The organism is Comamonas sp. 7D-2 (assembly GCF_022749555.1).
In the GTDB taxonomy this organism is placed as follows: domain Bacteria; phylum Pseudomonadota; class Gammaproteobacteria; order Burkholderiales; family Burkholderiaceae_C; genus Comamonas; species Comamonas thiooxydans.
On sequence record NZ_CP094238.1, the window covers coordinates 1,609,785 to 1,830,796 of the forward strand.

At 60.0% G+C, this 221,012-nt stretch carries 213 protein-coding genes, 18 tRNA genes, 1 other RNA gene and 9 pseudogenes (2 of these 241 cut by a window edge); 127 read left to right on the plus strand and 114 right to left on the minus strand.

From position 1 onward, the window contains the following. Positions 1 to 194, minus strand: the start of a protein-coding gene (locus tag MPZ60_RS07255) for a tripartite tricarboxylate transporter substrate binding protein (protein ID WP_034360402.1). 772 nt of this gene lie to the left of the window's left edge; 194 of the gene's 966 nt are visible here — the first part of the coding sequence; its start codon is at positions 192 to 194; its stop codon lies off the left edge, out of view. Positions 195 to 338: 144 nt separating this feature from the next. Between MPZ60_RS07255 and MPZ60_RS07260 the strand changes: the two genes are divergently transcribed. Together MPZ60_RS07260 and MPZ60_RS07265 are read left to right on the plus strand one after the other, a co-directional pair. After that, on the plus strand, positions 339 to 1,247 hold the full coding sequence (locus MPZ60_RS07260) for a LysR family transcriptional regulator (protein WP_034360403.1): 909 nt from the start codon (positions 339 to 341) through the stop codon (positions 1,245 to 1,247). 343 nt (positions 1,248 to 1,590) lie between these two features. After that, positions 1,591 to 2,099: pseudogene (locus MPZ60_RS07265) on the plus strand (transposase); the annotation flags it as partial. Between the two features lie 3 nt (positions 2,100 to 2,102). On the opposite strand, the pseudogene MPZ60_RS07270 reads toward MPZ60_RS07265, so the two are convergent. Both MPZ60_RS07270 and MPZ60_RS07275 read right to left on the minus strand, forming a co-directional pair. Next, a pseudogene (locus MPZ60_RS07270) lies at positions 2,103 to 2,234 on the minus strand (DUF1016 domain-containing protein); the annotation flags it as partial. Beyond that, positions 2,231 to 3,436 (minus strand): site-specific integrase, encoded by a 1,206-nt coding sequence (locus MPZ60_RS07275; RefSeq protein ID WP_034360411.1) that lies wholly within the window; start codon positions 3,434 to 3,436, stop codon positions 2,231 to 2,233. The gene MPZ60_RS07275 and the pseudogene MPZ60_RS07270, both read right to left, overlap by 4 nt. 450 nt (positions 3,437 to 3,886) lie before the next feature. Between MPZ60_RS07275 and MPZ60_RS07280 the strand changes: the two genes are divergently transcribed. Both MPZ60_RS07280 and MPZ60_RS07285 read left to right on the plus strand, forming a co-directional pair. Then, the gene (locus tag MPZ60_RS07280) at positions 3,887 to 4,516 is read left to right on the plus strand and encodes a DUF6806 family protein (protein ID WP_003061017.1); all 630 of its coding nucleotides are present in this window, start codon (positions 3,887 to 3,889) and stop codon (positions 4,514 to 4,516) included. Positions 4,517 to 4,590: 74 nt separating this feature from the next. Continuing rightward, the gene (locus tag MPZ60_RS07285) at positions 4,591 to 5,208 is read left to right on the plus strand and encodes a M48 family metallopeptidase (protein ID WP_034360414.1); all 618 of its coding nucleotides are present in this window, start codon (positions 4,591 to 4,593) and stop codon (positions 5,206 to 5,208) included. 9 nt (positions 5,209 to 5,217) lie between these two features. Here the strand turns inward: MPZ60_RS07285 and murI are convergent, their stop codons facing one another. The 4 genes from murI to MPZ60_RS07305 all read right to left on the minus strand — a co-directional run bounded on the left by murI (position 5,218) and on the right by MPZ60_RS07305 (position 7,936). Then, complete coding sequence (murI, locus tag MPZ60_RS07290; protein WP_034360417.1) at positions 5,218 to 6,114, minus strand: glutamate racemase; 897 nt, start codon at positions 6,112 to 6,114, stop codon at positions 5,218 to 5,220. Between the two features lie 85 nt (positions 6,115 to 6,199). Continuing rightward, complete coding sequence (locus MPZ60_RS07295; protein ID WP_242607119.1) at positions 6,200 to 6,592, minus strand: hypothetical protein; 393 nt, start codon at positions 6,590 to 6,592, stop codon at positions 6,200 to 6,202. Between the two features lie 239 nt (positions 6,593 to 6,831). Next, entirely contained in the window at positions 6,832 to 7,422 is a 591-nt protein-coding gene (locus MPZ60_RS07300) for a hypothetical protein (protein WP_034360420.1), read from the minus strand. A gap of 49 nt (positions 7,423 to 7,471) precedes the next feature. Continuing rightward, positions 7,472 to 7,936: a GNAT family N-acetyltransferase gene (locus tag MPZ60_RS07305; RefSeq protein WP_034360423.1), complete on the minus strand. Its 465-nt coding sequence runs from the start codon at positions 7,934 to 7,936 to the stop codon at positions 7,472 to 7,474. Positions 7,937 to 8,160: 224 nt separating this feature from the next. Here MPZ60_RS07305 and MPZ60_RS07310 point away from each other — a divergent pair, with 224 nt between their 5' ends. From MPZ60_RS07310 to MPZ60_RS07345, 8 genes are all read left to right on the plus strand, one after another. After that, entirely contained in the window at positions 8,161 to 11,136 is a 2,976-nt protein-coding gene (locus MPZ60_RS07310; protein WP_242881904.1) for a monovalent cation/H+ antiporter subunit A, read from the plus strand. After that, the gene (locus tag MPZ60_RS07315) at positions 11,136 to 11,501 is read left to right on the plus strand and encodes a Na+/H+ antiporter subunit C (RefSeq protein WP_003061035.1); all 366 of its coding nucleotides are present in this window, start codon (positions 11,136 to 11,138) and stop codon (positions 11,499 to 11,501) included. The genes MPZ60_RS07310 and MPZ60_RS07315 overlap by 1 nt, the downstream gene beginning before the upstream one ends. Further along, positions 11,498 to 13,330: a monovalent cation/H+ antiporter subunit D gene (locus MPZ60_RS07320; RefSeq protein ID WP_034360429.1), complete on the plus strand. Its 1,833-nt coding sequence runs from the start codon at positions 11,498 to 11,500 to the stop codon at positions 13,328 to 13,330. The genes MPZ60_RS07315 and MPZ60_RS07320 overlap by 4 nt, the downstream gene beginning before the upstream one ends. Further along, positions 13,327 to 13,827 (plus strand): Na+/H+ antiporter subunit E, encoded by a 501-nt coding sequence (locus MPZ60_RS07325; protein WP_034360432.1) that lies wholly within the window; start codon positions 13,327 to 13,329, stop codon positions 13,825 to 13,827. Before MPZ60_RS07320 ends, MPZ60_RS07325 begins: the two co-directional genes overlap by 4 nt. Further along, a complete protein-coding gene (locus MPZ60_RS07330; RefSeq protein WP_003057255.1) occupies positions 13,824 to 14,102 on the plus strand; it encodes a K+/H+ antiporter subunit F in 279 nt (92 codons plus the stop codon). The genes MPZ60_RS07325 and MPZ60_RS07330 overlap by 4 nt, the downstream gene beginning before the upstream one ends. Beyond that, complete coding sequence (gene mnhG / locus MPZ60_RS07335) at positions 14,099 to 14,527, plus strand: monovalent cation/H(+) antiporter subunit G (RefSeq protein WP_034360435.1); 429 nt, start codon at positions 14,099 to 14,101, stop codon at positions 14,525 to 14,527. The genes MPZ60_RS07330 and mnhG overlap by 4 nt, the downstream gene beginning before the upstream one ends. Before the next feature lie 53 nt (positions 14,528 to 14,580). Beyond that, positions 14,581 to 14,958 carry a fluoride efflux transporter CrcB gene (gene crcB, locus MPZ60_RS07340; protein WP_034360438.1) on the plus strand — a complete coding sequence of 126 codons (378 nt, stop codon included), beginning with the start codon at positions 14,581 to 14,583 and terminating at the stop codon, positions 14,956 to 14,958. A 217-nt stretch (positions 14,959 to 15,175) separates the two neighbouring features. Next, positions 15,176 to 16,054, plus strand: coding sequence for a TIGR00730 family Rossman fold protein (locus tag MPZ60_RS07345; RefSeq protein ID WP_034360441.1), 879 nt, complete (start codon positions 15,176 to 15,178; stop codon positions 16,052 to 16,054). A 4-nt stretch (positions 16,055 to 16,058) separates the two neighbouring features. Here the strand turns inward: MPZ60_RS07345 and MPZ60_RS25140 are convergent, their stop codons facing one another. The 8 genes from MPZ60_RS25140 to MPZ60_RS07380 all read right to left on the minus strand — a co-directional run bounded on the left by MPZ60_RS25140 (position 16,059) and on the right by MPZ60_RS07380 (position 23,746). Next, a complete protein-coding gene (locus MPZ60_RS25140) occupies positions 16,059 to 16,187 on the minus strand; it encodes a hypothetical protein (RefSeq protein WP_255777528.1) in 129 nt (42 codons plus the stop codon). After that, positions 16,177 to 16,698, minus strand: coding sequence for a DUF2199 domain-containing protein (locus tag MPZ60_RS07350; RefSeq protein ID WP_012837554.1), 522 nt, complete (start codon positions 16,696 to 16,698; stop codon positions 16,177 to 16,179). Before MPZ60_RS07350 ends, MPZ60_RS25140 begins: the two co-directional genes overlap by 11 nt. A gap of 11 nt (positions 16,699 to 16,709) precedes the next feature. Further along, positions 16,710 to 17,342, minus strand: a complete 633-nt coding sequence (locus tag MPZ60_RS07355; protein WP_034360444.1) for a DUF938 domain-containing protein — start codon at positions 17,340 to 17,342, stop codon at positions 16,710 to 16,712. Between the two features lie 79 nt (positions 17,343 to 17,421). After that, positions 17,422 to 18,006: a hypothetical protein gene (locus tag MPZ60_RS07360; RefSeq protein WP_034360448.1), complete on the minus strand. Its 585-nt coding sequence runs from the start codon at positions 18,004 to 18,006 to the stop codon at positions 17,422 to 17,424. Between the two features lie 208 nt (positions 18,007 to 18,214). Next, positions 18,215 to 18,934: a hypothetical protein gene (locus tag MPZ60_RS07365; RefSeq protein ID WP_034360541.1), complete on the minus strand. Its 720-nt coding sequence runs from the start codon at positions 18,932 to 18,934 to the stop codon at positions 18,215 to 18,217. 300 nt (positions 18,935 to 19,234) lie between these two features. Further along, on the minus strand, positions 19,235 to 19,735 hold the full coding sequence (locus MPZ60_RS07370) for a GNAT family N-acetyltransferase (RefSeq protein ID WP_034360451.1): 501 nt from the start codon (positions 19,733 to 19,735) through the stop codon (positions 19,235 to 19,237). 135 nt (positions 19,736 to 19,870) lie between these two features. Then, the gene (locus MPZ60_RS07375; protein WP_003061052.1) at positions 19,871 to 21,424 is read right to left on the minus strand and encodes a fumarate hydratase; all 1,554 of its coding nucleotides are present in this window, start codon (positions 21,422 to 21,424) and stop codon (positions 19,871 to 19,873) included. A gap of 135 nt (positions 21,425 to 21,559) precedes the next feature. After that, a complete protein-coding gene (locus MPZ60_RS07380; RefSeq protein ID WP_242607120.1) occupies positions 21,560 to 23,746 on the minus strand; it encodes a bifunctional diguanylate cyclase/phosphodiesterase in 2,187 nt (728 codons plus the stop codon). A gap of 245 nt (positions 23,747 to 23,991) precedes the next feature. Here MPZ60_RS07380 and fumC point away from each other — a divergent pair, with 245 nt between their 5' ends. Both fumC and MPZ60_RS07390 read left to right on the plus strand, forming a co-directional pair. Then, on the plus strand, positions 23,992 to 25,383 hold the full coding sequence (gene fumC, locus MPZ60_RS07385; RefSeq protein WP_034360456.1) for a class II fumarate hydratase: 1,392 nt from the start codon (positions 23,992 to 23,994) through the stop codon (positions 25,381 to 25,383). A 90-nt stretch (positions 25,384 to 25,473) separates the two neighbouring features. Then, positions 25,474 to 25,710: pseudogene (locus MPZ60_RS07390) on the plus strand (SulP family inorganic anion transporter); the annotation flags it as partial. Positions 25,711 to 25,834: 124 nt separating this feature from the next. Here the strand turns inward: MPZ60_RS07390 and MPZ60_RS07395 are convergent. The 3 genes from MPZ60_RS07395 to MPZ60_RS07405 are packed head-to-tail and all read right to left on the minus strand — an operon-like array spanning position 25,835 to position 28,198. After that, positions 25,835 to 26,413 carry an SMI1/KNR4 family protein gene (locus MPZ60_RS07395; protein WP_034360462.1) on the minus strand — a complete coding sequence of 193 codons (579 nt, stop codon included), beginning with the start codon at positions 26,411 to 26,413 and terminating at the stop codon, positions 25,835 to 25,837. Between the two features lie 53 nt (positions 26,414 to 26,466). Continuing rightward, the gene (locus MPZ60_RS07400) at positions 26,467 to 27,663 is read right to left on the minus strand and encodes a multidrug effflux MFS transporter (protein ID WP_034360465.1); all 1,197 of its coding nucleotides are present in this window, start codon (positions 27,661 to 27,663) and stop codon (positions 26,467 to 26,469) included. A gap of 52 nt (positions 27,664 to 27,715) precedes the next feature. After that, positions 27,716 to 28,198, minus strand: a complete 483-nt coding sequence (locus MPZ60_RS07405; protein ID WP_034360468.1) for a MarR family winged helix-turn-helix transcriptional regulator — start codon at positions 28,196 to 28,198, stop codon at positions 27,716 to 27,718. Between the two features lie 249 nt (positions 28,199 to 28,447). Here MPZ60_RS07405 and MPZ60_RS07410 point away from each other — a divergent pair, with 249 nt between their 5' ends. Continuing rightward, on the plus strand, positions 28,448 to 30,568 hold the full coding sequence (locus tag MPZ60_RS07410; RefSeq protein ID WP_370688518.1) for a PQQ-dependent dehydrogenase, methanol/ethanol family: 2,121 nt from the start codon (positions 28,448 to 28,450) through the stop codon (positions 30,566 to 30,568). 74 nt (positions 30,569 to 30,642) lie between these two features. Here MPZ60_RS07410 and MPZ60_RS07415 read toward each other — a convergent pair whose 3' ends face one another. After that, complete coding sequence (locus MPZ60_RS07415; protein ID WP_034360471.1) at positions 30,643 to 31,341, minus strand: DUF3334 family protein; 699 nt, start codon at positions 31,339 to 31,341, stop codon at positions 30,643 to 30,645. A gap of 124 nt (positions 31,342 to 31,465) precedes the next feature. On the opposite strand from MPZ60_RS07415, the gene MPZ60_RS07420 reads away from it, so the two are divergent. Next, positions 31,466 to 31,978, plus strand: coding sequence for a hypothetical protein (locus MPZ60_RS07420; protein WP_034360474.1), 513 nt, complete (start codon positions 31,466 to 31,468; stop codon positions 31,976 to 31,978). Between the two features lie 76 nt (positions 31,979 to 32,054). On the opposite strand, the gene proX (MPZ60_RS07425) is transcribed toward MPZ60_RS07420, so the two are convergent. The 7 genes from proX (MPZ60_RS07425) to MPZ60_RS07455 all read right to left on the minus strand — a co-directional run bounded on the left by proX (MPZ60_RS07425) (position 32,055) and on the right by MPZ60_RS07455 (position 39,443). Then, the gene (gene proX, locus MPZ60_RS07425; protein ID WP_034360478.1) at positions 32,055 to 33,101 is read right to left on the minus strand and encodes a glycine betaine/L-proline ABC transporter substrate-binding protein ProX; all 1,047 of its coding nucleotides are present in this window, start codon (positions 33,099 to 33,101) and stop codon (positions 32,055 to 32,057) included. Positions 33,102 to 33,208: 107 nt separating this feature from the next. Further along, positions 33,209 to 34,279 (minus strand): glycine betaine/L-proline ABC transporter substrate-binding protein ProX, encoded by a 1,071-nt coding sequence (gene proX / locus MPZ60_RS07430; RefSeq protein ID WP_034360481.1) that lies wholly within the window; start codon positions 34,277 to 34,279, stop codon positions 33,209 to 33,211. A 174-nt stretch (positions 34,280 to 34,453) separates the two neighbouring features. Next, entirely contained in the window at positions 34,454 to 35,509 is a 1,056-nt protein-coding gene (gene proX / locus MPZ60_RS07435; RefSeq protein ID WP_034360482.1) for a glycine betaine/L-proline ABC transporter substrate-binding protein ProX, read from the minus strand. 20 nt (positions 35,510 to 35,529) lie between these two features. Continuing rightward, complete coding sequence (gene proW, locus MPZ60_RS07440; RefSeq protein ID WP_080746223.1) at positions 35,530 to 36,774, minus strand: glycine betaine/L-proline ABC transporter permease ProW; 1,245 nt, start codon at positions 36,772 to 36,774, stop codon at positions 35,530 to 35,532. A gap of 15 nt (positions 36,775 to 36,789) precedes the next feature. Continuing rightward, on the minus strand, positions 36,790 to 38,085 hold the full coding sequence (gene proV / locus MPZ60_RS07445; protein ID WP_149353971.1) for a glycine betaine/L-proline ABC transporter ATP-binding protein ProV: 1,296 nt from the start codon (positions 38,083 to 38,085) through the stop codon (positions 36,790 to 36,792). Positions 38,086 to 38,573: 488 nt separating this feature from the next. Beyond that, positions 38,574 to 38,765, minus strand: a complete 192-nt coding sequence (locus tag MPZ60_RS07450) for a hypothetical protein (protein WP_131324765.1) — start codon at positions 38,763 to 38,765, stop codon at positions 38,574 to 38,576. A gap of 39 nt (positions 38,766 to 38,804) precedes the next feature. Beyond that, positions 38,805 to 39,443: a YqhA family protein gene (locus MPZ60_RS07455; RefSeq protein ID WP_012837574.1), complete on the minus strand. Its 639-nt coding sequence runs from the start codon at positions 39,441 to 39,443 to the stop codon at positions 38,805 to 38,807. 359 nt (positions 39,444 to 39,802) lie between these two features. Between MPZ60_RS07455 and acs the strand changes: the two genes are divergently transcribed. Both acs and MPZ60_RS07465 read left to right on the plus strand, forming a co-directional pair. Continuing rightward, entirely contained in the window at positions 39,803 to 41,797 is a 1,995-nt protein-coding gene (gene acs, locus MPZ60_RS07460) for an acetate--CoA ligase (RefSeq protein ID WP_034360484.1), read from the plus strand. 141 nt (positions 41,798 to 41,938) lie between these two features. Next, the gene (locus tag MPZ60_RS07465) at positions 41,939 to 42,394 is read left to right on the plus strand and encodes a hypothetical protein (RefSeq protein ID WP_034360486.1); all 456 of its coding nucleotides are present in this window, start codon (positions 41,939 to 41,941) and stop codon (positions 42,392 to 42,394) included. 108 nt (positions 42,395 to 42,502) lie between these two features. On the opposite strand, the gene argG is transcribed toward MPZ60_RS07465, so the two are convergent. The 4 genes from argG to MPZ60_RS07485 all read right to left on the minus strand — a co-directional run bounded on the left by argG (position 42,503) and on the right by MPZ60_RS07485 (position 45,654). Further along, a complete protein-coding gene (gene argG / locus MPZ60_RS07470; RefSeq protein ID WP_003057205.1) occupies positions 42,503 to 43,840 on the minus strand; it encodes an argininosuccinate synthase in 1,338 nt (445 codons plus the stop codon). Positions 43,841 to 43,946: 106 nt separating this feature from the next. Then, positions 43,947 to 44,264, minus strand: a complete 318-nt coding sequence (locus tag MPZ60_RS07475) for a pyrimidine/purine nucleoside phosphorylase (protein ID WP_003057202.1) — start codon at positions 44,262 to 44,264, stop codon at positions 43,947 to 43,949. A gap of 149 nt (positions 44,265 to 44,413) precedes the next feature. Beyond that, positions 44,414 to 45,166 carry a glycine zipper 2TM domain-containing protein gene (locus tag MPZ60_RS07480; protein ID WP_034360554.1) on the minus strand — a complete coding sequence of 251 codons (753 nt, stop codon included), beginning with the start codon at positions 45,164 to 45,166 and terminating at the stop codon, positions 44,414 to 44,416. Between the two features lie 125 nt (positions 45,167 to 45,291). Then, positions 45,292 to 45,654 carry an ArsC family reductase gene (locus tag MPZ60_RS07485; protein WP_034360488.1) on the minus strand — a complete coding sequence of 121 codons (363 nt, stop codon included), beginning with the start codon at positions 45,652 to 45,654 and terminating at the stop codon, positions 45,292 to 45,294. A 100-nt stretch (positions 45,655 to 45,754) separates the two neighbouring features. Between MPZ60_RS07485 and folC the strand changes: the two genes are divergently transcribed. The 26 genes from folC to MPZ60_RS07615 all read left to right on the plus strand — a co-directional run bounded on the left by folC (position 45,755) and on the right by MPZ60_RS07615 (position 62,188). Further along, positions 45,755 to 47,080, plus strand: coding sequence for a bifunctional tetrahydrofolate synthase/dihydrofolate synthase (gene folC / locus MPZ60_RS07490; RefSeq protein WP_034360491.1), 1,326 nt, complete (start codon positions 45,755 to 45,757; stop codon positions 47,078 to 47,080). Positions 47,081 to 47,138: 58 nt separating this feature from the next. After that, positions 47,139 to 48,077: an SPOR domain-containing protein gene (locus MPZ60_RS07495; protein WP_034360493.1), complete on the plus strand. Its 939-nt coding sequence runs from the start codon at positions 47,139 to 47,141 to the stop codon at positions 48,075 to 48,077. Between the two features lie 28 nt (positions 48,078 to 48,105). After that, positions 48,106 to 48,603: a CvpA family protein gene (locus MPZ60_RS07500; RefSeq protein WP_034360496.1), complete on the plus strand. Its 498-nt coding sequence runs from the start codon at positions 48,106 to 48,108 to the stop codon at positions 48,601 to 48,603. Between the two features lie 105 nt (positions 48,604 to 48,708). After that, positions 48,709 to 48,855: a hypothetical protein gene (locus MPZ60_RS07505; RefSeq protein ID WP_003057184.1), complete on the plus strand. Its 147-nt coding sequence runs from the start codon at positions 48,709 to 48,711 to the stop codon at positions 48,853 to 48,855. Beyond that, positions 48,800 to 50,308, plus strand: coding sequence for an amidophosphoribosyltransferase (gene purF, locus MPZ60_RS07510; RefSeq protein WP_003061095.1), 1,509 nt, complete (start codon positions 48,800 to 48,802; stop codon positions 50,306 to 50,308). The genes MPZ60_RS07505 and purF overlap by 56 nt, the downstream gene beginning before the upstream one ends. Positions 50,309 to 50,612: 304 nt before the next feature. Then, positions 50,613 to 51,824 carry an O-succinylhomoserine sulfhydrylase gene (locus MPZ60_RS07515; protein WP_003061097.1) on the plus strand — a complete coding sequence of 404 codons (1,212 nt, stop codon included), beginning with the start codon at positions 50,613 to 50,615 and terminating at the stop codon, positions 51,822 to 51,824. Between the two features lie 150 nt (positions 51,825 to 51,974). Next, on the plus strand, positions 51,975 to 53,384 hold the full coding sequence (gene gltX / locus MPZ60_RS07520) for a glutamate--tRNA ligase (protein WP_034360500.1): 1,410 nt from the start codon (positions 51,975 to 51,977) through the stop codon (positions 53,382 to 53,384). 68 nt (positions 53,385 to 53,452) lie between these two features. Further along, positions 53,453 to 53,528 (plus strand) — tRNA-Ala (locus tag MPZ60_RS07525). Positions 53,529 to 53,574: 46 nt separating this feature from the next. Continuing rightward, positions 53,575 to 53,650 (plus strand) — tRNA-Glu (locus MPZ60_RS07530). Between the two features lie 48 nt (positions 53,651 to 53,698). Then, positions 53,699 to 53,775: transfer RNA gene (locus MPZ60_RS07535), tRNA-Asp, on the plus strand. Between the two features lie 86 nt (positions 53,776 to 53,861). Next, a tRNA-Glu gene (locus MPZ60_RS07540) sits at positions 53,862 to 53,937 on the plus strand. 48 nt (positions 53,938 to 53,985) lie between these two features. Beyond that, positions 53,986 to 54,062 (plus strand) — tRNA-Asp (locus MPZ60_RS07545). Positions 54,063 to 54,070: 8 nt separating this feature from the next. Then, positions 54,071 to 54,146: transfer RNA gene (locus MPZ60_RS07550), tRNA-Ala, on the plus strand. A 45-nt stretch (positions 54,147 to 54,191) separates the two neighbouring features. Next, a tRNA-Glu gene (locus MPZ60_RS07555) sits at positions 54,192 to 54,267 on the plus strand. Between the two features lie 48 nt (positions 54,268 to 54,315). Beyond that, a tRNA-Asp gene (locus tag MPZ60_RS07560) sits at positions 54,316 to 54,392 on the plus strand. A gap of 8 nt (positions 54,393 to 54,400) precedes the next feature. Next, positions 54,401 to 54,476, plus strand: a tRNA-Ala gene (locus MPZ60_RS07565). Positions 54,477 to 54,521: 45 nt separating this feature from the next. After that, positions 54,522 to 54,597: transfer RNA gene (locus MPZ60_RS07570), tRNA-Glu, on the plus strand. A gap of 48 nt (positions 54,598 to 54,645) precedes the next feature. Further along, positions 54,646 to 54,722: transfer RNA gene (locus tag MPZ60_RS07575), tRNA-Asp, on the plus strand. Between the two features lie 277 nt (positions 54,723 to 54,999). Beyond that, positions 55,000 to 55,398, plus strand: a complete 399-nt coding sequence (locus MPZ60_RS07580) for a hypothetical protein (RefSeq protein ID WP_012837584.1) — start codon at positions 55,000 to 55,002, stop codon at positions 55,396 to 55,398. 330 nt (positions 55,399 to 55,728) lie between these two features. Beyond that, positions 55,729 to 57,018 (plus strand): TolC family protein, encoded by a 1,290-nt coding sequence (locus MPZ60_RS07585; protein ID WP_034359828.1) that lies wholly within the window; start codon positions 55,729 to 55,731, stop codon positions 57,016 to 57,018. Between the two features lie 46 nt (positions 57,019 to 57,064). After that, entirely contained in the window at positions 57,065 to 58,270 is a 1,206-nt protein-coding gene (locus MPZ60_RS07590; protein WP_034359830.1) for an efflux RND transporter periplasmic adaptor subunit, read from the plus strand. A 4-nt stretch (positions 58,271 to 58,274) separates the two neighbouring features. Then, positions 58,275 to 61,364 carry an efflux RND transporter permease subunit gene (locus MPZ60_RS07595; protein WP_034359832.1) on the plus strand — a complete coding sequence of 1,030 codons (3,090 nt, stop codon included), beginning with the start codon at positions 58,275 to 58,277 and terminating at the stop codon, positions 61,362 to 61,364. Positions 61,365 to 61,384: 20 nt separating this feature from the next. Then, positions 61,385 to 61,720 carry a P-II family nitrogen regulator gene (locus tag MPZ60_RS07600; RefSeq protein ID WP_012837587.1) on the plus strand — a complete coding sequence of 112 codons (336 nt, stop codon included), beginning with the start codon at positions 61,385 to 61,387 and terminating at the stop codon, positions 61,718 to 61,720. Positions 61,721 to 61,866: 146 nt separating this feature from the next. Next, positions 61,867 to 61,942, plus strand: a tRNA-Ala gene (locus MPZ60_RS07605). A 45-nt stretch (positions 61,943 to 61,987) separates the two neighbouring features. Beyond that, positions 61,988 to 62,063, plus strand: a tRNA-Glu gene (locus MPZ60_RS07610). Positions 62,064 to 62,111: 48 nt separating this feature from the next. Further along, a tRNA-Asp gene (locus tag MPZ60_RS07615) sits at positions 62,112 to 62,188 on the plus strand. 93 nt (positions 62,189 to 62,281) lie between these two features. Here the strand turns inward: MPZ60_RS07615 and MPZ60_RS07620 are convergent. Both MPZ60_RS07620 and MPZ60_RS07625 read right to left on the minus strand, forming a co-directional pair. Beyond that, positions 62,282 to 63,040, minus strand: a complete 759-nt coding sequence (locus tag MPZ60_RS07620) for a 3-hydroxyacyl-CoA dehydrogenase (protein WP_034358959.1) — start codon at positions 63,038 to 63,040, stop codon at positions 62,282 to 62,284. A gap of 272 nt (positions 63,041 to 63,312) precedes the next feature. Then, entirely contained in the window at positions 63,313 to 63,861 is a 549-nt protein-coding gene (locus MPZ60_RS07625) for a phasin family protein (protein ID WP_003067688.1), read from the minus strand. A 351-nt stretch (positions 63,862 to 64,212) separates the two neighbouring features. Between MPZ60_RS07625 and MPZ60_RS07630 the strand changes: the two genes are divergently transcribed. The 7 genes from MPZ60_RS07630 to MPZ60_RS07660 all read left to right on the plus strand — a co-directional run bounded on the left by MPZ60_RS07630 (position 64,213) and on the right by MPZ60_RS07660 (position 72,372). Then, entirely contained in the window at positions 64,213 to 64,692 is a 480-nt protein-coding gene (locus MPZ60_RS07630) for a thioesterase family protein (RefSeq protein WP_012837589.1), read from the plus strand. 230 nt (positions 64,693 to 64,922) lie between these two features. Then, positions 64,923 to 66,158: a nicotinate phosphoribosyltransferase gene (gene pncB / locus MPZ60_RS07635; protein ID WP_034358961.1), complete on the plus strand. Its 1,236-nt coding sequence runs from the start codon at positions 64,923 to 64,925 to the stop codon at positions 66,156 to 66,158. A gap of 82 nt (positions 66,159 to 66,240) precedes the next feature. Beyond that, a complete protein-coding gene (locus MPZ60_RS07640; protein WP_034358962.1) occupies positions 66,241 to 67,659 on the plus strand; it encodes a sodium:proton antiporter in 1,419 nt (472 codons plus the stop codon). Positions 67,660 to 67,773: 114 nt separating this feature from the next. After that, positions 67,774 to 68,751, plus strand: a complete 978-nt coding sequence (locus MPZ60_RS07645) for a D-glycerate dehydrogenase (RefSeq protein ID WP_034358963.1) — start codon at positions 67,774 to 67,776, stop codon at positions 68,749 to 68,751. 136 nt (positions 68,752 to 68,887) lie between these two features. Next, positions 68,888 to 69,295 (plus strand): tautomerase family protein, encoded by a 408-nt coding sequence (locus MPZ60_RS07650; RefSeq protein WP_012837593.1) that lies wholly within the window; start codon positions 68,888 to 68,890, stop codon positions 69,293 to 69,295. Between the two features lie 276 nt (positions 69,296 to 69,571). Further along, positions 69,572 to 71,182 carry a DNA recombination protein RmuC gene (gene rmuC / locus MPZ60_RS07655; protein WP_080746165.1) on the plus strand — a complete coding sequence of 537 codons (1,611 nt, stop codon included), beginning with the start codon at positions 69,572 to 69,574 and terminating at the stop codon, positions 71,180 to 71,182. Further along, a complete protein-coding gene (locus tag MPZ60_RS07660) occupies positions 71,179 to 72,372 on the plus strand; it encodes an MFS transporter (protein ID WP_034358972.1) in 1,194 nt (397 codons plus the stop codon). Before rmuC ends, MPZ60_RS07660 begins: the two co-directional genes overlap by 4 nt. 64 nt (positions 72,373 to 72,436) lie before the next feature. Here the strand turns inward: MPZ60_RS07660 and lapB are convergent, their stop codons facing one another. The 9 genes from lapB to gyrA form a co-directional block, all read right to left on the minus strand. Next, positions 72,437 to 73,594 (minus strand): lipopolysaccharide assembly protein LapB, encoded by a 1,158-nt coding sequence (lapB, locus tag MPZ60_RS07665; RefSeq protein WP_034358974.1) that lies wholly within the window; start codon positions 73,592 to 73,594, stop codon positions 72,437 to 72,439. Then, a complete protein-coding gene (locus MPZ60_RS07670; RefSeq protein WP_034358976.1) occupies positions 73,584 to 73,919 on the minus strand; it encodes a lipopolysaccharide assembly LapA domain-containing protein in 336 nt (111 codons plus the stop codon). Before MPZ60_RS07670 ends, lapB begins: the two co-directional genes overlap by 11 nt. A gap of 110 nt (positions 73,920 to 74,029) precedes the next feature. Beyond that, positions 74,030 to 74,350, minus strand: coding sequence for an integration host factor subunit beta (locus MPZ60_RS07675; RefSeq protein ID WP_003067668.1), 321 nt, complete (start codon positions 74,348 to 74,350; stop codon positions 74,030 to 74,032). 109 nt (positions 74,351 to 74,459) lie between these two features. Continuing rightward, the gene (gene rpsA, locus MPZ60_RS07680) at positions 74,460 to 76,142 is read right to left on the minus strand and encodes a 30S ribosomal protein S1 (protein WP_003057144.1); all 1,683 of its coding nucleotides are present in this window, start codon (positions 76,140 to 76,142) and stop codon (positions 74,460 to 74,462) included. 199 nt (positions 76,143 to 76,341) lie between these two features. After that, positions 76,342 to 78,414, minus strand: coding sequence for a bifunctional 3-phosphoshikimate 1-carboxyvinyltransferase/cytidylate kinase (locus tag MPZ60_RS07685; protein ID WP_034358978.1), 2,073 nt, complete (start codon positions 78,412 to 78,414; stop codon positions 76,342 to 76,344). 107 nt (positions 78,415 to 78,521) lie between these two features. Continuing rightward, the gene (locus MPZ60_RS07690) at positions 78,522 to 79,418 is read right to left on the minus strand and encodes a prephenate dehydrogenase/arogenate dehydrogenase family protein (protein WP_012837598.1); all 897 of its coding nucleotides are present in this window, start codon (positions 79,416 to 79,418) and stop codon (positions 78,522 to 78,524) included. Further along, complete coding sequence (gene pheA, locus MPZ60_RS07695) at positions 79,418 to 80,518, minus strand: prephenate dehydratase (RefSeq protein WP_003067663.1); 1,101 nt, start codon at positions 80,516 to 80,518, stop codon at positions 79,418 to 79,420. Before pheA ends, MPZ60_RS07690 begins: the two co-directional genes overlap by 1 nt. A gap of 122 nt (positions 80,519 to 80,640) precedes the next feature. Continuing rightward, positions 80,641 to 81,750, minus strand: a complete 1,110-nt coding sequence (serC, locus tag MPZ60_RS07700) for a 3-phosphoserine/phosphohydroxythreonine transaminase (RefSeq protein WP_034358981.1) — start codon at positions 81,748 to 81,750, stop codon at positions 80,641 to 80,643. 129 nt (positions 81,751 to 81,879) lie between these two features. Continuing rightward, on the minus strand, positions 81,880 to 84,576 hold the full coding sequence (gene gyrA / locus MPZ60_RS07705; RefSeq protein WP_034358983.1) for a DNA gyrase subunit A: 2,697 nt from the start codon (positions 84,574 to 84,576) through the stop codon (positions 81,880 to 81,882). A 229-nt stretch (positions 84,577 to 84,805) separates the two neighbouring features. Here gyrA and ompA point away from each other — a divergent pair, with 229 nt between their 5' ends. The 5 genes from ompA (at position 84,806) to MPZ60_RS07730 (ending at position 88,777) form a co-directional block, all read left to right on the plus strand. Then, the gene (gene ompA, locus MPZ60_RS07710) at positions 84,806 to 85,450 is read left to right on the plus strand and encodes an outer membrane protein OmpA (protein WP_003067660.1); all 645 of its coding nucleotides are present in this window, start codon (positions 84,806 to 84,808) and stop codon (positions 85,448 to 85,450) included. An 83-nt stretch (positions 85,451 to 85,533) separates the two neighbouring features. Beyond that, positions 85,534 to 86,247, plus strand: a complete 714-nt coding sequence (ubiG, locus tag MPZ60_RS07715; RefSeq protein WP_003067659.1) for a bifunctional 2-polyprenyl-6-hydroxyphenol methylase/3-demethylubiquinol 3-O-methyltransferase UbiG — start codon at positions 85,534 to 85,536, stop codon at positions 86,245 to 86,247. Between the two features lie 5 nt (positions 86,248 to 86,252). After that, positions 86,253 to 86,912 carry an HAD-IA family hydrolase gene (locus MPZ60_RS07720; RefSeq protein WP_034358986.1) on the plus strand — a complete coding sequence of 220 codons (660 nt, stop codon included), beginning with the start codon at positions 86,253 to 86,255 and terminating at the stop codon, positions 86,910 to 86,912. 19 nt (positions 86,913 to 86,931) lie between these two features. Beyond that, positions 86,932 to 87,308, plus strand: a transfer-messenger RNA (tmRNA) gene (gene ssrA / locus MPZ60_RS07725). Between the two features lie 218 nt (positions 87,309 to 87,526). Beyond that, a complete protein-coding gene (locus MPZ60_RS07730) occupies positions 87,527 to 88,777 on the plus strand; it encodes an integrase arm-type DNA-binding domain-containing protein (RefSeq protein ID WP_012837638.1) in 1,251 nt (416 codons plus the stop codon). 1,732 nt (positions 88,778 to 90,509) lie between these two features. On the opposite strand, the gene MPZ60_RS07735 is transcribed toward MPZ60_RS07730, so the two are convergent. After that, on the minus strand, positions 90,510 to 90,692 hold the full coding sequence (locus MPZ60_RS07735; RefSeq protein ID WP_123974922.1) for a hypothetical protein: 183 nt from the start codon (positions 90,690 to 90,692) through the stop codon (positions 90,510 to 90,512). Between the two features lie 177 nt (positions 90,693 to 90,869). Here MPZ60_RS07735 and MPZ60_RS07740 point away from each other — a divergent pair, with 177 nt between their 5' ends. Beyond that, complete coding sequence (locus MPZ60_RS07740; protein ID WP_019043395.1) at positions 90,870 to 91,007, plus strand: hypothetical protein; 138 nt, start codon at positions 90,870 to 90,872, stop codon at positions 91,005 to 91,007. A 252-nt stretch (positions 91,008 to 91,259) separates the two neighbouring features. Here MPZ60_RS07740 and MPZ60_RS07745 read toward each other — a convergent pair whose 3' ends face one another. From MPZ60_RS07745 to MPZ60_RS07785, 8 genes and pseudogenes are all read right to left on the minus strand, one after another. Further along, a complete protein-coding gene (locus MPZ60_RS07745) occupies positions 91,260 to 91,910 on the minus strand; it encodes a hypothetical protein (protein ID WP_012837641.1) in 651 nt (216 codons plus the stop codon). Positions 91,911 to 92,215: 305 nt separating this feature from the next. Then, on the minus strand, positions 92,216 to 93,340 hold the full coding sequence (locus MPZ60_RS07755; RefSeq protein ID WP_012837642.1) for a porin: 1,125 nt from the start codon (positions 93,338 to 93,340) through the stop codon (positions 92,216 to 92,218). Positions 93,341 to 93,463: 123 nt separating this feature from the next. Then, positions 93,464 to 93,778, minus strand: coding sequence for a tripartite tricarboxylate transporter substrate-binding protein (locus MPZ60_RS07760; RefSeq protein ID WP_122974738.1), 315 nt, complete (start codon positions 93,776 to 93,778; stop codon positions 93,464 to 93,466). A 12-nt stretch (positions 93,779 to 93,790) separates the two neighbouring features. Beyond that, entirely contained in the window at positions 93,791 to 94,765 is a 975-nt protein-coding gene (locus tag MPZ60_RS07765) for a tripartite tricarboxylate transporter substrate binding protein (protein WP_012837644.1), read from the minus strand. A 342-nt stretch (positions 94,766 to 95,107) separates the two neighbouring features. Then, positions 95,108 to 95,860, minus strand: coding sequence for an IS5 family transposase (locus tag MPZ60_RS07770; protein ID WP_034358988.1), 753 nt, complete (start codon positions 95,858 to 95,860; stop codon positions 95,108 to 95,110). A 44-nt stretch (positions 95,861 to 95,904) separates the two neighbouring features. After that, positions 95,905 to 96,831, minus strand: a pseudogene (locus MPZ60_RS07775) (IS481 family transposase). A gap of 138 nt (positions 96,832 to 96,969) precedes the next feature. Continuing rightward, positions 96,970 to 97,464, minus strand: coding sequence for a bacteriohemerythrin (locus MPZ60_RS07780; RefSeq protein WP_012837647.1), 495 nt, complete (start codon positions 97,462 to 97,464; stop codon positions 96,970 to 96,972). Positions 97,465 to 97,529: 65 nt separating this feature from the next. Beyond that, positions 97,530 to 98,492: a PDR/VanB family oxidoreductase gene (locus MPZ60_RS07785; protein WP_012837648.1), complete on the minus strand. Its 963-nt coding sequence runs from the start codon at positions 98,490 to 98,492 to the stop codon at positions 97,530 to 97,532. A 277-nt stretch (positions 98,493 to 98,769) separates the two neighbouring features. On the opposite strand from MPZ60_RS07785, the gene MPZ60_RS07790 reads away from it, so the two are divergent. From MPZ60_RS07790 to MPZ60_RS07800, 3 genes are all read left to right on the plus strand, one after another. Further along, entirely contained in the window at positions 98,770 to 100,113 is a 1,344-nt protein-coding gene (locus MPZ60_RS07790) for an MFS transporter (protein WP_012837649.1), read from the plus strand. A gap of 43 nt (positions 100,114 to 100,156) precedes the next feature. Continuing rightward, on the plus strand, positions 100,157 to 101,149 hold the full coding sequence (locus MPZ60_RS07795; RefSeq protein ID WP_012837650.1) for an ABC transporter substrate-binding protein: 993 nt from the start codon (positions 100,157 to 100,159) through the stop codon (positions 101,147 to 101,149). Positions 101,150 to 101,439: 290 nt separating this feature from the next. After that, positions 101,440 to 102,033, plus strand: coding sequence for a MarR family winged helix-turn-helix transcriptional regulator (locus MPZ60_RS07800; protein WP_242881902.1), 594 nt, complete (start codon positions 101,440 to 101,442; stop codon positions 102,031 to 102,033). Between the two features lie 61 nt (positions 102,034 to 102,094). On the opposite strand, the gene MPZ60_RS07805 is transcribed toward MPZ60_RS07800, so the two are convergent. Further along, positions 102,095 to 103,270, minus strand: a complete 1,176-nt coding sequence (locus MPZ60_RS07805; RefSeq protein ID WP_046462176.1) for a Gfo/Idh/MocA family protein — start codon at positions 103,268 to 103,270, stop codon at positions 102,095 to 102,097. Positions 103,271 to 103,289: 19 nt separating this feature from the next. Next, entirely contained in the window at positions 103,290 to 104,621 is a 1,332-nt protein-coding gene (locus MPZ60_RS07810) for a Rieske 2Fe-2S domain-containing protein (RefSeq protein ID WP_242881901.1), read from the minus strand. A gap of 427 nt (positions 104,622 to 105,048) precedes the next feature. On the opposite strand from MPZ60_RS07810, the gene MPZ60_RS25145 reads away from it, so the two are divergent. Next, a complete protein-coding gene (locus MPZ60_RS25145; protein ID WP_255443327.1) occupies positions 105,049 to 105,171 on the plus strand; it encodes a hypothetical protein in 123 nt (40 codons plus the stop codon). Between the two features lie 393 nt (positions 105,172 to 105,564). Here MPZ60_RS25145 and MPZ60_RS07815 read toward each other — a convergent pair whose 3' ends face one another. From MPZ60_RS07815 to MPZ60_RS07825, 3 genes are all read right to left on the minus strand, one after another. Further along, a complete protein-coding gene (locus tag MPZ60_RS07815) occupies positions 105,565 to 107,103 on the minus strand; it encodes an IS3 family transposase (protein ID WP_034358991.1) in 1,539 nt (512 codons plus the stop codon). A gap of 298 nt (positions 107,104 to 107,401) precedes the next feature. Further along, the gene (locus MPZ60_RS07820) at positions 107,402 to 108,478 is read right to left on the minus strand and encodes an IS110 family transposase (protein WP_012837655.1); all 1,077 of its coding nucleotides are present in this window, start codon (positions 108,476 to 108,478) and stop codon (positions 107,402 to 107,404) included. Positions 108,479 to 108,894: 416 nt separating this feature from the next. After that, positions 108,895 to 109,662, minus strand: a complete 768-nt coding sequence (locus tag MPZ60_RS07825) for an IclR family transcriptional regulator C-terminal domain-containing protein (RefSeq protein ID WP_242881900.1) — start codon at positions 109,660 to 109,662, stop codon at positions 108,895 to 108,897. A gap of 142 nt (positions 109,663 to 109,804) precedes the next feature. On the opposite strand from MPZ60_RS07825, the gene MPZ60_RS07830 reads away from it, so the two are divergent. Genes MPZ60_RS07830 through MPZ60_RS07850 form a run of 5 tightly spaced genes read left to right on the plus strand, consistent with a single transcriptional unit; the run spans position 109,805 to position 114,422 of the window. Beyond that, positions 109,805 to 110,740 carry a tripartite tricarboxylate transporter substrate binding protein gene (locus tag MPZ60_RS07830; RefSeq protein ID WP_242899878.1) on the plus strand — a complete coding sequence of 312 codons (936 nt, stop codon included), beginning with the start codon at positions 109,805 to 109,807 and terminating at the stop codon, positions 110,738 to 110,740. Positions 110,741 to 110,755: 15 nt separating this feature from the next. Then, positions 110,756 to 111,997, plus strand: a complete 1,242-nt coding sequence (locus tag MPZ60_RS07835; RefSeq protein ID WP_242882024.1) for an aromatic ring-hydroxylating dioxygenase subunit alpha — start codon at positions 110,756 to 110,758, stop codon at positions 111,995 to 111,997. Continuing rightward, positions 111,994 to 112,458 (plus strand): nuclear transport factor 2 family protein, encoded by a 465-nt coding sequence (locus tag MPZ60_RS07840; RefSeq protein WP_012837659.1) that lies wholly within the window; start codon positions 111,994 to 111,996, stop codon positions 112,456 to 112,458. The genes MPZ60_RS07835 and MPZ60_RS07840 overlap by 4 nt, the downstream gene beginning before the upstream one ends. Continuing rightward, a complete protein-coding gene (locus MPZ60_RS07845; RefSeq protein ID WP_019043841.1) occupies positions 112,455 to 113,402 on the plus strand; it encodes a PdxA family protein in 948 nt (315 codons plus the stop codon). Before MPZ60_RS07840 ends, MPZ60_RS07845 begins: the two co-directional genes overlap by 4 nt. 9 nt (positions 113,403 to 113,411) lie before the next feature. Further along, positions 113,412 to 114,422: an FAD-binding oxidoreductase gene (locus tag MPZ60_RS07850; protein WP_019043840.1), complete on the plus strand. Its 1,011-nt coding sequence runs from the start codon at positions 113,412 to 113,414 to the stop codon at positions 114,420 to 114,422. Positions 114,423 to 114,442: 20 nt separating this feature from the next. Here MPZ60_RS07850 and MPZ60_RS25150 read toward each other — a convergent pair whose 3' ends face one another. From MPZ60_RS25150 to istA, 9 genes and pseudogenes are all read right to left on the minus strand, one after another. Further along, positions 114,443 to 115,072: a DDE-type integrase/transposase/recombinase gene (locus MPZ60_RS25150; RefSeq protein WP_122974732.1), complete on the minus strand. Its 630-nt coding sequence runs from the start codon at positions 115,070 to 115,072 to the stop codon at positions 114,443 to 114,445. 229 nt (positions 115,073 to 115,301) lie between these two features. Next, positions 115,302 to 115,601: pseudogene (locus MPZ60_RS07865) on the minus strand (transposase); the annotation flags it as partial. Positions 115,602 to 116,206: 605 nt separating this feature from the next. Further along, positions 116,207 to 116,950 (minus strand): hypothetical protein, encoded by a 744-nt coding sequence (locus tag MPZ60_RS07870; protein WP_123974928.1) that lies wholly within the window; start codon positions 116,948 to 116,950, stop codon positions 116,207 to 116,209. An 80-nt stretch (positions 116,951 to 117,030) separates the two neighbouring features. Beyond that, complete coding sequence (locus tag MPZ60_RS25185) at positions 117,031 to 117,354, minus strand: helix-turn-helix domain-containing protein (protein ID WP_367158612.1); 324 nt, start codon at positions 117,352 to 117,354, stop codon at positions 117,031 to 117,033. A gap of 133 nt (positions 117,355 to 117,487) precedes the next feature. Further along, positions 117,488 to 118,546: a phage capsid protein gene (locus tag MPZ60_RS07880; protein WP_242881898.1), complete on the minus strand. Its 1,059-nt coding sequence runs from the start codon at positions 118,544 to 118,546 to the stop codon at positions 117,488 to 117,490. Between the two features lie 83 nt (positions 118,547 to 118,629). After that, a complete protein-coding gene (locus MPZ60_RS07885; protein ID WP_242881897.1) occupies positions 118,630 to 119,709 on the minus strand; it encodes a YqaJ viral recombinase family protein in 1,080 nt (359 codons plus the stop codon). 135 nt (positions 119,710 to 119,844) lie between these two features. Continuing rightward, a pseudogene (locus MPZ60_RS07890) lies at positions 119,845 to 120,633 on the minus strand (DUF932 domain-containing protein); the annotation flags it as partial. Positions 120,634 to 120,823: 190 nt separating this feature from the next. After that, entirely contained in the window at positions 120,824 to 121,642 is an 819-nt protein-coding gene (istB, locus tag MPZ60_RS07895) for an IS21-like element helper ATPase IstB (protein WP_015586025.1), read from the minus strand. Then, positions 121,632 to 123,152 carry an IS21 family transposase gene (gene istA / locus MPZ60_RS07900; protein ID WP_173079120.1) on the minus strand — a complete coding sequence of 507 codons (1,521 nt, stop codon included), beginning with the start codon at positions 123,150 to 123,152 and terminating at the stop codon, positions 121,632 to 121,634. Before istA ends, istB begins: the two co-directional genes overlap by 11 nt. A gap of 138 nt (positions 123,153 to 123,290) precedes the next feature. On the opposite strand from istA, the gene MPZ60_RS07905 reads away from it, so the two are divergent. The 3 genes from MPZ60_RS07905 to MPZ60_RS07915 all read left to right on the plus strand — a co-directional run bounded on the left by MPZ60_RS07905 (position 123,291) and on the right by MPZ60_RS07915 (position 124,701). Further along, positions 123,291 to 123,611: a hypothetical protein gene (locus MPZ60_RS07905; protein WP_034358066.1), complete on the plus strand. Its 321-nt coding sequence runs from the start codon at positions 123,291 to 123,293 to the stop codon at positions 123,609 to 123,611. 239 nt (positions 123,612 to 123,850) lie between these two features. Next, positions 123,851 to 124,306 carry a DUF5990 family protein gene (locus MPZ60_RS07910; protein WP_034358068.1) on the plus strand — a complete coding sequence of 152 codons (456 nt, stop codon included), beginning with the start codon at positions 123,851 to 123,853 and terminating at the stop codon, positions 124,304 to 124,306. Between the two features lie 152 nt (positions 124,307 to 124,458). Then, positions 124,459 to 124,701, plus strand: a complete 243-nt coding sequence (locus tag MPZ60_RS07915) for a hypothetical protein (protein WP_034358070.1) — start codon at positions 124,459 to 124,461, stop codon at positions 124,699 to 124,701. Positions 124,702 to 124,864: 163 nt separating this feature from the next. Here the strand turns inward: MPZ60_RS07915 and MPZ60_RS07920 are convergent. Then, positions 124,865 to 125,005: pseudogene (locus MPZ60_RS07920) on the minus strand (GGDEF domain-containing protein); the annotation flags it as partial. A gap of 80 nt (positions 125,006 to 125,085) precedes the next feature. Here MPZ60_RS07920 and MPZ60_RS07925 point away from each other — a divergent pair. From MPZ60_RS07925 to MPZ60_RS07935, 3 genes are all read left to right on the plus strand, one after another. Continuing rightward, entirely contained in the window at positions 125,086 to 125,625 is a 540-nt protein-coding gene (locus MPZ60_RS07925; protein ID WP_087743482.1) for a transposase, read from the plus strand. Continuing rightward, the gene (tnpB, locus tag MPZ60_RS07930) at positions 125,622 to 125,954 is read left to right on the plus strand and encodes an IS66 family insertion sequence element accessory protein TnpB (RefSeq protein ID WP_157667094.1); all 333 of its coding nucleotides are present in this window, start codon (positions 125,622 to 125,624) and stop codon (positions 125,952 to 125,954) included. The genes MPZ60_RS07925 and tnpB overlap by 4 nt, the downstream gene beginning before the upstream one ends. Positions 125,955 to 126,019: 65 nt before the next feature. Further along, positions 126,020 to 127,576, plus strand: coding sequence for an IS66 family transposase (locus tag MPZ60_RS07935; RefSeq protein WP_242881682.1), 1,557 nt, complete (start codon positions 126,020 to 126,022; stop codon positions 127,574 to 127,576). A 26-nt stretch (positions 127,577 to 127,602) separates the two neighbouring features. On the opposite strand, the gene MPZ60_RS07940 is transcribed toward MPZ60_RS07935, so the two are convergent. Then, positions 127,603 to 128,697: a diguanylate cyclase gene (locus MPZ60_RS07940; RefSeq protein WP_242881896.1), complete on the minus strand. Its 1,095-nt coding sequence runs from the start codon at positions 128,695 to 128,697 to the stop codon at positions 127,603 to 127,605. A 427-nt stretch (positions 128,698 to 129,124) separates the two neighbouring features. Between MPZ60_RS07940 and MPZ60_RS07945 the strand changes: the two genes are divergently transcribed. Beyond that, positions 129,125 to 129,805 carry a hypothetical protein gene (locus MPZ60_RS07945; protein WP_034385249.1) on the plus strand — a complete coding sequence of 227 codons (681 nt, stop codon included), beginning with the start codon at positions 129,125 to 129,127 and terminating at the stop codon, positions 129,803 to 129,805. A 42-nt stretch (positions 129,806 to 129,847) separates the two neighbouring features. On the opposite strand, the gene MPZ60_RS07950 is transcribed toward MPZ60_RS07945, so the two are convergent. The 3 genes from MPZ60_RS07950 to MPZ60_RS07960 form a co-directional block, all read right to left on the minus strand. Continuing rightward, positions 129,848 to 131,368, minus strand: coding sequence for an IS3 family transposase (locus tag MPZ60_RS07950; RefSeq protein ID WP_034402022.1), 1,521 nt, complete (start codon positions 131,366 to 131,368; stop codon positions 129,848 to 129,850). A 362-nt stretch (positions 131,369 to 131,730) separates the two neighbouring features. Next, positions 131,731 to 132,618 carry an SPFH domain-containing protein gene (locus MPZ60_RS07955; RefSeq protein ID WP_224650313.1) on the minus strand — a complete coding sequence of 296 codons (888 nt, stop codon included), beginning with the start codon at positions 132,616 to 132,618 and terminating at the stop codon, positions 131,731 to 131,733. Between the two features lie 232 nt (positions 132,619 to 132,850). Next, on the minus strand, positions 132,851 to 133,030 hold the full coding sequence (locus MPZ60_RS07960) for a hypothetical protein (RefSeq protein WP_034407284.1): 180 nt from the start codon (positions 133,028 to 133,030) through the stop codon (positions 132,851 to 132,853). A 195-nt stretch (positions 133,031 to 133,225) separates the two neighbouring features. Between MPZ60_RS07960 and MPZ60_RS25155 the strand changes: the two genes are divergently transcribed. From MPZ60_RS25155 to MPZ60_RS07970, 3 genes are all read left to right on the plus strand, one after another. After that, entirely contained in the window at positions 133,226 to 133,483 is a 258-nt protein-coding gene (locus tag MPZ60_RS25155) for a hypothetical protein (RefSeq protein WP_255783551.1), read from the plus strand. Continuing rightward, entirely contained in the window at positions 133,408 to 133,719 is a 312-nt protein-coding gene (locus tag MPZ60_RS25160; RefSeq protein ID WP_255783550.1) for an FMN-binding negative transcriptional regulator, read from the plus strand. Before MPZ60_RS25155 ends, MPZ60_RS25160 begins: the two co-directional genes overlap by 76 nt. A gap of 295 nt (positions 133,720 to 134,014) precedes the next feature. Continuing rightward, positions 134,015 to 134,344, plus strand: coding sequence for a hypothetical protein (locus MPZ60_RS07970; RefSeq protein ID WP_242881895.1), 330 nt, complete (start codon positions 134,015 to 134,017; stop codon positions 134,342 to 134,344). A gap of 285 nt (positions 134,345 to 134,629) precedes the next feature. Here MPZ60_RS07970 and MPZ60_RS07975 read toward each other — a convergent pair. Together MPZ60_RS07975 and MPZ60_RS07980 are read right to left on the minus strand one after the other, a co-directional pair. After that, positions 134,630 to 135,060: pseudogene (locus tag MPZ60_RS07975) on the minus strand (helix-turn-helix domain-containing protein); the annotation flags it as partial. 666 nt (positions 135,061 to 135,726) lie between these two features. Then, positions 135,727 to 135,803 (minus strand) — tRNA-Pro (locus tag MPZ60_RS07980). 967 nt (positions 135,804 to 136,770) lie between these two features. On the opposite strand from MPZ60_RS07980, the gene MPZ60_RS07985 reads away from it, so the two are divergent. Beyond that, a complete protein-coding gene (locus MPZ60_RS07985; protein ID WP_242900556.1) occupies positions 136,771 to 137,805 on the plus strand; it encodes a DUF4238 domain-containing protein in 1,035 nt (344 codons plus the stop codon). A gap of 365 nt (positions 137,806 to 138,170) precedes the next feature. On the opposite strand, the gene MPZ60_RS07990 is transcribed toward MPZ60_RS07985, so the two are convergent. The 4 genes from MPZ60_RS07990 to MPZ60_RS08005 form a co-directional block, all read right to left on the minus strand. Then, complete coding sequence (locus tag MPZ60_RS07990) at positions 138,171 to 139,193, minus strand: tyrosine-type recombinase/integrase (RefSeq protein ID WP_242881894.1); 1,023 nt, start codon at positions 139,191 to 139,193, stop codon at positions 138,171 to 138,173. A gap of 4 nt (positions 139,194 to 139,197) precedes the next feature. Next, entirely contained in the window at positions 139,198 to 139,425 is a 228-nt protein-coding gene (locus tag MPZ60_RS07995; RefSeq protein ID WP_242881893.1) for a DUF4224 domain-containing protein, read from the minus strand. A 68-nt stretch (positions 139,426 to 139,493) separates the two neighbouring features. After that, a complete protein-coding gene (locus MPZ60_RS08000) occupies positions 139,494 to 139,856 on the minus strand; it encodes a hypothetical protein (RefSeq protein ID WP_242881892.1) in 363 nt (120 codons plus the stop codon). 70 nt (positions 139,857 to 139,926) lie between these two features. After that, positions 139,927 to 140,109 (minus strand): hypothetical protein, encoded by a 183-nt coding sequence (locus MPZ60_RS08005; RefSeq protein ID WP_242881891.1) that lies wholly within the window; start codon positions 140,107 to 140,109, stop codon positions 139,927 to 139,929. A 404-nt stretch (positions 140,110 to 140,513) separates the two neighbouring features. Between MPZ60_RS08005 and MPZ60_RS08010 the strand changes: the two genes are divergently transcribed. Genes MPZ60_RS08010 through MPZ60_RS08020 form a run of 3 tightly spaced genes read left to right on the plus strand, consistent with a single transcriptional unit; the run spans position 140,514 to position 141,348 of the window. Next, on the plus strand, positions 140,514 to 140,732 hold the full coding sequence (locus MPZ60_RS08010; RefSeq protein WP_003077316.1) for a hypothetical protein: 219 nt from the start codon (positions 140,514 to 140,516) through the stop codon (positions 140,730 to 140,732). Positions 140,733 to 140,763: 31 nt separating this feature from the next. Further along, the gene (infA, locus tag MPZ60_RS08015) at positions 140,764 to 141,036 is read left to right on the plus strand and encodes a translation initiation factor IF-1 (RefSeq protein WP_003077320.1); all 273 of its coding nucleotides are present in this window, start codon (positions 140,764 to 140,766) and stop codon (positions 141,034 to 141,036) included. Between the two features lie 60 nt (positions 141,037 to 141,096). Further along, a complete protein-coding gene (locus MPZ60_RS08020) occupies positions 141,097 to 141,348 on the plus strand; it encodes an RNA-binding protein (RefSeq protein ID WP_149356797.1) in 252 nt (83 codons plus the stop codon). A gap of 203 nt (positions 141,349 to 141,551) precedes the next feature. Here MPZ60_RS08020 and MPZ60_RS08025 read toward each other — a convergent pair whose 3' ends face one another. Then, on the minus strand, positions 141,552 to 142,265 hold the full coding sequence (locus MPZ60_RS08025) for a Bro-N domain-containing protein (protein WP_242881890.1): 714 nt from the start codon (positions 142,263 to 142,265) through the stop codon (positions 141,552 to 141,554). Between the two features lie 370 nt (positions 142,266 to 142,635). Between MPZ60_RS08025 and MPZ60_RS08030 the strand changes: the two genes are divergently transcribed. Together MPZ60_RS08030 and MPZ60_RS08035 are read left to right on the plus strand one after the other, a co-directional pair. Then, positions 142,636 to 143,247, plus strand: a complete 612-nt coding sequence (locus tag MPZ60_RS08030; protein ID WP_242881889.1) for a DarT ssDNA thymidine ADP-ribosyltransferase family protein — start codon at positions 142,636 to 142,638, stop codon at positions 143,245 to 143,247. Between the two features lie 9 nt (positions 143,248 to 143,256). Next, positions 143,257 to 143,958 carry a hypothetical protein gene (locus MPZ60_RS08035; RefSeq protein ID WP_242881888.1) on the plus strand — a complete coding sequence of 234 codons (702 nt, stop codon included), beginning with the start codon at positions 143,257 to 143,259 and terminating at the stop codon, positions 143,956 to 143,958. Positions 143,959 to 143,997: 39 nt separating this feature from the next. Here the strand turns inward: MPZ60_RS08035 and MPZ60_RS08040 are convergent, their stop codons facing one another. From MPZ60_RS08040 to MPZ60_RS08055, 5 genes are all read right to left on the minus strand, one after another. Beyond that, complete coding sequence (locus tag MPZ60_RS08040) at positions 143,998 to 145,212, minus strand: XRE family transcriptional regulator (protein ID WP_242881887.1); 1,215 nt, start codon at positions 145,210 to 145,212, stop codon at positions 143,998 to 144,000. Continuing rightward, positions 145,196 to 145,867, minus strand: a complete 672-nt coding sequence (locus MPZ60_RS08045) for a hypothetical protein (protein WP_242881886.1) — start codon at positions 145,865 to 145,867, stop codon at positions 145,196 to 145,198. Before MPZ60_RS08045 ends, MPZ60_RS08040 begins: the two co-directional genes overlap by 17 nt. A 129-nt stretch (positions 145,868 to 145,996) precedes the next feature. Beyond that, a complete protein-coding gene (locus MPZ60_RS08050) occupies positions 145,997 to 146,257 on the minus strand; it encodes a hypothetical protein (protein WP_242881885.1) in 261 nt (86 codons plus the stop codon). Positions 146,258 to 146,485: 228 nt separating this feature from the next. Beyond that, positions 146,486 to 146,620 carry a hypothetical protein gene (locus MPZ60_RS25165; RefSeq protein ID WP_255777527.1) on the minus strand — a complete coding sequence of 45 codons (135 nt, stop codon included), beginning with the start codon at positions 146,618 to 146,620 and terminating at the stop codon, positions 146,486 to 146,488. Next, on the minus strand, positions 146,602 to 146,871 hold the full coding sequence (locus MPZ60_RS08055) for a hypothetical protein (protein WP_242881884.1): 270 nt from the start codon (positions 146,869 to 146,871) through the stop codon (positions 146,602 to 146,604). The genes MPZ60_RS25165 and MPZ60_RS08055 overlap by 19 nt, the downstream gene beginning before the upstream one ends. Positions 146,872 to 147,478: 607 nt before the next feature. Here MPZ60_RS08055 and MPZ60_RS08060 point away from each other — a divergent pair. Next, positions 147,479 to 147,937 carry a hypothetical protein gene (locus tag MPZ60_RS08060; RefSeq protein WP_242881883.1) on the plus strand — a complete coding sequence of 153 codons (459 nt, stop codon included), beginning with the start codon at positions 147,479 to 147,481 and terminating at the stop codon, positions 147,935 to 147,937. A 366-nt stretch (positions 147,938 to 148,303) separates the two neighbouring features. Here the strand turns inward: MPZ60_RS08060 and MPZ60_RS08065 are convergent, their stop codons facing one another. The 5 genes from MPZ60_RS08065 to MPZ60_RS08085 form a co-directional block, all read right to left on the minus strand. Further along, positions 148,304 to 148,969, minus strand: a complete 666-nt coding sequence (locus tag MPZ60_RS08065; RefSeq protein WP_242881882.1) for a hypothetical protein — start codon at positions 148,967 to 148,969, stop codon at positions 148,304 to 148,306. A gap of 233 nt (positions 148,970 to 149,202) precedes the next feature. Then, the gene (locus tag MPZ60_RS08070; protein ID WP_242881881.1) at positions 149,203 to 149,850 is read right to left on the minus strand and encodes a S24 family peptidase; all 648 of its coding nucleotides are present in this window, start codon (positions 149,848 to 149,850) and stop codon (positions 149,203 to 149,205) included. 339 nt (positions 149,851 to 150,189) lie between these two features. Beyond that, positions 150,190 to 150,498, minus strand: a complete 309-nt coding sequence (locus MPZ60_RS08075) for a hypothetical protein (RefSeq protein WP_155293317.1) — start codon at positions 150,496 to 150,498, stop codon at positions 150,190 to 150,192. 480 nt (positions 150,499 to 150,978) lie between these two features. After that, positions 150,979 to 151,419 (minus strand): DUF2513 domain-containing protein, encoded by a 441-nt coding sequence (locus MPZ60_RS08080; RefSeq protein WP_370688517.1) that lies wholly within the window; start codon positions 151,417 to 151,419, stop codon positions 150,979 to 150,981. Between the two features lie 15 nt (positions 151,420 to 151,434). Next, positions 151,435 to 151,710: a hypothetical protein gene (locus MPZ60_RS08085; protein WP_087082940.1), complete on the minus strand. Its 276-nt coding sequence runs from the start codon at positions 151,708 to 151,710 to the stop codon at positions 151,435 to 151,437. Between the two features lie 61 nt (positions 151,711 to 151,771). Between MPZ60_RS08085 and MPZ60_RS08090 the strand changes: the two genes are divergently transcribed. The 10 genes from MPZ60_RS08090 to MPZ60_RS08135 all read left to right on the plus strand — a co-directional run bounded on the left by MPZ60_RS08090 (position 151,772) and on the right by MPZ60_RS08135 (position 160,518). Then, a complete protein-coding gene (locus tag MPZ60_RS08090) occupies positions 151,772 to 152,242 on the plus strand; it encodes a phage regulatory CII family protein (protein WP_242899884.1) in 471 nt (156 codons plus the stop codon). Between the two features lies 1 nt (position 152,243). After that, complete coding sequence (locus MPZ60_RS08095; protein WP_242881879.1) at positions 152,244 to 153,077, plus strand: hypothetical protein; 834 nt, start codon at positions 152,244 to 152,246, stop codon at positions 153,075 to 153,077. A gap of 71 nt (positions 153,078 to 153,148) precedes the next feature. Then, complete coding sequence (locus MPZ60_RS08100; protein ID WP_242881878.1) at positions 153,149 to 153,490, plus strand: hypothetical protein; 342 nt, start codon at positions 153,149 to 153,151, stop codon at positions 153,488 to 153,490. 13 nt (positions 153,491 to 153,503) lie between these two features. After that, positions 153,504 to 154,289 (plus strand): helix-turn-helix domain-containing protein, encoded by a 786-nt coding sequence (locus tag MPZ60_RS08105; RefSeq protein WP_242881877.1) that lies wholly within the window; start codon positions 153,504 to 153,506, stop codon positions 154,287 to 154,289. Next, complete coding sequence (locus tag MPZ60_RS08110) at positions 154,286 to 154,846, plus strand: hypothetical protein (RefSeq protein WP_242881876.1); 561 nt, start codon at positions 154,286 to 154,288, stop codon at positions 154,844 to 154,846. The genes MPZ60_RS08105 and MPZ60_RS08110 overlap by 4 nt, the downstream gene beginning before the upstream one ends. A 178-nt stretch (positions 154,847 to 155,024) precedes the next feature. After that, positions 155,025 to 155,531, plus strand: a complete 507-nt coding sequence (locus MPZ60_RS08115; protein WP_242881875.1) for a hypothetical protein — start codon at positions 155,025 to 155,027, stop codon at positions 155,529 to 155,531. Continuing rightward, on the plus strand, positions 155,528 to 157,570 hold the full coding sequence (locus MPZ60_RS08120; protein WP_242881874.1) for a phage terminase large subunit family protein: 2,043 nt from the start codon (positions 155,528 to 155,530) through the stop codon (positions 157,568 to 157,570). The genes MPZ60_RS08115 and MPZ60_RS08120 overlap by 4 nt, the downstream gene beginning before the upstream one ends. 51 nt (positions 157,571 to 157,621) lie before the next feature. Then, positions 157,622 to 157,942 carry a Mor transcription activator family protein gene (locus MPZ60_RS08125; RefSeq protein ID WP_242881873.1) on the plus strand — a complete coding sequence of 107 codons (321 nt, stop codon included), beginning with the start codon at positions 157,622 to 157,624 and terminating at the stop codon, positions 157,940 to 157,942. 45 nt (positions 157,943 to 157,987) lie between these two features. After that, complete coding sequence (locus MPZ60_RS08130) at positions 157,988 to 159,454, plus strand: P-loop NTPase fold protein (RefSeq protein WP_242881872.1); 1,467 nt, start codon at positions 157,988 to 157,990, stop codon at positions 159,452 to 159,454. 281 nt (positions 159,455 to 159,735) lie between these two features. After that, a complete protein-coding gene (locus tag MPZ60_RS08135; protein WP_242881871.1) occupies positions 159,736 to 160,518 on the plus strand; it encodes a Rha family transcriptional regulator in 783 nt (260 codons plus the stop codon). A gap of 122 nt (positions 160,519 to 160,640) precedes the next feature. On the opposite strand, the gene MPZ60_RS08140 is transcribed toward MPZ60_RS08135, so the two are convergent. The 4 genes from MPZ60_RS08140 to MPZ60_RS08155 form a co-directional block, all read right to left on the minus strand. Continuing rightward, positions 160,641 to 161,474 (minus strand): hypothetical protein, encoded by an 834-nt coding sequence (locus tag MPZ60_RS08140; protein ID WP_242881870.1) that lies wholly within the window; start codon positions 161,472 to 161,474, stop codon positions 160,641 to 160,643. An 83-nt stretch (positions 161,475 to 161,557) separates the two neighbouring features. Next, on the minus strand, positions 161,558 to 161,782 hold the full coding sequence (locus tag MPZ60_RS08145) for a DUF2188 domain-containing protein (RefSeq protein ID WP_211456507.1): 225 nt from the start codon (positions 161,780 to 161,782) through the stop codon (positions 161,558 to 161,560). 435 nt (positions 161,783 to 162,217) lie between these two features. Continuing rightward, entirely contained in the window at positions 162,218 to 162,763 is a 546-nt protein-coding gene (locus tag MPZ60_RS08150) for an ImmA/IrrE family metallo-endopeptidase (protein WP_242881869.1), read from the minus strand. Continuing rightward, positions 162,763 to 163,119: a helix-turn-helix transcriptional regulator gene (locus tag MPZ60_RS08155; RefSeq protein WP_242881868.1), complete on the minus strand. Its 357-nt coding sequence runs from the start codon at positions 163,117 to 163,119 to the stop codon at positions 162,763 to 162,765. Before MPZ60_RS08155 ends, MPZ60_RS08150 begins: the two co-directional genes overlap by 1 nt. A gap of 275 nt (positions 163,120 to 163,394) precedes the next feature. Between MPZ60_RS08155 and MPZ60_RS08160 the strand changes: the two genes are divergently transcribed. The 19 genes from MPZ60_RS08160 to MPZ60_RS08250 all read left to right on the plus strand — a co-directional run bounded on the left by MPZ60_RS08160 (position 163,395) and on the right by MPZ60_RS08250 (position 183,383). Further along, a complete protein-coding gene (locus tag MPZ60_RS08160) occupies positions 163,395 to 163,637 on the plus strand; it encodes a hypothetical protein (RefSeq protein ID WP_043005107.1) in 243 nt (80 codons plus the stop codon). Between the two features lie 2 nt (positions 163,638 to 163,639). Further along, complete coding sequence (locus tag MPZ60_RS08165; protein WP_242881867.1) at positions 163,640 to 165,256, plus strand: phage portal protein; 1,617 nt, start codon at positions 163,640 to 163,642, stop codon at positions 165,254 to 165,256. Then, on the plus strand, positions 165,253 to 166,668 hold the full coding sequence (locus tag MPZ60_RS08170; protein WP_242881866.1) for a S49 family peptidase: 1,416 nt from the start codon (positions 165,253 to 165,255) through the stop codon (positions 166,666 to 166,668). The genes MPZ60_RS08165 and MPZ60_RS08170 overlap by 4 nt, the downstream gene beginning before the upstream one ends. A gap of 29 nt (positions 166,669 to 166,697) precedes the next feature. After that, positions 166,698 to 167,084 carry a head decoration protein gene (locus MPZ60_RS08175; protein ID WP_242881865.1) on the plus strand — a complete coding sequence of 129 codons (387 nt, stop codon included), beginning with the start codon at positions 166,698 to 166,700 and terminating at the stop codon, positions 167,082 to 167,084. A 27-nt stretch (positions 167,085 to 167,111) separates the two neighbouring features. After that, the gene (locus tag MPZ60_RS08180; RefSeq protein WP_043005033.1) at positions 167,112 to 168,155 is read left to right on the plus strand and encodes a major capsid protein; all 1,044 of its coding nucleotides are present in this window, start codon (positions 167,112 to 167,114) and stop codon (positions 168,153 to 168,155) included. Between the two features lie 2 nt (positions 168,156 to 168,157). Continuing rightward, a complete protein-coding gene (locus tag MPZ60_RS08185; protein WP_242881864.1) occupies positions 168,158 to 168,478 on the plus strand; it encodes a hypothetical protein in 321 nt (106 codons plus the stop codon). Between the two features lie 5 nt (positions 168,479 to 168,483). Further along, the gene (locus MPZ60_RS08190) at positions 168,484 to 168,897 is read left to right on the plus strand and encodes a hypothetical protein (RefSeq protein ID WP_242881863.1); all 414 of its coding nucleotides are present in this window, start codon (positions 168,484 to 168,486) and stop codon (positions 168,895 to 168,897) included. A gap of 35 nt (positions 168,898 to 168,932) precedes the next feature. Further along, a complete protein-coding gene (locus MPZ60_RS08195) occupies positions 168,933 to 169,730 on the plus strand; it encodes a hypothetical protein (RefSeq protein WP_242881862.1) in 798 nt (265 codons plus the stop codon). Positions 169,731 to 169,837: 107 nt separating this feature from the next. Continuing rightward, a complete protein-coding gene (locus MPZ60_RS08200) occupies positions 169,838 to 172,675 on the plus strand; it encodes a phage tail tape measure protein (RefSeq protein ID WP_242881861.1) in 2,838 nt (945 codons plus the stop codon). After that, complete coding sequence (locus MPZ60_RS08205) at positions 172,675 to 173,058, plus strand: hypothetical protein (RefSeq protein WP_242881860.1); 384 nt, start codon at positions 172,675 to 172,677, stop codon at positions 173,056 to 173,058. The genes MPZ60_RS08200 and MPZ60_RS08205 overlap by 1 nt, the downstream gene beginning before the upstream one ends. Before the next feature lie 12 nt (positions 173,059 to 173,070). Continuing rightward, complete coding sequence (locus MPZ60_RS08210; RefSeq protein WP_242881859.1) at positions 173,071 to 176,664, plus strand: hypothetical protein; 3,594 nt, start codon at positions 173,071 to 173,073, stop codon at positions 176,662 to 176,664. Between the two features lie 25 nt (positions 176,665 to 176,689). Next, positions 176,690 to 177,874 (plus strand): hypothetical protein, encoded by a 1,185-nt coding sequence (locus MPZ60_RS08215; protein WP_242881858.1) that lies wholly within the window; start codon positions 176,690 to 176,692, stop codon positions 177,872 to 177,874. Further along, positions 177,871 to 179,556 (plus strand): sialidase family protein, encoded by a 1,686-nt coding sequence (locus tag MPZ60_RS08220; RefSeq protein ID WP_242881857.1) that lies wholly within the window; start codon positions 177,871 to 177,873, stop codon positions 179,554 to 179,556. Before MPZ60_RS08215 ends, MPZ60_RS08220 begins: the two co-directional genes overlap by 4 nt. Then, positions 179,553 to 179,948 (plus strand): hypothetical protein, encoded by a 396-nt coding sequence (locus tag MPZ60_RS08225; RefSeq protein WP_242881856.1) that lies wholly within the window; start codon positions 179,553 to 179,555, stop codon positions 179,946 to 179,948. The genes MPZ60_RS08220 and MPZ60_RS08225 overlap by 4 nt, the downstream gene beginning before the upstream one ends. Next, positions 179,948 to 181,843: a hypothetical protein gene (locus tag MPZ60_RS08230; RefSeq protein ID WP_242881855.1), complete on the plus strand. Its 1,896-nt coding sequence runs from the start codon at positions 179,948 to 179,950 to the stop codon at positions 181,841 to 181,843. Before MPZ60_RS08225 ends, MPZ60_RS08230 begins: the two co-directional genes overlap by 1 nt. Next, complete coding sequence (locus tag MPZ60_RS08235) at positions 181,840 to 182,076, plus strand: hypothetical protein (RefSeq protein ID WP_242881854.1); 237 nt, start codon at positions 181,840 to 181,842, stop codon at positions 182,074 to 182,076. Before MPZ60_RS08230 ends, MPZ60_RS08235 begins: the two co-directional genes overlap by 4 nt. A 31-nt stretch (positions 182,077 to 182,107) precedes the next feature. Continuing rightward, entirely contained in the window at positions 182,108 to 182,425 is a 318-nt protein-coding gene (locus MPZ60_RS08240) for a hypothetical protein (RefSeq protein WP_242881853.1), read from the plus strand. Beyond that, positions 182,422 to 182,892 (plus strand): lysozyme, encoded by a 471-nt coding sequence (locus tag MPZ60_RS08245; protein WP_242881852.1) that lies wholly within the window; start codon positions 182,422 to 182,424, stop codon positions 182,890 to 182,892. The genes MPZ60_RS08240 and MPZ60_RS08245 overlap by 4 nt, the downstream gene beginning before the upstream one ends. After that, positions 182,889 to 183,383, plus strand: a complete 495-nt coding sequence (locus tag MPZ60_RS08250; RefSeq protein WP_242881851.1) for a hypothetical protein — start codon at positions 182,889 to 182,891, stop codon at positions 183,381 to 183,383. Before MPZ60_RS08245 ends, MPZ60_RS08250 begins: the two co-directional genes overlap by 4 nt. Positions 183,384 to 183,395: 12 nt before the next feature. Here MPZ60_RS08250 and MPZ60_RS08255 read toward each other — a convergent pair whose 3' ends face one another. The 6 genes from MPZ60_RS08255 to MPZ60_RS08280 form a co-directional block, all read right to left on the minus strand. Further along, on the minus strand, positions 183,396 to 183,824 hold the full coding sequence (locus MPZ60_RS08255) for a type II toxin-antitoxin system HicB family antitoxin (RefSeq protein WP_242881850.1): 429 nt from the start codon (positions 183,822 to 183,824) through the stop codon (positions 183,396 to 183,398). Positions 183,825 to 183,889: 65 nt separating this feature from the next. Beyond that, positions 183,890 to 184,072 (minus strand): type II toxin-antitoxin system HicA family toxin, encoded by a 183-nt coding sequence (locus MPZ60_RS08260; RefSeq protein ID WP_370689378.1) that lies wholly within the window; start codon positions 184,070 to 184,072, stop codon positions 183,890 to 183,892. A gap of 72 nt (positions 184,073 to 184,144) precedes the next feature. Then, entirely contained in the window at positions 184,145 to 184,357 is a 213-nt protein-coding gene (locus tag MPZ60_RS08265; protein ID WP_242881848.1) for a hypothetical protein, read from the minus strand. Next, the gene (locus tag MPZ60_RS08270; RefSeq protein WP_242881847.1) at positions 184,357 to 185,655 is read right to left on the minus strand and encodes a Y-family DNA polymerase; all 1,299 of its coding nucleotides are present in this window, start codon (positions 185,653 to 185,655) and stop codon (positions 184,357 to 184,359) included. Before MPZ60_RS08270 ends, MPZ60_RS08265 begins: the two co-directional genes overlap by 1 nt. 9 nt (positions 185,656 to 185,664) lie before the next feature. Next, complete coding sequence (gene cho / locus MPZ60_RS08275; RefSeq protein ID WP_242881846.1) at positions 185,665 to 186,522, minus strand: excinuclease Cho; 858 nt, start codon at positions 186,520 to 186,522, stop codon at positions 185,665 to 185,667. A gap of 4 nt (positions 186,523 to 186,526) precedes the next feature. Continuing rightward, positions 186,527 to 186,943: a LexA family transcriptional regulator gene (locus MPZ60_RS08280; protein ID WP_242881844.1), complete on the minus strand. Its 417-nt coding sequence runs from the start codon at positions 186,941 to 186,943 to the stop codon at positions 186,527 to 186,529. Positions 186,944 to 187,172: 229 nt separating this feature from the next. Between MPZ60_RS08280 and MPZ60_RS08285 the strand changes: the two genes are divergently transcribed. Further along, positions 187,173 to 187,249, plus strand: a tRNA-Arg gene (locus MPZ60_RS08285). Between the two features lie 87 nt (positions 187,250 to 187,336). Here the strand turns inward: MPZ60_RS08285 and MPZ60_RS08290 are convergent. The 3 genes and pseudogenes from MPZ60_RS08290 to MPZ60_RS08300 form a co-directional block, all read right to left on the minus strand. Further along, a pseudogene (locus MPZ60_RS08290) lies at positions 187,337 to 188,150 on the minus strand (IS5 family transposase). A gap of 87 nt (positions 188,151 to 188,237) precedes the next feature. Beyond that, positions 188,238 to 189,974 carry a M14 family zinc carboxypeptidase gene (locus MPZ60_RS08295; protein WP_034359201.1) on the minus strand — a complete coding sequence of 579 codons (1,737 nt, stop codon included), beginning with the start codon at positions 189,972 to 189,974 and terminating at the stop codon, positions 188,238 to 188,240. Positions 189,975 to 190,194: 220 nt separating this feature from the next. Further along, on the minus strand, positions 190,195 to 192,021 hold the full coding sequence (locus tag MPZ60_RS08300; RefSeq protein ID WP_034359203.1) for a DEAD/DEAH box helicase: 1,827 nt from the start codon (positions 192,019 to 192,021) through the stop codon (positions 190,195 to 190,197). A gap of 264 nt (positions 192,022 to 192,285) precedes the next feature. On the opposite strand from MPZ60_RS08300, the gene ettA reads away from it, so the two are divergent. Continuing rightward, positions 192,286 to 193,947 carry an energy-dependent translational throttle protein EttA gene (gene ettA, locus MPZ60_RS08305; RefSeq protein ID WP_034359205.1) on the plus strand — a complete coding sequence of 554 codons (1,662 nt, stop codon included), beginning with the start codon at positions 192,286 to 192,288 and terminating at the stop codon, positions 193,945 to 193,947. Positions 193,948 to 193,995: 48 nt separating this feature from the next. Beyond that, entirely contained in the window at positions 193,996 to 196,299 is a 2,304-nt protein-coding gene (locus tag MPZ60_RS08310) for a DUF1631 family protein (RefSeq protein ID WP_034359207.1), read from the plus strand. Here the strand turns inward: MPZ60_RS08310 and MPZ60_RS08315 are convergent. Further along, positions 196,296 to 197,333, minus strand: coding sequence for a P1 family peptidase (locus tag MPZ60_RS08315; protein ID WP_052057687.1), 1,038 nt, complete (start codon positions 197,331 to 197,333; stop codon positions 196,296 to 196,298). The two genes, MPZ60_RS08310 and MPZ60_RS08315, sit on opposite strands and share 4 nt — an antisense overlap. 162 nt (positions 197,334 to 197,495) lie before the next feature. On the opposite strand from MPZ60_RS08315, the gene MPZ60_RS08320 reads away from it, so the two are divergent. After that, positions 197,496 to 198,332 (plus strand): MetQ/NlpA family ABC transporter substrate-binding protein, encoded by an 837-nt coding sequence (locus MPZ60_RS08320; protein ID WP_034359209.1) that lies wholly within the window; start codon positions 197,496 to 197,498, stop codon positions 198,330 to 198,332. A gap of 206 nt (positions 198,333 to 198,538) precedes the next feature. Beyond that, a complete protein-coding gene (locus MPZ60_RS08325; protein ID WP_034359211.1) occupies positions 198,539 to 199,381 on the plus strand; it encodes a MetQ/NlpA family ABC transporter substrate-binding protein in 843 nt (280 codons plus the stop codon). Between the two features lie 3 nt (positions 199,382 to 199,384). Here MPZ60_RS08325 and MPZ60_RS08330 read toward each other — a convergent pair whose 3' ends face one another. After that, complete coding sequence (locus MPZ60_RS08330; RefSeq protein WP_034359213.1) at positions 199,385 to 200,587, minus strand: leucine-rich repeat-containing protein kinase family protein; 1,203 nt, start codon at positions 200,585 to 200,587, stop codon at positions 199,385 to 199,387. A gap of 65 nt (positions 200,588 to 200,652) precedes the next feature. On the opposite strand from MPZ60_RS08330, the gene MPZ60_RS08335 reads away from it, so the two are divergent. Then, positions 200,653 to 201,630 (plus strand): SMI1/KNR4 family protein, encoded by a 978-nt coding sequence (locus MPZ60_RS08335; protein ID WP_034359217.1) that lies wholly within the window; start codon positions 200,653 to 200,655, stop codon positions 201,628 to 201,630. Between the two features lies 1 nt (position 201,631). After that, positions 201,632 to 202,141, plus strand: coding sequence for an ankyrin repeat domain-containing protein (locus MPZ60_RS08340; RefSeq protein WP_034359219.1), 510 nt, complete (start codon positions 201,632 to 201,634; stop codon positions 202,139 to 202,141). Positions 202,142 to 202,198: 57 nt separating this feature from the next. Here MPZ60_RS08340 and MPZ60_RS08345 read toward each other — a convergent pair whose 3' ends face one another. The 8 genes from MPZ60_RS08345 to MPZ60_RS08380 form a co-directional block, all read right to left on the minus strand. After that, on the minus strand, positions 202,199 to 202,567 hold the full coding sequence (locus tag MPZ60_RS08345; protein WP_003063394.1) for a copper-binding protein: 369 nt from the start codon (positions 202,565 to 202,567) through the stop codon (positions 202,199 to 202,201). Between the two features lie 24 nt (positions 202,568 to 202,591). Continuing rightward, positions 202,592 to 203,080 (minus strand): DUF411 domain-containing protein, encoded by a 489-nt coding sequence (locus MPZ60_RS08350; protein ID WP_034359222.1) that lies wholly within the window; start codon positions 203,078 to 203,080, stop codon positions 202,592 to 202,594. A 19-nt stretch (positions 203,081 to 203,099) separates the two neighbouring features. Next, positions 203,100 to 203,582 (minus strand): plastocyanin/azurin family copper-binding protein, encoded by a 483-nt coding sequence (locus MPZ60_RS08355; protein ID WP_034359224.1) that lies wholly within the window; start codon positions 203,580 to 203,582, stop codon positions 203,100 to 203,102. A 15-nt stretch (positions 203,583 to 203,597) separates the two neighbouring features. Beyond that, positions 203,598 to 205,004, minus strand: a complete 1,407-nt coding sequence (locus MPZ60_RS08360; RefSeq protein ID WP_034359227.1) for a multicopper oxidase family protein — start codon at positions 205,002 to 205,004, stop codon at positions 203,598 to 203,600. 1 nt (position 205,005) lies between these two features. After that, positions 205,006 to 206,451, minus strand: coding sequence for a TolC family protein (locus MPZ60_RS08365; protein ID WP_034359229.1), 1,446 nt, complete (start codon positions 206,449 to 206,451; stop codon positions 205,006 to 205,008). After that, a complete protein-coding gene (locus MPZ60_RS08370; protein ID WP_034359233.1) occupies positions 206,448 to 206,807 on the minus strand; it encodes a hypothetical protein in 360 nt (119 codons plus the stop codon). The genes MPZ60_RS08365 and MPZ60_RS08370 overlap by 4 nt, the downstream gene beginning before the upstream one ends. Positions 206,808 to 206,922: 115 nt before the next feature. Beyond that, positions 206,923 to 207,384: a hypothetical protein gene (locus tag MPZ60_RS08375; protein ID WP_034359235.1), complete on the minus strand. Its 462-nt coding sequence runs from the start codon at positions 207,382 to 207,384 to the stop codon at positions 206,923 to 206,925. Positions 207,385 to 207,488: 104 nt separating this feature from the next. Beyond that, positions 207,489 to 209,636, minus strand: coding sequence for a cation-translocating P-type ATPase (locus MPZ60_RS08380; protein WP_034359238.1), 2,148 nt, complete (start codon positions 209,634 to 209,636; stop codon positions 207,489 to 207,491). Between the two features lie 39 nt (positions 209,637 to 209,675). Here MPZ60_RS08380 and MPZ60_RS08385 point away from each other — a divergent pair, with 39 nt between their 5' ends. Genes MPZ60_RS08385 through MPZ60_RS08400 form a run of 4 tightly spaced genes read left to right on the plus strand, consistent with a single transcriptional unit; the run spans position 209,676 to position 212,714 of the window. After that, complete coding sequence (locus MPZ60_RS08385) at positions 209,676 to 210,149, plus strand: Cd(II)/Pb(II)-responsive transcriptional regulator (protein ID WP_034359240.1); 474 nt, start codon at positions 209,676 to 209,678, stop codon at positions 210,147 to 210,149. Between the two features lie 57 nt (positions 210,150 to 210,206). Next, positions 210,207 to 211,010 carry an ABC transporter permease gene (locus MPZ60_RS08390; RefSeq protein ID WP_003077169.1) on the plus strand — a complete coding sequence of 268 codons (804 nt, stop codon included), beginning with the start codon at positions 210,207 to 210,209 and terminating at the stop codon, positions 211,008 to 211,010. Positions 211,011 to 211,023: 13 nt separating this feature from the next. Then, positions 211,024 to 212,013 carry an MlaD family protein gene (locus tag MPZ60_RS08395; RefSeq protein ID WP_034359242.1) on the plus strand — a complete coding sequence of 330 codons (990 nt, stop codon included), beginning with the start codon at positions 211,024 to 211,026 and terminating at the stop codon, positions 212,011 to 212,013. Further along, complete coding sequence (locus MPZ60_RS08400) at positions 212,010 to 212,714, plus strand: hypothetical protein (protein WP_034359245.1); 705 nt, start codon at positions 212,010 to 212,012, stop codon at positions 212,712 to 212,714. Before MPZ60_RS08395 ends, MPZ60_RS08400 begins: the two co-directional genes overlap by 4 nt. 92 nt (positions 212,715 to 212,806) lie before the next feature. Here the strand turns inward: MPZ60_RS08400 and MPZ60_RS08405 are convergent, their stop codons facing one another. After that, positions 212,807 to 213,844, minus strand: coding sequence for a porin (locus tag MPZ60_RS08405; protein WP_003063368.1), 1,038 nt, complete (start codon positions 213,842 to 213,844; stop codon positions 212,807 to 212,809). A 577-nt stretch (positions 213,845 to 214,421) separates the two neighbouring features. Here MPZ60_RS08405 and MPZ60_RS08410 point away from each other — a divergent pair. Together MPZ60_RS08410 and MPZ60_RS08415 are read left to right on the plus strand one after the other, a co-directional pair. Further along, positions 214,422 to 214,498, plus strand: a tRNA-Pro gene (locus MPZ60_RS08410). A gap of 169 nt (positions 214,499 to 214,667) precedes the next feature. Next, positions 214,668 to 214,744 (plus strand) — tRNA-Pro (locus MPZ60_RS08415). A gap of 130 nt (positions 214,745 to 214,874) precedes the next feature. Here the strand turns inward: MPZ60_RS08415 and MPZ60_RS08420 are convergent. Genes MPZ60_RS08420 through fepB form a run of 3 tightly spaced genes read right to left on the minus strand, consistent with a single transcriptional unit; the run spans position 214,875 to position 217,906 of the window. Beyond that, a complete protein-coding gene (locus MPZ60_RS08420) occupies positions 214,875 to 215,915 on the minus strand; it encodes an iron chelate uptake ABC transporter family permease subunit (protein ID WP_034356606.1) in 1,041 nt (346 codons plus the stop codon). Next, positions 215,912 to 216,964, minus strand: coding sequence for an iron ABC transporter permease (locus MPZ60_RS08425; protein WP_034356610.1), 1,053 nt, complete (start codon positions 216,962 to 216,964; stop codon positions 215,912 to 215,914). The genes MPZ60_RS08420 and MPZ60_RS08425 overlap by 4 nt, the downstream gene beginning before the upstream one ends. Before the next feature lie 3 nt (positions 216,965 to 216,967). Beyond that, positions 216,968 to 217,906 carry a Fe2+-enterobactin ABC transporter substrate-binding protein gene (gene fepB, locus MPZ60_RS08430; protein ID WP_034356612.1) on the minus strand — a complete coding sequence of 313 codons (939 nt, stop codon included), beginning with the start codon at positions 217,904 to 217,906 and terminating at the stop codon, positions 216,968 to 216,970. A 118-nt stretch (positions 217,907 to 218,024) separates the two neighbouring features. Here fepB and MPZ60_RS08435 point away from each other — a divergent pair, with 118 nt between their 5' ends. Continuing rightward, positions 218,025 to 218,828, plus strand: a complete 804-nt coding sequence (locus MPZ60_RS08435; protein WP_034356615.1) for an ABC transporter ATP-binding protein — start codon at positions 218,025 to 218,027, stop codon at positions 218,826 to 218,828. Between the two features lie 30 nt (positions 218,829 to 218,858). On the opposite strand, the gene MPZ60_RS08440 is transcribed toward MPZ60_RS08435, so the two are convergent. After that, positions 218,859 to 219,758, minus strand: a complete 900-nt coding sequence (locus tag MPZ60_RS08440) for an IclR family transcriptional regulator (RefSeq protein WP_034356617.1) — start codon at positions 219,756 to 219,758, stop codon at positions 218,859 to 218,861. 118 nt (positions 219,759 to 219,876) lie between these two features. Between MPZ60_RS08440 and MPZ60_RS08445 the strand changes: the two genes are divergently transcribed. After that, on the plus strand, positions 219,877 to 221,012 hold the 5' portion of the coding sequence (locus MPZ60_RS08445; protein ID WP_034356621.1) for a TonB-dependent receptor. Its footprint extends 955 nt past the window's final position; the window shows 1,136 of its 2,091 coding nt (coding positions 1–1,136); the start codon lies at positions 219,877 to 219,879; the stop codon falls past the right edge of the window.

Below are 221,012 nucleotides of genomic sequence, written 5' to 3' on the forward strand. Positions count from 1 at the left end.
TTTTCAACAACCACAGGTTGCTTGAGTGACTGAGCCATGGCGTTGCCAATCACGCGGGCTGTCACATCTGTGGAGCCACCTGCTGCAAATGGCACGATGAGGCGCACAGGTTTTTCAGGAAACTCTGCTGCGACAGCGTTGGCGGCCAGAGCCGGCGCAATCAACAAGAAAGTGGCGTGTGTAAGTTGGCCCAAGACGGCCCGCAGTCTATGTTGGCGTGTCATCTCATTTGTCTCCGTTGCTTTTGATGTCGATCAAATTCTCGAAGTGATCGATTAATAAATCCAACGAAAGTTAATGATCGATACCCATCAAATTTTCTGATGTATAAACTTGGTATGAGTCGCCCCAACCTGATGCACGCTGACACGCTGTGCTGGATCGCCAAGCTAGGTACTTTCAGTGCAGCAGCCGAGCGCATGCACACCACACAGCCCGCCATCTCTGCACGCATGAAGGAGTTGGAAGTCTCGCTAGGCTTTGCGTTGTTTGAAAAGCGTGGCCGAAGACTGGAGTTGACCTTGCAAGCCCGGCGTTTTGTAGAGCGCGTGGAGCCCTTGCTGCGCAGTGTGGAAGATGCCTTCAACGACGCGGACTCGGTGGTTAACCCCAGCGGCACAGTGCGCCTGGGTTTGGGTGAAGTGTCGATGACGTGGCTGGGCAAACTCATGCCAGCGCTGCGCAAATCGCTGCCGCGTGTGACTTACGACGTGGAACTGGACCTGGGCGTCAAACTGCAAGAACAGCTTGTGGCTGGCACATTAGATGCTGCAATCGTTGCCAACAGTCGCAGCAATCCAGAGCTGGTCTACACCCCGCTTGGTAGCGTGCCCATGATTTGGGTGTGCGCCACACGCTTGCTATTTACCGCGGATGGGCGCAAGCGCAGCTTGGATGATTTGCTGCGCTACGAAACGCTGTGGTGCGTTTCAAAACCTTCAGATTTTTTTGCACCAGCTTACCAAGAGCTGCGAAGTTTTGGTGCTGACATGACCAATCTGTGCACTTGCAACAAGCTCATGGGGCTTATCCAGATTGTGGCTTCTGGTGGCGGAATTGCGCTGCTGCCGAAGATGATGATTTCCGAGCATCTTCAGTCAGGTCAGTTGGCCATGGTGCCTGGCTCGCTCACGCCTCAGTCGCTGGATTTTGCTGTAGCAGTGCACCGTCACCAAAGTCAAAGCGCTGTCCATCGATTGATTGCTGAGTTGCTACGGCTGTCGGAGACACTGTCTATTGGCAACTGAAATCTGATTCTCTAAACAACACAGAACTCCGTAGAGTGAATCGACCTACTTTTCAACGAGTGTTTGCGGCTTCAGTCCTGTCAAGCGGATGCTAAATAGAGAGAAGCCGTCAGTCGTTACACGCGTTCGACAGGCGGCAATCGCTGGAGGCTGTGTGAAAACCCGCTCGCAAAATCTCGACCGTGCCGGTAGAGTCCCCAGACATATTGAACACCGAGGTCAGCATGTCCAGATACATCGAAGGTCAGGAAAGGTAGCAAGTGACGTTGTTGCTAGAGATAGCCCCTTGAATCTCCGGACACGGTCCATCGCTTATCTTCGAGATAGGCATAGGACTGTGCGTATGACTAGGCATACAGAGACGATAGAGGTCATCACCCGAGACCAGCGCAGGCGGCGCTGGTCGGCTGCCGAGAAGGCTGCCTTGGTTCGCAAGACGTATGAACCGGGCATGAGCGTCTCGCTCGTAGCCCGCCAGGAGGGCGTGTCGGCGAGCTTGCTATTCACTTGGCGGCGACTGGATCGCGAAGGTGCGCTGGTGGCCGTGAGCGCCGGTGAAGCGGTTGTGCCGGCTTCGGAGCTGGCCGCAGCTCGCGCCGAGATCGCCAAGCTGCAACGTGTGCTGGGAAAAAAGACCTTGGAGAACGAGATCCTCAAGAAAGCCGTGGAGCTCGCCGCAGCAAAAAAGTGGATTGCGCGCTCGCCCTTGTTGCCTGGGGACGACCAATGAAGTCGGTCTGCTCGGCGCTGGGCGTGGCGCGCTCGAATCTGCATGTGCGGCATCACCGCTCTGGCCACTGGCAGGACAACCGCAGAGGCCGCACTCCGGCCCAGGATGGGCTCTTGCTGGCCGTCTATTAGCGTATTGACGCTGCGCGCCGCCGCTTGGCGGGCGACACCAAGCAACTCTACGATGCCGCCGTGGATGCCTGCGTAGCCGATAGGCCGGGTGGTGTGTTTGGTTGCTTTGGGTGTCCGGGTATTCATGTCGAGGTCTCCTGGGGCTGGTGCTGTTGTGTCCCTGTGATGGTCCGACGCCGGGTTGCCACCAGCTCAGCTGCTTGGCGCACTGGATCGTCTTCGGTGTGGACATCGCGCATAAACATGGCCACGGTCTTGTGGGCGGTCAGTGCCATGCCTACCTTGATGGGAACGCCGGAATTAGCAATATCCGTCGCTGAGCGGTGGCGGATGCCGTGTGTACCGACCTTCGGCACACCGGCGCGTCCAAGAGTGCGTCGCCATGCCTGGTAGTAGGAATTCTTTGACAGCGGCTTGTCGGGTTTCTGGATGGATGGGCAGACGTAGGGGGAATCGCCATAGTGGGAGGCGCCTTCCAATAAGCGACGAGACTCGGCGCTCAGAGGCTTGGACATATCGTCTGTCTTGCTATCTGGCCAGACCACCCGGCGGTTAGGCAAGTCGAGCCAATCCCACTGCAGGAGCCGCACCTCCGACATGCGTGCCGCGAACTCGAATTGCAGGCGGACGGGCAGAAGGAGAATAGGGTGCTCCAAGCCTTCAGCCTCTGCCTTTTCAAAATAGGTGAACAGCTTGGTCATCTGCTCGTTGGTGATGAGGCGGGTCGAGCCCTTTTCTGGGTACTTGGGTAAGTGGCGGCAGGGATTGGTGCCATCGGGCCGGTAGCCCCACAGTTCGGCCAGATTGAACATCTTTCGGACGAGCGACAGCACGCGGTTGGCCTGGGTGGGCGACTTCTCCATGCTCTTCATCAACGCGGTGATGTCGTGCCGTGTGACCTCAATAACTTTCTTGCTGCCAAAGACCGGGATGACGAATTTGTCGATCTGGTACTGGTAGCTGTCTTGGGTGCTCGGCTTGTTGTGCGGCTTGGAGTGATCCTCCATGAACCGGCCGCACAGTTCCTTGACTGTCGGAGCCTTGCGAGCTTCGGCTTTGTCGAGTCCGGGATCGCCGCCGCGCCGGACTTCGGCCAGCCAGTCTTGTGCCAGTGATCGGGCCTGTTCGACCGTCAGCTCGCCGAACTGGCCGAGTGCCGGCTTGCGCCGCACACCGGAATTCGTGCGGTACTGAACCATGAATACCTTGCGGCCGGTTGGTGTAACCTTGCACAAGAAGCCTGGAACCAGCGTATCCCGGAGTTCCACGTCGCAGGTTTGCGCCTGCGCCGTATCAACCACGGATTTGGTGAGTTTGACCTTTGCCATGAGGGTGCTCCTGAAAAGACCTGATTCCAGGAGCCAGCTAGGAGCCAAGCGAATAGGAATCTGGTCGGTTTACGTCGCGCACCAAGGTATGATTAGATACTTCGCCCTCTTGGAAAACCTGCCGGAGCTAGTTGAGTACAAGAGGAGCAACTTTGTGGTGCTGCTTCGATAGTCAGGCTTAAAATCTGCCGCTTTTAACGAAGCGTACCGGTTCGGGGCACCAGAATTGAAAAGCCTGCTATATCTTGTGTAGCGGGCTTTTTTTATTTGTGACTTGAGTAGCCGTTGCTGCCCGCAGTCTTGCTGAAGGTGGGAAAATTCAGTCACTGCGATGCCGTAGGGCTGTGGGCGTCAAGGCTTGGCCAAGGCGCTTGGAAAAGTCCTGGCTTCGATGCAATATGGCTTGCAGTTCTGTCATGCTGACGAGGCCTGCACTCCCAGAGAAAAAAGATGTCTAGTTACAACGCTGCTTTTGAAATTCATGTCCACGGACAGGTTCTGCTCCGTGCTGATGTTACGTATGAGCAGCTGCAAGATGCATTGCGTCCCTTGTGGGCCTATGCTGGCGCGCGCTCATTGACCGACGGCGAGGGAAGTCTCTATGAAGAAGAGCCCGGCATTCAGTTCGACGCCAAGGAGCACCTGCTGCAGATGTGCTGGACCGTGCGTGGTGACGATGATTTTCGTCAGTCCCTGGACGATATGTGCATGGGGCTCAACGAGCTGGCCGAGCAGGGCTCGCCGATCGAAGTGACCTTCTACGACACCGAGTTCGACGAGGAAGAGGCTCCTGCGGAGGCCCAGAGCCGCGATGACTTCCTGATGCTGTTTGTCGGCCCCAATCCCGCAGCCATCATGCAGGTGCAGCGCGATCTGCTGGTGCAGGATGTCATCAACATGATGGAGCGTCACTTTGACGGCGCAGAGCTCGGCGGAGTGGTGCAGGAGATCGACAAGCTGTTCTCGCAGCGCTTCGAAGCCCTGGTCAGCTCGCTGGAGCTGGGCAAGCCGCCGCGTGGTGGATCGGGGGGCTCGGCCTCCGGTCATGGCGGCAATCGCCGCCCGCGCCATCTGCATTGATTCCTTCGATCATCCGCTGTCAAAGCCCTCTGTGCTGCAGTCCCGAGACTGTGGCGGAGGGCTTGTCTTTTGTCATGAAGCCCATTCCTACCCCCAAGTATTCAGGAGCCGTTACCCAGCAGCTGCGCAAGGACAGGGCTGCGCGCGCCAGCATGGGCGAAGAAGGGGTGAATGCATCCATACCTCTGGCATTGCCCTATCTCTCGGGCTACGCGCCATCGCTGCAGAATCAGGTGCGCGACTGGCTGCTTGCGGGCAGGGCCGGTGACTGGCTGCTGCGCAAATATCCGCAGGCCCACGCGGTTCGCACGGACAGGACGCTCTATGACTATGTCGATGCGCTCAAGGCGCAATATCTGCGCAATGCAGGGCAGTTGCACAAGGTGGCCTACGACAGCAAGATTCATGTGGTGCGCAATGCCCTGGGTCTGCATACGCGGCGCGCGATTGCGCATGGAGGCCGGCTCAATGCCCGACACGAGATTCATGTGGCGGCCATGTTCAAGCAGGCGCCAGATGCCTTTTTGCGCATGATTTGCGTGCATGAGCTCGCGCATATCCGCATCATGGATCACGACAAGGCTTTCTATCAGTTATGCACGCATATGGAGCCTGATTACCATCAGTTGGAGTTCGATGTGCGCTTTTACCTCAGCTATCTGGACCAGGGTGGCGAGCTGCTCTGGAGCTGATGGCGCAGATCAGGCGGGTGTGGCCAAGGCGCTTGGCGAGCACACGTTGACGGCCAGGCTGCAGCCTGCGGGCAGATCCAGCCAGCGCTGGGCCGCGGCTTGCATGGCCGTCAGGCGGCCGGTTGTCATGAGCTGAATCTGCTCGGCCTGGGCCAGCTGCAATGATCCATCGGTCTCGGCTCCCAGCAGATTGCGCTGCTCCAGCATGCGCCGGGTCTGGCGTGCCACGGGGGCCCCCGTGTCCAGGAACTGGATATCGGGCCCCAGCAGGGCACGCAAATCGTCCTTGACGAACACATAGTGGGTACAGCCCAGCACCAGCGTATCCATCTGTCCTGTCTTAAGGCCGAAACTCCCTAAAGCGCTTGTGTACTTTGCGCACAGCGCTCTGATCTCCGTGGCGCTTGCATCCTCGGGCAATGCTTGCTCCGTGCTTTGCTCGATCGCCCTGGCCAGGCCGTCGCAGGCTTGGAGGTGAAACTCGGCGCGTTGGCCATGCTCCGACACCAGGCGTGCCACACGCTGGCTGGAGATGGTGCCCCGGGTGGCCATCACGCCCACATGATGGGTCTGGCTGGAAAAAGAGGCAGGTTTGATCGCCGGTTCCACGCCAATGACGGGCAGTTGCGGCAGGCGTTCGCGCAACAGTTCCACGGCCGCAGCGGTGGCGGTATTGCAGGCAATCACGAGAATCTTGATGTCGTGCTGCTCCAGCAGGTATTTCGCAATGGCCAGGCTGCGCTCCTGCACAAACGCATCGCCGCGTGCATCGCCATAGGGTGCATTGCCACTGTCGGCCAGATAGACAAACTGCTCGTGCGGCAGCTCATGGCGCAGTGCCTGCAGCACGCTGAGGCCGCCCACACCGCTATCAAAAATACCGATGGGGGAGTGAGGAGTGGGCATGGTGCAAGAGGTAGGTGGAGGCGATGGTGCGGCCGTCAGTATGCGCCGCTTTGGGTGCCGGCGGCGCCTCCAGGGCTATGGTTTATCAGGGATTCGGGCTGTCCTGGGCTGCAGGCAAGCCGCAGACCGGGCAGAAATTATCACCATGACCGACTTCATGCCCGGCCGGGCAGTGGCGGGTCTTGAGCATGGAAGGCAGGTTCCAGCTCGAGAAGAAGATGCAAAACGCCATGCCGTAGAAGATCATCCAGTGGCCCGAGAACACGCGCAAGCCGTGCTGCTGCTCCGCCATGCCGCCCGCAATGCCGAGAAAAAAGTTGGCAAAAGCGTAAATGAAGACCGCATAGGCAGTGTTGCGCATCCAGGAGGGGCAGCCTGCGAGCACCTTCTTCCAGGAAAACTGCAGGCGATTGCCGTTGTTGATGCGCTGAGCAATCAGTGCCGCAGGCATCCAGACGGCAAAAATCCCGATGGTCATGGCGCTTGTGAATGTCTCCAGGACATCTTGAGGTAAGTGTGTTTCAAGTGCATCGATCTGCCCTGTAAATGCTGCCAAATGTGTGATTGCACTGAGCACAAAGCCCATTCCGGAAATCAGCATCAGTGGCGGCAGAAGAATTTGCATGGCGGCTTGAAAAGATAAAAAAGGAGCTGAAAGCGCTTGTTTACTGGTAGTTTCAGTAGTCAGTCAGATGTTTTTTTATTGTGGCACACCGATCAGTGCTCATCTTTTTGCTGTGGGGCTGCCAGACGAATGCTGTCCACAAGCCTGCCGAAGTAGCTTTCGCGCATGGACAGCGAGGCGGGCAATGGGGCAGATGGCAGGCTGCCGTAGCCATCTTCATCAATGCAGAATTCGAAAAACAGGTAGTCGACTTCGGGCAGCTTGAGCTGATGGCGGCAGGCATGGCGGCCTGTGCCCCGTTTTTTCTCGGCAATGGTCTGCATGCTGGTATTGCTTCCCAGGACCGCCGTATAGGCCATGAGCAGGGTTGCTGCCAGGTTGAGCCAGAGCATGAAAGCCATGAAAGCGGTGCATAGCAAGGCCATCAGCCAGCGCTTGATGGGGCCGTAGCTGAGCCAGGGGCCTGCCGGTTGCCAAAGTCCCAGCCTATGGAGTCGCAGCAGCCAGATGCCGGCGGCTGCCGTAAGTGCCAGCGCCAGATACAGCGCGATCAGTTGCCAATGCGCATCGGGTATGAAGCTGCGCCAGAAAATGGGGGCGAGTGCGCCCACCATCACCGCCATGAAAGCGACGATCAGCCATTTCTGTGGATTGGATGTTTCAGGTTTCCAGAGCCAGTTCATGCTTGTTGCATCGGTTGGGGTGCTGCCGGTAGTTTGATCTGAGCCAGGTTCAAAGAGTTTTTCGCATACGCGCGTTGCTCAGGGCAATGCCACGTACGACGGGGATTTGCTGGCGCTGTAGCTCAAAGCCGAAATGAGCGAAGAAAGCCTGGGCATTGAGACTGACATCGGCGGTCAGCTCAGACAGGCCGTTTTGCCGTGCTGCTTGTTCGATATGTGCAAGCAGCAATCGGCCCACGCCCTGGCGCGCATATTGCGGAGCTACAAAAAAGTGGTCGATATAGCCATTGGCCTGCAGATCGGCATAACCCATGGGTGAGTCATTGGCGCAGATAGCGACAAAAGGCTTGAGTGCCTGGATGCGCTGGCGCCACTCCATCCAGTCGGGATGTTGTGGCGCCCAGGCGTCAAGCTGCACCTGGCTGTAGTGATTCACTGCCAGCTGATGAACAGCATCGTGAAACACCTGCCATAGCGCGACTTCATCTCCGGGGCGATAGCTGCGTACATGCATGGGTTGGCAGATTGATTGAGTTTGGCAAAAATGGTTTGCAGCAGATGTATGACACCGGTGCCGCGCGCAAGGGCGGCTGTGGAGGCGCTTCTCTATCTGCATGCAACCCGCTGTTTTGATGAATTTTCTGTCATCAACTGAAGGTGAACTGTGGTCTAAAGTCTGTGAAATGCTCAGGTTTTTATAGCGGAAAAAATAACGTCAACCTCTAGAATGATCCGCCCATGCCCCTGATATACCTCATCCTCCTACCTTTTGCAGGCAGCCTTTTGGCTGCTTTATTGCCTGCGAATGCGCGCAATACTGAATCAACACTCGCGGGTGTCATTGCGCTGATATGCGCAATTCAGGTAGGGATGCTGTTCCCGGAAATGGCCGATGGAGCGGTGCTCAGGCAGGAGATTTCCTGGCTGCCGGCGCTTGGGCTGAATCTGGTGATCCGCATGGACGGGTTCGCCTGGCTGTTCTCCATGCTGGTCTTCGGCATTGGTGCGCTGGTGGTGCTTTACGCGCGCTACTACATGTCGCCCACTGATCCTGTGCCGCGCTTTTTCTCGTTTTTTCTGGCCTTCATGGGGGCCATGGCGGGGGTGGTGCTCTCGGGAAACATCATTCAGCTGGTATTTTTCTGGGAACTGACCAGTCTTTTTTCGTTCCTGCTGATCGGCTACTGGTATCACCGCAAGGATGCGCGCCGGGGCGCACGCATGGCTTTGACGGTCACGGGAACGGGCGGGCTGGCCATGCTGGTAGGCATGCTGGTGCTGGGTCATATCGTGGGCAGCTATGACCTCGACAATGTTCTGGCTGCAGGGCAGCAGATTCGCGATAGTCACCTCTATCTGTTGGCATTGGTGCTGATTTTGCTTGGTGCACTAACGAAAAGTGCTCAATTTCCATTTCAGTTCTGGCTGCCAAACGCCATGGCGGCTCCCACGCCCGTGTCGGCCTATCTGCACTCGGCCACCATGGTCAAGGCCGGCGTGTTTCTGCTGGCACGGCTGTGGCCGGTGCTGGCGGACACCGATGCATGGTTCTGGTTGGTCGGTGGAGCCGGTGCCATGACGCTGCTGATTGGCGGCTATTGCGCGATGTTCCAGCATGATCTCAAGGGTTTGCTCGCGTATTCAACGATCTCGCATCTGGGGCTGATTACCTTGCTGCTGGGCCTGAACAGCAAGCTGGCCGCCGTGGCGGCGGTGTTTCACATCATGAACCATGCGACCTTCAAGGCTTCGCTGTTCATGGCTGCTGGCATCGTGGACCATGAAAGCGGCACGCGTGACATCAGGCGTCTCTCGGGCCTGCGCTTCATGATGCCGATCACGGCCACGCTGGCCTGTGTGGCCAGTGCCGCCATGGCCGGCGTGCCCTTGCTCAACGGCTTCATCTCCAAGGAAATGTTCTTTGCCGAGACCGTCTATCTGGATGCAGCACCCTGGGTCAAGACTGTGCTGCCCGTGGTTGCGACCGTGGCGGGCATGTTCAGCGTGGCCTATTCGCTGCGCTTTACGTTCGATGTCTTTTTTGGGCCCCAGGCAAACGATCTCCCTCACGAGCCGCACGAGCCGCCGCACTGGATGCGTGTACCGGTGGAGCTGCTCGTGCTGGCTTGCCTGATCGTCGGCATCTTCCCGGCCTGGGCGGTGGGCGGTTTCCTGGCTGTCGCTGCAACTCCAGTCGTAGGCGGCGACTTGCCGCAGTACAGCCTGGCCATCTGGCATGGCTGGAATATGCCGCTGATCATGAGCCTGGTGGCGCTGGCCGGTGGTATCTTGCTCTACACCATGCTGCGCTGGCAGCGCACGGTCGGACACTTTGATACGACGCCCGTGCTGGGCCGTGTCAGCGGTCGCAGGATTTTTGAGAATCTGCTGGCTCGCATCACCTGGCTGGGCCGGGTGGGGCGCCGTAATCTGTCCACGCGCCGCCTGCAGTGGCAGATGCTGTGGCTGGTCTGCGTTGCTCTGGTGGCAGCAGCATTGCCAATGTGGCTATGGGGCATGAAGCTGGGCAATCGCGGCACTTTGCCCGTGTCTTCGGCTTTTGTCCTGCTCTGGGCAATTGGCTGCCTGTGTGCGCTGGGCACGGCCTGGAAAGCCAAGTACCACCGGATGACTGCATTGATCATGCTCGGCGGCACGGGCCTGTGCACGGTGCTGACCTTCCTCTGGTTCTCGGCTCCCGATCTGGCTCTGACTCAACTGGTGGTGGAAGTCGCCACCACGGTGCTGATCCTGCTGGGGCTGCGCTGGCTGCCCAAGCGGGACAAGAATATGCGCACGGCCGATAACGCCGATGCCAGGGCCAAGGCACGCCGCCTGCGCGATCTGGTGCTGTCGCTGATTGCCGGTGGCGGTATGGCCTGGCTGGCGTTTGCCATGATGAGCCGGCCTTTCTATGAAAGCACCTCCACCTTTTTCCTCGAAAACGCGCTGGGCGGCGGTGGCGGCACCAATGTGGTCAATGTGATGCTGGTGGACTTCCGCGGCTTCGACACCTTTGGCGAAATCGTGGTGCTGGGCATTGTGGCCATCGTCATCTATGCGCTGCTGCGCCGCTTCCGTCCGGCACGCGAGGCCATGGACATCCCGGAGCAGCAGCGTTATGTGCCTGGCGATTTGCAGACCGACCTGCTCAACCCGCGCAATGCCAGCGATACAGCCGTGGGCTACCTGATGGTGCCAGCCGTGCTGGTGCGATTGCTGCTGCCGTTTGCGACGCTGGTGGCTGCCTATATCTTTGTGCGCGGCCATAACCAGCCTGGCGGCGGGTTTGTGGCGGGGCTGGTGTTTTCGGTCGCCTTGCTGATGCAATACATCATCTCGGGCACGCATTGGGTGGAGGCGCATCTGCCACTGTATCCACGTCGCTGGATTGCCGCGGGTCTGCTTTTTGCGCTGGGCACAGGCCTGGGCTCGGTGGCCGTTGGCTACCCCTTCTTGACCAGCCACAGCTTTGACTTTTCGCTGCCATTGGTGGGACATGTGCATCTCGCCAGCGCCACCTTCTTCGATATCGGGGTGTTTGCGCTGGTGGTGGGCTCCACCATGCTGATCCTGACGGCGATAGCCCACCAATCGGTGCGCGGACACCGCTTCCATGCACGCTTGCTGGAAGAGCAGGAACAAGAGGCCAAAAAGGCCGAGGCCGAGGTGCAGGCAGCCACAGCTGCAGCACTGGCAAGGGGAGGTATGTAATGGAAATCGTTTTGGCCATTGCCATCGGTGTGCTCACCGGCTCGGGCGTCTGGTTGTTGCTGCGCCCGCGTAGCTACCAGGTCATCATGGGGCTGGCGCTGCTGTCCTATGCCGTCAATCTGTTCATCTTCTCCATGGGGCGTCAGGGCCTGTCGATCAACAAGGTGCCGGTGTTGCAAAACGGTGTGCCGACCGATTTGTCGCACTATGCAGACCCCATGCCTCAGGCCCTGGTGTTGACCGCCATCGTCATCGGCTTTGCCATGACGGCGCTGTTCCTGGTCGTGCTGCTGGCATCGCGCGGCGCTTCTGGAAACGACCATGTGGATGGCGTGCACTCGCGTACCGAACAGGAAATGCTATGACCGGGTGGACCGAGCGTTTGATGCCGCACCTGATGCTGGCTCCCATCATGCTGCCCATGCTGACGGCAGCGCTGATGCTGTTTTTGCGTGAAGAGCGTCAGCGCCTGAAGCTGGGCATGAACATCCTGTCCACCACGATCAGTCTGGTGATCGTGGTCATGCTGCTGGGCTGGACCAACCAGGCGGGCTCTGCCGTCACCATGTCGGTCTATATGCCCGGCAACTGGCCGGCGCCCTTTGGCATCGCGCTGGCGCTGGACAGGCTGACTGCTCTGATGCTGCTGGTCACCTATGTGGTGGCACTGGCGGCGCTGGTGTTTTCCGCTGCGCGCTGGCACAAGGCCGGGGTGCATTTCCACCCCTTGTTCCAGCTGCAGCTGATGGGGCTCAGCGGTGCCTTCATCACGGCCGATCTGTTCAATCTGTTCGTGTTCTTCGAGATCATGCTGGCAGCCTCTTACGGTTTGCTGCTGCATGGTTCCGGCAGCACGCGCATTCAGGCCGGCCTTCACTATATCGCCATCAATCTGGCAGCGTCTTCGCTGTTCCTGATCGGCGTGTCCATGCTCTACGGCATTACCGGAACGCTCAATATGGCCGATCTGGCCCGCGCCATTCCGCAGGTGCAGGACGCTGACCGCGGCCTGCTGCATGCGGCAGCGGGTGTGCTGGGAACGGCATTTTTGATCAAGGCGGCTCTGTGGCCGCTGAATTTCTGGCTGGTGCCTGGCTACAGCGCGGCGACTGCGCCGGTGGGAGCCTTGTTTGCGCTCATGACCAAGGTGGGGGTCTATGTCATCTTGCGCCTGTGGACCTTGCTGTTCAGCTCGGAAGCCGGGGCATCGGCCCTGTTTGGCAGTACCTGGCTGATCGTGGGTGGCATGCTGACCATGGCCTTTGGTGCGATAGGCATGCTGGGCTCGCAACGGTTGACCCATCTGGCGGGCTTCGCTGCCATTCTTTCGTCCGGTACCCTGCTGGCCGCGACGGGCTTTGGCCAGAATCTGCTGACAGCCGGCCTGCTGTATTACCTGCCGGGCTCCACGCTGGCAGTTGCGGCCCTGTTCCTGATCGCCGATGTGGTGGACCGCTGGCGCGTGGATGATGACGCGGGCGAGCCCTATGAGGATGATGAAGCGCCATTCCTCAATGCAGAGCTGTTGCCCACCGAAGGCTTCAATCTCGACGATGATGAAGAGCTCATGATCGGCCGGGCCTTCCCGGCAGCGGCGGTTTTTCTGGGTCTGAGCTTCATGGCCTGCACCTTGCTGATCTCGGGCCTGCCGCCTCTGGCCGGCTTTCTCGGCAAATTCGCCATGCTGACCAGCCTGCTCAATCCGCTGGGCATGGGTACATCCAGTGGTGTGAAGGCCGGTCCGCTGGGCTGGAGCATGGTGGCCCTGCTCATCATCACCGGTCTGATGGCGTTGGTGGCACTCACGCGCGCCGGCATCCGACATTTCTGGGCCAATCCGGAGCAGAGCGCGCCATCACTCAAGGTGGCGGAAGGCCTGCCCATCGTTGCACTGCTGCTGTGCTGTGTGGTGTTGACGGTCAAGGCCGATGATGTGATGCGCTATACCCAGCGAGCGGCCAATGCCCTGCATTCGCCCGATGTCTATGTGCGTACCGTCCTGGGTCTTGCTCCGGTACCTGCGCCCAAGGAGAAGAAGGCTCAGGAGGCTGCGGGTCCCGAGGCGGCGGCACGTGCTGCCGCGCTGGAAATGCAGGCGGAGCCCGTCCCTGGTATCGGCGATGAAAGCGAAGCTGCACAGGATGCCGCTACCCAGACCGCAGCCTCGGCTCAGAAAGAGGAGAGCCGCCCATGAAGAACATCATGAAATCCATCTTCCCGGCACCGCTGCTGTCGGTAGCTCTGCTGGTGCTGTGGCTGTTGCTCAACCGCTCGGTCAGTGCCGGCCAGATCTTGCTGGGCCTGATCCTGGGCCTGCTGATCCCCGTGCTGCTGCGCGGCCTGCGCCCCTTGCCGGTGCGGGTCAGCCATCCGCTGAGCATTCTCAAGCTGGCATTCCGTGTGGTCTGCGACACCTCGGTCTCCAACTTCAATGTGGTGCGTTTTCTGCTGCTGCCGCGCATGCGCAAGCACCCGGCGGCCTTTGTCCATATTCCGCTCGAGCTGCGCGATCCCAACGGGCTGGCAGTACTGGCCATGATCGTCTGCCTGACGCCCGGCACTTCCTGGGCCGAAATCTCGCGCGACCGCTCCATGCTGCTGCTGCATGCGCTGGAAGTGGAGGATGCCAAGCAGATGGCCGACTTTGTAAAGTCCCGCTACGAGAGCCTGCTGATGGAGATTTTTGAATGAACCCCTGGTTTTATTGGGTGCTGATGGCATCTCTGGTCATGCTGCTGGCGGCCATGGGCTGCTCGGTGCTGCGCCTGCTCAAGGGGCCGCATGCGCAAGACCGCGTGCTGGCGCTGGACTGCATGTATCTCAACGGCATGCTGGCCATGCTGGTCATGGGCATTCTGTACGACAGCACCAATTATTTCGAGGCGGCCTTGCTGGTGGCTCTGTTCGGCTGCGTCGGCTCCACGGCCATGGCCAAGTTCCTGCTGCGCGGCGAGGTGATCGAATGAGTACCGAAGTCATTGGCGTGGATCTGCCGCTGTGGGCCCAGATTCTGGTGGCGGCCCTGGTCTTCGGTGGCTCGTTGATTGCTCTCATGGGCTCCGTGGGCTTGCTGCGGCTCAAAAGCTATTTCGAGCGCGTGCACGCGCCCTCCATCATCGCCACCATGGGCTGCTGGCTCATCATGCATGCCACCTGGATCTATTTTTCCGTCAGCGGCCAGGGCTTTGTCATGCACTCGGTGCTGATTGCCATCTTCATTGCCGTGACCGTGCCCATCACCACCATCTTCCTCATGCGCGCGGCGCTGTTCCGCTCGCGCCGGGCAGGAGAGAGCGTACCGCCCACGCTCAGCAACCTGGTGCGCAACGAACCCCTGGACGAGGAAGAGGCCGCCGAGGCCGATGAAAAGCCCGTGGCGCATAAAGCCTGAAATCCTGCCGCCCAAGCCTTTCAGGGCCGCCGTCTTGCGCTAGATTGGCGGCCATGCTCAATATTTTCGCCATCTGCATCGGTGCCTGTCTTGGCGCCCTGTCGCGCTGGGGGCTGGGACTGTGGCTGAGTGCCGGAGCCAGCATGCCCTGGGGCACTCTTGCCGCCAATCTGATCGGCGGCTATCTGATCGGCGTCTTCATCGCGCTGTTTCAGGCCATGCCCCAGCTGGACCCGGCCTGGAAACTGGCCATCATCACCGGCTTTCTCGGTGCTCTGACCACGTTTTCCAGCTACTCGGCCGAGGTCATCGGCCTGCTGCAGCAGCAGCGCCTGGCCGCAGCCCTGGGCTGGGCCTGTGTGCATCTGGTCGGCTCTCTGTTCATGACCTACATGGGTATGCTCAGCTGGAGCATCGGGTTCAGCCGTTAAGCTGGCAGACCATTTGCCACTATTGCGGCAAACTGCTTCAGCGTTTAGAGGCGAAATACTCTCCAGGGCTATAGCTTTGTGAGCGTATAGTGCAAGCATCATCTGCACTACAGGTGCATTTGAGCTTGAAGTACTTGACGGATGGGCGGTCAGCGCTACGAAATCTTTAGGGATGGCTGTAGTCCGTGCTGCTCAGCATTCTAAGAACCGAGGGTCCATGCAAATTTCTTCACCCCTGTCCGATACCGATCTGGCCAATGCCTGGGCCGAGCTGCACAACCAGGCCCATAACGGCAAAGAGCTGGAACCTCAATCCAACCGCCTTGCATTCGCCGATCCGGAGTTCATGTTCCGCCGCGAAACCCGTGGCATCCGCATGCAGCTGGAAATGCTCAAGCCAGATCTGACCCAGATCGAGCGCGGCATCGAGCACACGGTGGTTGTCTACGGCAGCGCACGCTTTGTGGATATGGAGCAGGCGCGCGAGCAGCTTGCGCAAGCCAAGGCCAGCGGCGATACCCAGCGCATGGCGCTGGCCGAACGCGGCATGCGCAATGCCGAGCGCTATGAGGCGGCACGCGCCTTTGCGCGCATCGTGGCGACCGAAGGCATGAAGCAGGCGCCCAGCGAGCGCTTTTACATCTGCACGGGCGGTGGCCCCGGCATCATGGAGGCGGCCAACCGCGGCGCGCATGATGCGGGTGCTCCCAATGTGGGGCTGAACATCTATCTGCCGCATGAACAGCATGGCAACCCCTACATCACGCCGGGGCTGAGTTTCAAGTTCCACTACTTTGCACTGCGCAAAATGCATTTCATGATGCGCGCCAAGGCGCTGGTGGCCTTTCCTGGCGGCTTCGGCACCATGGACGAGCTGTTTGAAGTGCTGACGCTGGTGCAGACCCACAAGAGCAAGCCCGTGCCCGTGATCCTGTTCGGCACGGAGTTCTGGAAGCGGGTGCTGAACTTCGACGTGCTGGTGGAAGAGGGCACCATTTCCGCCAAGGATCTGAACCTGTTCCGCTACACTGACGATCCGGCCGAGGCCTGGTCTTTCATCCAGCAGTTCTACCAGACTGGCTGGAGCAACGGATAAGCAGTCACGCCTGATCACCAAACGGCCAGAAACCGCCAGAAGATTTTCCTCTGGCGGTTTTTTGTTGCCCATCAATGCATGAAGATAGCTCTTGATGAGCCAGCGCTTGGGCCATGTTTGGCTTAAATGCCATGCAGCGATTGCTCGGCCAGTTGCTGGGCACGCGCGATCGAAATGCCTTCATGCTGATCGACGACCAGCGCATCGCTTTCCTCATCGCAGCGGTGCAGCACCACGCGCGGGCGTGTGCCGTCGGCCTGGATATGCACATCGGCCGGGCGTGATTTTTGCGTGGGGTAGACGGCAATCAGATTGGACAGCCAGCCAAAGAAAATCGGGTCTTCGGGAGGTTTGTCGAAGGAGTCCAGATAGCGCTGAAAACTGGCTTCGCTGGCCGACACCCAGATGCCCCAGAGAAAGGGCTCGTCCAGGCCATGGATCGGCACTTCCAGAATGGCGCGCACATAGTATTGCGTGCCTTCGGGGTGGGCGATGACGCAGAGCTCGTCGCTCAGCTCGGCCCATTCCTCGCGTTCTTGCTCGCTCAGGCGTCGGTAGGGTGCAGGGGCATCGAAAGCAAAGCTTGGCGATCCTTCGTGAATCTGATCGCATTTGCTGCATTGGTAGGCAAAGATGGCGGCCATGGTGTAAGAGTTCAGCGTTTGCGAAAGACCAGCGTGCGGTTATTGGCCGGCATGGCCTGATCGAGTTCAAGTTGCAGGCCGTGCTGACCGGCCAGGGCCACGATGGCTTCAAAATCGCGCAGGCCGCTGCGCGCATCACGCTGGCGCAGCCAGGCGTCGAAGGCGCGGTTGCTGTCGCTGGTGAAGTGGCCGCCGTAGTTGAACGGGCCATAGATGGCAAACACGCCTCCTTCGAGCAAGTGCGAGCCCACCAGATCAAACATGCGCTGCACCAGCGGCCAGGCCACGATATGGCAGGTGTTGCTGGTAAAGACGGCATCAAAGCCTGATGGATCCGTGGTTGCGGGCCAGGCATCGGCTGCCAGGTCGAACTCTAGCGGAGCACGCAGATTGGGTGCTCCATGGGCGGCGTGCCAGGCCTGGATGCCTGCATGACTGTCGGCCAGGTCGCTGGTCTGCCAGACCAGCTGCGGCAGGCGCGGTGCGAAGTACACGCTGTGCTGCCCGGTGCCGGAGCCTATTTCCAGCACATGCCGGCTGTGCTGAAAAGCGGACTTCAGCACTTCGAGAATAGCGGCCTGATTGTTTTCGCAGGCCTGGGAAAAAGGCAGTTGCAGGGCTGTCGATGGAAGGTTTGGGGTCATAAGGGTCTTGGCGGGCAGACACGGGAAATCGTGCAGGCATCTTCTCCCGAAATGCCAAGTCCGAGCACTGCGACAGCCTTCACGGTTTTAAGCGCAGCCTGATCTCGGGTCGTACGTTCAGGCTGCCGATTTTCCAGCTGTACGCGCCCAGGCCCAGCGTGGGCGTGGAGCTGGCGTTTTGCGAGAGTACCTCGGCATTGCCGGGCAGGCTGACCTTCAGGCTGCCGTTCATGGTGATGCCCAGTTGCGCGAAGTCTCTCTTTTCCTTGTCCTTGAGCGGTTTGGCGGCAATCGTCATCACGCCGTTTCTGTCGGTCTGCACGGTGAACATGTCCAGCAGTTGCAGGCCTTCACCGGGCTTTCGCTGGCCGGCAATTTCCAGCGCATAGCGAGCATTGCCTTTGTAGACGGCTTTCCTGACCTCGGGTTCGCGGCTCAGTTGCTGCGCTTGCGCCGCCAGCTCCTGGTGATCTTTCTCGCTCAGCACACCTTGTTTTCTAAGCTTCATCACGGCCAGGGCATTCACCACCGTGCCGTCAAAGCGGTAGCTGTAGCTGCCATCGGCCTGCACTTCCACGCTGGCGGAGAAGCGCTCAGGTACCAGGCAGGCGGTCAGCAAGGCGACGAGGGCGGTGGTCGTCAACAGCGCAAAAATCTTGTGCATGAGGACTCCTTTTGAGTGGCATTGCAGTGGCCCAGGGTGCAGAGGTCTGAGTCATCGTAGAGCAAACAGGGCATGCGCCAATAGGGGCTGCCATCAAGATTGCGTGGAGTTTTGCCGGAAGATTATTCAAAAAGAGTAGCCGCAAGCGATTTCTACATAAGGGATATAGAACCTTTGACTTTGATTTCGGCGGGCCGGAAGCGATCGTTCACTTGGATTTTGATTCGGCTTTGAGCTGGCTGATGGCTTCCTGATAGCCCTGTAGATACTTGGTGCGCGTCTGCTCGGCCAGGCTAGGCCACTGCGCGGCTGGCAGGCTCAGCGATTCCATCGTCAGCCTGGCGGCCAGTTGCGGGTCCCGGGAGGCCTGCACCGCCTGCATCCCGTGCAGATTGATCCAGTGCGGGTCGTAGGCGTGGGGTGTGCGGCGATCCCAGTCCACAACCTTGGCGATCAACTCCTGAGCCTTGTCCAGATCCTGAAACAGATGGCGGTTGATGGGGGCTCCATAGCTCTGATTCATCACATCGACCGCTTGTCTGGCAGTGACGTCGGCGCAGCGATTGGCGTCGAAGCGGGCACGCAGCTGGCCAGCGTAGAACCAGAAGGCAGCCTCGTCCCGCAGACCTGCCTTGAACAGTGTTTGCGACAGCACATAGAACACGGGCGGTTGAAAGCGCTCGGGCGCGGCGCGTATGCGCTCGAGCACGGCTTGCTGCTGCTGAGGCGTACCCTGCGACAGCAAGCGAAGCGCCTCCTGCCCCAGTCTGGTGTCGATCTGCGCATAGACTCCCTGGGGGACCAATACCTGAGTCGCAGGGGAGGGCAGCGGTTTGGGCGCAGCCGATGGCTGCTGAGTCTGTGCGGAAGCAAAGCCCGAGAGCGCCACCAGCGCACCGGTCACCATCTTTGCTGCGACATGGCTCATGCTGAACTCCTTGTGCTTGCGATGCAAATCATTCTGGACGGCGTCAGACAAATACCCACTCTGTCGCATATCTTAATTAGCATGCTTGGTATCTGTGTCTCGTATTTACCAAGAAGCCCTGATTTCGATGAAGACTAGGCATCGCGTTGCCGTGAACCCCGAAAGCTTTGCTTGCTGATGGCGGCGGTGTGCCCCATGTCGGCTTAGCCAGCACATCGGCTTTGTCATCGGTGCTGCGCCGATGGCCGAGTGTAGATGCCGCCTCGCCGCCGAGCCGACAGACCGTCAAAACCGGCAGGCTCAGTCCCGGGCGTTGAATGCCCTGTGATAACTCACTTCGCCTTGCGGTGGTAGGCCTTCGAAAGACAGGGCTTGAAAGTACTCGGCAGGCACTCCGGGCAGCACCAGGCCCGGCACCGTCCGGAAACCAAAGCGTCGGTAGTAGTCCGGATCGCCAAGCAGCACGCATCCCCGCGCAGACTGCGCTTGCAGAGCGCTGATGGCTGCCTGCATGAGTGCACTGCCAATACCCTGTCGCTGTCTTTGGGGAATGACGGAGATGGGGCCCAGGCCGAACCAGTGCTGGCTGCCGTCGCTGATGGTGACGGGAGAGATGGCGACATGCCCGACGATTTGCTCGTCAATCTCTGCGACCAGGGACAGGGCAAGCGCCCCGGCTGCGCGCAACTCACGCACGATGAATTGCTCGGTGTGATCGGTATGCGGTGCGTCCTTGAAGGCCTGGATCGTCACTTGCTCGATGGCCTTGGCATCGGTGGGGAGTTCTGCTCGGATATGCATGCGTTGGATTGGGGTTTCGAAAAATCTCGGGAAAAGGCCAATTCGGCCCATCAGCCTATTTCAACTGCTTTCTTTAAGCTTCGGGACGAAAAAACCGCCCGAAGGCGGTTCTTTATGGCGGGGCCTGCTGGGTGATTACACACCGGCCACTTCAATGCCCTTGAATTCCCCGGTCGCGATCTTTTCCTTCCAGATCGCGGGGCCGGTGATGTGGGCGCTGGTGCCGCCGGCATCCACGGCCACGGTGACAGGCATGTCTACCACGTCGAATTCATAGATGGCTTCCATGCCCAGGTCTTCGAAGCCAACGACCTTGGCTTGCTTGATGGCCTTGGAGACCAGGTAGGCGGCGCCGCCCACGGCCATCAGATAGGCACTCTTGTGCTTCTTGATGGCCTCGATGGCGACGGGGCCGCGCTCGGACTTGCCGATCATCGAGATCAGACCGGTCTGCGACAGCATCATGTCGGTGAACTTGTCCATGCGGGTGGCCGTGGTGGGGCCTGCAGGGCCGACCACTTCGTCGCGCACGGGGTCCACGGGGCCTACGTAGTAGATCACGCGGTTGGTGAAGTCCACAGGCAGTTTCTCGCCCTTGGCCAGCATGTCCTGGATGCGCTTGTGGGCAGCGTCGCGGCCGGTCAGCATCTTGCCGTTGAGCAGCAGTGTGTCGCCGGGTTTCCAGCTGGCCACTTCTTCCTTGGTCAGATTGTTCAAATCGACCTTCTTGGACTTGTTGTAGTCGGGGTGCCAGTCGATCTTGGGCCAGGTGTCCAGCGAGGGGGCATCCAGGTGCACGGGGCCTGATCCATCCATCACGAAGTGGGCGTGGCGCGTGGCGGCGCAGTTGGGAATCATGGCCACGGGCTTGGAGGCCGCGTGCGTGGGGTACATGTTGATCTTGACGTCCAGCACCGTGGTCAGGCCGCCCAGGCCTTGGGCGCCGATGCCCAGGGCGTTGATCTTTTCGAACAGTTCCAGGCGCAGCTTTTCCACGTCGTCGAGCTCTGCACCGCTGGCAGCTTTTTGCTGCAGCTCGTACATGTTGAGGTCTTCCATCAGGCTTTCCTTGGCCAGCAGGACGGCCTTTTCAGCCGTGCCGCCGATGCCAATGCCCAGCATGCCGGGCGGGCACCAGCCTGCGCCCATGGTGGGGACGGTCTTCAGAACCCAGTCCACGATGTTGTCGCTGGGGTTCATCATGATCATCTTGGACTTGTTCTCGGAGCCGCCACCCTTGGCGGCCACGGTCACGTCCACCTTGTCGCCGGGCACGATCTGCACATTGATCACGGCGGGGGTGTTGTCCTTGGTGTTCTTGCGCTTGAACTGGGGGTCGGCCACGACGGAGGCGCGCAGCGTGTTGTCGGGGTGGTTGTAGCCACGGCGTACGCCTTCATTGATGGCGTCTTCCAGCCCCATGGTGAAGCCTTCCCACTTGACGTCCATGCCCACTTTCAGGAACACGTTGACGATGCCGGTGTCCTGGCAGATGGGGCGCTGGCCGGTGGCCGCCATCTTGGAGTTGGTCAGGATCTGTGCCATCGCATCCTTGGCCGCAGGGCTTTGCTCGCGTTCATAGGCGCGGGCCAGATGCTGGATGAAATCCGGCGTGTGGTAGTAACTGATGTACTGGAGGGCACCTGCGATCGAATCGATCAGGTCCTGCTGGCGGATGGAGGTGGTCATCGTGAAGCTTCTCGGGGGTTGCAATCTGTACGCGTGGGGCGCGCACGGTAAACCCATCGATTATCGGTCCAGACGACAATTCTTGCAGCCATAACCCACCAGTCTTATATATGACTGGTGGGTGCTGTGTGGCGTTCAGCCGGTCAGTGCGCCGAGGATGGAGGCCGAGAAATCGGCCTGACCACCTCGGCGATCGCCTCTTGCCCAGGCCAGCAGGCTGTCCGCCGACATGGGGCGCGCGTAGAAGTAGCCCTGAAGCTCATCGCATTGCATGTCGATCAGGATGTCCCGCTGACCCGCAGTTTCCACCCCCTCGGCCACCACGCGCAGGCCCAGGGCATGGGCCAGGCGCACGACGGCATGGACCACGGCGCGGGCATCTTCCTCGGTTTCCAGGTCGCGGATGAAGCTGCGGTCGATCTTCAGCTGCTGCGCGGGCAACTGACGCAGGTAGTTGAGGCTGGAGTAGCCGGTGCCAAAGTCGTCGATAGAGAGAAAGATGCCGATGTCGCGCAATTCCTCGATTGCGCGCTGCGTGGCCTGGGTGTCTTCCATGGCCACGGATTCGGTGATCTCGCAGAGCAGCTGGCTGGCCTGTACGTCGTGGCGCAGCAGCGTCTGGGTGATGCGATCTGCCAGGCCGCTTTCGCGCAGCTGGTGCACGGAAAGATTGATCGCCACCCGCATCTGCAGTCCCATATCGCGCCACAGGGCCAGCTGGCGGCAGGCTTCTTCGATCACCCAGTTGCCCAGGCTGTTGATGATGCCGAAGCGCTCGGCCAGGGGAATGAAGATGTCTGGGGCAATCATGCCGCGTTCGGGGTGAGCCCAGCGCAGCAGCGCCTCGACCCCGATGATGTTGCCGCGCTCGCTGTCGATCTTGGGCTGGTAATGCAACTCCATCTGACCGCGCTGAATGGCATGGCGCAGGTCGTTTTGCAGCTCCAGCTGCTCGGAGGCATCGCTGCCCATATGCGGCTCGAACACTGCAAAACCGTTGCCGCCATTGCGTTTGGCTGCGTACATGGCGGCGTCGGCATTGGCGATCAGGTGGTCGCGGTCACCATGGTCGGGAAAGGCCACGATGCCGATGGAGCAGGTGATCTGCAGCTCCTTGTTGCCTAGGCGAAAGGGCTGACTAAGCGCCTTGAGAATGCGATTGGCCACCGCCATGCAGGCGGCCACGTCCTGGGTGTCCTCCAGCAGCACCAGGAACTCATCCCCGCCCACGCGGGCCACGGTATCGCTGCTGCGGGCTTCCGCCATGAGGCGCTCGGCCGCGCTGATGAGGATCTGGTCGCCTGCTGCATGACCGAAGGAGTCATTGATGGGCTTGAATCCGTCCAGATCTACAAACAAGATTCCCAGCCGCTCCTTGATTCGTGAGCGGTTGGCGCGCTCCAGGCGCAGCAGGGCATGGATGAGGCGGTCTTCGAACAGCAGCCGGTTGGGCAGATTGGTCAACGGATCGGCAAAGGCGCGCTGGCGCAGCTCGGTATTGGCCAGTTGCAGCTTGGCATTGGTTTCCTGCAGCGATTGATTGAGCTTGAAGGCTGTGCTTTGCAGGCGCGCATCGAGCAAGGTGCTGAACATCGCCGCAATCAGCAGCATGACCGTGGTGATGATGATGATGGTGGTGAGCTCGGGGCCGCTCAGGGCTTCCGCGCTCAGGCAGACCGAGCCGCTGGCAAAGCTGGCCGCCGACATCCCGGTGTAGTGCATGCCGCAGATGGCAAAGCCCATGACCAGTGCCGCCAATGTCTGGAACAGCCACAGCCGCTTGCCGGAGAGCGAAAAAAGTGCACGAAACAGAGTCAGCGCCGTGGCCGAGGCCAGTACAGCGATCAGAGCGGAGGCCGCCACCAGCGGCCAGTCCCAGGCAATCGGGATGGACATCTCGATGGCTAGCATGCCCAGATAGTGCATCGCGCAGATGCCGCCGCCCATGAGCAGCGAGGCGCCCAGAAAATGAGGCCAGCGGTATTCGGCCCTGGTTGCCACTCCAAAGGCCAATGCCGATGCCGCGACTGCCGCGACCCAGGATGCCAGCGTCAGAGCACCGCTGTAGCCCAGGGTGATGGGCAGCTCAAACGCCTGCATGCCGATGAAGTGCATGGCCCAGACCCCCGTGCCCATCACCATGGCGCCGATGGCCCACCAGATGCGTCCGATTCTGCCCGAGGCCATGCGCATGCGACGGGCCAGACCCAGCGTCACAAAAGAGGCAAATACCGCGATGACGATGGAGACACACACCATCATCGTGCTGTAGCTTGATGTCATGACGGTGGTGGCGATGGGGGTGGAAAGGTCAGTGAACATTGATGTGGCGGGCCAGCAAGGCCGGTCGGATTCTTTGTCCGACATTGATTTAATGTAACTATGTATTTCTGGCCTTGCCGGCGCAGGGGTGTTGCCTCGATTGTGCTTGCCGCCTGCCGGGCTGAGCTAGCATGGACCGGTTGTGGAAGTGGCCTGCCTGGCGGTGGGTCGACTTCCGTTTGCGGCCAACGGCAGCCAGATTTCTTCAGCCAGCTGCGCCGAGTTGTATTGCAAGGAGCGATTCCATGACAGTCACCCGCCAGGAAAAAGACACTTTTGGCCTGATCGATGTACCCGCCAACAAGCTCTGGGGCGCGCAGACGCAGCGCTCGCTGCAGAATTTTGACATCAGCGGCGAGCAGCAACCGCGTGAAATCATTGCTGCGCTGGCGCAGGTCAAAAAGGCCTCCGCCAGCGTCAACCAGGCGCTGGGTCTGCTGGACGAGAAAAAATCCAGAGCCATCAATGCGGCCGCCGATGAGGTGCTCGCGGGCAAGCACCCCGATGAGTTCCCCCTGGTGGTCTGGCAGACCGGCTCCGGCACCCAGACCAATATGAACGTCAACGAGGTGCTGGCCAATCGGGCCAGCGAGCTGATGGGCGGCGAGCGCGGTGAAGCCCGTCTGGTGCACCCGAATGACGATGTGAACAAAAGCCAGTCCAGCAACGATGTCTATCCCACGGCCATGCATGTGGCTGCGGTGACGGCCATCGAGCACAAGTTGCTGCCCGCCATCGCCAAGCTGCGTGTCACGCTGCTGGCCAAGAGCGAAGCCTTTGCCGATATCGTCAAGATCGGTCGCACGCATTTGCAGGATGCCACGCCGCTGACGCTGGGTCAGGAAATATCCGGCTGGGTTGCCCAGCTGGCCCATGGCGAAGCCCATGTGCGGGCCGCATTGCCGCATCTGTATGAGCTGGCACTGGGGGGGACGGCCGTGGGTACGGGGCTGAATGCCCCCAAAGGCTACGCCGAAGGCGTGGCGGCAGAACTGGCCAGACTGACGGGCTCCCCGTTTGTCACCTCGCCCAACAAGTTCGAGTCCCTGGCGAGCTGCGACGGCTTGGTTTATGCACATGGCGCTCTCAAGACGCTGGCTGCAAGCATGATGAAAATCGCCAACGACGTGCGCTGGCTGGCATCCGGGCCGCGCAGCGGCCTGGGCGAAATCTCGATCCCGGAGAACGAGCCAGGTTCGTCCATCATGCCGGGCAAGGTCAATCCCACGCAGTCCGAAGCCGTGACCATGCTTTGCGCCCAGGTGTTCGGCAACGATGTGGCCATCAATTTCGGCGGAGCCTCGGGCAACTTCGAGCTCAATGTGTTCCGCCCCATGGTGGCGCACAACTTCCTGCAAAGCGTGCGCCTGCTGGCCGACGGCATGGTCAGTTTCAACGATCACTGCGCCGTGGGCATAGAGCCAAACCGTGCGCGCATTGACGAACTGGTAGGCCGTTCGCTGATGCTGGTGACAGCGCTCAACACGCATATCGGTTACGACAAGGCAGCCTATATTGCCAAGAAGGCGCACAAGGAGGGTAGCAGCCTGCGTGACGCGGCCATTGCCAGCGGCCATGTGACGGCCGAGCAGTTCGATCGGTGGGTCGTGCCCGAGCAGATGGTCGGCAATCTGTAAGCCGGTTCCGTCCTGAAAAGAGCCCGCCTGCCGGGCTCTTTTCTTTTTGCCCGGCTGTTCAGGTGTGACCAGCAATCTGCACAAGCCTTTATGACTGCGCGCTGGATGCCTGTGGGCGCGGACTGGATTGCGGGCCTGTCTATCGCGGGGCTGCTGCTGCCCGAGGCCGTGGCCGTGGCCGTGGCCGTGGCCTATTCTGGCATTGCCGGTGCGCCGCCCCAGGCCGGGGTGATTGCGCTGTTTGCGGGCTTGCTGGTCTATGGGCTGCTCGGTACCAGCTGCTTTGCGATTGTGTCGTCGACCTCATTCTCAGCGGCTATGCTGCTGCGGCTGGCCCGCGTCAAGGACAGTCTGCGCGAGCTGCTGCAGCGCGTGCAGATGCCGGGCTCAACCCCGACTGCTATTCAGCCTGGAGGGTGGACGCTGCCGTGCAGGCCTTGACCGCCGATTTTCACCAGGTGCCCGGCGGTGCCACGCAGCCTGCGTCTTCGATATAGACATGCTTGCCTTGCTCCAGCTCGTCGGCCAGCAGCGCCAGCCAGGCCGAGAAGCTGGGTGCAAACACGCCCTTGGGGCCTGCCTCGTGATCAAACTCGATGATCTGGCCAGCATGGCCACCAGCCGCTGGCGCAAGGTCCAGCATGGCGCCATCGCCGCAGTTGTCGGTCAGGGGAATACGCAGTGCATCCCAGTACACGGGGCGCAGGGGGCCTTGCAGATAGTCAGGGTTGTAGTCCGGGCCAAGCCCCCAGCCTTCGCTCTTTTGCATGTCCGCATACATCTGCCAGACCTCCAGCATGCGCTGTGTGGACAGCAGCTCGCCAAAGTACAGCAGATAGGCCTCATTGGCCGCGCCGTTGTGCAGGGCCAGTGACTCACGCACATCGTCCGGCAGGCGCTGACCCAGGGCGGCTTCCAGCTCGGCAATTTCTGCCTCGCTGGCGCCATCGGCCAAGATCAGAGTGTCTTTGGGGGTGTTCTGGGCATACCAGGCGCTGATGCGCTGCCAGCTTTGGGCAATGGATGACATGGTGCTCCTTGAATCTGTTTGCTACTGAATATATAGCTGTTTACGATTTTCCATCAAGCACTAGAGGCCGGTTTCATCCTGAGCGCGCTGCGAAAGCCCAACTGACCCACGACGCAGGCAATCAGCAGCACGGCAAAGGCCGACAGAGCAGGGCTGCTGCCCAGGCTGGCTCCCAGCGTGCACAGACCGCCAACGGCCATCTGGGAAAAGCCGTAGACGCCGGCGGCCGATCCCGTCAAATCGCTGTGCACGCCCAGAGCCTTGGAGAGTGCGGCGGGGCTGGTCATGCCGGAACCCAAGGTAAATAGCAGCATCAATGTCACGACAGCGGGCACGTTGATCAGCTGCAGCAGCGTCAGGACTACCAGTGCTGCCGCGCAGCCCAGGCTCAGCATATTGCCGCCCAGTATCAGCCGCTCCAGCGGCCAGCGTTTGATGAGCTGGCGTGCCAGCGCATTGCCTGCAGCCATGCCGGCCATCAGCACCCCGAGGTAGATTCCAAGCTGCGCCTTGCTGGTGTGCAACTGCTCGATGAAGATGAACGGCGCTGCAGCAATAAAGGCGTACATGGATGTGGTGGCGCTACCGCCGCCTATGGCGAAGCCCAGAAACTGGGGTGAACCCAGCAAGGTTCGATAGTCATTGCGCACGGTGCGCCAGTTCAGCTTGCCGGTGGGGTGACCGGTCTCAGGAAGCAGGCGCCAGACTCCGATGGCCGTCAGCGCGCCCATGAGCGCCAGCACCGCAAAAATGATGCGCCAGCCGAACAGTGCATCCAGCCCTGAGCCTATGGAGGGGGCGATGCCCGGGCCAATCATCATCATGAGATTGAGCAAGGCCAGACTGCCCACGGCGGTTTCGGGTGTCGCAGTGTCGCGGGCAATGGCGCGGCCCAGTGCCAGGCCGGCGCAGCCGCCCAGAGCCTGAATCAGGCGCGCGCCAATCAGCATATTCGCGCTGGGGGCCAGAAAGGCCGCAAGGCTGGCGACGGTGTAGAGACACAGCCCGACCAGCAACAGAGGGCGGCGGCCCAGTGCATCCGACATGGGGCCGTAGATCAGCTGGCCCAGTGCCAGGCCGAGGATGTAGACGGTGATGGTCTGCTGCATCTGTCCGCTGCTGGCGCCGAAGTGGCGAGCTGCATCGGGCAGAGCCGGGATGAACATATGCATGGCCATGGTGCCGGCGATGGTGACCATGACCAGCAGCCAGAGCGGCGCTTTGCGTACAGGGGTGACGGGACTTTGCATACAAGTGAAATCCGGAACTGGCCGTGAGGGTTCTGTTGCGTGTGGCGCTAGTTCAGCGTTCGGGCTGGGAGCCCTCGCTGGCGCTTGCTTCCAGCGCAGCCATCTTTTCCAGCATGGTTTCCAGTGCATCCAGTGCCGCATCCAGCAGATCGGGGGGCAGCTCCTGCATGACTTCGCTGCGGACATCCGCCACGATGGTCTTGACGGTCTCGACCTGCAATAGTCCGGCCGTCGTGAGCTGTATGCGCTTGACGCGCCGATCGGCATCATCGATGCGTTCCACCCAGCCTTGGGCCTGAAGGCCGTCAATCAGGCGCACGATGGAAGAGCTGTCCAGCGCCAGCGCCAGAGCAAGGTCCTTTTGCCGCATGGCACCCGCGCTGCGCTCCAGGTGGACCAGGGGCAGCCACAGCGCCTGCGTCAGACCCAGGGGTGCCAGGACCTTGTCCAGCGTGCGGCGCCATTGCTTGTTGACCTGCGCCATGACGAACATGAGCTGGCGCTGACGACTGGACAGTGAGGCGGTGTTGGACATTCCGAATGCATTTAAATAGTTGGTATTCAAATTATTGCGCAAACAGTATTTATCTTGTTAACAGGGTTTTAGGCCAGGATGCTGTGACCTGCTGTCGTCGGACATGGCACCTTGTCAGACGTGCGACGCATCGTCCAAACGGAGTGCGGATTTGCCTGTGATGCGAGCTGCTCCTGTTTGCCCAAGAATTTTCCGAAGCTGGCGGGAGAACTGCGGCAGAGCGACCCATCACCACAGGAGACAGACTCTATGCAAAACCCTGCGTGCATCCGCACCCACCACAGGCCAAACCGGCGTTTGGTGAGCCTGGCCGTTGCAGGATTGCTGGGCTGGCTGTCCATGCCGGCGCTGGCTGGGCAGCATGTGGATGACGCTCATATCGAAGCCAATGCCAGGACCGGCAAGGACTGGCCCAGCCATGGGCTGAACTATCAGGAAAATCGCTTCAGCCCGCTCAAGCAGATCCACAGTGGCAATGTGGACCAACTGGGCCTGGCCTGGTCGTACAAGCTCGATTCGTCGCGCGGCGTGGAAGCCACTCCCATCGTGGTGAATGGCGTGATGTATGTTTCCGCCCCCTGGAGCGTGGTGCATGCGGTGGATGCGCGCACGGGCAAGGCGGTGTGGACCTACGACCCACAGGTGCCGCGCGAGATGGCCTACAAAGGCTGCTGCGATGTGGTCAACCGAGGTGTGGCCGTCTACAAGGGCAAGGTGTTTGTGGGTGCTTTCGACGGGCGGCTGATTGCGCTGGACGCTGCCACGGGCCGGCAGGTCTGGTCCACGGACACCATAGACAACAAGAATTTTTCATACACCATCACGGGCGCTCCGCGCGTGTTCAAGGGCAAGGTCTATATCGGCAATGGCGGCGCCGAATATGGTGCTCGCGGTTATGTGACGGCCTACGACGCCGAGTCCGGCAAGCAGGTTTGGCGCTTTTATACCGTGCCAGGCGATCCGGCTCGGGCTTATGAGAGCAAGGCGCTGGAGGAGGCGGCCAAAACCTGGGACCCGGCAGGCAGGTACTGGGAGAGCGGCGGTGGCGGAACGGTCTGGAACTCGCTGGTGTTCGATCCCGAACTCGATCAGATGTATATCGGCGTGGGCAATGGTTCACCCTGGGCGCACCGCAAGCGCAGTCCTGCGGGGGGAGACAACCTCTATCTGGGCTCTATCGTGGCGCTGGACCCGGACACGGGTGCCTACAAATGGCACTACCAGGAAACGCCGGGCGATAACTGGGACTTCACTTCTGCCCAGGATATCGTGCAGGCTGACATCAGAATTGACGGCAAGCTGCGCAAGGTATTGCTGCATGCGCCCAAGAATGGCTACTTTTTTGTGATCGACCGTCAGAGCGGAAAATTCATCTCCGCCAGGAACTTTGTGCCCGTGAACTGGGCCAGGGGCTATGACGGCAACGGCCGTCCCATCATGGAGGAGGCCGTGCGCGGCGCCGGCAAGGCCGAGATCATTCCCGGCCCCCTGGGGGCGCATAACTGGCATTCCATGGCCTATAGCCCGCAGACAGGGCTGGCCTATATTCCGGCCCAGCATATTCCCACGGCCATGGCCGACGATCCGAACTGGACCGGCTTCAACAGCAATACGCCGGGCCAGCTCATGAGCAATACCGGCTGGAATACGGGGCGCGTGATGCTGGAGCCCAGCAGCCCGCCCTTTGGTCGCCTGATCGCCTGGGACCCGGTGCGGCAAAAGGAAGCCTGGCATCAAAAGCATGTCTCGCCCTGGAATGGAGGAACGCTGGCGACGGCCGGTGATCTGGTCTTTCAGGGAACGGCCGATGCGCGGCTGGTGGCCTATCACGCCAGAAGCGGCAAAAAGCTCTGGGCTGCTCCCATGGGCAGCGGTGTGATTGCGGCACCGGTGAGCTATGAACTGGACGGCAGGCAATATGTCTCGATTGCCGTGGGCTGGGGTGGTGCTTTTGGCCTCGGTGACCGCGTGGCCGACTTCAAGAGCCCCGGCACGGTCTATACCTTTGTGCTGGGAGGCAAAGCCCCGATGCCGGAACGGGTGGCCTATCAGATGAATGCCCTGATCGGTGGGCTCAAGTACGACCAGCAACTGGTGCCGGCCGGGGCCGCACTCTACAACAGCAACTGCATTGCCTGTCACGGCTATCCTGGCATCAGCAAGGGCGGAGCCCTGCCCAGCCTGACCTATCTGCCTGTGACCATGATTGACAATCTGGGCAGCTTCATCATCAACGGCCCGGCCACCTCGCGTGGCATGCCCGATTTTGCGGGCAAGCTCAGCGATGACGATGTGCAAAAGCTACGCGCCTTTATTCTCGCAATGGCAGATGCGGTAAGACCGGGCCTGCCGGCAGAAAAAGGCCGGTAAGCGCCGCCGACGCAAGACCGATCACGTGCAAACGCGAGCTCCCGGGCCGTCGTTGGCACGGCAGGGCTCTTGCCTTAGAGGCCCAGCGACTTGAGCAGGTCGTCTGTATCGCTGGAGGCTACAGCAGTATTGATAGTGGCAGGTGCTTGTCCAGATTGGGCTTCACGGGCCTGGGCCATGACAAGATCAGGGTCCGGTTTTTCCTGGGCCTCGAAGTCCTTGATCTTGATGAACTCCATGTGATCCACCGCCATCTCCAGATAGAAGATGTTGTTGTTGCCTGTGTAGAAGGTCACGCGGCGCGCTTCCGGGGCATCCAGATTGGCATCCACGCTCAGATTGACCTGCTTGTTCAGGCGGATCATCTTGGGCTGGCTTTGCGCGATATGGGTCTGCAGCTCGCGCTGTACCTTGCTGGTGAAGTCGCCAACGACCTGGTTCATCAGTTCGCCCATGACGTTGCTCACATCGTCCGAGGTATAGGAACTGGCCAGATCGCTCTCGGCCATGCCCATGGACAGCAGATAGCTGCGGTATAGCTCCATGGCCGCATCGGCCGAGAAGTTGATGATGATGAGCGCAGAAAAGCCGCCATCGATCAGCACAAAGCAGCCGATATCGGGTTTGAGACTGGTCTTGGTGATGCGTTGCACCATGCCCGAGTACTGAATCGGGCACTGGGTGGCCACCTGCAGCACGCGCGAGACGGAGTTGCACAGGGCAATCAGCACATCTTCGGTGCCGTGGACGATGGGGGCGGTGGGTTGGCTCATGGCTGCATTGGTTCAAGAGATCGCTGATTATGTATGCAACACTTTGTTGCATAGAGATATCTGCAGCAATTGAAGGCTGCCGCTGTCTGTTAACGTGCCTGCTTTTGGAAAATCAGAGGTATTCATGCAGAGCAAGCTGTGGCGCCTGGCGGCCAGTGTCATTGTGGTGACGGGTTTGACCGCCTGTTCGAGCTTGTCCGGCATGACGGACAAGGTTTCCCAGACCTGGGACAAGACCTGGACCGGTCTGACCGGCAAGAAGCAGGCCCAGGCCCAGACCGAGGTCAAGAAGGCCGGCCCTGCCGCCGCAGGCCTAAAGCCTAGCGAGGAAAGCGGGCGCTGGCAGGGCCTGTACAGCCTGGACGGCGAGACGGCCCGGTTTCAGGAATGTGAAAGCGGCCAGATCATCGGCGTGCTGCCCGAGGGAGACAGCGTGCTGCTGGAGCAGGCCTATCTGAACACGCGCAGCAGCGCCACCGTCGCCATGCTGGCCGAGGTGCAGGGCAGGGTGGTGGAGCGAGCCGTGGCTGATCCGGTGCTGGCCCGACAGGGGCGCAAGATGCTGGCGCTGCGGGTGGAGCGCTTTGTCGCCCTGTCCAGTCAGGCGGCCTGCCGCAATGCCAAGGCCAATTGGTAGGCTGCGGCCCGCTGCCGAAACCACTTTTGATGGCTGTCAGCGCTTTGCCATAAAGCGCTGCAGCCGTTTTTGATCCTTATTTTGCAGCGGCGCGCGCCTGCTCCAGCCAGCCGTCAAAAGTCTGCTGATGGGCCTTGATCCAGCCGTCCACATGGCGGCTGACGTCGGCCGAGCTGCTCTCGCCCTGGCGCATGCGCATGTTCTGAGCGTTGATGTCCTCTATAGGCAGCTGCATCACGGCAAACAGCTTGGCAGCTGCCGGATTTTTCTCGGCCCAGGCCTTGTTGGCCAGGATGTACTGCTGATTGAGCTGGAAGCCATAATTCTTGCCATTGGATAGCTGGGTCTGGTCTTCCCCCCGGGCACCGGGGACATTGGGTACCTCCAGCCAGCTGACCTCCTTGCCCGGGCGCAGCACGGTGTTCACCCAGAACGGGGTCCAGACATAGTAGAGAATGGGCTTGCCGCTTTTGTAGCGGGTGATGGTGTCGGCAATCAAGGCCTGGTAATTGCCTTGCCTGTGGGTGATGCTGGACTCCAGATCCAGCCCCTTGAGATGTTTGTTGATGGCCAGCTCGCAGCCCCAGCCCGGGTTGCAGCCCGTCAGATCGGCCTTGCCGTCGCCATCTGTGTCGAACAGCGCTGCCAGCTTGGGGTCCTTGAGCTGCGTGATGCTGGTGATGTGGTACTTCTCGGCCGTGGCCTTGTCGATCAGATAGCCTTGGACCGCATTGCGCGAATAGGTGCCTGCGCGATAGAAGGCTTTGTCTGCGCCATTGTTCTCATAGAAGGCACGGTGCAGCGGCATCCAGTGAGTGGCGGTAAAGGTGGCATCGCCCTGGGCCACGGCCACATGCTGGGTGCCGTTTTCCAGACTCTTGACGGGTTGTACCCGGTAGCCCAGCTTCTCCAGAGCACGCGAAACCAGCAGGGTCTGGAACATTTCCTCATCCACCGTGCCCTTGAGCGGTTGCACCGAGATGCCTTTGCCGGGCAGATCGCCAGAACTCGTTTGCGCTTGAGCGGCAGCAGCACCAAAGCTCAGCAAGGCGATGGCAACCAGATAGCGGCATCGGGGCTGCAGGGTTGGGAGAGGGGAATGTGCGGGCGTGTCGCGGTGCATGAATACTCCTTGGATGCTGGGTGCCTACCCCGAAATCGGCATGAAAAAAGCGAGAGGGTTGATGCAAGAAACGGCGCCCGAACTTGGTTCGGTGCGCCGTTGGCGAATCAGGATTTCAGGGCTGCGGCCTTGGCCTGGACAATCCAGGCGTCAAAAGTCTTCTGGTGGCCCTTGATCCAGGCGTCCACATGGCGGTGGATATCGGTGGGCTTGCTTTCCCCTTCGCGCAGCAGCTGGTTCTGGCGGCTGATGTCGCTGATGGGAATCTGCATGATCTCGAACAGCTTGCCGGCAGCCGGGTTCTGTTCGACCCAGAGCTTGTTGGCCACGATGTACTCGTTGTTGAGCGGAAAGCCGTAGTTGCGGCCATTGGGCAGCCGGGTGTCGGTGCCGGCCTGCACGCCGGGCATGGAGGAGCGCGGTACTTGCAGCCACACTACTTCCTGTCCCGGGCGCAGCACATTGCTGAGCCAGTAGGGTGTCCACGCGTAGTACAGCACGGGCTTGCCGGCCTTGAAGCGCGCCAGCGTGTCGGCAATCAGGGCCGGATAGTTGCCCTGTGTGTAGCTGACGGTGTTTGCCAGACCGAAAGCCTTGATCTGGTGGGCCACCACGGCCTCGCCGCCCCAGCCGGCGTTGGGGCCGATAAGATTGGCCTTGCCGTCGCCGTCGATATCGAACAGGGCCGCCAGTCCAGGATCCTTGAGCTGGTCGAGATGGGTGATCTTGTGTTCGTCGGCCGTCTTCTTGTCGATCATGTAGCCCTGGGCCGCACCGGCTGCATACACGCCCTTGCGCGAGAGCTTGGCGTCGCCACCGGCCTGCTGATAGAACTCGGCGTGGTGCGGGTTCCAGTGGTTGGCCATGAAACTGGCATCGCCATTGGCCACGGCCACGTGGATCAGCGGGTAGTCCAGCTCTTCCCAGGGCTTGACGGTATAGCCCAGCTGCTGCAGCGCCTTCATCACCAGCAGCGTCTGGAAGTTCTCCTCGGCCAGAGCGCTCTTGACGGGCAGCACGGTGATGCCTTTGCCCGGAAGCGCATCGCCAGGCACATTCTGGCCGGCTGCCCAGCTCGGTGACTGGCCCAGACTCAGCGCTGCGGCGCCGGCCGTGCCCAGCAGCAGCTGGCGCCTGGTGCGTCGGTTTGGGGTCTGGGTCTGCACAGACTTGCTCATTGTTCTTGTCTCTCCTTGGCTTGGGTGGGCCTGCGGCCCGATTGAAAATGACACCCCACGCTCCCCACTGCGTGTGGTTCGCTGCCCCTCCAGGAGGGGCGTTTTATCTTGGGGCGGCCCGGTGATAAAAAAACGGCGGCCGCGCAAGCGGTCGCCGTGATTCGGGGATTGTGATCAGGACTTCTTGGCAGCCGCCAGCGCCTGGCTGATCCAGCCGTCGAAAGTCTTCTGATGGGCCTTGATCCAGCCGTCGGTGTGACGCTCGATGTCGGAGGCCTTGTTCTGGCCCTGGCTCATCATGTAGTTCTGGGCGTTGATGTCGCCAACGGGCAGCTTGATGATTTCAAACAGCTTGGCTGCCGCAGGGTTTTGCTCGGCCCAGGCCTTGTTGGCCACGATTTGCTGGTTGTTGGCAATAAAGCCGTAGTTCTTGCCGTTGGCCAGCTTGGTGTCGGTGCCGGACTGTTCGCCGGGTAGCGCGGAGAACGGCACCTCCAGCCACACCACATCCTTGCCGGGCTTGAGCACATTGCTCACCCAGTAGGGCGTCCAGGTGTAGTAGAGGATGGGCTTGCCGGCCTTGTAGCGCGTGATGGTGTCGGCCATCAGCGCCGAATAGGTGCCTTGCTTGTGAGTGACGGTGTCGCGCAGCTTGTAGGCGCCAAGCTGGTGCTCGATCATGGCTTCGCAGCCCCAGCCCGGCGTGCAGCCCGTTAGGTCGGCCTTGCCGTCACCGTCGGTGTCGAAGAGCTTGGCAATTTCGGGGCTCTTGAGCTGGCCGAGATTCGTGATCTTGTACGCATCGGCCGTCTTCTTGTCGATCAGATAGCCCTGGGCCGCATTGGCCGAGAACACGCCCTTGCGGTAGAGCTTGGCGTCGCCGCCCGCATTCTTGTAGTAGTCGGCGTGCAGCGGGTTCCAGTGATTGGCCATGAAGGTGGCATCGCCGTTGGCCAGTGCAATATGGGCCGTGGGGTATTCCACTTCCTTCATGGGCTGGACCTCGTAGCCCAGCTTTTCCAGGGCCTTCATGACGAGCTGGGTCTGGAAGGCTTCTTCGGCAATCGAGCTCTTGAGCGGCTGGACCTTGATGCCCTTGCCCGGCAGTTCGTCGGCAGCGAAAGCAGCGGTGCTCACCATGGACAGGGCCATGGAGGCTGCGGCTGTGCTGGCAAGCAGCCAGTGGCTCAGGCCGTGGCGGATGCTGGCAGTGTTGGTGGCTGTACTCATGCGTTCTCCTTGTTCTTGATTCAGATCGTTGCTGGCTTGGTGGCTTCGCTGCCGGGCTTGGGAGCCGGCGCCGAGCGCTTGTTGCTCAGCAGACGCACGGCCAGACCAGCTGGGCCGGTGGCCCACCAGCGGGCACTGCCGCGCTTGGGCTCGCCCATGGCCTGGGTGATGCGGTCCAGCACGATGGCCAGCAGCACGATGCCCAGGCCGCCGACGGTGGCCAGACCCATGTCCAGACGGCCAATGCCGCGCAGCACCATCTGGCCCAGACCGCCGACGGCGATCATGGAAGCGATCACCACCATGGACAGGGACAGCATCAGCGCCTGGTTGATACCGGCCATGATGGAGGGCATGGCCAGCGGCAGCTGGACTTTCCACAGCAACTGGGCCGGCGATGCACCGTAGGCACGGCTGGCCTCGATCAGGTCGGGGCGTACCTGGCGAATGCCCAGATTGGTCAGGCGGATCAGCGGCGGCAGCGCAAACACGATGGTCACGATCACGCCGGGCACATTGCCGATACCGAACAGCATGACCACCGGCACCAGATAGACGAAGGCCGGTGTGGTCTGCATGGCGTCCAGCAGCGGGCGCGTCCAGCGCTGGGCTCGGTCGCTGCTGGCCAGCAAGATGCCGACGGGCAGGCCGATCACGATGCAGAAGAACAGCGAGGTCAGCACCAGGGCCAGCGTGACCATGGCTTCGGACCAGATACCCAGCAGGGCCACAATCAGCAGCGAAACTGCCGAGCCAATGGCCAGCTTGCGGCCTGCAAACTGCCAGGCCAGCAGGGCAATCAGCAGCACCAGCGCGGGCATGGGGATGGTCTGCAGCACATCGGTCACGCCGTTGAGCGTGGCGTCGATGGGGGTGCGAACAGCCTGGAAGAAGGGACGGAAATGATCAACCACCCAGGTGAGGCCGTTGTTGATCGAGTCCTGCACGGGCAGGCCTTCGGTGGTGATCTGGTGCCAGAGCTGGCCTATGCCGCCGTCATGCTCGGGCACATCGGTGGGCGAGGGAGCGCTGAGCCAGTCGGTGCTGCTGGCCTGGCTGGCAGCATCGCCGCTGCTCCAGGCATCGGTGCTTGAGCCGGCATCCGCATCGGCATAGGAGGCAGCCCAGGGATCGGCATCTGCCGCCGAGCTAGTGACATTGGCGCTGGCCGGCTCGGTGGCTGGCGCAGAGGCTGCGGCCCACGGGTCGTCAAAAGCCGTGCTGGTGGTTTCTGTGTTGGGGTTGTTCAGTGCGTTATCGTTCAAATCGGCTCCCTTCTTTTAATGCGCTGCGTGCTGGGCAGCTTGCGTGTTGGGCTTGGGCTGGAAGTGCTGATCCAGCTTGATGGGCGGAATTTCCTTCTGAGGTGGCGGCACCGGCGGGGTGGCACGATCCAGGAACTTGAGCATGGTGGTGCGGCTGATAACGCCCAGGTATTTGCCCTCTTCATCCACCACAGGCAGCGGGTAGGCCGGAGTGGCCACGGTGCCGAACAGTTCGGCTACCGGCGTGCTGCTGGCGATGGGCTTCACATCGGAGATAAAGGCGTGCTTGAGGCCCAGCATTCCCTCGTGGCCGTGCAGCGCATCGCGCAGCGACTGCGACGAGACCACGCCCAGAAAGCGTTTGCGTGCATTGAGCACATAGGCGTAATCGCGGTCGGAGTCCTCAAGCAGGCGAAGCGCGGCGCGGCAACCGCGGTCGCTGTGCTCTGAAATCACGGTCAGCGCCTGGCGAGCGATGTCGGAGGCCTTGAACACGGCTGCCGCATCCACACCCTGAATGAAGGTGCGCACATAGTCGTTGGCCGGATTGCGCAGAATCTCGTCGGGCGTGCCGACCTGCTGGACCATGCCGTCCTTCATGATGGCGATGCGGTCGCCAATGCGCATGGCTTCGTCCAGATCGTGAGAGATGAAGACGATGGTGCGGCGCTTGATTTCCTGCAGACGCAACAGTTCGGACTGCATCTCGGTGCGGATGATGGGGTCCAGCGCCGAGAAGGCCTCGTCCATCAGCAAAATGGACGGGTCGGAGGCCAGCGCGCGGGCCAGGCCCACGCGCTGCTGCATGCCGCCGGAGAGCTCGTCTGGATAGCAGGCGCCCCAGGCACCTAGGCCTACCTGCTCCAGGGCATCCTGCGCCTGCTGTTGGCGTGTGGCGCGGTCCACGCCGGCCAGCTCCAGACCAAAGGCCGTGTTGTCCAGCACCGTGAGGTGGGGCATGAGGGCAAAGGACTGGAACACCATGGAGATGTCCTTGCGGCGCAGTGCGCGCAGTTCCTTGTCATTGAGCGTATTGATGTCCTGGCCGTCGACCAGGATGCGGCCGCTGGTGGGTTCGATCAGGCGATTGAGCATGCGCACCAGGGTGGACTTGCCCGAGCCCGACAGGCCCATGACCACAAAGATTTCACCGGCCTCGATGGTGAAGTCGGCGTCGAACACGCCGATGGATTGCCCGGTCTGGGCGAGGATCTCCTGCTTGCTTCGGCCCTGTTTCACCAGGTTGAGCGCGGTTTTCGGATCGTTGCCGAAGACCTTGAAGACATGATCGATAGCGATTTGCTTGGCCACTGTGGCGTTCTCCTTTTTGATGAGATGGAACACAGTCCAGCGCCCACAGCCGGCAATGTCGGTGGGCGCTGGCGCACAAGCCAAAATAAAAGCCCTGATGCCGCAGCTCAGCCCGGCCTTGTGGACAGGGCTGCGCAATGCAGATGGCGCAGCGATGGCGCCGAGTTTTCAGCCCGGATGGCACAGCCAGGTGTGCGCAAGAGCTGGCAAATTGGAAGAAGCAGCTGGCTGGCAGAGCGGGTACCGACTGGCACGCGTCTGCACGGCTTCTTGTCAGGCCAACCCCGGCAATATCGGCCGGGGAGAGCCCCCTACATCAGGGCCGTGTTTCGGCCCGGTTGACGGGGCTGCGCCAAAGAGCGGCAAGCGCTCATGAATTGACACAACGATCCGCCGGGAAGTGAGTCAACCGCATCTCAATAATGCGGTGACGACCTGCACGGCAGGTTGTAAATGACTTTTTAATATATCGAATTGGGTTTTATGCGTCAAATCAAACTGTAAGCTTTGCCGCCTGCATTCGCCGGAAATCGCGCCATTGAAACATTTGCATACGCAAAAACAGGAGGTGCAAGTGCTTGATAGATAAGGCGTGGCAGCTTATCGAGGGCTTTTTTTTGCCGGTTGTCAGCTTTTGACGCGTTTTGCCGCTGCCACGGGCATGAAAAAAGCCCCTTCATGGTCAACCATGCGGGGCTTTTTGGGGAGGACGTGCTGTCTCAATGATGAGCGCTTTGGGTGAGTTTGTCGGTCAGCGCAATGGCCAGGGCGCTGAGCAGGAAGACCACGTGGATGATGGTCTGCCACATCAGCACCTGCACTTCATAGCTGCCGGCGTTGATAAAGCTCTTGAGCAGGTGGATGGAGCTGATGCCGATGATGGACAGCGCCAGCTTGACCTTGAGTACCGAGGCATTCACATGGCTCAGCCACTCGGGCTGGTCGGGGTGGGATTCCAGGCCCATGCGGCTGACAAAGGTTTCGTAGCCACCCACGATGACCATGATCAGCAGGTTGGAGATCATGACCACATCGATCAAGGCCAGTACCACCAGCATGATGATGGTTTCGTTCAGATGGGTGATCTGGACATCGCTTTTGTAGCCAATATTGGTGATCAGGGCATGCAGGGCTTCCTGATTGCCGAAGACCGCCTCCACCAGATGCCAGAGCTCCAGCAGAAAATGCCAGACATAGACACCTTGGGCGGCAATCAGACCCAGGTACAGCGGCAACTGCAGCCAGCGGCTGGCAAAGATCAGCGAGGGCAGTGGGCGCAATGCGCCAGAGGGCTGGAAGCCGCCATGCGGCGTGTGGTGGGTGGAGTTGCCTGCTTCGTCGGAAGGGGTGCGGCTCATGATGTGTGCTCGGGGCGGACTGGATGCGATGGGTGGGCAACGGGATGCCGCCACCTTGTAAGACTGGTTTTGCTGGGGCCGCGTCCCGGACTGCCTGCGCCTTCGAGAGCAGGCCGTAATGTGGGCCCTGGCCTCTGCAGCAGCAGGTGCGCGATTCTAAGGGTTTGTTCCAGGGTGTTTTGAAAAAAGTGCAAGCAAATCAACACCAAGCAGGCACTTTCTGCTGCAAAAATGGGAGCGAATGACAGACTTGACGGCACGCAAAAGCCGCTTGTCAATTTCAGTCAGTGGGGTGTAAGACCGAGCCTTGACAGTACACCCACAATTATTTCATTGCTTATGCATCAGGAGACAAAACGATGAGCGCTGCGACATCAACCATCGAATCCGTGCTGGTGGAAAACCGAGTGTTCCCGCCCCCGGCGGATTTCGCCGCCAAGGCCCGCATCTCGGGCATGGCGCAGTACCAGGCCTTGTGCGACGAAGCCGAACGTGACTATGAAGGCTATTGGGCACGGCTGGCCCGCGAGAACGTGAAGTGGACCAAGCCCTTCACCCAGGTGCTGGACCAGAGCAACCCGCCGTTCTACAAATGGTTTGCAGACGGCGAGCTCAACGCCAGCGCCAACTGTCTGGACAAGCACATGGGCACGCCCGTGGAGAACAAGACGGCCATCATCTTTGAAGCCGACGGCGGCGAGGTCACCAAGGTTACTTACAAAGAGTTGCTCGCCCGCGTGAGCCAGTTCGCCAATGCGCTCAAGGCGCGCGGCGTGCAAAAGGGCGATCGTGTGCTGATCTACATGCCCATGACCATCGAGGGCGTGGTGGCCATGCAGGCCTGTGCACGCATCGGTGCGACACATTCCGTGGTGTTCGGCGGCTTCTCGGCCAAGGCCGTGCAGGAGCGCATCGTGGACGTGGGCGCCAGTCTGGTCGTCACCTCCAACTACCAGATGCGCGGCGGCAAGGAGCTGCCGCTCAAAGCCATCGTCGATGACGCGATTGCGCTGGGCGGCTGCGAAGCCGTCAAGAGCGTGCTGGTCTACGAGCGCACGGCCACTGCCTGCAATATGGTCGCGGGCCGCGACATCAGCTTCACCGATGCGCTGGCAGGTCAATCCACCGAGTGCGAAGCCGTGCCTGTCAATGCCGAGCACCCGCTCTTCATCCTCTACACCAGTGGCTCCACTGGCAAGCCCAAGGGCGTGCAGCATGCCACCGGCGGCTATGTGCTGTGGGCCAAGCAGACTTTCGAGTGGACCTTTGATGTCAGGGACAGCGATGTCTTCTGGTGCACGGCCGATATCGGCTGGATCACCGGCCACAGCTATGTGGCCTATGGCCCGCTGGCGGCCGGTGCCACGCAGATCGTCTTCGAAGGCGTGCCGACTTTCCCCAATGCGGGCCGTTTCTGGCAGATGATAGAGCGCCACCAGTGCAGCATCTTCTACACGGCACCCACGGCCATCCGCTCGCTGATCAAGGCCGCGGACTCCGACCCCAGCGTCCACCCGAAGAACTGGAATCTGTCCAGCCTGCGTCTGCTGGGCTCGGTGGGCGAGCCCATCAATCCCGAGGCCTGGATGTGGTATCACAAGCATGTGGGCGGCGAGCGCTGCCCCATCGTGGACACCTTCTGGCAGACTGAGAACGGCGGCCACATGATCACGCCGCTGCCCGGTGCCACGCCTCTGGTGCCCGGCTCCTGCACCCTGCCTCTGCCCGGCATCACGGCTGCCATCGTCGATGAGGCCGGCAACGAGATCCCCAATGGCGCCGGCGGCATCCTGGTGGTGAAAAAGCCGTGGCCTTCGATGATTCGCACCATCTGGGGCGACCCTGAGCGCTTCAAGAAGAGCTACTTCCCCGACGAGCTCAAGGGCTACTACCTGGCTGGCGACGGTGCCGTGCGCAGCGAAGACCGCGGCTATTTCCGCATCACGGGCCGTATCGACGATGTGCTCAACGTCTCGGGCCACCGCATGGGCACCATGGAAATCGAGTCGGCCCTGGTGGCCAAGACCGATCTGGTGGCCGAGGCCGCCGTGGTCGGCCGTCCCGACGACCTGACCGGCGAAGCCATCTGCGCCTTTGTGGTGCTCAAGCGCGGCAAGCCCACGGGCGAAGAGGCCAGGCAGATTGCGACCGAGCTGCGCAACTGGGTGGCCAAGGAGATCGGCCCGATTGCCAAGCCCAAGGACATCCGCTTCGGCGACAACCTGCCCAAGACCCGCAGCGGCAAGATCATGCGCCGCCTGCTGCGCTCGCTGGCCAAGGGAGAAGCGATTACCCAGGACACCAGCACTCTGGAGAATCCCGCGATCCTCGAGCAATTGTCGGAGACCAATTGAGCCGGCGCATGCCGCTGATCTGAACGCATCATGACGACAGGGCCGCTGGCAACAGCGGCTTTGTCATTTCTGGCGCTTGCTGACGCAAGCCGATGCGATCTTGGGTTAAAACAAGGCATCCCGGAGTACAAGGAGAAGAGCATGAACTTTCGCACCATCTGCATTGCCATCATCGTGGCCCTGATTGCCGTATTGGCCGCCTTCAACTGGACGGCGCTGTCGGCCCCTGCCGCAGTTTCGCTGGGCGTGACCGAAATCCAGGCACCGCTGGGCGTGCTCATGCTGGCGCTGACGATTTTGCTGAGCGTGTTCTTCATCGCCTATGTGCTGTGGATGCAGGGCTCGGTGCTGCTGGAGGCACGTCGTCACGCCAAGGAGATGCAGGCCCAGCGCGATCTGGCCGACAAGGCCGAGGCTTCGCGCTTCACCGAGCTGCGCGGTGTGCTGGAAGCACTGCATGCCAGGGACAAGGAAGAGGTGATGGCCCGGCTTGATGTGCTGGAGGCACATCTGGTGCAGCGTGCCCAGGAGTCGGACAACAGCACGGCCGCCTATGTGGGGCAGCTGGAGCAGCAGGTGCATCAGATCAATCGCTGATGCCTCAATACTGATAGCTTCAATCGATTTGCCTGCAAGCGATTGAGGCGTATTCGGCATGAAAAAAGCCGCTGCAGTGCAGCGGCTTTTTCGTGGATGTGAACCGAATTACTTCTTGTCGTTGCCCAGCTGTGGCAGGGCGTTGGCGCTGCTCACGCTCAGCAGGCCGGCTTGCGAGTAGATGGCCAGCTTGGCGCGGGTGTCGATCAGGTCCAGGTTGCGCATGGTCAGCTGGCCGATGCGGTCGATGGGGCTGAAAGGCGCATCTTCGACCTTTTCCATGGACAGACGCTCGGGAGCGTAGGTCAGGTTGGGCGACTCGGTGTTCAGGATGGAGTAGTCGTTGCCGCGGCGCAGTTCCAGCGTCACGGTGCCGGTCACGGCGCGGGCCACCCAGCGCTGCGAGGATTCGCGCAGCATGATGGCCTGGGGGTCGAACCAGCGGCCCTGGTACAGCAGACGGCCCAGGCGCAGGCCATTGATGCGGTACTGCTCGATGGTGTCTTCGTTGTGGATGCCGGTCACCAGACGCTCGTAGGCAATGTGCAGCAGGGCCATGCCGGGGGCTTCGTAGATGCCGCGGCTCTTGGCCTCGATGATGCGGTTTTCGATCTGGTCGCTCATGCCCAGGCCGTGGCGGCCGCCGATGCGGTTCAGCTCCAGGAAGACTTCCACGGCATCGGTGTATTCCTTGCCGTTGATGGCCACGGGACGGCCTTCTTCGAAGGTGATCGAGACTTCTTCAGCCTTGACTTCGACTTCTGGTTTCCAGAAAGCCACGCCCATGATGGGGTTCACGATGCGGATGCCGGAGTTCAGGAACTCTAGATCCTTGGCTTCGTGGGTGGCGCCCAGCATGTTGGAGTCGGTGGAGTAGGCTTTTTCGGCCGACATCTTGTAGCCGAAACCCTCCTTGGTCATGAAGGCCGACATTTCTGCACGGCCGCCCAGCTCGTCGATGAAGTTGCTGTCCAGCCAGGGCTTGTAGATCTTCAGCGCGGGGTTGGTGAGCAGGCCGTAGCGGTAGAAGCGTTCGATGTCATTGCCCTTGAAGGTCGAACCGTCACCCCAGATGTTGACGTCGTCTTCCTTCATGGCTGCCACCAGCATGGTGCCGGTCACGGCACGGCCCAGAGGCGTGGTGTTGAAGTAGGTGATGCCGCCGGTGGAAATGTGGAAGGCGCCGGACTGGATGGCGGCAATGCCTTCGTTGGCCAGCTGGGGGCGGCAGTCGATCAGACGGGCCTTTTCTGCGCCATATTCCATCGCCTTGCGGGGAATTTCGTCGTAATCGGCTTCGTCGGGCTGACCCAGGTTGGCCGTGTAGGCGTAGGGCAGGGCACCCTTGTTCTTCATCCAGCGCAGAGCGGCAGAGGTGTCCAGGCCGCCGGAGAAGGCGATGCCGACCTTCTGGCCGACGGGAACATGTTGCAGAATTGTTTCCATGAGATTTCTCTTCAAAGTGATAGCTGCAAGCGCTTGATGGGTAAGCGATTGGGGCTGAAAAGGCTTGAAATTCTCGGGTCTGGCCCGAAGCCGGGCCAGGCGCGGATTACGCGTAGTGGCAGATGTAGTGGTAAGCCTCGGTCACGCGGATGTCGAACTTGGAGTTCGCGGGAATCTGGAAGCTCTCGCCGGCCGAGGACTTCTTCCACTCGTCGCTGCCGTCGAGCTTGTATTCGCAGGAGCCGCCCACGCATTCCATGATTTCTGCGGCTGCGGTGCCAAAGGTCAGCGTTGCAGGCAGCACCACGCCCACCGACTTCTTGGTGCCGTCGGCCAGCGTGAAGCTGTGGCTGACGCACTTGCCGTCAAAGTAAACATTGGCCTTGGTGGTGAGGCTGACGCCTGCGATGGTTTCGGTGGTCATGGAAGAAGTACGCTGTGCGTGGTCGAAGATCAAAAGCATTGATTTTAGGCCACGGGATTTGCACCTGTGCGAATGCCAGGCAAAGGCAGGAAAAACAAGAGCCCCGTGACGGGGCTCCTGAGCGGCCTGCAAGGCCGGATCGGCTTGGGTCAGCGGCGCCAGCCATGGCCGCCGTGGCCTCCGTGCCAGCCCGGACGGTAGCCAGGGCGGTAGTAATGGGGGCGGGTGGCGTAGTAGGCGCCTGCACCGATGGCGGCGCCGATCAGCAGCGGCGCCACATAGTCAGACGCCGAGTAGGTCGAGCCTACCGAGTAGGTGGGCGCCACGGGCTGAGGGGCGTAATAGCCGCTGTCGTAGTTCTGCGGATAGCTGGTGCTGTAGGCGCCCTGGGGAGGCGTCTGGGTGCTGTAGTAGCCGTCGTTGCTGTAGACCGGGTCGTTGGCCACGGGCTGCACATTCAGCGCAATCCATTGGCCGGGCGGGTTGGCGGTCTGCGTGGTGTAGTTGCGACCGTTGTACTCATAGGTCACGTTGTAGCCCACGGTACGGTTCTGGTAGAAGGTCTGCGTGCTGCACTGGCGCATGTTCTGGTACTGCACCGGGCCGGAGGCTTCGGCCTGATTGCCCAGCATGGCACCGCCGACAACGCCGGCTGCCGTGGCTGCTGCACGGCCGCCGCCGCCACCGATGGCATTGCCGATTAGGCCGCCGGTAATGGCTCCGACCACGGCACCCGCACCGGTGGGGCGAGGTGCAACCGCCACCGGCTGGTCGCTGCAGACCTGCTGTGGCACGGCGACCTGCTGGGTGATGGGGGTCGAGGACAGCACGCGACCGCGCTCCTGGGCATAGGCCCCGGTGGCGGCCACGGCGGTCAAAGTCAAAACTGCCAGAGTTTTCATCAACATCTCTCCTGTCTCTGAAGCTTTAACGCATCAGATCACCGAAAAGTTTAGGGGATCTGCGTAAATTCAAGCACTCGGCACCGTAAAACTAGGTAAAGCCATGTGTAAATGTGAGCGGTTGCTTATGTGTTTTGCAGCGTATCCCATTCATCGGCCTTGAAACCAACGGTGATTTTCCCGTCGGCCCATTCCACCACGGGTCGCTTGATGGTGCTGGCGTGCTCCTGCATCACGGCGGCGGCACTGGGCGCATCCACGGCAGAGGCCTTTGTCGCGTCATCGAGCTTGCGCCAGGTCGTGCCCTGGCGGTTGAGCAGCTTTTCCCAGCCCAGAGCCTGCATCCACTGGGGCAGACGCTCGGCGGGAACGCCTTGTTTCTTGAAGTCGTGGAATTCGTAAGTAATACCTTGCTCACTGAGCCAGCTGCGTGCTTTCTTGACGGTGTCGCAATTGGGGATGCCGTAGACGGTGGTGATCTTGCTCATGGTGTTCGGTAGCTGTGAAACTGTTGGAGTCAGATGTAACGCATTTGCCAAGTGCCGGCAGCCATAGGGCCTCTGACAGTGGGCGACAATAGCGCCCAGTATGCACACCATATTTCCCACCTTGGATGCCTGGCTGGCTTATTGCGAGCGCCTGCATCCCCAGAACATCGCCCTGGGTCTGGATCGCGTGCGTGAAGTCGCACAGCGCATGGGCCTGCAATTTGACTGCCCCGTCATCACGGTGGCCGGCACCAATGGCAAGGGTTCGACCTGTGCCATGCTGGAGGCCGTGGCCCTGCAGTCCGGCTATCGCCCCGGTGTCTATACCTCGCCGCATCTGGTTCACTTTGAAGAGCGCTGCCGTGTGGGCGGCGAGATCGTCAAGGCCGAGGAGCTGATGCCGCATTTCGAGGCGGTGGAGCAGGCCAGGGTGAAGGACGGACAAGAGGTTGCACTCACTTACTTCGAGTTCACCACGCTGGCAATATTGCGCCTGATGAGCCTGTCCAGGCTGGATGTGGCGATTCTGGAGGTGGGTCTGGGAGGCCGGCTCGATGCCACCAATATCATCGATGCCGACTGCGCCATCATCACCAGCATCGATCTCGATCACATGGAACTGTTGGGCCCCGATCGCGAAAGCATTGGCCGCGAAAAGGCCGGCATCATGCGTGCCGGTCGTCCCGTCATCGTCAGCGACCCCGTGCCGCCGCAAAGCGTGATCGACCATGCGACCGAAATCGGTGCCGACCTCTGGCGCTTCGGAAAGGATTTCAACTACGACGGCGACAAGCAGCAATGGGGCTGGGCCGGCCGTGGCCGCCGCTATGCGGGGCTGGCCTATCCGGCGCTGCGCGGAGCCAATCAGTTGATGAATGCTTCCGGCGTGCTGGCCGCTTATGAAGCCATTCGCGGCAAGCTGCCTGTGACGGCGCAGGCCGTGCGCACGGGCTTGTCCATGGTGGAGCTTCCCGGTCGCTTCCAGATCGTTCCCGGTCAGCCCACGCTGGTGCTGGATGTGGCGCATAACCCGCACTCGGTGGCGGCGCTCACGGCGAATCTCGATGCCATGGGCTATTTCCCGACCACGCATGCCGTATTCGGTGCCATGGCCGACAAGGACTGGGAGCCCATGCTCACCAAGGTGGGGCCGCTGGTCGATCGCTGGTATTTCACCGACCTGCCCACGCCGCGTGCGGATTCTGCAGAAAACCTCAAGGCCAAGCTGCAGCAGTTGCAGGCCCAGGGCGTGATCCGCAAAGATGTGAGCATGCAGACCTTTGCCAATCCCCAGCAGGCCCTGGATGCCGCAGTCGCGGCAACGGAGGCGGCTGATAGAATCGTGGTCTTTGGATCGTTCTTCACCGTGGGCGGAGTGTTGCAAAACGGCACGCCTCGTCTGAACGCCAAACACCTGGCTCACTGAGTCAGCGGTCTGCCGCCCCGGCTTTTGTCGGGTGGCAGGCCTCAACAAGTCCTCACTCATGGCATTTTTCAATTTCCGTTGGCCTGGCAAAAAAGACGAAGCCGAGTCCGTGGCCGGAGCCAAGCGCCCCAGCCGCTTGGCCCAGGGCGAAAGCGTGGAAGCCATGCGCCGCCGCGCACGTCATCGCCTCATCGGGGCGGCCGTGTTGGTGCTGATCGGTGTGGTGGGCTTCCCGCTGCTGTTCGATACGCAGCCACGTCCCATTCCGGTCAATATTCCGATTGAAATTCCCGATCAGGCCAACTCGGCTCCCGAGGTCGTGCCTGGCACCCAGGTGGCGAGCCAGACGGCTGCACCGTCAGGGCGTGTTGCTGCCAATGCTTCTCTGGATGATGGCGAAGAAGTGCTTGCCCCCTCGGCCAGGCCTGCAGCTCCTGCGGCGGCCGCTGTGGTGCCTGCTGCGCCGGTGGTCGGGGCTGCGGTCACTGCGGCTGCCGTCGGAACTGCCGCTGCGGTGGCATCTCAGGTCAAGCCCGAGCCCAAACCAGAGGTCAAACCTCAGCCCAAGCCGGAAGTAAAGCCAGAGCGCAAGCCGGAACCGAAGCCTGAAAAGCCCAAGGCCGAGGTCAAACCTGAGGTCAAGAAGCCGGAAGCCAAACCCGAGCCCAAGCACAAGCCGGACACGCCCAAGGCGGACGAGGCCGCTCGTGCCCGTGCACTGCTGGAGGGGCGCAGTACCTCGGAAGCAGCACCGGTCAAGGAGGCTGCTGCGACTAACGAGCGCTTTATCGTTCAGATCGGTGCCTTTGCCGAAGTCGGCAAGGCCAACGAAATCAAGGGCAAGCTGGGTGCTGGAGCCTTTACCCAGACCGTGGATACCAAGGACGGCAAGCGCACACGTGTTCGCATGGGGCCTTTCAAGAGCCGCGAAGAAGCGGAGAAGGCTGCCGCCAGGGCCAAGGCCCTGGGCTTGCCGGCATCGGTGTTCAAGGCTTGAGACCGGTTTTCCGGCAACGGTTTGATTGATGAGCACGCTGGACTGGATTTTTGTGGTCGTTGTGCTGGGTTCCTTGTTGCTGGGGGCCTGGCGCGGTCTGGTCTATGAAGTCCTGTCCTTGCTGGGCTGGCTGGTGGCCTTCATGGTCGCGCGGACCTGGGCGCAAGAGGTGGCGGTATGGCTGCCGCTGGATGGTTGGGACATGCAACTGCGTTATGCGGCGGGCTTTGTGATGCTGCTGGTGGGGTCCATGTTTGCCTGGGGAGTGATCTCCTGGCTGTCCAAGCAGTTGATTGAAGCCGTGGGTCTGAGACCTGTGGATCGCACCCTGGGCGCATTGTTCGGTGTCTTGCGTGGTGGCTTGATGCTGCTGGTGCTGGCTCTGGTGATCCAGTACACGCCGCTGCACAAGGCTTTGTGGTGGCAGGACTCGGTGCTGGCGCCCTGGTTGACCGAGGCGCTGGGCTGGGTGCTGCCGACTCTGCCAGAGGAGTGGGGGCAGTATCTGCCCAAGGCATCCTCTTGAAGCGAAGTTTTTTGCCGCAATTTACCTAAGGGTTGAAAGTGGCTAAGGCGCTTGCTGTAAAACGCAGTGGGTGCCGACGAGAGTTTGGTGTTGGCGTGATCCGCCATGCCGGATATCAAAGCGCAGGCTAGCCAATGGGTGGCGAAGCAGGCGAGTGTGGCGAAGGGCGACTTTCGCGAACAGATGGAACGCAACTATGTGTGGAATCGTTGGTGTGGTGAGCACCACACCCGTGAATCAGCTGATTTATGACGCTTTGCTGCTGCTGCAGCACCGTGGGCAGGATGCAGCCGGCATCGTGACCCAGCAGGAACGCAAGTTCTTCATGCACAAGGCCAAGGGCATGGTGAAGGATGTGTTCCGCACCCGCAATATGCGTGCTCTGCCCGGTGATGTGGGTCTGGGTCAGGTGCGTTATCCCACGGCGGGCAATGCCTCCAGCGAGGAAGAGGCTCAGCCCTTCTACGTGAATGCGCCCTTCGGCATCGTCATGGTGCACAACGGCAACCTCACCAATGCCAAGCAGCTGCGCCGCGAGCTGGCGGATACCGACCATCGCCACACCAACACCGAAAGCGACTCCGAGGTCCTGCTCAACGTGCTGGCGCACGAGATCGGTCGCGCCTCCAGCGGCGCTCCGCTGCAGAGCGAGGAAATCTTCAAAGCCGTGCGTGCGGTGCACAAGCGCATCAAGGGCTCTTACGCCGTGATCGCGCTGATCGCCGGCTACGGCCTGCTGGCCTTCCGCGATCCCTTTGGCATTCGTCCGCTGTGCATGGGCCGCGGCAATGATGGCACCATCATGCTGGCCAGCGAGTCCGTGGCGCTGGAAGGTACAACCCATCAGTTCGAGCGCGACATTGCTCCCGGCGAAGCGATCTTCGTCCACAACGACGGTCGCGTCGAGAGCCAGCAATGCGCTGAAAAGACCCAGCTCAATCCCTGCGTGTTCGAGTATGTGTATCTGGCACGTCCCGACTCCACCATGGATGGCATTTCGGTCTATCAGGCTCGTCTGAACATGGGTGAGACGCTGGCCAAGCGCGTGATCTCCATGGTGCCGCCCAATGAAATCGATGCGGTGATTCCCATTCCCGAATCGAGCCGCCCCAGCGCCATGCAACTGGCACAGTTGCTGGGCAAGCCCTATCGCGAAGGTTTTGTGAAGAACCGCTATGTGGGCCGTACCTTCATCATGCCGGGCCAGGGTGCTCGCAAGAAGTCGGTGCGCCAGAAGCTCAACGCCATCAGCAGCGAGTTCAAGGGCCGCAATGTGCTGTTGGTCGATGACTCCATTGTGCGCGGCACCACCTCCAAGGAAATCGTGCAGATGGCGCGCGATGCAGGTGCCAACAAGGTGTATCTGGCATCGGCTGCGCCTCCCGTGCGTCACCCCAATGTGTATGGCATCGACATGCCCACGCGTTCCGAGCTGGTGGCTCACGGCCGCACGGTCGAGGAAATTCGCCAGGTCATCGGCTGCGATGCGCTGATCTATCAGGACGTGGAAGCCATGAAGCAGGCCGTGGGCAAGATCAATGCCCAGGTGAGCGGTTTCGAGGCATCGTGTTTCGACGGCATCTATATCACTGGCGATATTTCCGATGAAGAGGTGACGGCGCTCAACGAGGGCCGCAACCGCGGCAGCGAAGAGGAGAGCGAAGACACTTCGCGCCTGTCCCTGCCGAATGCTCAGGAAAGCTGAGCGCTGGCATTAATTCGCAGCGAATGACCGAGTCGGAAAGGGTTGCTTAGGCAACCCTTTTCATTCGGGAGGACAATGGCAGAGCCGCGCGGTCGGTGTGCTCTTTAATAGTGAGCGCATGACGTATGTCCATAAAGCATTTGAGTCTGATTTGACTCGGATTTTTTGGAGTATGAGCAAGGCATATTCAAAGACCGGCACGGCGAGTGCCACCGGTCAAGCTGGTAGAGCAGCATGCGTGCGGGCCTGATTGGCGGTCTGCAGCGGACTCATGACCGGTACCAACCATCTGGATTTGACGATTGTGACCAACAAGACATTACCCGAAGGTTTGCATCCTGAAACTCTGGCCGTGCGCGAAGCGGTCGAGCGCAGCCAGTGGGGCGAGCATTGCGAAGCCCTGTACATGACCAGCAGCTTTGTGCAGCCCGATGCGGCGACCGCAGCGCGCCGTTTTGCCAATGAAGAGCCGGGCTTCACCTATAGCCGCACCGGCAACCCCACGGTCACCAGCTTTGAAAAGCGTCTGGCGGCCATGGAGGGTACGGAATGTGCGGTCGCGACTTCCACCGGCATGTCGGCCATCTTGCTGGTGGCGCTGACGGCGCTCAAGACGGGCGATCACGTGATCTGCTCGCAGTCCATGTTCGGCTCCACCATCAAGCTGCTGGGAACCGAGATGGCACGCTTCGGCGTGGAAACCACGTTTGTCTCGCAGACCGATATCGAAGCCTGGAAGGCGGCCATCAAGCCCAACACGCGCATGTTGTTTGCCGAGACGCCCACCAACCCGCTGACCGATCTCTGCGACATCGCCGCACTGGCCGAGCTGGCGCACGCCAACAACGCGCTGCTGGCCGTGGACAACAGCTTCGCCACTCCCGTGCTGCAGCAGCCCGTGAAGTTCGGCGCCGACCTCGTCGTGCACTCGGGCACCAAGTTCCTCGACGGCCAGGGCCGCGTCATGGCTGGTGCGGTTTGCGGCACCATTGCCCTGGTGGACAAGGTCATGGGCACTTTCTTGCGCAGCGGTGGTCTGAACATCGCTCCCTACAACGCCTGGACGGTGATGAAGGGCCTGGAAACCCTGGCTTTGCGCGTCAAGGCGCAAAGCGCTGCGGCGCTGGAGTTTGCCGCCTGGCTGGAAGCCCATCCCAAGGTGGCGCGTGTGTACTACCCGGGCCTCAAGAGCCATCCTCAGCATGAGCTGGCCATGCGCCAGCAAAACGGCATGGGCGGTGCCGTGCTGGCCTTCGACGTGGTGGGCGAGGGTGCCGAGCAGCTGCGTGCCAATGCCTTCCATGTGGTGGACAGCACGCGTCTGTGCTCGATCACGGCCAACCTTGGCGATGTGAAGACCACCATCACCCATCCCGCCAGCACCTCGCATGGCCGTTTGACCGAAGACCAGCGTCAGGCTGCTGGCGTGGGTCAGGGTCTGATTCGTATTTCCGTGGGCCTTGAGCATCTGGAAGACCTCAAGGTCGACCTGGCTCGCGGACTGGATACGCTGTGAAGCACCCCCTGAGCCGCTTCGCGCCTTCCCCCGCAAGGGGGACTATGCCTGCGCTGCGAGGTGGCTCTTGCTCGGCATCTCTGGCCGAGACTGCGTGCGTGTCAAGCGCCGCAGCCTTGGCACGGGGAATGTCGTACAAGGATTTCTGATATGACAAACAACAAAATTCGCACCCGCTTTGCCCCTTCGCCCACGGGCTTCATCCATCTGGGCAATATTCGTTCGGCCCTCTATCCCTGGGCGTTTGCGCGCGCCAATGGCGGTGACTTCGTGTTGCGCATTGAAGACACCGATCTGGAGCGCTCCACCCAGGCTTCCGTGGACGTGATCCTGGAAGGCATGGAGTGGCTGCAGCTCGACCATGACGAAGGCCCGTTCTACCAAATGCAGCGCATGGATCGCTACAAGCAGGTGCTGGCGACCTTGCAGGAAAAAGGCTATGTCTACCCCTGCTATATGAGCATGGAGGAACTGGACGCGCTGCGTGAAAAGCAGATGGCCGCCAAGGAAAAGCCCCGCTATGACGGCACCTGGCGCCCCGAGGAGGGCAAGGTCCTGCCCGCGATTCCCGAAGGCGTGAAGCCCGTGCTGCGCTTCAAGACTCCGCAAACCGGCGTGGTGGGCTGGGATGACAAGTGCAAGGGCCGTATCGAGTTCCAGAACTCCGAGCTGGACGATCTGGTGATTGCCCGTCCCGACGGCACGCCCACGTACAACTTCTGCGTCTGCGTGGACGACATGGACATGAACATCACCCATGTCATCCGTGGCGACGACCATGTGAACAACACGCCGCGCCAGATCCACATCTTTGAGGCGCTGGGCGCCACCGTGCCGACCTTTGCCCATCTGCCCACCGTGCTCAACGAGCAGGGCGAGAAGATGAGCAAGCGCAACGGCGCCAAGGCCGTGACCCAGTACCGCGATGAGGGCTATCTGCCCGACGCCATGGTCAACTATCTGGCCCGTCTGGGCTGGAGCCACGGCGACGACGAAATTTTCAGCCGTGCCCAGTTCCTGGAGTGGTTCAACCTGGATCACCTGGGTCGCAGCGCCGGCCAGTTTGACGAAGCCAAGCTGCGCTGGGTCAATGCCCAGCATCTGAAGGCCATGGACGACGCCGAACTGGCCCGGTTGGTCAAGCCCTTTGTCGTCAAGGCGGGCGTGGCCGAGAGCCTGATCGACGCCGATGACCGTCTGGTGCGCATTGCTGCCTTGTTCAAGGATCGTTGTGAGACCTTGGTGGATCTGGCCAACTGGGCCAAGGTCTTCTATGTGGACAGCGTGGAGCGCAATGCGGAAGACTACGCCAAGCATGTGACCGAGGCGGCCAACCCCGTGCTGGATGCATTTGCTGCCGTGGTGGAAAACGTGGCATGGACCAAGGAAGCCATTGCGGCTGCGATCAAGGAGCTGCTCAAGGCGCAGGGCGTGAAGATGCCTGTGCTGGCCATGCCTGTGCGTGTTTTGACGGTGGGCACAGCCCATACGCCATCGGTCGATGCAGTGCTGGAATTGCTTGGACGTGAAAAAGTTATCGCGCGTTTGAAAAATCGCTAAAAACCTGTCTATAATTCGAGTCTCTGCAAAACGCAACTGATTAAAAGGTTGTCTTGCAGAGAGTTTTTGGGGGTATAGCTCAGCTGGGAGAGCGCTTGCATGGCATGCAAGAGGTCATCGGTTCGATCCCGTTTACCTCCACCAAAATTTAATGACGGCGAGTCGCAAGACTCGAATCGTTCTAGGAATTGACCCTATCGTCTAGAGGCCTAGGACATCACCCTTTCACGGTGAGTACCGGGGTTCGAATCCCCGTAGGGTCGCCAAGTTTGAAGCGCTTGTAGCTACATGATATGTAGCAAAGCTTCCTGCCAGGAGTGGTAGTTCAGTTGGTTAGAATACCGGCCTGTCACGCCGGGGGTCGCGGGTTCGAGTCCCGTCCACTCCGCCAGTTTGGCTAGTCGCTTGATTAAAAAAGCGCCTTTATTTTCAGAAGGCGCTTTTTTAATCGGTGCGAAAGCAAAGATTCTAGGTTATGACCCTATCGTCTAGAGGCCTAGGACATCACCCTTTCACGGTGAGTACCGGGGTTCGAATCCCCGTAGGGTCGCCAAGTTTGAAGCGCTTGTAGCTATATAATATGTAGCAAAGCTTCCTGCCAGGAGTGGTAGTTCAGTTGGTTAGAATACCGGCCTGTCACGCCGGGGGTCGCGGGTTCGAGTCCCGTCCACTCCGCCACAGTTTTTGGGGGTATAGCTCAGCTGGGAGAGCGCTTGCATGGCATGCAAGAGGTCATCGGTTCGATCCCGTTTACCTCCACCAAAATTAATGACGGCGAGTCGCAAGACTCGAATCGTTCTAGGAATTGACCCTATCGTCTAGAGGCCTAGGACATCACCCTTTCACGGTGAGTACCGGGGTTCGAATCCCCGTAGGGTCGCCAAGTTTGAAGCGCTTGTAGCTACATGATATGTAGCAAAGCTTCCTGCCAGGAGTGGTAGTTCAGTTGGTTAGAATACCGGCCTGTCACGCCGGGGGTCGCGGGTTCGAGTCCCGTCCACTCCGCCACAGTTTTTGGGGGTATAGCTCAGCTGGGAGAGCGCTTGCATGGCATGCAAGAGGTCATCGGTTCGATCCCGTTTACCTCCACCAAAATTAATGACGGCGAGTCGCAAGACTCGAATCGTTCTAGGAATTGACCCTATCGTCTAGAGGCCTAGGACATCACCCTTTCACGGTGAGTACCGGGGTTCGAATCCCCGTAGGGTCGCCAAGTTTGAAGCGCTTGTAGCTACATGATATGTAGCAAAGCTTCCTGCCAGGAGTGGTAGTTCAGTTGGTTAGAATACCGGCCTGTCACGCCGGGGGTCGCGGGTTCGAGTCCCGTCCACTCCGCCAGATTCAAAAAGCCGCAATCAAGCAATTGATTGCGGCTTTTTTCTTGTCTGTGGCGCTCTGGCAGATTTGATGTGCTCCTGACTTTCTAGCAAGATACCCTTGCCATGCAAGTGCTATGGCGATACGCTATCGTTCACCCTTACAGATATTGACAAAAGTTTTCCATGCGGGAACTTTTGCTGCCAATCGGTACACCATCTTGTCACCATTGGGCCTGCTTCCCGGTGACTGTTTCATCCCTTCATTGTTGTTCGTTTAACCACAGCTCCTTCGATCCATGCGCCCGGCGTCTTCCTTTCTGCTGTCGCTGCTGATGTTCGCCTCCATCATAGGGGTGCAACTCATCGCCATGTGGCCGGCAGGTTCGCAAGATGTGGTGGCCATGGCTTATGTACTCGACGCAGAGCCGCACGAATACGGTGTCGATGTGCTGCAGGAGTTCGAGGACGATGTGGAAGAAGATACGGTGGAGTTCTCCATTCACCGTCCACATCGCACTGCCGAACTCAATCCGGCGCAAGATGATCGCAATGAATTGTTTGGCCCTCCTGAAGCGGTAGCTGTAGGTGTGGCCGATGTCCGGGTGCCTCCTCAGGGGCATGTGGTGCACCCGACTCATCCCTGGCCGGAAAGCATGTTGCGTCCGCCAAGTCTCGGCCTGCCGCAGGCAGGCTAGCTCCAGCTCAGCTGACGTCATCACGTCAGAACGTTTGCGCTGGGCTTTTTAGACCCCGATACCTGCCGCCCGCTATTCCAGCGCCTGCTGGCCTGGAATGTGCTTGTCTGCAGAGCATGGCTCTGAGACAGGTCTGGGGCGGCATCACCTGCTCAGGTGTAACTGATCCTGCATCGCATGCGGCGGCCGCCGCATGTGCATGACGGGTTTTCGACCCTTTCCTCACTTTATCTGCCCTCAAGAAGGCAGCTGTGTTCTATGTTCAATAGATCGATAGTGCCGGCTTTTTTACCGGCCAAGGCCAGTAAGAATTCTTCTGGCCATGCACCATTGCGGAGCCCCAAACGCGCGGCTGTGTTCGGCTTGTGTCTCGCTGCAGCTCTGGCTGCGCATGCTCAGACCAATGCTCATGGCACACCACAAATCAGCAGCACCCTTTCAGATCAGGCGCAGCCCAAGCTGACTTTGACGCAGCTGGTGCAGACCGTGCTGGACAACAATCCCGAGCTGCGCTCAGTGCAGCAGTCGAGCTTCACGGCTCAGGCAGCCGTGGTCAGCGCTGGCGCGCTGCCCAACCCCAAGCTGGAGTGGAGTCGCGGCGACAACAAGGCGCGTCTGGCATCGGCCACGCCCGGCAATGTGCAGACCATGGGGATCTCGGTTCCCATAGAAATGCCTTCCGTGCGCGCTGCTCGTATCGAGGCGGCGCAAGCCGGGCAGCGAGCATCCGTGCACCAGATTGCTGCATCGCGCAATGCACTTGTGGCTCAGGTCAAGCTCAAGGCCTACGAGGTGGTCCTGCGACAGGCGCAGGCACAGGCCGCCTATGACGCCGTCAAGCTGCTGGAGCAGGCACATGAGCGTGTACGCGTACGTGTTTCCAGCGGTGAGGCGGCGCGTTACGAAATCATCAAGGCCGATGCCGAACTGATCAACGCTCGTCAGCAGGAGCAGTCTGCCCGTTTGCTGGCCGAGCAATCCCAGCTCACGCTCAATCGTCTGGCTGCAGGCCAGTTGCCCAATCGCTTTGATCTGGCCCTGTCTCTGCAGGATCCGGTGGAGAAAGCGCAGTTGCAGAACATCAACTGGCAGTCCCATCCGGAGCTGCTGCAGCTGCAGTCCGAGGTGGACAAGGCCGAAGCGCAGAAGAACGGTGCCAAAGCCAGCCGTTGGCCGGGTCTTGAGCTGCGTTACGCACAGACGCGCGAGCCTGACATCCGCAATAACACCATCGGCGTGAGCATGCAGATTCCGCTGTTCGACCAGCGTCGCGGCCCGATTGATGAGGCTGCTTCGGAGGCTGAGCGTGCTCGCCTGCGCATGGAAGGTCGCAAGGCCGAGCTGGAGCAGCAAATGTTGCAGGCCTGGAAGGTCATGGAGATGGCGCAGGTACGCACCAAGGCCCTGAGCGAGGGCGCGGTGCGCGAGGCCGAATCGGCCCTGCGCGTAGCCGAGGCTGCTTACCGCTTCGGCGAGCGCGGCATTCTGGATGTGCTGGACGCCCAGCGCGTGCTGCGCACGGTGCGCGCCGATTTGCTTGAAGCCCGTTATCAGCTGCAATCCGCCCGGATTGAACTGGATTTTCTGGCTGGTCGCTATGCCCAGCCTTCCTCGCTTTGAGCTTTCAAAGTCAAGACCACGTTTTCGTATTTTTTGAGTTCGCTTTATGTCTTCTCATCATCACTCCAGGACTGCGCGTCCCGCCTCTCTGGTTCTGGCACTGGCGTTGGCCGGGCTGACAACATTGACCCTGACTGGCTGCGGCAAGGAGGAGCCGGCTGCTGCGGTTGCTGCCGCAGATACCAAGGCCGAGCTTGACCCCATGGAAGTGGTTGTCTCAGCCGAAATGGCAACCAACTTCAAGACCGCCGCGGTAACGCAGGCCGAGGTTGCATCGGTGCAGGAGGTTGCCGGTCGCATTGAAGCCAACGAACGCAAGGTCACCCGCATCGGTGCGGCCGTGACAGGGCGTGTGACCGAGGTGCTGGCCGAAACCGGTGATCGCGTCAAAGCTGGTCAGACCCTGGCGCGCGTCGCCAGCCCAGAGCTGACCACGGCTCAACTGGCCTATATGCGTGCCAGCGCCACGGCAACTCTGGCGGAGCGCTCCGTAGAGCGGGCGCGTCAGCTGATTGCTGCCGATGTGATCGGCTCTGCAGAACTGCTGCGTCGCGAATCGGAAGTGCAGATTGCGCGCGCAGAGTTGAGGGCGGCAGGCGATCAGCTCAAGCTGATGGGCTTGTCCGCTGATGCGCTGAGCAGTTTGCGCGCCAAGGGCAATGTGGCACCGAATGCCGCCATCACGGCTTCTGCTGCAGGTATCGTGATCGAGCGCCAGGTCAGCCAGGGTCAGGTGGCGCAGCCGGGGGATCCTCTGTTCACTGTGGCGGATCTCTCCAATGTCTGGGTGGTAGGCGCGCTGCCTGAGCAAATTGCACGCAGCGTGCAGACTGGCCAGAACGTGCAGATCGATGTGCCAGCGCTGGGGCTGACCGTCGAGGAGGCTCCCATCTCGGGCAAGATCATCTACGTGGGCGATACCGTGTCCCCCGAAACCCGCACTGTGACCATTCGCACTCAGGTTGACAACAAGGATCTGGCACTGAAGCCCCAGATGCTGGCCACCATGAAGATCCAGGGTTCCATGGAGAAAACTCTGGCGATCCCGGCGCTGGCGGTCGTTCGCGAGAACGACAAGGATCATGTCTACGTCAAGAAAGCCGAAAACCACTATCGCCTGACTCCGGTGGAGTTGGGTGCGGCCAGCGGTGGTCTGAGACCTGTGCTCAAGGGGTTGAGCGAAGGCTCCCAGATCGTGGTCGAAGGTGCATTCCACCTGAACAACGAGCGCAAGCGCGCAGAACTGGAGTAAGCCCATGATTGCCTCCATGATTCGTGCCGCGCTATCGCAGCGGCTGGTGGTGGTCGTGCTGGCGCTGGTGATGTGTGGCTTTGGCCTGCGTGCCGCCATGAATCTGTCGGTGGATGCTTTCCCCGATGTGACCAATGTGCAGGTTCAGGTTGCCACCGAAGCCCCTGGTCGTTCGCCCGAGGAGATCGAGCGTTTTGTGACCGTGCCTCTCGAAATCGCCATGACGGGACTGCCCGGGTTGGCAGAGATGCGCTCGCTCAACAAGAGCGGTCTGTCCATCATCACGCTGGTGTTTACCGATGCGACCGATGTGTACTTTGCCCGGCAGTTGGTGACGGAGCGTCTGATCGAAGTCACGCCACGCATGCCTGAAGGCATCGTGCCGGTACTGGGGCCGGTATCCACCGGCCTGGGTGAGGTCTACCAGTACACGCTGGACCACCCCGATGATGGCAAGCGCGAGCTGACCCAGGCCGAGTTGACGGAGCGTCGCACCATTCAGGACTGGGTGGCACGTCCGTTGCTGCGATCCATTCCCGGTGTGGCTGAAATCAACTCTCAGGGCGGATATGTCAAGCAGTACCAGGTGCTGGTCGATCCTGCCCGCCTGCGTCACTACAACCTGAGCGTGCGTCAGGTGGTGCAAGCCGTGGCGGACAACAATGCCAATGCCAGTGGCGGCATCCTGCCGCAGGTGACCGAGCAGTATCTGATTCGAGGCGTGGGCATGATCCGCACGCTGGACGATATCGGCAACATCGTGCTCAAGGAGCAGGGAGGAGTGCCGGTCTATGTGCGTGATGTGGCCAAGGTGCAGATTGACGCCGAGGTGCGACAGGGCGCCATCATCAAGGGCGGCTATACCGAGGGCGTTTCGGGCATCGTGCTGATGATGCGCGGCGGCAATGCCAAGGAAGTCGTGACCCGCGTGAAGGAGCGGGTGGAGGAGATCAACTCCAAGGGCATGCTGCCTGGCGGCCTGCAGATCGTTCCTTACTACGACCGTACCGATCTGGTGGATTCCGCTCTCTGGACCGTGGGCAAGGTGCTGATTGAAGGCATCTTCCTGGTGGTTGTGGTGCTGTTCATCTTCCTGGGCGATGTGCGTTCCAGCCTGATTGTGGTGGCGACGCTGATCATCACGCCGCTGACCACCTTCATCATGATGAACAAGTACGGCATTTCGGCTAACCTGATGTCCTTGGGTGGCTTGGCGATTGCCATTGGTCTGATGGTGGATGCCACCGTGGTGGTGGTTGAAAACGTCTTCCACAAACTGGGGCAGGCGGGCAATTCGCGCGGCGAGCGCATTCGCACCGTTCTGTCGGCCACCGTGGAAGTTGCTACACCCACCATCTTCGGTATTGCCATCATCATCTTGGTGTTCCTGCCGCTGATGACGCTGCAAGGTATTGAAGGCAAGATGTTCGGCCCGCTGGCGCTGACCATCGCCATGGCTCTGGCGATCTCGCTGGCCGTGTCGCTGTTCCTGTCGCCCGTGCTGTGCTCCTACTTCCTCAAGGGCGGCGCCGATCACGATACCAAGCTGATTGGCTTCCTCAAGCGTCACTATCTGCGTTTGCTTGACGGCGCGACTGCACGCAACCGCCTGACGCTGGCCGTGGCCGTGGCTTTGCTGATCGGATCGCTGGGCCTGTTCCCGTTCCTGGGCAAGTCTTTCATGCCGACCATGAAGGAAGGTGCGCTGACGCCGCAGATCAACCGCGTGCCCAGCATTTCCCTGGATGAATCCATTCGTATGGAAATGGCTGCCATGAAGGAAGTCGCGCAGGTGCCCGGCGTGAAGTCCGTGGTGTCCAAGCTGGGGCGTGGCGAATCGCCGGCCGATCCTGCTGGCCCCAATGAGTCTGACCCCATCGTGCTGCTGGATCCCGAGTCCGAGCGTACCCAGGATGAGATCGACGAAGAGATTCGTCAGCGCCTGTCCAAGATTCCCGGCGTGCAGATTGTGCTGTCCCAGCCCATCTCCGAGCGTGTGGATGAAATGGTGACCGGCGTGCGCTCGCAACTGGCCGTGAAGGTGTTCGGTGATGAACTGGACGATCTCAAGGAAGTCTCCGAGCAGGTGGCGCGCATTCTGAAGAGCGTCTCCGGCAGTACGGACATACGTATCGAGCGACTCTCGGGTCAGCAGGCTCTGACGGTGGATATCGACCGCAAGGCGATTGCTCGTCACGGTCTGAACGTTGCCGATGTGCAAAGCCTGCTGGAGTCAGCCATTGGCGGCAAGGACGTGACAACCTTGTACGAGGGTGAGCGTCGTTACTCGGTCGTGGTGCGTTTCCCCGAGTCCTATCGTGGATCGCCCGAAGCCATTGGCGCAACTCTGCTGACCACGGCGGCTGGCGCGCAAGTGCCGCTGAGCAGTCTGGCTCGGATCGAACTGGTCGATGGCCCTGCGCAGATCAGCCGCGAAGGTGGCAAGCGCCGCGTGGTGGTGGGCGCGAACGTGGAAGGGCGTGACCTGGCTGGCTTTGTTGCCGAGGTCGAGCAGCGCCTGGACAAGGAAGTCAAGCTGCCCGACGGCTATTACTTCAAGTTCGGCGGTCAGTTCGAAAACATGGAGCGCGCCATGGGCACGCTGCAGGTGATCGTGCCGCTGACCATCGTGGCCATCTTCTTCCTGCTGTTCCTGCTGTTCAACTCCATCAAGCTGGCAAGCCTGATCATTCTGGTGCTGCCCTTTGCTTCGATTGGGGGCCTGATTGGTTTGTTTGTCACTGGCGAATATGTGAGCGTGCCGGCATCGGTGGGCTTTATTGCCCTGTGGGGTATTGCTGTGCTGAACGGCGTGGTGCTTGTATCCAGCATTCGCCAACTGCGCCAGGACGGTATGGACGTGGCCGAAGCCGTGCGCGAAGGCTGTACTCAGCGATTCCGTCCCGTGATGATGACCGCAACCGTGGCCTTGCTGGGCCTGGTGCCATTCCTGTTTGCGACGGGTCCTGGCTCCGAAGTTCAGCGTCCCTTGGCTATCGTGGTGATCGGTGGTTTGATTACCTCGACTTTGTTGACGCTGGTGGTGCTGCCCACGCTGTACCGCTGGTTTGACGAGAAGCCGACCGAGGCTTGATTTGAGAAAGGAGTGATCCGATGACGATGAAAGAAATCCGCGCCATCGTGCGTCCCAGCCGGTTGGAGCGCCTACGTACCGAGTTGCGTGCGATTCCGAACTTTCCTGGCGTGACAATCTTCAAGGCCGAGGGCTTTACGGCCCCCGCTGCCGTGGACAAGCGCACAGTCAAGGATGAGCTGACCGATTTTTCGGACAAGCTCATGGTTTGCGTGATCGTGGATGAGTCCATGGTGGCAGTGATTCGCGAAGCCATCGTCGCTGCCTGCCGCACCGGGCAGATCGGCGACGGTCTGGTCTGGACTGTGGATATCGGCGAAATGCATCGCATCCGCGATGGCGGTGCCGTGAGCTGATCAGGCTTGGCACTGAAAGAAAAAGGGATGCGCTCTGCATCCCTTTTTCATGCTTTCGACAAAATGTTGGAAGTTTGGAAAAACTGGCGAAAACCCTGTGCTACAATTTTTGCATTGCAGCAGAGAAACACTGTTTCATTGCTTCAGGGGGTATAGCTCAGCTGGGAGAGCGCTTGCATGGCATGCAAGAGGTCATCGGTTCGATCCCGTTTACCTCCACCAAAATTAATGACGGCGAGTCGCAAGACTCGAATCGTTCTAGGAATTGACCCTATCGTCTAGAGGCCTAGGACATCACCCTTTCACGGTGAGTACCGGGGTTCGAATCCCCGTAGGGTCGCCAAGTTTGAAGCGCTTGCAGCTACATGATATGTAGCAAAGCTTCCTGCCAGGAGTGGTAGTTCAGTTGGTTAGAATACCGGCCTGTCACGCCGGGGGTCGCGGGTTCGAGTCCCGTCCACTCCGCCAGATTCAAAAAGCCGCAATCAAGCAATTGATTGCGGCTTTTTCTTTGCCCGGATCCGGAGAGAAGGCCTTGCGGCAAGGCCTTTGATTTATCCATTATTTCGGGGCCATACGAATGGCGCCGTCCAAGCGGATGACTTCACCATTGAGCATGTCGTTTTCCAGGATTTGCTTGACCAACTTGGCGTAGTCCTCGGGCTTGCCCAGGCGACTGGGGAAGGGCACGCTGGCGGCCAGTGCATCCTGAACTTCCTGCGGCATGGTGAACAGCATGGGGGTGCCGAAGATGCCGGGAGCAATCGTCATATTGCGAATACCGCTGCGAGCCAGGTCGCGAGCAATGGGCAGTGTCATGCCGACCACGCCGCCCTTGGAGGCAGAGTAGGCGGCCTGACCGATCTGGCCGTCATAGGCTGCGACGCTGGCGGTAGAAATCAGCACACCGCGCTCGCCGGTAGGCTCTGGCTCATTCTTGCTCATGGCATCCGCTGCCAGGCGAATCATGTTGAAGGTGCCGACCAGGTTGACCATGATGGTCTTGGTATAGACGGCCAGGCTGTGCGGGCCGCTCTTGCCTACGGTTTTCTCGGCCGGTGCAATACCGGCGCAGTTGATCAGGCCGGCGAGTTTGCCCAGGCTGGTGGCTTTGGCGACCACGGCCTGACCATCGGCCTCATTGCTGACATCGCAGCGCAGATAGACGCCATCGATCTCACTGGCTACGGCCTCGCCGCGCTCTGCATTCATGTCGGCAATCACGACCTTGCCGCCGTTGGCGGCCAGCATGCGCGCCGTACCTTCGCCCAAGCCTGAAGCGCCACCGGTCACGATGAATACGCGATCCTGAATCTGCATGAACTGTCTCCTTGTTCGATGTCTATTGACGTTGACGTAAACGTCAATTATGCACAGAGTGAAGGAACTGGCGATCTGAGGAAAGCGCGCATAAAAAAAAAGCCCAATCGGGAAGACTGGGCTTTGAAGGGATCCATGAAACGGGGGTTTCAGGAGGATCCAAGGAGACAACTTGCGCAAGGTCAGCATCTGATTCAATGTATGCCGACCTGACATGCTGGTGATTATAGGGTAAACCCTAGTCTTTGCCAAGCATGTCAGTAACCATGTTCTTAACGCTTGGCAGCGGTCGTGGCCTTGACAGCTTCGGTTGCTGTCTTGGTGGCAGCGTTGAAGTTGGCTTCGGCCATGTCGGAGGCTTGCTTCACAGCCTTTTGCACGGATTCGAAAGCGTTGTTGGCGGCAGAGACTGCGCTCTTGACCATGGCAACAGCGGATTCGGAACCGGCAGGAGCATTCTTGGTCGTGTTGTCCAGCAGGGCATTGAAGTTCTTGCGAGCTTCGGTGGACTGGGCTTCCAGCGTCTTGTTGAATTCGCCGGCAGTGTTGCTGGCGATGTCGTACAGGTGGCGGCTGTAGGAAGCGGTTTTCTCGGCCAGAGGCTGGAACAGGCCTGCTTGCAGAGTCAGCAGTTCCTGGGCGTCCTTGACGCTGAGCACGGCCTGGGTGTGCTGGGCAGCTTCGGCCAGTGCGGCGCGCGAGGCGGTGACGTTCAGTTCCACCAGCTTTTCCACGCCTTCGAAAGCTTTGCTGGTCAGGCCGAACAGTGTCTCGAAGTGGGCTTTTTGTGCGCTCAGGATTTGGTCAGGGGTCAGGCTCATGGCAATTCTCCAAAATTACGGATCTAACAAAGGGATCGGACCGGAGGAAACGTCTGCTCTGACATGACCGCTATCTTTGCCAGTCGTATGTTGCAGTGCAGCATGGGTGCATTGTGAAAGAGAATTTGTGGCAATGCAAGCTTTAATTTGTTGCGCTGCAGCAAAAAAATTAATGACTCTTTGTTTTTGATAAGTATCTGATTTTTAAAAGACTTTGTTATGTCTGATAACTGACAAAAATTGAAGTAGCGTGTTTTCTTTGTGCGGTGCGTCATGCGTTGATGAGTGACAACCTGCAAGCCCTGTCGCGGTGGTGCTGGCGGCGCCGGGGCGGCTCTGCAAAATGACTGCATGACTGCATCGTTATCTCATGGCAAACCTTTGCGCGCCCAGCCGCAGGCACGCGACTCCTATCCCGTGTTTCGTGAAATCAGCACCCGCTGGTCGGACAACGATGTTTACGGTCATGTGAACAACGTCATCTACTACAGCTGGTTTGATACCGCGGTCAATGCGTATCTGATAGAGCAGGGCGCGTTGGATATTCATGATGGGCAGACGATTGGCCTGGTGATAGAGACCCAGTGCAATTACTTTGCCTCGTTGGCTTTCCCGCAAGCCGTGGAAGCGGGTATTCGCGTGGCCCATCTGGGGAGCTCCAGCGTGCGCTATGAAGTGGGTCTGTTTGCCAGGGGGGCGAGCCAGTCGGCTGCTGCCGGGCATTTTGTGCATGTCTATGTTGACAGACAGACGCGCCGGCCCGTGCCTTTGCCCGAGCCCTTGCGGGCGGCACTACAGTCACTGCTGCGTGCAGAGCCCGCTGGTGAATAGCAAAAACGATAGCTTCTTGCGTATGTATATCAAAGGTTTGATTCTGATCCGATTGATATATCTGGCGGCAAATCGGAAGCCCGCATCTGCAAGAAGCGCTTAGGGGCCGTGAGTACGGTGCAGGGTGTGGAATCGCCTACACTCATCAGTCTCTGTTGAGGCTGGCGCAGCCTGTGTTTTGAGCCAGCCTTGTTCCATGACTGAACGGACCGTCAGGCCCACCGTCGTCCATGATCATCACCAGTCTGCTAGACACCGACCTGTACAAATTCACGATGATGCAGGTTGTGCTGCATCAGTTTCCGGGCGCGCAGGTGGAGTACCGCTTCAAATGCCGCAATCCTGGCGTGCAACTGGCTCCGTACGTCAATGAAATCCGCGAAGAAATCCGCTCTCTGTGCAAGCTGCGCTTTCAAGATGCCGAGCTGGCCTATCTGAGTTCGCTGCGTTTCATCAAGAGTGATTTTGTCGATTTCCTGAGCCTGTTCCAGCTCAACGACAAATACATCACGGTCACGCCCCTGGCCAGCGGCGAGATCGACATCACCATCCAGGGCCCTTGGCTGCACACCATCTTGTTCGAGATCCCGGTGCTGGCCATCGTCAACGAGGTGTATTTCCGCAATACCCAGCCCGTCCCCAACTTTCTGGAAGGACGCAAGCGCCTGGACGAGAAGATCGAGCTGCTGCAGGCGCCTGGCCTTGAGTCGCTCAAGATTGCCGATTACGGCACCCGCAGGCGCTTTTCCAGAGCCTGGCATGAAGAGGTGCTGCGGGTGCTTTGCGCCAGGCTGGGTCATTCGGGGGCGGTGCGCGTCAACGGTCAGCGCAAGGGGCAACTGGCGGGCACCAGCAATGTGCTGTATGCGATGAAGCTGGGCCTGATCCCGCTGGGCACCTTGGCCCATGAATATCTGCAGGCCTGCCAGTCGCTGGGCCCGCGCCTGCGCGACAGCCAGATCTTCGGCTTCGAGTCCTGGGCGCGCGAGTACCGGGGCGATCTGGGGATTGCGCTGTCCGACGTCTATGGCATGTCGGCCTTTCTGCGTGATTTCGATCTGTACTTCTGCAAGCTTTTTGACGGTGCGCGTCATGACAGCGGCGACCCGTTTGACTGGGGAGAGCGCCTGATAGCGCATTACAAGGCCAACAAGATCGATCCGCTGAGCAAGGTGCTGATCTTCAGCGACGGGTTGACCATCCCCAAAACCATCGGGCTGTTCGAGCGCTTCAACGGTCGCTGCCAGCTGGCGTTCGGCATCGGCACCAATCTGACCAACGATTTGGGAAATCCCCCCGAGCATGTGCCATTGCAGATCGTGATCAAGATGACGCGCTGCAACGGCCAGCCCGTGGCAAAGCTATCGGACACACCGGGCAAGAGCATGTGTGACGATGAAAAATACCTGGCCTATCTGCGCCAGGTGTTCAGCATTGCGCCGCCGGAGCCGGTTTCGCTGGCATAGAAATCAAAGAATCATTGGCGGGAGTTATGCCTGTTGCAGGGCAAAGAGCAGAGAGGATGGGCGTTTGAACAGCAAATCTTTTATGAAAGCCGCGGCGGCCGCGCTGTTGACGCTGGCAGCGGTCACCGCGCAGGCCGCAGACATTGACGGTGCAGCCATGTCCGTGGCCTGGGGCCTGCCGTTTGTGGGCATGCTGCTGTCCATTGCGCTGCTGCCGCTGCTGCTTCCGCAATTCTGGCATCACCATTTCGGCAAGGTCACCGCCGGCTGGGCGCTGGCCTTCCTGCTGCCTTTTGCGCTGGTCTATGGTCTGGGCGCGGCGGGCGTGAATCTGGTGCATGCCTTGCTGGCCGAGTATCTGCCATTCGTGATCCTGCTGACCGCCTTGTACACGGTGGCCGGAGGCATCTATGTGCGCGGCAATCTGCGTGGTTCGCCGGGGTTGAATACCACCATCCTGGCCATTGGAGCGGTGCTGGCCAGCTTCATGGGTACGACCGGGGCTTCGATGCTGCTGATACGCCCCTTGCTGCGCGCCAACGACAACCGCCGTCATCAGGCTCATGTGGTGGTGTTTTTCATCTTCATCGTCTCCAATGCCGGGGGGGCGTTGACGCCGCTCGGAGATCCGCCGCTGTTCCTGGGCTTTCTGAAGGGGGTGGACTTCTTCTGGACGGTGAGCCATATCTGGGGCCCGATGCTATTCCTCACGCTGGCGCTGCTGGCCATCTTCTATGTGATAGATCACAAGCTGATGGGGCAAAAGGGCGAGACCGATCTGCCCGATCCCACGCCCAGCATGGATGTGACCGGGGCTCAAAGCCGCCTGGGCTTTGAAGGTCGTGTGAACTTTGTGCTGCTGATGGTGGTGGTGGCTCTGGTGCTGGTCAGCGGCATCTGGCGCACTCCTGCGGGTATCGAGATCGCCGGGACCCATGTGGGCCTGCCCGGTCTGGTGCGCGATCTGGGTTTGCTTGCCGTGGTTCTGCTTTCGCTCAAGCTCACACCCGCTCGTGTGCATCAGGCCAATGAGTTCGGCTGGGGTCCCATGCAGGAAGTGGCCAAGCTGTTTGCAGGTATTTTCCTGACCATCATTCCCGTCATCGCCATGCTTAAAGCCGGTGTCGATGGCCCGTTCGGAGCCGTGGTGCGCGCAGTCACCAATGCCGATGGCACGCCCAACCCGGCCATGTATTTCTGGGCCACGGGTCTGCTGTCCTCCTTCCTCGACAACGCTCCGACTTATCTGGTGTTCTTCAATACCGCCGGTGGCGACCCCGCGCACCTCATGACCGAGATGGCGCTGACGCTGACAGCCATTTCTGCCGGTGCCGTGTTCATGGGAGCGAACACATACATTGGCAATGCGCCCAATCTCATGGTCAAGGCGATTGCCGAAGATCGCGGCGTGAAGATGCCGGGCTTTTTCGGCTACATGCTCTGGTCGGTCTGCGTGCTGGTACCTCTGCTGGTTTTGATTACCTGGATTTGGTTTAGGTGATGGCTCTCCCCTTGAGGGGGCGACATCATTGCTGCGGGACGGTCCTTGCTTGATAGCTCGGGCTGTGCCGGGCGAGCTGATATGTTCTAAAAAGATGAATGAGGAGACAACGCGATGAGTCAAAAGCCCCGTATCTTGATTGCCCGCGCCATTTCACCCGAGGTGGTGCAGCGGTTGCAGCAGCATTTTGAAGTGCAGTCCAATCAGGACGATGTGGTCTGGTCTCCGGCAGAGCTGGCACAGCAGTTGCAGGGCAAGGATGGCGTGCTGACCACGGGTTCGCAGCGCATCGATGCCGAGTTGCTGGCCGCCTGCCCGCAGCTCAAGATCGTGGCCAACATGGCTGTGGGCTACAACAATTTCGATGTGCCCGCGATGACGGCCGCGAGCGTGCAGGGCACGAATGCCCCCGATGTGCTGACCGAGACCACGGCTGATTTCGGCTTTGCCCTGCTGATGGCCACGGCGCGCCGCATTGCCGAGAGCGAGCACTATCTGCGTGCCGGGCTCTGGAAGGACTGGCATTACGACCTGTTTGCGGGTGCCGAGGTGCATGGCAGCACGCTGGGCATCCTGGGCATGGGCCGCATCGGTCAGGCCATTGCACGCCGTGCGGCTTACGGCTTTGGCATGGAGGTGATCTATCACAACCGCTCGCGTCTGGATGCTGCGCTGGAAGCCGAGTGCAAGGCCAGCTATGTCGGCAAGCAGGAGCTGCTCGAACGTGCAGACCATCTGATGTTGGTGCTGCCGTTCACCCCCGAAAACCGCCACACCATAGGCGCGGCAGAAATTGCGCAGATGAAGCCCACGGCCACGCTGATCAATATTGCGCGTGGCGGCATCGTCGATGATGCGGCTCTGGCCCAGGCACTCAAGGATAAGCGCATTGCCGCAGCGGGGCTGGACGTGTTCGAGGGTGAGCCTGTCGTGCATCCGGATCTGCTGGCCGTGCCCAATGTGGTGCTGACACCTCATATCGCCAGCGCCACCAAGGGTACGCGTACGGCCATGGCGGGGCTGGCGGCAGACAACCTGATCTCGTTCTTTGCCGGCAAGGGGCCGCTGACGCCCGTCAATCAGTTGGCCTGATGCCGAGATTAGGCCGTATCACGTCATATCAGTTTGAGGGCGAATACGTGCTCTGAGTGCGTTGTCGGCTTTGATAATTTCTGCCCGCTTGGCGTCTGTGCGCACAGCGGGCTTTTTTATATCAAGCGAGACAGCAATGCCTTTTATCCGCACCAGCGTCCACAAGGACACCACGCCTGCCCAGCGCCAGGCCATCGTCAACGGTATTCATCAGGCCCTGATCGACGGCATCGGCATGCCCGCCGATGAGCTGTTCAACATGGTTGAGGAATATGACGAGCAGAAGTTCTTCTTCAGCCGCACTTTCAACGGCTACAAGCGCTCGGACCGCGTGGTCGTGGTCGAGATCACCATGCGCCGTGGGCGCAGCGATGCCATGAAGCGCGCGCTGTATGCCAACATCGCCGCCAATCTGGAAAAAGATGCGGACGTCGCACCCAGCGATGTGTTCATCTTCACGCACGAAAACGACTATTCCGACTGGTCCGTGGGCGGCGGCAAGTTCGCCATGGCCATTGCCCAGCAAGTGGGCCCCGACGCCTGATTCTTGCGTCAACCGACTGCAGCCTTGCTGTCACCAAGGCTGCAATCGGAAGCAGCACTTCTGATCGCATTGAATTTTTCTTGGCTCTGAGGACTGATAATTTGCCTGCGCGCTAGTGCTTGCAAACTGCAGTCTGCAATGCTCAGGGCGGAAATTCAATGAATAGGTCTGTGGCGCTCTGCTGATAAGCGCTTGCAGCTATGAAAAAAAGAGTGCGAAAGGCGTGGCAAGACAGTGACTACGTGGTGGCTTGGGTTGGCGGCGCTGGCCGTATTGATGGTGGGCCTGCTTCTGGTGCTGCTGTGGTGGCTGCAGGGGCTGCGCCGTCAGACGGAACTTGCTCTCGGCCCTGATGCGATGAGGCTGCAAGCCCAGCTGCTGCAGGGATTGCAGGCGCTGGATGTCAGGCTGCAGCAATTGGAGCGCAGCAGCCAGAGTACCCAGATGACGGTGGCCAAGAGCGATGGAGCCCTGGACCGTGTCACCCAGCATGTACAGACCCAGTTGGCCCAGGCCCAGCAAGATGCACTGGCCGCACGGCGCGAGCAGGCGGCGGCGCTGGCATCCTTTCGTGAAGACGTTGCCCAGCTAGCGCAGCGGCTGACGGGCGACAGCCAGCAAGCCCGCGCGGCACTGGCCCAAAGCAGTGCCGAGCAGGCAGTCCATGTCCAGCAGCGCTTCGAGGCCCTGGCCGAGACCACACGCGGCACGCTGGATTCGCTCAAGGGCGACATCCAGCAGCAGCTCACGCATATGAGTACCAATATGGGGGCTGCGCTCAAGGATCAGCTGGGAAGCAATGGTGAGCAACTGCGCCATCAGTTTGCCGTGTTGCAGGATGCGGTGAGCCAGCAACTGGCTGCGCTGGCACAGGGCCAGCAGACCACGGCTGAGCAGCTGCGCGCAACGCTCAACGAGCGACTGGCCACGATTCAGAGCGAAAACTCCCTCAAGCTCGACGAGATGCGCCGCACTGTCGATGAAAAACTGCATGCCACGCTGGAGCAGCGTCTGGGCGAGTCCTTCAAGCTGGTCAGCGATCGGCTGGAGCAGGTGCACAAGGGGCTGGGCGAGATGCAGACCCTGGCGGGCAGCGTAGGCGATCTGAAGCGCGTGATGACCAATGTGAAGTCGCGCGGCACCTGGGGCGAGCTGCAACTGGGCAGCATCATCGACAATGTGCTCACGCCCGAGCAGTACGCGAGAAACGTCAAGACCGTGCCTGGCAGTGATGAGCTGGTCGAGTTCGCCATCCGGCTGCCGGGCCGCAACGACGAGCAGCCCGTCTGGCTGCCCATTGATGCCAAATATCCGGTCGAGCATTACCAGCGCCTGCAGGATGCCCAGGACAGCGCAGATCGCGTGGCCATTGCCGCTGCAGGCAATGCCTTCGAGACATCGATTCGCGGCGAAGCCAGAAAGATCGCGAGCAAGTACATCGCGCCGCCGCAAACCACGGACTTCGCCGTCATGTATCTGCCCACCGAAGGCCTGTTTGCAGAGGTGTTGCGACGTCCGGGACTGGTCGAGGCGCTGCAGAATGAGCATCGCATCGTGATTACCGGTCCCGCGAATCTGGCCGCCATGCTCAGCAGCCTGCAGATGGGCTTCAAGACGCTGGCGATCGAGAAGCGCTCCTCCGAAGTCTGGGGCGTGCTCGGTCAGGTCAAGACCGAGTTCGGCAAGTTCGGCGAGGTGGTGGAGGCTACGCGCAAGTCCATCGATGCCGCCGCGCGCAAGTTTGATCAGGTGGGTGTGCGCACGCGCGCCATTCAGCGCCATTTGCGCAATGTGCAGGAACTGCCGAATGGAGACGGTCAGGGCCAGCCCTTGTTTTCGGCCGCGTCGGCTGAGGGTGATCAGCTTGCCGCCGAGGACCAGGAGTGAACGCGGCCCTGCTGCGCCTGATTCTTGCGCAAGTCTGTATCCACGGCACCATGACGGGCATGCGCATGGCCACGCCGCTTTTGGCGCTCAAGGAGGGCTATAGCGCAGCCGCGGTCGGCATGCTGCTGGCGCTGTTCGCACTGACCCAGGTGTTTCTGTCCCTGCCCGCGGGGCGCTATGCGGACCGTCACGGGCTCAAGCGCCCGCTCATCATCAGTGTGGTGGCCGCCTGTTCCGGAGCGGGAGTGGCGGTGCTGTTCCCGATTTATCCGGTGCTGTGCCTGAGCGCTTTGCTGACGGGCGGCGCAGCCGGCATGGCACTGATCGCCCTGCAGCGCCATGTGGGGCGCATGGCGCACAACAAGGACGAGCTGCGCAAGGTCTTCAGCTGGCTGGCGATCGGGCCGGCCATCTCCAATTTTTTGGGGCCCTTCGCGGCCGGTCTGCTGATCGACTACGCCGGCGGCGAAGCGGCCAGCACCACAGGTTTCAGGGCGGCCTTCCTGCTGCTGACCCTGATGCCTCTGGCGGCCTGGTTCTGGGCAAGAACGGTGCAGGAGCTGCCCGCGTTGCAGACCGAGAGTGCGAACCAGAAGGCAACGGCCTGGGATCTGGTGCAGAACCGGGGCTTCAGGCGCCTGTTGCTGCTGAACTGGGCGCTTTCCTCTTGCTGGGACGTGCACACCTTTGTCGTGCCAATTCTGGGCCATGAGCGCGGACTGCCTGCCTCGGTGATAGGCAGCATCCTGGGTGCTTTTGCGATTGCTGCGGCCGTGATCCGCATGCTGATGCCCATCATCACGCGCCGCCTGGCCGAATCGCAGGTGGTGCTGGGGGCCATGGTTGCGGCCTGCGCCTTGTTCATCGCCTATCCCTTCATGCCAGGAGCCTGGACCATGGGTGCCTGTTCAGTCTTGCTGGGCGTAGTGCTGGGATCGGTGCAGCCCATGGTGATGAGCATGATCCATCAGATCACGCCACCCGAGCGCCATGGCGAGGCGCTGGGATTGCGCATGATGGCCATCAACGGCTCCAGCGTGCTGATGCCGGTGCTGTTCGGCTCGCTGGGCACGGTGGTCGGTGTCTCGGCCCTGTTCTGGGCGGTGGGGGTACTGGTCGGCGTGTCCTCGCGCCTGCCCTGGTTGATCGGCAAGCAGGATATGCCGGCCGATGAGTGGGGTGACCATTAAACGGGCCGCCTGCATGCATTGAAAAAGAGCGCCCAGGGGCGCTCTTTTGTCTTCTGGAAGTGCTTTACAGCTCTTCGACCCTGCGTGCGGGGTAACTGTCCCAGCTCTGGCAGCCGGGGCAATGCCAGAAATGAGTGCGGGCTTCAAAGCCGCAGGCTGCGCAGCGGTAGCGGGTCAGGGGCTTGGTAGCGTGGTTCAGCGCCTTCTGCACGGTGGCATGGTACTGCTCTTCGGTCAGTGTCTCGCCTTCCAGCCATTGGGCGGCAGCCACCAGGGAAGATTCATGCTCCAGGTGCTGCACCAGGCGCTGGCGGCCGGGGGCTGCAGCGTCGCCGCTTTTCTGATCGACTGCGACCAGTGCCTGCAGCAGATCCAGCGAGGGTGCCTGTTCATAGTGCTTGAGCAGCAGATCGCGAGCCTCGGCGAGCGCGCCCGTTGCCTCGGCCACTTCCACAAGCAGACTGGCCGCCAGGGGCAGGGCTGCGGGGCTGTTCTGTGCCAGGGCCTGAAGACTTGACAAAGCCTGTGCGGACCGGCCCTGTCGATGCTGGAGCTGGGCCAGCTCCAGTCGGGGACGCGGAGCTTGCGGCGCAGTCTCCAAGGCCTGTTGCAGCTGCGCAAACGCCTTGTCGAGCTGGCCATGGGCCACCTGGGATTGTGCGTCTTCGCAAAGATAGTGGGCCAACCGGGTGCTGAAGTCCCCCTGGCCGGCGGCCTGCATCTTGCGCACGATGGCCGCTGCCTGGGCCCAGTCGCGCGAGCGCTCGTAGATGGCCAGCAGCGCCAGGCGTGCTTCGCCTTCGTACTGCGTGCCTTCCAGCCGGTTCAGAGCCTCCTCGGCGCGGTCCAGCAGGCCGGCCTTGAGAAAGTCCTGTGCCAGTGCATGCTGGGCACGGTCCCGGTCGGGGCGGGTGAGGTCGGCGCGGCTGAGCAGATGCTCGTGGACGCGCACTGCACGGTTGTATTCGCCGCGGCGGCGAAACAGGTTGCCCAGTGCAAAGTGCAGTTCGGTGGTGTCGGGGTCGTTCTGTACGGCCTCGATAAAGGCATCGATGGCCTTGTCCTGCTGCTCGTTAAGCAGGAAGTTCAGACCTTTGAAGTACGCCTTGGGAGCCTGGCGGTTGTCGGCACGCACCTGGCGCAAATCCCAGCGGGAGGCCTGCCAGCCCAGCACAAAGGCTGCAGGCAGGCCCAGCAAAATCCAAGTCAGATTAAATTCCATGCACGTCGCCCGGCGCAATGATCGAAGAAGAGTTCTGTTCCTTCACCGCAGGTGCTGCACTGGTGGCGTTGGCTGCGGCGTTCGGTGTTTGTTGAGTGGCCTGTGCTTCGCGCGCTGCGCTGCGATGCTTGAGCCAGCGTGGCACCATGCCCAGCACTCCGACAAAAAGGCCCAGCGCGAAAGCAGCCAGAACCACCAGCACCAGAGGTGCCGTCCAGGCCGTGCCAAAGAAGAAATGCACGGTGGCGTCTTGCTGGTTGTTGAGTGCGAATGCGAACAGAGTGAAAAAAATGGCTGCCTTGAGCAGCCACAGCAGGTATTTCATGCTTCCCTTTATGCGCCTTGTGTGACGGGAAGATTTTAGGCCAGCCTATGCGCGGACTGGCAAACGGACGGCGTGGTCAGCCCTGATGTGGCTGACGGTGCCCGCGGACTTCAGGCGATCTGCGGCTGCTGGGCAGCGGAGTCTTCGGCCTTGAGATTGTCCACGGCTTCGCGCAGGGCCTTGCCGGGCTTGAAATGAGGCACGCGCTTGGAAGGAACCTGAACGGACTCGCCGGAGCGGGGGTTACGGCCTATGCGGGGCTGGCGGTGATTGATGGCAAAGCTGCCAAAGCCGCGAATCTCAATACGGTGACCGCGCACCAGGGCATCGCTGACGGCATCCAGAATGGTTTTGACGGCCTGCTCGGCATCACGTTGGTTGAGTTGGCCAAATTGGGCGGCAAGTTCTTCGACGAGATCGGATCGGGTCATCGGGTGGCGGAGGCTCTAGGTTGAAAACAACAACGGGCGCACAGGGCGCCCGTTGTCTTTGACGCTTGGCGGTCAGCCAGGCGAGCTGGCTGACCGGCTGATGCAAGATTTACTTGTCAGCGTCCAGCTTGGCGCGCAGCAGAGCGCCCAGGCTGGTGGTACCAGCGTTTTCCTTGGAGGACTGAGCCGACAGGGAAGCCATGGCGACTTGCTGTTCAGCGTGATCCTTTTGCTTGATGGACAGCTGGATGTTGCGGCTCTTGCGATCCACGTTCACCACCACGGCAGTCACTTCGTCGCCTTCCTTCAGGACGGAGCGAGCATCTTCCACGCGGTCTTGCGAGATTTCGGAAGCGCGCAGGTAGCCGATGATGTCTTCGCCCAGGTCGATTTCAGCGCCCTTGGCGTCCACAGTCTTGACCTTGCCGGTCACAACCTGGCCCTTGTCGTTCACGGTCACGAAGGTCGTGAAGGGATCGCTGTCCAGCTGCTTGATGCCCAGGGAGATGCGCTCGCGCTCAACGTCCACGGCCAGCACGATGGCTTCGACTTCTTGACCCTTCTTGTAGTTACGAACGGCGGCTTCGCCGGCTTCGTTCCACGACAGGTCAGACAGGTGCACCAGGCCGTCGATACCGGCAGCCAGACCCACGAACACGCCGAAGTCGGTGATGGACTTGATGGGGCCCTTCACGCGGTCGCCGCGCTTGGTGTTCTGGGCGAATTCTTGCCAGGGGTTAGCCTTGCACTGCTTCATGCCCAGGGAGATGCGACGCTTGTCTTCGTCGATTTCCAGAACCATGACTTCCACTTCGTCGCCCAGGGACACGAGCTTGGTGGGAGCAATGTTCTTGTTGGTCCAGTCCATTTCGGAAACGTGCACCAGGCCTTCGATGCCGGGTTCCAGTTCCACGAATGCGCCGTAGTCAGCAATGTTGGTGACCTTGCCGAACAGACGGGTGGCGGAGGGGTAGCGGCGAGCCACGCCCATCCAGGGATCGTCGCCCATTTGCTTCAGACCCAGGGACACGCGGTTCTTTTCGGTGTCGAACTTCAGGATCTTGGCAGTGATTTCCTGGCCGGCAGTCACCACTTCGGAGGGGTGACGCACACGGCGCCATGCCATGTCGGTGATGTGCAGCAGGCCGTCGATACCGCCCAGGTCCACGAACGCACCGTATTCGGTGATGTTCTTGACCACGCCCTGAACGATAGCGCCTTCCTTCAGGGTTTCCATCAGCTTGGCGCGCTCTTCGCCCATGGAGGCTTCCACCACAGCGCGGCGCGACAGCACCACGTTGTTGCGCTTGCGATCCAGCTTGATGACCTTGAATTCCAGGGTCTTGTTTTCGTAGGGAGTCAGGTCCTTGATAGGACGTGTGTCGATCAGCGAACCGGGCAGGAATGCGCGGATGCCGTTGACCAGAACGGTCAGGCCGCCCTTGACCTTGCCGGAAGTGGTGCCGGTCACGAATTCGCCGGATTCCAGAGCCTTTTCCAGCGACAGCCAGGAAGCCAGACGCTTGGCGGTGTCACGGGACAGGATGGTGTCGCCGTAGCCGTTTTCGATGGAGCCGATGGCCACGGACACGAAGTCACCCACTTGGACTTCGACTTCGCCCTGGTCGTTCTTGAACTCGTCGAGGGGCACGTAGGCTTCCGACTTCAGGCCGGCGTTCACCACCACGAAGTTGTGCTCAACGCGCACGACTTCAGCGGTGATAACTTCGCCAGGACGCATTTCGGTGCGTGTCAACGACTCTTCAAAAAGGGCGGCAAAAGATTCAGACATGTAGTTCCTTGCCCGCAACCAGGTTTCCGTCGGCACCATTGCCAAGCGTTTTTAAGACTGATTGCGGAGGTTGTGGGTTTGAGGCCCACGGGGGTTAAAGGTTAACAACCTTGCTGCCGGTCCGCGGTCTGCGAGAACCTGGCATCAAGGGCCAACAAGCCAGATGCAGGGCTGGCCTTGAAACTTCAAGCTAGAAATTTCAAGGACGACCGAACGGCTGGCGTTCCTGCCACCACGACAGCACCTGGGCAACCACTTCTTCAATGGTCATCTCGGAGCTGTCGAGCTGCAAAGAATCCTCGGCGGGCTTGAGCGGAGCGGTGCTGCGATTCATATCGCGGGCGTCGCGCGCCTCAAGGTCTGCCAAAAGGGTGGACATATTAGCTGAAATTCCTTTGGAAATCAACTGTTTATATCGGCGCTCGGCGCGGCACTGGGCAGACGCCCACAAATAGACCTTCAGCGGGGCGTGGGGGAAGATGACCGTACCCATGTCGCGGCCATCGGCAACCAGCCCAGGCAGGGCCTGGAAGGACAGCTGCAGATCCACCAGCGCGGTGCGCACGGCAGGCAGGGCCGATACGCGCGAGGCATTCATGCCGGCTTCTTCGCTGCGAATGGCCAGGCTGATGTCCTCGTCACCCAGCCAGACACGCTGCTGCGCATCGAAGCGCACGGGCATGTCCAGCGCCATCTCGGCAATGGTTTCCTCGTTCGACTCGTCAAGCGTCATGCCGGCACGCGATGCGGCCAGGCCGGTGATGCGGTACAGCGCGCCGGAGTCCAGCAACTGGTAGCCCAGTGCCCTGGCGACTTCTGCGGCAATCGTGCCCTTGCCGGAGGCCGTTGGCCCGTCGATGCAGATCACGGGAATATGCTCGCGCTCGGCTTCGCTGACGGAGAACAGCGCCTCGAAATAGTCGGGGAAGGTCTTGGCCACGCATTTGGGGTCTTCTATGCGCACCGGCAGCTTGGCCGGGTTGAAGGCCGCCAGGGAGAAGCACATGGCGACGCGGTGGTCGTCATAGGTGTGGATGCTGGCCGCTTTCCAGGCGGCCTTGCCGGCTGGAGGGGTGATGCGGATGTAGTCAGCCCCTTCTTCCACCGAGGCGCCGAGCTTGCGCAACTCGATCGCCATTGCGGCAATGCGGTCGGTTTCCTTGACGCGCCAGCTGGCGATATTGCGCAGCGTGGTCACGCCGTCGGCATACAGCGCCATGGTGCCCAGCGTCATGGCCGCGTCGGGAATATGGTTGCAATCGAGGTCGATGGCCTTCAGAGGCCAGCTGCCACGGCTGACCTGCAGCCAGTTGGGGCCGCTTTCGATCTGTGCGCCCATGGCCTGGGCGGCCTCGATGAAGCGGATGTCGCCCTGGATCGAGTCCTGGCCCACGCCCAGAATGCGTATGCTCTTGTGCTGTGGCGCGTTGTCGGCATCGGCGTCATCGGTGGTGCCGGTGGCAATCGCGCCCAGCGCGATGAAATAGCTGGCCGACGAGGCATCGGCCTCCACATGGATGGCGCCCGGCGACTGGTAGCGGCTGCCTGCGGGGATCACAAAGCGCTGCCAGCTGTCGTTTTTCACGGCAATGCCGAAGCGTGCCAGCAGCTCCAGCGTGATGTGGATATAGGGCCTGGAGATCAGCTCGCCCACCACTTCGATGGTGATGTCGCGCTGTGCCCCGGGGACATTGGCCAGCAGGGGCAGGGCCATCAGCAGCGAGGTCAGGAACTGGCTGGAGACATCGCCGCGCACCTTGATGGATTCGCTACCCAGCTGGCTGAAATCGGGCTGGCCGATCTTCAGGGGCGGAAAGCCTTCATCCTTCAGATAGTCGATCTTGCAGCCCAGCTGGCGCAGCGCATCGACCAGGTCGCCGATGGGGCGTTCGTACATGCGGGGAACGCCCGTCATCTCGAAGTTGCCGCCCAGCACCGACAGCGCCGCAGTCAGCGGGCGCATGGCCGTGCCGGCATTGCCCAGGAACAGCGTCGCCGCGGTGCCGGCCGGCAACTGACCGCCGATGCCGGTGACGTCAATCGCCTGGCCGGGTGTGACGGCATCCGGGGTGATGCTGCAGCCCAGCTGCTTGAGTCCGGCCAGCATGACGCGGGTGTCGTCCGAATCCAGCAGGTCGTGAATGGTGGTGGTGCCCTGGCTCAGCGCCGCCAGCAGCAGCACGCGATTGGAGATGCTTTTGGAGCCGGGCAGGCTGACGCTGCCGTTGGCGGAATCCAGTGCGGGCAGGTCCAGAAATTCAGTGGTGAACATAAAACTCTCGTAACCCCCTGTGCAGCCTGGCTGCTTCGACACCGGGCTGCGCGGCGGGCGTTGCCCGGTGTCTGTGGCGGTTGGGTGAATAGATCGACGCCGCTAGTTTAAGAGCCTCGCTTGCCGCCCATGGTCCATTCGGCGCGTGCGGCACTGGCCAGCGTCAGGCGGTCCTGCAGGCCCTGGCCATCGTTGGCCTGCATCAGCCCTTCAAGCTGCTCCAGAGCCTGGCGGAACTGGCGCGACTGGGCCAGGACCTGATCGCGGTTGGCCAGCAGCACATCGCGCCAGAGCTTGGGGTCGCCTGCGCCTATGCGCGTGAAGTCGCGGAAACCGGGTCCGGCCAGCGCCAGCATATCGTCGGCGCCGGGCTGGTTCAGCACGCTTTGCATCATGGCAAATGCCAGCAGATGGGGCAGGTGGCTGACGGTGGCGAGTGCGCTGTCATGGGCCTCGGGCGACATGGCCGTGACCTTGCATCCCAGGGCCTGCCACAGCGCCTGGGCCTTGGCCAGATGCGCGGTCAGCGTGCGCTCCGTCGGTGTCAGCACGACCTGGGCGCCCTGGTAGAGCTTGACATCGGCGTGCTCCACGCCGGCCACTTCCTTGCCGGTGATGGGGTGGGCGGGCACAAAGCTGCCGATCTGGTCGCGCAGCGCCGAACGTGCGGCCTGCACCACATCGACCTTGGTGGAGCCCACGTCCATGATCATCATCTGGGGCGTGACCAGATGCTTGATGGACTTGAGCGTGGCCTCGGTGGCCGCCACGGGCACGGCCAGCAGCACCAGATCGGCGCCGGCCGCCGCCAGCAGGGCGGAAGGTGCCTCCACGTCGATCACGCCCATCTGGCGCGCACGTTCGGTGGTCGAAGGCGATTTGCTGTAGCCCACCACGCGCTTGACCAGGCCGGCTTTCTTGAGAGCCAGGGCGAAGGAGCCGCCCATCAATCCGCAGCCGATCAAGCCGAGCTGCTCGAACGGCTGCAATTCCTGAGTCGCCATCACTTGCTCACCGGGTAGGTGCCCAGCACCTTGTAGAACGCGCACAGGCCCTGCAGCTCCTGCAGGGCGGCGGCCACATTGGCCTGGGCTGGGTGGCCTTCGATGTCGATGTAGAAGTAATACTCCCATTGGCCGGTGCGGGCCGGGCGCGACTCGAAGCGCGTCATCGAGACGCCGTGCTTTTTCAGCGGCACCAGCAGGTCATGCACGGCACCGGCGGTGTTGGGCACCGAGACCACCAGGCTGGTGCAGTCGCTGCCGCTGGGCGCGGCCGTGGCCAGCGTGTGCGGCAGGCAGATGACGGCAAAACGCGTGCGGTTGTAGGCATCGTCCTGGATCGCGTGGCTGACGATGTGCAGGCCGAACTGTTGGGCGGCACGCTCACCGGCAATGCCGGCCCAGTTGGGGTGAAGGGCCGCCAGGCGCGCGCCTTCGGCATTGCTCTCCACGGGGCGACGTTCGGCATGGGGCAGATGCTTGGACAACCAGCCCTGGCACTGGGCCAGAGCCTGGGGGTGGGCGGCCACGACCTCGATGCCGTCCAGCGTATTGCTGGTGCGCATCAGATTGTGGCGGATCAGCATGCTGACCTCGCCCACCACATGGCAGGGCGTGTGCAGGAACATGTCCAGCGAGCGCGTGACCACGCCCTCGTTGGAGTTCTCCACGCCCACCACGCCGTACTGGGCGCTGCCGGCGGCCGTGGCATGAAAGACTTCCTCGAAGCTGTTGCAGTACATCAGGTCGGCCGCGCCGCCGAAGTACTGGATCGCCGCTTCCTCGCAGAAGGTGCCGGCAGGGCCGAGCACGGCCACGCGCTGGGGGGATTCAAGCGCCAGGCAGGCCGACATGATCTCGCGCCAGATGGCGGCCACATGCGCGCCCTTGAGCGGGCCGGGGTTGTTGGACTTGATCTTCTCGATCACCTGGGCCACGCGGTCCGGGCGGAAGAAGGCCGAGCCTTCCTTCTTCTTGAGCTCGCCCACCTGCTCGGCCACATGGGCGCGCTGGTTGACCAGCTCCAGCAACTGGCGGTCCAGGGAATCGATCTGGTTGCGCAGCGACAACAGCTCGGGGCTGGCTTGGGGTTCTTGGCTCATGAATCTCTCAAATTTCGTAGCTGCTGGCGCTTTTTGCACAAGGAATTCAAACCAATACCTTGGTGAAGTACTTGCAGATAAAGCGCTGGCAGCTCATCTTTTTACAAGGCTAAGGGTGGGGCTCAGGCCTGACGTTGCTCGAAGTCACGCATGTAGTCGACCAGCGCCTGCACGCCTTCGATGGGCATGGCGTTGTAGATGCTGGCACGCATGCCGCCCACGGACTTGTGGCCCTTGAGCTGCAGCAGGCCGGCTTGCTTGGCGCCGGCCAGGAAGGCGTCGTTGCGCGACTCATCATGAAGGAAGAACGGAATGTTCATGCGCGAGCGGCAGTTCGCGGCCACCTTGTTCACGTAGAACGAGGATTGGTCCACATAGTCATAGAACAGCTTGGCCTTGGCGATGTTTCGCGCTTCCATGGCCGCCACGCCGCTGAGGCCGCCTTCCGTCTGGCGCTTGAGCCACTGGAAGGTCAGGCCGGCCATGTAGATGCCCCAGGTGGGAGGCGTGTTGTACATGCTGCCGTTGTCGGCCACGGTTTTGTAATCAAACGCCGAGGGGCAGACGGGCAGGGCATGGCCCAGCAGGTCTTCGCGCACGATGACGATGGTCAGGCCCGCGGGGCCGATGTTCTTTTGCGCGCCACCAAAGGCCAGGCCCACGCGGCTCCAGTCGATGGAGCGCGAGGCTACATGCGAGGAAAAGTCGATGACCAGCGGTGCATCCGAGCCCAGGGCCTGGAGGTCGGGCAGCTCATGGAACTCCACGCCGTGAATGGTCTCGTTGCTGCAGATATGCACATAGCTGGCGCCACGGCTCAGATTCCAGCTGCTGGCGGCGGGAATTGTGGTGTAGTCGCTGTCCTTGGCGCTGGCGGCTACATTGGCATCGCTGGCGTACTTGGCGGCTTCCTTGGCCGATTTCTGGCTCCAGCTGCCGGTCACCACAAAGTCCACCACGCCGGCGCGCGACAGGTTCATGGGCACGATGGCGTTTTCGGCAATGCCGCCGCCCTGCATGAACAGGATCTTGAAGTGGGCGGGCACGGCCAGCAGCTCGCGCAGATCGGCTTCGGCGGCTTCGTAAATGCTGATGAATTCCTTGCCGCGGTGGCTCATTTCCATCACCCCCATGCCGGAGCCGTGCCAGTCCAGCATTTCGGCGGCTGCGGTCTGCAGCACTTCTTCAGGGATGGCGGCGGGGCCTGCGGAGAAGTTAAAAGGGCGGTTCATCAGATTTACGCTCAAAACATGTGAAAGCGCTTGTCTGGCTTGCGCTTTCAGCTATCAAAACATTGGGCCACGGGCATGGGGTCATGCCCGTGGCATCCGGTCCGTATCGGGGCAGCCGGGGCTGGCCGATCAGGAGGCGTCGCCGGACTCGGCTGCGCCTTCGGCGCTGGCGCTGCCGGATTCATCGGCTTCGCCGTCCTCGCCGGCATTGTCGTTCGCATCATTTTCGACGATGCGCTGCAGGCCGATGAGCTTGGCACCTTCGTCCAGGTTGATCAGCGTCACGCCTTGCGTGGCGCGGCCCAGTTCGCGGATTTCCGCCACCCGGGTGCGCACCAGCACGCCGGTATCGGTGATCAGCATGATCTCGTCCTCGGGCGCCACCAGGGTGGCAGCCACGACCTTGCCGTTGCGCTCGGACTGCTGGATTGCAATCATGCCCTTGGTGCCGCGGCCGTGGCGCGTGTATTCGCTGATGGCCGTGCGCTTGCCGTAGCCGTTTTCGGTGGCGGTCAGCACGCTTTGCGAACCCGCCACCACGTTGCCCGTGCCGTCGTCGGCCTCGGCGACCAGCATGGCGATCACGTTCTGATGCTCCTCGATGTTCATGCCGCGCACGCCGCGCGCATTGCGGCCCATGGGGCGCACATCGTTCTCGTCAAAGCGCACCGCCTTGCCGCCGTCGCTGAACAGCATCACATCATGCTTGCCGTCGGTCAGCGCAGCGCCGATCAGGTAGTCGCCCTCGTCCAGGCCTACGGCAATGATGCCGGCCTTGCGCGGGTTGCTGAACTCGGTCAGCGCCGTCTTCTTGACGGTGCCCATGCTGGTGGCCATGAAGACGAAGTGATCTTCGGGGAAGCTGCGGTTTTCGCCGGTCAGCGGCAGCACCACGTTGATCTTCTCGCCTTCCTGCAGCGGGAACATGTTGACGATGGGGCGACCACGCGAGCCGCGCGAGCCCGAGGGCACTTCCCAGACCTTGAGCCAGTACATGCGGCCGCGGTTGGAGAAGCACAGCAGATAGTCGTGCGTGTTGGCGATGAAGAGCTGGTCGATCCAGTCGTCTTCCTTGGTGGCCGTGGCCTGCTTGCCGCGGCCGCCGCGCTTTTGCGAGCGGTACTCGGACAGGGGCTGGCTCTTGATGTAGCCGGTGTGCGAGAGCGTCACCACCATGTCGGTGGGCGTGATCAGGTCTTCGGTGGACAGGTCTTGCGCGCTGTATTCCACGGTGGAGCGACGCTCGCCCTTCTTGGACTGACCGAATTCGGCCTTCACGGCGTTGAGTTCTTCACCAATGATGATGGAGACGCGCTCGGGCTTGGCCAGGATGTCCAGCAGGTCTTCGATGACCGACATGACGTCCTTGTACTCGGCCACGATCTTGTCTTGCTCAAGGCCCGTCAGGCGTTGCAGACGCATCTGCAGAATTTCCTGGGCCTGGGTCTCGGACAGGCGGTACAGGCCGTTTTGCTGCATGCCGAATTCGACTTCCAGGCCCTCGGGGCGATAGTCGTCGGCATTGACCACGCCGCCGTCGGTGCGCGTGCGGGTGAGCATCTCGCGCACCAGCTTGCTGTCCCAGGATTTTTCCATCAGCGCGGCCTTGGCCACGGGAGGTGTGGGAGCGTTGCGGATGATGGCAATGAAGTCGTCGATATTGGCCAGTGCGACGGCCAGACCTTCCAGCACATGGCCGCGGTCGCGCGCCTTGCGCAGCTCAAACACGGTGCGGCGGGTCACCACTTCGCGGCGGTGCTCCAGGAAGACCTGGATCAGATCCTTCAGGTTGCAGAGCTTGGGCTGGCCGTTGACCAGGGCCACCATGTTCATGCCGAAGGTGTCTTGCAGCTGGGTCAGCTTGTAGAGGTTGTTGAGCACCACCTCGGGCACTTCGCCGCGCTTCAATTCGATCACCAGGCGCATGCCGGACTTGTCCGACTCGTCCTGGATATGGCTGATGCCCTCGATCTTCTTTTCGTGCACCAGCTCGGCCATGCGCTCCTGCAGCGTCTTCTTGTTGACCTGGTAGGGCAGCTCGTCAACGATGATGGACTGACGCTGACCCTTGTCGATGTCCTCGAAGTGGCACTTGGCACGCATCACCACGCGGCCACGGCCGGTGCGATAGCCTTCCTTGACGCCGTTGATGCCGTAGATGATGCCGGCCGTGGGGAAGTCCGGTGCGGGAATGATCTCCATCAGCTCGTCGATGGAAGCTTCGGGGTTCTGCAGCAAATGCAGGCAGCCGTCCACTACCTCATTGAGGTTGTGCGGCGGGATATTCGTGGCCATACCCACGGCAATACCCGAGGAGCCGTTGACCAGCAGGTTAGGCAGGCGGCTTGGCAGCACCAGCGGCTCCTGCTCGGAGCCGTCGTAGTTAGGGCCGAAGTCCACCGTCTCCTTGTCGATGTCGCCCAGCATTTCATGAGCGATCTTGGAGAGGCGGATTTCCGTGTAACGCATGGCGGCGGCGCTGTCGCCGTCCACCGAGCCGAAGTTGCCCTGGCCATCGACCAGCATGTGGCGCAGCGAGAAGTCCTGTGCCATGCGCACGATGGTGTCGTAGACCGCGCTGTCGCCGTGAGGGTGGTACTTACCGATGACGTCACCGACGATACGCGCCGACTTCTTGTAGGGGCGGTTCCAGTCGTTATTGAGTTCGTGCATGGCGTACAGAACGCGGCGGTGCACAGGCTTTAGGCCATCACGCGCATCAGGAAGCGCCCGGCCCACGATCACGCTCATGGCGTAATCGAGATAACTGCGACGCATCTCCTCTTCAAGGCTGATGGGCAGAGTTTCTTTAGCAAACTGGGTCATGTCTAGTGATACTTTGACGGCTGGAAAACAGCCATTTTAGGTCGAATGGCGTGTGGCAGCAGAGCAACATAACTGAGGAATTACATAGCTGTACTACTTGTTGGTGCCTAGTTGACAACACTCTTGCATGTTACGTATGGCACAATCATTTCAACGTTTTTGGTGATGGTCACTGATGACGTCCACAGATTCGCAGCCCTGCTGCGGCTTTTTCCCCAAGAGGAGAACCATGAAGAAACTGAACAAAGTGGCGATGTTGTTTGCCTCTGCTGCCCTCGTGACAGCCGCTGGCGCACAAGTGAAGGCTGCTGACGGTGGCAAGACTATCGACAACTGGCAAAACGGCACCAGCGAACTGGTGTGGAAGAACGGCACGAACGAACTGTGCTGGCGCGATGCCAACTGGACTCCTGCTACTGCCGCTGTTGATTGCGACGGTGCTCTGAAGGCCCAGGTTGCTGCTCCCGCTCCCGCCGTTGTGCCTCCCGCTCCTGTGGCTCCCCAGCCTGCAGTGGCATCTAAGGTTACCTACTCTGCTGACGCTTTCTTCGACTTCGACAAGTCCGTGCTGAAGCCCGCAGGCAAGGCTAAGCTGGATGACCTGACCGGCAAGATCAAGGACATCAACCTGGAAGTCATCATCGCCGTGGGTCACACTGACTCCGTGGGCTCCGATGCTTACAACCAGAAGCTGTCGGTGCGTCGCGCTGAAGCTGTGAAGGCTTATCTGGTGTCCAAGGGCATCGAAAAGAGCCGCGTGTACACCGAAGGCAAGGGCGAAAAGCAACCCGTGGCAGACAACAAGACTGCTGCTGGCCGCGCTCAGAACCGTCGCGTGGAAATCGAAGTTGTGGGCACCAAGGCTGCTCAGTAATCTTTCGATTGCTACACAAAAAGCCCCGGCAACGGGGCTTTTTTTATGCCTGATTCATTGCTGTAATCGCGGACAATTGCCTCATGAGCAACACTATCAATGCCGACCCGGCAGAACTGGAAAAATTCTCCAGCTTGGCCCATCGCTGGTGGGATCCCGAGAGTGAATTCAAGCCACTGCATCAGATCAACCCCCTGAGACTGGACTGGATCAACGCCCAGGCCCCATTGGCGAACCAGAGGGTGCTGGATGTGGGCTGTGGCGGTGGCATTCTTGCAGACTCCATGGCGCGCAAAGGGGCCAAGGTGGTGGGTATCGATCTCGCAACCAAGGCTTTGCGCGTCGCGCAGCTGCATGCTCTGGAGGCGGGAACGCCCAATATTCAATACCATGAGGTCAGCGTCGAGCAACTGGCGCAGGAGCAGCCGGCAAGCTTTGATGTGGTGACCTGCATGGAAATGCTGGAGCATGTGCCCGATCCTGCGTCCATCGTGCGGGCATGTGCCCAACTGGTCAAGCCTGGTGGCTGGGTGTTTTTTTCCACCATCAATCGCAATGCCAAGGCTTTTGCGTTGGCGATCGTGGCTGCCGAATACATGCTCAAGATGATTCCCAAAGGGACTCATGAGTACGCCAAGTTGCTGCGCCCAAGCGAGTTGGCACGCTTTGCGCGCGAAGCCGGCCTGGATGTGCAAGGCAGCAAGGGCATGGAGCACAACCCGATCTCGGGCCGCTATTGGCTCAGCAACGACACCTCGGTCAATTACATGCTGGCAACACGCCGCCCTCAGGAGTGACAGCCATGTGGAAGCACGTTAGAGCCGTTCTTTTCGATCTGGATGGCACTTTGATCGACAGCGCTCCTGATCTGGGGGCTGCAGCAGACAAGATGCGTGTGGATCGCGGCATGCCGTCGTTGCCACTCCATGCCTACCGCCATATGGCTGGGGCTGGAGCGCGTGGAATGCTGGGTATTGCGTTCGGCATGACGCCCGATTCTGCCGGCTTCGAAGAAATGCGGGAGGAGTTCTTTCGCAATTACGAGCAATGCATGACCGAGCGCACCTATGCTTTTGATGGCGTGCCCGAGTTGATCCGGGCGTTGGAAGCCGGCCCGCTTCTATGGGGTGTGGTGACCAACAAGTCCATGCGCTTCACCGAGCCGCTGACACGTCAGATGCCCTTGTTCGCCCAGGCGGCAGCTGTGGTTAGCGGGGACACGACGCCGCATTCCAAGCCTCACCCCGAGCCTTTGTTTGAAGCCGCACGACGCATGCAGATTGCTCCCGAGCATTGCATCTATGTCGGAGATGACGAGCGCGATATCCAGGCGGGTGCAGCAGCGGGTATGAAAACCGTAGCTGCACGCTATGGCTACCTAGGTGCGACAGCAGATACGGTTCACTGGGGTGCCGATGCACATATCAATTCACCGCTTGAGCTGTTGAAGTTGCTGGGATGAGGCTAGAATAGGCAACTAAGGGGCTGTCCTGGTTTCGACGTGGGTTCGGGACCGGTGCGGTGCATGTCGAGCTTGAGTGATGCTCGTAAATCTCCATTCAAAAAACTAACTGCAAACGACGAACGTTTCGCACTCGCCGCTTAATCCGGTGAGCCTTGCAACAGCACGCTAGTGGGCTGGGCAAGGGGGTAGCAATACCTCCCGGCTGCAAGGGAATTTACATTAGCTGGCTGGATACCGGGCTTCTTGGTATTTGGCGAGATTTTAGGAAGCTGGCTACCCAAGCAGCGTGTGCCTGCGGGGTTTGGGTGGCGAGATTTAAAACAGAGCACTAAACATGTAGATCTGTCCGGCGAAGGCTTACGGACGCGGGTTCAATTCCCGCCAGCTCCACCATCCACCTGTACAAAGGGGTTCAATGAAGTTCATTGAACCCCTTTTTCTTTTGAGAAATCAATGACTTATCGTCTTTTTATGTCTTAAGTGATTTCATTGCTGCCAATGCATAGAGGGGGAACAGTTGGGGGAACAAGCGGGGGTAATGGTAAATTTACCCACTATTGTTCCCCCTTTCCCCTCTGGGGGAGGCCTTTGTGAGAGGATTTGTTCCCCCTATGTTGACTGATGCACAGTGCCGAAACGCAGTTTGTTCCCCCGGTGCCAAGCGAGAGCGTTTTTCTGACGCAGGCGGCCTTTACCTTGAGGTCAGCCCTGCAGGCTCTCGACGCTGGTTCTGGAAGTATCGAAAAGATGGTAAAGAGGGGCGCCTGGCGTTAGGCCGCTATCCGGAAGTTAGTTTGACTGCTGCTCGGAAAGCTAGGGATGCTGCTCGGTTGCAGAAGTCAGAAGGCATCGACCCCGCTAAGGCACGCAAGCTGGAAAAATTGGTCAACCCAACTGGGGTAGCTGACACATTCAAAGCGGTGGCGCTGGAATGGTACGAAAAGCAGGTGCCGCGCTGGAGCCCAGGTCATGCTGAGCGAATGCATCGTCAACTGGAGCGCGACTTGTTCCCGTGGATTGGTGAACGGGAAATGGCGCAGATCCAGCCCATGGAGTTACTCGCTGTGCTACAGAAAGTGGAAGCGCGCGGGGCTGTGGAGACCGCTGACCGTGCACTGATGTTGGCGCGGCAGGTCTGGCGCTACTGGCTACCAACAGCCAGCAATACTCAACGTGACATCACCGAAGGCCTGAAAGCTCGATTGACTCCATATCGAGGCACGAACTTTCCTGCGATTGTGGAGCCCCAGCGCTTTGGGGAGCTTCTGCGAGCCATGTACGCCTATAAAGGTGGACCCTTTGTACGCACAGCTCTTTTGTTAGCTCCTTTGCTTTATCAACGCCCAGGTAATCTTCGGATGATGGAGTGGGCAGAATTGGATCTGGATGCAGCGCTTTGGAAGATCCCTAGCGCCAAGATGAAGCGTAGCGTGCAGGAAAAAGAAAATGGGGAACCGCATGTGGTGCCACTGCCAAAGCAAGCTGTGGCGATGCTGCGTGAATTGCTGCCGCTTAGTGGCCGTGGACGATATGTATTCCCTGGTCAACGTGACCACGACCGCCCAATGTCCGATAACTCTGTGCGTACAGCTCTGTACAGCCTGGGAGTTGGCGAAGAGCAAAGCTGGCATGGTTTTCGAGCGAGTGCCAGAACCATGTTGGTCGATCAGCTTGACCTTGATCCGCTGGCGATTGAGGCCAATCTGGCGCATGCCGTCAAGGATGCCAACGGACGTAGCTACAACCGGACGAAGTACTTGGCAAAGCGCTTCGATCAGGTTCAGCAGTGGGCTGATTACTTGGATCGCTTGCGCGAGGGTGCTGCCGTGATCGAGTTTCCACAAAAAAACAAAGTTATGTGAGACAAGCCAGCGAATAGGGCACTGGATTGTGTGTTATGAGTGGATGCTTTAGCAGCATGATTTTGCGCCCGCGACCGATCAATGTGTCGTACTACGCTTTTACGGCGACGCCTAAACCCCAGATCATGGAGCTGTTTGGGCGAACGGGCACGGACGGCACGCCCGTGCCCTTCCATGTGTATTCTGTGCGCCAAGCCATTGAAGAGAAGTTCATCTTGGACGTGCTGCGTGGCTACCCGTGCCCGGGGTCGGTGTTACCTCCAGTGAGCTTTTAGCTCCCCAGTTGCGTACCCCGGTACGCCGCGGAACGGATTCGCGCGCGCTTCTCGCTCAGGCCGGGGTGGATGAGTCAGTCATTGAGGCGATGTTTGCTGATGGCGTGGCAAGTGAGCCCTGAATCGCCCCGGGTCGGAGTGATTCAAAGCCACCTTTTGCTCTCCCACTGTACTGCACCATCTCGCAATCAAAGGTTGCGTGGTTGGGAGGCAACAGTAGAAGCTGAGGTGGTACCGGCGCTGACAGCCTACTGCCCCGGCCTGAAATGGTTATGTAGCCCGTGCACACTTCAATGAGGGATTGCCGGGTGACATAGCGAACCAGGTCGTCCAGTAGTTCTGCGTTCAGAATTTTCTTAGCGTATGCGGCTACGTATCGAGCCGCTCAATCCAGCAGGTGTCAGCTTCCTGTCCATGCACTTTTCGAGCGTCTCTGAATGTGGGGTTGTGTGGATGCAGCCCATATTTGATGAGGTCTTGTAGCATGGCCGTCCATCGGCGCATGCTTTGTCAAAACCCGTAAGCGCCTGCTGCATGCTTTTGACGGGACTCTGTGTGTACTGCTCCATCCAGGTCTGTGCGTTGTATGAGCCAAATCTACCGCGTAGGCCATTGTGACCACCGGAACTGATTCCGGGGCTCCATGAGGTATTGCCACTCAGTGCCAGCACGACGGAAACTTCAAGCTCGCAATTCTGGCTTTGCGGGTTCTCTTGCCGGCATCCGGCAAATGCCCCTTCGATGGCCGCGGCTGGTGTCTTGGCGCAAGCGCCACCCCAACGAGAACCGCCCGCGTTGCTAACTACAGCTCCCCAGGCCGGGCCAATGCACTCCCGGCCTGCCAAGAGTTGATAGGTGGCGGGGCGCAGATAACGGTCGTTTGCCCGAGCGGCTTGAACCCGAGCCACAGCCTCTTGTCCACTGGAGGCTGAAACCATAATGGGAGCGTCCTGTTCGAAGCCGCTCTCAACGACGAAATAGATGTTGCCGGGCTCCATGTCCGAAGGCCAAATGGGGCGCACGCTATCGTTGGCATTTGTCACTGGGCGCGCGGCCTTGCGGCCGCTCCCGTTGATATCCGGGGAGAGGGGATTCGCGCTGCTCGCCTGAGCTGACGGGCGTTCAGCGTCTTTCAACGGGTCGCAGTTTCTGCCCCGGGCTCGCTTGCATTCTGATGAAAGTTGGCGATACGAGTCGAGAAATTCTTTTTTGTGAGCCTCTGTGGCTTTTCCGCAGCCTCTGTTGGCGTATGCGTACAACTTCGCGGCACGCGCAGTGTTTACCTCAGGGGTATTCGGAAGGCTATTCATTCCCTCCAAATCTTTGGCCATGATTTCGCAGCCGTGAGGCGACGCATGAGAAATGTCATTTGAGGGGGATGCGTGAACTAGTAAGCCGGTCCAAAGCAATACTGCGATTGCAAGTAGGTAACAGACCCTCATCCTCATTGCCTCCAACTAGGAACGGCCAGAATCTAGCTGGACGTTTTGTAAACCAAATACCGCATTCATGGGAGCCCGCGGCGACCAGCGACTGGGCTGCAACTGGTGGTTCTTGGTGACCAACTCGGCCAGCATGCGGTTGGGGACCTCGGCCATCGCCGCGGAATCCATCGCCTGCAGCGTCTTGGGGTCGAGCATTGCGCGGTCCTGCATTCGAGGACCGATTGTGCGCAACCGAGGAGGCAGGAAGCCTCGGGCATATGCCGATTGCCCGGCGGCTGGAATCCGGCACGGGCGAACCGATGAAGTCCATAGGCACGGGCGGGGGCAAGCCTGGGAAGACCCGGAAGACCGACTCTCCGTCATCATCAAAAGATGAACGAAGTGTTCTCGGGAAACCTTTCAGATGCCGATTTCAAGGGCTACATCACCATGTTGATCGGCAAGATGGTTGATGACCCATCCCTTCAGGAGCAAGCGCAGGCCAACGATACGGTGGATGCCATTTGCTAATGGCGCATACGAAACCAAACTCAATAATGCAGTGGTGGACGCTTTAGAGAGTCATTACAGTATGGTCGATCAAGCTTTGCGACATGAAAAGGTGTTCAAGGGCTTGGCGAATCTGTTAGTGGCAGAGGTATATCGACAGTTGCGCGAACCTGTTTCCGCACATGCCACACGTTAATATAAAAAAAAAGAAGTGTATTCATGGATGCCCAGCGCACTAGGCGCTGGGCATCCATAACGGGTGTGCTTTAGGGCTCAGCCCTCGCTGAGTGCTCGCCAACCGTTCTCAGTCTTGCGCATGGTGATCTTGCCCTTCATCTGAAGCTGCTGATCTTGCAGCCAGTACAGGACGTCCTGTGCCTTGGCGGCATCGTTGCGGATCTGAAGCAGCGCAGGATACAAAAACTTGGTGGAGCCTCCATTCGGGCATCCTGCAACGTACATGGACCAGACGCTGTCTGTCACCTTGTTGTAGATGGTGTTCGTGGGCTGGTCGCGCTCTTGCTTTTGCCGTGCTTCCTGCTCCATCGCATCGAGCGCCTGCATCTTCTGGCGCAGGCTGCTTGGCAGCGGATGCTCGTTTTCCCACTGGATCAGCGCTTTCCGATATGCGTCTTCTTCCAGGAAACCCATTCCCGGTGGATTGTTGAAGTTGAAGTCTTCGCGACGGGGGGCGCTGCTGTTGTGTTCCTTGCGTAACGCCAGGATCTCAGTCTTGAGCGTTGCGATTTGCTGCTGGTCGGCCTTTCCGGCATCCTCCCAGGCTTTCACGCGGTCACGCTCCTCCTGGTAGGTCTGGCGCATGCGCTTCAAGGTGTCGGGGTCCTTGAGCTCGATGTCGTACGTGAATTCGACACGGTAATGACCATCCTCTTCATAGCCGTTGGTCTTTTTGATGTGCGTCACCTTGGCGTTCTCGCAGGCGGCGAACGCCGTCGCTATGTGGTGGCGGTGTCCCTGGACCCAGCCAGTCGTGGCGGTTCACGCTTTGTCCATCAAAAGCTGAGGGTCGGGGACGTCATCCAGATTAGCGGACAGCACAATCATTTCCCCCTGGTCGAGACTGCCTCCCATAGCGTGTTGGTGGCCGGAGGGATCGGCATCACGCCTGTTCTTGCCATGCTAAGGAGGCGGGATGCCCTGTGCAGGACGGCGCACCTCTAGGCGCAACAAAGCATTGAAAGGATGCTTTGTTGCGCCTAGGGCGGCCCTCAGAAGTTGTGCCGGACTCCCATGTAGATATTGCGCGAGCTTCCGTTCGCCGAGCCGACTAAAGTTGCTGGAGCTTGAGCAGTTCCGGTGCCCAGTACATACTGCGATCCGTTCTTGTTGGTAATCCGTGCGGCGCCAAAGTAGAGACGCGTTCGCTTAGACAGGTCATAGTCACCGCCAAGGGCAATCCAATTGGCATCGCGATTGCCAGTCGAGGTCGTGTAGTCGGAACGGTCGTTAACTCGAGTGAACTGGGCAATGGCGGTGAACGGCCCGAATGGCACGCGTACGCCAACGTTGGTCAGCCTGAACTCGCTCCTTGAAGTCCCAGGCATTCGGGCGATGGTGCCGGTGCAGGTGCTGCAGGAGTTCTTTTCAACCGTCGTACCGAAGAAAAACTTGGCGAAGCGGGCATCATAGGACCCCCCAAGCACCATTGCCGAGACCTTGCCTGAAGCAGCGTTGTCCGCGCCATCCTGCTGTTGGAAGCCAGCATTGAGGTCAAAGCTATCAACCTGATAGCGTGCAGATACTCCGTAACCGCGACCGATCGTCGCGGACTTCTCGCCAAAGGAATACTGCCCGCGCACCTCAAGGCCACCCCAACGTGGGGATACATAACTGATGGCGTTGTCCTGGCGCGCCGCTATCCCCATCGGCAACACCTGACGCTGCGTTGTTGTGTTGATGTTTCGGGTGAGCGACAGCAGCCCGCCCGCCCCCTCCCAGATGAAGGCATCCACATTACCCTGTACTGAATAGTAGGGCGTAGGAATGCGCCCCATCTGCACGGTACCGAGCCTTGTATCGCTGAGGCCAACCGATGCTTCGCGCCCGAACGCACGGCCGCCTTGGGCCAATGTACCTTCATCGAGATAGAAGCCTTGCTCTAGGCGAAAAACGGCGGAGAGCCCTCCTCCCAGGTTCTCTACACCTCGGAAACCTAGGTTACTACCAGCACTGCCGCCCGAATACACGCGACTGATGCTGGAGCCGCCCGAGCGGGGCGAGTCGACGCCGGAGTCCATGCGTCCATAAATGGTGACATTTCCTTGCGCGTTTGCAGCTCCGCAAACGTTGAGCAACACAGCGCATGCCACAGCATGCTTGGCTAGTCCGATCATTGGTGCCTCCTTCATTTTGTTTGGGGCCTTTGCCCCAATTCCTCTTCTTCACAATGCGCTTGATTCTTTACGGGCAGCCCTACGCGCAACCTTCCAGCATCCGCATGAGTGGCTGTTAGCTCATCACTCTGGTTGGACTTCTGCCCGTGTCAGCACCGCACGAGTTTGTTTGAGCTCTTCTTCGATGTTCTGGGCAAAGGTTGTTGGGGACTCCCTGGTCGGCAGCACGCCCAGCGTTTCCAGGCGCTGCTTTACGTCGGGCAGTTCGGTGACTTTGCGCAGGGCATCGCTCAGATGGGCGAATTCCGCCGCAGGCAAATCCCTGGTGGCCCAGAAGCCATAGATGCTCTTGGTCGCCACGCTCGGATCCCGTCCCTCGGCGGTGGTCGGAATGAGCCTGAGCAGGCCCGACAGCCGCGTTTGCGAGGTCGTCGCAATAGGCTTCCGGTTCTATTCCGGTTTCAGGTTGGCCAGCTTGGCCGCTGCAATGACCCGGCTATTTTCAGATGCGAGCTTTGCCGCCAACTCGGCAGGACCTCCAGCAATGGAGTCGACTCCTGCTTTTTCCAGTTTGCTCTTCACTTCGGGATCGTTGACGGCTTTCTTGACCGAATCGCTGATCCTGTTCCGATACGCCTCAGGCGTTCCTTTCTTGGCCAGCATGACCACGGTAAAGCCAAAGTCGAAGTTCTTGGCGTACTCGGAAATGGCAGGAATGTCCGGATTGGCCTTGCTGCGAGCCAAGGTGTTGGTCGCCAGTATTCTGGCCTTGCCACTTTGGACGAAGCCCGTCAGGTTCGGGGGGGAGGCGAATGTTATGTCGACTTGGTTGCCGATCAGTGCCGGAATGGAGGCGGAGCTACCCTTGAATGGGACATGCTTGACATTGATGCCCAGCGAATGGGCCATGGCCTCTGCCGTCAGGTGGTGGATTGAACCGATTCCGGAAGACCCGTAATTCAACTCGCCAGGATGCTCTTTCGCATATTGAATGAAATCCTGCATGTTCTTGAAGGGGGCGGAAGAGTTCGTTACCAGGAGCAGAGGGGCCACACCGACCAGGGAAACGGGATCCAGATCTCTCTGGGCATCGTACTTGAGGTTCTTGATAATGATCGGAGAAACCGCTAGCAGAGGGCCGTCCGTAACCAGGAGGGTATGACCATCAGCAGGGTATTGCTTGATGGCCGTGACGGCGACGCCGCCGCCGCCGCCGGGCTTGTTTTCGACAATTACCGGCTGCTTGAGGTCTGCCTGCATTTTCTCGGCTAGAACCCGGGCCACGGTGTCCGGCAGTCCCCCTGGAGCGTAGGGTATGACCAGCTTTACGGGCTTGTTCGGGAAATCGCTATCAGCATAGGCAAAGATTGACAACGCCTGGAGGGCAATTGCAGCCGATATTTTCAAGAAAGTTCCTCTTGTCATGACATGTCTCCTGATTTTTGTGATTTCTTACGGCACCGACGCCATCCGCTCATGTACCGGCATTAAGATGTCCGCACAATTCCTGTTTAAAAAATGACATGCACATTTGCAGCCAGCAGCAACGATGTCGGCATGCGGGCGACGCAGATTGATGCGAAGTCGGGCTTGGCCACCTCTTCTAGATGGTGGAGGCAGCTTCGGCTGCGGCGCACAAAATCTTGTTCTCTGCGTCGCAACTGCTTCTCTTCATTGACATGCCTCACCTCTATTTTATTAGACGTCTAAAATTATTATTAGAGGGCTAGCGTGATTTTTGGTCGGTGATATCCCTAGGGCTCGTCATCAATTGAGCCAGACGACAGCGGCCGCAAGGTGGATCCCTCCCAAGAATGCCGCTGCCGTTTTGTCATAACGCGTGGCAATGCCCCTGTACTGCTTCAACCGCGCAGAGAAGTTCTCAATGAGATGCCGCTCTTGGTAGACATGGCGGTCATACCCGCGCTGAGTTTTGCACGTCCGAATACTGGGAATGACAACCTGCTTGCCCTGGCGCAGCAGTGGTTCAACCACGCGTTCATGGGCGTCATACGCTTTGTCGGCAATCACGGCTTGCGCGTCGGTGCGCGCAAGCCAGACATCTGCACCTTCCAAATCCGATGCCTGCCCTGCTGTGAGATGGAAACCAGTGGGGTTGCCAAGAGCGTCAACGGTGGCATGGATCTTGGTGCTCAAACCTCCTCGGCTGCGACCGATGGCTTGGCTTTGCCCCCTTTTTGCACCCGCGCTGTGCTGATGGGCACGCACGATGGTTGCATCGATCATGGCGTACTCGTTATCAGGCAGCGCACTGAGTGCTTCAAACACCCGCAGCCACACGCCCGAGCGGCTCCAGCGCATGTGGCGCAGGTGAACGACTCGAAAGTCGCCAAAGCGCTGGGGCAGATCGCGCCAAGCAATACCGCAGCGATAGCGATACAGCACAGCGTCAACAAGGAGACGGCTATTTTTGGCAGGAGCGCCCACATGCCCGGCCCTGCCAAGAAGTAGGCTTTTGATTTGCTCCCATTGGGCATTGGTCAGTGCATGTCTACGAATGACGCTACTGATAACGTAGCAACTATCGTATTAGATGACACGTCCTAGTTGTTTAGTCCCGGCATTTGATGGATTGGATCAATCCTGAAGCGTTTGGGCTCGGATGTCCACTGCTTGCAAATGAATTCATACGGGGTCAAGCCCTTGAGCGTCTTGAGTCTTCGGCCGAAGTTGTAGGCATCGATGAAGTCCGCCAGATGCTGTCGTAGCTGCTCGTGATCGTCGTAATGGAAGCGTTTGACGGTAGCTTCTTTGATGGTCCGATTCATTCGCTCAACCTGGCCATTAGTCCAGGGATGCTTAATCTTGGTGAGGCGATGTCCAATGCCATGTTCAGTGCAGACGCGGCCAAAAATGTGATCGCCAGCGTACCGATCGCAGGCACGGTTCGCAAACTGGATACCGTTATCGGTCAGTACCGTATGGAGGGCGTATGGCACTACCTTGATCAGATTGCGCAAGAACTGTGCAGCAATCATCTTGCCGGCCTTGGCATGGAGTTCGGTCATTGGCCACAAACAGATAGAGCTTGCCTTCGGCTGTTTGCACCTCGGCAATGTCGACGTGAAAGTAGCCGATGGGGTAGATCTTGAACTTCTTCTTGGCAGGCTTGCCGCCACCCACCTCTGGTAGCCGCGAGATGCCATGACGCTGCAGACATCGATGCAGCGAGGAGCCGTCAGATACGGGATGGTCGGTTGCAGTGCATAAAGGCAGTCGTCCAGTGGCAGCTAGGTATGCCTGCGAAAGGCGACGATCGCAGCCTCATCCTCAACGGATAAAACGGTGGAGCGCGGCCGCCTCGGCCCTGTTGGTAGATCGGTGACCGAGGCCCGCTTCTTCCACTTCGCCACCGTCTTCTGATTGATGCCATAGCGCGCAGAAAGCGCTCTCAGGCTCTCTTGACTATTTTGTATTGCTCGACGGACTGCCTCTGCCGTTGTGGCGCTCCCGTGCAGAACCTGGCCCATAGTGCTTCCTTCCATTCAAGGTAAAAGATTGCACCATCAAAACCTGGGATCAAATAGAGCATGGATCCCGCGTTCTGGTGGGGATATCTGGGTCTTGGCTTGGGGAGAGGGGTGTCTCGGATGCTCCTTGGAGCACTGTCAAAGCTTGCGTCGCAACACGATGGGCTTGCCGCCCATATTCAGCTTGGTCATCCAGGCGGCCAGTGCGGAATCCAGATAGTCTGCATGACCTGGGAACCACTGGAAGAGGGCCATGCCGATATCCTGGACTATGTCGGCGCCGGCTTGTCCTTGTGCAACAGCTTCCTTGACCTCGCGGACCGACTTCAGCACTGCTGCATGCTCGTCGAGATGGCAGTCCCGAGGAGGGAAGTTCGTGGTGCGCATCCATTCATCTTCCTGCTCGAAATGGCTGATGGCATGCTGCTCGAACTGTTCGATGGCCTGGGCGGCATTCTTCTCCGTGCAGGTCACCAGTTTCAGCGCAGTCGCGTAGAACTCCTCATGCACATCATCCATGGGCGTAAATCCCAGTAAGCGTGCATCGGTCCAGGCGAGACTGTTGTCGTCGACCGGCGTGGGTGCACTGGCATCCCGAGCCCTGGTGGCTGAGGTAGAAGTCTGCTCATCCATGTTCAATGTCCCTTGTTATGTTGGTAGGCCAATGCCTGGCCGTGCCAACCGAAGTGGCTGGTGGCTCAGAGGTCCAGTACCAATTCCGCAGATTTTGCACGCGATACGCAGACCATAATCTGTGCATCCTTTTCATCGTCCCGTAGCACGAGATCCCGGTGGTCCGCTTCGCCCGAGCACAATCCTACCCGGCAGGAGCCGCAGGTACCGCTTTCGCAGGAGCTTGCCACGCGCACGTTCGAGGCACGCAGAACGTCCAGAATCGAGCGGTCGCTCGGAATTTCCAATGAGGTGCCGGTGCGCTTAAGCTGCACCGTGAATGGCGTGTTTTCCTTTGTGTTGGCATTGCCGGCGCCGAAACTTTCAAAGTGAACGGTGCCGGACGGCCAGTGGCCTGTCATGTCCTGAACGGTATCCATCAGCGACTGCGGTCCGCAGCAATAGACATGTGCAGCCTTGGGACGCTCGAATAAGGCCCAGAAGTCGAATGCTTTCGCCGGGTCGCCGAAACTGTGGTGGATCTTCACCAACGAGCGCCATTCGTCGCTGCTGAGCTCGTCGAGAAAGGCCGTGCCCTCTGGATCCCGAGCCAGATAATACAATTTGAAGTCCCGCAGGCCTTCCGCCTTCAACTGGCGTGCCATGGACAGCATGGGCGTGATGCCGATGCCGCCAGCCACGAGAATGAACGACTTGGCGCGTTCATCAAGCGGAAATTCGTTGCGCGGCAGAGAGGCTTCGATCGAATCCCCTGCGGATGTGTCGTCGACCAGACTCATCGAGCCGCCACGGCCATTGCTGTCGCGCTTCACGGCGATGACATAGCGATTGCGCTCTTGCGAGTCGTTGCAGAGCGAATAGCTGCGGCGCATGCCGTTGGGGGCCACCAGCGTCAGATTCGAGCCAGCCTCGAACGGGGGCAGCGGCGCGCCCTCTGGATGGGTAAGTTCAAAGCGCCAGATGTCGCGTGCAATCTTTTCCTTCTCCGCGATCTTCAGACGCAGAAAGCCGCTTTCCTGGGTGGTCATGCCTGTCTTCCTTTACTTGCTCGACAATATTTGCAATTCTATTATTAGAGATCTAATTATGCAAGCGGAGTAGTTGACTTGCGCACGGTTTCGCGCCAGGGGAAAACCCTGCTTGTCGCTACTCTCGAAGCCTCGTAATCTAATAAATAGATATCTAATGAATAGATTTCTAGCAATAAAGGCTTGATTGCGGCGGCCGGTAAAGCGAACTCAGACGTGTTCGCTGCTCCGCCAGCTCAAGCCGGCAGCAGACAAAACGCCTCCAAGAGACTCCGAAATGACAGATTCCACGTTGAACTACGTGGGTGCGCTTCCGCATCAAACTTCCGACCCGGCAACCGTCGAGACAACCTATCGCAAGATCACTCTCAGGCTGATGAGCTTTCTGTTCTTCTGCTGGGTGCTCAACTATCTTGATCGCGTCAATATCAGCTTTGCGCAGTTGCATCTGAAGCACGATCTTGGTCTGAGCGATGCCGCTTACGGTCTGGGCGTGAGTCTGTTCTTCATTGGCTACATCCTGCTGGAGGTGCCGAGCACGCTGCTGCTCAGGCGCATCGGCGCACGCAAGACCATCACGCGGATCATGCTTTTGTGGGGGGGGATTTCTACTGCCATGGCATTCATGAACGCCCCGTGGCAGTTCTATCTGGCCCGGACGCTGCTTGGCGCGGCGGAAGCAGGCTTTTGGCCCGGCATCATTCTTTATCTCTCGTTCTGGTATCCCGCCAAGCTCCGCGCCCGCATCACGTCGCGGTTCCTGCTGGCGATTGCTGTGGCCGGCATCATCGGCGGTCCGCTGTCGGGTCTGATCCTCGAGAACTTCCATGAAGTCTGGGGCTTTCGCAACTGGCAGTGGCTGCTGTTCTTAGAAGGCCTGCCGGCCGTGGTCGCGGGCATTGTGGCTTGGTTCTACCTGACCGACAAACCACAGGATGCGAAGTGGCTGACCAATCAGGAAAAGCTCATCGTCCTGAACGCCCTGGAAGAAGAGAACCGCCAGAAGCCGGAGAACGCTCCGAGCAGCCTGATGGCCGCTTTGCGTGATCCGCGCGTCTATGTGATTGCTGCAGGCTGGGCCACGGTACCCATTTGCGGCACGATCCTGAACTACTGGACGCCCACCATCATTAAGCAGACGGGCGTTTCCAACATGCTGCACATCGGCTTTCTGTCGGCTCTGCCTTACTTGGTCGGTGCCGTTGCCATGCTGTTTATTGCCCGCAGCTCCGACCTGCGATTGGAGCGCCGCTGGCATTTCGCCCTGTCGACCACCGCTGGTGCCATTGGCGCGTTGATGCTGACGTTGTTTACAGAAAGCCCGGTGGCTGCGATTGTATGCCTGAGCCTGGTTTCGGTGAGCTATTTCGCTGCGGCGGCTATTGTCTGGACCATTCCGCCGAACTATCTCACGGGTGAGGCTGCAGCAGGCGGGATTGGCGTCATCAGCAGTCTGGGGCAGGTCGGAGCTTTTTTTGCGCCCATCGTCCTGGGTTGGGTGAAAAGCGCTACCGGCAGTTTCTCGGCTGGCATTTTGCTGGTGGCTGCGCTGGTCTTCATCGGAGGCCTTGCCGTCTTCTTTGGCGTGCCACGCCAGCAGGCGTCACAAACAGGCGCATGACAATGCGCTCCGAATCGATTTTGATCGTCACAAAGGAATCAACATGAGCAAGCTTCAACTGTCCATCGCGGTGGGCAATTACGACCGGATGCGTCCGCTGATCGACGGCGACGTCCAGATCGACGGTGTGGACCCGGTGTTCATGCTGCAGGATCCGGAAGAAATCTTCTTCCGTGCGTTCCGCACCGCCGACTACGACATCTGCGAGCTGTCGCTCAGCAGCTACTCGGTGAAGACCGCAGCCGGCACCTCGCCGTACATTGCCGTGCCGGTGTTCCCTTCGCGGGCATTCCGCCACAGCTCGGTCTACGTGCGTGCCGATCGCGGCATCAACAGCCCGGCCGACCTCAAGGGCAAGCGCATCGGCGTGCCCGAATACCAGCTGACCGCCAATGTGTGGGTGCGCATGTTCCTGGAAGAGGAGTACGGCGTGAAGGCCTCCGACATCCAGTGGGTGCGCGGCGGCTACGAAGATCCGACCCGCATCGAGAAGATCTCGCTGAAGCTGCCCGAAGGTGTGTCGCTGGTGAATGCGCCGGAAGGCCGTACCATCTCGAACCTGCTGGCCGATGGCGAAATCGATGGCGTGATCGGGCCGCGTGCCCCGTCGTGCTTCGACCGCGGTCACCCGCAGGTCAAGTACCTGTTCGAGGACCCGCAGAAGGCTGCGGCCGAATGGTATGAGCGTCGCAAGCTGTTCCCGATCATGCACACGCTAGGCGTGCGCAAGACCCTGGCAGAGCAGCATCCCTGGCTGCCCGGCGCACTGGTCAAGGCCTTCGAGCATTCCAAGGCGGTGGCACTGACGCGCCTGAGCGACACTTCGGCTACCAAGGTCACGCTTCCGTTCATCGAGGACCAACTGCGCAATGCGCGCCGCCTGATGGGCCAGGATTTCTGGTCGTATGGTTTTGCCGAGAATGCCCATGTGGTTGACCGTTTCCTCGCGCAGCACCATGCCGAAGGACTGTCGAGCCGCCGCCTCCAGCCTGCTGAGCTGTTCCACCCGGCCAGCCTGGAGAGCTTCAAGATCTGATCTCATCAGCTGCTGCGGATATTGCCGCGCACTTGGTCGACCAAGTGCGCGGCGTTTTGTATGTACAGTCTGCTTTTCCGTTAGCCGCAGCATCACGTCTACAATGCACTCGCCCTGCGATGGCGCAAGGTATCCGTACCGATACCGTGGTGCTCGGCTTGTTCGTATCGGTGTGGTTGGCATACCTTTTGAATTGACAAAGCATGAGTGCAGAACCGGGGAAGCGGTCCGTGCACTTGTGAAGGCACTATGATTTCAAGCAGTCTGACGATGGCCGTGAAGGAGAAAGCATGACAGCCAGACCCTCTTCCAGCAAGGCACCGGATTCCAAAGAGAACCCGATCCTGCGGCATTGGCGCGAGGCCGTACCGGATGATCGTCTCGCTCACCTGGTGAAGGATGCAGGCCGGGCGATGGTTCGGGGGCTGCAGATGCGCCTGGCTCAGTATGAAGTTTCTTTCGGTCACTGGGCGTTTCTGCGCATTCTGTGGGTCACCGATGGACTGACGCAGAAGGAACTAAGTGACGAGGCAGGTACCACCACGCCGACCACTTTCAGTGCGGTGTCGGCGATGGAGAAGCTGGGATACGTCGAACGCCGCTATGCGCCCGGCAACCGCAAGAATACTCATGTGTATCTCACGCCTCGCGGTCGCAGCCTGGAAAGCAAGCTGGTTCCATTGGCCGAAGAAGTGAATGAGATCAGCGTCAAGGGCCTGAAAGGCTCGGAGATCGACATCGCGCGCAAGGTGCTGCTCACGATCATCGAGAACATGGCATGCGACGAAGCCGAGAAGGCACATGACTCGCTGCTGCGGATTCCTTCTACTCGGGAAATGGGGCACCTGATTGCCGCTCGCGGCGAGGAGTGCGAAAACTGTTGAACAGGCTCCAGGAAAGAAAAAACCTCGCACTGCGAGGTTTTTTCTTTCCTGGAGCCTGTCGTCAGAGCAGTACGTCCGTACCCATTTCGCTCGACTTCAGAATCGCGATGCAGATTTCCAGCGTGCCTTTTGCCCACTCCCCATCATGCAGGGGGGCCTGGCCCAGGATTACGGCATCGCACAGTTCGTCGATCACTTCGGCGCGCGGCACGGTCGGGCGCGAGAGAGCAAGCGTTTCGCGCTGCTGGTCGCCGTACACGACGACGGAATCGGGCAGGGGGCGCAAGTCGGCGCGTTCGCAGGACACGATCACCGGGCCGAAGTGCTGATGACTGCGTGTCGGTTCTTCTGCTGCCAGCGAGGGGGGCTTGTAGTCGGCACCACCGTACGTACCGGCAGCCTTGAGCTTGGCTTCGTCCTCTGCCGAGGCAATGGTGGCCAGGCGCTTGCGCGCACTGCCGTAGGCATCCGGATTCAGGTGATCGCCCATTTCACCGATCCAGCCAGTCCACTCGTCACTGTTGAAGTGACCGTAGCCGTTGTACGAGAGTGAGGCATATGCGCCGTTCTCGAACCAGATCAGGGCGGAATAGGCGCCTTCGGTCGGGCGCAGTGGATCCCAGCGGCCAACGCTTGCGCGCAAGCGCGTGGCACGTGAGCCTGCGAGCATTCGCACGATATCGACCTGGTGTGCAGCCTGGCTGAAGACGGCACCACCGCCTTCGGCCGTCATCAGTTCTTCGGGTCGGCGCGGACGGTACAGGTAATCGGTGTAGTTGAAAGCCTGGATCATCCTCACCGCACCGAAATCGCCCGAGCGGATCAGTTCGCGCGTGCGCCGGTACGGTGTATCGAAACTGTGGCAGTGCCCGACGATCAGATGCACGTTCGCGGCGCGGCAGGCCGCGATCATGCGATCACAGTCGGCCGCGTTGAGCGCCATCGGTTTCTCGACCAGCACATGCTTGCCCCTGGCTGCAGCAATCTCGGTGTGCTGGGCGTGGAACTGGTGCGGGCTGGCCACGTAGATGGCCTCCACATCCGGGTCTTCGGCCAGGTCCTGCACGTCTGTGTAAGTCCTTGCGTTGAAGTCGGCAGCGAACTGCTGCCGGGCCTCTTCGCGAGGGTCGCACGCGGCAACGAGCTGAACCCTGGGGTCCTGCAGGAAGGTGGGCAGCATCAGCGAGAATGCCCGCCCCAGTCCTGCAACCCCGATGCGCAAACGGCGCTGTTCCATGGCCACTTCCATCCGTTGATTACTGCTTGACCTGGTAGTCGGTCGCGGCCACGGCGGATTGTTCGTCCGACACGGCATGCTTGGCGCTCACGTAGCGGACCTGGTATTCACGCCAATCGGTTTCCTTCGGCACCACGGCCTGGTACGAGCAGACCGTGCCAGGGATTGCCTTGGCACCGGTACCGATGGCCTTGCCGTCCTGCTTGTATTCGGCGATGGCATCGAGCATGCGACGACGGAACTCGACAATGGCGAGGTCACTGGCGCCCAGACGTTCGTCTGAACGGTCGGCGATGGGGCCCATCGTGACCCACATGGCGATGTCCTGGTTCGGGAAGCCCGTGATGCCGGTGAAGTTGCCGGCCTTCATGGCCTGGCGGTCTTGCCAGAAGCGGTTCTCGTGGTTGCGCAGCGGACGGAAGCGCTCGTCCAGATCCGGGCCGATCTGCGTGTGCAGGAACTTGCGCCAGGTTTCGGTTTCTGGTGTGGCGGCTGCATCACCCCAGGCGATGAAGTAGAACACCGTATTGGTGTCGTCCATCGGCACGTTGACGTTGGCGACGTTGTACAGGTTGTTCGGCGGAATCAGCACGGTGCCGGGTGCGACGAACACGGTCGAGCGAACATAGTCGTGCGTGGTGGCATTGAAGATCGGGCGGCGCAGGGCGGCGTAGCGGAAACCATATTCGGTGCGCTGGACCTGCAGGCGGGGAGCCTTGTCGGTGGAGGGGCGCAGCCAGTTCTTGTCCGTGGCTTCGGCGCCGGTCACGCGTGCCGGCACGAAATCCGACGAGTGCAGGCTGGAGCTGTGTGCGGAATCGATGGCGCCTTCGAGGATCTGTGCCCAGTTGCAGGGCAGCAGCACCTTGCCGATGCTCACACGGGTATCAGCCGTCGGTGCCCAGGCGGGAGCGACGAATTCGGGGACGGCGTCCTGAGCACCCATGTAGGCCCAGACCATGCCGCCCCATTCCTTGGTCGGATAGGCTGTGTGCTTGACTTTTTCGGCCATGCCGCTGGAGGCGGGCTCGGAGACCATTTCGAGTACGTTGCCTTGCACGTCGAACTTCCAGCCGTGGTACAGGCAGCGCAGGCCGCCGTCTTCGTTGCGGCCGTAGACCAGCGAGGCGCGGCGGTGCGGGCAGTACTCGCCGACCACGCCGACGCGACCTTCGCTGTCGCGGAACACGACGAGGTCTTCGCCGAGGATGCGTGCCTTGACCGGCGTGCCGTCCGGTTCACGGACCTCTTCAATCAGGCAGATCGGGGTCCAGTGTTCGCGCATCAGCTTGCCCATGGGGGCTTCGCCTTCTACGCGGCACAGCAATTCGTTTTCTTCATGAGTCAGCATCGTTGTCTCCTGGCGATTACTCGCCTTCAGCAGTAGGGGTACTTAATTATATTAGAGATCTAGTTATATTGACAAGCCTGTTTGACAAGATTGTGTGGCTTCGATGGGGGCGGCCTGTGGCCAATCACAAACCTTTGATTGAGAGACATGAAACAAAGCCCTCTCGAAATTCTCCGGAAGGGCTTGGGATGCTGTATCAGAGGCTGGCAATCCAGCTTGATGTTGCTCGACTTGATCCACTTAGCACGCACGGCCCCGCCGCTACATGGATATGCTGGAAGAGGTCGGCATGAATCCAGCCCTCCTGGCGCGACTTCCGCATCAGGTATCAGGTGGCTAGCGGTAGCGTGTAGTCATTGCGCGCGCACTGACCATGAATCCGCGCCTGCCAGTCTGCTACGAACTCGTGTCAGCTCTGGACGCCACAGTGCGTAATCAAGTCTTGGCCTTGCTTACCAAGCTGTGCAAGGAGCGAGACTTGATGCTGATCTTCACCGGCCACGTCTTCAATGTGATGGAGTCGATTGTCGATGAAGTGCCGGTCATGTAGCGTGGAAAAATCGCGGAATATGGCTCGGCCAAAGAGATGTTCTCCTTGCCGCGCGAAGCCTCACGCGGGAGTTGCTAAAGGCGGGGCGACTGTCGAGCGCGCTGCGGTTGGTCGAGAAACAGACAGTCCTTGTCGGCGACTAGGCGGCGATGTGTTGCCGCGGCCCTGAGCACCATAAGCTTGATCGAATGATCAGGAAAGCTGGCCGTCTGGGCCGAATTCACTTTACATCCCTTGCCTGATCTCATGCCGTGGCAGCGATTCGCCCTGGATTTGAACTGTTCTAGGAGTTGGACGGTTACCGTGCTGCCGAGCAGGAGGTGTTTCTCAGTCTGTATTTCGCAGGGCTGAGTCCTTGTGTTGGGGGGGGGCGGATAAAAACTTGGACTGGTTTTATGCGGCTAGGCCAAGCTTGTGCCGGTATTCCACAGGACTTAAAAGTCCCAGAGATACCTTGATACGTTTTTCGTTGTACCAACGAATGTACGCATCGACAGCTTCAATGAACTGCTCAATCGTTGTTGATTGCCAGTTGTTGGGATAGAACAGCTCCATCTTTAGCCTTCCAAAAAAGCCTTCGCACGCAGCGTTGTCTGGTGAGCACCCTTTGCGAGACATCGAGCGAGTCAACTTTGCATCATGGACCCTCGAGAGCCAGCCTGGCCAGCGGTAGTGAGCTCCACGATCAGAATGAATCACAGGGCGGCTCTCGCTGCCTTGAACAGCATCAATGGCCGCATCCAGCATTGTGTTGACGAGATGTGCGTTGGGATGAGTCCCAATCGACCAGCTCACCACCAGCCCGTCAAAGCAATCAATGACTGGCGACAGGTAAACCTTGCCAGCAGGAATCTGGAATTCAGTAATGTCGGTGAGCCACTTCTCATTGGGCGCAGCGGCACGGAAGTCTCGATTGATGAGGTTTTGCGGGGCGGCACCTATCTCTCCAAGGTAGGAGTTATATCTGCGGCGTTTGGGCTTGGCCACGATCAAGCCCTCCTGCTTCATCAGCCGACGAACCACCTTCTCTGAGATGCCCGTGCACTCCTTGAGCAGAGATGCCTGCACCCTGCGGTACCCATAGCAACGGTAGTTGTTGTCGAAGATCTCTGTGATGCTTCGGCGTACATCCAAGTATTTGTCAGCCAGCTTCAGCCGGGCACGATGGTAAAAGTACGAGCTTCTAGCAAGGCCAACAAGAGAAAGCAGTTCTGGTAATTCATACTGACCGCGCAACGCTTCAACCAGCACAGCCTTATCTTTGTTTGCCAGCCTATGCAGATCAATGCCAGCCCCATTTTTTAAGACTTCATGGGCCTGCTTGAGAAGCTCACGCTCTATCTTTAGTCGCCGAATATCCTGGCGCAATGATTCAACTTGGCGCCTGAGCGCTGCTGCATCCAACACAGGCGATCGCTTTGGACTGTGTTTCATCGAGGTGGGGGCACAAGGGCCAAGCAACTGATTTTTCCAGTTGTACAAGGTCCCTCTGCATACCCCAAACTTGACCGCTATCTCCTGCGCAGTTGATTGACGGGTACACAGTTGCACCACGCCCTCGCACATCAAGGCATCAGGCTTTGTAGTCGGCCAAGACCTGCCGACCATCGATTTACTGATCTCAGGGCAGTCTTGCCGAACCCACGCAGTCAACGTTCCTCGACCCGGGTAACCCAAAACCCTCATCGTGGCGGCAATACAGCGATCGTGGGCGAGGTAATGAGCAACCGCCACCTGTCTTTGCTGTAGCGAATATTTCGGTGCTCTTGGTGCTTGGCTCGCTGGCAAATCCTGATGCTTCAGGTAGTGCTGATACCAGCCTTTCAATGCGTTCTTGGTTGGGTATCCCAACTGGCGAATCGTGGCTCTGACACGCAAGCCAAGCTTGATATAAAGCTCAACTGCACGAATCCTGTCTGCGTATGAGTACATGAACTACCTTGTATGGATGCCTCCCAGCCATGAGTAGTAACCCGCAATGCTTTGTGAAGAAGTCGGCTGCTGCCTTGTATCCGGCCTGTGATGTGGACGCTGGGTTGCCCCTTGTCCGCTGGCCCCGATGTAATCCGCTGACGAGCGCCTCATCTCCTAGGACGGACTTTTGAAGTCCGGTAGTTCATCCAGGTTTAGCTCGTCCCGGTCTGACCTGTTTCACATCACGCTGCTTTGTTGCTGCCTCATCGCCTTCAAAGGTTCACATCCTCCTTTCTCGGGTTGATCTGCTATCCGTTCAAGCCCCAAGCGGCCTGGTGCTCTGGTGGCCTCGTTGGTAGTCCTGCTGTCGGGCCGTAACGGCCCAGATCGTTCGCGCCATCTTGGCCGCCTGTGCCACGATCACAACGTTCGTTGGCCTCCTGGCTTGAAGCTGTTCCAGCCATGGGCCGGGCTCTTTCGCATGTCTCAGTACCGCACGCGCACCGTGAATAAGCAAAGTCCGCAGGTAGGTGTCGCCCCGTTTGGAGATCCCCAGAAGATTTACCCGGCCACCTGTGCCTCGTTGCTTGGGTACCAGACCCAGCCAGGCACAGAATTCGCGCCCCGACTTGAATGCCTTGGCTTCTCCCATAGTGGCGATGGCCGCTGTAGCCGAGAGCAGGCCTACCCCGGGTATCGCCGCCACACGCTTCATGTCCACGTCAATGCGCAGGACCTCTGCAAGCCTCACCTCGATGGCCTTAATGTCTATCGCCAGTTGCTTGATGCGCTGGGCCTGCTCGCGCAGGCTATCGACGACATACTGTGGAATGCTGTTGGCAAGCGCCTCCAGTGCGAGTTCCAACTCGCCCAACAACGCCTTCTTGCCTCGCGCTAAGGTGGCTCCAAACTCATAGAGTAGTCCCCGCAACGCATTGATCTGCATGATCTTCATCCGCATCAACATCTCGCGCTGACGATGCAAGGTGAGCGTGGCTTGTTGCGCCAGCGTCTTCACGCCCACGAATTTGGTACCCGGCTGCTGGATCGCCAGCCAGATGGCGCGTGCATCTGTAGCGTCGGTCTTGTTGCCGTTCACGAATGGGCGCACGGCTTTGGCATGAATCAGCCGCACGGCATGGCCCTGCGCCGTCAACTCACGGGCCCAGTGGTGCGCTCCGCCGCAGGCTTCGATGCCGATCAAGCAAGGTGCACGGTTGGCGAAGTGCCCTAAAACCTTGGCCCGCTTTAGCTGCACGTTGACAATCTCGCCTGTGCTCATGTCCACGGTGTGAAGTTGGAACACGCTTTTGGCGATGTCCAGTCCAATGACCTGCAGGCCGGCCACCTGACCGATGATTTGCCCCGCGCTTTGGGTAGTACAACGATGCATGACGAAACCTCGCTGATGTTTGTGAAGACATTGGTCTATCAAGCCACGGGCACTTTGATACCGTATCCATTCAAGAGCCCAGCTCGTCTAGCGAACAAGCACACTCCCAAAACGGTCACGCTGTTCATCTTTATGCTTCTGCGGCCTTTGAGCTGCCCGTAGGCAGGGAGGCATCCATTACATCTCCTGGTAGTCCAAGTTTTTGTCCGCATCCTCGGCGGGTCAGTTCTGCGTGGAAATCAACAGCCTGTGCGTCAATATGCAACTCCTGTTTAACCGGGAGAAGACACTGCTGAGGACGCCATCAAGGAGCACTATGGTTCTGCCAGAACTCCTTGCTCAGTTGGCTCTTGCGCGTAGTTCCTACTTCTACCGTTGAGCTTGCGCTGCGGTAGCAGCAAGGACATCGTGGAGCACTACAACCCCTGCGGATATAGCTTTTTTTCCAACTCATTGCGAGCGCGCTTCAGCGGCATCAAAAAAGTCTCTTTGAACTCACTCATGCTGAGTCTCTCTGCCCTAACAGCAATGCTCATGGCAGCAATTGTGTTGCCTTGAGGGTCGCGCACTGGCGCCGCCATGGAGCGCACACCCAGCTCCAACTCTCCATCGCTGCATGACCATCCGGATTGCCTGCAAGTTTCAAGCAGACCTAGCAGCTCCTCCAAGTCAGTCATCGTCTGAGGGGTCAGAGCCACCCGCTCGATCATCTCCAGCCTTGCACGCGCCTCATGTTGAAGCAGTCCTGACAACAGCATCCGACCAATCGCAGAACAGTACACCGGCAACCTGGATCCTATTCCTAGGCCCGTGCTCAAGCTGCGCCGTGCGGTCGAACGGCCAATGATGATGGCATCGTCTTCCAACAAAGTACCAAGCGAAGCGGACTCTCTGGTCCGCTCCGACAGTGCATCCAGTAGCGGCTGGGCCAACGCAGGCATGGGGCGCGATGACAGAAATGAATAGGCGATCAGCAGTGACTTAGGCTGCATCCAAAACAGCTTTCCGTCACTCTCTAAATAGCCGAGCTGTACTAGTGTGCTGAGCGAACGTCTGGCTGATGCTGGCGTGGACTGCGTGAGCCTGGCCACTTCCGACAGCGTGAGCCGGGTATGCCGACGGTCAAAGCAAGTCAGTACGCCCAATCCCTTGCGCAGCGATTCCACAAAGTTCTTGTCCTGCATAGCGATCAAATCAAGGTGTTTTCAACATTTTTGCGCATAGCGCAAAAACAGGTTTAACACAAAGTACGACATCCCCATACTGCAGTTCCCCACACAAGAAGGAGACAAGATGCGCAACGAATCCATTCGCAGACGCGAAGCATTGATCGGCATTGCCACCGCGGTTGCTTCAACAGGTAGCCTGGCTCAGTCAAATCAACCTCTCAAGATCGTCGTGCCCTTCTCGGCCGGTGGTACCGCCGATGTACTGCCGCGCCTAGTAGTCGAAAAAATCCGCGCGGACTACGCAGGTGGCGTGATCATTGAAAACAAGCCCGGGGCTGGTGGAAACATCGGTGCCGATCTAGTGTTCCGGGCACCGCCAGACGGAATGACTGTGCTGGCCTCCCCTCCGGGGCCCATCGCCATCAACCACAACCTCTATCAAAAGCTCAGCTTTGACCCGACTCGCTGGGTACCGGTGACGATTTTGGCCACAGTGCCCAACGTCCTGGTCATCAACCCGAAGCTGCCTGTTAAGTCACTTGGCGAGTTCATTGCATACGCCAAAGCCAATCCCAAAAAAGTGACTGTGGCGACGCAAGGCGACGGCTCGACATCCCACTTGACTGCGGCCATGTTTATGCAGCTAACGGGTGCTGAGCTAACCGTCGTTCCCTACAAGGGAACGGCCCCGGCTCTGATTGACCTGATCGGTGGCAATGTGGATGTGTTTTTCGACAACATCAGCTCATCGGCAACCTATCACCATGCCGGCAAGGTGCGCATTCTGGCCGTTGCCGACGAGCAGCGTTCCCAAATATTGCCCCAGGTCCCCACATTCGCCGAGCAGCAATGGCCAGCCATGCAGGCCGTGACTTTCTTTTCTGTCGTCGCCCCCCCAGGCACGAGTGCAGAAATCGCACAGAAGCTTCAGAGGCAGATGGCCCAGGCTCTGTCATCAAACGACATCCGCAAGCACTTTCAGGAACAGGGCGCCGTGCCCTGCGGCTGGGATCCCACCAAGACTGCTCAGTTCATCCGTCAGGAAACCGAGAAGTGGAAGAAGGTGCTGAAGGCCGCCAACGTCAAGCTCTAACCCTTAGGAACCAACATGCAAGAATCCATCATCCAGTGGCGTGGGGCCACTAATACGCGCGTGCCCTTCGGTATCTATACCGACACAGCCAATGCTGATCATGAACAGCAGCGCATCTATCGCGGCGAGGTCTGGAACTACCTGTGCCTGGAATCTGAAATCCCCGAGGCGGGTGATTTCCGCACCACCTTTGTCGGTGAAACACCAATAGTTGTCGTGCGGGATGCCGACCAGGAAATCTACGCCTTCGAGAACCGCTGCGCGCATCGCGGCGCTCTCATCGCTCTGGAGAAATCGGGCCGTACGGATAGTTTCCAGTGCGTCTATCACGCCTGGAGCTACAACCGACAGGGAGATCTGACCGGCGTTGCCTTCGAGAAAGGTGTCAAGGGCCAGGGTGGCATGCCGGCCTCATTCTGCAAAGAAGAGCATGGCCCGCGCAAGCTCCGCGTGGCTGTCTTTTGCGGTTTGGTCTTTGGCAGTTTTTCCGAGGACGTGCCCAGCATTGAGGATTACCTTGGCCCTGAGATTTGCGAGCGCATAGAGCGCGTGCTGCACAAGCCCGTAGAAGTCATCGGTCGCTTCACGCAAAAGCTGCCTAACAACTGGAAGCTCTACTTCGAGAACGTGAAGGACAGCTATCACGCCAGCCTCCTGCATATGTTCTTCACCACCTTCGAGCTGAATCGCCTCTCACAAAAAGGCGGCGTCATCGTCGACGAGTCGGGTGGCCACCATGTGAGCTATTCCATGATCGATCGTAGCGCCAAAGACGACTCGTACAAGGACCAGGCCATCCGCTCCGACAACGAGCGTTACCGGCTCAAAGATCCCAGCCTTCTAGAGGGCTTCGAGGAGTTCGAGGACGGCGTGACCCTGCAGATCCTTTCTGTGTTCCCTGGCTTTGTGCTGCAGCAGATTCAGAACAGCATCGCCGTGCGTCAGTTGTTGCCCAAGAGCATCTCCAGCTCGGAACTCAACTGGACCTATCTTGGCTATGCAGATGACAGTACAGAGCAGCGCAAGGTCAGACTCAAACAGGCCAACCTCATCGGCCCTGCAGGATTTATTTCCATGGAAGACGGAGCTGTCGGTGGATTCGTGCAGCGTGGCATCGCAGGCGCTGCCGACCTTGACGCGGTCATCGAGATGGGCGGAGACCACGAAGGCTCTAGCGAGGGCCGCGCCACAGAAACCTCGGTACGCGGCTTTTGGAAGGCCTACCGCAAGCATATGGGACAGGAGATGCAAGCATGATCAATGAAATTCAAATCGCGGCCTTCAATGCCGCTTACGCGAAGACCGTAGACAGTGACGCCATGGAGCAATGGCCAACCTTCTTCACGAAGGATTGCCACTATCGCGTCACCAATGTCGACAATCATGCTGAAGGGCTTGCTGCCGGCATTGTCTGGGCGGATTCACAGGACATGCTCACCGACCGAATTTCTGCGCTGCGCGAAGCCAATATCTACGAGCGCCATCGCTATCGCCATATTCTGGGTCTGCCTTCGATCCAGTCAGGCGATGCAACACAGGCCAGTGCTTCCACGCCGTTCATGGTGCTGCGCATCATGCATACAGGGGAAACAGAGGTCTTTGCCAGCGGTGAGTACCTCGACAAATTCACCACGATTGATGGCAAGTTACGTCTGCAAGAACGCATCGCGGTTTGCGACAGCACGGTGACGGACACGCTGATGGCATTGCCGCTATGACAATAGTGCACCGTAGATTGGCTTTGGCCATCGGCGATCCCCACGGTATTGGCCCAGAAATCGCACTGAAAGCTCTCCAGCAGCTGTCTGTCACCGAAAGGTCTCTTATCAAGGTCTATGGACCTTGGAGCGCTCTCGAGCAAGCCGCACGGGTTTGCGAAATGGAGCCGCTTCTTCAAGACATCGTTCACGAGGAAGCCGGCACACTTACACAACCAGTTCAATGGGGAGAAATCACCCCGCAGGCTGGTCTATCTACGGTGCAATCCGCAACAGCGGCTATCCGAGCGTGCGAAAACGGCGAAGTCGATGCCGTCATTGCCTGCCCTCACCATGAAACGGCCATTCACCGCGCAGGCATAGCGTTCAGCGGCTACCCATCTTTGCTCGCCAATGTTCTTGGCATGAACGAAGACCAGGTATTCCTGATGCTGGTGGGGGCTGGCCTGCGCATAGTGCATGTCACTTTGCATGAAAGCGTGCGCAGCGCATTGGAGCGGCTCTCTCCTCAGTTGGTGGTCAACGCGGCGCAGGCTGCCGTGCAGACATGCACCTTACTCGGAGTGCCTAAACCAAAAGTCGCTGTATTCGGGATCAACCCTCATGCATCTGAAGGACAGTTGTTCGGCCTGGAGGACTCCCAGATCACCGTTCCCGCTGTCGAGACACTGCGCAAGCGCGGCCTAGCAGTAGACGGCCCCATGGGCGCTGACATGGTTCTGGCACAGCGCAAGCACGACCTGTATGTAGCCATGCTGCACGATCAGGGCCATATCCCCATCAAGCTGCTGGCACCTAACGGAGCCAGCGCACTATCTATCGGTGGCAGGGTGGTGCTTTCCAGCGTGGGCCATGGCAGCGCCATGGACATTGCCGGCCGTGGCGTGGCTGACGCCACGGCCCTCCTACGCACAATAGCCCTACTCGGAGCCCAACCGGTCTGAGGACTCTCTATGAACCACCAGATCCATATCCACGACTCCGATATCGCGTTCCCCTGCGCGCCCGGGCAATCCGTACTGGATGCAGCTCTGCAGGCCGGCATCGAGCTGCCCTATTCCTGCCGCAAAGGTAGCTGTGGCAACTGTGCGAGTACGCTGCTCGACGGAAATATTGCCTCCTTCAATGGCATGGCCGTGCGAAACGAACTCTGCGCCTCGGAACAAGTGCTGCTGTGCGGCTGCACTGCAGCCAGCGATATACGTATCCACCCGAGCTCCTTTCGCCGTCTCGACCCGGAAGCCCGAAAACGTTTTACGGCCAAGGTGTACAGCAATACACTGGCGGCACCCGATGTCTCGCTGCTGCGCCTGCGCCTGCCTGTGGGCAAGCGCGCCAAATTTGAAGCCGGCCAATACCTGCTGATTCACCTCGACGACGGGGAAAGCCGCAGCTACTCTATGGCCAATCCACCCCATGAGAGCGATGGCATCACATTGCATGTCAGGCATGTACCTGGTGGTCGCTTCAGCACTATCGTTCAGCAGTTGAAGTCTGGTGACACATTGGATATCGAACTGCCATTCGGCAGCATCGCACTGAAGCCTGATGACGCAAGGCCCCTGATTTGCGTTGCGGGTGGCACGGGATTTGCGCCCATTAAATCCGTTCTTGATGACTTAGCCAAACGCAAGGTTCAGCGCGACATCACGCTGATCTGGGGGGCTCGCAACCCCTCGGGCCTGTATCTTCCTAGCGCCATCGACAAGTGGCGCAAAGTCTGGCCACAGTTTCGCTACATTGCAGCCATCACCGACCTAGGCGATATGCCTGCGGATGCTCACGCAGGTCGGGTGGATGACGCGCTACGCACTCACTTTGGCAACCTGCACGATCATGTGGTGCACTGCTGTGGCTCACCAGCTCTGGTTCAATCAGTGCGCACAGCCGCTTCCGATATGGGCCTGCTTGCACAGGACTTCCACGCGGATGTTTTTGCGACAGGCCCGACTGGTCACCACTAGAAGTAGCTACCCATGCGATATCAACACGGCGGACTTGAGGCAGTAATAAAAGCATTCATGCCATTGCCGACGAACTTGCTTCCTCGCTGTACGCGTTTGTGGTTGACCGGCTCCGCCATTGAACTGCACAGCGTTGCAGTAACCCGTCGGTAGCCAAAGCAGCCATGGTTGCGCTCGAAGATGTTGGTGATTGATCGGCACACCAGGACATACTTCTCGTCAGCGTTGAGACGGGCGCGATGGTAGAGGTATGAACTGCGAGCCAAGACTAGCGAGGCGAGCGACTCGGCAAGCGATTCTTCATGGCGCAGGCCATAGCTTCTGACCAGGGCCGTGGAGCTGCGGCTGGTGAAGACCAGCCCATTGTCCGAGAGCAGTAGGAACGGCGCTGGCACACGCCCGAGTGTCCCGAACCGTGCAATCAGCACCTGCTCCAGTGCTGACTCCGCAGTCTTGGATCTCCCGCTACGCGACAGGTTCCAGCCCAGCAGTTCCCGGCTGTGGCAATCGATCACCAGGGCCATCGTGGTCCAGCCAGCCCGTCCGGCCCAGACCCGGCACATGTCGGTGGCCCAGCGCTCATTCAGTGCCTTGGCCACCGAGGGCAGGGATTGGATCCTGGGCCTGAAGCCTACCGGGCACTTTCGCACCTGCCAGCCCTCTATCTAGAAGATGCGCTGCACCGTGTTCTTGTTGAACCCCAGCAGATGCGCCACCGTTCGATAGCCGAAGGATAGGTTTTCCTCGAGCATGGCCTTGATCGGCGTCACCAATCGATCCTGCAACTTTGGCGCAGCCTTGACTGGGCGGCCCTGTTGGTGGAACAGGCCCTTGGCCTGGATCCATTCGCCTCGTGCGCGTATGTGTTCAGTAAAAGTAAACGGCCATGTGCACCTTGCTGCCGCGGCGGCGCTTGTCGTTGTCGTAGCTCGCACGCGGGTGACACTCGCAGGTTGACTGCAACGTACGCTCATCTAGCACTGCGGCACTGGACTGCCCCTGGCGCCCTTGGGCCACACGGATGATGGAGCGCAGGTCCGACACCATCGCCTCGGAGCATCCCGCCTCCCATGGCGGCAGGTCATTGGGCAGCAGCTGCCAAGGTGCACCTGCACGCACCAGCCAACGCAGCGCATTGAAGACCTCACGCAGGTCATGCGGGTAAGGCTTGCGGGGCATTGCGGCACTCTACTTGGGCTGCCGCGTGTCTTGAACGGAAGTTCATAACACGCTCTAGAACTGAGTGATCTGCCACTCATATTCATTCGCGATAGATGCTGCTGCTGCCAGTTTCAGTTCAGCGCTATCACCCATTACATCCGCGTATCGCTTGCACAGCGAAAGCAGCGCTGCTTTGGAGCTGTCTGCAGTTTGTTGATTTCCACCCATGTGGCTACGGGTTGGTCGGTGAACAGCCCCTTGCCGTGAATGATGCCTGCCGCGTGCTGGGCGAACAGGGGCGGCAACGAACGGTTGGCGAAGTGAAGCCGCAACAGCTCGCGCCAGAAGTCCACCGGAGTGCGGATAGACCTGGGCGCCACGCGGTGGGATACTGGCTGAGAAACACCGCCTAGTTGGCGGGACGGTAACCGACCAACTTCTGGGGACAGTTCAAACCCGGGGTGATTCACTTATTCCGCGAAGGCGGCTACAGGATTTTTTCATTCAAGCGAGTGTTGTTGCGCCTAAAATTTAAGGGTGTCGGCGAAAGCACCTACAAAAAAATAAAGGCATGTGATCGGCACTGACTGCGCCAGTTAGTGCCGATCACTGCTTCGTGGTAATCAGTTATCGCTGATTACACGCCACCCATTTTCTGTTTTTCGCATTGGAATTGTCAAAGTTACTTTTACTTTATATTCGTCAAATAAAAGTTCTGGATCTTTGTTCTCACTACGTAATGATGCGAGTTGTTGTCCTTCAAAAAGATTTTTTGTGAATTGTTTCACACTAGGATTGCAGCCGTTGTAGTAGTTTCTGTAAATAATAGTCTCTTCATTGCCAAAAATTTTGAATGGCTTTTGATTATTTATCTCTTGTTCTCTAGATTCTACAAGTTTTTTCCAGATATTAATCTTTTCTTGAAGGGGTAATGGTATTTCTGGCGCTATCTCTGCGGATAGCCCTCGTTTAAAGACAATAATTTCATCGGAAGAGGGCATGTAAGGTGCATGCAGTTCGAATTCATCTGCTATTTTTTTTATTTCCGCTTCAAGTGTTTCTCTTGTTTCGAGAAATTTTTTATTTTTCTCTAGTCGTCTTTCTGATTCTTCTTTTTCTTCTTTCCATTGATTGCGCATAGTATCTAATAGGCTGGAATCTTTAAGTTCCAATCCGTAAGAAAATTCCACCCTATAGTAGCCATCCTCTTGATAGCCATTGGTCTTTTTGATGTCTACGATTTTGAGATTTTTGCAGCTATCGAACTTGGGCTCTAGATAAGCTTCTAGATCGCTATTGCTTGGGGAAGAGTTACAGCCGGTCAATGCGAAGCTTAAGGCTGAACAAAGAAGTATTCGTTTTTTCATAGGGCCATCTCTTAAATTTGAAATGAAAATACACACGCACTCTTCACACCTTGAAAAGAGGGCGGAGAAAAGTCTGAGCTTTAGGGTGTTTTTCGAGGAATTCCAGGTCGGAAATAAGGCGCAAAGTCGTTTAAATGCGCAGCATCGCGTTGTACGGCGAGGTCCCGGAAATGTCCATCCAAAGTCAGGAAGAACTCGGAAGGCTTCATGTGCAGGGCGGCGATGATTCGCTCCATATTGGCGAGCGTCACATTGCGCTCACCACGCTCCACGCCACCCATGTAGCTGCGATCTAAGCCGCAGTAATGCGCAAAACCTTCCTGAGAAAACCCTCGCGCGCTTCGGCACTCACGCACGGACTGCCCAAATGCCTTGAGCACTGGAGATCGGTCTGCATTGGTCATTGGTTTGCTTGCCATGGGACGCAATGGTTACGATTCGTAGCATGCTTGGCCACAGTGCAAAAGCACACCGTGATAGCGATCACGGTGTGTAGAAACACTGCTTTAAGTGCTACGGTCGTCGCAGCCACTGCTTTTACGGATACGGACTATGCGTACCATTTCGCTGACTGGCCTGAGCGATAGGGGGCCAGTGCTCATTGGCTGCAGCTGTAGTAGGGGCGGTGGGTGTTTCGCACTCTTCGGGATAAAACTCTTCCACAATCTCAACCCCCTCATCGGGCGCATCTTCAAAGTTGCCATTGGCAAAGCCCTGTCGTGCGGCTCCGTCCAAGGCAGACTGATCAAACCCGGCTGCCAAGCGCTCAGCCGCCAAGGTGTAGGCTTGCCCAATGGCCTCGTTCAAAGAGGCACCAGTACGCACCACCAAGTCCGCGTAATAGATGGCCGATCGATGCGACTGCGTGGTGGACTTGCCACGCAGCTTGAGCTCCAGCGGCATACAGGCCAGGTTGCCACCAGAAACTGCAGCGAAATATTGCAGCCGCGCTGCCAGAGTGCGAATGCTGTTGAAGCCCGTGGTTCTGAATACAAAGCTGCCCAACTCATCGCTGTCGCCAATACTCACGTTCAAGCGGCCGTAGGGCTTGCAATGGCCCATGCCAAACCGGCATGTATCCGGACCAGGGCAGGCCAACTCTTCAAAACCTTTATCTGTCACACGCTTGCAGCTCTCGCCATTGCCGACGCACAGCGGGCGAGCGGTACTGCGATCAAACATGCAGTAATCAGCTCGGAGGTTCAAATCTGGGTCATTGAACAGCACCCGCACTGGGATGCTGCGCAGCTTGCGCCTTGCCGTGCTCGGTGCAGCCGTTGGCGTATCTGCCACACCCATCTTGTCTTTGAGTGAGCGTTTGCCTGTGCAAGTTTGGGTAGCGCTTGCGGACGTTTCACTTTGCACATCGGAAGGCTCTGCGCCTTCTTTTATGCCGCCGAAAACTTGACCAGGTGCTTGGCTCTGGCGCAAGGCCTCATCCAAAGGGTGTAGCACCCACTGGCCTCGCTGCTGCACCTGCGTGGTGATGGTGAACTCATCGTCCTTTTCTGGCAGACGCTTGCCGTTCTTCTCCACCGCCTTGCCAATCGAAATCCTGCCAATCACAGGCGGGGTGATCATCAAACCTTTGATCATGTTTTGCTCCAAAAAAAGCTCTCTGGGGCTGTGAACCGCAGAGAGCAGAGGGTGAGGGGTAAAAGAGGGCGGTGAGTCACCGCTCACGTTTCATTGACGCAAAATCGCCGAGCGCCAGCCCGCGTGGACATATAGGCCTTGGCCAGCTCTGGATGGTCTTTGTTGAACTGCGCCGTATTGAACACTTGACCATCCTTGCTGCGCCGCCATGTCACGCTGCCGCCGCAGGCAAACGTTGCTTTGCCCGCTTCTCCCATATGGATCTGGATGGCCTGGCGCAAGCGGGCTTCATTTTTCTGTGCCGCTTCAAGCTGCTCGCGTGCTACCAGCAAGGCTTCAAACGTGGCATTGAGCTCTGGGTCATCACTCATGTCTACGTCATCGCCTGCACTGTTGGGATAGAGACTACGCAAGGCTTTTTCTGCACTGTCCGATCCATCGCCAGCCGGCGGCGTTTTGCTCCCCACCATTTGCCAGAATGCGTGCTCCATTTCGATCAGTCGAGCAATCAATGTCTCGTCTCGCTCAATCCGGAAGATTCGCAGCTCCTGACCGCCAACCAGGACCGCTACGTCAGCAGCACGATGGCCAGTCACAGCCAGCTGGTGCATCACCTGCAGTTGCACATACTCGGGAACACCGTCACGCCACAGGCGTGCGCCATGGATGCCCGCAGTTTTGCATTCCAGGATCTGCACATCGCCAGCGCCGACCACCTCACGGTCCACATTCGCCAGCATCCAAGGATGCTCAGAGTGCTGCAAAACTGCATTCACTCGGCGTACCTTATTGCCTGTGCGCTTGGTGTAGTGAGCCGCCACAATGGGCTCCAGCATCGTTCCCCAGAACATGGGGCTGGTGTCATCATTCGGATCGAAGACTGGCAGCAGATCACCCTTGCCCGTCTTTTGCATCCACAACTCCAGCTGGGACTGGTAGGGGTTCAGGCCAATCGCTGCAGCGGCATCGGAGCTACCAATACCGGTGCGGCGCACCTCCAGCCAATCATCACGCTCCAGGTCTTTGGTGGAGACCAGGCGCAAAGCAGCTCCCTTGCGTGGCGTGCGTGGAGTGCGTGGAGTGCGTGGAGTGTTATTGGAGGCCGCGTGAAGAGCGATAGAGCCAGCATCCAGATTTCCATTCTTGAAAACATGCACAGACATCGAAATCTCCTGGCCCGCCAATTGCGGGCATAAAAAAGCCACCTCAAAAGGTGGCTGGGGGTGTAGGAAAGATGAGAGAGGGGAAGAGAACTAAGGCGTCCAAAGACGACCCCAAAAGCCAACGGTCGGTCACGGTCAGGCGACCAGTTGCAGTGCATGATCCAGAGCACGCTGCTTGATCACTGCTCCCTGACCAAACCAAGCGCTGTCCAGACGGTTGTCCTGACTACGAGCCTGCTTCTCATGGTCAACAAACTCTGTCACGGAGCACAGCAGGCCCCAAGCCGTGTCCTTGGCCGCATGCATCTCAGCCCCACGGCCATGGCCCTCATAGAGCATCTGCACCTTCTTGAGAGCCCGTTCATTGGTCAGTCCCACAGACAAATCCGAATGGGAGTCTGTATTGCAGATCACCTTCAGGAAATAGTTCAGCGCCTCATGGGTCTTGACCTTGCGCTCGGCCAGCGTCTTCATGCGGTACATAAAGCTGTCCCACTGGCCCACGGCCACGCCCAACTGGCGCTTGACCACCTGGGCATCAAAGGTCGTGCTATGCGGTACCTTGACAGCACCGACACCGTCACGCAGTGCAATCGTCAGCGTGTTGTTGCACACAACCCGCACCGTCGTCGGCATGGCTACCGTAGCAAGCGTTCCGTCACAGGACGTCGCCAGCAGCAAATAGCCGTTGACCACATCATTGCCTTTGAGCGCTGCTGACTTGCCAGTACGGGCCAGAGCCCAGAACTTGCGACCAGCCTTGAGTACACCTGCGGTCTCCAGTTCGTAGCCGGCCACTTCCGTCAGATCACGATAGAACTCCAGCACCTGGCGGGGCTGGACTACCTGGTAGCGGCTTCCCACCACAGACAGCGGAGTCTGGGTGTCACTGCGGTACAGCACCTTTTGCTCAGGGTGTTGGCGCCGATTCAAATCTGACCAGGCGTGCCGATTGAATTTTGACCAGGGGCCTGCACCGGGTTTTTTGATGCCCGGTTGTGGATAACTATACGGTCATCGCTGCTTCTTGAATCTCCTTCTCGCTGCGTTGTGGATTGCCGCCAGCAGGCCGTGAAGGGCGTAGCCCGCAGCAGCCTGCTGGCGGCCAGGCAACTCAGAATGGCTCGGGCGTAGTGGCCTGGAGAGCCGACTTGCCTTTGTCTCGTGCCTGCTCACGTGCTTTGCCCTTGGCCTTGACCTGGGCTGAGCTGTGGCGGAACCGGTAGGACTCGTTGCCCGTCTCTACGATGTGGCAGTGGTGTGTCAGCCTGTCAAGCAGGGCCGTGGTCATCTTCGCGTCGCCGAACACGCTGGACCACTCGGCAAACGCCAGGTTGGTCGTGATCATCACGCTGGTGTGCTCGTACAACCGACTGAGCAGGTGGAACAGCAGCGCCCCGCCGGCCTGGCTGAACGGCAGATAGCCCAACTCATCGAGGATGAGCAAGTCCACGTGCAGCAGGCTGGCAGCGATGCGCCCCGCACGCCCCTGGGCTTTCTCCTGCTCCAGCGCATTGACCAGATCGACCGTGGAGTAGAAGCGCACCCGTTTGCCGTGCTGGGTGATGGCCGCAATGCCCAGCGCGCTGGCCAGGTGCGTCTTGCCCGTGCCAGGGCCACCGATCAGCACCACGTTGTGGGCTTGGTCGGTGAACGCGAGGCTGGCCAGCTGACTGACCAGCACCCGCTCCACCGCCGAGGCCTCGAAGTCGAAGCCGGCCAGATCCCGGTGCATGGGGAATCGTGCCGCCTTCATCTGGTAGGACACCGAACGCATCGCCCGGTCCACCCCTTCGGCCTGCAGCAGGTGCTCCAGCAGCCAGCGTGCACTCTGCAGCGCCGCCGTCTCCCCTTGCCCCAGCAGATCATCCCAGGCGCTGGCCATGCCGTACAGCCGCAAGCTCTTGAGTTCGCTGGCAATCTCAGTTCGCATGGCCAGCCTCCTGGGCGTCGGCGGCGCGCAGCCGGTCGTAGCGGTGGGTGTCGGCACGTGGCGCCTCGCGCAGCGCCAGGGCCGTGTCCGCCGGTGGCGGACGCTGCGGATCACTCAGGCGCGCCAGCACGTTGCGCACGTGCTCCACGCTGATGTGTCCGCTGGGCGTGGCGTGTTCGAGCACCAGTTCCACCGCCACCAGCAGCGTGTCCAGCCCTGCCGTAGGCACCAGGGCCAGCACCTCCGAGAGCACCCGGTCACCACCGGTGTGGCGCATCAGGGCATGACGCAGTTGCGCCAGCGGCCGGGGCATATCGGCAAACGGTGCGCCGTTCCTCAGTGCCCCGGGCTTGCGCTGCACCAGCTCGATGTAGTGCTGCCAGTCGAACACCGTCTGCCCCCGGTTGAGCACCCGCTCGTGGCTGGCCACCAGCGCGTCCCCAGCGACCACGTCCACGCGGCCGGGATACAGCCGCGTGCTCACCATGTGCCCGGCCCACTCGCAGGGCACCGAGTAGCGGTTGCGCGCCACCGTTACCAGGCAGGTGCTGCTGACCCGCGCAGGGCGCTCCACGTAGCCGTCAAACGGCGCCGGCATGCCCATGAGGTGCTCGCGCTCGAGCTGCAGCACCTCGGCGATGCTCAGCTCCCAGTGCTGCGGGTGCGGCGTGTCCGCCCACACCGCCTTGCAGCGTTCGGCCAGCCACGCGTTGAGTTCGGCAAAGCTGGTGAACTTGCGCTCTCGCGCTTCCAGCCACACCCGTCGCCGGCTGTCCTGCACGTTCTTCTCCACCACCCCTTTCTCCCAGCCCGAGGCCACGTTGCAGAAGTCCGCATCGAACAGGTAGTGGCTGCACATGGCCGCAAACCGGGCATTGACCACCCGGCCCTTGCCCTTCTTGACCTTGTCCACCGCCGTCTTCATGTTGTCGTAGATGCCCCGGCGAGCCACGCCACCGAGCGCCGCAAACGACCTCGTGTGCGCGTCAAACAGCATCTCGTGCCCCTGGCTGGGGTACGCCACCAGCCAGAACGCGCGCGAGGCGCACAGCTTCAGGTGCGCCACCTGCGCCTGGTGGTACACCCCGCCCACCACGATGCCTTCTTCGCTCCAGTCAAACTGGAACGCCTCGCCCAGCTCGAAGCTCAGCGGCACAAACGCCTTCGTGGTGTCCTTGCCCGAGTCCTGTCGCCACGTCCGGATGAAGTCCGTCACCGCGCTGTAGCCGCCCCGGTAGCCTTGGGCCTGGATCTGCACAAACAGCGCACGCGCCGTGCGCCGCTGATCCCGAGCTCGGTGGGCATCCGTCTTGAGCGCCGCCACCAGCGTCGCCTCGAACGCCGAGAGCTTGCCCACCTTCTGTGCCCGCTCATACCGCGGCTCCATCGCCGCCGGCGCCTTCAGCCACTTCTTGACGGTGTTCCTCGACAAACCCGTCTTCCTCGAGATCTCGCTGATCGAGACCCCATCGCGCATCTTCATGCGCCTGACCTTGCCAATCATGTCCATGGTGATCACCTCGTTTGCTCCTGCCAAAAAATTCAGCAGTCGCGTGATACACCCTGGTCAATTTTGAAGCGGCACTCCCGCCTTCAGATGGTCAGTTTTCGGTCGGCGTCAACAGGTTCACAGCTAGAACGCACCGCCTTGCTGCTGGTTCCCTTGCGGTACCAGCGTCTCGGCAACCTGCGCATGATGGAGTGGGCCGAGCTGGATCTGGACGCAGGCCTGTGGACCATTCCCAGCGAAAGGATGAAGAGCACCAGAGCGGAGAAAGAGGACGGCGGGCCGCTCCTCGGTATTCAGCGCGAGGACACATCTGTTCCAGCCGGTCAGGAAGAAATGAGTGTCGCGTTCAGTCGTCAACTGCTGGTTGACTTCTGCGGTGATTTGCTTCTTGTCTTGCGTATTGGCTCCCAGAATGAAAAAACCGCAGCCGCGGGCTTGAGTGAGGTTGATGAGTTCTAACGGGTAGGTTTCTCGAGTGTCTTGGGTCTCAGGGGCATGTGGGCGTGTGGAGCAGCTGGAACTTGAGTATTCTTGTTTACGGACTTTCCCTTTCTGCGTGGTTGTGATTGACGACTTTGAGGTCAACCAATATTGGCGCTTTGGCGCCGTTGCCTGAAGGCGGGAAACAGCTGCATATTCTTCTCAGCGGACAGCCTTTGGTGGCCGCTGAAATTCGGCGTTAGCAGCAGATTGCCCTTATGAACAATGCAAAATCCGCACAGTCCGTTCGTATACGAATACTGGTGGTGAATACTCCGCTTGATGTTCGGTTCGCAGTGCAACGCGGCAGGTCGGGTTTGCTCGATCCAATGGATGGCCAGCACGAGCCTCTTCGGTTCGAGTTCTCACTTCGCCTGGGTTTGCCCCTCTCGACAGGTGCAGTCAATTTCTTGGGTGAGTTCGCTCAGGGCCCATCTTCCGAACGTTTCGTTTACATCAATTCCGGCACCCTTGCGGGGCAGGCTGGCTCGCCCTGGACTCGTCGCGCCAAGCTGAAGCTGGCGTCTATTCCCCAGGAAGTCGTTGACGCCGCGCTCTCCTCTGGAGGAGTCATTGAGGCACGCGTTCAAGGGACGATGGGAGATGGCGGCCCTGTTTGCGCTTCGCTGAAGCCGCATGCAGTCGTCTGGGGCATTGCGCACGATGTTGCTTAGCCTTCGGGATCAATCTTTGCATGCATATTTTCTCCCTTTATGAGAAAAGCCCGCGTGGCGGGCTGGGGTGTTGTGGTGAAATTTTTCAGTAGTGCGTTTGTTGACGCGGGCGCTTTATTTCATGTGCGCTGCACTTGCCTAGGGAGAGGACGATGGGCAATCGTGAAGTAGATGGCTTTCAGGTGTTGGCTGAAGTCAGTCAGCAGGGTGCCGAGCTGGCTGGTACGTTCGTCTTGACGAAGGCGATAGATTGCAAGGTCGGCACGAAGCGCTTCAGAGTGATCACTGTGCACACTTTTACGTCCTTGGAGGCCGCGCAAGCAGCACCAATCCAGGTCGTACAAGCGATCACATCAGTTTCCGAGACTGGTGTGCCGAGCCCACTCGTTTACTGAATGGGCGGTGTGTCCACACCATTGGATTTGAAAGTGGAATCGGGGCTGCAATAGGCAGCAGACTTGAAGAGCGCCTGATTATGGATATTCCGCAAGCTGGCAAGACCCGTTCAGTAGCTGGCGTTAGGTTGGGCAATTGAACGGCTCTTGTTATCTGAGTCTTTTAAGCGGCAGGCCTGTTCCATAGCTGATGAGTTTCTACAGATATGTCTGGATAGGAAACCCCCGATACATGAACCCGATCACGCCCCGCATTCTTGGCTTGGTAAAGGAGTCGATCGGCTTCCTTCATGGCTTGCTCAAACGTATCCGTCCGGCCACCCCATCTACCCCGAATGAGCAATTGCAAGCACCATCGTGTCCACGTAAACCATCGTGCACACCATGTCTCAAGAGATCCCCAACTCGCGCTCCCGTGTCCCCCGCACACGCCGGGTCTACAGCGCGCAATTCAAGGTTGAACTGATCGCCGCGTGCCAGCAGCCCGGCGCATCAATTGCCGCCACAGCACGTGAACATGGCATGAATGCCAATGTGCTGCATCGCTGGCTCAAGGAGCATCGTCTGGGCCTTCACCAGCCCACCTGCGATACCGCGCATGCTGTGGCGTCCGGCATCGCCCCGCACTGCGACGATGCAGCGGCTGAGCCAATGGCCAATGCACAGCCTGTTCGTGCCCCGGCGCATCTGCCTCATGCCAGCACCGTGCCCGCCTTCATCGCGATGACGCTGGGCTCGCCGGCGATGGGGCCTCAGCCAGCGGGTGCGCAAGCTGCCCCAAGTGCTGCATCGGCAACTCCCTCATCAGACATCCGCATCGAGTGCTGTCATCACGGCACCCTCGTGACGGTCAATTGGCCGGTGGCCGCTGCTGGCGAGTGTTCCCGCGCATTGCAGGGTTTGCTCCAGGTGCTGCGGCAATGATCCGTATCGACGCTGCCTGGCTTGCCACGGCCCCGCTGGACATGCGCGCCGGCACCGACACGGCGCTGGCCCGGGTGGTCAGCGTGTTCGGTGCTGCCCACCCTCATCACGCCTACCTGTTCGCCAACAGACGCGCCAACCGCATCAAGGTGCTGGTGCACGACGGCATCGGCATCTGGCTGGCCGCTCGCCGCCTGCACCAGGGGAAGTTCGTCTGGCCGGCGCCAGGCAATGAGCAGTGGCAGTTGGAGCCTGTCCAGCTTGACGCCCTGGTGCTGGGCCTGCCCTGGCAACGCATGGGAAACGCCGGCATTATCACCATGGTCTGAAGCCGGCGCGCAATCGGTGGATCTGCGCATGGCAGCGCAGGGCCTTCCTTGGCACACTGGCTGCCATGGTGGTGCAGCAACAATCCCTGAACAATCTCAGCGCAGAGCAACTGCGCGAGATGGTTGCCAGCCTCATGGGCCACGTGAGCGACAAGGACGCGCAAATCGCCCGCCACCAAACCGAACTCAAGCACAGCCAGGCGCTCAACGCCAAGCTCACCCACGAGAACGCGCTCTTGAAGCGCATGAAGTTCGCGGCCCAGTCCGAGCGCTTCAACGCCGAGCAGCGCAGCCTGCTTGAAGACGAGATCGAGGCCGACCTGGCAGCGGTCGCCGTCGAGATCGAGCAACTGCAGCCGCCTGCGCCAGCGCCCCAAGCCAAACAACAACCCAAGCGCCAGCCGCTGCCGGCCAACCTGCCGCGGCGCGAGATCCGCCACGAGCCTGAGTTGACTACCTGCGCCTGTGGTTGTGCGATGAAGCGCATCGGTGAAGACGTGGCCGAAAAGCTGGACTATGTGCCCGGCGTGTTCACGGTGGAGCGCCACATCCGTGGCAAGTGGGCCTGCGCCAAGTGCGAGACCATCACCCAGGTGCCGGTCGAGGCGCATGTGATCGACAAGGGCATCCCGACTGCGGGCCTGCTGGCCCAGGTGCTGGTGGCCAAGTACGCCGACCACCTGCCCCTGTACCGTCAGGAAGCCATCTTTGCTCGCGCAGGCTTGGGCCTGCCTCGCTCCACCCTGGCGCAGTGGGTGGGCACCTGTGGCGTGCGACTGCAACCGCTGGTCGATGCGCTCAAGGCGGAGATACTCAGCCGCAGCGTGCTGCACGCCGACGAGACGCCGGTGCAAATGCTCAAGCCTGGCAAAGGCAGCACCCACCGGGCTTACCTGTGGGCTTACGCACCAGGCGCCTTCGAAGACATGAAGGCCGTGGTGTACGACTTCTGCGAGTCAAGAGCGGGCGAGCATGCGCGCCACTTCCTGGGCGATTGGAAGGGGGCACTGGTCTGCGACGACTTTGCTGGTTACAAAGCCACGATCGCCAACGGTGTGACCGAGGTGGGCTGCCTGGCGCACGCCCGGCGCAAATTCTTTGACTTGCATGCGGCGAACAAAAGCCAGCTTGCCGGGTTCGCGCTGGAGCAGTTCGCCAAGGTTTACGACATCGAGCGCGAGGTCAAGGAGCTGAACGCCGATCAACGCAAAGCCATTCGTCAGCAGCACACCAAGCCGATCCTGGATGCGTTACACCAGTGGATGACATTGCAGCGGCAAAAGCTGCCAGACAGCTCGGCGACTGCCAGGGCCCTGGATTACAGCCTGCGGCGCTGGACTGCACTGACGCGCTTCGTTGATGACGGGCAACTGCCCGTGGACAACAACTGGATCGAAAACCAGATCCGGCCGATTGCCATTGGACGCAACAACTGGCTGTTCGCCGGCAGCCTGCGCGCGGGCCAGCGTGCGGCGGCGGTGATGAGTCTGGTGCAGTCGGCACGCATGAACGGGCATGACCCCTATGCCTACCTACAGGACGTGCTCACCAGGCTGCCCACGCACAAGGCCAGCCGTATCGACGAGCTCTTGCCGCACCGCTGGCAGCCCACCGACATCTGATCGTCAGCCATGGTAGCCATCTGCGGTCAACATGGGTTTGCCGTGCGCTTACGCTCAAACTGGAAGGACCTGGTGATCAATGAAATTCCGAAGCTCATGGTCAATTTGGGGCCGGTTGGAAGAACGGTATTTCTTGACCCGAGATCACGCTGGATTCGCTGCGCAATGAGTTCTGCATCTTCCGGCGTTATGTCTGCCAATAGCAGCACAAATTCTTCGCCACCGAACCGAGCAACCAGGTCGTGCTCTCGCACATTGTTTTGCAGAGTTGAGGCAACCAGTTGCAGCACCATATCGCCACGCTCGTGTCCCCAGGTGTCGTTGATGCGTTTGAAATGGTCTATGTCGCAGGCCAGCACTGCCATGGGATAGCGTCTCATGTCGGCGAGACGCTTCTGGGCATGTTCTTGAAAAGACCGGCGATTCAGGATCAGCGTCAAAGCATCAATGTCTCGTTCCATGCGCAGCTTGCCGACTGTTTCCTTCACGGCAATCGCGGCCATCACCACAGTGAAGAGCAACGAGAAATTCAGAATGCTCAGCAGCGTCAGGATCCAATAGGGTGACCTTGGCAAGGCCCGTAGATCCGTGTATCCCAGCAACCAGATCAAGGCGGGTCGAGTGAAGGTGTAGGCGGTGAAGAGGATGCTTAGCCAGAGCAGCGATTTATCGAGCCAGTCAAATGAGCTTTTCTTCGAGCAGACCTGCAGGATGGGGAGCAGTAAAACAAGGCTGGAACCCACGCTGAAAGAGCTCACTCGAGCCCAGACATTTGGCTCGATCTGGCTGAATTGATAGAGCGCAGCCAAGGTGACTATGGCGATAAGCAATGCAACTTGTGGTTGGGTCGATACACTCCATCGTTCTGCCCAGCTTCTGGCAAGACACCACGCACTCAGCAGATAGCAGCTGCCGATCAGTAGTGCGTAGCGATTCAGCTCCTCCAGGGTAAGTAGAGTCTGTGCCCCGAGAGTCAGCGCAGTGAGTGAATAGGCGCAAGCTTGCCAAAGCAGAAAGCGCTGGGATCGTTGGACAAGCCAGGCAACGATCAATATGGCTGCCAGAACCAGTATCGCCAGCGAAGGCGTCAGAACCAGGATAAGGTCGTTATTTGCGAACATCTGACTATCGCCTCCTCGATCAAAGATCGAAACGGTTTAGCGTTGCCTGCTCCTCGATTGCAAAGCGACAGCCTTCGGCAGCTATTCGTACATCTTGGTGTGCGGCGTCAAGAGCTATTGCAATGCCCAATGCCAGATCTGTGTCATCCGGATTCGAATTTGGAGAAGTAGACGCAGTCGATACTCATTTCCAAAAACAAATAAAACCCATTACTGCTGTGTCTTCGGAAGGATGTCAGGCAACTACTTACTTGACCTATTGCTATCCCTCCGAGGCTTCTCGTTGAGGCATTTTGTGGTCACTTCGCTCGATCCATTGGGCGCTCCTGTGTCGCGCGGTGTTTGGCAGACATCGGCCAGCTCACGGGTGACCTGCAACGCATGCCGGAGAATACGCAGCGCAGGGTCGGATAGAGGAAAAATCGCGATGCGCAAGTGGTCAGTGATGTTGAGCATGGTGTTGGGGCTGGTCGCTGTAGGCTGGGCTCTATCGCGGGCTAGTGGCGGCGACGCGCGCGGCGAGTTTGATGCGCAGGACGATGGGCAGGTAGCTCACTCAATCGTACCGATTCGTGCCTTGGAGGTGATAAACGACAAAGTCAGTCCATCTCTGGCTTTGTCAGATGCCCAAGGGCGGCTGTGGTTGCTGCAGCAGTATGGCGGTGATTGTGTTTCGCGGCGCGAGCTGGACGGCCGCTGGGTTACTGTGGTGGGCACGGATGCGCGTGAAAGTGATCGTGGCCAAGCTCTGGGTGCGAATGTTCAATCGCCTGACAGCATCGCTTTTGCACCTGACGATACTCTGTATGTGGCTGACACAGGCAATCACGTTATCCGCGCATTGGACCTGGAGACCGGGCGCATTCGCTCCGTAGCTGGTGATGGCAAAGAAGGCGACGCCGATTCACTGGCCAAGCCGGAGTCGTTGCTACGCACGCCAGATGGTGCCTTGTGGTTTATTGCAGGCCCGCATCGCTCACGCAAGGTCTATCGCCTGGAGCCCGGAACCGGACGACTTGATGTGGCTTATGACCCCAAGGAGGCGAGCCTCCAATGGGGTGGCAATGAAGGGGGCGACTACATGGTGTTGATTTCCACCCAGAAGTGACCCACTAGCCCCCGGTGGGGATGCGGCATAAATCTTGGACGGTTATGCAGCAATCCCGAGGGCCCTGCGGTACTCAACAGGGCTCCGTGCCCCTAACGAGATCTTGATCCGTTGCTCGTTGTACCAACGGATGTACGCGTCCAGAGCTTGCGTGAACTGCTCAATGCTCGTGGTTTGCCAGTCGCGGGCATAAAACAATTCGTTTTTGAGCCGCCCGAAGAAGCCTTCACAGGCCGCATTGTCCGGTGAGTACCCCTTACGTGACATCGAGCGCACTAACTTGGCATCAGCGATTCGTGACAACCATCCTGGCCAGCGATAGTGGGCACCACGGTCTGAGTGAACCACAGGTTGCACTTCGCTGTCATTGAGCTTGGCGATCGCGGCATCCAGCATCGTGTTGACCAGTTCAGCGTCGGGGCGTGTTCCGATAGACCAGCTCACCACCATTCCATCGAAGCAATCGATCATGGGCGACAGGTAGACTTTGCCGGCGGGTAGTTGGAACTCCGAGATGTCGGTCAGCCACTTCTGGTTAGGCGCAGTGGCATTGAAGTCGCGATTCAGCAAGTTCTCAGGTGCAGGGCTAATCTCTCCCAAGTAGGAGCCGTAGCGGCGTCGTTTGGGCGCAGCGGCCACCAGCCCTTCCTGCTTCATCAGGCGCCGGACCACCTTCTCCGAGATCCACACGCATTGCCTGACCAGTGAGGCCTGGATGCGACGGTAGCCATAGCAGCCATGGTTGCGCTCGAAGATGTCCGTGATCGTTCGGCGCACCGCGACATACTTTTCGTCAGCGTTGAGCCGAGCTCGATGGTAGAAGTACGAGCTGCGAGCCAGAACTAGCGAGGCGAGCAACTCGGCAAGTGAGTATTCATGGCGCAGGGCATCAACCAGAAGTGTCTTCTCACGATTGCTCAGGAGATGAAGGTCGATGCCTTGGTCCTTTTTTAGGAGCTCGTTCGCCTTCTTCAATAACTCCTGTTCCAACTGCAACCGCCTCACTTGACGACGTAGCGTCTGGAGTTGCTGCTCCAACTGGGACAGCTCCGAACCCGTTGAAGAATCATTGAAGCGCTTCATCGATGCGAGAGCCTCTGGCCCCAATAGTTGATTGCGCCAGTTGTACAGCGTCTCTCGACACACGCCAACGTCGTCAGCAATGGCTTGGACGCGTCCTTGACGTGTGCACAGTGCAAGCACCGCAGCGTGCTTCTGCTCGTTCGACGATGCTCCAAGCAGGCGTGGCCGAGCCCGGGGATTGAGCTCTTGAACCCAAGCGTGAAGTGAGGCCCTCCCGGGATAGCCAAGAGCCTTGATTGTGAAAGCCACGCAGCGCCCGTGCGTCAGATAGTGTTCGACGGCCCGAGCCTTTTGCTCAGCGGTGAACTTCGGTGGGCGAACAACCGCTGTCTTCAAGGCTCGACCCTGCTCGTACTCGCGGTGCCAGCTCTTGAGCGAATTCTTGGTGGGATAGCCCAACTGCTGAATGGTTGCCGCGACTCGTTTGCCTAGCTGGATGTAGAGCGTCACCGCGCGGATTCGATCTTCGTATGAATACATGAACTACCTCTCAGTAGTCCAAGATTTCATCCGCATCCCCCGCGGGTCAGTTTTGCGTGGAAATTAACAATAGGGCTACTGCTTGAAGTCCAGTCCTTGTCTGACGGCATCTCGCATACGCTGGTCCCGCTCATCCCCGGGCATTGGTTTGCTATTGCGATCCTCGATCCTGGCCTCAGACTCGGTGAAGGCCGGAGGCTCCGAGCGTGTAACCTGCCCTTTAGGCATATAAGAAGGCTGAGTCTGGAAGTAGAGGAATAGGGTGGCCACAGTGACTGCAGCAACCCATAGCTTACGAAGCTTCCAGCTCAAGCCAAAGCCTATGGCAGCGATCAAGAGTGGGGTCAGGTTGATGAGCAGGGTCATTTGCCAATGTTAACCATTGGAACGGCATCGCCCAGGGAGGTAGTGGGGAGCTGGCCATTCCACTTTTCAATCCAGGCGCGCTCATTTTCCAGCTTGCGCAGTTGCAGCACTCGCGCATCGACGGATTGAGCCAGTACGGACTGAGACATGGCTTCGGTTTCTGCCTTTTCCTTGTCAATCGCACGTTGCAGACGAGCTTCCTGCAATTCGCGCTCTAACTGAGCCTTGGAGATGGCCAGCTGCGCTTCTTCCTTTTGGATAGCTTCGCGTCGTTCAGCAGCGGACTCCTGAGCATCTGTAATGATCTTTGGGTATCGCAGGTTGGTAATACCAACAAAGCGCACCGAGAAAGGTGTAAGCGCTTCAATGGCTTTGCCCAGCTGTACGCGCAAGTCAGAGTTGATTTTCTCGTTGCTCGAGGCGATTTCACTGATCGACAGTTTGCTCAAATATTCGCGTACCTCGGCTTGGATAATCTGGCTGGCATAGGTGCGGTACACCTGCTCATTGGCAATCGTGGACACATAGTCCGAAACCTCTTTTGGCGCGACAGCATTAAAAAGCTCTGCCGTCTTTTTGGAGTTGATGCTCAAGGTTGCGCGAATGGTCACATCCAGGTTGAGCTTGTCTTCGGGAATAAAGATGCTCATGGACTCTTCATAGCCCTTGTCAGACACATCCAGCAAGACTAGTCGATCACAGTAGGCCCAGCACTTGCCCAGACGGAACTTGGAGGTTGGGATCAGGTTGTCCTGATAGCCGTCTTTGGTCATGATCTTGCCAACGTGCGCAGGCGGAACCTCCACTTTTTGACCGCATGCCGCTAATACAAAGGCAGCAGCTACCGCTGCCAAACTGGTCTTGTGTTTCTTCGATAACTTCAAATCGAGCCGCCTCCTTCGCAGCTATAAAGCTGAGATTGAAACAAACTGCAGCTCTGTATGCAAGGCTCTAGTTTTAAACCCGGATGTGTTCCGCGTGGCTCGCTGAGCCCTACAGGGAAATGCATATGCATGCCGCATGCTGGTTAAAAACTCGCATCTCAAAATCTCCGGGTGCAAAAAAACCACCTCAAAGGTGGCCGGTCAAAGAAAGACCGCTCAGGGCAGGTATTGGTTAATCAATGAAGCCGAGTTCACGCAGTGCTTCTGTTTCTTGGGTGTACTCAGCGTCCTCGATTAGCAGCACGCCGTCAGGCCCATACACATTGCGTTGGGGCGCGCCCATGGGTTGCTCTATGCGTTCGACTTTGTAGCCGTGCCGCTCCCATATCTCGGTGGTGTTGATGCGTGTCATTGGTTCACTTTACTCAAATTGAAGCCCTGCAAGCAAGGCCTTGGCTTTAACAACTGCTGCCACTAAGACTGACGCAGAGGCGACTTTCGGATACAAGTGAATCTCGACACTGATCGCTGCACTTGATGAAAGCTACATGGTATGTACATACAGCCGCTTTTTGCCATATCTGAGGTCAGTGAGTTGCAGCAGGTCATGAATAGCTATCCGCTCGCAACACTGATTGCTGAAGGCGCAGGCGAGGTGGAAATCAATCTGCTGCCACTGCTGTTGGTGAAGGCGGGCTCGTTGGGGCGGCTCACTGGACACGTGAACAAGAGTCATAACTTGTATTCAATGGGCAGCGAAGCGGGCGAAATGCCCCAAGCTGGAACTACATGGCCGTTCAAGCGCAAGGCCGCATTCGATTTATCGATGATGCTTTGTGGATGCGCGAGCACCTGGATGCCTTAACCCATTCCCAAGAGGTGTTGAGGGAAGAGGCATGGTCACCAACTCAAGCGGATCCCGAGTTCCTGGGATCTGTGGCGGCGCGGCTCATCGGCTTCGAGGTGGACATAGAAAACCTATGCGGCAAGCGATTCTTATCCCAGCAGCGCACAGCCGCTGATCGGGACAGTCTGATTCAGCACCTGGCTCAGGATCAAGGACCTGGCGCAGCCGCGGTCTCCAGGCTGATCAAGTCTTAGTGAGTGCCATGGTCAGACAAACCGCAACGCCCTGAATCAAGACTCAAGACGCTCTGGTTTGCGCCCTGATGTCGCTCAGGGGCTGGCGCTGCTTGGGAGGTGACGGTCCAGACTTTGTGTGGATCATCCTTATTGCGTGGGGTTTGTTGCAGAGGAGATTGATTTCATTCGGTGCTTTCTGTATTCCAACATGGCAGTCAGGCCGCAGATGTCACCTTATCCCCTCTAGAGAGGGGTAGCAGCACGAGATGAAGTCAGTACGATCCTTGCTCACACACAAAGGGGATGAATACTCATGAAAGCAGCACTGATGATCTTGGCCACATTAATGTCGGCAGGCATGGTTTTTTCTGCACATGCCGACGAGGCAAAAGCAGCCATAGCTTCAGGAGCCATCAATATGGCCGCGAACATGAATGAACTCGCTTTGGCTTGCGGGCACATGAGTTCTCAGGATGCGGAGACTGGCCGCATCAAGCAACGCGACGCGGCCATCAAAGATCTTGGTGTTGCTCCCGTCAGCTACGACAAGATGTATGCCGGTTACGCATCCGACTTCAAGAAGAAATGGGGCTCCATGACCCCGGCAAAACAAAAAAGCACCTGTGATCAGATGAAGCGCTAGCAACTCCTTTACATCATGCAACCAAGCCCGCCTCGGCGGGCCTGGTTGCATGTTTTCAACTGTTGCTGGGCGGGGCTCATGCCGCTGCCTTCTCAGTAGCTTTCCACAAAAGGCATTTCCGTCTTATCAACCGCAATCATCATGCCTATGGTGTTGGGGTCGATTTCAATTGGGGTACTCCAGATCCGGGTTTTTCTGTGCTGGCCAAATATTGAACGCACAGAGCGGTGCATCTGAGCAGATGCTGCTCTCAGTCCATTACCTCGCAGGTTCTGGTAAAAAGAATGCAGGATTGCTGGCCAACTTGCATGTCTTGGGGTGGCGTGCTCGCGTCCAGGCTGCCTCATCCGCTTTGGCTGCTCGATAGCCAGTCTTGCCTCCATTGCGCAGGAGCTCGCGGCTGATGGTAGATGCAGCTCGTTTAAAGCGGCTGGCAATGCAGCGGATAGATTCACCTGCGGCCAACGCCCTGGAGATTTCTTCTCGTTCAAGCATGGTCAATGCCAGACGAGAGCGATGCCTAGCCGCTGGTCGGATGCCACCCGTCGCACTCAGGATGGTGTGAATGGAGGTGTGTGGTCGGTCAAGCAGCTTGCCGATCTCGTGCAAGGTATCGCCAGCTTTCCAGCGATCCGACATCAGGGCCTTCTGAGCTTGAGTGCACCAATCCGCGGTCTTTGCTTTGTGCCAACACTCCTTGCGCCAGTGGCGGTCATTGTGTTGCATTGACTAGTTGAATCCACAGTCGATAGCTGCCTTAGATCACTGGCGGCTCTCGGTTGCGGCCATTGTTAGCCTGCGACTTGAACGGCGGCTAGTGCAGTTAGTTGACACTGGTGCAGCTAGATATAACGTACCAATAGGTTGTTCACCCGCTCCGAAACTGGAAAGCTGTGGTTGTCACGCCATCGCCACTCTTGTGGGGAGACTGCTCGTGGGCATAGGCGTGGTACCACCAAGCCATGCCTTGGGTGATCATGGCCAGGCCAACATCGAGAGTTTGTGGCCCCAATGGGTGCTGACGCAGGAGCGACCCAAAAGCAGACCTGTCGCCTGTATCGGTCTGTCTTGGTGCTGCGCAGCTCAGCCTCTTTCTGAAATGTCAGCTCGGCTAAGGCTTGCCGGGCACGCTCTCCGACGGCTGCTTGCGCTCAGGGGCGTCAATGCCCTGCAGTCTTGCCTTGAGCCGTTCGTATTGCCCTGGTCTCCGTATCGGGTGGTCAGGGTGCCTCCGTCTGAGATGCTGACGATAAGGCAGAAGCGGGGTGAGCATGGATTCAGTCTATTCAACTCACAAGTAGATGGGAGCGCTTTGAAGTCCATGAGGCGTAAGTGTGGACAGACAAAAGGGGTTAGACCTTTCGATCTAACCCCTTGTCATTTGGTCGGAGCGGCGGGATTCGAACTCGCGACCCTCTGCTCCCAAAGCAGATGCGCTACCAGGCTGCGCTACGCTCCGAAGCGCTGTTAATGTAGCTTGAAATTGGGCTCGGAATTCAGAAATTCATGTGCAATTTGATGCAACTAGCCTGCAACCACATGCTGTTGAGGCTCGATTTTCGGCAAAAAAACCATGGGTATGGTGCTGCACGAGACGCTGTCGGTGCTTTGTCGTGTCGTGGGTGGGGTGAAAAATCGCACCGATTTCACACCCCCTTGAGGGCCGCTTAGGATAAGGGACGGGCGCGGGTTCACTTCCCGCCAGTCCACCATCTCCCAACAACCCAGCACATGCTGGGTTGTTTCAATCATCTGCCCGTAGCTCAGTTGGATAGAGCAACAGCCTTCTAAGCTCAACCAACAAACAAGCGTTCAAGCGGGTTTCCTGCGTTTTTCTGCTCCGCTTTGCTGTATGTTTAAACAGTATTTAAGCGACGCAGATATGTTGCCGTATGAGCCATTGCGGAGCATGTGGAGATGATCTGTCTTCGAGCAGTAACCTGCTGAGCGTTGGCCAGTTGTGTTGCTATGGCAACCAATCGACAGACGCCATCAGAACCTCTATAGCTGATCGGCTAGGCCGAAACTACCAGTCCGCCTTTCTCTCTTTAAGATCCTGTATAGCGTTAAATAGAGGTCGCTAAGGTCTGTGACCAATGTCCGCTATATGAGTGAATCGCATGTGCCTAACTATCTTTGTTGACAACTAGATTGCCGTAGAGCGTTCCCGCTAGCCCCACCATGAAGGCTAAGTCGTTGCCTTGAGGTGCTCGATATGGTGTAAAAATATGCTTCGGGTCAAGCGGTTTAATGTGCAATCCAGCGTATTTTTCTCAGGAACTTAATATGGAAATATCATGGAACCTGGTTAGTCCCTGTCCTGCAGTGAATAAAATGGTTCAGAATTTGCTTGCTGTTGGAAAGGGGCTATAGAGCGACCTTGGTCTTACTGAGTACTCAATTTAGGTTACACGAACGATTTTGTAATGCCCGCGAAGAAAAAACATCATTACGTTCCCCAAATGCACCTACGGCGCTTTTCATCTGATAACGCGAGTATTCGGCTCTGCAATATCGCATCTGGACGTATTGTCGATGCTGCACCCATTAAGGGTCAGTGCTATCGAGACTATATGTATGGTAAGACTTCTGAGCGTGAGGATGCACTTGGGAAGATCGAGGGTACTGTTAAAAAAATACTCGACACTGTAATTCAGTCTGGAAAGTTACCAGAAGCGAATTCTCCAGAACGAAACGCCATTTTGCTTTTTGTCGCGCTGCAGTACGGTAGGACCGCGTACGTAGCTGATGCAATGAACGATCTCGTAAGCAAATTGACAAAATACTTGGGAGGGGGTAAGCCGGAATTGGTCGACTTCTTTGAAAATGGTGGGCGTATCGGCATCAAGAATGTAGGTGTTCTCGGCGCGAAGATGGCCCTTGAAAACTATCCGACCCTGGCGGATCTTCAGATGGTATTAATTAAGGCAATGCCAAAAATGGAATTCGTCACAAGTGACGCACCAGTAGTCTTCTATAATCAAGCCTTTGAGGGTCTACTAAAGAGTCCATCAACAGGTTGGGAATGGAAAGGACTTCAGTGCTTTTTTCCAATCAGTCCAGATTACACATTGCTGCTCTTTGATAGTTCAGTATACAGAGTAAAGTCTGGAAATGTGCGGCAGGCCACAGAGAAGGATATGCATAGCCTTAACATACTCCAGTATGTTGCGGCCTATGATAACGTCTACTTTCTTTCCCCAAAAAATGAACAGGTGCTTGGTTGGAGAGAAGGTTCGATCCGATGCCGCCGTAAAGAGAAGGTAGAGCTAGAGCTTCATAAGAATATAATCCCAAAGAGCGTTCAAAAAAAAGAATTGTTGATTGCATCGAAGACAGACATAAGAATAGGTTTAAAACTATCTTTTATGAGAATTTCAAAATCTGGAGAAAGTGAAGTTAATAATTTCATGAGTCTCAGTCCTCGTCCATTGATTGCCTCCAGAAACAACCGGCGTTAGAAAGCTTTCAACAAGTTGATCATCCGTAGATTGAGCATCGACCTCAATGAAAACGAGCGCAGATGAGGGTACAGGCGTGCCCGCAGTAAGGTGAACGCGTGGTAGGCGAGTGAATTTAAGGTTTGCTTTTGGCAGATTCTGTTGAAAAACTCTCTACAACCTCCTTGAATCAAGCTTTAGGGAGACCCCACCCCTTCTAGCAGCTGAGATCGTCGATCCTGGTGCGATCTGGTAGGTCGATTTTTCTGTCAGTGTGGCATGCCCAAGAGCTTCGGAGTTTTCAACAGAATCGGCTGATCGCACTCGGTTGCAACATGTCGATCGGTCAGTGATACGACCACCTAGAGCAGACAGCAAGAGCACCACTATCTGGTCGCCTGAACCTTGGCACCTCGGCGCAGATAGTGGCGCTTTGTCGTCTGCACCGACGTGTGCCCCAGCTGCTTGGACGCAGCCAGTTCTCCGCGCTCATCGGCCACATCGTCAGCAGCCTTGGCGCGCAGGTCGTAGAACCAGAAGGCGCGGATCTGCGCCGCCAGCGTGGCATTGCCATGTTTATCGGCCTCATTAGCGGCGGTCGATCGCGCAGTCTCAAACGCTTTGCGCAGCATTTGCTGGGACATAGCCTTGCCGTATTGGCTCACCAGCAGATTTGCGCACCAGGTCTTGTGCAATTTCTTGCGCGCCTCGATACGATCCAGCAGGGCCTTTAGCTCGCCTTCGATGATGAATCGAAGGGGGGCAGCTGTCTTGCTTTGCTTGATCACGAGGTAGCCATCGATGATGTCGTGCTCGGTCAGCGATCGCGTATCGCCGGGGCGCTGGCCTGTCAGATAGGCAAGGTCCATAGCATCCTTCAATGCCACGTTGCCATGCTCGTAGACCAGGCGATAGACCTCATCGGAGATGTAGACCTCGCGCTTGCCGAGCGAGTGACCTTCGATGCCGGTGCAAGGGTTCTCGTTTTCCGTCCAGCCCCAGGCCCTGGCCATGTTGAACATGTGTGAGAACACGCGCTTGAGCCGGTTGGCGGTGGTGGGGGTGTCCTTTGCCCATTGCAGTAGCAGATAGATGTGCTTGGGCTTGATGGCATTCAACGGGGCTGGCGTCGGGTTGCAGAAGAAGGTGCGCAGCTTCTTCAAGTCGCCCAGCTGGGTGGCCTGCGTGGACTTGGCTTTGAGGGGGATAACCTCTGCCTCGTACTTGTCTGCCAACTCTGCGAAGTTCTCTGAAACAGGCCGGGCAGGCATGGCAGAAAGCTCAAGCCATTTCTGCACAGCGACTCGGTAATCGCTGCCCAGAGGGATCTCCTTGCGCGGCTTGGCGCCTGTGTCGAAGTAGTAGTAGGTTGTGCCGGACTTCTGTTTGCGGGCCCGGAAGTTGGGCATTGCTTTAACCATGGCTAAACGCAGGCTCCCATGTTGCAGTGCTGTCCTCTGGAATGGCCTGGCCTTCGATGGAGTGACGGGTCACGATAGGCCGGCCCACAGCGTTGAGATAAAACGGAATCTTCATGGCGCGCAGCGCGGCTGCCTGAAGCATTTCACGGGTCTTGCCCGACTTGCCGCGCGCAATGCCGGTGAGTTCCTTGACTTCTTCTGGAGTTAGGAAGGTGCTCATGATCGTTAAGTCCATAAAAAAGCCCCGCTCAGTGGCGAGGCTCGGGGTTGATCGATCGACTGCGCCGATCACATCGCGTGCTGCGGGTGCGCATGCCGCGTTGAAGCACTGGCAGACTCCTGGCTGCGCGCCGGCACCAGTGCGCAGTGAATGACGCGTGCATGCACCTCGCTGCGTGGCGGGCGGCAGGCCAGCGTGTGGATGCGGGCGCGCTCCAGCTCCACCACCAGGGCGGCGCCGGGCAGCAGCGCTGCATGGTGCTCTTGCCAAAAGCGCTGCGCCGCCACGCCCGTCCAGGTAGTGCGCCACGGCTCGGTGTGGTGCGGGCCCAGGCGGTCCAGCAGCAGCAACTGCAGCTGAAAAGCGCCGCACAGCGCCATGCTGGCCTGCGGCGGGGTGCGGCTGAGGAAAAGCGTTCCGGTATGGCGCATACATGCCTCCTGTTTCGGCAATAAAAAAGCCCGCACGAAGGCGGGCAATGGCAATGGGGTGGAAGGATCTCTAGGTCTTGTTTCGGCCTCGATAGTCGAGATCCGTGGCGGAGTAGTTCTCGCGCTTGCGCCAGTCCATCTGGACGGGGCCGGCATGGTCGGTGGGATAGGTGATTCGCTCTTTCTCCCGGCTGAGCTCCCATCGCTTGGCTTCCACGACATGGTGAACGGCGGACTTTTTAGTGTTGCTCATGGCTAAGACTCTCAGTAAATTTCCGAATGGCTTGTCCCACGGTACAGGGTTACCGCGGGCAGGTCTATCGATTTCTTGTTCGAAAGAGCAGAGGGGAGATCTGGCTCAAGCACCACCCCTTTGCCGGCGCTGCATGTTGTAAACCAAAGGTCTTTCACTTGACCTATACTGGTTCCACTCGCTGTTTAGGCCGTTCGCCCCAACAGTGCCTGTCTGACACCATTGCCGCCCCTTGGCCGCAGGTAGCCGCTCTTCTAGCAAAGCACGCGGTGGTCACTCCCCTCTAGGCGAACTCCCCAGATCCTGAACATTCTTATGGATCTGCGTTGCCCCCTGTATTCACGGCGGGCCTTCCCTATCTCACTTGATGGTCTGCGCAATCGTGCGTGCGGCCGTCCGTTTTCATGCTGCACAAAAACATTACAGAGCAGATTGGCCGCTACGTGGTCACACCTCTGACACAGCCGAGCACCAGCGGCCAATTCCTGGCTGCCGTTTCCATTCGCCGCGGCGCTTATGACCGCGTCATTCGATTTGTCCCTCAGTTTTCTAATGAGTCGCTCGCCTCTAACTATGCCCTGACCGAGGGGCGCAACATGGTGCTGAACCACAGTCTGAATTGAGCGACTGAACCCTTCACTCACAGGAGCTACTTTGGCAAAAGAAGAACTAATCGAGATGTCAGGACGAGTTGATGAAGTGCTGCCGGATGCGCGATTTCGCGTGACTCTGGAGAACGGCCATCAGCTCATCGCATACAGCGGCGGAAAGATGCGCAAGCACCGTATTCGCGTTCTGGCAGGCGACAAAGTGACCGTTGAAATGTCGCCCTACGACCTGAACAAGGGACGAGTGACCTTTCGCCATCTTGCTCCACGCACTGGCGGCGCTCCTGGTGGCAATCCTGCCTTCAAGCGTCGTCGCTAACCCTCTCAACCTCCTATTCGCTCATCGCTGAAATGCATGAGCTCACTTTGAAAGAACACAATGCAAAACAATCTCTATGTCACCAATCTCAGCTACACGGTTGACAGCGATGCCCTGCGCGCACATTTCGGCAGCTGCGGTGATGTCGTCGCCGCTGACATCATCATGGACCGTGAAACCGGCCGCTCGCGCGGCTTCGGCTTTGTGGAAATGAGCACTCCCGAGCAAGCGCAGAAAGCTATCCAGGAGCTGAACGACCAACCGCTGGGCGGTCGCGCTGTGGGAGTGGCCCTGGCCCGTCCACGCAAATAATCTTCTTCGATCTGTAAGAAGGGCCCACGCCAAAAGCGTGGGTTTTTTCTTTTTTGGGGCGGTACTTGCAGCCGGCCGTTCCTCAGTCAAAGCCCGCAGACACTAAAAAGCCCGCGCGGCGTGGGCCGGGCGGGCTGGGTTTGGAATGAAATCAGGCTTCAGCGTTGATGTATCAAGCGCTGGCAGCTATGAAATTGATAAATCTACTGCAGCTGCAGACGGCCTTGATGGCTGGGCTGAGCAGGTTGGGCGGTTTGGTTGGGCTGGGCCTGCTGCAGCGCTTGCAGCTCGGCGCGTGTGGCCATGCGCTGGGTGCAGGCTGCCGCCAGTCGCGCCAGGGTTGTATCGCTCACGATCAGATCGGTGCGCACGGCCTGGGTCAGCTGAGCCAGCGTCATCACCATGGCGCCGGCCTCGATGGGCTGCACATAGGGGTTCATCGCGCCGCCCGCGCCGCGGGTAAAAGACAGCAGCATGCGCGTGGAGTGGGGCGCTTCGCCCTCCAGCATCACGGCGTCGAACACGGCCTGATAGACCTGCAGCGTGGCTGCATGGGCTAGTTGGTGGGCGTGCTCCACCAGATGAACGTCGCGTTGCTGGGCGCCATAGCCGCCGGTCTGGCGAATGCTGGGCAGCACCTCGCTGGTCACCCACTTGGCAAACTTGCGCGCTTCAGGTTTGCGGCTGCGCAGGACAAGGGCATAGAGGCCGGATTCGCTAATAAACAGCATGCTTCCGCCACGCTCTAACGGTTCGTTATACCGCTCGTCTTCGTCGATGTGATCGCTGATTGCCTTGCTGGTGTTGCGGTAGCCGAGGGCTTCGCAAACGTCGTTGGCGACAAACCAGGGTTGGTTGTCGCGCGTGGTGACGCGAACGGCATGTGTGCCGAAGTTGAAAGGAGTGATGTCAGCCATGACGGCCTCCGAAGGTTGTGTGCTTTGCTACAACCACCGCCGCTCGCTTCCCAACAAATGGCGGTGACTCGAAGGGGTAGGAAGACCGGACAACCCTGCGGCAAACCGGCGAGCCTCGCGGCTCCCCCTCCGAGCCACCATAAAACTGGGGCCACAGACGACAAAGCCGCACGACTGCGGTTCAGGTGCGGCTTTGTTGTCACCGCAAGATTGTTTCGGGCTTCCCAACCCGATCACGCTTTACTGGCGTGACGTTATGGAGTGTATAGGAAGCGTTGTGTTGATGTCAAAAAAATCAATCCGAAGAAGAATGATGCATCCATGTAACTTTTTTGTTACCATTTGATGGTATTTATTTTGAGGAGATGTCGTGAGTATTCAAGAATATGTGCAGCAGCGTGGTATTAGAAGTTTGATTCATTTTACGAGAAAAGATAATCTTTCATCAATATTAGAGAGTGGTCTTCTGCGCAGAGATATTCTTATTGAGGATGGGTTTGATAATTATAATGATGAGATTCGGGTTGATAAAACTTCGGCCGTGTGTACAACAATTAGCTTTCCTAACTATAGGATGTTCTACCGTCTTCAACAGGAAAATCCTGGTGTTGAATGGGTTGTTCTTGAAATATTTCCAAGAGCTTTATGGGAGTTGGAGTGCGCATTCTGTAAGACAAATGCGGCATCTACAACTGTCTCTTCCATATCTATTGAAGAAAGAAAACAGCTTCCTGCATTAAAATCTATGTTTGGAGATTTTCATGATAGAACTCGTGAGAGTTTGAAAATTCCAGATGAATATACTACCGATCCCCAAGCGGAAGTTTTATTCATTGATGGGATACCTCGTGAATACATTAAAAATATTAATGTAAAGTATAGCGCGGAAAGAGACGATTTGCTGAAAATGTATCCTGGTTGGAAGATTTGGTATAATTGGCCTTACTTCTCACCGCGCAGCGATTATGCGCACTGGATGTAATGGTGCAATATGGCTTCTCGTCCTATTTTTTCTCCCTCAATCAGTGGCCGTACGCTAGTGCAAACGCGCTTTGTTGACTTTGAGTGGTCTCCTGGGTTGGCCAAAAGTCAGGCGCAAAAATCTATTGTCTCGTTGCATTCAAATGCAGCAAGGATTTTTAATATAGATAGAGTTTTGGAAATATCTAGTAAGTCATTGGATGAGCTGGGTGTGCAGCTTAGCGCATTTAATTTGATGGTGAAAACTCCGAGAGGTCGCGAATACAGTTTGGAATGTGCATATCAAGCCAGTAAGGTTTTTGAGTATGCGGGCCCGTTTCCTGATATGTTGGAGATGAGTTCTCTCGAAGCAAAAAAAGATCCACGGTTGAAGAATAGTGGTAGCCTTATTAAGTTTAGCTTTTATGGACGAGACTGGGATCTTTTGCCGCGCACAGCATTTTATGACTGGTTATATATAAATGCTTTGCATAGGCAGCCAAATCTTGCCGAAAAAGTGCTTGAGTATCGTGCTTTCTCGGATATTGCATTTAATCCCGAGAAGTCTATAAATTGCCAAGCCTATGCTGCGGCGCTTTACGTCTCTCTTCATGAAAGAGGACTTTTAACTTCAGAGCTTCTTGGAAATAAAGAAGCATATCTTGAGGTTATTCAAACTGGTGAGGTGAGTAATGCTCATGAGGACTCACGGGTGCAGGATCGATTGCTTTAAAGAAAAAGCCCGCGAACACGGGCTTTTTCTTTCTTTCGCTCAACGCCTGAAGTCTGTTAACGACATGACTTTGGCAGTTTCTCCATTGCTAACTCGCTGTGTGACGCGAGTAGACGCCGTGTAAGAGCGTAGTGTTGCCAACTCCACCACCTGCGGAGGGCTGGAGAAATAGCCTTCACGCAGGCCACAAAGCTGCTCGACGTCGCGGGCGCTAAGACCGATGTAGCGGGGCAGGGCTTCGACGGTTACAACGCCCGCATTGATCAGCAGCTCTACGGTTCGGCGCAGCAGGCGGGGCTTTTCCGGCTCCCACTTTTCGTCAAACGGTTCCGACTTGGCACCCCAGCGGGCAGAGCGGCGTTTGAAGAGGGTGTCTTTCTCTTCATCCGTAATCAGCCCAATTCTGTGCAGGCGCATGAGCATTGCGGCGGCGGATACGCCCCAGCGTTGCTTGAGGATAAGGAGGTTGTCTAGGTTGACTGGCACGCGTACAGCGTCTGCAAAGGTTTCTGCAGGCAGCAGCAGCGCACCGGCAAAGTGGTGAGCCTGCTTTTCCATCAAGTTATAGCGTTCGCGGTCTGGCGATGGCGGGATGTGCTTGTGCAGCACCAGGTGCCCGATTTCATGGGCCAAGTCGAAGCGGCTGCGGAAGCCATTGGCCTTGTCGGCCGATAGCAGGACGATGGGCAAGCCCAGCACAGTGCTCCAGCTAGACAGACCTTCAATGGTGGCGATCTCCGTTTCTTCGCGTATGACCAGAATGCCTGCACTTTCTGCGGCCAGCACCAAGTCTTGTATGGGTGTGCGGCCGAGCTGCCAGCGTTGGCGGCACTCTTCCGCTGCTGCTTCAATGTCGGCGTCGGTGATTTCTTCGGGGGCAAGAAAGTCACGCTCTGGCAGATTGAGTGCTGGGTAGTCCACGTGCTGGGCAAACAGGACTGCCAAGTCTTGCGCCCAGTTGGCGCGCTCATTGAGCTTGGCACGCGCGGCCTTGAGGGCGAGCGCGTTGCTGCGATACAGAGGGGCAGAGACTGGAGGGAGTGTAGGACGGGTCAACCATTCGGCTTCTACGTTCAACGTGGATGCAAGGCGGTCAAAGGTTTCCGCTTCGGGAAACTGATCGCCTTTGCACCACTTGGTGACGGTAGATGAGGCTACGCCCACAAGGCTGGCGAGTTGGCCCTTGGTGAGGCCGCGTGCAACCAGTGCTTGATCAAGCCGTGTTGGTTGCAGATCGTTAATTCCCTTGGTCATTTCCGGTTTGTTTCTTGGGTTGTGCCTTAAGTGTGGGCACTGCTCCGTCTTGCTGATTGTTTTTCTCGGGCAGGTCGTAGAGCTTAAGGAATTCAGTTAGGGGCTTGCGATAGAGCCAGGAGTTCATGTCAGGTGCGGGCAGTGCAATCATGACTTGCGTCAAGGCAGAGATTTTTGCACCAGCATTCCAGCCGTCCATCACTCCGAGAATAAAAATTGTGCCAACAGAGACTGGCTTTTCAGCGTCGAACAGGTCGCCCTGGATGTAGGTGCGCTCAATAGGGGTGTTGAGTTGTGCCAGCTTCTTGCGGGTTTCGCTGTTTTTGAGCTTGACCCACTTGTGACCGGGAACGTTAAGGCGGGCAATGTTGAAGATTCCTAGCTTGCCAACCACTAGCCTTGTTCCGCTGAGTGGGGTGGGCTCGGCACCGTGCACAGCAAATGCCTCATGAAAGCTCTCGTTAACAAAGAGGTGCCGAATTTGTCCAGCTCCTGATGGCCGATGCCCCTGCTCGAAGAGCTTGGGGGCAAGAGTGAGGCATTTCTGATCTCCGGCCTTGTAGGCATCGTCGAGAGCCATCAAAGCGTCGCGAGGAATGTTCTCTTTGATGAGCTGCTCAAGCTCAAGAGGGCCGAGTTTGGACAAGGATGGCACGTCTGACACTCTTTCATTGAGTTTCGTATGTGCGGAATTTTATATTAAATAGTTTCGTGTGAGTATGCTGGCTCCTTGAAAGTGAGTCTTAGTATGATACTGTATAAACATACAGTTGATGTTGGTGTTTCAACTGATCCCCGTCAGCTTGGCCAGTTCTGTCAGCCGCTGGTGCCCCATGGCCATTTGCTGCTGCCGGTCGCGAAGCCTGTCCAGCAAGGCTGTGCCCTTGGCGTGCCAGTCGGCATGTAGCACCATATCGGTGGGCAGGTTGCGCAAGGCCAGCAGGTCGCGCTGCTGATCGGCGTTGAGGTTGCGCAGGTCTCGGGAGAGCGGGGCTTGCTCGCCGGCCAGTCGCACCAGCTCGTCGCGGTCTGAGGTGTCGGTCATCAAGACTCCTTGGTGATCAAAAAAGCCCGCAGGGTCTGGAGCCTTGCGGGCCTTTGTTTGGGTAATGGTTTCTGAATTTATGAGCGCGTTGCGCTTGCTCTAGCTGCGTTTGAAAGTAGTTTGATGCCGATAGCTTTGCTGGGCTGGCGGTAGCTGCTTTGCTTTCCATAGCGCGTAGCAGGCGGCTGCGCTGGCGGTCGCGGTGCTGCAGCTCGTGCAGCACGGTGTCTATCGGATGCATCGGCAGGAGATTCCCAAGCCCAGGTGGCCCAGCTCGGCAAAGCCGTGGTCAAACGCTTCGGCGGTGTTGCGGGCGATGTGCTGGATGGCGATGCAGCCGCATTTCAGAACAAAGATGCGCATGGCGACGGCTCCTCGAAAAGCTGCAGATTCAGGTGGTTGGTGGTGCCGGCGCGCACGCGGTTGATGGTCATCAGGGCCGGGCCATGCTGGCTGCGGCGCCGTGGCTTGCTGGCCTGCGCTTCTTGCTCGGCCGCAATGCGTGCGCGGGCTTTGGCGAAGGTGTCGGCAATGTTGGTGCTGGCCGAGTTGCTGTACTGAAATGCCGCGCTGGTGATCGGCACGCTGGGCAAGGTGTGGCGAGCTGCTTGCATGGGTTCTCCGGTTGAGGGCAAAAGAAAAGCCCGCTCAGCGGTTGCTGGCGGGCTTGGGGATTGGCGGCTGCAGCTGTTGACTGGCGCAGGCCGTGAATAAAGAGCCGATGCCCTTGCAGGCATGCCAGAGGAAGTGAAGTGGAGGGAGGAGATGCCTCTGGCTCGGCGAAAACCGTTCAAACCGCAGCGCCCTGGTGCAAGGCGCTCTGGTTTGGCCCCGACGCGCTCGGGGAGGGCGGTGCCGGGATTCCAACCGGCGTTGCCGTTCTTGCTCTTGGCCGCATTCGCCTCACCCTTTTGACCGTTTACGCCCTTTGGCGGCTGGATACGGCAGGGATGCCGCGCAGAGCAGCGGCCGTGCCCGCTGATGCGATGGTGCCCGGGGACGCTCCGCGTGGGTGGAGCGAACGACATGGGCGTGTGGTGCGAGAGTGGATGGAAAAGGGCGGGATCCGCTCGCTGTAATAACATCTGGATTCCGACATCACAGACTTCTTACAGGAGGGATCCCATGAACGGTGGCTATAGACCAGAACCCGATGCACAGGTACCAATGGAGAGGCGCATGCCTCAGCCTCCGCCAAAGCCTTCAAACTAAGGAGCTTTCATGACCCGCGCAGATTTGGAATTCGATGTTCGATTCGGCTATTGGTATAACTTTTTGAACGAGAAGTTTTACAGCCGTTGGGACTTGTTTTTCAATCTGGTGCAGCTTGTTGGTGGCAGCGCTGCAGCAGCGGGTGTTATGGCTGGTTCGTCCAGTCTGGTTGCGGGTAGCGGCGTGGCCCTGGCGGTTTGCGCTGCTTGCTCTTTGGCTTGGCAACCTGGCTTGAAGGCGGAGCGTCACGCCAATACCAAGCGGTCCTTCATTGATCTCAAAGGGCGAATGCCGAGCATGTCGGATGCCGATTGCCTTCAAGCATGTGCTGAGCTTCAGAAGGGTGAGGCAGGGCTTCCATCTCTCAATATGCCCGCCGTCAACATGACGCGAAGAGAATTGGGTGATGCCTATGACTTTGCAGGCATGACCCGTTGGCAGCGCTTTGTTCAGCGCCTCGCCATGTGACCCTTTTCCATCCACTCTCTTGTTAAAGACCGGGCCTGACCCGGTCGATGCCGTGGCGCCCATCGCATCTGCAACCTCTGCTGCGCTCCTTTGATGCCAACTGCGCGCTTGCGTTGATGGCGTTGGCCCTGCGTTGACGGGGCTTGGGTGTGGGGCGGCTGTTGCTGCGATTGATGAATTTAACCATGGTTAAATCATCTTCGTCAACCATAGTTAAATTTCCTTGTGAAGTTTTCTTCAATTGAAGAGGTGGAATTGAAAAAGCCCGCTGTTGCGGGCTTGGGGATGCGAGGACTTGCTTCTATCCATTGCAATCAGTCGCACGTGATCAAATTTTTTGGTCACCTGAGTGAAGGGCTGGTATCACTAGGCACTTTTAACTCTGCTTTTACGAATTTTTGCTTCATGAAAATATCCGCCTCCATATGAGCGACCTAGCCAAACGAAGGATAAGCATATCAAGATGCTCAACGCCGTAAGTGCAACATAAAACCAGTTTATTGAATTTTTAAATCTAAACTCTGGCAGTGAATAAAATAGCAAAATAATCCATAGTATTGAAACGTAAATACTTATTATTTGGTTGATTTTTGATACTGATATATATGATGGTCCGGTAATGAGGTGTATCGCTTTTTCGCCAATGCTATTTATTGAATTCCTTGACATTACCGTTTTATAAAGTGGTCCTGTAACCTCATCTTCTAGAACATCAACGTGCTTCTCCCAATTTTCTTGCCAAAACTTACTCCCTCTGTTGACGCATACCCATGCAAAAGAGAATACGATGCCGAGGCAAGCAAGAATTACAGCAAGATCTTGCTTGTTTTCTGCTGATGATGCTTGGATTGCGAGAAAACCAGCCATTGTTGCGCCGATGAATGTCCAGAAGTATGTTGCTCGCTTCCAATAAAGCTCGATCTCGAACTTTCTTATATCTAGAGCTTGTTTTAGGGCCTCCGCCTCTTTACCTTTGAAAGCTTCTTTATACTTTTCATGAGTTATTATTTCTGTGCTGGTTTCTTGTGTCATTTCTATTTTGATTGGCCTCAGAGGAGGTAAATGTATTTTTACATCCTCTTGAGCTATGGAAGCTGAAAATTAGATTGAAATAATTTATCGTTTACTTTAGGGGAAAATATAAATCGATAGTGCAAAAGACGGCCAATAATGTAGTAGTCACTGAGGAAAATAGATTATTTTCGAACTCTGCAAAGTGTAGTTCTGTTGGGAACGGCGATTGCTTTGCAGCCTGGTTGATTGGGCTACAGCTTCTGTCCGTTCCAAGCCCAGACCACACGGCCCAGCACGCGAACCTGGTGGTCGCCGTTCAGCTCGTCCACGGTCTTGATGTTGGGGTTGTCCGAGCTGACTTCCAAGTTGCCGCTCATGCGCATGCGAACGCGCTTGATATAGGTCTGGCCGTGCACGTCCAGGACGTAGACGCCTTCATGGCTGGCGGGGTCGCGCGAGCCTACGTCGACCAGCAGCACATCGCCGTCGCTGAAGGTGGGCGACATGCTTTCGCCTTGGGCGTGAATGAATTTCAGCTCTCGGATATTGCCGGGCTTGATGTGCTGGTTGATCCAGTGGGCGGATAGCGCCAGGTCGCCCACCACATAGTCCGCATCGAGCGTGTCGTTGCCTTTGCCCATGCTGCCGCTGTTGGCCAGTATGGGGATGCGCACCAAATCTTCGTTTTCTTCTGAAAAAACAATGCTGTTGGCATTGCGGGCCATGTCGCCCATACCGGTTGCAAGCCAGTCTGACGACACATTCAGGCGTGCGGCGGCCTTGGCGTTGTTTTCGGCAGTGAAAGCCTTGCTCTCGCCCTCAAGGACTTTGCGCGCAGCCTGATAGGAGACGCCAACAGACCTCGCAAGCTCTGTGATGTCGACACCGGCGGCTTTCATTGCCTTCTCTAGGCGTTCTTTGTAATCAACCATGGTTGAAATCATGGCGGAATCAATACTAACTATGGTTGCTTTCATGTTTTAACTAAGGTTAAACTTGAGGCATGACGATCCGTAAAACAGAGGCCATAGAAATGCTGGGTGGCTCCACCAGAGAAGTGGCAGCCGCTTTGGGTGTGTCTTACCAGGCTGTCGACAAATGGCCTGACGTTCTCAGCGACAAGGTTGCAGACCGCGTACTTGCAGCATGGGCTCGTCGCAACGTAGAGGGTTTACCGCCACCGTTTGCGAAGTCAGCCTCTCAGCCTCAAGCCGGTCAGGAGGCAGCTCATGGCTGAGTTATGCCATGCCATGTTCAAGAATTTTTGCTTGGTCGCGTATGGCGCGCAACAAGCTGTAGCGCATCTCTCGCATGACGCCGTCTGCACCGCCTTGCTCGGTTTGGTGCTTGCGGGCACTGAAGTAGATGCCTGCACGGCTCGCCAGTCGAGAGGCATTACGGGTGATGTACGAATCAAACCCCATGAGCTCGTTGGCCAGAAACTTGATGCGGCGCAGGCGCATGTCATCGGCCTGGGGCATGGCATTGGTCAGCAGTTCCTCGATTTCATTGCAGATAGAGAGGGTCTTTTCCAATGACTGCTTCATGTGCTGATCCTTTGTCGGTGCGTTTGGCCAAGGTGATTTTGGTGGTCTTTGTTCGGGGCGAGGGTGATAGGCGGCGCGAGGTGTTGCAGGTGTTCAGCGAGGTGGGAGATTTACTTGCTGAGCATGACGCAATTCATTGCGACCCAGTGTATGCGTCCTACTTCCTTCGCGATCAGGTGACTCCAGAGATGCTTTCGATCTGGAGTGCCTCCGCAGGGCAAAGGCTGGGGCAAGCTGAGGTGGAGGCTGCTCATGGCTAAGCGCATCTCTCGTCGTCGCCGCAATCAGGCCGGCGCTATCTGTGCTCAAGCCACGTTGAAATTACATGGATTGCAGCCTGCTGCGGTGGCTGCATGTGCTGCTCGTTGGTTCATTGCAGCTGGTTCACATATCGCGTTTCATGCCTGTCCAACGGATGTGGCAAGGGAAGAGGGGTCTGCCCGAGCAGGCTTTTTGGCCGCCGCCATGGAGCTGCGAGATTTACTGGCCCAGAGCTCGGATGGTAGGCAGGCCTTGCGTGATCTCGGTTTTGAGCCACTCCTTCAAGACGTCGAAGGTGAATGACATGGATGGCTTCATTACGTTCTCTTTGGCTTTTTTCCAAAGAGTGTCGCTTCGTACAGCCTCAGCAAATTCGCAGCCTGTCCAGGTCAACCGCCAAATTTGGGCGAAGTCCGCTGGCGCACGATCGTCGTTCGGATGGAGTGTGGCTGTTAGCAGGCCCGCCTCTTGCATCCATTGCGCATGGATGGCGAATAGCTCTTCTTCCACCCCATCCAGCTTGTTAAGCGCTTCCCCTGGTCGCAATGCTTCTGTTGCCAGCGCAATGCGCCGGATTAAGTCCATGTCTCGTTTCACTATTGTTCCCTCTGATATCACTGGTAATGCAGCCATCGTATCCAAGAGCAAGGGAAGTTTCATCTCGGCCCAGGAGCCTCACGTCAGCACCCGCACGGCCACGCGCTGCAGCTCTTCGATGACGGGCAGGGGCACGCTGCCGGTGCGCAGCATTTCGTGGATGCACTGGTTGTTCCAGCGGGCGACTTTGCGGGTGGTGAAGCTGTCGCGGCCTTCGACGTCGAGGACGAAGACGATTTGCTGCAGCAGCAGCTCCATGGCGTGGGCCCACTCGGGTGTGGGGGCGATGGGGGTCTGCTTGGCTGTCTGCGCAGCGGCTGTCAGCGATGCGCCTGAGAAGTGAGGTGTGGTCATGAGAAGCAGTGTCTCTTTCCCTCCCCACGCAAACAATGGCGAAGCAGGCCGTCAAAACGACATGCGGATGCCGGCCGATGTGACGGATGCGGCATACCTGATCGCACACAACCACCCGGGCGGCGTGCGCGTGCTGGCCGAGCGTATGGGCGTGAGCGCCAATACGCTGCAAAACAAGCTGAACCCGAACAACACGACGCACCACCTGACGCTGCGTGAGTCTGTGGCGCTGCAGGTGATGTCGGGCAACCCGGCAATTCTGCATGCCATGGCAGCGGCCCTGGGCTACACCTGCGTGCCCGCGTTGCCCGACCAGGCCGCGGGCGACCCGCTGGAGGCGTTTGTGGCCTTGCAGCAGGAGGTGGGCGAGTTCACATCCGCAGCGGCAGACGCCTTTCGTGGCGGCAAGGCCATGGTGAGCCGCAACGAGATCAAGCGGCTGCAGTACCGCTACAACGAGCTGATATCTGCCTTGAACCAGCTGCTGGCTACGGCGGCAGCGCGCGTGCCGGCGCCGGTGGAGGAGGGCTGATATGCATATCCAGCTGAGCGCGCGGGTGTTGAACCAGGCGGAGCTGCTGCGACAGGTCCACGGCCTGACGGGCGCACATGCCTCCAAGGCTTATGCCAAGGCGCTGAACGATACGGGCTTCGAGATCCGCCGTGCCATGCAGGACGAGATGCGCGCGGTGTTCGACCGGCCTACGGATTACATCCTGCGCAGCCCGTTTGTGCGCATGGCCACGGCCGCCAGGCTGAGCGTGACGATCGAGCCGACCTATATGGGCGGCAAGGGGATCGATCCGCAAAAGATTCTGGATGCCCAGACCTGGGGCGGCCGCCGGCGCGACAAGCGCAGTGAGGTGGCACTGAAGCGTGCGGGCATCCTGCCTGCCGGATATCAGACGGCGATACCCGATGAGGCCAGAGGCGGCCCTTACCCCGGCAGCGATGACGGCAAGGGCAATCTGCGCGGGCCGTTTCTGGTGCAACTGATCAGCTACTTCCAGGCGTTTGGCGAGCAGGGCTACAAGGCCAATATGAGCGCCAAGGGCTATATGCGCGTGCACCGCGGCACCAAGAGGCAGGCGGGCCGGCGCTATTTCGTGGCCTACGGCAAGACGCGCGGCGGCCCGCGCATCACCCAGAAGGGCGAGCAGGACGAGCGCACGGCGCACCTGGCCCCGGGCATCTGGGCAGCCAGCGGCACAGGCGGTGCCGATGTGCGCCCGGTGCTGATGTTTGTGCGGCCGGGCCGTGGCTACCTGCCGCGCTTTGACATGGACAAGGTGGCCAAGCGTGCCGACGCCACGGCCTATCTGGAGCGCCGTATCCGCTACCGCTTGCGCGAGGCCGCAGGCGTATGACTTCCATGAACCCAGCAACGAATTTGAGCGCAGGCGCGCAGCCGCCTGTGCAGATATCAGGAGGTTTGACCATGCAGCAATCCCAACCCGTAGTGACTGGGCGCGACACCAGCGCCGAGGCGTTTGCCGCTCTGGGCAACGAAACGCGCCGCCGTTTGCACGAGCGCCTGTACGAGTCGCTGCGCCATGCCCACCAGCAAGGCGTGCGCGACATGAGCCGGCGCGAGCTGCGCGACTACCACAACGCCCAGACGGGCGAATGGCTGGAGCTGTGCAGCGTGGCCAGCACGGTCAATGCCTTGCTGGCTGCCGGACGGCTGGAGGAGGGCACAGCTCGCCGCTGCAGCCTGTCGCCGCGCCAGCGTGACGTGATGCCTGTGCGCTGCAAGGCGCGACAAACGGCCTTGGCCTGATCGGGAGAGAAGTATGAGCACCATCATCATGTCGGCCTGCTGGCCGCTGCAGGGCATGTCTGCTGCGCAAAAGGCAGTTCTGATATCGCTGGCAGACCAGTCGAATGACGACGGCGTGTGCTGGCCCGGTGTCGGCACCATTGCCAGGCGTACCTGCCTGTCGGAACGGGCCGTGCAAGAGGCGCTGTCGTGGCTGCAGAAGGTCGGTCTGGTCTTTCGGGAATATCGTCTGAATGCCAGCACCAGCTACACCATCACGCCGGGCAGTTTCGACCCGACCAAAGCACCTGTCGGTCGCCATCGCAGCAAGGCGGGTGGTGCAGATGGCGCACCCCCCGCAGATAGCGCACCCCCCGCACCAGGCGCACCAGGTGGTGAACCAGGCGCACCTGTACCCCCGCACCAGGCGCACCCCAGGGGTGAACCAGGCGCACCCAAATCATCATTGAACCGTCATAGGAACCATCAAAGAACCAACACACCTGCGCTTGAGCGCGCAGGACCTGTTGCTCAACCGAATGACGTGACCGACCAGACCTGGGCCGACTGGCTGCAGCTGCGCAAGGTCAAACGGGCACCGGTGACGGAGACCGTGCTGAAGGGCGCCAAGGCCGAGGCGGCGAAGGCCGGCATGACGCTGGAGGCCTTTCTTCAGCTGTGGTGCATACGCGGCTCGCAAGGGCTGCAGGCCGCATGGCTCAGACCTGCGGCAGCGCCGGCGGGTGGTCGTGCGCCGGCGTTCAGCGCGAACAAGCACGCAGCTGCGGCAGCAACGATCTTCGACGGGGTTTGGGAATGAAGAACGTTGCCAGTCTTGCAGACCACGCCATGCGAGATCCGCAGGCCTATCGCGATCCGGCCGAGGAGGCTGCCGAGGCCACGCTGCAGGCAGTCAGCCTTGTGATCCGAAAGCTGTTCATGTTGCTGCACGGCTCATACGGCAGCCTGTTCACCAGCAAGTTCGCCACGGGTCAGATGGCTGGCAAGCACGACAAGGGGACCATCTCGGCCATGAAGGTCTGGGATGCCAAGCTGTCGCGCTTCTCGGGCGTCGTGGTGGAGGCCGCGGCCGCCCGCCTGGCTGCAGAGCACCCCGACTTCCCGCCCAACCTGCCGCAGTTCGAGCAGATGTGCGATGCAGTCATGCCGCGCCAGACCTATGCCGAGCAGCAGGGCCTGCCTGCGTTGCCCGCGCCCGTGGCCGCGCCGCCTGTGAAGGTCAACCTGCAGGAGCGCAACGATGGCAAGGATTGGGCACGCCGCATCGTGGCCCGCATGGAGCAGGGCGACACCAGCATCTCGTACTACGCCGGCAAGTCCGCACGCATGGCCCTGGGCCTGGAGGTGAAGGTTTGATGCGCTGCACAAAAAATAGGCAGGGTGAGGGTCGCGGGTCCTTCCGCCGAGCCTCTGAAGCGGGTAATTCGAGCCGCGTTGTCGGACTGTTTCGTGAGTTTCCTAAGGGGGTTGTATTGTGAGGATGATTGAGCTTGAGGCCCGCCCCACACAAGCGGAGTTTGCTAGCGTTATCGGAGTGTCTCAGCAGAACGTCAGCGCCCTCATGGCCGATGGCAAGCTGCCCACCGGTGGCACCTGGGCCGAGCTGCTCACCGCCTACTGCAACCGCCTGCGTGAAGTGGCGGCCGGGCGCATGAGTGGCGAGCTGGGCGGCCTCGACCTGGTCCAGGAACGCGCCGGCCTGGCCAAGGCGCAGCGCGAGGCGCAGGAGCTGAAGAACGCCGTCGCCCGTGGCGAGTACGCGCCCATCGGCATCCTGGCCGACGTGCTCGGTCTGGCCAGCTCGGCCATCGTCGATCGCATGGATCAGTTCGAAGGCCAGGTGCGCAAGGCCTGCCCGGACCTGCCGCAAGAGGTGCTGCTGATCGTGCTGCGCATCATGGCCGATGCGCGCAACGAATGGATCCGTTCCACCTCCCAGCTGGTCAACAAAGAGGTCGAGGCCATGGCGCAGCTCGACGCAGACGAGACCGCCGCATTTGATATCAGAGCAGGCAGCGGCGAGGAGGGCGACGCCGCATGAGCGCACCCCTCAGCCCCGAAGCCATGGCCGCCATCCAGGCCGCCAATGCGCTAGGCCTGTCCAGCCTGCGGGCCGATGCGCCGCAAACCCTTAGCGAATGGGCGGCAGAGCACTTTCTGCTGGCGGGCGAATCCAGCCACCAGAAGGGCGGTTGGGTCGGCTGGCCCTTTCAGCTCGGCATTCTCGACTTCATGAGCGACGACCGCATCGAAGAGCTGGCCGTCAAAAAGAGCAAGCGCGTGGGCTACACCAAGATGATCACCGCCTTCGTCGCCTACAACATCGCCCATCGCCGCCGCAAACAAGCGCTGTGGCAGCCCACCGACGACGACCGCGACAGCTACGTCAAGAGCGAGATCGAGCCCGTGCTCGACGGCGTGGCCGCCGTGCAGGCCGCGCGCCGCCAGGGCAAGGGGGTGGAGGACACCATCAAATACAAACCCTTTCGCGACAGCGTGTTGCACCTGCTGGGCGGCAAGGCCGCGCGGGCCTACCGCCGCATCACCGTGGCCGTCTCCATCCTCGACGAATGGAGCGCCTTCGACCAGAGCATCGAGAAATCCGGCGACCCCGGCAGCCTGGCCAAGGGCCGGCTGGAAGGCGCGCCATACCCCAAGTTCGTCGGCGGCAGCACGCCCCGCGTCAAAGGCATGTGCCATGTGGAGCGCGCCTGCGAAGAATCCGACGCCTACGTCCAGTACCACATCGAATGCCCGCGCTGCGGCGCGGAGCACCCGCTCGTCTGGGGCAGCAAAGAGCTGCCCTACGGCTTCAAATGGGTCAAAGGCCAGCCCGCCAGCGTGCACCACGTCTGCCCCCACTGCCTGGAGAGCATCACCCAGGCCGACTACCTGGCCGGCGGCTGGCCGCTCGCCGGCACCTGGGTCTGCAAAAAGACCGGCCGCCGCTACGGCGCAGACCGCATCTGGCGCGACGCTGCGGGCCAGCCCTGCCGCCCGCCGCGCACCCTGGGCGTGCACGTCTGGGCCGCCTACAGCCCCCAGCGCACCTGGGTCAGCATCGTCGATGAGTTCGAGAAGGCACACCGCGCCCTGCAGGCCGGCGACGTGGGGCCCATGACCGGCTTCACCAACGAAACCCTGGGCGAGACCTGGGAGCTCAAAGGCGACAGCAGCGACGAACACGCCCTGCAGGCCCGGGCCGAAGACTACCCCCTGGGCCGCGTGCCCGCCGGCGCGCTGCTGCTCACCGCCGGGGTGGACGTGCAGCGCGACCGGTGGGAGATCGCCATCTGGGCCTGGGGCCGTGGTCTGGAAAGCTGGGCCATTGCCCACCAGGTCATCCAGGGCAACCCCGCCAGCGAGTCCGACTGGGAGCCCGTCACCCAATACCTGCAGCAGCGCTACGTGCAGGCCTGGCACGGCGGCAGCCTGGGGCTGTCTGCCATCAGCATCGACTCTTCGGACCAGACCCAGGCCGTCTACAACTGGGTGCGCAGCGCGCAAGGGCAGCTTGCCGGCCTGCGCGCCATCAAGGGCGACAACAACGACAACCGCAACATCGTCGGCCCCAGCAGCCTGCAAGAGGTCAACTACCGCGGCCGCAAGATATCGCACGGCATAAAGCTCTGGCTGGTGGGCGTGGACAGCGCCAAAGACCTGCTGCTGGGCCAGCTCGCCATCGACAAACCCGGCCCCGGCTATGTACACACCGGCCAGAAGCTGCCGCGCGAATGGTACGAACAGCTCACCGCAGAGCAGCGCGTGCTCGTCAAGGTCAACGGCAAGGACGTGTACCGCTGGGTCAAGCGCCGCCCGCGCAATGAGGTGCTGGACTGCCGCAACTACGCCTTGCACGCCGCCATGTGCCTTGGCGTGCACAAATGGCCCGAGGCCCGCTGGCTGCAGCTGGAGCAAACCGTGCAGCCCCCGCAAGACCTCTTCAACACTGCCCAGGCCCCGGCAGCCCAGCCAGAGAAGCAGGGGGATGAAGCAGTGCCGCCACGCGCGCCAGCACGGCCCAGCCCCTCGCGCCAACTGGCGGACGAAGAGCTTTTCAGCCCCATCAGCCTTTATTAATAAAAACCAATGCAAACGCAGGCACAGCAAGCGAAACCAGCTATCAAAACAATGAACGAGAAGAACGCAACCTCTACCACCTCCGTATCCAGCTCCAACAAGCTGGACCCCATAGCCGTGCTGCGCGAAGAACTGGCCGCCGCCGCGCTATGCCATGGCGTGGAGCGGGTGGAGGATCTGACGGAAGAGCTGGTGCGCCGCTATGTGCAGCGGCTGGGTGGTTTGACGGTGTATGTGCGCAACGCCCGAATGCTGGATAGTGAGCGCGTGGCGCAGGAAATTCGTACCCGTTTTGATGGCTGCAATGCACGAGAGCTAGCAACCCAATACGGGCTCAGTGTGCGCTGGGTTCGCAAGATTTTGCTCAGTTGATTTTCGACGCTGATAACATTCGTCTCTTCAGGAGGAGAGATACTAATGGATTTATCAGCAGATACAGTTTTTACGAATATCTGGGCTAGGGACAAATTAGACAGAAAAGGCTATGCAGATTTTCTTTATAAGGTCATCGAATCAGCAAAGACCAGTGAGGCAGAAGATAATGCCTTGATTTTTGCCATTGATGGTGAATGGGGTACTGGAAAAAGCTTCTTTATTGATTGCTGGATAGAAGACTTGCGTGCTAAGGGACATTTGGTCAGTCGCTTTGATGCGTGGAAAAATGATATTGTTGATGAGCCTTTAATTGGTTTTTTAAGCCATATATATAAAGATGTTGGTGATTGGGATAATAAAAAACTAATTGCAGTAGCTGGTGAGAAAATTAAGCAATCTCAGAAAAGCATTCTTCCCTTAGCTAAAGAACTGGTGAAGGGTGCTGCAATTAAAGGGTTAGGATATATTGTAACTGATGAGGTTGCAAAGGAGGTATCGAAAGCCATTGCAGACAGTTCTGAAAAAGTGGCTGAGGATCAGGAGAAGGATGAGCAATCCATGTCATCCATGCTTATTCATAGACAGCTTCAGGCACATAATAAAAATCTGCAACTGATAGAAGAATTTAAAGATAAGTTGTCTAGTGTTGCGCAGAACTTGGTTTCAGGCAGTGATAGAAAGCAACCAGTTTTTATTTTTATAGATGAGCTGGATAGATGTAGGCCCGATTACGCAGTGCGTTTGCTCGAAGTGGTGAAGCATATATTCAATTCGAAGGGTATATGCTTTATTTCTTCTGTGAATATTGATCAATTGCAGAAATCAATTAAAACAATATATGGGGCAGAGTTCGGGGCAGATCAATATTTGGATAGATTTTTTAGCCATCGGTTAAAACTTCCTACTCCAAGTTCAGCTAGTTATATTAATTCATTGAAAATTTTTAAGAAGATTAAAGATAATAAAATCAGGTTGGATGCGAAATCATCTTCAATAAAGAGTCATGTTGAAGTTAACTACGTTAAATTTTATGAGCATGTTTGTGCTGCTTATAGATTTGATCTGAGAACTATTAATAATATTTTTTCTAGATTGGATATATGCAGGTCAATAATTATTGGAGGTGATGATAATTTCTTTCATGATGAAATTTTATTTTTAATGATTTGTTATTTCAAGGCTAACGCGAACAAGAGTTTTGATCCTTTTATTATCCTTTCTTCGTCGAGTATGAATTTTGGAGATTTGGAATATTTTTATTATTCATCGAATTTTGGAGCTATGACATTAAGAACATCAAAAGTTGATAATATGTTTGATGCAATCAGATATATTAATGCTAAAGAAAAAGATCCAAGGGGTCGATATCAAGTTAAGGATGATACTTACGACATTTTGAATACCCTGGAGTTGGAACTTGGTGGTGATGCTAAAAGTTTGAAGTTAGCAAAGAAAAGGCTGATGAGCTATGTAGATGTCTGCCGAATGTCTGGCAGATTGGACAACTGACAAGGCTCGACTACAATCAGTGCATCACGCCCGTAAGCGTGATCTGGGCTTGGCAGCCCGGTAACAACAGGCGCAGCGGCCGCGCCATACAAAGATGGTCAGCGGCTTTTTGCTTTCTAGAGCATGTCTGCGTGCACATGGCTCCGCTTTACGGTGGGCCGTGTGGGGACACCCGCGAGGGTGTGCCGGTGCCTGTTGCCGGTCTGCCAACCCTGCACGGTCCACCACCTTCTCTTGGCAGGGGAGGTGATGGCTCAAAGTCCATCAACAGGAGCCTCACCATGGCTGACATCTCTACCGGTTCTTCTGCATCCGTCGTCGCTGCTCGCCCTGAGCTTTCCATTCACGACGGCACCGTCACCACCACAAGTCTTCAAGTCGCTCAGTTCTTTGGCAAACGTCATCGTGATGTGATGCGCGCTATCCGGAGCTTGACTGCAGAGATACCAGAAGACCATGCGCGCAATTTTGCGCGCATGGTTCATGTCGTTGAAATCGGCAGCGGTGCATCACGCGAGGAAAGTGCCTACCGCATGACCCGTGAAGGTTTCATGCTGCTGGCCATGGGCTTTACCGGCAAAGAGGCTCTGCGCTGGAAGCTGGCCTATATCGCCGCGTTCAACCGCATGGAGGCCGAGTTGCAAAAGCCCGCGCAAGACCCGCAGCGTATCCAGCTTGCACAGCGTCTGGCCACCCAGGCAGCGGCCCAGGTCACGCAGGCCGTGTTTGACGCCGTAATGGCAGCAGACAACACCGATTGGCGCCACGCCCGCTACCTGCTTAACCTGGGCTACGACCGCGAAGGCCAGCCCATCGTGCCCCATGCCCAGCCCATCGGCGATGACCAGATGATCGTCTCCTTCAACGCGCTGCCCGAGCGCATCGCCAGCGGCGAGATCCTGTCCGCGACGGATGCCCAGCTCGCCACCCTGGCCACGGCCTGTACCCAGCGCCTCACCCAACGCGCCCAGCACCGTGAAAAGCAGGCTGCCAAGCCCAGCCTTCCCGCCGCACAAGACGCATCCAGCCTGCCGCCTGGCACGCTGATGATGACCTTCAAGTAATCAGTTTTGATAGCTGCTGGCGCTTGATGGATAGGCGCTAGAGGCTGATTTGGCTTGAGTATCTTGGCGCAAAAAAGCCCCTGCTGGTGTTGGCTGGCAGGGGCTGTTTTGATCAATGACGCTCAATAGAGCTTTGCTCGTCGGCGCCTGTAAGAATCGAAGGGCTTTAGTGGGCGTTGTATGGCTTTTGCCGGCTCATGCAGCTCTACGAGTGCTTGAGCCATGTAGTTCAATGCAATCTTGTTTGCAGTTTTGCTCCAGCCAAGCCTTAGTAGCCACTCCATAACTTTTCCGCTAATCGCCTGAAATGCGACTCGTCCCCCATAAATGGAGAAATGAGCAATCAGGGCGAGCCACACGCAAAGACTGAGGATCACATAGAAGTTGCCGGATTCGATCAATTCGAAGATTGCGGTGCTTTCGATGGATCGGTTGATCAGTGCAGCGGTGATTGCGCAGGCGCCAAGCGTGATAGCGATCAATCGTGGTTTGGCATCGGACTGGAAGATACTGCTCCAAAAGCCAATCGAAGGTTCTGCAAAGTCTTTTTTGGCAGCTTTCAACTCGGACATTTCTTTGGCTACCGTTAGGAACGATGCGCTCCTGAGTCCAAACAATCGCTCAAGCTCTCGACGCTTGGCGGCTTGTAGTTTTAGCTTGACGTCTGGAGGCTTCAAGCTGAAGCGTTCGTCTTGACGCTTGTTTTTGTACGAGTCAATTGCAGCGTTGACTGAGAGAAATGCCAGTTCCGCAACAATCATTCCAATGCCGCTCAGGACAACTTTGAGTGCTGGTTGTTGGGTGGCGATGCAGTACGCCGCATACCCAGCAGAAATGGCAAAGATGGGGCCAAGTACTAACCAGGCAATCCATTGCCAGCTGACAAATTTGGGGTAAAGGTCTTTGCCTTCAAACAGTTTGTGAAATTCTTGGGCGATTTCGGTGTGTTTATCCACGATGAACTCAAGTAAGACTCAGATGACCTCGGTGTGAGGCCGGTGGAGCAGAGCGGGGCGAACCCCGCTCAGATCAGACTGGCTCAGCCTTTGATGGACCGAGGATCTGCTCCATGGCTGTCTTTTTGAGCAATTCGTCCATCCTTGTTGTGGATGAGCAACTCGGAGCCTTGGTTGCGGCTGATCGTGCGCGCTACGCCTACGGCTTCTTGCTTGGTAGGGGTGTGCTTGATGGCTCGTTCGCCACCGCCCACTTTGACGTTCCAACCTCCGCCTTTGGCGGGTACTACGTGGTGTGTTTTGGCCATGATGATGGCTCCTAAAGCTAAGGTTTAAGTTGCCTGAGTACCGAGTTGTGCTCAGGAACAACCCCGCCAGGCAATGGCGGGCACCAGCTTTTCAGCCGGGCAGACTACTGGCTCAAGCGGGCTCAGAACAGCTCAGCTTGACCGGGGGACGAGCGCCAGTGTGCGCACACGTATTCCAAGCGACCCCTGCGGGTACGCACGTATGCGGTCACATGCACGTCCTTCGTGCGGCTATATCTCATGGCCGACCTCCGAAACGATGTGTTCCACCAGCAACTTGCTGGCAGAAATTGTTGAAGGGTTTTTCTTGCCCTACACGTTCCGGAGTGGTAGTCTCGCGGCGTCCTAGACAGACAAACGTGAGGTGGAGAGGTATACCCTTGTCACCTTCCCCAAGGCTCTCAAAGTGTTGGTACCACTTTGGGAGCTTTTTCTTTACAGCTCGCCTTTTTTCCTAAGGTCGGCAAGCCGAGTCGTTGCGGCAGCTGGGGACACGCCAAAGAAGGTACTGATTGCTTCTGGTGTTCGTAATGCCCGTCTTTGAATTTCCAGCAAAGGCATCGTGAACTCCGCAGCAAAAGTGTTAGCTTGCCACTCGCTATTGCAGTAGATCGGCGTGTCCTTTAGCTGGCGGTTGTATGTGCGCCTGTGGGCTAGCACTGCATGCCCAAGCTCATGCCCGATCGTAAAAACTGCACGTTGACCACCTCTTGCCATCTGATCAAAGACGCTGTCTCTGATGTAGATCGTCATGTCCTCTGGCACATAGCAAGCCTCAACCTCCATTGGTACTGGAGCTGACTGCTTGTCAAAAATGTCATAGTGAACACCGAAATGAGCAGACAGGGTGTCAAGCAGCCGAGGGCTGTTCAATCGTCCTGAAGGAAGCTGAAGCACATTACGAACGTTCTGTGCAAGAGCTCGGATGTCTGCTCGTTTTCGTGGTGCGACGGGAAAGCCTTCGTGCAGTGGCATGTCCATTACGGTTCTTTCTTCTTCATGGTGGAAAGCAGCTGTTGAAAGCGGGTTAGCTCTGTTTCGGACATGTTGACCCGGGCGAAGCCTGCAACCAGCATTTGCTGTGCAGGGTCTAAACCGTCAAGGTTGACGGACTTGTTGGCTACATCTGCAAGCTCTCGCAAACGTACGCTGACGCCTCTACGGACGAAGTAACTTTCAATACTTGAAACCCACGCATCGGGTATTTTTTTGCGGCCCATTTCCATTGCGCTCAAAAAACTTGGCGTGGTCTGAAGCTCTTCGGCCATCGATGCGAGAGTTACGTCGGCATCTATTCGAGCTTTGCGAACTGCCTTTCCGAACTCTGTGATTGCCATGTGGGGACTCCTAGTGATGCTGATATGACTTACAAACTGGAGTGAATTCTATCAGCGGTTTTTATTCTGAACCTTTTTGGTTGCGATTGCAATGGGTGGTGGTGAGATTTTTTTAGATGATGGTTGCGTAAAGCATGAAATCGCAGCACTTTGGCGACTGTCTGCTATCAAAATGATTGTTGATGTCATTGCTGCATAAGCTCGCAACAGTGCGGAACGAATTTAGAGAACTAGTTCCTCTGGATTGTTCCTAGCGCCCCGCCGACCATCGGCGCATGGGTCTCTACAGCCACCTCACCACCGAACAGCTTACCGCCCGGCGCGACAGTTATCTGGCCGCCATCGATGCGCGCCTGACCGGGCCCACGCAGGCCAGTCACAGCACCGACGGCGTGGGTGCGCGCTCCGTGCAGTTCAATGCCGACACGACGCAGCTGCGCCGCGCCATTGACGACATCAACGCCGAACTGGCCCAGCGTAACGGCCAGGCCGTGCGCAAGCCCATCTATCTGGTGTAAGCATGGGCCGCAAGAACCAACTAAGCCGCCAAAGCCGCAGCCGCACGTCGTTTGCGGCGTCGCTGGGCGCAGCGCCGTTGAAGGGCGGGGCGGCCATGTCTGCCTACCAGGGCGCATCGCACACCGACCTGGCGCTGAGCGACTGGCAGCCGATGGCTGGCAGTGCCGATGCCGACCTGCTGCCCGAGCTGGGCACGCTGACCAGCCGCGCCCGCGACCTTGCACGCAATGACGGGCTGATGGCAGGCGGCCTGCAGACCCACCGCGACAACGTGGTGGGCGCGGTGCTGCGCCTGTCTGCCGTGCCCGACTACCGCCTGCTGGGCTGGACGCCTGAGCAGGCCCGCGAGTGGGGCAACAAGGTAGAGGCGCACTTTCGCAGCTGGGCCGACACCACCGATTGCGATGCGGCCCGCACGCTGGATTTGCTGGGCCTGACGGTGCTGGCCCTGGGCGGCGAGATGGTCAACGGCGATGCCGTGGCCATCCCCAAATGGTTGCCCCGGCCCGACAGCCCCTGGGCCACGCGGCTGAGCGTAATCGAGGCCGACCGGCTGGAGACCCCGCCATACCTGGAGGGCATGGCCCGCATTCGCCGCGGCGTGGAGCTGGACGGCGAGGGCGCGCCCGTGGCCTACCACTTTCGCGCTGCGCACCCTGGCGATGCGCTGTACCTGCGCGGCGACGAGGCGCAGGACCTGAACCGCTGGGAGCGCGTGCCCGCCTTTACCCCCTGGGGCCGCCGCCGCGTGGTGCACCTGCATGCCAAGGAGCGCACGGGCCAGAGCCGGGGCAAGCCCATCGTCAGCGCCGTGATGCGCGAGTTCCACATGGCGGGCAAGTACGCCCAGAACGAGCTGCAGGCCAGCCTGGCCAACTCGCTGGTGGCGGCGTTTCTGGAGTCGGACCTGAGCCAGGAGGCTGCGTCTTCCTTGTTTGGCGAGCACCCGCGTGATGTCTGGAAAGACTCTGTTACCCAGTCGCGCAGCATCGGCAAGCTGCAGGCCGGGGCGGTGATCCCGCTGCCCGTGGGTGCGCGGCTGCAGTCGTTTGCGCCGGGCCGGCCCAATGTGGCGTTTGAGGCCTTCATGCTGGCGGTGGAGCGGCGCATTGCCGCAGGCATGAACCTGCCGTACGAGCTGTTTGCCAAAGACTTCAGCCGCGTGAACTACAGCAGTGCCCGCGCCGCGCTGCTGGAGGCATGGCGCTATTTTCACGGCCGCCGCCGCTGGCTGACCACCACCTGGCTGCGGCCCATTTACGAGCTGTGGCTGGAAGAGGCGGTGAATGCGGGCGTGATTGACGCGCCCGGCTTTTACGCCAACCGCTATGCCTATACCCGCTGCCGCTTTGTGTTTGGCGGCAAGGGCTGGGTGGACCCGGTCAAGGAAGTGCAGGCCGCCAAGCTGCGGCTGGAGATTGGTGTCTCCACCCTGGAGCAGGAATGTGCCGAGCAGGGCCTGGACTGGGAAGAGGTGCTGCACCAGCAGCGCCTGGAGGCCGAGTGCCGCCGCGAGCACGGCCTGCCCGAGCCCGGTGCCACCACCTGGATTGCCAACACCGCAGACAACGGCAGCGACAAGGAAGAGGGCGCACCCGCCCGAAAGGATGCGCCATGAACCGCCAGATGAGCAGACCCTATCCGCATCTGGCCGACCGCCTGTTCAACACCCCGCTGCTGCTGCACCCGCAGAAGCTGGACGCCATCATCGCCGGCCTGGGCCAGCGCCTGCTGGGCACCGATGGTTTGCAGATCGATGCGGCCGCCATCAGCCCCCGCGCGGCTTTGCCCGCAGAGATGTTTACCACCCGTAAGGGCGAGCGCACCGAGCGCGGCTACCGCGTGAACGAGGGCGTGGCCGTCATCAGCGCCATGGGCGGCCTGGTGCACCGCACCCGGCTGGAGGCCGACAGCAGCCTGCTGATTGGCTACAACGACCTGGCCGCCGATATGGAGGATGCCCTGGCCCAGCCCGAGGTGCACGCCATTGCCCTGGTGCTGGACAGCCCGGGCGGCGAAGTGTCGGGTGCGTTTGAGCTGGCAGACCGCATTTACGCCGCACGCGGGCGCAAGCCCATTGTGGCCGTGGCCGACGGCATGGCGGCCAGCGCTGCCTACCTGGCCGCCAGCGCGGCAGACGAGGTGGTGCTGACCACGACTTCTTACGTGGGCTCCATCGGCGTGGTGATGCGCCATGTGGACTACAGCCGAGCCCTGGCCAATGAGGGCATCAACGTCAGCCACATCTTTGCCGGCGAGCACAAGGTGGACGGCAACCCTTACCAGCCATTGCCCACATCGGTGCGCGAGCACCTGCAGGCCGACATCGAGGGCCTGTACCAGATGTTTGTGCAGGCGGTGGCCAAACACCGGGGCATGGAAGAGCAGGCCGTGCGCGACACGCGCGCCGCTGTGTACCGGGGCGTGGCCGGTGTAGCTGCGCGCCTGGCCGACCGCATTGGCACGGCAGACGCCGTGATTGCCGACCTGTCTGCGCGCCGCGCTCGCAGTTACCCCGCAGGGGCGGGAATGTCTTTTCAACCTCAAGGAGCTTCTATGGGCGACCCCCAAACCATTCAACCGGCGGCGGCTGCGCCTGCCGAACCCTCCACGGCAACGGTTGCGGCGCCCGCCGCTGCATCTGCGGCTGCACCTACAGGACCTGTTGCAGCTGCTTCGGCTGCTGCCCCGCAAGGCCTGGAGCAAGCCCGCGCCGAAGGTGCCCAGGCCGAGCGTGCCCGCGTCAGCGCCATCCTGGGCCACGCCAACGCCGCAGCCAACCCGACCCTGGCGCAGACCTGCATTGCCGGCGGCCTGACGGCAGAGCAGGCGCAGGGCGTGCTGGATGCCGCACCGGCGGCCGCCGTGGCCGCTTTGGCCCCCGCTGCTAGCAACCAGTTTGCCCAGGCCATGGCGGCGCTGGGCAACCCCAATGTCTCGGGCGTCGAGGCGGCCAGCCCCGATGGCTCTGCACAAGCGGCCACCCAGGCCGCTGCCGGTTGGGGCAAAGCCTTTGGCACCGCACCATAACCCAACCCCCACCCATAGGAGCACACACCATGCAAGTGCAAGAACTCGGCCCGGGCACGGCCTGCTATCTGGTCAGCGAGTCCAACGGCACCCGCTCGCGCGAAGTCGTCACTATCGCGCAGGGGCAAAACCTGCTGCCCGGCGCTGTGCTGGGCAAGGTCACTGCCACCGGCAAATACGTAGCCGTAGACCCCGGCAATGGCAGCGGCGAAGGCGGCACGCCCGACGGCAGTCAAACCGCCGTGGCCGTGCTGTTTGCCGCGGTGCACACCACCGCCGCTGAAAAGCCCGGCGTGATTACCGCCCGCGACGCCGAAGTGGCCGCCCATGCGCTGGCCTGGCCCGCAGGCACGACCGAACCCCAGAAAACTGCTGCCCTGGCCCAACTGGCCGCCGTGGGCATTGTTGCGCGCTGAAGCCGCGCGAGAAAAAGGACTACCGATATGGCCGATCTCAATATCTTTGCGCACGAGGCATTCAGCATGACCTCGATGTCCACCGCCATCCAGGCCGCGCCCTATGTGCCGCAGCTGCTGGGGCAACTGGGCATTTTCACGACCGAGCGCTCGCGCACCACCACCGTGGCGATCGAGGAAAAGGGCGGCGTGCTGTCCCTTATCAAGACCAGCCCGCGCGGCGCACCCATTGAAGAAGGCAAGGGCGAAAGCCGCCGCATGCGCCACTTCGATACCCTGCGCATTGCGCGCGGCAAGACGCTGTATGCGTCGTCGGTGCAGAACATTCGCGCCTTTGGCTCCGTCAGCGAGCTGCAGGCCGTGCAGAACGAGCTGGCCGACATCATGAACGGCAAGACCGGCCTGCGCGCCGCCGTGGAGCTGACGCACGAACACATGCGTCTGGGCGCCGTGCAGGGCAAGGTGCTGGACGCCGACGGCACTGTGCTGGTGGACTGGTATGAAGAGTTCGGTATTGCCCAGCCTGCCGAGATCAACTTCGACCTGGCCAACGCCACGGCCGAAGGCGGCGAGATCCGCAAGCAGTGCAATGCGCTCATCCGCGACATGATGCGCGCCAGCCATGGCGCTTGGCTGCCCGGCCAGACCTATGCCGTGGGCCTGTGCGGCGACAACTTCTTCGACGACCTGACGGGCAATGCCGAAACGCGCGGCACCTACCTGAACCAGCAGGAGGCACGCGACCTGCGCAACGATGTGGGCCAGGTGTTCGGCTCGTTTCGCTACGGCAATATCCAGTTCATCAACTACCGCGGCACGGACGACAACAGCACCGTGGCCGTGCACCCGGACAAGTGCCAGTTCTTCCCCGTGGGCGCGCCGGATGCGTTTCGCGTCGGCTTCTCGCCGGCCGAGTCCTTCCCCTTCGTCAACACGCCCGGCCAGGACGTATACGCCATGGTGGTGACGGACAAGGACCGCCAGGAGTGGGTGCGCCCCGAGGTGCGCAGCTACCCGCTGTTCATGTGCACCCGCCCCGGCATGTTGCAGCGCGCCAAGCGCAAGGCCTGAGCATGTTTGCAAGTACTGCACCTTTTGCGCAGGTGGATGCGCTGATCAACCAGGGCGTGAGCGAGTTGCTGGCCAACGCCACGGCCAGCTGGCAGGGCGGCAAGCCCTTTGGCGTGGTGTTCAACCGCACGCCGCTGGAAGGCTTTCTGGCCGATGCGGCCACCGCAGAGCGCCACACCGTGGCCATGCCGGTGGGTGAGGCCCCCGGCATTGCCGAGGGCAGCACTGGCCTGCTGCTGGGCGGCCAGCCCTGCCAGGTCACCGGGCCGGTGGTGCAAGACGCCAGCGGCTGGGCCGTGTTCCCCATCGTCTTTCTGAACTGACCGCCATGTTGTTGCTGGAGCAAATCATCAAGTCGCGCCTGGCAGGGCGCAGTGCACTGGCCGCTTGGCAGGTGCGCGGTGCCTCGCAGCTGTGCGACCGCACGCAGGTGCCAGCCATTGAGGTGCGCATGTCCGGCGCCGGCCTGGGCGATGTGTCGCGCGAGGCCGCCCAGCTGGAGCCGCGCTGGTCCTGCGTGCTGGTGGCCCGGCGCAGCGACACGGCTGCCGCCGAGCTGGATGCCGCCATGGAAGAAGTGGTGGGCTGCCTGCACGGCTGGCGGCCTGCGGTGCCCGGCGGGCGGGCCTGGTCCGAGTTGCGCGCCGCCGGCGTGCGCGAGGCCGAGTTTGTGGACGCCGGCCTGGTCGGTTACGCGGTGGAGTTCACCACCGTGTCTGTTTTCGAGTCGCTGGACGCCTGAGGCCGGCGCCGTTCAATCTTTCATAGGAGCTAGCCATGGCTGCATTGCCCCGCGTCAAGAAGGAATACCAGATTCCGCGTGGACGCCTTGTTTTCTATCCGTTCGATGCGGCGGGCCGTCTGCTGGGCGGCCGCCAGTTCGGCAACTGCCCCGCGTTCTCTTTGAGCGTGGAGGGCGACAAGGCCCCGCATTACAGCTCGCAGGGCGGCCTGCGCGAGAAGGACGAGGAAGTTCTGATCGAGATCACCCGCAAGGCGGCCATCACCACCGACAACATCAGCGGCAGCAATCTGCGCATGTTTCTGTCCGGCACGGCAGAAACGCACACCCAAGCCACAGCCACAGTGACGGACGAGGCGCACACGGTGGAGCCAGGCGGCATCTACCGCCTGGGCGTGACAGCAGCTGCCTCGACCGGCGCACGCAAGCTGAGCGCCGTCACCGTCAAAAGCAAGGACGGCACGACGACCTTTGCAGAGGGCACCGATTACACGGTGGACGCCGACCTGGGCCTGCTGCAGATCGCAGAGGGCGGCGAGATTGATGCGGCCACCGAGGTGCTGGTGGGCTACACCGCGGCCGAGACCAGCTGGGAACGCATCAAGTCCGGCAACGGCGCGGATCTGAAGGGGGCGCTGCAGCTGATTGCCGACAACGCCCACGGCACCAATCGTGACTGGTGGTTCCCCAGCGTGGCGCTGTCGCCCACGGGCGAGCTGCCGTTGATCCAGGACGGCACCGATTACAGCCAGTTCGGCTTCGATGTGGAAGTGCTCAAGCCCGACAACGGCGAAGCCGTCTATGTGGACGGCCGTGCAGCGCTGATTCCCTGACGCCTTTATCCAGACCTCCCGGCTTGCCGGGGCGGTTTGCACTGCGGCCCGCAAGCGCCGGCTGCAGCGCAAACCGAAGCAACTACTTTCTTTCAAGACGAGACGCCATGGCCTTCAAGCCCATTCAGATTGTGATCAACGCCAAGGACGATGCGTCTGCGGTGCTGAGCCGCCTTGGGCGCAATGTGAAGCTGCTGGGCGCAACGGTTGCCGGCTACTTCGGCATCAAGGCGTTTGCGGGCGTGGTGCAGAGCGCCGCAGACTTTGAAGCGGCCATGAGCCGGGTCAAGGCCGCCACCGAAGGCTCGGCCGCAGAAATGGCCGAGCTGACCAAGGCCGCACAGGCAGCGGGCAGCAATACCAAGTACACCTCGGTGCAGGCGGCTGGCGCGCTGGAGAACCTGGCCAAGGCGGGCCTGAGTGCGGGCGACTCCGTCAAGGCGCTGCCCGCCGTGCTGGCCTTGGCCCAGGCGGGTGATATCGAGCTGGGCAAATCCAGCGAGTACGTGACCAAGGCCGTGATGGGCATGGGCCTGGCCTTTAACGATGCCGGCCGTGTGGCCGATGTGCTGGCCAAGGGGGCCAACGCCACCAACACCAGCGTGGAAGGGCTGGCCCAGGCGCTGAGCTATGCCGCGCCCGTTGCTAACACCCTGGGCGTGAGCCTGGAGAGCACGGTGGCCATCATCGGCAAGTTTGCCGATGCGGGCATTGACGCCAGCCGCGCGGGTACGGCTCTGAACTCCATCATGAGTCAGTTTGCCAACCCGCTCTCCAGCTTCCGCAAGGAGCTGGGCGCAGCTGGCATCGTCACCACCAACTTTGAGGAAGCCTTGCACCAGCTGGCCGCCAAGGGCCAGGACGGCGAGCGCGCCATCAATGCCGTGGGTCTGGAGGCCGGGCCCGCGCTGCGCGCTTTGCTCAACCAGGGCATGGGCGCGCTGGATGAGCTGACGGGCAAGCTACGTGAGGCGGGTGGCAGTGCCGAGGCCACGGCCAAGACCATGGCCGACAACCTCAACGGCTCGCTCAAGGGTCTGAGCAGCATGTGGGAGACCGTGACCCAGGTTCTGGGCAAGCCCGTGCTGCCCGTGGTGCGCAAAGGCGTGGACGAGCTGACCGGCGCGCTGCGCAAGGCGGTCGATAACGGTCTGGTGGAGCGCTTCGGCCAGGCTCTGGCAACGGCCTTTGAGAACGGCCTCAAGTTCTTCCGTGCATTTGCAGCCAACGTCAATTTTGACGCCGTGGTTCTGCGCCTGCAGGTCTTTGCCAGCGAGGCGGGCGAGACGCTGCAGCGCATCGGCCAGTACGCCACCAATGCAGGCAACACGGTGCAGCTCGCCTGGGGCGTGATGACGGCGGGCGTCAATGGCGTTCTCACTGCCATCTACGGCCTGGGCGCGGCGTTTGCGCAGATTGCTTCCAAGGTGATGGAGGGCGTGGCCCAGCTGCGCAGCGGCCTGGCATCCGTCACCTTTGGGGGCCTGAGCGAGAGCTTTCGTCTGGCTGCGGCTGATGCCGAGGAGATGGCCGGCGCCTTTGCCGCCTCGGCTGATGCCCTCAAGGCCAAGGCTGCAGAGTCCTTGCAGGGTATGGCCGATGGCGCCCAGACGGCGCGCGATGCATGGGATGGGTTGACCGGGACAGTTGAGGCGGCCGGCAAGTCTGCTGAAGCTGCAGCTCCCGCCATAGAGGCGGTGGCTGCTGGCATCGAAGCCACTGGCAAGGCTGCAGCCAAGGCGGCCAGGGACACTGCCGCCAAGGCAGAGGCCGACCGTATTGCGGCCGAAAACCTCAGGCAGCTCAAGGTCGAATATCAGCAACTGATTGCCAGCGGGAATCTGGACGCCGCCGGTCGCAAGCTGCAGGAAATTGCCAAGGCCCAGCGAGCAGCTGCGGGTACTGCAGAGGATGCAGCCAAGTCCACTGCGCTGTTGGAGCAAGCCTACAAAGACCTGGGCATGACTACCAATGAGGACTTGCAACGCATGGCTACCCAGGCGCGTGCGGCGTTTGATCAGCTGGAAAAAGATGGTCAGCAGCCGCCTATGCGCATTGCCGAGGCATGGAAAGCGATGGCTGACAAGGTGATTGCAGCCAATGGCGGGATTGCGCCTGAATGGCTCAAGACCCAGGCTGCTGTCAAGGGCTACGTGGTGGAGTTGGATGAGGCTGGCAAAGCCATCGTTAATACCGACCGTGCCACACGCAGAGCCACGGCATCGATGACAACTGGTTTCAACGACCTCACCAAGTCGGTGCGTGGTGCAGGCAAAGAGCTAGAGAGATTTAACGACCGCCATGGTGATGATCGGCCTGGTGGATACGGCACAGGCGGAGGCTCGATTAGAAACAAGTCTTTCGAGGAGCTTCTGGGGCGCCCCCCGACAGCCGATGAGCGGCAGGCATTGGGCAATGGTCTTACGCCAATGGATGTGTTGGCAGGCGGCTCGCTGGCTGTGCGCAACGCCAACATCAAAGGCTCGCCAAGCGTCATGCAGCAGAACACCGGGCCTTTGAGTCTCGTGCCGCAATTCCAGACCCGCCAGGAGCTCGATGCCTGGTGGAAGCAATGGCAGACTCAGTATGCGCAGGACAACCCGTTCACGGTCAAGAGCAGCGGGGCCCTGGGCAACTATCAGTATGACTTGACCCAGTTTGCGGTCACGCAGGCGGGCAGGGCTATCGACCTGCAGCAGGCCGCTGCCAATGCCCGTCCAAAGCGGGAGACGGAGCGTAAGCCAAGCACACCCAGCCCAGCGCCTCAGGCGCCGACAGCCGTACCGGCTCCTACGCCTTCCCAATCCGTCATCACCCACAGGCATGAGGTTGTGATTGGCGGCCGCCAATACAACGTGGGCACGGATGCGGCAGGCAGCTCTGAGATGCAGCAGCTGATGGCGGCGCTGGAGCGTGATGCCAATTTGACTGGGGGTGTTCACTGATGGCTGGTCATTTTCTCGCGGGCATCGAGCTGCCGCGCGGCATGTTGTGGGTGGACGAGTTCAACTGGTCTGCCGTGCAGAAGACGGTCGACCGCAGCATTACAGGCGCCCAGATCATCGATGCCGCTGCCCGCATCGAGGGCCGCCCCATCACCCTGCAGGCTGCGGAGGATCAGGGCTGGATTCGCCGCGCAACGCTGCTTGCCGTGCAGGCCCTGGTTGATGTTCCAGGCGCGCAGTACCCGCTGCGCCTGGCTGACGGCCGTGAATTCACCGTGCAGTTTGCGGCAGACGACCCGATTGCCGCCGCGCCCATCTCTCGGCCCGAGCTGCCCGCCGCAACCCATCCCTATGTCGCCACGCTGCGGCTGATCACTGTTTAAGCGAGAAGAACAATGCCCATTTTGCAAGGCGACATCCAGCTGCGTGCCAGCCGCGTCATGGACGACGTGCCCGAGGGCGGTGGCGGCCCGTCTAACGTCGTAATCGAGGACGGAGAAGAAAACGCGATCATGCCGGACATCTCACAGATGGATCGTGCTGGTGGCCGAGACAACATGCGCCAAGTGCATGTGACAGTGGACACCGAAGACCGCGACACCTATCAGGGCAGCAATGTCATCGTGGCAAAGCCGCCCGAAGATCCGAATGTGTCCATCACCCTGTTTGCCACGGGCGGCGTCTATGACACCCGTGCCCAGGCACAGGCCCGGCTGGAGGCTTACTTGAACAAGGGTGCCGAGTGGGCGGGCTATCTCTATGAGGATCACATCCAGGGTCAGCGCGTCATCCAGATTTTCCAGCGCCCTGGCACCGAGCTGCCCGCTGTGGGCAAGACCCTGGTGCTGGTCGGCAATGAGGGGCTGGTCAACGAGCAGATGCAGTATGTCCGCGCCATTCGCGTGACCAGCAAAGAGCTGACTTTCACCTACGACACAGACAAAGACTACAAGGCGGTGATTGTCACTGTCGAGATCTCGGATGCGCTGCGATACGGATTCACCGGCTCCCCAGCCAGCCGTCAGTTCACACGCCTGCTCAACAGCGCGCGCTTGCGCGATACGGTGGTGGCTGATGCGGGCAGCTATGTGGGCGTCACGTCTTTGCAGAAGGCTGCAGCCCTGGGCGATTTCACCATCATTGCCAAGACGATCATGACCCAGATCGTGCCCTCGGCCCAGAGCGAGACGCCCATCCCCGCGACCATTCCTTATGCGGCGGCAGGCTTTCCGGTCTCTGCGGCCGAGGCCGTGACCTTCAACACAGCGCAGACCTGGAACACCACCACCAGCCTGGCCCTGCCCGGTGGCTGCCTGCCTGGATCGCTCTCCATCGTGGTGGGAGGAGTGACCCTGACCGACAAGGGCGGCATTCTGATGTCGGGCACTCAGCAAATCGGCCTGGTGGACTATGCGAACGGCATTGTTACTTCCAGCTCGGGAAGCTATGACGGCACCAAGACCATCAGCTACCGGCCTGCGGCCTATATGCAGCGCGTGCCGCAGTCCAGCGAGATCCGCATCACGGCAGAGAACCGCAGCCAGAGCTACACGGGCTTTATCACGCCGCTGCCGGCGCGCGGGACTCTGTCCTTTAGCTACCGTGCGCAGGGCCGCTGGTATGTGCTCTCGGACTCGGGCGATGGCACCCTGCGCGGTACCGACTCCAGCTATGGCGCGGGCACCTATAGCGCCGAGACCGGCAGCTTTGTCGTCACGCTGGGGGCTCTGCCCGATGTGGGCAGCTCCATCGTCCAGCACTGGGGCGTGCCCACGCAGGAAACCGTGCAGCCTGCCGTTGATCTGCTTATCAGCCAGACCATTGCACTGCAGCTGCCGGCGGGCCAGGCGCTCTATCCCGGCGCTTTTGATATCAAGTGGATGGATGGCACGAACCAGCGCACCGCTACGGCCACTGCAGCTTGGCAGCTCCAGGGGGACGCCACGGGCGAGGTGCGTGTCGGTCGCTCCGAGGTGCTGTTTGCGCCCAAGCTGCTGCCCGCCGTGGGCACGGTGCTCGATGTCACGGTCGACACGGCCCCGGCGGTTGAGGTCAATCTGGCACATCCCTCCCGCAACGGCCAGGGCCGCCTGGCGGTCTCTGCCGGCCAGGGTGCGCTGGTGCCCTATACGGTCGAGGTCGAATGGAACACCTTGACCGACCAGAGTGTGCTCGGCCTCTACACCCGCGACCAGCTCCGCGAGATGGGTGTGACCCTGGTCGACCCGACCCAGATCGCCCGTGATGACGGCGCTGGCAAGCTGGTGATGAATGGTGTGCAGGTCGGCACGGTCAACTACAGCACGGGCGCGGTGGACTTCAATCCCGATGTCGTCATCAAGATTCCCAAGCCGGTCTACTCGTCCAGCCAGGTCAGCGGTGGTGGCTTCAATGGCGAGGTTGCCCAGTACCGCCTCAACTATGAGGGCATTGAGTACCTGAATGCTCCCTCGATCTACCCCAATGACGAAAGCGGCTACGTCAAGATCCGCTTTCGCACCACGGGCAGCGCAACGCGCCGCACGCTGCAGGTCACGTTTGCACCTGAGTTTGACCTGGTCACGGGCGTGCAGGCTCCGGTCGTTCCTGGCTCCGTGCTGCTAATGCCCTCCAGCGGTCAGCCCTGGAGCGATGACGGCAGGGGCGTGCTGCGGGTGCTGACCTCGGGCGGCTTTGTGACGCGGGGCAGCATCAACTACGCTACGGGACGTGTGGGCCTGACCTCGTGGACGCCTAGCAATGCGAACACACTGCGCCGTGCAGGCTGCATCACCACGCTGGGCGATGCCATCTCAAGCGCCTATGTGTTCCGCACGGCTGCAGCGCCGCTGCGTCCTGGCTCCCTCACTGTGCAAGTGCCAAGGGCTTCGGGTGGCTCGCAGAACGTCAGCGCTGGCATTGACGGCACCATCACGGCCCCCGGCGTGGTCGGCACGGTGGACTATGAAACCGGCCTGGTGCGCCTGGGCTTTGGAGTCCTGGTCGTGGCTGCAGGCAATGAGTCCGAGCCCTGGTATGACGCGGCCAATGTCCAGCCGGACGGCAGTATCTTCAAGCCCCAGCCCGTGGTCGCCAGCGCCTTGCGCTACACGGCGGTGGCCTATGCCTATCTGCCCATGAATGCAGACATCATCGGCATCGACCCGGTGCGCCTGCCGAGCGACGGCAAGGTGCCCATCTTCCGGCCTGGCTCGCTGTGCGTGGTGGGCCACACCAAGACCAGCGCCCAGCTCAACGTGAGCAACAACCAGACCATCAATCTGGCCCGTGTGCGCCTGTCTCGCGTAGTGGTGCGTGATGCGAACGGCAAGACCCTGAACACCGGCTATTCCGTCGACCTGGAGGCTGGCATGGTCACCTTTACCGATGTGTCCGCCATGACCATGCCGGTGACGATTGAGGATCGCATCGAGGACATGGCTGTTGCCACCGATGTGCAGATCTCGGGCGAGATCACCTTCAACCGGGCGCTCACCCATGACTACCCCAAGGATGGCACCTATGTCTCCAGCGCCCTGCAGGCCAGCGACCGCCGCGCCCGCGTCAGTCTGGATTTTGTGCAGCAGAGCTGGGTCGACAAGGCCTGGGCCGATGCGCCCACGGGGCCTGCCATTGCCGCCAAGTATGACCAGAGCGTATCGCCTATCGAGATCACCAACGCCGGCGGCAGCACCGAGCGCTGGGTGCTGGAGTTCACGTCGACCAGTCAGTTTCGGGTGATTGGCGAGCATGTGGGTGTGATCGCTACCGGTGACATCAACACCGTTTGCTCGCCGCTCAACCCTGCCACGGGCAAGCCTTATTTCACGATCCAGCCGCTGGGCTGGGGCAGCGGCTGGGCCGTAGGAAACATTCTGCGCATCAACACCGTGGGCGCTATCTACCCGTTCTGGGTCGTGCGCACCATCCAGCCCGGCCCCGAGACCGGCATCGAGCACAGCTTTTCCATCCTGGCGCGCGGCGATGTGAACCGCCCGCAGTCCAACTGAAGAACTCAAGAGAGCGGAGAGAGATATGGCATCCCCTGTAGATACCAGCGTCAAGCACGCATACAGCTCCATGACCGGGGCACCGGCCATCGGCGGCACGGTCGGCTCCCTGATCGGCGCGCTCGATGCGTTCCTGGTCAATGGCTGGGGCGCAAAGGCCGTGGATTCGGCGGTCATCAGCGGCGGCGTCTGCCGCCTGAACTTTGCCAGCGGCAAGAGTGCGGCAGAGGCACACGCCGTCATTGCGGTGTCTGGTGCAACGCCGGCATCGCTCAACGGCGAGCAGAAGGTGACAGCTGTCGCCAATGGCTGGGTCGAGTTCAAGACCGACCTGCCGGACGGCGCTGTCACGGGCTCCATCAGCTTCAAGATGGCTCCGCTGGGCTGGGAGAAGGTTTTCAGCAAAACCAATGTGGCCGTGTACCGTCCGACCGACCCAGCCTCGACCCGTACCTATTACCGCGTGGACGATACCAATGCGCAGTACGCCCGAGTGCAGATGTACGAGTCCATGACGGATGTGGACAGCGGCGTCGGGCCAGCGCCGCTGACCATCTCGGGCGGCTTTTATTGGCACAAGCGGGCGACCGGAGCAACTGCCAGTTACTGGGTGCTCGCTGGAGACGCACGCGGCTTTTACTTCTTGGTGGCTCCCAACAACGCAAGCTCTCAGGCCGCCAGCGGCAATGTGGCGCTGCTGTCGCAGTACATGGGTGATCTCAACAGCTATCGCAGTGGGGACGCCTGGGCCGGAGTTCTGACGGGGGCCGACTCCACTGCCTATACCAGTGTTACCGGCTGCGTGTTCAGCACAGCCGGCAGTTCTGGCTTATCGCTCAAGCGGATGGCTCATGGCATGGGCGGAGCCGTGCAGAGTTATCGCAAGGTGTTTGGTTCGGTTTCGAGCGCATCCGGCAATGACGGCACTCTGGGGACTTTCCCGTCGGCGGTCGACAACGGATTGCACCTTTCAAACATCCTCCTTTTAGATGGGCTGGGAGCTGCGGCAGGCCCTCGCGGAAACATGCCCGGTGCCTATCACAGCCCGCAGTCTGGGGTGCTGGCGGGCTACGGCTCTGACGTAGCCATCAGCAAAGGGCAAGGGACTTTTGCCGGGAAACAGCTGCTGACGGTGCAGATCGGAACACCCAATACAGGCAATCAAGGTGTGGCGTTCCTGGATGTCACCGGCCCCTGGAGGCAGCCATGAAAAGCCTGGTCTGGCGTTTGTGCGGCCTGGACACGCTGGGGGCGGATCTGGCCCTGCAGCAGCTCGTTGGCTGGGCAGCGGCGGGCGATGTCGTGCCCACATCGATCCAGGCCAGCGTGGCCCCGGTCTCGGGCTCGCTCAATGAGCTGAGCTCGGGGGCGACTGCCGAGGTCGTGTTTTCGGGCGCGGCGGTGCGCCAGCCCGGTTTTTATATTGAGCTGGGCTTTGCAAGCGCTGTAGAGCTGTTTGACTTTCGGTTCCGGGGGCCGGATGCGACCCGCTGGCCGTGTGCCTATATGTTGACGGCTGCAGGCGCAGACTCGATTTACCGGGGCGGCCCGATCTGGGTGGCCGGGGCACTGAGTGCAGGGGAAAGCACACCCCCAGACGTCGAGAAGATCAGCGCCGATCTGAGCAGCCTCACTGCGGGGCCGTCAGGCGGCATCTATGGGGCCGGCGTTTCTGCCTATGGCGGGGTCGTGGCATGCGCTCCGCATGCCCAGTCGCCGTACCTGTCCAAGGACTTCGGCGTCACATGGTCGCGGCCATCGGGCGCACCGGGTTTACAGTATTCGCGTGCGGCAGTCTCCGATGACGGCGGCGTCATCCTTTTCTCGAACTATGGCGGGCCGCTCTATCTGAGCACCAATGCCGGAGCCTCGTTCACTGCTGTGGACGGTGCGGGTTCGCGTGGCTGGGAATCCTGTGCTGTCTCAGGGGATGGCAGCACGCTGCTGGCTGCAGATGGCACCGCTGGCGGTGGCCTGTGGCGCTCGACCGATGGGGGCGCGACTTGGGCTATATGCGCAGGGGCCGGTGCAAAGGCCTGGCTGGGGGTCAGCGTTTCGGCCTTGGGCGATATCGTGCTTGCGACCGCTGCAAACAGCTCGCCATCGATCAGCTTCGATGGGGGCGCAACCTGGGCCGAGGTCGCGGGGGTTCCGTCGGCACCTCTGACGCGCTGCGCTGTTTCCAGAAACGGCACTGCATTGGCGGTCTGCGCGCGTGCAGGATGGATCTATGTCAGCTGGGACGGCGGCCTCTCTTGGAGCCGCGACACGCAGGCAGCAGCGTCGGAGTGGCGCAATATTGCGCTTTCGGGCGACGGGCAGTTCTACATCGCAGGCACCGGCAACAATGCGCGCGTGCTCTATGCCAGGAACAAAAATGGCTCCGTCAAGAGCTTTACCTTTGTGGCCCTTGCCATGGAGGCTGCAGCCGTGGATGCCTATGGTGTTGCCTGGACGGCCTCGGCGGAATCCGGGTTCCTGGCGCGGGTGCGTATCTGGGCACCTTCCTCCACACATGCGCCGTTTGTTTCCCGGATCGGGTCTTTCAAGCTTTCTACGTCGCCCAGCAACACAGTGCCGCCGCAGCAGGGCTTGCAGAGCATGGCCCGCTACCGCGCGTCCAAGCTGATCGACGTGGAGTGCGGCGGGCAGGGCCGCATTTACGGCACGGTCTCGCGCAAAGAGACTCCTGCCAATATGCCGCTGCGCCGGCGCGTGCGCCTGCATCGCAGCGTGGATGGCTACTTGGCCCGCGAGACCTGGAGCAAGGCCGATGGCACCTATGAGTTCCGCGAGATCTCCACGCGTTACGAGTGGGATGTGATCGCCTGGGACCACGAGCAGCAGGAGTACTCGACCGTCGCCAATAACCAGCTGGCGGAGGTCGCATGAGTGATTCACCCGCATTCGAGATCTCGGCAGCCCATGCTCTGGCCCGCCTGCAGGCCACGGCCAGCTTTGCAGACTCCGGCCCTGGCGCTTCGACCATTGCCCTCTATGACGCGGCAGAGCAGCTGCTGGTCACGCTGACGCTGACCAAGCCCTGCGGCCAGATCACCGAGGCGGGCTACCTGGTGCTGACCCAGGCCAGCGGCAGCGGCGACATGATTCTGGCGAGCGGTCAGGCTGCCATCGGCGTTTGGAGCACCAGCGACGGCAAGCTGATCGGGCGCGGCCTGGTCACGGATGAGGCGGGCGCTGGGCACTTCAAGCTGCTGGGCAGCACCGGTACCCAGCTCTACGCGGGCGGCAAGGCCATCCTGGGCGAGACAAGGATTGACTGATGGCCGCTGTCGACCTGATCTTTAACCGCACCCTCAAGACCGGAAACCCGGTCGAGCTGGTGTTTGGCGACGATGGCGGCGGTGGGCAGGTGCCCGATAAGACCCTGGCCATTGCCGCGCGCATGCCGGGTCTGCGGGTTAGATCCCTGGTGCATGTGCGCAAGGATCTGGTCGCTGCGGGCCGCATGCCCGGTCTACGCTGTAGCGCGGTGGTGCGCTACAACACCGACACGCCCCGGCCCGTGGTGGCTGAGGTGGCCGCGAGCGCCCAGCAGGCGCAGTCTTTGGCGCAAGGTTGGGTCTCGGGCTGGCAAGACACGGATGCACTGCCTGCGGGCTGGGTGTCGACCGCGCAGGACGCCATGCCTTTGCAAGAGCAGTTCGGCCTGGCTTGGCAGGATGGCCAGCGGCAAGGGGTGCACGTGCAGGGGCGGTTTCAGCAGGCGTGGGCGCTGCCTGGCGCATCAACCCAAGCTCGGTGGCAAGAGGCCCAGGGCCTACGCGTGAACCTGCAGGCCACGGCCCAGGATGCTGCACCCGTTCGGGCCGGTTTGGTCGTGCGGTTTCAGGAAAGCCTGCGCGACCGTCGGCGCATGGTCGAGGCAACGGCCCAGGATGCGATGGGCCTGCAGTACCTGCTCACCACGGGCGCAGGCCCATCGGTGCCGCTGTACCGGGGCTTTAAGGGCCGTTACCAGCAGGCCATGAAGCCGTCAGCGGGCAAGTCGAAGACCAAACCGCCAGAGCCAGAGAAGCCCGGCTGCTACGAGCAATTGGTCGGTGGCCCCATCCGTTTGCTGTTCTGCAGATCTTGGGCCGCTTCGGCAGATCTGCTGTTCATGTGCTGCAAGGCCGTGGGGCCAGAGCCGCAGCCCCAGTTCGTCATTCCACTGCTGCCCGTCTATATGCAAGTCCACCACCTCACGGCGCATTTGCTGCCGAGCCTTGAGCCCGTAGTGCTCACTGACGTTTCCATTGCCGCCAGCGACGACAGCTATTGCTGGAGCCTGTCGGCCAACGGCCCAGAGCATCTGCTCGACCAGCTCGCGCCCGTGGGCGGGTTGCCGCAGCGGCTGCAGGTCGGCATCGATGGCATGCAGTTTGTCTTTGCCGTGACCAGCACGGCGCGAAGCCGTTCGTTTGACCGCCGCCGCGTGGCCGTGCAGGGCATCAGCGTAACGGCCATGCTGGGCAACCCCTATATGCCCAAGCAGGCATGGCTCTCCACCTCGACGGCAACGGCGCAGCAGCTCGCGGTGAGTGCGCTGGAATTCAGTGGCGTGGATCTGGACTGGCAGATTCCCGACTGGCAGGTTCCCGCCGGCGCCTGGAGTTTTCAGGGCACGCCGCTGCAGGCCGTGCTGCGCATGGCCGATTCGGTCAATGCCGTGGTGCGCAGCCACCGCACGGCAGAGCAGCTCATCGTCGCGCCGCGCTACCCGGTGCTGCCGTGGGAGTGGGGCGCGGCCGTGCCCGATGTGCAAATGCCTGCGGCCGTCATCGTGACCGACGAGCTGCGCCCCGATCCGCGTGCCGAATACAACGCCATCTATGTCGCCGGCGGCAGCGTGGGCGGCGTGCTGGGCCATGTGGTGCGCAGCCTCAGCGCGCGCGACAAGCTGGCCCCGCAGATTCAGGACGATCTGATTACCCACGCCGACGCCGCCCGCATGCGCGGCAGCTGGGCGCTGGCTGCCAGCGGCAACAAGCTGCAGCACAGCATCAGCATGCCCGTGCTCACTGGCGGCACCAACCCCGGCATCTTGAACCCCGGCCAACTGCTGGAGGTGGCCGACACCGACGGCACCTGGCGCGGCCTGGTGCGCGGCGTCAGCGTCAGCGCATCCATGCCCCGCGTGCGCCAGCAGGTCACTATCGAAAGGGTCGCGGCATGACAACCAACCTCTACAAGCGCCTCAAGGCCCTGCTGCCCGACGACCCCGTGATGACCGGGCAGATCAGCGCCGTGTTTGCCGACGGCACTGCGCTGGTCGCGCTCGAAGGCGCCGCAGGCCTGCTGCGCGTGCGCAACCCGCTGGGTAAGGCAAACAGTTCACGTGTGTATGTGCAAGGGGGGGAGGTAACGGGCACTGCCCCAGAAATGACTTATGTGCTGATTGAGGTCTGAAAGCGAAATCCGACAACCGAAAGGAGAGGGAATGGACGACTTTGGCGATGAGCTGCCGGCGGTGACGCGCCAGCAGATCAATGAACGTTTTGACAAGGGGAGTGAACGCATGGCCGCCATTGAGCGCGACTTGAAGACAGTAGCCCAGGGGCTACAGGAGGAGCGCCAGGAGCTGCAGGAGCTCAAGCAGCAACTGGCGGAAATGCTGGAGTTCTTTACCGCCATGAAAGGCGCATTCAAGGTGCTGAACTGGGTGGCTAAGGTGGCAAAGCCGTTGACGGTAATCGTCATGTTTGGCGGGGCATGTGTTGGCTTTTGGTCTGCTGTCAAAGCGGGGGTGAATCGATGAACTGGAAAGCAAAACTCTCTGCCGCAATCGGCGGCGCTGCCGTGGCATTGGCCGTGCCCCTGGTGCAGAAGTACGAGGGCACTGTGCTGCGCAGCTACCGCGACCCGGTCAACGTGTTGACCAGTTGCACCGGGCATACCGGCCCCGAGCTGCGCGATGGGCAGACCTTCACCCGTGAGCAGTGTGAGGAGATGCTTTACAAGGACTTGGCCAAGCACGCCGATGCCCTGAGCTGCGTGCGTGCGCCGCTGACCGACGGCCAGCGCGCGGCCTTCCTGAGCTTCGCCTTCAACGTGGGGGATGACGCCTTTTGCCGCAGCACCCTGGTGCGCAAGGCCAATGCCGGCGACATTGACGGGGCCTGTGCCGAGCTGAGCCGCTGGACTTACGCTGGCGGCAAGGAGCTGCCCGGCCTGGTCAAGCGCCGCGCTGCCGAGCGGCAGCTGTGCGAGCGGGGGCTGGCATGACAGGCGCCTCCCGTATCTGGCCGTGGCTGGCCCTGGCCCTTGCCCTGCTGCTGGCTGTGCAGACCCAGCGGCTGGCCAAGGTCGAGACTTCACGTGCAAATGCGGCTGCAACGCAGGCTCAACAAGCGCAAGCAGCTACAGAAAAGAAAGCAGAGGCCGTGGTCGATCACGGCGCTGCCCAACAGGAAAACACCCATGACTACGCGCAAGAAATGGCCCGCCTGGAGGCTGGGCGCACTGCTGATGCTGCCCGCATTGCAGGCCTGCAGCACGACATCAGGAGCGCGGCCACCCGCAACGCCCAGCTTGCCGGTGACGCCGCTGCCTGCCGAGATCTCGCAGATCAGCACCAGCGACTCGCAGCCCTTGCTGCTGGAGGCGCGGGCGTGGTTGGCCAGCTTGTCGGACTGGTCGAGCGCCGAGACGCCCAGGTCAGCGCCCTGAAAGGACAGGTGCAGGTCGATAGAGATTTGATCCAGCGCCTGCAGTAGCAGGCCGGCGCGTTACTTGATCGGGCGCACGGTCAATTCCAGCTCGTAGCCCATGGCAGCCAGCGCGGCCGCAACGGTGTCGATCTTGGTGGCATGGCCCAGGTCAAAAACGCGGGTCATTTCTTGGGGTTTCACGCCCATGGCGCGGGCCACGTCGGCGGGCCTGGCACCTGTGGCAAGACGGGCATTCAGCAGCGCCACCTTGACGGCGACACTGGCGGGCAGCTCCACCAGGCGCTCGCCCTTTTCTGCCTTGCTGGGCGCGGGCACGGCGCGGCCTGCCTCGAAATAGAACTCCATGGCCGTGACCAGTGCGTCACGCGCCATAGATTCAGCCTCTGCCAGGTCATCGCCCTGGGTGATTGCTTCGGGAATATCCCGAAACGTGACGGTGTAGCCCCCTTCGTCGGCGGGATCGAAGCGGGCAGGATACTTTTGCATGTTGTTCCCCATCTAGTGGTCGTGAAGCTCAGGAATTCAGGCTAGGCCCCTTGGGGCCTGCCTCCTTAGTTGATTCCTAGTTGCTTCAGGATTGCGCGTCTTGTGCCTTCCTTCAGCTCTTTACTTGGGTGCCTTGGCAGGGTGCTTGTGTTGCCGTTGTGGTACAGCCTCCAGTGATTCGTACCGTTCTCGACTTTGACCCCCTGCGCTTCAAGCCACCGCTTGAATTCGCTGATTTTCACGACCACCTTTCTTTTGTTGCGATGGTGAAAGTATAAACAAAAATGCTTAGCAAATGCAAGCAATTTTGTTTATTTATTTTAGGGCTCGCAATCTTCTGCAAGCCACTGCCGCATTTGCAGATAGGGGGAATGGCTGGCGAAGTCCAAGCAGGCGGGGTGCTTGGCCTGCAGGTACTCATAGAAAAGGTGCATGGCGGTACCGGGGTGCGGGTGCATGTCGGCGTCGGACAGCCTGTCTTGCCAGTTGACCCAGTGGCCCAGAATGGCCTGTTGCGCATCGGTTCGTCTCATCAGGCCCTCGCAATCGGTATGTCGTCAATCTTGGTGGTGTAGCGTGGCGTGCGGAGTTCTTGGCGCATGCGCCAGCCGCTCTCGTCCTGCTCGGGCACGCCGGTGCTGGCGACATGCACCGTGCCCTTGCCGAAGCGCTTGTTGACCTTGTCCATGGCTTCCATCAGCTTGCTCTGGTCGCGGACCGGTTCCTGAAAGAGCAAGTCGCCTTGCTGCACATCTGCAGGGCACAGGTCTTGCAGCATCACGCCGGCCTTTGAGAGCTGGTAGCCGGGCTCATAAATCATGCGCAAGCCGCGCACTGCTGCGTTCACGAGGGCCTTGGTGTCGGATGAGGGAGGCTGCAGCTGAATCAAGGCCGTTTTGTAGAACCTGGGGCCGGGCCTGAATGGCGATGTGTGCGCGAAAACATGCAGGGCACCTGCGCGCAAGCCGCCAGCGCGCAGCTTTTCTGCAGCCCTGGTTGCAAATTCGCTCACGGCTTCAATCAATGGGGGGAGGGTGGTGATGGGGTGGCCGAAGCTGCGGGTGCACGCAATCTGCTTTTTGGCGACAGGGGCCGTCTCCAGGCTTATGCAGCTCACGCCCTGCAGCTCGCGCACGGTGCGCTCCAGCACGACGCTCCAGCCGTCGCGCGCGGCTTGTGCAGGCAGCCTGGCCAAGTCCAATGCAGTCAGCACGCCTTGCTCGGCCAGTTGGGCCGAGATACGCCGGCCCACGCCCCAGATCTCGCCGGCGGCGGTGCGGCCGAGGATATCGATGCGCAGCTGCTCGGTCAGCTCGGCCCAGTTGCAGACCCGCTGCAGCTCGGCGGGGTAGCTGCCCGGCTTGCGCTCCGAGTCCTTGGCAACATGGTTGCAGAGCTTGGCCAGGGTCTTGGTGGGGGCGAGGCCCACGCAAGTGGGGATGCCGGTCCATTTCAGGATGCGTGCGCGAATGGCAAAGGCGCGCCTGGTCAGATCACGCACGCCGTCCAGATCTCCAATGAATGACTCGTCAATGCTGTAGATCTCCTGGGTGGGGCCCAGGCCGGCAGCCAGCGACATCATGCGGTCGCTCATGTCGCCGTACAGCTCAAAGTTTGGTGAGAGGCAGACCAGACCCTTGTGCTCGACCAGATCGCGCAACTGAAAAAACGGCTGGCCCATCTTCACGCCCAGGGCCTTGGCCTCGTCGGAGCGTGAGATGGCGCAGCCGTCGTTATTGCTCAGGACGCAAACAGGAATGCCTTGTAAAGCGGGCCGGAAAGCCCGCTCGCAGCTGACGTAGAAGTTGTTGCCGTCGATGAGCGCAAACATTTGCTCCCCCTACAAGGGGATGATCTTGGCGCCGCCGCCGAGGATGGGGCGGCACAGGATCTTGTAGCCATCCGCATCGAAGCCTGCGGCCACGCTGCTGAGCTTGCGCGCGGCTTGCACGGTTGGGGCGCTGCCCAGGTAGCACCAGTTGTGGATGACATGGATCTGCCGCATGTCCTCGCACTTTTCCTCGATGCCTACGGCTCCAGCAAAGGGCCAGGTCACCACGCGCAGGCCTTCAAGGGCTTCGATGAGCCGGGCCCGATGCTGCTCTGAGGTTTCTGCGCCGTGGCAGACACCGGCGCATTGGCGCACCATGCTGCGAAAGCAGGCGCGGCCTTTAGTCAGCTTTTCCAGGCCCAGCGCGCCATAGCAAAGCTTGTGCTGGTCGGCTAGATCACGCAGCGCCTCAAGGGCTGAATGACGGCTTGCATACAGACCAAAAATGTCGGGTGTGCTGGCAAAGTCGATGTCTCGGGAGTAGATGACTTGCGGCTGATCGCCGGCCAGCTGCAGCGCGCACAGTTGTCGGTTGCGGCGCAACTTCTGATTAAACAACGGTTGCTGCTGCTTAATGAGTTGCGCTTCCAGCAGCAGGGCCCCGATTTCGCCGGCAGTGCGTATGAAGCTGATGCGCGCTGCCTGGCGCAGCATTCGGGCCTCATCTTCAGTGCGAAAGTGCGAGAGCAGCCTGGCGCGCAGGTTGATGCTTTTTCCGATGTACAGCGGCAACTCGCCTTCAGCGGCATGAAAAATATAGACGCCCGGTGCAGCTGGCACGCCCTCTAGCGAGGCGAGCAGGTGCTCGGGGTACTCGTATACGCGGGCCGCTTCAAACTCTGGCCGTCGTTTGGCGGGAATGTGCATGTGTTCACCTTGCAAAGCGCTTGATGCAACTGGTGACGACGCCCCAGATTTCCAGAGTCTGCCCCTCTTTGGGCACGATGTCGGGATAGGTGGGGTTGCCGGCCCTGAGTTTGCAGGAGCCGCTGGCGGTATGCAGCACTTTGACAGTGAAGTCACTGTCAATGACAGCCACGACGATGCTCCCATGGCGGGGGCGCAGCGCACGATCGACCACGATCATGTCGCCATCATCAATGCCGTATTCGCGCATGGACGGCCCGGCCACGCGAAGCAGGAATGTGGCCTGTGGGTGCTCGACTAGCAACTCGGCGATATCAAGCCGCTTGCCAGAGAAGTCCTCGGCTGGAGAGGGGAAGCCTGCGCGCACGCTGCAATCTGCCAGAGGCAAAGCAACTGGGGAGGCAGTGAGTTGGACGGGCATGCCGCTCAATAGTCGGTGACTGTACATACATACAGTATATCAATTGATCACCATCAACCCTCCTGTGACCCTTTTGGCGGTGGATGCATACCTGCCAAACGTTGTACCGAAGGCGGCCCGAACCGAGGCATAATAACGACCGGTCATATCAAACGAGAAATGACCAATGCGGAGCGCTCCGCAAATCTAGGTTGAGTCCACAGCGAAAAAACCTAGTGAAAACAATCATCTGCCCGTAGCTCAGTTGGATAGAGCAACAGCCTTCTAAGCTGTGGGTCACAGGTTCGATCCCTGTCGGGCAGGCCAAGCGAAGAAAAAGCCCATTCATGCAATTGCATGAATGGGCTTTTTGCTTCTGCATCAGCAGTGTGCTGCAGAGTGCATTTAGAGTGGCTAACACCACCGATCCACGAAGCGCGCACAGATGATCGCTGCTACCAGTTTCAGCAGCGCCTCGTGGATATCCAGTCGTCTTTCAAAACGGATTCGCAGCTTGCCAAAACTTGCAAACCAGCTGTGCGTCCGCTCCACCACCCAGCGATGCTTGCCCAGTCGCTCGCTACTCTCAACGCCTCGCCTAGCAATCCGGCCGATGATGCCCCGCTGCCTTAGGTGGTCTCGGCATCGCTTGAATTCGTAGCCTTTGTCAGCGTGCAGTTTCGATGGTCTTTTACGGGGACGCCCTGACAAGCCTGCAATCGCAGGAATCGCGTCCACGCACTTCTTGAACATTTTGGAATCGTGCCGGTTCGCCCCGCCTCACTGACCAAGATCACCAACGGGATGCCTCTGGCATCTACAACGATGTGTCGCTTGGAACCGAGCTTGCTTCTGTCCGTGGGGTTAGGGCCCGTTTCCTGGCCCCCCGGGGGCTTGGTACTGAGGAGCCATCAATGCTGGCCCGGCTCCAATCGATCTGGTCATGTTCACGTAAGCGAGTCAGCATGGCCTGGTGCAACTGCTCCCAGACGCCAGCGGTATTCCAGTCGCGCAAGCGCCGCCAGAAAGTCATGCCGCTGCCGTAACCAAGGAATTAGGGAAGCTCTTCCCATGGGATACCTGTTTGCAGAACGAACAGGATGCCGTTGAGGGCAGCTTCGTCGCTGACTGCGAGCTTGCGCGCACCGCATTTGGCAGAAGGCACGAAGGCTGGGATAAGGGGTTGTAGCTGTCGCCACAGTTCTTTGCTTACGGGTCGTCGTGCCATGAGGGCAGCGAGCATAACTGCTTTGCGGGGGCTCTGACCAAGTAGTGTTAGCCACTCTTAAGACTCTGCGATCTTGCCTCTATATTTTCATTCCATTTCTTCTTCAAAAACGACCGATGGTGCGGCGACGACGCGTGCAATGTCCGTGGGGGCAGTAATCAGGCTTTTGCTTACATAGCTGAAAGGTGTGTCAGGCTCGAGGGCTGCAGTCGCCAAATGCGCTTTTGCCTGGTTGAGGGTGATGTAGTAGCTGCCCATTGGCGCTTCAATGGCGCCACGTGTCAGCACAGGGGTGTTGCTGACGGTACGGGATGGGGTGTAGTTTTCTGCCAGCATCTGACCAGATTCTGCAATCTGCATGACTTGCACCCCCTGCAGGCGCAAACGGTCGACGGCTCGCCCTGAGTCAGCCGACAGCCAGTAACCGCATGGGCGGGGACGGCTTTGTTCGGGCTTTATGTTCAGCGATGAATTCCAGTCCACACGGGCTTCGATTTCCTGGCCGGATTCGGCCTGCAGCATGCGGATGGTGCGCTGCTCAGGTGTTTGTTTGGCCTGGATGGTCAGGGTGTTGCGGCAAGCGAGAGCGGAAATGTCGCGGGACACAAAGGATTCGACCTGCTTCAGGTTTTTTGATTTCTCGGCCGTGGCTCGCAGTGCTGCAGTTGCCGCAGTGACCAGGCTGTGCACGCGGCGCTGAATGTGCAGGCGCCCCAGATCGGAGCCGCGGCTGGCTATTAGCAGAGCGACAGAGTTTTTGAGACTGCTGGTGTTGGCAAGAGTGTCGGCAGTCAAACCGGCCATGGACATTGATTTGTCCTCAGGCTGAGCGCTGGGCTGAAAAAACCATTCATTGCTGAGCTCTGCCTGCTTGAGAGCGTTGCGTATGGGTTGACTGAACCACTCTCGCGCTGCCTTGTTGACAAATTCGTGTGCATTGGCCGTGGCAGCGGGTTGCAGCAGTACGTCGTAGCGCTGCACGGCCTGAAATTTCTGCAGCAACGTGCCAGCTGCTGCAAATTCACGTAGATCAATCACAGCTGCAGGCCGGTAGTTACGGGTCAGGCGGGCGAGGGCCTGTGCTTCCGGAGTGCTCAGCAGCAGATGATCGTGAACGAGGTCTGTGCCGTCTGCTGTGACGTGGCTGGCCGAGCCTGCCGCATCAGGATTGGCCCGGGGTACGATGATGATGTTGGTCTGCTGCAGCAAGGGCGCCAGCAGGCCGCCCTGGCTCAGTTCGCGTGCGACGACCAGCAGGGCCTCAGTGCTGGCGGGTTCGTCGCCACGCTGGCCGCCGACCAAAAGCACGGTGGGTTTGCCGCTGCTGTTGATAGCTGTTGCCTGGGTGCTTTGGCCCTGAGTCGCAATAAGTGCTTGAATCGGCAGCCCTCTTTGAGAGGTGCCGATAGTGACGGTGGACAGTTGCGAGCCGTTACCGGCCTTGCTGCTCATTGATTGCAGCCATGCAGAAATTTCTGTCTGCGTGCTGAACTGTTGTCGCCCGCTACCCAGACCCGGTGTGTCATAAAGAGTGGTGGGGTCGGTAAAGCGAGACTCGATGGCTGGGTTATAGGGCAGGGCTGTCAGCTGTGGCGTAGGGGCAACCGCTTGGCTGATCACCGAAGGGGCGGCAGGAGAACTTGCTGCGGAAGGGGTTGGGGCCGGTGCCGGGCCTGACATGCCAGTCCAGGGCGGCAGCTGCACATTGGCACAGGCCGTCAACAGCACTGCCGAGCCCACTGTCGTCAGCTTGAGCATGCTTTGGGTCCAGACGGACTGCGTGCGCTTGGCATGAGAGAAAACAGGCTTGGTAAGAAATGTCATAAGTTCAACGCAGATAAAAAGAACATGCCAAGAGCGAAAGCTCGAGCTTCGCACATCTGGAACCCATATTAGGTCGGCTGGCTTGCTGTCGGCTGTCGGCTGTCAGCGCGCAGCGATGCTGCAGTTGGAAAAAACAGAAGGGCTGCAATATTGGAGATTGCAGCCCTTCGGGAGGTTGGGTTGAAGGTAGTTTTACACCTTCAGCCATAGACGCCGTGGATTAACGGCCGTAACCGCCGCCAAAGCCCCCACGGTTGCCACCGCGATTGCCTCCGCCAAAGCCACCGCGACCGCCGCCAAAGCCGCCACGGCGACCACGGTCGGCCATGCTGTCCACGCTGGTGCGCATTGGATCTGGCTGGCCACCAGCGTTGCCGCCGCGCGCGCCGTTGTGGCGGGCGTGGCCTTGTTGCGTACCCAGGTGCGCATCGGCACGGGGGGGCTGGTCGTCGTAGCGGTTGCCGCGCTCACGATCACCGAACTGGCGGGCGCCGCCGCGTTTGGGGGCTCGCTGTTGATCGCTATTGCCTTGGGGGCGTGGAGCGCGGTCGCTTTGGCCAAACGAGTTGCTGCGCTCGGTGCTGCGATCGGAGTTGCGTTCGCCACGTTCCACCGCTTGCTGACCCTGGCCGCGCTGGCTGTTGACGCGGCTGTTGCTGCGGGGCTTGTGCTGGCGTGCGGGGCGTTGCTGTGCTTCACCTTCTGCTTCGCCTTGTTGGGCATCTGCAGCAGGACGGCGACCACCGCGGCTGCCATTGGGAGTCTTGTTGGAGCGGATGCGCTCCATCATTTCCTGGCGGGCTGCCTTGGCAGCTGCCTGCATTACATCGCGGCTGGGAGGCTTGCCAGCGCCACCCCACAGGGTCTGTCGGCCCATGGCGATGGGCTCGGCGATTTCGCCTTCTTCAGGACCAAAACCTTCGATGGGCTGTACCGGAATCTCCTGCTTGGTAAAGCGCTCGATATCCATCATGAAGCCTTCTTCGTCCATGCAGACCAGGCTGACTGCGTTGCCTTCGCGGCCGGCACGGCCGGTACGGCCGATACGGTGTACATAGTCTTCCGAGATATTGGGGATCTCGTAGTTCACCACGTTGGGCAGTTCATCAATGTCGATGCCGCGTGCCGCGATATCGGTTGCCACCAGCGCGCGCAGTTCGCCTGTCTTGAAGCCTTCCAAGGCCTGGGTACGGGCGCTCTGGCTCTTGTTGCCGTGCAAGGCCATGGCGGAAACGCCGTTCTTGGTCAGGTACTCGGCCACATTGTTGGCGCCAAACTTGGTGCGGGTGAACACCAGCACCTGACTCCAGTTGTTTTCCTGGATGATGTGCAGCAGCACCTGCTTTTTCTTGCCGCGCCCCACGGGGTGGATGACCTGCTTGATACGCTGCACGGTGGTGTTGCGCGGCGTGACCTGGATGGATTGGGGGTTGCGCAGCAGACCATTGGCCAGCTCGCGAATTTCATCGCTGAAGGTGGCAGAGAACAGCAGGCTTTGCTTGTCCTTGGGCACAAGAGCCAGAACCTTCTTGACGTCATGGATGAAGCCCATGTCCAGCATGCGGTCGGCCTCGTCCAGGATCAGCATCTCGACGGTGGACAGGTCCATGAAACCCTGACCAGCCAGGTCCAGCAGACGGCCTGGCGTGGCAACCAGAACGTCAACGCCTTTTTCGATGCGTGCGATCTGCGGCTTCATGCCGACACCGCCAAAAATCACGGTGGAGGTAATGTCCAGATATTTGGCGTAGCTACGCAGGTTTTCTTCCACCTGGGCCGCCAGTTCGCGGGTAGGGGTCAGCACCAGAGTGCGGATGCCCTTGCCGCCAAACTTGTTTTTGGGCGCTGTGCCGCTTGCCAGGCGCTGCAACATGGGCAGCGTGAAGGCGGCAGTCTTGCCGGTACCGGTCTGGGCGCCGGCCAGCAGATCGTGCCCGGCGAGAACCAGAGGAATGGCCTGTGCCTGAATGGGAGTCGGGTTTTCATAACCCTGTTCTTGTACGGCCTTCAGAATGGCGGGTGCCAGATTCAGTTCTTCAAATGTCATTGTGATCAATTGCGCCAATCCTGGGCGCGGGGTATCAGCCTGTCATGGCACCCGTGGGGTGCCTGGCCAGTTGTAGGCAGATATAGTTTGCGTGTTGGGAGCTTGGAAACGCTTCCTTTGTCCCCAGCTGAAGTGCTGCTGCAGCAGGCAACTGGACGCCTGTTGCGAGGGGTATTGTCGCATGCACCGATAATCATGGTTTGATTGCCGTGTAAAGCGGCACACTTTTTTGCATAAATCCAAGTAACTCAAAGCAATTCGGACATGGCTCAATACGTTTTTTCGATGAATCAGCTGACCAAGACGGTGCCGCCCAAGCGCCAGATCTTGAAAGGCATTTCCCTGAGTTTCTTCCCCGGCGCCAAGATCGGCGTGCTGGGTCTGAACGGCTCGGGCAAGTCTTCGCTGTTGAAGATCATGGCCGGTGTGGACAAGGAGTATGAAGGCGAAGCCATCCCCATGCAGGGCCTGTCCATCGGCTACCTGCCCCAGGAGCCTCAGCTCAATCCCGAGCACACCGTGCGCCAGGCCGTGGAAGAAGCCATGGCCGAGGTGAACAATGCCAAGGCCCGTCTGGAAGAGGTGTACGCAGCTTACGCAGAAGAAGATGCGGACTTTGATGCCCTGGCTGCCGAGCAAGGTGAGCTGGAAGCCATCATCGCTGCTGCGGGAACGGACTCCGAGCATCAGCTGGAAATCGCTGCGGATGCACTGCGCCTGCCGGCATGGGACGCTATCGTGGGTCAGCTCTCCGGTGGCGAAAAGCGCCGCGTTGCCCTGTGCAAGCTGCTGCTGTCCAAGCCAGACATGCTGCTGCTGGACGAGCCGACCAACCACTTGGACGCCGAGTCCGTGGACTGGCTGGAGCAGTTCCTGCACCGCTTCAGCGGCACCGTGGTGGCCATTACCCACGACCGCTACTTCCTCGACAACGCGGCCGAATGGATTCTGGAACTGGACCGTGGACACGGCATTCCCTACAAGGGCAACTACTCCGACTGGCTGATCCAGAAGGGTAACCGCCTGGAAGCCGAGCAAAAGGGCGAAGAAGCACGTGCCAAGGCCCTGAAGAAGGAACTGGAGTGGGTGCGCCAGAATGCCAAGGGTCGTCAGGCCAAGTCCAAGGCCCGTATTGCGCGCTTCGAAGAACTGAGCGATTACGAATACCAGCAGCGCAATGAAACACAGGAAATTTTCATTCCTGTGGCCGAGCGTCTGGGCTCCAAGGTCATCGAGTTCACCAATGTCTCCAAGTCCTTTGGCGACCGCATGCTGATCGACAACCTTTCGATGAACATTCCCGCTGGTGCCATCGTCGGCATCATCGGACCGAATGGTGCCGGTAAGTCGACTCTGTTCAAGCTGATAGCGGGTAAGGAGCAGCCTGATGCAGGTACGGTGGATATCGGCCAGACCGTGAAGATGGCCTTTGTGGACCAGCACCGTGATGAACTGGCCAACGAAAAGACCGTGTGGGAAGACATCTCCGGCGGTTTGGACATGATCACCGTGGGCAAGTTCACCATGGCGTCGCGCGCTTACGCGGGCCGCTTCAACTTCAACGGCCAAGACCAGCAAAAGAAGGTCGGCAACCTCTCCGGTGGCGAGCGCGGTCGCCTGCACCTGGCCAAGACGCTGATTCAAGGCGGCAACGTGCTGCTGCTGGACGAGCCCTCCAATGACTTGGACGTGGAAACCCTGCGTGCGCTGGAAGACGCGCTGCTGGAATATGCCGGTACCGTGATGGTCATCTCGCATGACCGCTGGTTCCTGGACCGTATTGCCACGCATATCCTGGCCGCCGAAGGCGATTCCCAGTGGGTATTCTTTGACGGCAACTACCAGGAGTACGAAGCCGATAAGAAGAAACGACTGGGTGAGGAAGGTGCTGCGCCCAAGCGCATGCGTTACAAGGCGTTGAAGTAAGCATCAAAATGTCTCCAGCATCGGCTGGAGCGGGTATTCTTAGGGGCTATGAGCCTCGCACATGCATCCGTTTCCGTGCTGCGCACCTGCCTTGTCCAGGTGGTGCGTGGCGCTGATGCATTCGCGCTGCGATTGTTGCAGCGCACCGAATATGCGTTGGAGCAATCGCTTTCGACGGGTTCCCACTCTGTAAGGCGCGATGTGCTCGGCGCTGCGCTGCATAACCTGCAGCAGCACCGGGCCTCGGTGATCAGCAGCTTCCCGCAGAATTTGCTGGAGGCGCTGGTACTGTCAGCGCGCCAACCTTTTTCCTTTTCTGCACAGACGCTGGATACTGTCACTGGCCGGCTTTTGCCATTGGCGGCCATGGCCGAGTCGGCCAGCCGCCAGCTCAAGGCCGAGCACAAGCTGGTGCAGATGGTCGAGCCCCAGGTCGAGCTGGCGCTGGCCGATCTGGATGCGTTGATGAGCGGCGCTCAGGGGCTTGAATCCGCTCGGCCAGAGTGCAATCCGCTGCGGCTGGAGAACTATGTACGCGCTTTGAGCCAGTCGTTGACGGCTGTTCAGCCCGCCACGGAAGTGGCCGATTGCTGGCATGAATTCATGTCGCAGCAGCTGGGCTCGATTCTGGCTTCTGAATATTCCCGTGCTGCCAATTTGCTGCGCCAGCATGGCGTGCAGCCTGCTCGCTATGGCGCGGACGGTGACACCCGGCCTCAATGCCTGTTGACCTTGCGGCTGTTGCAGGAGTTGGCCTCAGATCTGCGCTGGATTGATGATTCGCGCTGCACCGTGCCCCAGTCGCTGACGGACTCCATGCTGGCGGGTTGGCCGGCGACCGAGCCGGCCTCTATCGCGCCTGTGCAAGATTCGGGGCTGGAGCCAGGCTGGACTTCGTATTCGGCCAATGCGCTGCAGACTTCGCAACAACCCTGGGTACCCAGTGCTCTGAGGGGATTGCGCGCACCACAGCCCAGTCAGGCGCCCAGTGCTCTGATTCAGATACGCACGCTGCAGCGAATGATGAGCCATATGACCAGCGACGGCCGCCTGCTGCCGCCGGTGCAGCGGGTCTTGTTGCGGCTTGAACCCATGTTGAGCCAGTTGGTGGCGCAAGACGGTGTTTTCTTTGAAGATCGCTTGCACCCGGCACGGCAGTTGCTGGACGAGCTGACGGCTCGCAGTCTCTGGTTTGCCAGCGAATCTGCTCTGGGATTTGCCCACTTCATCACCGTGGCAGAGGCTGCGGCGAACCAGTTGGCTAGTGCAGGGCAGGCAAATGCCAATGTATTTGCCCGAGTGCTGCAATTTGTGCGCGAGCAGTGGCCGCCGGAAGGTCGTATGAGCCGCATTGCGGCGCTGAGCCAGCATACCGAAGTCGAGCATTCCACGCGGCAAGGGCTGATGAGTTCGGCGCTGGGGCTGGTCGATCGTCAAGTTGTGAGCGCCATCGAGCAGACCAAGCCCGATGCCCTGCAACTGGCGCAAATGATTCGCAGCTTGCCCAGTGCCAAGGGGGTGCCTGAAGATATTCTGGATTTTGTGACCGGCCCGTGGGCCGGTGTGATTGCCCAGGCACAGCTGCGGGCCGAACCAGGGCAGGAGCGCGACCCGGGTGGCTATCTGGCGCTGGTGCCCAGCCTGCTGTGGAGCGTGTCGCCGCAGGCCGCTCAGGATGTGACGCGGCTGGTGGCCATGGCGCCCAAGTTGCAGCGCCGCCTGGCGCGAGGCTTGCGCAGCGTGGGCCGCACGGATGTCGAAATCGCCGCACTGGCGGCCCGGCTGGGAAGCCTTCAGCAGCGGGTATTGGATGCGGCCGAGGCTGCGGGCCAGTCCGGCTCCGACGAATTTGCCAGGGTGGATGTACTTGGTGAACTGCCCAGCGTGCTGGCGGGGCTGGATGGCGCCTCAGAAACCGTGCGCGCAGGACTGGATATCACCTTGCCGGTACTGACCGACAGAGTCGAGGATCCGCCATCAGTGGCCGTGATGCGAGAGGCGCAGGTTCAGGCTGCAACCCATTCCTCAGGACCTGTCTTCAAGACCACAGCGCCGCAAAAGATAGTCAGTGCTCCATTGGACGAGACTGAAGCAGTTGTTTCTGCTCCCATGCCGACGCATGCATCCATGGGGCAGAGCAAGCCTGCTGATGTTGCCGAATGGCCTTTGGGCACCTGGGTGGAGTTGTGCAACGAGCGCCAGCAACTGCGCACCAAGCTCACCTGGGTCAGCCCGCAGCAAAGCCTGTTTCTGTTTACCGCCGAAGACGGAAGCACCCAGTCCATGACGCGCCGCATGCGCGATAAATTGTTGACACAGGGGCAGTTGCGGCGACTTGAGGCGATGGCCTAGCTTCTTGCGCTTAAATCCCGGTGGCTGGGTAGTGTCGTCTGGCCTTCGATCTGTACCGATTGAGCCAGCAAGACGGCGCGTGCGGTGGCTATGGCCACGGCTTCGGCCGCCAAGGTGCTCAGCGTCATCATTCCCGGCGATTTTCCGCTGCGGGCCGTGCCCAGAGCAAACAGGCTGTCGCCATCGCTCATGGTGTGCACGGGGTTGATGGCACGTGCCAGGCCATCATGGGCTACCACGGCCAGGCGGTGGGCCTGGGCCTTGGTGATAGCGGCGTCGGTCGCTACGACGCCTATCGTGGTGTTGCTGCCGGCCAGAATCGGCCTGGGCTCTTCGCCCGCCAGCAAGGCATCGCGGGTGCCGTGCAATTGCAGGCCGTCTGCCGTGCGTGCCCCGGCCAGCAACTCACCGTTGAAGGGGTTGAATACATCGCCCAGCGCATTGCAGGCAATGATGGCTCCTACGGTGACGCCATCGACAGTAAAGCTGGCCGTGCCTATGCCGCCCTTCATGGCGCGTTCGTGGCCGAAGACCTTGCCCACCACGGCGCCAGCGCCAGCGCCTACGCTGCCCTCGGCGGGTCGCCCGGTGCCGGAGTCCTGCCCCGCATTCCGGCAGGCGGCATAGCCGGCCGCAGCATCGGGGCGTATGCGCATATCGCCCATCATTACGTCAAACAACACGGCTGCCGGCACCAGCGGAATCCGGCCCACGCCGATATTCAGGCCGGCACCTTGCTCTTCCAGCCAGCGCACGGCCCCTGTGGCTGCGTCCAGCCCCCAGGCACTGCCGCCGGCCAGCATGATGCCGTGGACCTCCTGCACCAGATTGCTGGGGTGCAGCAAATCGGTCTCGCGCGTGCCAGGGGCTGCGCCGCGCACATCCACACCGCCCACGGCACCCTGGGGGCACAGCACGACGGTGCAGCCCGTGGGGCGGTGCGAGTCGCTGAAATGGCCCACGGAAATGCCCTGCACACGGCCGATATGGCCTTCGTGCGCGAGCAGATCCTCAATAGTTGAAAAAGCGCTCATGCCAGTACTCCTTGTATTTCTTATATATTTTTATGGATAAACAGATGGTTTTTTATTCTTTAGGGTTTGCCCGTGTAGGGGTCATACTTGCTCACATTGTTGCAGCTCGGTAAACAAATGAGAGCCGTGCTGCCCACGTGTATCCAATTCCAGGAGAGATCCATGCCCGCCCATTTTTCTTTTGCTGCCAGCCGCCGTGCCGTTCTGGCCACTGCCGCAGTAGCATTGCTGGCGACTGCCGGTGTACCTGCTCTGGCACAGGACCCGGCCAAAAAGAACCTGCTGATTGGCGCCACCGCCGGCTCCAATTACGACCTGCTGCAAAAAGGCATAGTGCCCCAGCTGCAGAAAAAGGGCTACCAGATCAAGCTGATCGAGTTCAACGACTATGTGCAGCCCAATCTGGCGCTGTCCGATGGCTCGCTGGATGCCAATTTCTTCCAGCACCGTGCCTATTTCGATCAGTTCACCACGGATCGCAAGCTGGCGCTGACTGCGATTGCCCAGGGCCCGGTGGCACCCATGGGTGTGTACAGCAAAAAGCACAAGTCTCTGGCCGATATCAAGAGTGGCGCCAAGGTGGCTCTGCCCAATGACCCCAGCAACCTGGCGCGTGCATTGCTGGTGTTGCAGCAGGCAGGCCTCGTCAAGGTCAAGGAAGGGGTGAACCCGGCCCGTATCTCCGAGCTGGATCTGGCCGCCAATCCCCACAAGCTCAAGTTTGTGGCGCTGGAGGCAGCCCAGTTGCCGCGTGTGCTGGAAGACGCCGACTATGTGGTGGTCAATGGCAACTTTGCCGTTTCCTCGGGTCTGAAGCTGAGCGAGGCCGTGGTGCTGGAAAAGACTCCCGATCTGTACCTGAACGTGGTGGCCGTGAAGACCGGCAACGAAAATAGCCAGTGGGCCAAGGATCTGTCCGCTGCCTACCGCTCGCCAGAGTTCAAGGCCGTGGTGGACAGCCAGTTCCCCGGCTACTCCAAGCCTGCTTTCCTGAAGTGATGGGGTTGGACTGAATACGCCAAGGGCCGCGATGCGGCCCTTTTTTCATGCCCGTGGATTTGCTGGTTTTAGATGAAAAGCAAATAAGAGCATGGGTTTTTATTGGTTGGAATTTGCGCCCGCGGTCTGGATACTGCAAAGGCCTCTGCATGGATGCAGAGTCAGACCTTTGATATCAAAACACGGTACATCAACGAGGAGCAAGCATGACCCATCTTTTTTCCGTGGCACGGCGCCGCCGCAGTCTTCTGGCCACCACTTTGCTGGCAGGCGCTGCACTGGTCATGGGCGTCTTGCCGGCGGCGGCCCAGGACGCGGGCAAAAAGCAATTGGTGATTGGCGGCACGGCAGGCTCCAACATTGATCAGCTGCAATACGGCATCGTCCCCATCCTGCAGAAAAAGGGCTACAAGGTGCGTCTGGTGGAGTTCAACGACTATGTGCAGCCCAATCTGGCCCTGGCCGATGGCTCGCTCGATGCCAACTTCTTCCAGCATGAGGTCTATTTCAACCAGTTCAAGGGCGACCGCAAGCTGGATCTGACGGCCCTGATACAGGGGCCGATCGCGCCCATGGGCGTCTACAGCAAGCAGCGCAAAAGCCTGGCCGACCTGAAGGAGGGGGATCGCATTGCCCTGCCCAACGACGCCAGCAATCTGGCTCGGGGCATTCTGCTGCTGCAGCAGGCGGGGCTGGTCAGGCTCAAGGAAGGCGTGAACCCGCTGCGCGTGTCCGAATTGGATCTGGCCTCCAATCCCAAGAAGATCAAGCTCGTGCCCCTGGATGCGGCTCATCTGCCGCGCGCGCTTGATGATGCACAGTACGCCATCATCAACGGCAACTTTGCGATTTCCTCGGGCCTGAAACTGTCGGATTCGGTGCTGCTGGAAAAAACGCCCGAGCATTATCTGAACATCGTGGCTGTCAAGACCAAGGACAAGGATGCGCAATGGGCCAAGGATCTGGCTGCAGCTTACAAGTCCGCCGAGTTCAAGGGCGTGGTGGACAGCAAGTTTGCGGGTTATGCCAAGCCCGCATTCTTGCAATAAGACTCAGCCGACAAGAGCCTGAACCTCGTTTTCCAGGTGACGCAGCGCACGCAGCTCGATCTGCTGCAGCTGCGCTTGCTGCGTTTCGGGCAGGCCCTGCAAAAGCGCGGCGGCGCCAAAGTCGCTGAGCACGGCCTGCCCGGTCTGCAGATTGCACAGGATATTGTGGGCATACAGATCTCCATGCAGCAGACCACGGCCGTGCAGATGGGTGATGGCAGAACGTATGCCTTGCAGCAGCAGCTGGACCTGGTCGGCTTGCAGGCGAAGTTCGGGGTCATAGACATCTCGTGTGCAGCTGTTGAAGCTGGGCGGCCCGGCCAGCGGGTGCATGGCTGAATCCAGCAGGGGCAGGGCCGTGGCCATTTGTCCGTCAGGAGCGCCCAGAACCTGCGCCAGCGGCGTCAGCAGATGAGGGTGCTGTCCTGCCGCAATGCCTGCCGCCAGTTCGGATTGCGGCGTGCCGTCGCTGGTCTGGGCGGCCTTGAAAACCTTGAGTGCCAGATCCTGTCCGTTGAGGCTGGCGCGGTAGATATGGCCGCTGGCGCCTTCGCCCAGTTTGCCTGTGATCTGCAGATTCTGATAGAAAATTGGCTCAATCCCATGCCCTGAAATCGTATCCAGCTCCTGTTTTTGAGTCATTGGATTACCTGCCAGCGCCAGCCATGCCAGGCGAGGAAGCCGGAAGATGACTTCGGGAGCATCTTCGAAACGGTTGCTTGCAATGCGCAGCAATTCCAGCGTCTGGCAATGCTTCAGGCTCTGGGGCAGCTGCCTCAGCTGGTTGCACGACAGCATGAGCTTTTGCAGGCGCGTGCAGTGGACGATAGACTCGGGCAGCTGCTGCACGCGGTTGTCCGTGAGAATCAGCCAGCGCAATCGCGGCGGCAGGCTCTCCTCCGGCACATGCGCGATGCGGCAGGCCTTGAAGCCAATCATTTCGAGCTGTGGCATGCGGCCCAGCACGCGGGGCAGTTCGCTGAACGGATTGTTCGAGGCAAACAGAATGCGCAGCCGCGCAAAGCGCGTCAGATCATCGGGCAGAGTACTGAGCCGGTTACCCGACAGATCGAGGATCTCCAGCGTCTCGGCCAGCTGATACAGCGCGGCGGGGAACTCGGTCAGCCCATCGCAGAGCCTGATATGGTGTGCGCGGGCCAGTGAACCATTGGCCAGCCCGGAGTGAAACTGCTCTAGCGTCAACATAGGACGCGCAGTCTAAGCCCTACGCACCCCATGCACCCCAAACACACAATGCACGGAATGCCTGCATGAAAATCTTCAAAGACCTGCCTGCGCTGGTGCAGGCATTGCCCGAACTGACGCTGAGCGACTGGGTGGATCTGCCTGCCGATGCCGCTGCCCAACTCGATGCGCCACATCAGTCCCCGCCAGCAGGTCTGCTGGCTCAGCCTGCCTTGCGCTTTGTGGTGCGCTATGCGAATGAGGTGTCGCGCATGGGCTATGTGCCGTGGATGCCGGTGGCGATGCTCGCTCAGATGCACTGGCCTTCACCCTCGGACGCGGTGGCATGGTCTTGTTTTCTGCAGGCCGAGTTCGGGCGCAGCCAGCGCTTTGTAGAAAACCATGATGTGTGGGATGAGGCCGACCTGCCCGAGCCGTATTGGCTGCCCGCCGATGCTTCGCTCGATCAGCGGCTGGCCCACTGGTATCAAGGCCTGCAGGCTCATGCCTGGATGGATGAAGAGCCCGCCCAAGCCAGGCCATTCAGCCGGGCCGAGCTGCGCCTGTGCGAATGGCGCCTGGGTTGCAATCTGCCCGAGTCCTTGCGTGACTATCTTTTGCAGCTCGGTGTGCTGGACTGGGCCGAGCGCTTGCTGAGTCCGCGCTTTGATCTCATGGCGCCGGATACAGACATGGATGCCATCGGTTCGGTGCAAGTCGTGTTTCCGGGCATCGCCGATATTGTGGAGATGAGTGCGCCGCAACAGGCGCTGGCCTTGAAGGCGCAGTTGAGCGAGCTGGTGGTGTTCGGGGACTACCTGGGCAATGGCAATCTATGGTGCTTTGACCGTCGCGATGGCTCTGTCTGGTATCTGGACCATGACAGCAACCCCTTGCTGACCCGTATGTTCGACGATGTGGGCGACTATCTGGACGCGCTGGCCTTGATGTCGCTATGCCGCAGTCACGCCGTGGCCCAGGGGCGGGATGATGGCGATGAGCAGGCCGAAGTGCTGCTGGAAAAGCGCTTTGGGCGGGCGCTGATCAGGAAATGGATGTACTGAAATGAGTATGAAACTGCTCAAGGCCGCTGAAAAAGGCGATATTGCTGCGCTGGAGTTGCGCCTGAGGGACGGTGACGATATAGCCTATGTGCAAAAGAGCACAGGTCTCAATGCGCTGATCACGGCCCTCAATTGCGGCAACGATGCCGCGGCCCAATGGCTGGTGGAGCAAGGCAGTCCGCTGGATCAGGTGAGTCTGGCAACGGGCATGACCGCCACCGCCTGGGCGGCCTTCAACGGGCGCACAGAGATGCTGCAAGTGCTGCTGCAAGCGGGGAGCGACCTCGACAGGACCGGGGATGACAAGGGCCGAACCCCGTATCTGATGGCCGTGGACCATGGCGCGTGGGAGGCTGTGCGCTGGTTCTGGTCGGCCGGGGTCGATCTTCGGCGCAGAGATGCCCAGGGTCGCAATGCCTTTGATCTGCTGGTGCACAGCGGTCGTGATGTGCCCGGGGATGTACTGGAGCGCGTGGCAGGCCATGCGGGAGTGACATCCACGGGGTTGTGACGGGATGACGATGCCATGCTTGCATGGCATCGTCATCGCTTTAACGGCGGGACTGCATCAGGACGCTGGCTGGATGCGGGTGATGATCAGCGAGCCATCCTTGTCCTCGGCGCGAAACAGCACCTTGTCACCGGCTTTGAAATCGTTGGACTGGCTGGCGTCCGCCAGCGCAAACACCATGGTCATGGGAGGCATGTCCAGGTTCTTGATTTCTTCGTGGCGAATCGTCAGCTTGCCTGTGCGCTTGTCCACGCGGGTGATTTCACCGGCGGTCAATGCATCGGCCTGAGCTGCAGGTGCGGTTGCAGAAGTGCCTGCTGCCGCGCCGTGACCGGCGTGTGCCGAGTGATCCTGCGCCAAAGCGGGAGTGGTCAGCGCAAAGCCCAGGCTCAGGGCTGCCAAAGTGGTGTGAAAGAGGTTTCTCATCATGTTCTCCTGAATTGAGGGGGGTCAGCCGCGATAGCTGGTGAAGACCGAGGTGCTGACATCGCTGCGCATCAGGCTTTGGGTGACCAGCAGCACGTCGTAGGGGTCTTTGCGGCCACCGTACTCGGGGCCGTCCATGCCGGGACTGCCAATTGGCATGCCCGGTACGGCGATGCCCAGCGCCTTGGGTTTTTGCTTCAGCAGCTTGTGCACATCGGCGGCAGGCACATGGCCTTCGACCAGATAACCGCCCACCAGGGCTGTATGACAGGAACCCAGGCGGGTAGGCAGGCCCAGTTTGGCGCGTACGGCGCTGTTGCCCACGTCATGCACCTTGACGGCGAAGCCAGCCTGCTCCATCAGGGCAATCCAGTCCTTGCAGCAGCCGCAGTTCGGGTCTTTCCAGACCTCCATGGCAATCTTGGCAGGAGTGGCTGCCATTGCTGGCAGCGCAGCCATGCCGGCAGCGGCGGCCAGCAGATGCAGGACGTGGCGGCGGTTGGTGCTTGTCATCGGGAATTCCTTTCTTGCGTTATTCGGTGACGGTGAAACGCCCCGTCATGCCGGCCTGGTAATGGCCGGCGATCAGGCAGGCGAAGTCGAATTCGCCTGCGCGGTTGAAGCTCCACACCATGTCTTCGGTCTGGCCTGTGGCCACATGGGCCATATAGGGTTCGGCATGTTCCATGCCGGGGTACTTGAGCATCATCTGCGCGTGCTCATCGAGCGATGCCCGGGTGCCCAGCACCATCTCGTGCATGAGAAGGCCTTTGTTGACCACGCGCAGGCGCAGGGTTTCGCCCTTTTTCACGCTGAAATGACTGGGGCTGAAGCGCATGTCGTCCGTCATCTCGATGGTGATGGTGCGCTGGGCCTCCCTGGTCTCGGCAGCAATGCCCCAGGGCTTTTGCTCCTTGACTACGGGACCGCTGGCATGGGCGTTGTTTCCATGCGCAAAACTTGCACTGACGCTTGCTGCCAAAGCGCAGGCAGCTATGAAATGAACAGTCTTCATGGGAGTCTCCTGGCATCAGTGCTGGGTGTGTGCACCCGTGGCGGGGCCGGTTTCGGGTTTGCGTACGGTGGCGGCTCCGGGAGCGGTGCCGGGCGTGCTCTGGCGGGGGGCCTTGGCATCGAAAGGTGCGCCCTGCCATTCATAGGCACGGGTCCCTTTGGGCTGCTGGTACCAGCCGGGGTCCTTGTAGTCGTTGGCCCCCAGGTTTTTGCGTACCTTGAAGCTGGTGAACATCCCGCCCATTTCGATGGGGCCGTAAGGGCCCTGGCCGGTCATCATGGGGAAGGTGTTGTCGGGCAAAGGCATTTCCATGGCGCCCATATCGCCCATGCCGCGCTCGCCCATCAGCATGTAGTCGGGCACGATCTTCTGGATCTTGCCCACCAGGCCGCGGTGGTCCACGCCGATCATGGTGGGCACGTCGTGACCCATGGCGCCCATGGTGTGGTGGCTCTTGTGGCAGTGGAAAGCCCAGTCGCCGGGTTCGTCGGCAATGAATTCCACCTGGCGCATCTGACCCACGGCCACATCCGTCGTCACCTCGGGCCAGCGGGCGGACTTTGGCACAGGGCCGCCATCGGTGCCTGTAACCTCGAACTCATGGCCGTGGATATGGATGGGGTGGTTGGTCATGGTCAGGTTGCCCACGCGGATGCGCACCTTGTCGCCCTGACGAGCCACCAGTGGGCTGATGGCGGGGAAGGCGCGGCTGTTGAAAGTCCAGATATTGAAATCCGTCATCTCGTTGATACGCGGTGTCATGGTGCCGGGCTCGACCGCATAGGCGCTGAGCAGAAAGGCATAGTCGCGCTGCACCTTGTCGATCAGCGGGTGGGCTGTCTTGGGGTGGGTGATCCACAAGCCCATCATGCCCATGGCCATCTGCACCATCTCATCCGAATGCGGGTGGTACATGAAGGTGCCGGGGCGGCGCGCCTCGAACTCATAGACGAAGGTCTTGCCCGGCGGGATGTGGGGCTGGTTCAGACCGCCCACACCGTCCATGCCATTGGGCAGACGCTGGCCATGCCAGTGGATGGTGGTGCTCTCGGGCAGGCGGTTGGTGACGAAGATGCGCACCTTGTCGCCTTCCACCACTTCGATCGTGGGGCCCGGCGACTGGCCGTTGTAGCCCCACATATTGACGAAAAATCCGGGCGCCACCTCGCGCACCACGGGCTCGGCCACGAGGTGGAACTCCTTGACGCCCGCATTCATGCGCCAGGGCGTGGTCCAGCCGTTGAGCGTGACCACGGGTTGGTAGGGGCGACCGTTGGGCGGCATCAAAGGCGTAGCCGTGTCGGCGCTGCCTTGCATGACGGGTTCGGGCAGGGCCGCCATGGCAACCCGGCTGACGGCCATTGAGGTTGTGGCGGCTGCCACTGCAGTGGCAGCGCCAGTGAAAAAGGATCGGCGTTGCATATCAGTGACCTGCTGCGGCTTGTGCAGCGGGCGCTGCGCTGGTGTTGACGGTGGGGGTGGTTCCTGGCGATGTGCCTGTCAGGGCCAGGCGCAGATCGGTCTCGGCCAGCCAGAAGTCGCGCTGTGCCTCGGTGGCGGTCACCACCGCTTGCGTGGTGCTGCGGGCCTGGGCCAGCAGTTGCCACACACTCATGAACATGCCGTTGTAGCGGTAGACGGTTTCTTCCTGCATCAGCTTGGCCAAGGGCAGAACCTCGGCCTGCTGCTGCTGGGCCAGGTCGTAAGCCGTGCGATAGGCCAGCCAGTTGCTGCGGGCTTCGCTGCGTGCGCGTATGGCGTTGTCGCGCAGCAGCGATGCGCTGCGCAGAACCTGGTTGCGTGCCATGCCGCGCGCGGCAAAGCCCCAGTCAAACAGCGGCAGCGGCACGTCGAACTCCCAGCCTTGCGTCTTGTCGCTGTGGCCGGTGGCGCGTTCAGTACTGGTGTTGTTGCTGTAGCTGGCGCCGATATCACCAAAGATGGTGCCAATCGTGGCCCAGCCCTGGCGGCCGGCGGTCACATCAAGGTCGCGGCGCAGAGCGCCCAGATCCAGCCGCTGGCGCAAGGCGGTGGCTTCGGCGTCATCGCCGCCGCGCAGCTCGGTGGCTTTGGGCAAGGCGGGCAGTTGCTCGGGCAGCTTGTAGGCCAACTGCTCGCCCCACAGGCCCATGCGGCGGGCCAGCTGCTCGCGTTCCAGCTGGGCGTTCAGACGCGCGCGTGCCAGCTGGGCGGCGGCCTGCTGCTGCTGGGCCAGCTCTCTGGCCTGGTCCATCTTGCTGAAGTTGCCGACCTGGGCCATGCGGCGGGCCAGCTCGCCGCCCAGGGCCGCTGCCTCGTGCATGCGCTCGTTGGCGGCCAGGGCTTGCTCGGCTGCCACGGCGCGCAGCCATGCGCGGCGTGTGTCGGAGGCCAGCAGCAGCACCTGCTGGGCGGCCGTCAGCGTGGCCTGTTCCATCTGCCAGCCCTGCCAGCGGCTGCGCCAGGGCAGGGTGATGAGCTGCACCAGCCCAAAGCTGAGTTGGCGCTCGATCTCGCGCTCGTGGCCGTTGCGAAAGCGGCCGAAGGTAAAGCTGGGGTTGGGCAGGGTCAGCACTTGCACGCGCTGCGCGTCGGCAATGCCGAGCGCAGCCAGCTGGGCCTGCAGACCAGGGTTGTTGAGCAGGGCGATGCGCACGGCGGTGTCGGCATCGACAGGGGCTTTGAGCCAGTCGGCAATCTGGGTCTGCGCATCCTGCAGGGCCTGGGCGTCCGGCGACGGCAGCTGTGCACCCGCGGGCAGCCTGCCTTCGGTATGTCTGGCCACGTCGCCGCGAAGTCCGTCGGGCGAGATGCTGGCGCAGCCGGCCAGCACAAGTGTGAGTGACATTGCGGCGAGCAAAGGCGTGGCTTTGAATGCAAGGCGCTTCATGGCTGGCCTCCGTGATGGTGCTGATGTGCGGAAGCACCGCTGTCCGGGGCTGGGCCGGAGGCATTGCCCTGGGATTTCTCCCACCTGAGCACATCGCCATGGCCGCGCGGGAACTCGCTCACCGCGGCATTGGCGGCCTTCCAGTCACCGGGCTGGGCGACGATGGCCGCGCTGGCGGCAAGTGGCTGGTGCTGCAGCGCCAGCGTGGGAGCATCGGGATCGAAAACGCGGTTGCCGTTGGCTGGGGATTGGGCCACCGGGAGAGTCGACGCAGGCGTCTGGGCCAGGACTGGCGGGCTGACGCCGGTCATGAGCAAAGCCATGGCTGTCAAAGAAAGAGGATGCGCGTGGCGCATAGAGGATTCCTGTCGTCTAAAACCGGGAGAAGGTCCGCAGCCTTGAGCGTTTGACGGCTCGAAACTAGACAGCAAGCACGATGGCTGCCATCAAAATGCGGACGCACCTAGGGCGTCAGAGCGCAGAAATCGGTGGTTTGACGAGGTCGGCAGGCGCTGCGCTGGCAAAGCGCGCTGCACCATGGGCCGGCTGGGCGGCCATGGGGAGGCTGGAGTGAAGCGTCAGCAACTCGGGGTTGGCCAGCGTCGAGTGGCAGATGCCGCAGGCCGTGCAATGGCCTTCATGCTGGTGGCAGTCGCTGTCGGCGGCATTGGCGCTGCAGTTGACGGTCCCTGCAGGGCCTGCCTTGTGGGACGCGGCCATGTCGTGATGCGGCTGTGCGTCGGCCGCGAGGCTTGCATGCGCGTGGTGCACAGCGGCTGCCATGGCGGCCACTTCGTCCAGGCTCTGCGTCTGCACAAACGCATGTCCCATGTGATGGGACTGGTCGGTGTTCTGCTCCATGGCCATGGCATCGCCTGCCAGGCCGCGCAGGGCCAGCAGCAAAACCAGGAACAAGGAGAAAAAGCGACGCATGGGCTGAATGATAGCGAAGGGCGGGGTTTAGTTCCCCGCCCGGTGCAGTAAATCGTAAATTAGATAGCTGCTTGCGCTTGCCGATCAAGGGTTAAGGTCGAATTTCATGTGTTTTCAGGCCTGTTCCCCCAATGGCGCAGGCGCAGGCCATTGGCGACCACCAGCAGGCTCACGCCCATATCGGCCAGCACGGCCAGCCACATGCTGGCATTGCCGCTGACGGCCAGAATGAAGAAGGCCAGCTTGATGCCCAGGGCCAGGCTGATGTTCTGCCACAGCACGCTGTGAGCGCGCTGCGAGAGATCGACCACCTCGGGGATACGGCGCAGGTCGTCGTTCATGAGCACCACATCGGCAGTCTCCATGGCCATGTCGGTGGCATGCATGCCGCCCATGGCAAAGCCTATATCGGCCTGGGCCAGCGCCGGCGCGTCGTTGATGCCGTCGCCGGTCATGGCCGTTGGGCCGATGTCGCGCTGCAGCTCGCTCAGGGTCTTGAGCTTGTCCTCGGGCAGCATATTGCCGCGCGCATCGCTGATGCCCGCTTCTGCGGCCACCGTGCGCACGGTGGCGCTGTTGTCGCCGCTGAGCACAATGGGCTTGACACCAAGCGCCTGCAACTGGGCCACGGCCGCCTTGGCCTGCGGGCGCAGCGGGTCGGCCACGGCAAACAGCGCCTGCACGCCCTGTTCATTGGCCAGCAGGGTGACGGTGCGGCCCTGTTGCTCCTGCAGCATCAGCGCGGCCTTGAGCTCGGCACTGTCCCAGCCTTGCTCGCCCACCCAGCGCAGATTGGCCAGCGTCCAGCGTTCACCGTCGATCTGGGCCTGCACGCCGCGGCCGGGCAGGGCCTGCAATTGCTGAGCCGAGGCCTGGGCTGTGGCAAGTTCCTTGCCTGTCTGCTCCTCCAGCCCTTGGGCAATCGCGCGCGATACGGGGTGGTCGGAGCGCGATGCCAGAGCATAGGCGCGGGCTGCGGCTTCATCGCTGCTCGCAGCATTCCAGCCCTGCCAGTCCACCAGCTTGGGTGAGCCCGTGGTCAGCGTGCCGGTCTTGTCGAGTGCGATGGCCTTGAGCTGGCGGGCCGATTCCAGTGCGCTGCCTCCCTTGATGAGAATACCGCGCTTGGCAGCAGCCGTGAGCGCGCTGACCACGGTGACGGGGGTGGACAGCACCAGGGCGCAGGGGCAGGCGATGACCAGCAGGGCCAGGGCCTGGTAAGCGGCCTGATGCCAGCTCCAGTTCAGCAGCCAGGGCGCGAGCAGGCCCAGGGCAATCGCCAGCACCAGCACGATGGGGGTGTAGACCTCGGCAAAGCGGTCGACAAAGCGCTGGGTGGGAGCCTTCGAGGACTGCGCCTGCTCCACGGCATGGACGATGCGTGCAATCAGGCTGTCGCTGGCCGGCGCGGTTACACGCAGGTGCAACTCGCCGTCCTGGTTGATGGAGCCTGCATACAGTTCGTCGCCCGGGCCTTTGTGCGCCAGCGCGCTCTCGCCCGTGATGGGGGCCTGGTTGACCGAGCTTTCGCCCTCGGTGACCAGACCGTCGAGTGGGACGCGAGCGCCGGGCGTCACGCGCAGCACGGCGCCCAGAGGCACCTCGTTGGCGGCCATGCGCACAGTGCTGCCGTCGGGCTGCAGCACATCGGCGGTCTCTGGCGCCAGTTGCAGCAGATTGCGGATGGCCAGGCGGGCCTTGTCCATGGCCTGGTCTTCGATGCGCTCGGCCGCCGCATAAAGGGCCATGACCATGGCGGCTTCGGGCCACTGGCCGATGATGAAGGCGCCGGTGACGGCCACCGCCATCAGTGCATGAATTCCGAGCTTGAAGCGCAGCAGATCCTTGAGGCCGGCCTTGTAGACCCCCAGACCCGACAACGCGATACCCAGCACGGCCAGTGCCATGCCCAGATATTGAAGCGTCGAGTTGGCGTCGTCGCCGCCAAACCAGTGGCAGGCCTCGGCCGCCAGAGCCGCCGCCAGAGCGGCGTAGATGCGCGGCCAGCCGGGCAGCACGCCATGGTCGTGAGCATGGTCATGACCGTCACCCTCATCGTGAGCCTGGCTCTTGGCTGGCTCGTTGATGGAAAACGGTGCACAGCAGCCGGTTCCGCAGGCTGATGTGGCTGTGGCGGCAATAGGTTTCGAAGTGGCTGGCACATGTTCATGCGGATGTGCATGGTCGTGATCATGTGAATGACCATTGTGGCCGCCGCCATGGGCGTGGGTGGACAGGCTTTCTTGCTTCATGGCAGTATTGAAAACAGTAAAGTCACTTCAAGGTCAAGCATGTCCCTCAATTCGCACGATATTCCGCGCTGGCGCATTGGCGAGGCAGCGAAGCGTTCCGGCATCGCCGCGGCCAATATCCGTTACTACGAGAAGGAGCAACTGCTCTCGCCTGGCATGCGCGAGGACAACCAGTACCGTCTCTACACCGATGGTGATGTTCACAGGCTGCGCTTTATTCGGCTGTGCCGGGCCATGGATATGTCGCTCGACGAAGTGCGAACACTGCTGGCGCTCGATGGTGCGCGCAAGGCCGATTGCGTGGCTGCCAACAAAACCCTGGACGCCCATCTGAGCCATGTGCGCGAGCGACTGGCCGAGCTGCAGGCTCTGGAGCATGAGCTGATGCAACTGCGCAGTCAGTGCGACGGCTCGGACAGCTTTTGTCACATCATCGAGGCCTTGCATGCCCAGGCCGATGAGCCCTTGCCCGAAGGCTTGCAGGGCAGTGCTGCGGCAAAGCGCCATGTCTGACAGGCGGCAACCGTGGCGGCTGCGCCCGTACCCTGAAGTGGACGCTATCATTCCTGCATGAGCTGGAGTGAAACCACCATCAAGCTGCCGGGGCGGATCTGGGCCGCGCTGGGCGCGCAGGCCCTGGCGTGGTGGCGCAGCATTTATCTGACAGCCGTGCTGCTGGTGCTGGTCAGCTCGCCGTCGAGCTACCAGAAGCGCGGGCGGGCCATGCTGGCCCAGCAGATGTTTGCGCAGACTGCCCCCATACTCACAGGCTTTACCGCGCTGGCGGCCCTGCTGTGTGCGGTGATTGCGCGCATCGTCATTGTCACCGCACAAAGTTACGGCCTGTCGCGCTATGCACTGGATCTGGTGGTGCGGGTGATGGTGATCGAGCTGATACCGCTGACGGCCGCACTGTTTGTGGCCATGCGCTGCACCATTCCAGCCGGCGTGCAGGTGGTGCAGATGCGTATGCAGGGCCAGCTCGCGAAGTGGAAGACGCAAGGCATTGACCCCGTCCGTGCGGCGCTGGTGCCGCGTGCGGCGGCGGGCGTGTTTGCCGCCATCACACTGGCCGCACTCAGCTGCATCGTGGCCTTGGTCACCGTGTATCTGAGCGTCTACGGCTTCAGCCTGGCCGGGTTTGGTGCGTACACACGCATCTTTGGTCAGATCTTCACACCGTCGCTGACGCTGGTGTTCGTGCTCAAGACCTGGTTTTTCAGCCTCACGGTGGCCGTCATGCCGCTGGCCTCTGCCATGTACACGCCGGTTGCACGGCACCGGCAGGGCGGGGCGGAGCTGGGTGGCTTTGCACGCATGTTTGCCGTGTTGCTCCTGATCGAGGTGATCTCGCTCATGGGTAACTATTACTGAAAAGGATGGAGCCATGAGCGAAACGCGTATGGCCGAGGAGCAGCTGATTGACGAGGAGTTGCTCAGCCTCAAACCCGTCGCGCACCTGCGCGCCAAGGCAGCCGCGCTGCTGGCGCTGACCCTGGTCTTGATTCTGAGTGCTGCTGCTTATCTGCTCTATGCGCGCGGGGTGTTCGAGCCCACGCAGCGTCTGGTGCTGACGGCCGATGACTCCGAAGGCGTGGTCGTGGGCATGGACATGACCTTCTCGGGCTTTCCCATAGGCCGCGTGCGCAAGATAGAGCTGGCCAAGGACGGCTCGGTTCGCATTCTGGTCGATGTGACCGAGAAGGATGCCCACTGGCTGCGCCAGTCCAGCGTGTTCACGCTGGTCAAGGGCCTGGTGGGCGGTACCACCATCAAGGCCTATACCGGCATGCTGGACGATGCGCCGCTGCCGCCGGATTCCGTGCGACCCGTGCTCAGCGGCGACGCCACGGCAGAGCTGCCCCAGATCATCAATTCCGCCAAGGAGGTGCTGGCCAATGTGGCTGCACTGACCGCCACGGATTCGGCCTTGGGCGGATCACTGGCCGAAGTGCGCAAGCTGGCCGAGCGCATGCAGGGCCAGGGCGGGGTTCTCGGAGCGGTGCTGGGCAGCGACGAGGAAGCGAAGAAGGTCGGCCAGATGCTGGAGCGCGCCAACTCCCTGCTCGGACGCATGGACCGCATGGTGGCGCGCGCCGACAGCCAGGTCTTCGATGCTAATGGCGTCATGCCCCAGGTCAAGGCCACCATGGAGCAGCTCAACGGCTTGTTGGCCGATACGCGCAAAAGCATGGCCAAGGTCGATGCCGTACTGGCCGATATGCAGGTGGTGGGCAGCAATGCCCGCGAGGCCTCGACCGACCTGGGTGCGCTGCGCGCCGAGGTCGAAAGCAATCTGCTGAGGCTGGAGTCCGTGCTCAACGATCTGCAGCGTAAATGGCCGTTTTCCCACAAGCCGGAGTTGAAGCTGCCATGACGCAAAAAATCAAGAAAAAACAGACTCTAGGCCAATGGGGTAGAGCGCTGGCTGCTATATCCGTCATAGCGATTTCGGCCTGTGGCAACCAAGCCCCGGCACCGGATTGGGCCTTGAGTGCCGAAGCTGCGGCGCAAAAAGCTACTCAGGCCTATTTGCGGGGGCATCAGCGCGTGGAGGCGCTGCAGTGGCAGAAGGCGCGTGATGCCGTGGCCAGCACCGGCCAGCCCGCGCAGGCCGCCAAGCTGGAGCTGATGCGCTGCGCGGCGCAGGTGGCCAGCCTGGACTGGAACAGTTGCCCGGCCTATGAGGCGCTGGCGCAGGATGCGGGCAAGCCAGAGCAAGCCTATGCCCGCTATCTGCAGGCGAGTCCGCAAGCCGGTGATATAGAGCTTTTGCCCGAGGCGCAGCGCGGCGTGGCGCGGCAGTTGCTCGGCGGTGGAACAGGTGTAGCCGCTACGGCTGAGATCAAGGATCCGCTATCGAGACTGGTGGCTGCGGGTGTGCTGCTGCGTGGCGGCGCTGCGGTGCCTGACCTACTGCGGCAAGGCGTCGATACTGCTTCGGAGCAAGGCTGGCGCAGGCCTTTGATGGCCTGGCTTCTGCTGCAACTCAAGGCAGCGCAGCAGGGCGGCGATGTGGAAAAGCAGGCGCAGCTGCAGCGTCGGCTGAAGCTTCTGGAGACATCCGCACCCAAGTGAATAGGCCGGCCACCGGATTGAAAATGAAAAAGCGAGGCCTGAGCCTCGCTTTTGAGTGGATGGCGAGCCAGAGGCTCGCTCAAACCCGGTGCTTAGAAGCGGTGACGGATACCGGCGATCAGGCTGGTGCCGGTCTTGGGATTGGCATCGGTCACGCGGTCGTACATCAGAGCGGTGTAGACATCGGTGCGCTTGGACAGGAAGTGGTCGTAGCCCAGGGTCGCTGTGGTGCGGGTGGCGTCGGTGGCCGCTTCGTACTTGGTGCGGGCCACGGCGGCCTTGACAGTACCGGGGGTACCGGAGACAGGAATGTCCAGACCCAGCGAGTAGGTCTTGCTCTTGCTATCCAGATCCTTGACCTTGGCCTGGCCGTAGGTGGCGTAGAGCTTCACGACATTGAAGTTGTAGCTGCCGCCGACCATCCAGTCGCTCTTGGTGGGCATGACTGTGCCGCTGCCGGGGTTGGTGATCTGGTCGCGCTCGTAGAAGGCCGTCAGGCTCAGAGGACCGTTGAAGTACAGGGCGTTCACGCCGACGTTCTTCTTGCTCTTGTTGCCAGGAGTCGTTTGCTCGCCGAACTGGTAGTAGACATTGGCAGTCAGACCGCCGAAGCTAGGTGTCGTGTAGACCAGCATATTGCTCCAGCCGGTGTCGGCGGGCGTTGTCAGGCGGTTGCCGCCCCAGGCTGCGGTGGGCGTGTTCGCGTGCAGCACCAGAGGCGAGATGGTGAACGAATCGCCGAAGGGGTTGGTCAGAATGGTGGGCAGGAAGTTGGGCGCCTTGTCGCGGCCCAGGCCGATGCGGCCGAAATTGCCGTTCAGGCCGATGTTGGCATCGCGCGAGAAAAAGGTATCGCCGGGGAAGCGGCCGGGTTCACCCGTGTCCATGCGCATGAAGGCGGTGAGGTTGAAATCGACCTTCAGGCCGCCGCCCAGGTCTTCCGTGCCCTTCAGGCCCCACCAGGAAGTGGTCATGCCGCCGGAGCCGACAACGCCCTTGCGATCCTGGCCGGCCATTTTGACCGAGCCGGCATACATATCGGCCAGTCCGGTCAGTTGCACATTGCTCTGGGCAAAAGCGGCGCCGGAGCAGGCCAGGGCTGCAGCCATGGCGATAAAAGCAGTCTTCATGAGTGTCCTCTCGAGTTAGATATTGGATTTACGTTTTGAAATATAGCGGGGGTTTGTATACAGCTTGCTCTGCAGTTCCGCGGATGCCGATGAAATCATCTTTTCAGCGATATGACAGTGGTTTTTTTACCTCAAGGACTCAGGGAAATCTCTTGTGTGCACCGTGTTGGTGCTATCGATATTGCCGTGCAAAGCGGCTGGATGAAGCCAGCCGAGCGAGAGTGAGTACTGATGGCTTCGTGATCAAGGAATAACAGTCATTCCTGGTGGACCAGGTTTGATCAGGAGGTTCGGGGATGACAGCGTCAGCGGATGGAACAGGAGTGACTCGGCGATGGATGCCTGCCTGGAATCGCTGAAGCGCCCACTCTTGTCGTTCCCTTGGGTAGTCTTGGTCAGGCCCTGCGCAGGGCTCGCGATTGGCCGGAGTGTGCTGTGCGTGCTGAGCGCTTATGCGGCCGGGTGTGCGTTGATATCAGGCCTGCAGCTTTCAGCACCAGTTCGATACTTTTTTGAAAAAAGTGCGCGTTTTCCCCGGGGAGGGTGTTTTTCCTCCCTATAATTCATCCCATCGACACGGAATGTAGCGCAGCCTGGTAGCGCACTTGCATGGGGTGCAAGGGGTCGCGAGTTCGAATCCCGCCATTCCGACCAAATTGAAAAGGCCTGTGATGAAAATCACAGGCCTTTTTCAATGCCGCTGCGAGGTTTGCTATGAAACCTGCAGCGTCAGATGACCGTCGTGGCTAATAACCGAGCAACTGCTTGAGTTGCAGCCTTCCCAAAAGATGGTCGAAAATCGGTTACAATAGCGTCATCGACACGGAATGTAGCGCAGCCTGGTAGCGCACTTGCATGGGGTGCAAGGGGTCGCGAGTTCGAATCCCGCCATTCCGACCAATCTAAAAGGGCTCCTAACTGTAAAGTTAGGAGCCCTTTTTCTATCCAGGTCGCATGATGTCGTACGCCTCTTCAGGGCGATGGCTCGAAGAGAGATAGAAGTGGTGTCTCAACTTCTGCTGTTGCACTCCTAGCCCTTGCGGGAGCGAAAAAGCAGCCACAGCAGATACACCCCACCCAGCAAGCCCGTCACCAGTCCAATAGGCAGATGCAGGTGCACCGGCGCCCACTGGCTGAGCAGGTCGGCCGCCAGCAGCAGCACGGCCCCCATGGCTGCGGCCGTGAAAAGAGGCACGTCGGGCGACCGGCCCAGGCGCCTGGCCACCTGGGGCGCTGCCAGCGCGATGAACGCGATGGGCCCGGCCGCCGCCGTGGCAATGGCCGTCAGGGCAACGGCGCACATCACCATGACCAGCCGGGTACGCGGCACGTTGATGCCGAGCTGGGTGGCTGCGTCATCGCCCAGTTCCAGAAGGTTGATGCGGCGGGCACACAGCAGCACGACCGGCACGATGGCGACGAAGCTGAATGCGGCTGGCACGACATGCGCCCAGGTCCGCGCACTGAGCGAGCCGGCCAGCCAGCGCTGTGCGGAGACGGCCCGGTCCAGATCGCCCATGACCAGCAGGATGGTGTTCAGGCCCGAGAGCGTGGCCCCCACGCCTATGCCCACCAGCACCAGCCGGTAGCCCCCTGCCACGCGCCGGCCGCTGGACAGCGCGAGCACGACCGCCGCCGTGGCCATGCCCGACAGCACGGCGGCCAGCGATATCCACAGTGGCCCGGCATCGCCCAGTACGATCAGTGCAATCGCCCCGCTGGCAGCGCCCGTGGTGAAGCCGATCACGTCCGGCGAGCCCAGCGCATTGCGGGAGACGGACTGGAAGATGGCACCGGCCATGCCCAGCGCCGCACCCACGAAGACCGCCGTGAGCACGCGCGGCAGCCGCACGCGCAGAACCACGCGCTCGGCGGCGGGGCTGGCGCCCGTGTTCAGCAGACTGTCCAGCACCTCGGCCGGGCTCAGCGACAGGGTTCCCGTGCCCAGCAGCAACACACCCAGCATCAGGGTCAGAACGACCAGTGCCATGCCCGCGGCCAGCGGCCTTGGCCGCCAGCGGAACGAATATGGGCCCCAGCGCAGTACCGAGGTCTTCACGGACGCCTTCATAGCCTGCTTAACCGGTATCTGCACGCCACCCAGACAAAGAACGGCCCGCCGATCAGGCAGGCGACGATGCCCGCAGCCACTTCCGCGGGCGTTGCGATGACGCGGCCGAGCACGTCGGCGCCCAGCAGCAGCACTGCAGCGTAGAGCGCGGACAGCGGCAGGATCCAGCGGTAGTCGGGCCCGGACGAGAGGCGCGCAATATGTGGGGCCACAAGGCCGACAAACGCGATGGGGCCTACGGCAGCCGTGGCTGCGCCGGCCAGCAGCATGACCGCAACGCAGGCTAGTTGAGCGGTGGCGCGGACATTGACGCCCAGCGCCAGGCTCAGGTCATGGCCCAGCGCCATGGCGTTGAGCTGGCCGACAATGGCCCAGGCCGCCGCCAGCCCCGCCGCTACGGCGACCGCCAGCACGGCGGCGTTGGCGTAGCCGCTGCCCTCCAGTGAACCGGCTGCCCAGTGTCGGAAACCGTCAAAGACTTCCGGAGGCGCATTGAGCAGGATGATGCCGGCGCTGGAGGTGAGCATGACGGACAGGCCGGCCCCGGCCAGCACCAGGCGCACCGGGTGCGTGCCCGCCCCCCGAAACTGGCCGAACGCGAAGACGGCCGCGCCGGCCAGCCCCGCGCCGGCAAAGGCGCACCAGACATACTGGGCCACGGTTGTCAGGTCGAAGGCCGTCATGCCGATCAGCACGGCCAGAGCTGCGCCGGCATTGACACCCAGCAGGCCCGGCTCGGCCAGAGGATTGCGGGTCACGGCCTGCATGAGCGCGCCAGCAACGCCCAGGGCCATGCCGGCCAGGATGGCAACCACGGTACGCGGCACGCGCAGCAGGCTGACGACCAGGTGCCGGTCATCGCCCAGGTCGGGCGCGCGCAGCGCGGCGAGGATATCGGCCAGCGCGATGTCGCGCGAGCCCACGGTGATACTGAGCACGGCGACGATACCCAGCGCCAGCGTGCCGCCCGCCAGGCCCAGGCTGCGCCTGCGGCGCAGGTGCGAGTGTGGAGCGGGCCGAGCTACCGCGCTCTGGAGCAATGCGCGCATGGCTCAGTGGAAATGGCTGGCCACGGCATCGACCATCTGTTGCCCGGAGTAGTAGTCGATGCGAAACGATGTCGGCCCCAGCGAATAGACGCGCCGACCGGCGACGGCGGGAAGATTGGCCAGCAGCGGGTCGTCCAGGAAGGCCTGGACATCGCTTTGCGAGGCGCCCAGCAAAAAGACGGCATCCCCGGTGATGGCGGCCGACAGGTTTTCGCGGGAAATGAATTCGAAGTCCGAGGAGCGCGTCACCTGCGCGGCCAGCGTGGGCGGCAGACCTTCCACCTTGAAGCCCAGCGCGGCCAGCAGCCGCGCATGCGGGCTGGCAGGACGGCCGATGGAGTAGCTGCCGGCCAGGTTGTAGGCGACGATGCTGACCGGCTTGGCGGGTGGCGTGATGGATGCGGCGGCCTGGGCGACGTGGGCATCGAAGCGGGCAATCGCCGCCGCTGCCTCCTTCGTGCGACCGGTGATGCTGCCCAACTGCGTGGCGATGTCCTGCCAGGACTGGCTGGAGTAGTCGACCATGACCATGGGAACGCCTTGGACCTGCAGCTCGGAACGGTGCTGGGCCACGCTGTCGGCGCCGGTGGCAGAGGCCACCAGCAGATCAGGGTTGGCGCCCAGGACGGCCTCAATGTCGAACTGCAGGTTGCGGTAGAGCACCTGTACGCCACGCTCGTCGGCAACATGGGCCCATTGCGAGAAAAAGCCCTTGTCGTCGGTCAACCGGCTGGGCGTGGTGGCTGCGGTTGCCGCCACGGGGGCTTCGATGGCCAACAGGATGCCCGTCACGCTGGGCGAGGTGGACACGATGCGCTGCGGTAGCGAGGTCTGCTGCGTGGCGCCCGCCTCGGGGGCGGTGTTGCACTGCATGAGCGCGATACCGGCCAGCACGGACAGTGCCGCAGTTGCGCCCAGGGCGGTAAGTTTTAGTCTGTTCATATCGATCTGACCGTGACAGGGCCGAGTGCATCCAGGTTCTTCAGGGTATTCCTCATTGTAGAATGCATTCCAAATTTGTAATGCCTAAGAACCTATTGCTTGTGGGGCATGACCGGCCATGACACATCGACTGAGTGCTGATGCAGTGACGCTGCGCTACGGCGAGCGCACCATTTCGCAGGGCCTGTCCCTTGCTGTTCCAGATGGTTCCTTTGCCGTCATCGTGGGGCCGAACGCCTGCGGCAAGTCCACCCTGCTGCGCGCGCTGTCGCGCCTTCTGGCACCGGCCATAGGGAGGGTCATCCTGGATGGCAGGCATATCGCGCAATGGCCCGCCAAGGAGGTCGCGCGGCGCCTGGGATTGCTGCCGCAAAGCGCGATCGCGCCCGAGGGCATCACGGTGGCAGACCTGGTGGCGCGTGGGCGCTACCCCCATCAGTCTTTCCTGAAGCAATGGACGAATGCCGACGAGCAGGCGGTGGTCGAGGCCATGCAGGCCACTGATGTGATGGCCCTTTCGGACCGGCTTCTGGACGAGTTGTCAGGCGGGCAGCGCCAACGTGTGTGGATTGCGATGGTGCTGGCGCAGCAGACGCCCATCCTGTTGCTGGACGAGCCCACGACGTTTCTGGACATTGCACACCAGATCGAGTTGCTGGAGTTGCTGGCGGACCTCAACCGGGCCGGCCGCACCGTGATTGCGGTGCTGCACGATCTCAACCAGGCCTGCCGTTACGCCTCACACCTGATCGCCATGCGCGACGGGCGCATCGCCGCACAGGGCAAGCCCGGAGCGATCTTTACCGAGCAATTGGTTGAGGAGGTGTTCGGCCTGTCATCGGTGATCATTCCTGACCCTGTGACCGGGACTCCCCTGGTGGTGCCAAGAGGGCGCAAGGCAATGCATGCCATGGAAGGCTGAAGCGCCTGGGTATCTTCCTGCGCGTCGCTTCTAGGGAGAGTCTGAGCCAAAGGCTCGTCCGCCTGTGGCCTGGTTGATCAGGCTGGCTTCGCGCAGCAGCGCATGCCTGTCGTCGGGCGACTTGAGCTGGCCCAGGTCAGAGACAGTAGTGACCGCGCAGGCGATCTCATGCTGTGCGTCGAACACCGGTGCTGCCTGGCCCGTGACGTTGGACAGAAGGTGGCTGGTCAATTCGGACCAGCAGCGCTCGCGCACTTCATCAAGCACGGCCTTGGTCGGTGGCTTGCCGCGGAAATGGGCGGGTTGCTGGCGGCGCGCGGCGTCGATGGTGGCCTTGGGCAGGAAGGCCTGGAACACCAGACCGCAGGCGGTGTTGTCTATGGGAAGGATGTCGCCAAGCGCCAGCGGATTGATAGAGAAGTAGGCGCTTCGGTACCAGCGTACCAGGGTCGGCCCGCGGTCGGTCCAGATGGCCACGCCGCCGCTGAGCGCGTGCTGGTGTGTCAGCGACTTCATATGCTGCGCCGCAATTTCCACCGCATCCACGCGCTTGAGCGCGCCAATGCCGATGCTCAGTGCCGCGCTGCCCAGGTCGTAGAGGCCGCTGGCCGGGTCCTGTCTTGCCAGACCTTCCTTGACCAGGCTTTGCAGGTAGCGGTGGGCCGTGGAGCCCCCCGTTCCGGTGCGCCTTGCCACCTCTCCAAGCGCCAGCTCGCTTTCGGCATTGGCCAGGACCATGAGGAAGCGGGCGGCGATCGAGACCGACTGGATGGTGCCGGAGCGCTTCTCCCCGGCGGTTGTCTGAGGTGTTGTTGTTTTCAAAGGCTCGGCTTCCTTGCCTGTACTTGGAGCATCGCAGGTGGGCGCCCGGGCGCCGCTGGTCTCGATGATACCGGCTCCTTTCGGGTGGAAGGCACCCCCGGTACGCATACATCTTTGCAGTGTTGTTCTTTCTTTCCGCAGGTAGGAATGAATTCCTAATGGTGGAATTTCTATGCATCATGCTGTAACATAAAAACGAGAATCATTCTCATTAAAGGAAGATGCCGTGAAACTGTGTTTGCATCGCAGGCTCCCCTCTCGGGCGGGCGCTGTCGTACTCTCTACCTTGATGGCGCCGGCCGGCGTCTTTGCACAGGGTGTGTCGGGCTCCGAAGGCGAGGGGGAAACCGCCACGCTTGATGTGGTCGTGGTCAGCGGTGAAAAGGTCAGACGCGAACTCAAGGACACGGCATCCTCCGTGTCGGTCAAATCTGGCAAGGACATCGAGAAGGAGGAGAGCGGCAATGCCTCGGTTCACGAGGTGCTGCATGACGTGCCCAACGTGGTCTACACCGACACGGTGGGTGCGCCCATCATCCGCGGACAGGACACGCAGGGCCCCAACAACGGGCAGAACGTCTTCTGGGGCGGCACGGTACCGCGTGCCACCATCAACCTCGATGGCCATTACCTCAACTACAACGAGATGTTCTTCGGCGCCACCTCGGTCTGGGATGTGGAGAGCATCGAGGTGTTCCGTGGCCCGCAGACCACCTCGCAGGGCGCGAATGCGATTGCCGGCGCGATCATCGTCAACACCAAGGATCCTAGCTTCAAGCCCGAGGCGGCCTACCAGTTGGAGGCCGGCAACTACAACTCGCACCGCGCCTCCATCGCCGTCTCCGGCCCCGTGGGCGAGGAGCTGGCCGCGCGGCTGGCCGTGGACTACTCGGGGCGCGACACCTTCATCGACTACAACAATCCGCGGTTCCAGCAGGGCCAGGCCAACCAGGATTTCCGTGCGCTCAACGCGCGCCTGAAACTCCTGTGGCTGCCAAACAGCATTCCCGGCCTGGAAGCCAAATTCACCTACTCGCACAACGACAGCAACCGCCCGACCCAGGAGGCGGCTTCAGCTCCGTTCGGCGCGCTCAAGCACTGGACGACGACCATGCCCAGCTGGAAGCAAAAAACCGATACCGGTATTCTCGATCTGAGCTACGAACTGGGCAACGGCCTGCGGCTGGTCAACCAGGCCCAGTATTCGCGCTCGTCCGTGCAGCGCTACACAGGCATTTCCGGCGAGGGTGATGCCGATATCCGCCAGAATAATTTCTCCAACGAATTCCGCGCCCTCGTGGGCAACGAGAAAGATCGCCTGAGCGGCTTTGGCGGCATCTATTACGCCCGTACCAGCACCGA

What these genes read in the sequence shown, in the direction of transcription:
- MPZ60_RS07260 (WP_034360403.1), top strand. Translation starts at nt 339, where the DNA reads ATGAGTCGCCCCAACCTGATGCACGCTGACACGCTGTGCTGGATCGCC.
- MPZ60_RS07275 (WP_034360411.1), bottom strand. Translation starts at nt 3,436, where the DNA reads ATGGCAAAGGTCAAACTCACCAAATCCGTGGTTGATACGGCGCAGGCG.
- MPZ60_RS07280 (WP_003061017.1), top strand. Translation starts at nt 3,887, where the DNA reads ATGTCTAGTTACAACGCTGCTTTTGAAATTCATGTCCACGGACAGGTT.
- MPZ60_RS07285 (WP_034360414.1), top strand. Translation starts at nt 4,591, where the DNA reads ATGAAGCCCATTCCTACCCCCAAGTATTCAGGAGCCGTTACCCAGCAG.
- murI (WP_034360417.1), bottom strand. Translation starts at nt 6,114, where the DNA reads ATGCCCACTCCTCACTCCCCCATCGGTATTTTTGATAGCGGTGTGGGC.
- MPZ60_RS07295 (WP_242607119.1), bottom strand. Translation starts at nt 6,592, where the DNA reads ATGACCATCGGGATTTTTGCCGTCTGGATGCCTGCGGCACTGATTGCT.
- MPZ60_RS07300 (WP_034360420.1), bottom strand. Translation starts at nt 7,422, where the DNA reads ATGAACTGGCTCTGGAAACCTGAAACATCCAATCCACAGAAATGGCTG.
- MPZ60_RS07305 (WP_034360423.1), bottom strand. Translation starts at nt 7,936, where the DNA reads ATGCATGTACGCAGCTATCGCCCCGGAGATGAAGTCGCGCTATGGCAG.
- MPZ60_RS07310 (WP_242881904.1), top strand. Translation starts at nt 8,161, where the DNA reads ATGCCCCTGATATACCTCATCCTCCTACCTTTTGCAGGCAGCCTTTTG.
- MPZ60_RS07315 (WP_003061035.1), top strand. Translation starts at nt 11,136, where the DNA reads ATGGAAATCGTTTTGGCCATTGCCATCGGTGTGCTCACCGGCTCGGGC.
- MPZ60_RS07320 (WP_034360429.1), top strand. Translation starts at nt 11,498, where the DNA reads ATGACCGGGTGGACCGAGCGTTTGATGCCGCACCTGATGCTGGCTCCC.
- MPZ60_RS07325 (WP_034360432.1), top strand. Translation starts at nt 13,327, where the DNA reads ATGAAGAACATCATGAAATCCATCTTCCCGGCACCGCTGCTGTCGGTA.
- MPZ60_RS07330 (WP_003057255.1), top strand. Translation starts at nt 13,824, where the DNA reads ATGAACCCCTGGTTTTATTGGGTGCTGATGGCATCTCTGGTCATGCTG.
- mnhG (WP_034360435.1), top strand. Translation starts at nt 14,099, where the DNA reads ATGAGTACCGAAGTCATTGGCGTGGATCTGCCGCTGTGGGCCCAGATT.
- crcB (WP_034360438.1), top strand. Translation starts at nt 14,581, where the DNA reads ATGCTCAATATTTTCGCCATCTGCATCGGTGCCTGTCTTGGCGCCCTG.
- MPZ60_RS07345 (WP_034360441.1), top strand. Translation starts at nt 15,176, where the DNA reads ATGCAAATTTCTTCACCCCTGTCCGATACCGATCTGGCCAATGCCTGG.
- MPZ60_RS25140 (WP_255777528.1), bottom strand. Translation starts at nt 16,187, where the DNA reads ATGGCATTTAAGCCAAACATGGCCCAAGCGCTGGCTCATCAAGAGCTA.
- MPZ60_RS07350 (WP_012837554.1), bottom strand. Translation starts at nt 16,698, where the DNA reads ATGGCCGCCATCTTTGCCTACCAATGCAGCAAATGCGATCAGATTCAC.
- MPZ60_RS07355 (WP_034360444.1), bottom strand. Translation starts at nt 17,342, where the DNA reads ATGACCCCAAACCTTCCATCGACAGCCCTGCAACTGCCTTTTTCCCAG.
- MPZ60_RS07360 (WP_034360448.1), bottom strand. Translation starts at nt 18,006, where the DNA reads ATGCACAAGATTTTTGCGCTGTTGACGACCACCGCCCTCGTCGCCTTG.
- MPZ60_RS07365 (WP_034360541.1), bottom strand. Translation starts at nt 18,934, where the DNA reads ATGAGCCATGTCGCAGCAAAGATGGTGACCGGTGCGCTGGTGGCGCTC.
- MPZ60_RS07370 (WP_034360451.1), bottom strand. Translation starts at nt 19,735, where the DNA reads ATGCATATCCGAGCAGAACTCCCCACCGATGCCAAGGCCATCGAGCAA.
- MPZ60_RS07375 (WP_003061052.1), bottom strand. Translation starts at nt 21,424, where the DNA reads ATGACCACCTCCATCCGCCAGCAGGACCTGATCGATTCGATCGCAGGT.
- MPZ60_RS07380 (WP_242607120.1), bottom strand. Translation starts at nt 23,746, where the DNA reads ATGTTCACTGACCTTTCCACCCCCATCGCCACCACCGTCATGACATCA.
- fumC (WP_034360456.1), top strand. Translation starts at nt 23,992, where the DNA reads ATGACAGTCACCCGCCAGGAAAAAGACACTTTTGGCCTGATCGATGTA.
- MPZ60_RS07395 (WP_034360462.1), bottom strand. Translation starts at nt 26,413, where the DNA reads ATGTCATCCATTGCCCAAAGCTGGCAGCGCATCAGCGCCTGGTATGCC.
- MPZ60_RS07400 (WP_034360465.1), bottom strand. Translation starts at nt 27,663, where the DNA reads ATGCAAAGTCCCGTCACCCCTGTACGCAAAGCGCCGCTCTGGCTGCTG.
- MPZ60_RS07405 (WP_034360468.1), bottom strand. Translation starts at nt 28,198, where the DNA reads ATGTCCAACACCGCCTCACTGTCCAGTCGTCAGCGCCAGCTCATGTTC.
- MPZ60_RS07410 (WP_370688518.1), top strand. Translation starts at nt 28,448, where the DNA reads ATGCAAAACCCTGCGTGCATCCGCACCCACCACAGGCCAAACCGGCGT.
- MPZ60_RS07415 (WP_034360471.1), bottom strand. Translation starts at nt 31,341, where the DNA reads ATGAGCCAACCCACCGCCCCCATCGTCCACGGCACCGAAGATGTGCTG.
- MPZ60_RS07420 (WP_034360474.1), top strand. Translation starts at nt 31,466, where the DNA reads ATGCAGAGCAAGCTGTGGCGCCTGGCGGCCAGTGTCATTGTGGTGACG.
- proX (WP_034360478.1), bottom strand. Translation starts at nt 33,101, where the DNA reads ATGCACCGCGACACGCCCGCACATTCCCCTCTCCCAACCCTGCAGCCC.
- proX (WP_034360481.1), bottom strand. Translation starts at nt 34,279, where the DNA reads ATGAGCAAGTCTGTGCAGACCCAGACCCCAAACCGACGCACCAGGCGC.
- proX (WP_034360482.1), bottom strand. Translation starts at nt 35,509, where the DNA reads ATGAGTACAGCCACCAACACTGCCAGCATCCGCCACGGCCTGAGCCAC.
- MPZ60_RS07450 (WP_131324765.1), bottom strand. Translation starts at nt 38,765, where the DNA reads ATGAAGGGGCTTTTTTCATGCCCGTGGCAGCGGCAAAACGCGTCAAAA.
- MPZ60_RS07455 (WP_012837574.1), bottom strand. Translation starts at nt 39,443, where the DNA reads ATGAGCCGCACCCCTTCCGACGAAGCAGGCAACTCCACCCACCACACG.
- acs (WP_034360484.1), top strand. Translation starts at nt 39,803, where the DNA reads ATGAGCGCTGCGACATCAACCATCGAATCCGTGCTGGTGGAAAACCGA.
- MPZ60_RS07465 (WP_034360486.1), top strand. Translation starts at nt 41,939, where the DNA reads ATGAACTTTCGCACCATCTGCATTGCCATCATCGTGGCCCTGATTGCC.
- argG (WP_003057205.1), bottom strand. Translation starts at nt 43,840, where the DNA reads ATGGAAACAATTCTGCAACATGTTCCCGTCGGCCAGAAGGTCGGCATC.
- MPZ60_RS07475 (WP_003057202.1), bottom strand. Translation starts at nt 44,264, where the DNA reads ATGACCACCGAAACCATCGCAGGCGTCAGCCTCACCACCAAGGCCAAT.
- MPZ60_RS07480 (WP_034360554.1), bottom strand. Translation starts at nt 45,166, where the DNA reads ATGAAAACTCTGGCAGTTTTGACTTTGACCGCCGTGGCCGCCACCGGG.
- MPZ60_RS07485 (WP_034360488.1), bottom strand. Translation starts at nt 45,654, where the DNA reads ATGAGCAAGATCACCACCGTCTACGGCATCCCCAATTGCGACACCGTC.
- folC (WP_034360491.1), top strand. Translation starts at nt 45,755, where the DNA reads ATGCACACCATATTTCCCACCTTGGATGCCTGGCTGGCTTATTGCGAG.
- MPZ60_RS07495 (WP_034360493.1), top strand. Translation starts at nt 47,139, where the DNA reads ATGGCATTTTTCAATTTCCGTTGGCCTGGCAAAAAAGACGAAGCCGAG.
- MPZ60_RS07500 (WP_034360496.1), top strand. Translation starts at nt 48,106, where the DNA reads ATGAGCACGCTGGACTGGATTTTTGTGGTCGTTGTGCTGGGTTCCTTG.
- MPZ60_RS07505 (WP_003057184.1), top strand. Translation starts at nt 48,709, where the DNA reads ATGCCGGATATCAAAGCGCAGGCTAGCCAATGGGTGGCGAAGCAGGCG.
- purF (WP_003061095.1), top strand. Translation starts at nt 48,800, where the DNA reads ATGTGTGGAATCGTTGGTGTGGTGAGCACCACACCCGTGAATCAGCTG.
- gltX (WP_034360500.1), top strand. Translation starts at nt 51,975, where the DNA reads ATGACAAACAACAAAATTCGCACCCGCTTTGCCCCTTCGCCCACGGGC.
- MPZ60_RS07580 (WP_012837584.1), top strand. Translation starts at nt 55,000, where the DNA reads ATGCGCCCGGCGTCTTCCTTTCTGCTGTCGCTGCTGATGTTCGCCTCC.
- MPZ60_RS07590 (WP_034359830.1), top strand. Translation starts at nt 57,065, where the DNA reads ATGTCTTCTCATCATCACTCCAGGACTGCGCGTCCCGCCTCTCTGGTT.
- MPZ60_RS07595 (WP_034359832.1), top strand. Translation starts at nt 58,275, where the DNA reads ATGATTGCCTCCATGATTCGTGCCGCGCTATCGCAGCGGCTGGTGGTG.
- MPZ60_RS07600 (WP_012837587.1), top strand. Translation starts at nt 61,385, where the DNA reads ATGACGATGAAAGAAATCCGCGCCATCGTGCGTCCCAGCCGGTTGGAG.
- MPZ60_RS07620 (WP_034358959.1), bottom strand. Translation starts at nt 63,040, where the DNA reads ATGCAGATTCAGGATCGCGTATTCATCGTGACCGGTGGCGCTTCAGGC.
- MPZ60_RS07625 (WP_003067688.1), bottom strand. Translation starts at nt 63,861, where the DNA reads ATGAGCCTGACCCCTGACCAAATCCTGAGCGCACAAAAAGCCCACTTC.
- MPZ60_RS07630 (WP_012837589.1), top strand. Translation starts at nt 64,213, where the DNA reads ATGACTGCATCGTTATCTCATGGCAAACCTTTGCGCGCCCAGCCGCAG.
- pncB (WP_034358961.1), top strand. Translation starts at nt 64,923, where the DNA reads ATGATCATCACCAGTCTGCTAGACACCGACCTGTACAAATTCACGATG.
- MPZ60_RS07640 (WP_034358962.1), top strand. Translation starts at nt 66,241, where the DNA reads ATGAAAGCCGCGGCGGCCGCGCTGTTGACGCTGGCAGCGGTCACCGCG.
- MPZ60_RS07645 (WP_034358963.1), top strand. Translation starts at nt 67,774, where the DNA reads ATGAGTCAAAAGCCCCGTATCTTGATTGCCCGCGCCATTTCACCCGAG.
- MPZ60_RS07650 (WP_012837593.1), top strand. Translation starts at nt 68,888, where the DNA reads ATGCCTTTTATCCGCACCAGCGTCCACAAGGACACCACGCCTGCCCAG.
- rmuC (WP_080746165.1), top strand. Translation starts at nt 69,572, where the DNA reads ATGGTGGGCCTGCTTCTGGTGCTGCTGTGGTGGCTGCAGGGGCTGCGC.
- lapB (WP_034358974.1), bottom strand. Translation starts at nt 73,594, where the DNA reads ATGGAATTTAATCTGACTTGGATTTTGCTGGGCCTGCCTGCAGCCTTT.
- MPZ60_RS07670 (WP_034358976.1), bottom strand. Translation starts at nt 73,919, where the DNA reads ATGAAATACCTGCTGTGGCTGCTCAAGGCAGCCATTTTTTTCACTCTG.
- MPZ60_RS07675 (WP_003067668.1), bottom strand. Translation starts at nt 74,350, where the DNA reads ATGACCCGATCCGATCTCGTCGAAGAACTTGCCGCCCAATTTGGCCAA.
- rpsA (WP_003057144.1), bottom strand. Translation starts at nt 76,142, where the DNA reads ATGTCTGAATCTTTTGCCGCCCTTTTTGAAGAGTCGTTGACACGCACC.
- MPZ60_RS07685 (WP_034358978.1), bottom strand. Translation starts at nt 78,414, where the DNA reads ATGTTCACCACTGAATTTCTGGACCTGCCCGCACTGGATTCCGCCAAC.
- MPZ60_RS07690 (WP_012837598.1), bottom strand. Translation starts at nt 79,418, where the DNA reads ATGGCGACTCAGGAATTGCAGCCGTTCGAGCAGCTCGGCTTGATCGGC.
- pheA (WP_003067663.1), bottom strand. Translation starts at nt 80,518, where the DNA reads ATGAGCCAAGAACCCCAAGCCAGCCCCGAGCTGTTGTCGCTGCGCAAC.
- serC (WP_034358981.1), bottom strand. Translation starts at nt 81,750, where the DNA reads ATGAACCGCCCTTTTAACTTCTCCGCAGGCCCCGCCGCCATCCCTGAA.
- gyrA (WP_034358983.1), bottom strand. Translation starts at nt 84,576, where the DNA reads ATGACCCAGTTTGCTAAAGAAACTCTGCCCATCAGCCTTGAAGAGGAG.
- ompA (WP_003067660.1), top strand. Translation starts at nt 84,806, where the DNA reads ATGAAGAAACTGAACAAAGTGGCGATGTTGTTTGCCTCTGCTGCCCTC.
- ubiG (WP_003067659.1), top strand. Translation starts at nt 85,534, where the DNA reads ATGAGCAACACTATCAATGCCGACCCGGCAGAACTGGAAAAATTCTCC.
- MPZ60_RS07720 (WP_034358986.1), top strand. Translation starts at nt 86,253, where the DNA reads ATGTGGAAGCACGTTAGAGCCGTTCTTTTCGATCTGGATGGCACTTTG.
- MPZ60_RS07730 (WP_012837638.1), top strand. Translation starts at nt 87,527, where the DNA reads ATGTTGACTGATGCACAGTGCCGAAACGCAGTTTGTTCCCCCGGTGCC.
- MPZ60_RS07735 (WP_123974922.1), bottom strand. Translation starts at nt 90,692, where the DNA reads ATGCTCGACCCCAAGACGCTGCAGGCGATGGATTCCGCGGCGATGGCC.
- MPZ60_RS07740 (WP_019043395.1), top strand. Translation starts at nt 90,870, where the DNA reads ATGAACGAAGTGTTCTCGGGAAACCTTTCAGATGCCGATTTCAAGGGC.
- MPZ60_RS07755 (WP_012837642.1), bottom strand. Translation starts at nt 93,340, where the DNA reads ATGATCGGACTAGCCAAGCATGCTGTGGCATGCGCTGTGTTGCTCAAC.
- MPZ60_RS07765 (WP_012837644.1), bottom strand. Translation starts at nt 94,765, where the DNA reads ATGACAAGAGGAACTTTCTTGAAAATATCGGCTGCAATTGCCCTCCAG.
- MPZ60_RS07780 (WP_012837647.1), bottom strand. Translation starts at nt 97,464, where the DNA reads ATGGATGAGCAGACTTCTACCTCAGCCACCAGGGCTCGGGATGCCAGT.
- MPZ60_RS07785 (WP_012837648.1), bottom strand. Translation starts at nt 98,492, where the DNA reads ATGACCACCCAGGAAAGCGGCTTTCTGCGTCTGAAGATCGCGGAGAAG.
- MPZ60_RS07790 (WP_012837649.1), top strand. Translation starts at nt 98,770, where the DNA reads ATGACAGATTCCACGTTGAACTACGTGGGTGCGCTTCCGCATCAAACT.
- MPZ60_RS07795 (WP_012837650.1), top strand. Translation starts at nt 100,157, where the DNA reads ATGAGCAAGCTTCAACTGTCCATCGCGGTGGGCAATTACGACCGGATG.
- MPZ60_RS07800 (WP_242881902.1), top strand. Translation starts at nt 101,440, where the DNA reads ATGACAGCCAGACCCTCTTCCAGCAAGGCACCGGATTCCAAAGAGAAC.
- MPZ60_RS07805 (WP_046462176.1), bottom strand. Translation starts at nt 103,270, where the DNA reads ATGGAACAGCGCCGTTTGCGCATCGGGGTTGCAGGACTGGGGCGGGCA.
- MPZ60_RS07810 (WP_242881901.1), bottom strand. Translation starts at nt 104,621, where the DNA reads ATGCTGACTCATGAAGAAAACGAATTGCTGTGCCGCGTAGAAGGCGAA.
- MPZ60_RS07815 (WP_034358991.1), bottom strand. Translation starts at nt 107,103, where the DNA reads ATGTACTCATACGCAGACAGGATTCGTGCAGTTGAGCTTTATATCAAG.
- MPZ60_RS07820 (WP_012837655.1), bottom strand. Translation starts at nt 108,478, where the DNA reads ATGCATCGTTGTACTACCCAAAGCGCGGGGCAAATCATCGGTCAGGTG.
- MPZ60_RS07825 (WP_242881900.1), bottom strand. Translation starts at nt 109,662, where the DNA reads ATGCAGGACAAGAACTTTGTGGAATCGCTGCGCAAGGGATTGGGCGTA.
- MPZ60_RS07835 (WP_242882024.1), top strand. Translation starts at nt 110,756, where the DNA reads ATGCAAGAATCCATCATCCAGTGGCGTGGGGCCACTAATACGCGCGTG.
- MPZ60_RS07840 (WP_012837659.1), top strand. Translation starts at nt 111,994, where the DNA reads ATGATCAATGAAATTCAAATCGCGGCCTTCAATGCCGCTTACGCGAAG.
- MPZ60_RS07845 (WP_019043841.1), top strand. Translation starts at nt 112,455, where the DNA reads ATGACAATAGTGCACCGTAGATTGGCTTTGGCCATCGGCGATCCCCAC.
- MPZ60_RS07850 (WP_019043840.1), top strand. Translation starts at nt 113,412, where the DNA reads ATGAACCACCAGATCCATATCCACGACTCCGATATCGCGTTCCCCTGC.
- MPZ60_RS07870 (WP_123974928.1), bottom strand. Translation starts at nt 116,950, where the DNA reads ATGAAAAAACGAATACTTCTTTGTTCAGCCTTAAGCTTCGCATTGACC.
- MPZ60_RS25185 (WP_367158612.1), bottom strand. Translation starts at nt 117,354, where the DNA reads ATGACCAATGCAGACCGATCTCCAGTGCTCAAGGCATTTGGGCAGTCC.
- MPZ60_RS07880 (WP_242881898.1), bottom strand. Translation starts at nt 118,546, where the DNA reads ATGATCAAAGGTTTGATGATCACCCCGCCTGTGATTGGCAGGATTTCG.
- MPZ60_RS07885 (WP_242881897.1), bottom strand. Translation starts at nt 119,709, where the DNA reads ATGTCTGTGCATGTTTTCAAGAATGGAAATCTGGATGCTGGCTCTATC.
- istB (WP_015586025.1), bottom strand. Translation starts at nt 121,642, where the DNA reads ATGCGAACTGAGATTGCCAGCGAACTCAAGAGCTTGCGGCTGTACGGC.
- istA (WP_173079120.1), bottom strand. Translation starts at nt 123,152, where the DNA reads ATGGACATGATTGGCAAGGTCAGGCGCATGAAGATGCGCGATGGGGTC.
- MPZ60_RS07910 (WP_034358068.1), top strand. Translation starts at nt 123,851, where the DNA reads ATGAACAATGCAAAATCCGCACAGTCCGTTCGTATACGAATACTGGTG.
- MPZ60_RS07915 (WP_034358070.1), top strand. Translation starts at nt 124,459, where the DNA reads ATGGGCAATCGTGAAGTAGATGGCTTTCAGGTGTTGGCTGAAGTCAGT.
- MPZ60_RS07925 (WP_087743482.1), top strand. Translation starts at nt 125,086, where the DNA reads ATGTCTCAAGAGATCCCCAACTCGCGCTCCCGTGTCCCCCGCACACGC.
- tnpB (WP_157667094.1), top strand. Translation starts at nt 125,622, where the DNA reads ATGATCCGTATCGACGCTGCCTGGCTTGCCACGGCCCCGCTGGACATG.
- MPZ60_RS07935 (WP_242881682.1), top strand. Translation starts at nt 126,020, where the DNA reads ATGGTGGTGCAGCAACAATCCCTGAACAATCTCAGCGCAGAGCAACTG.
- MPZ60_RS07940 (WP_242881896.1), bottom strand. Translation starts at nt 128,697, where the DNA reads ATGTTCGCAAATAACGACCTTATCCTGGTTCTGACGCCTTCGCTGGCG.
- MPZ60_RS07945 (WP_034385249.1), top strand. Translation starts at nt 129,125, where the DNA reads ATGCGCAAGTGGTCAGTGATGTTGAGCATGGTGTTGGGGCTGGTCGCT.
- MPZ60_RS07950 (WP_034402022.1), bottom strand. Translation starts at nt 131,368, where the DNA reads ATGTATTCATACGAAGATCGAATCCGCGCGGTGACGCTCTACATCCAG.
- MPZ60_RS07960 (WP_034407284.1), bottom strand. Translation starts at nt 133,030, where the DNA reads ATGACACGCATCAACACCACCGAGATATGGGAGCGGCACGGCTACAAA.
- MPZ60_RS25155 (WP_255783551.1), top strand. Translation starts at nt 133,226, where the DNA reads ATGAATAGCTATCCGCTCGCAACACTGATTGCTGAAGGCGCAGGCGAG.
- MPZ60_RS25160 (WP_255783550.1), top strand. Translation starts at nt 133,408, where the DNA reads ATGGCCGTTCAAGCGCAAGGCCGCATTCGATTTATCGATGATGCTTTG.
- MPZ60_RS07970 (WP_242881895.1), top strand. Translation starts at nt 134,015, where the DNA reads ATGAAAGCAGCACTGATGATCTTGGCCACATTAATGTCGGCAGGCATG.
- MPZ60_RS07985 (WP_242900556.1), top strand. Translation starts at nt 136,771, where the DNA reads ATGCCCGCGAAGAAAAAACATCATTACGTTCCCCAAATGCACCTACGG.
- MPZ60_RS07990 (WP_242881894.1), bottom strand. Translation starts at nt 139,193, where the DNA reads ATGCCCAACTTCCGGGCCCGCAAACAGAAGTCCGGCACAACCTACTAC.
- MPZ60_RS07995 (WP_242881893.1), bottom strand. Translation starts at nt 139,425, where the DNA reads ATGAGCACCTTCCTAACTCCAGAAGAAGTCAAGGAACTCACCGGCATT.
- MPZ60_RS08000 (WP_242881892.1), bottom strand. Translation starts at nt 139,856, where the DNA reads ATGCGCCATACCGGAACGCTTTTCCTCAGCCGCACCCCGCCGCAGGCC.
- MPZ60_RS08005 (WP_242881891.1), bottom strand. Translation starts at nt 140,109, where the DNA reads ATGAGCAACACTAAAAAGTCCGCCGTTCACCATGTCGTGGAAGCCAAG.
- MPZ60_RS08010 (WP_003077316.1), top strand. Translation starts at nt 140,514, where the DNA reads ATGCTGCACAAAAACATTACAGAGCAGATTGGCCGCTACGTGGTCACA.
- MPZ60_RS08020 (WP_149356797.1), top strand. Translation starts at nt 141,097, where the DNA reads ATGCAAAACAATCTCTATGTCACCAATCTCAGCTACACGGTTGACAGC.
- MPZ60_RS08025 (WP_242881890.1), bottom strand. Translation starts at nt 142,265, where the DNA reads ATGGCTGACATCACTCCTTTCAACTTCGGCACACATGCCGTTCGCGTC.
- MPZ60_RS08035 (WP_242881888.1), top strand. Translation starts at nt 143,257, where the DNA reads ATGGCTTCTCGTCCTATTTTTTCTCCCTCAATCAGTGGCCGTACGCTA.
- MPZ60_RS08040 (WP_242881887.1), bottom strand. Translation starts at nt 145,212, where the DNA reads ATGACCAAGGGAATTAACGATCTGCAACCAACACGGCTTGATCAAGCA.
- MPZ60_RS08050 (WP_242881885.1), bottom strand. Translation starts at nt 146,257, where the DNA reads ATGACCGACACCTCAGACCGCGACGAGCTGGTGCGACTGGCCGGCGAG.
- MPZ60_RS25165 (WP_255777527.1), bottom strand. Translation starts at nt 146,620, where the DNA reads ATGCGCATCTTTGTTCTGAAATGCGGCTGCATCGCCATCCAGCACATC.
- MPZ60_RS08055 (WP_242881884.1), bottom strand. Translation starts at nt 146,871, where the DNA reads ATGCAAGCAGCTCGCCACACCTTGCCCAGCGTGCCGATCACCAGCGCG.
- MPZ60_RS08060 (WP_242881883.1), top strand. Translation starts at nt 147,479, where the DNA reads ATGACCCGCGCAGATTTGGAATTCGATGTTCGATTCGGCTATTGGTAT.
- MPZ60_RS08065 (WP_242881882.1), bottom strand. Translation starts at nt 148,969, where the DNA reads ATGACACAAGAAACCAGCACAGAAATAATAACTCATGAAAAGTATAAA.
- MPZ60_RS08070 (WP_242881881.1), bottom strand. Translation starts at nt 149,850, where the DNA reads ATGAAAGCCGCCGGTGTCGACATCACAGAGCTTGCGAGGTCTGTTGGC.
- MPZ60_RS08075 (WP_155293317.1), bottom strand. Translation starts at nt 150,498, where the DNA reads ATGAAGCAGTCATTGGAAAAGACCCTCTCTATCTGCAATGAAATCGAG.
- MPZ60_RS08080 (WP_370688517.1), bottom strand. Translation starts at nt 151,419, where the DNA reads ATGAAACTTCCCTTGCTCTTGGATACGATGGCTGCATTACCAGTGATA.
- MPZ60_RS08085 (WP_087082940.1), bottom strand. Translation starts at nt 151,710, where the DNA reads ATGACCACACCTCACTTCTCAGGCGCATCGCTGACAGCCGCTGCGCAG.
- MPZ60_RS08090 (WP_242899884.1), top strand. Translation starts at nt 151,772, where the DNA reads ATGCGGATGCCGGCCGATGTGACGGATGCGGCATACCTGATCGCACAC.
- MPZ60_RS08095 (WP_242881879.1), top strand. Translation starts at nt 152,244, where the DNA reads ATGCATATCCAGCTGAGCGCGCGGGTGTTGAACCAGGCGGAGCTGCTG.
- MPZ60_RS08100 (WP_242881878.1), top strand. Translation starts at nt 153,149, where the DNA reads ATGCAGCAATCCCAACCCGTAGTGACTGGGCGCGACACCAGCGCCGAG.
- MPZ60_RS08105 (WP_242881877.1), top strand. Translation starts at nt 153,504, where the DNA reads ATGAGCACCATCATCATGTCGGCCTGCTGGCCGCTGCAGGGCATGTCT.
- MPZ60_RS08110 (WP_242881876.1), top strand. Translation starts at nt 154,286, where the DNA reads ATGAAGAACGTTGCCAGTCTTGCAGACCACGCCATGCGAGATCCGCAG.
- MPZ60_RS08120 (WP_242881874.1), top strand. Translation starts at nt 155,528, where the DNA reads ATGAGCGCACCCCTCAGCCCCGAAGCCATGGCCGCCATCCAGGCCGCC.
- MPZ60_RS08125 (WP_242881873.1), top strand. Translation starts at nt 157,622, where the DNA reads ATGAACGAGAAGAACGCAACCTCTACCACCTCCGTATCCAGCTCCAAC.
- MPZ60_RS08130 (WP_242881872.1), top strand. Translation starts at nt 157,988, where the DNA reads ATGGATTTATCAGCAGATACAGTTTTTACGAATATCTGGGCTAGGGAC.
- MPZ60_RS08135 (WP_242881871.1), top strand. Translation starts at nt 159,736, where the DNA reads ATGGCTGACATCTCTACCGGTTCTTCTGCATCCGTCGTCGCTGCTCGC.
- MPZ60_RS08145 (WP_211456507.1), bottom strand. Translation starts at nt 161,782, where the DNA reads ATGGCCAAAACACACCACGTAGTACCCGCCAAAGGCGGAGGTTGGAAC.
- MPZ60_RS08150 (WP_242881869.1), bottom strand. Translation starts at nt 162,763, where the DNA reads ATGGACATGCCACTGCACGAAGGCTTTCCCGTCGCACCACGAAAACGA.
- MPZ60_RS08155 (WP_242881868.1), bottom strand. Translation starts at nt 163,119, where the DNA reads ATGGCAATCACAGAGTTCGGAAAGGCAGTTCGCAAAGCTCGAATAGAT.
- MPZ60_RS08160 (WP_043005107.1), top strand. Translation starts at nt 163,395, where the DNA reads ATGGGTCTCTACAGCCACCTCACCACCGAACAGCTTACCGCCCGGCGC.
- MPZ60_RS08165 (WP_242881867.1), top strand. Translation starts at nt 163,640, where the DNA reads ATGGGCCGCAAGAACCAACTAAGCCGCCAAAGCCGCAGCCGCACGTCG.
- MPZ60_RS08170 (WP_242881866.1), top strand. Translation starts at nt 165,253, where the DNA reads ATGAACCGCCAGATGAGCAGACCCTATCCGCATCTGGCCGACCGCCTG.
- MPZ60_RS08175 (WP_242881865.1), top strand. Translation starts at nt 166,698, where the DNA reads ATGCAAGTGCAAGAACTCGGCCCGGGCACGGCCTGCTATCTGGTCAGC.
- MPZ60_RS08180 (WP_043005033.1), top strand. Translation starts at nt 167,112, where the DNA reads ATGGCCGATCTCAATATCTTTGCGCACGAGGCATTCAGCATGACCTCG.
- MPZ60_RS08185 (WP_242881864.1), top strand. Translation starts at nt 168,158, where the DNA reads ATGTTTGCAAGTACTGCACCTTTTGCGCAGGTGGATGCGCTGATCAAC.
- MPZ60_RS08190 (WP_242881863.1), top strand. Translation starts at nt 168,484, where the DNA reads ATGTTGTTGCTGGAGCAAATCATCAAGTCGCGCCTGGCAGGGCGCAGT.
- MPZ60_RS08195 (WP_242881862.1), top strand. Translation starts at nt 168,933, where the DNA reads ATGGCTGCATTGCCCCGCGTCAAGAAGGAATACCAGATTCCGCGTGGA.
- MPZ60_RS08200 (WP_242881861.1), top strand. Translation starts at nt 169,838, where the DNA reads ATGGCCTTCAAGCCCATTCAGATTGTGATCAACGCCAAGGACGATGCG.
- MPZ60_RS08205 (WP_242881860.1), top strand. Translation starts at nt 172,675, where the DNA reads ATGGCTGGTCATTTTCTCGCGGGCATCGAGCTGCCGCGCGGCATGTTG.
- MPZ60_RS08210 (WP_242881859.1), top strand. Translation starts at nt 173,071, where the DNA reads ATGCCCATTTTGCAAGGCGACATCCAGCTGCGTGCCAGCCGCGTCATG.
- MPZ60_RS08215 (WP_242881858.1), top strand. Translation starts at nt 176,690, where the DNA reads ATGGCATCCCCTGTAGATACCAGCGTCAAGCACGCATACAGCTCCATG.
- MPZ60_RS08220 (WP_242881857.1), top strand. Translation starts at nt 177,871, where the DNA reads ATGAAAAGCCTGGTCTGGCGTTTGTGCGGCCTGGACACGCTGGGGGCG.
- MPZ60_RS08225 (WP_242881856.1), top strand. Translation starts at nt 179,553, where the DNA reads ATGAGTGATTCACCCGCATTCGAGATCTCGGCAGCCCATGCTCTGGCC.
- MPZ60_RS08230 (WP_242881855.1), top strand. Translation starts at nt 179,948, where the DNA reads ATGGCCGCTGTCGACCTGATCTTTAACCGCACCCTCAAGACCGGAAAC.
- MPZ60_RS08235 (WP_242881854.1), top strand. Translation starts at nt 181,840, where the DNA reads ATGACAACCAACCTCTACAAGCGCCTCAAGGCCCTGCTGCCCGACGAC.
- MPZ60_RS08240 (WP_242881853.1), top strand. Translation starts at nt 182,108, where the DNA reads ATGGACGACTTTGGCGATGAGCTGCCGGCGGTGACGCGCCAGCAGATC.
- MPZ60_RS08245 (WP_242881852.1), top strand. Translation starts at nt 182,422, where the DNA reads ATGAACTGGAAAGCAAAACTCTCTGCCGCAATCGGCGGCGCTGCCGTG.
- MPZ60_RS08250 (WP_242881851.1), top strand. Translation starts at nt 182,889, where the DNA reads ATGACAGGCGCCTCCCGTATCTGGCCGTGGCTGGCCCTGGCCCTTGCC.
- MPZ60_RS08255 (WP_242881850.1), bottom strand. Translation starts at nt 183,824, where the DNA reads ATGCAAAAGTATCCTGCCCGCTTCGATCCCGCCGACGAAGGGGGCTAC.
- MPZ60_RS08265 (WP_242881848.1), bottom strand. Translation starts at nt 184,357, where the DNA reads ATGAGACGAACCGATGCGCAACAGGCCATTCTGGGCCACTGGGTCAAC.
- MPZ60_RS08270 (WP_242881847.1), bottom strand. Translation starts at nt 185,655, where the DNA reads ATGTTTGCGCTCATCGACGGCAACAACTTCTACGTCAGCTGCGAGCGG.
- cho (WP_242881846.1), bottom strand. Translation starts at nt 186,522, where the DNA reads ATGCACATTCCCGCCAAACGACGGCCAGAGTTTGAAGCGGCCCGCGTA.
- MPZ60_RS08280 (WP_242881844.1), bottom strand. Translation starts at nt 186,943, where the DNA reads ATGCCCGTCCAACTCACTGCCTCCCCAGTTGCTTTGCCTCTGGCAGAT.
- MPZ60_RS08295 (WP_034359201.1), bottom strand. Translation starts at nt 189,974, where the DNA reads ATGACATTTCTTACCAAGCCTGTTTTCTCTCATGCCAAGCGCACGCAG.
- MPZ60_RS08300 (WP_034359203.1), bottom strand. Translation starts at nt 192,021, where the DNA reads ATGACATTTGAAGAACTGAATCTGGCACCCGCCATTCTGAAGGCCGTA.
- ettA (WP_034359205.1), top strand. Translation starts at nt 192,286, where the DNA reads ATGGCTCAATACGTTTTTTCGATGAATCAGCTGACCAAGACGGTGCCG.
- MPZ60_RS08310 (WP_034359207.1), top strand. Translation starts at nt 193,996, where the DNA reads ATGAGCCTCGCACATGCATCCGTTTCCGTGCTGCGCACCTGCCTTGTC.
- MPZ60_RS08315 (WP_052057687.1), bottom strand. Translation starts at nt 197,333, where the DNA reads ATGAGCGCTTTTTCAACTATTGAGGATCTGCTCGCGCACGAAGGCCAT.
- MPZ60_RS08320 (WP_034359209.1), top strand. Translation starts at nt 197,496, where the DNA reads ATGCCCGCCCATTTTTCTTTTGCTGCCAGCCGCCGTGCCGTTCTGGCC.
- MPZ60_RS08325 (WP_034359211.1), top strand. Translation starts at nt 198,539, where the DNA reads ATGACCCATCTTTTTTCCGTGGCACGGCGCCGCCGCAGTCTTCTGGCC.
- MPZ60_RS08330 (WP_034359213.1), bottom strand. Translation starts at nt 200,587, where the DNA reads ATGTTGACGCTAGAGCAGTTTCACTCCGGGCTGGCCAATGGTTCACTG.
- MPZ60_RS08335 (WP_034359217.1), top strand. Translation starts at nt 200,653, where the DNA reads ATGAAAATCTTCAAAGACCTGCCTGCGCTGGTGCAGGCATTGCCCGAA.
- MPZ60_RS08340 (WP_034359219.1), top strand. Translation starts at nt 201,632, where the DNA reads ATGAGTATGAAACTGCTCAAGGCCGCTGAAAAAGGCGATATTGCTGCG.
- MPZ60_RS08345 (WP_003063394.1), bottom strand. Translation starts at nt 202,567, where the DNA reads ATGAGAAACCTCTTTCACACCACTTTGGCAGCCCTGAGCCTGGGCTTT.
- MPZ60_RS08350 (WP_034359222.1), bottom strand. Translation starts at nt 203,080, where the DNA reads ATGACAAGCACCAACCGCCGCCACGTCCTGCATCTGCTGGCCGCCGCT.
- MPZ60_RS08355 (WP_034359224.1), bottom strand. Translation starts at nt 203,582, where the DNA reads ATGAAGACTGTTCATTTCATAGCTGCCTGCGCTTTGGCAGCAAGCGTC.
- MPZ60_RS08360 (WP_034359227.1), bottom strand. Translation starts at nt 205,004, where the DNA reads ATGCAACGCCGATCCTTTTTCACTGGCGCTGCCACTGCAGTGGCAGCC.
- MPZ60_RS08365 (WP_034359229.1), bottom strand. Translation starts at nt 206,451, where the DNA reads ATGAAGCGCCTTGCATTCAAAGCCACGCCTTTGCTCGCCGCAATGTCA.
- MPZ60_RS08370 (WP_034359233.1), bottom strand. Translation starts at nt 206,807, where the DNA reads ATGCGCCACGCGCATCCTCTTTCTTTGACAGCCATGGCTTTGCTCATG.
- MPZ60_RS08375 (WP_034359235.1), bottom strand. Translation starts at nt 207,384, where the DNA reads ATGCGTCGCTTTTTCTCCTTGTTCCTGGTTTTGCTGCTGGCCCTGCGC.
- MPZ60_RS08380 (WP_034359238.1), bottom strand. Translation starts at nt 209,636, where the DNA reads ATGAAGCAAGAAAGCCTGTCCACCCACGCCCATGGCGGCGGCCACAAT.
- MPZ60_RS08385 (WP_034359240.1), top strand. Translation starts at nt 209,676, where the DNA reads ATGTCCCTCAATTCGCACGATATTCCGCGCTGGCGCATTGGCGAGGCA.
- MPZ60_RS08390 (WP_003077169.1), top strand. Translation starts at nt 210,207, where the DNA reads ATGAGCTGGAGTGAAACCACCATCAAGCTGCCGGGGCGGATCTGGGCC.
- MPZ60_RS08395 (WP_034359242.1), top strand. Translation starts at nt 211,024, where the DNA reads ATGAGCGAAACGCGTATGGCCGAGGAGCAGCTGATTGACGAGGAGTTG.
- MPZ60_RS08400 (WP_034359245.1), top strand. Translation starts at nt 212,010, where the DNA reads ATGACGCAAAAAATCAAGAAAAAACAGACTCTAGGCCAATGGGGTAGA.
- MPZ60_RS08405 (WP_003063368.1), bottom strand. Translation starts at nt 213,844, where the DNA reads ATGAAGACTGCTTTTATCGCCATGGCTGCAGCCCTGGCCTGCTCCGGC.
- MPZ60_RS08420 (WP_034356606.1), bottom strand. Translation starts at nt 215,915, where the DNA reads ATGAAGGCGTCCGTGAAGACCTCGGTACTGCGCTGGGGCCCATATTCG.
- MPZ60_RS08425 (WP_034356610.1), bottom strand. Translation starts at nt 216,964, where the DNA reads ATGCGCGCATTGCTCCAGAGCGCGGTAGCTCGGCCCGCTCCACACTCG.
- fepB (WP_034356612.1), bottom strand. Translation starts at nt 217,906, where the DNA reads ATGAACAGACTAAAACTTACCGCCCTGGGCGCAACTGCGGCACTGTCC.
- MPZ60_RS08435 (WP_034356615.1), top strand. Translation starts at nt 218,025, where the DNA reads ATGACACATCGACTGAGTGCTGATGCAGTGACGCTGCGCTACGGCGAG.
- MPZ60_RS08440 (WP_034356617.1), bottom strand. Translation starts at nt 219,758, where the DNA reads ATGCGTACCGGGGGTGCCTTCCACCCGAAAGGAGCCGGTATCATCGAG.